Annotated in this window: 203 protein-coding genes, 1 tRNA gene and 1 riboswitch (2 of these 205 cut by a window edge); of the genes, 98 read left to right on the top strand and 106 right to left on the bottom strand. The window is 60.3% G+C overall.

Translation table 11 applies throughout. The features are described 5' to 3' along the window. On the bottom strand, positions 1-161 hold the 5' portion of the coding sequence (locus ACXX83_RS23260; RefSeq protein WP_458549710.1) for an MFS transporter. The gene continues 1,036 nt to the left of window position 1, outside the view; 161 of the gene's 1,197 nt are visible here — the first part of the coding sequence; its start codon is at positions 159-161; its stop codon lies beyond the left edge, outside the window. Between the two features lie 234 nt (positions 162-395). Continuing rightward, entirely contained in the window at positions 396-1,592 is a 1,197-nt protein-coding gene (locus tag ACXX83_RS23255; protein ID WP_007978942.1) for a class I SAM-dependent rRNA methyltransferase, read from the bottom strand. Positions 1,593-1,745: 153 nt separating this feature from the next. Here ACXX83_RS23255 and ACXX83_RS23250 point away from each other — a divergent pair, with 153 nt between their 5' ends. Both ACXX83_RS23250 and mutM read left to right on the top strand, forming a co-directional pair. After that, positions 1,746-2,615, top strand: a complete 870-nt coding sequence (locus tag ACXX83_RS23250; RefSeq protein WP_102699978.1) for an HDOD domain-containing protein — start codon at positions 1,746-1,748, stop codon at positions 2,613-2,615. A gap of 42 nt (positions 2,616-2,657) precedes the next feature. Beyond that, positions 2,658-3,470 (top strand): bifunctional DNA-formamidopyrimidine glycosylase/DNA-(apurinic or apyrimidinic site) lyase, encoded by an 813-nt coding sequence (gene mutM, locus ACXX83_RS23245; protein ID WP_458549709.1) that lies wholly within the window; start codon positions 2,658-2,660, stop codon positions 3,468-3,470. Positions 3,471-3,611: 141 nt separating this feature from the next. Here mutM and ACXX83_RS23240 read toward each other — a convergent pair whose 3' ends face one another. The 5 genes from ACXX83_RS23240 to ACXX83_RS23220 all read right to left on the bottom strand — a co-directional run bounded on the left by ACXX83_RS23240 (position 3,612) and on the right by ACXX83_RS23220 (position 8,416). After that, the gene (locus tag ACXX83_RS23240; protein ID WP_003195146.1) at positions 3,612-3,863 is read right to left on the bottom strand and encodes a YfhL family 4Fe-4S dicluster ferredoxin; all 252 of its coding nucleotides are present in this window, start codon (positions 3,861-3,863) and stop codon (positions 3,612-3,614) included. Positions 3,864-4,068: 205 nt separating this feature from the next. Then, positions 4,069-4,548 (bottom strand): pantetheine-phosphate adenylyltransferase, encoded by a 480-nt coding sequence (gene coaD / locus ACXX83_RS23235; RefSeq protein ID WP_007975368.1) that lies wholly within the window; start codon positions 4,546-4,548, stop codon positions 4,069-4,071. 115 nt (positions 4,549-4,663) lie between these two features. Beyond that, entirely contained in the window at positions 4,664-6,259 is a 1,596-nt protein-coding gene (locus tag ACXX83_RS23230) for a GMC family oxidoreductase (RefSeq protein WP_458549708.1), read from the bottom strand. Positions 6,260-6,411: 152 nt separating this feature from the next. After that, positions 6,412-6,957: a twin-arginine translocation pathway signal protein gene (locus ACXX83_RS23225; protein WP_458549707.1), complete on the bottom strand. Its 546-nt coding sequence runs from the start codon at positions 6,955-6,957 to the stop codon at positions 6,412-6,414. 28 nt (positions 6,958-6,985) lie between these two features. Beyond that, positions 6,986-8,416, bottom strand: a complete 1,431-nt coding sequence (locus ACXX83_RS23220) for a coniferyl aldehyde dehydrogenase (protein WP_458549706.1) — start codon at positions 8,414-8,416, stop codon at positions 6,986-6,988. Positions 8,417-8,561: 145 nt separating this feature from the next. Between ACXX83_RS23220 and ACXX83_RS23215 the strand changes: the two genes are divergently transcribed. Together ACXX83_RS23215 and ACXX83_RS23210 are read left to right on the top strand one after the other, a co-directional pair. Beyond that, positions 8,562-9,233, top strand: a complete 672-nt coding sequence (locus tag ACXX83_RS23215; RefSeq protein WP_458549705.1) for a TetR/AcrR family transcriptional regulator — start codon at positions 8,562-8,564, stop codon at positions 9,231-9,233. Positions 9,234-9,267: 34 nt separating this feature from the next. Continuing rightward, a complete protein-coding gene (locus ACXX83_RS23210; RefSeq protein ID WP_458549704.1) occupies positions 9,268-10,122 on the top strand; it encodes a sulfurtransferase in 855 nt (284 codons plus the stop codon). Positions 10,123-10,251: 129 nt separating this feature from the next. Here the strand turns inward: ACXX83_RS23210 and ACXX83_RS23205 are convergent, their stop codons facing one another. Genes ACXX83_RS23205 through ACXX83_RS23185 form a run of 5 tightly spaced genes read right to left on the bottom strand, consistent with a single transcriptional unit; the run spans position 10,252 to position 15,596 of the window. Beyond that, positions 10,252-11,091: an AraC family ligand binding domain-containing protein gene (locus ACXX83_RS23205; protein WP_458549703.1), complete on the bottom strand. Its 840-nt coding sequence runs from the start codon at positions 11,089-11,091 to the stop codon at positions 10,252-10,254. 3 nt (positions 11,092-11,094) lie between these two features. After that, positions 11,095-12,093 carry a hydrolase gene (locus tag ACXX83_RS23200; protein ID WP_458549702.1) on the bottom strand — a complete coding sequence of 333 codons (999 nt, stop codon included), beginning with the start codon at positions 12,091-12,093 and terminating at the stop codon, positions 11,095-11,097. Between the two features lie 56 nt (positions 12,094-12,149). Beyond that, positions 12,150-12,758, bottom strand: coding sequence for a 16S rRNA (guanine(966)-N(2))-methyltransferase RsmD (rsmD, locus tag ACXX83_RS23195; protein WP_015097219.1), 609 nt, complete (start codon positions 12,756-12,758; stop codon positions 12,150-12,152). Further along, positions 12,758-14,248, bottom strand: a complete 1,491-nt coding sequence (locus tag ACXX83_RS23190) for a M16 family metallopeptidase (protein ID WP_458549701.1) — start codon at positions 14,246-14,248, stop codon at positions 12,758-12,760. The genes rsmD and ACXX83_RS23190 overlap by 1 nt, the downstream gene beginning before the upstream one ends. Continuing rightward, positions 14,241-15,596 (bottom strand): M16 family metallopeptidase, encoded by a 1,356-nt coding sequence (locus ACXX83_RS23185; RefSeq protein ID WP_458549700.1) that lies wholly within the window; start codon positions 15,594-15,596, stop codon positions 14,241-14,243. Before ACXX83_RS23185 ends, ACXX83_RS23190 begins: the two co-directional genes overlap by 8 nt. Before the next feature lie 343 nt (positions 15,597-15,939). On the opposite strand from ACXX83_RS23185, the gene ftsY reads away from it, so the two are divergent. The 4 genes from ftsY to rpoH all read left to right on the top strand — a co-directional run bounded on the left by ftsY (position 15,940) and on the right by rpoH (position 20,116). Beyond that, positions 15,940-17,454, top strand: coding sequence for a signal recognition particle-docking protein FtsY (gene ftsY, locus ACXX83_RS23180; RefSeq protein WP_458549699.1), 1,515 nt, complete (start codon positions 15,940-15,942; stop codon positions 17,452-17,454). Beyond that, positions 17,451-18,122: a cell division ATP-binding protein FtsE gene (ftsE, locus tag ACXX83_RS23175; protein WP_007975383.1), complete on the top strand. Its 672-nt coding sequence runs from the start codon at positions 17,451-17,453 to the stop codon at positions 18,120-18,122. The genes ftsY and ftsE overlap by 4 nt, the downstream gene beginning before the upstream one ends. Continuing rightward, a complete protein-coding gene (gene ftsX, locus ACXX83_RS23170) occupies positions 18,119-19,141 on the top strand; it encodes a permease-like cell division protein FtsX (protein WP_007975385.1) in 1,023 nt (340 codons plus the stop codon). The genes ftsE and ftsX overlap by 4 nt, the downstream gene beginning before the upstream one ends. Positions 19,142-19,261: 120 nt before the next feature. Further along, a complete protein-coding gene (gene rpoH, locus ACXX83_RS23165) occupies positions 19,262-20,116 on the top strand; it encodes an RNA polymerase sigma factor RpoH (protein ID WP_007975386.1) in 855 nt (284 codons plus the stop codon). A 159-nt stretch (positions 20,117-20,275) separates the two neighbouring features. On the opposite strand, the gene mtgA is transcribed toward rpoH, so the two are convergent. Next, positions 20,276-20,998, bottom strand: a complete 723-nt coding sequence (gene mtgA / locus ACXX83_RS23160; protein WP_458549698.1) for a monofunctional biosynthetic peptidoglycan transglycosylase — start codon at positions 20,996-20,998, stop codon at positions 20,276-20,278. Between the two features lie 74 nt (positions 20,999-21,072). Here mtgA and ACXX83_RS23155 point away from each other — a divergent pair, with 74 nt between their 5' ends. The 4 genes from ACXX83_RS23155 (at position 21,073) to trmB (ending at position 23,315) form a co-directional block, all read left to right on the top strand. Next, positions 21,073-21,453, top strand: coding sequence for a DUF423 domain-containing protein (locus ACXX83_RS23155; protein WP_217836618.1), 381 nt, complete (start codon positions 21,073-21,075; stop codon positions 21,451-21,453). Between the two features lie 71 nt (positions 21,454-21,524). After that, positions 21,525-21,725, top strand: coding sequence for a sulfur carrier protein ThiS (thiS, locus tag ACXX83_RS23150; protein ID WP_160386128.1), 201 nt, complete (start codon positions 21,525-21,527; stop codon positions 21,723-21,725). Positions 21,726-21,785: 60 nt separating this feature from the next. Continuing rightward, positions 21,786-22,580, top strand: coding sequence for a thiazole synthase (locus ACXX83_RS23145; RefSeq protein WP_458549697.1), 795 nt, complete (start codon positions 21,786-21,788; stop codon positions 22,578-22,580). A gap of 9 nt (positions 22,581-22,589) precedes the next feature. Then, positions 22,590-23,315 carry a tRNA (guanosine(46)-N7)-methyltransferase TrmB gene (gene trmB, locus ACXX83_RS23140; RefSeq protein ID WP_458549696.1) on the top strand — a complete coding sequence of 242 codons (726 nt, stop codon included), beginning with the start codon at positions 22,590-22,592 and terminating at the stop codon, positions 23,313-23,315. 131 nt (positions 23,316-23,446) lie between these two features. On the opposite strand, the gene ACXX83_RS23135 is transcribed toward trmB, so the two are convergent. From ACXX83_RS23135 to ACXX83_RS23090, 10 genes are all read right to left on the bottom strand, one after another. Further along, entirely contained in the window at positions 23,447-23,770 is a 324-nt protein-coding gene (locus ACXX83_RS23135) for a DUF3392 domain-containing protein (protein WP_007975393.1), read from the bottom strand. Between the two features lie 9 nt (positions 23,771-23,779). Beyond that, the gene (gene hemW, locus ACXX83_RS23130) at positions 23,780-24,985 is read right to left on the bottom strand and encodes a radical SAM family heme chaperone HemW (RefSeq protein WP_458549695.1); all 1,206 of its coding nucleotides are present in this window, start codon (positions 24,983-24,985) and stop codon (positions 23,780-23,782) included. Continuing rightward, positions 24,982-25,578, bottom strand: coding sequence for an RdgB/HAM1 family non-canonical purine NTP pyrophosphatase (rdgB, locus tag ACXX83_RS23125; RefSeq protein ID WP_007975395.1), 597 nt, complete (start codon positions 25,576-25,578; stop codon positions 24,982-24,984). Before rdgB ends, hemW begins: the two co-directional genes overlap by 4 nt. Next, positions 25,575-26,009: a DUF4426 domain-containing protein gene (locus ACXX83_RS23120; RefSeq protein ID WP_095964210.1), complete on the bottom strand. Its 435-nt coding sequence runs from the start codon at positions 26,007-26,009 to the stop codon at positions 25,575-25,577. The genes rdgB and ACXX83_RS23120 overlap by 4 nt, the downstream gene beginning before the upstream one ends. 26 nt (positions 26,010-26,035) lie before the next feature. Then, positions 26,036-26,656 (bottom strand): methionine biosynthesis protein MetW, encoded by a 621-nt coding sequence (metW, locus tag ACXX83_RS23115; RefSeq protein WP_007975398.1) that lies wholly within the window; start codon positions 26,654-26,656, stop codon positions 26,036-26,038. Positions 26,657-26,663: 7 nt separating this feature from the next. Next, on the bottom strand, positions 26,664-27,803 hold the full coding sequence (gene metX, locus ACXX83_RS23110) for a homoserine O-succinyltransferase MetX (RefSeq protein ID WP_015097209.1): 1,140 nt from the start codon (positions 27,801-27,803) through the stop codon (positions 26,664-26,666). Between the two features lie 184 nt (positions 27,804-27,987). Beyond that, positions 27,988-28,281 (bottom strand): DUF167 domain-containing protein, encoded by a 294-nt coding sequence (locus ACXX83_RS23105; protein ID WP_015097208.1) that lies wholly within the window; start codon positions 28,279-28,281, stop codon positions 27,988-27,990. Positions 28,282-28,285: 4 nt separating this feature from the next. Then, positions 28,286-28,876 (bottom strand): YggT family protein, encoded by a 591-nt coding sequence (locus ACXX83_RS23100; protein WP_015097207.1) that lies wholly within the window; start codon positions 28,874-28,876, stop codon positions 28,286-28,288. 10 nt (positions 28,877-28,886) lie between these two features. Continuing rightward, positions 28,887-29,705, bottom strand: coding sequence for a pyrroline-5-carboxylate reductase (gene proC, locus ACXX83_RS23095; RefSeq protein ID WP_007975403.1), 819 nt, complete (start codon positions 29,703-29,705; stop codon positions 28,887-28,889). 35 nt (positions 29,706-29,740) lie between these two features. Further along, positions 29,741-30,427, bottom strand: coding sequence for a YggS family pyridoxal phosphate-dependent enzyme (locus ACXX83_RS23090; protein ID WP_015097206.1), 687 nt, complete (start codon positions 30,425-30,427; stop codon positions 29,741-29,743). Positions 30,428-30,483: 56 nt separating this feature from the next. On the opposite strand from ACXX83_RS23090, the gene ACXX83_RS23085 reads away from it, so the two are divergent. Next, the gene (locus tag ACXX83_RS23085) at positions 30,484-31,518 is read left to right on the top strand and encodes a type IV pilus twitching motility protein PilT (RefSeq protein ID WP_458549694.1); all 1,035 of its coding nucleotides are present in this window, start codon (positions 30,484-30,486) and stop codon (positions 31,516-31,518) included. A gap of 141 nt (positions 31,519-31,659) precedes the next feature. On the opposite strand, the gene ACXX83_RS23080 is transcribed toward ACXX83_RS23085, so the two are convergent. Further along, positions 31,660-32,280, bottom strand: a complete 621-nt coding sequence (locus tag ACXX83_RS23080; protein ID WP_015097204.1) for a C40 family peptidase — start codon at positions 32,278-32,280, stop codon at positions 31,660-31,662. 251 nt (positions 32,281-32,531) lie between these two features. Between ACXX83_RS23080 and ACXX83_RS23075 the strand changes: the two genes are divergently transcribed. Further along, entirely contained in the window at positions 32,532-32,951 is a 420-nt protein-coding gene (locus tag ACXX83_RS23075) for an NINE protein (RefSeq protein ID WP_015097203.1), read from the top strand. 91 nt (positions 32,952-33,042) lie between these two features. Here ACXX83_RS23075 and ACXX83_RS23070 read toward each other — a convergent pair whose 3' ends face one another. The 7 genes from ACXX83_RS23070 to gshB all read right to left on the bottom strand — a co-directional run bounded on the left by ACXX83_RS23070 (position 33,043) and on the right by gshB (position 39,057). After that, complete coding sequence (locus ACXX83_RS23070) at positions 33,043-34,314, bottom strand: dihydroorotase (RefSeq protein ID WP_095964201.1); 1,272 nt, start codon at positions 34,312-34,314, stop codon at positions 33,043-33,045. Further along, entirely contained in the window at positions 34,311-35,330 is a 1,020-nt protein-coding gene (locus ACXX83_RS23065) for an aspartate carbamoyltransferase catalytic subunit (protein WP_007975410.1), read from the bottom strand. Before ACXX83_RS23065 ends, ACXX83_RS23070 begins: the two co-directional genes overlap by 4 nt. Positions 35,331-35,357: 27 nt before the next feature. Next, positions 35,358-35,861: a bifunctional pyr operon transcriptional regulator/uracil phosphoribosyltransferase PyrR gene (gene pyrR, locus ACXX83_RS23060; RefSeq protein WP_015097201.1), complete on the bottom strand. Its 504-nt coding sequence runs from the start codon at positions 35,859-35,861 to the stop codon at positions 35,358-35,360. A 79-nt stretch (positions 35,862-35,940) separates the two neighbouring features. Then, positions 35,941-36,378, bottom strand: coding sequence for a Holliday junction resolvase RuvX (gene ruvX, locus ACXX83_RS23055; protein WP_007975412.1), 438 nt, complete (start codon positions 36,376-36,378; stop codon positions 35,941-35,943). Next, positions 36,378-36,950, bottom strand: coding sequence for a YqgE/AlgH family protein (locus tag ACXX83_RS23050; protein ID WP_015097200.1), 573 nt, complete (start codon positions 36,948-36,950; stop codon positions 36,378-36,380). Before ACXX83_RS23050 ends, ruvX begins: the two co-directional genes overlap by 1 nt. Before the next feature lie 189 nt (positions 36,951-37,139). Next, the gene (locus ACXX83_RS23045; protein WP_015097199.1) at positions 37,140-38,039 is read right to left on the bottom strand and encodes an energy transducer TonB; all 900 of its coding nucleotides are present in this window, start codon (positions 38,037-38,039) and stop codon (positions 37,140-37,142) included. Between the two features lie 64 nt (positions 38,040-38,103). Continuing rightward, complete coding sequence (gshB, locus tag ACXX83_RS23040; RefSeq protein ID WP_218481170.1) at positions 38,104-39,057, bottom strand: glutathione synthase; 954 nt, start codon at positions 39,055-39,057, stop codon at positions 38,104-38,106. A 345-nt stretch (positions 39,058-39,402) separates the two neighbouring features. Here gshB and pilG point away from each other — a divergent pair, with 345 nt between their 5' ends. The 15 genes from pilG (at position 39,403) to madM (ending at position 56,986) form a co-directional block, all read left to right on the top strand. Further along, positions 39,403-39,807 (top strand): twitching motility response regulator PilG, encoded by a 405-nt coding sequence (pilG, locus tag ACXX83_RS23035; protein ID WP_015097198.1) that lies wholly within the window; start codon positions 39,403-39,405, stop codon positions 39,805-39,807. A 57-nt stretch (positions 39,808-39,864) separates the two neighbouring features. Further along, entirely contained in the window at positions 39,865-40,230 is a 366-nt protein-coding gene (pilH, locus tag ACXX83_RS23030) for a twitching motility response regulator PilH (protein ID WP_007975417.1), read from the top strand. Between the two features lie 10 nt (positions 40,231-40,240). Then, entirely contained in the window at positions 40,241-40,780 is a 540-nt protein-coding gene (locus ACXX83_RS23025) for a chemotaxis protein CheW (protein WP_458549693.1), read from the top strand. A gap of 152 nt (positions 40,781-40,932) precedes the next feature. Then, on the top strand, positions 40,933-42,993 hold the full coding sequence (locus ACXX83_RS23020) for a methyl-accepting chemotaxis protein (RefSeq protein ID WP_458549692.1): 2,061 nt from the start codon (positions 40,933-40,935) through the stop codon (positions 42,991-42,993). Positions 42,994-43,030: 37 nt separating this feature from the next. Beyond that, the gene (locus ACXX83_RS23015) at positions 43,031-49,045 is read left to right on the top strand and encodes an Hpt domain-containing protein (RefSeq protein WP_458549691.1); all 6,015 of its coding nucleotides are present in this window, start codon (positions 43,031-43,033) and stop codon (positions 49,043-49,045) included. Continuing rightward, a complete protein-coding gene (locus ACXX83_RS23010; RefSeq protein ID WP_104450128.1) occupies positions 49,038-49,499 on the top strand; it encodes a chemotaxis protein CheW in 462 nt (153 codons plus the stop codon). The genes ACXX83_RS23015 and ACXX83_RS23010 overlap by 8 nt, the downstream gene beginning before the upstream one ends. A 221-nt stretch (positions 49,500-49,720) precedes the next feature. Then, the gene (gene mdcA, locus ACXX83_RS23005) at positions 49,721-51,391 is read left to right on the top strand and encodes a malonate decarboxylase subunit alpha (protein ID WP_458549690.1); all 1,671 of its coding nucleotides are present in this window, start codon (positions 49,721-49,723) and stop codon (positions 51,389-51,391) included. Further along, a complete protein-coding gene (locus ACXX83_RS23000) occupies positions 51,391-52,281 on the top strand; it encodes a triphosphoribosyl-dephospho-CoA synthase (protein ID WP_458549689.1) in 891 nt (296 codons plus the stop codon). Before mdcA ends, ACXX83_RS23000 begins: the two co-directional genes overlap by 1 nt. Next, a complete protein-coding gene (locus ACXX83_RS22995; protein WP_008001147.1) occupies positions 52,281-52,580 on the top strand; it encodes a malonate decarboxylase subunit delta in 300 nt (99 codons plus the stop codon). The genes ACXX83_RS23000 and ACXX83_RS22995 overlap by 1 nt, the downstream gene beginning before the upstream one ends. Further along, complete coding sequence (locus ACXX83_RS22990; protein WP_458549688.1) at positions 52,573-53,424, top strand: biotin-independent malonate decarboxylase subunit beta; 852 nt, start codon at positions 52,573-52,575, stop codon at positions 53,422-53,424. The genes ACXX83_RS22995 and ACXX83_RS22990 overlap by 8 nt, the downstream gene beginning before the upstream one ends. Further along, positions 53,421-54,224 carry a biotin-independent malonate decarboxylase subunit gamma gene (gene mdcE, locus ACXX83_RS22985; RefSeq protein WP_217836608.1) on the top strand — a complete coding sequence of 268 codons (804 nt, stop codon included), beginning with the start codon at positions 53,421-53,423 and terminating at the stop codon, positions 54,222-54,224. Before ACXX83_RS22990 ends, mdcE begins: the two co-directional genes overlap by 4 nt. Further along, positions 54,218-54,838: a malonate decarboxylase holo-ACP synthase gene (locus ACXX83_RS22980; protein ID WP_458549687.1), complete on the top strand. Its 621-nt coding sequence runs from the start codon at positions 54,218-54,220 to the stop codon at positions 54,836-54,838. Before mdcE ends, ACXX83_RS22980 begins: the two co-directional genes overlap by 7 nt. Beyond that, entirely contained in the window at positions 54,835-55,746 is a 912-nt protein-coding gene (gene mdcH, locus ACXX83_RS22975; RefSeq protein ID WP_458549686.1) for a malonate decarboxylase subunit epsilon, read from the top strand. The genes ACXX83_RS22980 and mdcH overlap by 4 nt, the downstream gene beginning before the upstream one ends. Before the next feature lie 57 nt (positions 55,747-55,803). Continuing rightward, a complete protein-coding gene (gene madL / locus ACXX83_RS22970) occupies positions 55,804-56,220 on the top strand; it encodes a malonate transporter subunit MadL (protein ID WP_217836605.1) in 417 nt (138 codons plus the stop codon). Between the two features lies 1 nt (position 56,221). Continuing rightward, positions 56,222-56,986: a malonate transporter subunit MadM gene (gene madM, locus ACXX83_RS22965; RefSeq protein WP_095964185.1), complete on the top strand. Its 765-nt coding sequence runs from the start codon at positions 56,222-56,224 to the stop codon at positions 56,984-56,986. A 111-nt stretch (positions 56,987-57,097) separates the two neighbouring features. Here madM and ACXX83_RS22960 read toward each other — a convergent pair whose 3' ends face one another. Next, a complete protein-coding gene (locus ACXX83_RS22960; protein WP_015097186.1) occupies positions 57,098-58,012 on the bottom strand; it encodes a LysR family transcriptional regulator in 915 nt (304 codons plus the stop codon). Between the two features lie 212 nt (positions 58,013-58,224). Between ACXX83_RS22960 and trhA the strand changes: the two genes are divergently transcribed. Beyond that, positions 58,225-58,842, top strand: a complete 618-nt coding sequence (trhA, locus tag ACXX83_RS22955; RefSeq protein WP_217836603.1) for a PAQR family membrane homeostasis protein TrhA — start codon at positions 58,225-58,227, stop codon at positions 58,840-58,842. Here the strand turns inward: trhA and ACXX83_RS22950 are convergent. Further along, positions 58,839-59,756 carry a LysR family transcriptional regulator gene (locus tag ACXX83_RS22950; protein WP_458549685.1) on the bottom strand — a complete coding sequence of 306 codons (918 nt, stop codon included), beginning with the start codon at positions 59,754-59,756 and terminating at the stop codon, positions 58,839-58,841. The two genes, trhA and ACXX83_RS22950, sit on opposite strands and share 4 nt — an antisense overlap. Positions 59,757-59,865: 109 nt before the next feature. Between ACXX83_RS22950 and ACXX83_RS22945 the strand changes: the two genes are divergently transcribed. From ACXX83_RS22945 to ACXX83_RS22935, 3 genes are read left to right on the top strand one after another with little or no spacing between them, the layout of a single operon-like run. Next, complete coding sequence (locus ACXX83_RS22945) at positions 59,866-61,107, top strand: D-amino acid dehydrogenase (RefSeq protein ID WP_458549684.1); 1,242 nt, start codon at positions 59,866-59,868, stop codon at positions 61,105-61,107. 27 nt (positions 61,108-61,134) lie between these two features. After that, positions 61,135-61,485 carry a RidA family protein gene (locus ACXX83_RS22940; protein ID WP_217836600.1) on the top strand — a complete coding sequence of 117 codons (351 nt, stop codon included), beginning with the start codon at positions 61,135-61,137 and terminating at the stop codon, positions 61,483-61,485. 29 nt (positions 61,486-61,514) lie between these two features. After that, positions 61,515-62,417: a transporter substrate-binding domain-containing protein gene (locus ACXX83_RS22935; protein ID WP_458549683.1), complete on the top strand. Its 903-nt coding sequence runs from the start codon at positions 61,515-61,517 to the stop codon at positions 62,415-62,417. Between the two features lie 101 nt (positions 62,418-62,518). On the opposite strand, the gene ACXX83_RS22930 is transcribed toward ACXX83_RS22935, so the two are convergent. Beyond that, positions 62,519-63,238 carry a 16S rRNA (uracil(1498)-N(3))-methyltransferase gene (locus ACXX83_RS22930; RefSeq protein WP_116579611.1) on the bottom strand — a complete coding sequence of 240 codons (720 nt, stop codon included), beginning with the start codon at positions 63,236-63,238 and terminating at the stop codon, positions 62,519-62,521. A gap of 142 nt (positions 63,239-63,380) precedes the next feature. Further along, positions 63,381-64,787, bottom strand: a complete 1,407-nt coding sequence (locus ACXX83_RS22925; RefSeq protein WP_015097184.1) for an adenosylmethionine--8-amino-7-oxononanoate transaminase — start codon at positions 64,785-64,787, stop codon at positions 63,381-63,383. Positions 64,788-65,010: 223 nt separating this feature from the next. Here ACXX83_RS22925 and ACXX83_RS22920 point away from each other — a divergent pair, with 223 nt between their 5' ends. The 3 genes from ACXX83_RS22920 (at position 65,011) to ACXX83_RS22910 (ending at position 68,563) form a co-directional block, all read left to right on the top strand. Further along, positions 65,011-66,750, top strand: a complete 1,740-nt coding sequence (locus ACXX83_RS22920) for a flavin monoamine oxidase family protein (RefSeq protein WP_458549682.1) — start codon at positions 65,011-65,013, stop codon at positions 66,748-66,750. A gap of 641 nt (positions 66,751-67,391) precedes the next feature. Next, complete coding sequence (locus tag ACXX83_RS22915) at positions 67,392-67,943, top strand: cytochrome b (RefSeq protein ID WP_217836596.1); 552 nt, start codon at positions 67,392-67,394, stop codon at positions 67,941-67,943. Positions 67,944-67,975: 32 nt separating this feature from the next. After that, positions 67,976-68,563 carry a YceI family protein gene (locus tag ACXX83_RS22910; RefSeq protein ID WP_458549681.1) on the top strand — a complete coding sequence of 196 codons (588 nt, stop codon included), beginning with the start codon at positions 67,976-67,978 and terminating at the stop codon, positions 68,561-68,563. Positions 68,564-68,743: 180 nt separating this feature from the next. On the opposite strand, the gene rhlE2 is transcribed toward ACXX83_RS22910, so the two are convergent. From rhlE2 to ahcY, 4 genes are all read right to left on the bottom strand, one after another. Continuing rightward, positions 68,744-70,606 carry an RNA helicase RhlE2 gene (gene rhlE2 / locus ACXX83_RS22905; RefSeq protein WP_007975446.1) on the bottom strand — a complete coding sequence of 621 codons (1,863 nt, stop codon included), beginning with the start codon at positions 70,604-70,606 and terminating at the stop codon, positions 68,744-68,746. A gap of 222 nt (positions 70,607-70,828) precedes the next feature. Continuing rightward, the gene (locus tag ACXX83_RS22900; RefSeq protein WP_458549680.1) at positions 70,829-71,644 is read right to left on the bottom strand and encodes a substrate-binding periplasmic protein; all 816 of its coding nucleotides are present in this window, start codon (positions 71,642-71,644) and stop codon (positions 70,829-70,831) included. Positions 71,645-71,830: 186 nt separating this feature from the next. Further along, positions 71,831-72,676: a methylenetetrahydrofolate reductase [NAD(P)H] gene (gene metF, locus ACXX83_RS22895; RefSeq protein WP_104450110.1), complete on the bottom strand. Its 846-nt coding sequence runs from the start codon at positions 72,674-72,676 to the stop codon at positions 71,831-71,833. Positions 72,677-72,836: 160 nt separating this feature from the next. Continuing rightward, complete coding sequence (ahcY, locus tag ACXX83_RS22890; RefSeq protein WP_007975450.1) at positions 72,837-74,246, bottom strand: adenosylhomocysteinase; 1,410 nt, start codon at positions 74,244-74,246, stop codon at positions 72,837-72,839. 23 nt (positions 74,247-74,269) lie between these two features. Next, a riboswitch (S-adenosyl-L-homocysteine riboswitch) is annotated at positions 74,270-74,369 on the bottom strand. 198 nt (positions 74,370-74,567) lie between these two features. Between ahcY and ACXX83_RS22885 the strand changes: the two genes are divergently transcribed. Both ACXX83_RS22885 and ACXX83_RS22880 read left to right on the top strand, forming a co-directional pair. After that, the gene (locus ACXX83_RS22885; RefSeq protein WP_007975451.1) at positions 74,568-74,972 is read left to right on the top strand and encodes an acyl-CoA thioesterase; all 405 of its coding nucleotides are present in this window, start codon (positions 74,568-74,570) and stop codon (positions 74,970-74,972) included. Between the two features lie 176 nt (positions 74,973-75,148). Continuing rightward, positions 75,149-76,045 (top strand): formate/nitrite transporter family protein, encoded by an 897-nt coding sequence (locus ACXX83_RS22880; RefSeq protein ID WP_458549679.1) that lies wholly within the window; start codon positions 75,149-75,151, stop codon positions 76,043-76,045. Between the two features lie 3 nt (positions 76,046-76,048). Here ACXX83_RS22880 and ACXX83_RS22875 read toward each other — a convergent pair whose 3' ends face one another. Further along, entirely contained in the window at positions 76,049-77,218 is a 1,170-nt protein-coding gene (locus ACXX83_RS22875) for an MFS transporter (protein ID WP_217836593.1), read from the bottom strand. A 319-nt stretch (positions 77,219-77,537) separates the two neighbouring features. On the opposite strand from ACXX83_RS22875, the gene ACXX83_RS22870 reads away from it, so the two are divergent. Both ACXX83_RS22870 and ACXX83_RS22865 read left to right on the top strand, forming a co-directional pair. Further along, positions 77,538-78,371, top strand: a complete 834-nt coding sequence (locus ACXX83_RS22870) for an EamA family transporter (RefSeq protein WP_458549678.1) — start codon at positions 77,538-77,540, stop codon at positions 78,369-78,371. Positions 78,372-78,420: 49 nt separating this feature from the next. Continuing rightward, positions 78,421-78,804, top strand: a complete 384-nt coding sequence (locus tag ACXX83_RS22865) for an MAPEG family protein (RefSeq protein WP_217836591.1) — start codon at positions 78,421-78,423, stop codon at positions 78,802-78,804. A gap of 142 nt (positions 78,805-78,946) precedes the next feature. Here ACXX83_RS22865 and mltA read toward each other — a convergent pair whose 3' ends face one another. Next, the gene (gene mltA, locus ACXX83_RS22860) at positions 78,947-80,131 is read right to left on the bottom strand and encodes a murein transglycosylase A (protein ID WP_126048029.1); all 1,185 of its coding nucleotides are present in this window, start codon (positions 80,129-80,131) and stop codon (positions 78,947-78,949) included. Between the two features lie 128 nt (positions 80,132-80,259). Between mltA and ACXX83_RS22855 the strand changes: the two genes are divergently transcribed. Further along, complete coding sequence (locus tag ACXX83_RS22855) at positions 80,260-80,709, top strand: c-type cytochrome (RefSeq protein ID WP_458549677.1); 450 nt, start codon at positions 80,260-80,262, stop codon at positions 80,707-80,709. Positions 80,710-80,839: 130 nt separating this feature from the next. Here ACXX83_RS22855 and ACXX83_RS22850 read toward each other — a convergent pair whose 3' ends face one another. From ACXX83_RS22850 to ACXX83_RS22835, 4 genes are all read right to left on the bottom strand, one after another. After that, the gene (locus ACXX83_RS22850) at positions 80,840-81,235 is read right to left on the bottom strand and encodes a DUF1090 domain-containing protein (RefSeq protein ID WP_458549676.1); all 396 of its coding nucleotides are present in this window, start codon (positions 81,233-81,235) and stop codon (positions 80,840-80,842) included. 96 nt (positions 81,236-81,331) lie between these two features. Continuing rightward, positions 81,332-83,011 carry an NAD-dependent DNA ligase LigB gene (gene ligB, locus ACXX83_RS22845; protein ID WP_458549675.1) on the bottom strand — a complete coding sequence of 560 codons (1,680 nt, stop codon included), beginning with the start codon at positions 83,009-83,011 and terminating at the stop codon, positions 81,332-81,334. Positions 83,012-83,281: 270 nt separating this feature from the next. Next, positions 83,282-84,472 carry a methionine adenosyltransferase gene (metK, locus tag ACXX83_RS22840; protein ID WP_008050251.1) on the bottom strand — a complete coding sequence of 397 codons (1,191 nt, stop codon included), beginning with the start codon at positions 84,470-84,472 and terminating at the stop codon, positions 83,282-83,284. 18 nt (positions 84,473-84,490) lie between these two features. Further along, the gene (locus ACXX83_RS22835) at positions 84,491-85,486 is read right to left on the bottom strand and encodes an ArsR/SmtB family transcription factor (RefSeq protein ID WP_126048023.1); all 996 of its coding nucleotides are present in this window, start codon (positions 85,484-85,486) and stop codon (positions 84,491-84,493) included. 262 nt (positions 85,487-85,748) lie between these two features. Here ACXX83_RS22835 and tkt point away from each other — a divergent pair, with 262 nt between their 5' ends. The 6 genes from tkt (at position 85,749) to fba (ending at position 92,110) form a co-directional block, all read left to right on the top strand. Then, positions 85,749-87,746: a transketolase gene (tkt, locus tag ACXX83_RS22830; protein WP_458549674.1), complete on the top strand. Its 1,998-nt coding sequence runs from the start codon at positions 85,749-85,751 to the stop codon at positions 87,744-87,746. A 151-nt stretch (positions 87,747-87,897) separates the two neighbouring features. Next, positions 87,898-88,950, top strand: a complete 1,053-nt coding sequence (gene epd / locus ACXX83_RS22825) for an erythrose-4-phosphate dehydrogenase (RefSeq protein ID WP_217836586.1) — start codon at positions 87,898-87,900, stop codon at positions 88,948-88,950. Between the two features lie 12 nt (positions 88,951-88,962). Next, complete coding sequence (locus tag ACXX83_RS22820) at positions 88,963-90,126, top strand: phosphoglycerate kinase (RefSeq protein ID WP_007975464.1); 1,164 nt, start codon at positions 88,963-88,965, stop codon at positions 90,124-90,126. 35 nt (positions 90,127-90,161) lie between these two features. Continuing rightward, a complete protein-coding gene (locus ACXX83_RS22815; protein WP_007975465.1) occupies positions 90,162-90,383 on the top strand; it encodes a hypothetical protein in 222 nt (73 codons plus the stop codon). A gap of 56 nt (positions 90,384-90,439) precedes the next feature. Next, a complete protein-coding gene (locus ACXX83_RS22810) occupies positions 90,440-90,781 on the top strand; it encodes an MliC family protein (protein WP_015097164.1) in 342 nt (113 codons plus the stop codon). A gap of 264 nt (positions 90,782-91,045) precedes the next feature. Beyond that, positions 91,046-92,110 (top strand): class II fructose-bisphosphate aldolase, encoded by a 1,065-nt coding sequence (gene fba, locus ACXX83_RS22805; protein WP_007975467.1) that lies wholly within the window; start codon positions 91,046-91,048, stop codon positions 92,108-92,110. 193 nt (positions 92,111-92,303) lie between these two features. Here fba and ACXX83_RS22800 read toward each other — a convergent pair whose 3' ends face one another. Next, a complete protein-coding gene (locus ACXX83_RS22800; protein WP_458549673.1) occupies positions 92,304-92,972 on the bottom strand; it encodes a polysaccharide lyase family 7 protein in 669 nt (222 codons plus the stop codon). Positions 92,973-93,293: 321 nt separating this feature from the next. On the opposite strand from ACXX83_RS22800, the gene ACXX83_RS22795 reads away from it, so the two are divergent. The 3 genes from ACXX83_RS22795 to ACXX83_RS22785 are packed head-to-tail and all read left to right on the top strand — an operon-like array spanning position 93,294 to position 96,285. Further along, positions 93,294-95,417, top strand: a complete 2,124-nt coding sequence (locus ACXX83_RS22795) for a putative bifunctional diguanylate cyclase/phosphodiesterase (protein ID WP_458549672.1) — start codon at positions 93,294-93,296, stop codon at positions 95,415-95,417. A 45-nt stretch (positions 95,418-95,462) separates the two neighbouring features. After that, positions 95,463-95,978, top strand: a complete 516-nt coding sequence (locus ACXX83_RS22790; protein ID WP_458549671.1) for a YgjP-like metallopeptidase domain-containing protein — start codon at positions 95,463-95,465, stop codon at positions 95,976-95,978. A gap of 10 nt (positions 95,979-95,988) precedes the next feature. After that, entirely contained in the window at positions 95,989-96,285 is a 297-nt protein-coding gene (locus ACXX83_RS22785) for a winged helix-turn-helix domain-containing protein (protein WP_126048012.1), read from the top strand. A gap of 97 nt (positions 96,286-96,382) precedes the next feature. Here the strand turns inward: ACXX83_RS22785 and ACXX83_RS22780 are convergent, their stop codons facing one another. After that, complete coding sequence (locus tag ACXX83_RS22780; protein WP_015097160.1) at positions 96,383-96,835, bottom strand: GNAT family N-acetyltransferase; 453 nt, start codon at positions 96,833-96,835, stop codon at positions 96,383-96,385. 258 nt (positions 96,836-97,093) lie between these two features. On the opposite strand from ACXX83_RS22780, the gene ACXX83_RS22775 reads away from it, so the two are divergent. Beyond that, positions 97,094-97,831 carry a substrate-binding periplasmic protein gene (locus tag ACXX83_RS22775; protein WP_015097159.1) on the top strand — a complete coding sequence of 246 codons (738 nt, stop codon included), beginning with the start codon at positions 97,094-97,096 and terminating at the stop codon, positions 97,829-97,831. A 138-nt stretch (positions 97,832-97,969) separates the two neighbouring features. Here the strand turns inward: ACXX83_RS22775 and yccS are convergent, their stop codons facing one another. The 9 genes from yccS to betI all read right to left on the bottom strand — a co-directional run bounded on the left by yccS (position 97,970) and on the right by betI (position 111,775). Beyond that, positions 97,970-100,153 (bottom strand): YccS family putative transporter, encoded by a 2,184-nt coding sequence (gene yccS / locus ACXX83_RS22770; RefSeq protein WP_458549670.1) that lies wholly within the window; start codon positions 100,151-100,153, stop codon positions 97,970-97,972. Between the two features lie 224 nt (positions 100,154-100,377). Then, positions 100,378-101,556: a BaiN/RdsA family NAD(P)/FAD-dependent oxidoreductase gene (locus ACXX83_RS22765; protein ID WP_217838479.1), complete on the bottom strand. Its 1,179-nt coding sequence runs from the start codon at positions 101,554-101,556 to the stop codon at positions 100,378-100,380. Positions 101,557-101,708: 152 nt separating this feature from the next. Beyond that, positions 101,709-103,046: an ATP-dependent RNA helicase DbpA gene (dbpA, locus tag ACXX83_RS22760; RefSeq protein ID WP_238540823.1), complete on the bottom strand. Its 1,338-nt coding sequence runs from the start codon at positions 103,044-103,046 to the stop codon at positions 101,709-101,711. 105 nt (positions 103,047-103,151) lie between these two features. After that, complete coding sequence (gene mdtD, locus ACXX83_RS22755; protein ID WP_217836579.1) at positions 103,152-104,579, bottom strand: multidrug transporter subunit MdtD; 1,428 nt, start codon at positions 104,577-104,579, stop codon at positions 103,152-103,154. A gap of 133 nt (positions 104,580-104,712) precedes the next feature. Beyond that, positions 104,713-106,050: a TldD/PmbA family protein gene (locus ACXX83_RS22750; RefSeq protein WP_458549669.1), complete on the bottom strand. Its 1,338-nt coding sequence runs from the start codon at positions 106,048-106,050 to the stop codon at positions 104,713-104,715. Next, positions 106,050-107,492 (bottom strand): TldD/PmbA family protein, encoded by a 1,443-nt coding sequence (locus tag ACXX83_RS22745; protein WP_217836578.1) that lies wholly within the window; start codon positions 107,490-107,492, stop codon positions 106,050-106,052. Before ACXX83_RS22745 ends, ACXX83_RS22750 begins: the two co-directional genes overlap by 1 nt. A gap of 275 nt (positions 107,493-107,767) precedes the next feature. Further along, entirely contained in the window at positions 107,768-109,468 is a 1,701-nt protein-coding gene (betA, locus tag ACXX83_RS22740) for a choline dehydrogenase (protein WP_217836577.1), read from the bottom strand. Positions 109,469-109,648: 180 nt separating this feature from the next. Next, positions 109,649-111,121: a betaine-aldehyde dehydrogenase gene (betB, locus tag ACXX83_RS22735; RefSeq protein ID WP_458549668.1), complete on the bottom strand. Its 1,473-nt coding sequence runs from the start codon at positions 111,119-111,121 to the stop codon at positions 109,649-109,651. A gap of 60 nt (positions 111,122-111,181) precedes the next feature. After that, positions 111,182-111,775, bottom strand: coding sequence for a transcriptional regulator BetI (betI, locus tag ACXX83_RS22730; protein WP_007975486.1), 594 nt, complete (start codon positions 111,773-111,775; stop codon positions 111,182-111,184). A gap of 381 nt (positions 111,776-112,156) precedes the next feature. Between betI and ACXX83_RS22725 the strand changes: the two genes are divergently transcribed. After that, positions 112,157-114,097 carry a BCCT family transporter gene (locus tag ACXX83_RS22725; protein WP_458550224.1) on the top strand — a complete coding sequence of 647 codons (1,941 nt, stop codon included), beginning with the start codon at positions 112,157-112,159 and terminating at the stop codon, positions 114,095-114,097. Positions 114,098-114,352: 255 nt separating this feature from the next. On the opposite strand, the gene choV is transcribed toward ACXX83_RS22725, so the two are convergent. From choV to ACXX83_RS22710, 3 genes are all read right to left on the bottom strand, one after another. Further along, on the bottom strand, positions 114,353-115,531 hold the full coding sequence (gene choV, locus ACXX83_RS22720; RefSeq protein ID WP_015097151.1) for a choline ABC transporter ATP-binding protein: 1,179 nt from the start codon (positions 115,529-115,531) through the stop codon (positions 114,353-114,355). Further along, positions 115,528-116,373 (bottom strand): choline ABC transporter permease subunit, encoded by an 846-nt coding sequence (gene choW / locus ACXX83_RS22715; protein WP_041474967.1) that lies wholly within the window; start codon positions 116,371-116,373, stop codon positions 115,528-115,530. Before choW ends, choV begins: the two co-directional genes overlap by 4 nt. Positions 116,374-116,450: 77 nt before the next feature. After that, positions 116,451-117,398 (bottom strand): choline ABC transporter substrate-binding protein, encoded by a 948-nt coding sequence (locus tag ACXX83_RS22710; protein ID WP_015097149.1) that lies wholly within the window; start codon positions 117,396-117,398, stop codon positions 116,451-116,453. A gap of 435 nt (positions 117,399-117,833) precedes the next feature. Here ACXX83_RS22710 and ACXX83_RS22705 point away from each other — a divergent pair, with 435 nt between their 5' ends. Together ACXX83_RS22705 and gbdR are read left to right on the top strand one after the other, a co-directional pair. Continuing rightward, positions 117,834-119,210, top strand: a complete 1,377-nt coding sequence (locus ACXX83_RS22705) for an L-serine ammonia-lyase (protein ID WP_007995657.1) — start codon at positions 117,834-117,836, stop codon at positions 119,208-119,210. A gap of 523 nt (positions 119,211-119,733) precedes the next feature. Continuing rightward, positions 119,734-120,837: a choline metabolism transcriptional regulator GbdR gene (gbdR, locus tag ACXX83_RS22700; protein WP_007975492.1), complete on the top strand. Its 1,104-nt coding sequence runs from the start codon at positions 119,734-119,736 to the stop codon at positions 120,835-120,837. 112 nt (positions 120,838-120,949) lie between these two features. On the opposite strand, the gene ACXX83_RS22695 is transcribed toward gbdR, so the two are convergent. From ACXX83_RS22695 to ACXX83_RS22670, 6 genes are all read right to left on the bottom strand, one after another. After that, positions 120,950-121,216, bottom strand: a complete 267-nt coding sequence (locus ACXX83_RS22695) for a hypothetical protein (protein WP_007995656.1) — start codon at positions 121,214-121,216, stop codon at positions 120,950-120,952. A 394-nt stretch (positions 121,217-121,610) separates the two neighbouring features. Further along, the gene (locus tag ACXX83_RS22690; protein ID WP_458549667.1) at positions 121,611-122,774 is read right to left on the bottom strand and encodes a gamma-butyrobetaine dioxygenase; all 1,164 of its coding nucleotides are present in this window, start codon (positions 122,772-122,774) and stop codon (positions 121,611-121,613) included. A gap of 13 nt (positions 122,775-122,787) precedes the next feature. Then, positions 122,788-123,264: a thioesterase family protein gene (locus ACXX83_RS22685; RefSeq protein ID WP_007975495.1), complete on the bottom strand. Its 477-nt coding sequence runs from the start codon at positions 123,262-123,264 to the stop codon at positions 122,788-122,790. Positions 123,265-123,428: 164 nt separating this feature from the next. After that, positions 123,429-124,394, bottom strand: a complete 966-nt coding sequence (locus tag ACXX83_RS22680; RefSeq protein ID WP_458549666.1) for an L-carnitine dehydrogenase — start codon at positions 124,392-124,394, stop codon at positions 123,429-123,431. A 142-nt stretch (positions 124,395-124,536) separates the two neighbouring features. Then, positions 124,537-125,424, bottom strand: coding sequence for a 3-dehydrocarnitine:acetyl-CoA trimethylamine transferase CdhC (cdhC, locus tag ACXX83_RS22675; RefSeq protein WP_007975497.1), 888 nt, complete (start codon positions 125,422-125,424; stop codon positions 124,537-124,539). A gap of 95 nt (positions 125,425-125,519) precedes the next feature. Further along, entirely contained in the window at positions 125,520-126,464 is a 945-nt protein-coding gene (locus ACXX83_RS22670; protein WP_458549665.1) for a choline ABC transporter substrate-binding protein, read from the bottom strand. Between the two features lie 225 nt (positions 126,465-126,689). Between ACXX83_RS22670 and ACXX83_RS22665 the strand changes: the two genes are divergently transcribed. Then, positions 126,690-127,685 (top strand): GlxA family transcriptional regulator, encoded by a 996-nt coding sequence (locus tag ACXX83_RS22665; RefSeq protein WP_458549664.1) that lies wholly within the window; start codon positions 126,690-126,692, stop codon positions 127,683-127,685. Here the strand turns inward: ACXX83_RS22665 and ACXX83_RS22660 are convergent. The 3 genes from ACXX83_RS22660 to ACXX83_RS22650 all read right to left on the bottom strand — a co-directional run bounded on the left by ACXX83_RS22660 (position 127,682) and on the right by ACXX83_RS22650 (position 131,383). Then, positions 127,682-130,342 (bottom strand): RHS repeat domain-containing protein, encoded by a 2,661-nt coding sequence (locus ACXX83_RS22660; RefSeq protein WP_458549663.1) that lies wholly within the window; start codon positions 130,340-130,342, stop codon positions 127,682-127,684. The two genes, ACXX83_RS22665 and ACXX83_RS22660, sit on opposite strands and share 4 nt — an antisense overlap. A gap of 162 nt (positions 130,343-130,504) precedes the next feature. Then, a complete protein-coding gene (locus tag ACXX83_RS22655) occupies positions 130,505-130,921 on the bottom strand; it encodes a DUF3010 family protein (RefSeq protein WP_458549662.1) in 417 nt (138 codons plus the stop codon). A gap of 60 nt (positions 130,922-130,981) precedes the next feature. Next, on the bottom strand, positions 130,982-131,383 hold the full coding sequence (locus tag ACXX83_RS22650; RefSeq protein ID WP_458549661.1) for a lysozyme inhibitor LprI family protein: 402 nt from the start codon (positions 131,381-131,383) through the stop codon (positions 130,982-130,984). A gap of 224 nt (positions 131,384-131,607) precedes the next feature. On the opposite strand from ACXX83_RS22650, the gene ACXX83_RS22645 reads away from it, so the two are divergent. The 8 genes from ACXX83_RS22645 (at position 131,608) to ACXX83_RS22610 (ending at position 141,482) form a co-directional block, all read left to right on the top strand. Continuing rightward, complete coding sequence (locus ACXX83_RS22645; RefSeq protein ID WP_015097138.1) at positions 131,608-132,585, top strand: dipeptidase; 978 nt, start codon at positions 131,608-131,610, stop codon at positions 132,583-132,585. Positions 132,586-132,663: 78 nt separating this feature from the next. Continuing rightward, positions 132,664-133,194 (top strand): DUF5943 domain-containing protein, encoded by a 531-nt coding sequence (locus ACXX83_RS22640; RefSeq protein ID WP_007975505.1) that lies wholly within the window; start codon positions 132,664-132,666, stop codon positions 133,192-133,194. 15 nt (positions 133,195-133,209) lie between these two features. After that, entirely contained in the window at positions 133,210-135,270 is a 2,061-nt protein-coding gene (dgcA, locus tag ACXX83_RS22635) for a dimethylglycine demethylation protein DgcA (RefSeq protein ID WP_007975506.1), read from the top strand. Between the two features lie 154 nt (positions 135,271-135,424). Continuing rightward, positions 135,425-137,368: a dimethylglycine demethylation protein DgcB gene (dgcB, locus tag ACXX83_RS22630; RefSeq protein WP_015097137.1), complete on the top strand. Its 1,944-nt coding sequence runs from the start codon at positions 135,425-135,427 to the stop codon at positions 137,366-137,368. After that, entirely contained in the window at positions 137,368-138,588 is a 1,221-nt protein-coding gene (gene etfA, locus ACXX83_RS22625; protein ID WP_458549660.1) for an electron transfer flavoprotein subunit alpha, read from the top strand. Before dgcB ends, etfA begins: the two co-directional genes overlap by 1 nt. 15 nt (positions 138,589-138,603) lie before the next feature. Beyond that, on the top strand, positions 138,604-139,374 hold the full coding sequence (etfB, locus tag ACXX83_RS22620) for an electron transfer flavoprotein subunit beta (RefSeq protein WP_015097135.1): 771 nt from the start codon (positions 138,604-138,606) through the stop codon (positions 139,372-139,374). A gap of 148 nt (positions 139,375-139,522) precedes the next feature. After that, complete coding sequence (locus ACXX83_RS22615) at positions 139,523-140,089, top strand: GNAT family N-acetyltransferase (protein ID WP_458374856.1); 567 nt, start codon at positions 139,523-139,525, stop codon at positions 140,087-140,089. Between the two features lie 226 nt (positions 140,090-140,315). After that, positions 140,316-141,482, top strand: coding sequence for a retropepsin-like aspartic protease (locus ACXX83_RS22610; RefSeq protein ID WP_458550223.1), 1,167 nt, complete (start codon positions 140,316-140,318; stop codon positions 141,480-141,482). A 775-nt stretch (positions 141,483-142,257) separates the two neighbouring features. Here ACXX83_RS22610 and gbca read toward each other — a convergent pair. Next, a complete protein-coding gene (gene gbca, locus ACXX83_RS22605; protein ID WP_217836565.1) occupies positions 142,258-143,553 on the bottom strand; it encodes a glycine betaine monooxygenase oxygenase subunit in 1,296 nt (431 codons plus the stop codon). Positions 143,554-143,836: 283 nt separating this feature from the next. Here gbca and gbcB point away from each other — a divergent pair, with 283 nt between their 5' ends. Then, a complete protein-coding gene (gene gbcB / locus ACXX83_RS22600; RefSeq protein ID WP_015097131.1) occupies positions 143,837-144,937 on the top strand; it encodes a glycine betaine monooxygenase reductase subunit in 1,101 nt (366 codons plus the stop codon). Between the two features lie 127 nt (positions 144,938-145,064). Here gbcB and ACXX83_RS22595 read toward each other — a convergent pair whose 3' ends face one another. The 3 genes from ACXX83_RS22595 to ACXX83_RS22585 all read right to left on the bottom strand — a co-directional run bounded on the left by ACXX83_RS22595 (position 145,065) and on the right by ACXX83_RS22585 (position 147,516). Continuing rightward, positions 145,065-145,889 (bottom strand): SDR family oxidoreductase, encoded by an 825-nt coding sequence (locus ACXX83_RS22595; RefSeq protein ID WP_458549659.1) that lies wholly within the window; start codon positions 145,887-145,889, stop codon positions 145,065-145,067. Between the two features lie 198 nt (positions 145,890-146,087). Continuing rightward, positions 146,088-146,288 (bottom strand): hypothetical protein, encoded by a 201-nt coding sequence (locus tag ACXX83_RS22590; RefSeq protein ID WP_458549658.1) that lies wholly within the window; start codon positions 146,286-146,288, stop codon positions 146,088-146,090. A 187-nt stretch (positions 146,289-146,475) separates the two neighbouring features. Then, positions 146,476-147,516, bottom strand: a complete 1,041-nt coding sequence (locus ACXX83_RS22585) for a threonine aldolase family protein (RefSeq protein WP_217836563.1) — start codon at positions 147,514-147,516, stop codon at positions 146,476-146,478. 144 nt (positions 147,517-147,660) lie between these two features. Here ACXX83_RS22585 and ACXX83_RS22580 point away from each other — a divergent pair, with 144 nt between their 5' ends. The 9 genes from ACXX83_RS22580 (at position 147,661) to ACXX83_RS22540 (ending at position 158,543) form a co-directional block, all read left to right on the top strand. Beyond that, entirely contained in the window at positions 147,661-148,389 is a 729-nt protein-coding gene (locus ACXX83_RS22580) for a TraX family protein (RefSeq protein ID WP_458550222.1), read from the top strand. Between the two features lie 260 nt (positions 148,390-148,649). Continuing rightward, a complete protein-coding gene (gene glyA / locus ACXX83_RS22575; RefSeq protein ID WP_007980421.1) occupies positions 148,650-149,903 on the top strand; it encodes a serine hydroxymethyltransferase in 1,254 nt (417 codons plus the stop codon). 23 nt (positions 149,904-149,926) lie between these two features. Continuing rightward, positions 149,927-151,177, top strand: a complete 1,251-nt coding sequence (locus ACXX83_RS22570) for a sarcosine oxidase subunit beta (RefSeq protein ID WP_007980419.1) — start codon at positions 149,927-149,929, stop codon at positions 151,175-151,177. Between the two features lie 15 nt (positions 151,178-151,192). After that, positions 151,193-151,522, top strand: coding sequence for a sarcosine oxidase subunit delta (locus ACXX83_RS22565; protein ID WP_007980417.1), 330 nt, complete (start codon positions 151,193-151,195; stop codon positions 151,520-151,522). Further along, the gene (locus ACXX83_RS22560; protein ID WP_458549657.1) at positions 151,519-154,536 is read left to right on the top strand and encodes a sarcosine oxidase subunit alpha; all 3,018 of its coding nucleotides are present in this window, start codon (positions 151,519-151,521) and stop codon (positions 154,534-154,536) included. Before ACXX83_RS22565 ends, ACXX83_RS22560 begins: the two co-directional genes overlap by 4 nt. 165 nt (positions 154,537-154,701) lie before the next feature. Beyond that, positions 154,702-155,334 (top strand): sarcosine oxidase subunit gamma, encoded by a 633-nt coding sequence (locus ACXX83_RS22555; RefSeq protein WP_458549656.1) that lies wholly within the window; start codon positions 154,702-154,704, stop codon positions 155,332-155,334. A gap of 150 nt (positions 155,335-155,484) precedes the next feature. After that, entirely contained in the window at positions 155,485-156,342 is an 858-nt protein-coding gene (gene purU / locus ACXX83_RS22550) for a formyltetrahydrofolate deformylase (RefSeq protein WP_015097122.1), read from the top strand. Positions 156,343-156,562: 220 nt separating this feature from the next. After that, positions 156,563-157,762, top strand: coding sequence for a formaldehyde dehydrogenase, glutathione-independent (fdhA, locus tag ACXX83_RS22545; protein WP_015097121.1), 1,200 nt, complete (start codon positions 156,563-156,565; stop codon positions 157,760-157,762). Between the two features lie 220 nt (positions 157,763-157,982). Then, a complete protein-coding gene (locus ACXX83_RS22540; protein ID WP_015097120.1) occupies positions 157,983-158,543 on the top strand; it encodes a DUF2780 domain-containing protein in 561 nt (186 codons plus the stop codon). Between the two features lies 1 nt (position 158,544). Here ACXX83_RS22540 and yihG read toward each other — a convergent pair whose 3' ends face one another. Continuing rightward, on the bottom strand, positions 158,545-159,432 hold the full coding sequence (yihG, locus tag ACXX83_RS22535; protein ID WP_126047956.1) for a 1-acylglycerol-3-phosphate O-acyltransferase, YihG family: 888 nt from the start codon (positions 159,430-159,432) through the stop codon (positions 158,545-158,547). Positions 159,433-159,596: 164 nt separating this feature from the next. Here yihG and rloA2 point away from each other — a divergent pair, with 164 nt between their 5' ends. The 4 genes from rloA2 (at position 159,597) to creD (ending at position 163,726) form a co-directional block, all read left to right on the top strand. Continuing rightward, on the top strand, positions 159,597-160,103 hold the full coding sequence (rloA2, locus tag ACXX83_RS22530) for a retropepsin-like aspartic peptidase RloA2 (RefSeq protein WP_015097118.1): 507 nt from the start codon (positions 159,597-159,599) through the stop codon (positions 160,101-160,103). 59 nt (positions 160,104-160,162) lie between these two features. Beyond that, complete coding sequence (creB, locus tag ACXX83_RS22525) at positions 160,163-160,843, top strand: two-component system response regulator CreB (protein ID WP_458549655.1); 681 nt, start codon at positions 160,163-160,165, stop codon at positions 160,841-160,843. Next, positions 160,843-162,261, top strand: a complete 1,419-nt coding sequence (creC, locus tag ACXX83_RS22520; RefSeq protein ID WP_458549654.1) for a two-component system sensor histidine kinase CreC — start codon at positions 160,843-160,845, stop codon at positions 162,259-162,261. The genes creB and creC overlap by 1 nt, the downstream gene beginning before the upstream one ends. A gap of 94 nt (positions 162,262-162,355) precedes the next feature. After that, entirely contained in the window at positions 162,356-163,726 is a 1,371-nt protein-coding gene (gene creD / locus ACXX83_RS22515) for a cell envelope integrity protein CreD (RefSeq protein WP_458549653.1), read from the top strand. Between the two features lie 210 nt (positions 163,727-163,936). Here creD and ACXX83_RS22510 read toward each other — a convergent pair whose 3' ends face one another. The 8 genes from ACXX83_RS22510 to ACXX83_RS22475 all read right to left on the bottom strand — a co-directional run bounded on the left by ACXX83_RS22510 (position 163,937) and on the right by ACXX83_RS22475 (position 173,019). Further along, positions 163,937-164,566, bottom strand: coding sequence for a glutathione S-transferase (locus tag ACXX83_RS22510; protein WP_458549652.1), 630 nt, complete (start codon positions 164,564-164,566; stop codon positions 163,937-163,939). A gap of 179 nt (positions 164,567-164,745) precedes the next feature. After that, positions 164,746-164,925: a hypothetical protein gene (locus ACXX83_RS22505; protein WP_458549651.1), complete on the bottom strand. Its 180-nt coding sequence runs from the start codon at positions 164,923-164,925 to the stop codon at positions 164,746-164,748. Beyond that, the gene (locus ACXX83_RS22500) at positions 164,922-166,052 is read right to left on the bottom strand and encodes a PepSY-associated TM helix domain-containing protein (RefSeq protein WP_458549650.1); all 1,131 of its coding nucleotides are present in this window, start codon (positions 166,050-166,052) and stop codon (positions 164,922-164,924) included. Before ACXX83_RS22500 ends, ACXX83_RS22505 begins: the two co-directional genes overlap by 4 nt. Positions 166,053-166,124: 72 nt before the next feature. Further along, positions 166,125-168,560 (bottom strand): TonB-dependent siderophore receptor, encoded by a 2,436-nt coding sequence (locus ACXX83_RS22495; RefSeq protein ID WP_458549649.1) that lies wholly within the window; start codon positions 168,558-168,560, stop codon positions 166,125-166,127. 130 nt (positions 168,561-168,690) lie between these two features. After that, positions 168,691-169,665, bottom strand: coding sequence for a FecR domain-containing protein (locus ACXX83_RS22490; RefSeq protein WP_217836554.1), 975 nt, complete (start codon positions 169,663-169,665; stop codon positions 168,691-168,693). Then, positions 169,662-170,180: an RNA polymerase sigma factor gene (locus tag ACXX83_RS22485; RefSeq protein ID WP_217836553.1), complete on the bottom strand. Its 519-nt coding sequence runs from the start codon at positions 170,178-170,180 to the stop codon at positions 169,662-169,664. The genes ACXX83_RS22490 and ACXX83_RS22485 overlap by 4 nt, the downstream gene beginning before the upstream one ends. 194 nt (positions 170,181-170,374) lie before the next feature. Then, on the bottom strand, positions 170,375-171,082 hold the full coding sequence (locus ACXX83_RS22480) for a 3'-5' exonuclease (protein ID WP_458549648.1): 708 nt from the start codon (positions 171,080-171,082) through the stop codon (positions 170,375-170,377). After that, positions 171,079-173,019 carry a putative nucleotidyltransferase substrate binding domain-containing protein gene (locus ACXX83_RS22475; RefSeq protein WP_217836551.1) on the bottom strand — a complete coding sequence of 647 codons (1,941 nt, stop codon included), beginning with the start codon at positions 173,017-173,019 and terminating at the stop codon, positions 171,079-171,081. The genes ACXX83_RS22480 and ACXX83_RS22475 overlap by 4 nt, the downstream gene beginning before the upstream one ends. Before the next feature lie 253 nt (positions 173,020-173,272). Here ACXX83_RS22475 and ACXX83_RS22470 point away from each other — a divergent pair, with 253 nt between their 5' ends. Further along, the gene (locus ACXX83_RS22470) at positions 173,273-173,719 is read left to right on the top strand and encodes a response regulator (protein WP_217836550.1); all 447 of its coding nucleotides are present in this window, start codon (positions 173,273-173,275) and stop codon (positions 173,717-173,719) included. Positions 173,720-173,899: 180 nt separating this feature from the next. Here the strand turns inward: ACXX83_RS22470 and ACXX83_RS22465 are convergent, their stop codons facing one another. Further along, positions 173,900-176,077: a malate synthase G gene (locus ACXX83_RS22465; RefSeq protein ID WP_458549647.1), complete on the bottom strand. Its 2,178-nt coding sequence runs from the start codon at positions 176,075-176,077 to the stop codon at positions 173,900-173,902. A 567-nt stretch (positions 176,078-176,644) separates the two neighbouring features. On the opposite strand from ACXX83_RS22465, the gene ACXX83_RS22460 reads away from it, so the two are divergent. Continuing rightward, on the top strand, positions 176,645-177,163 hold the full coding sequence (locus ACXX83_RS22460) for a glycine cleavage system transcriptional repressor (protein ID WP_008048231.1): 519 nt from the start codon (positions 176,645-176,647) through the stop codon (positions 177,161-177,163). Between the two features lie 215 nt (positions 177,164-177,378). On the opposite strand, the gene rarD is transcribed toward ACXX83_RS22460, so the two are convergent. From rarD to ACXX83_RS22435, 5 genes are all read right to left on the bottom strand, one after another. Beyond that, the gene (gene rarD, locus ACXX83_RS22455) at positions 177,379-178,266 is read right to left on the bottom strand and encodes an EamA family transporter RarD (RefSeq protein ID WP_095964118.1); all 888 of its coding nucleotides are present in this window, start codon (positions 178,264-178,266) and stop codon (positions 177,379-177,381) included. A 216-nt stretch (positions 178,267-178,482) separates the two neighbouring features. Next, entirely contained in the window at positions 178,483-179,457 is a 975-nt protein-coding gene (locus ACXX83_RS22450; RefSeq protein WP_015097103.1) for a serine/threonine protein kinase, read from the bottom strand. A gap of 209 nt (positions 179,458-179,666) precedes the next feature. Then, the gene (locus ACXX83_RS22445; RefSeq protein ID WP_458549646.1) at positions 179,667-181,568 is read right to left on the bottom strand and encodes a PhoX family protein; all 1,902 of its coding nucleotides are present in this window, start codon (positions 181,566-181,568) and stop codon (positions 179,667-179,669) included. 65 nt (positions 181,569-181,633) lie between these two features. Then, the gene (locus ACXX83_RS22440; RefSeq protein WP_217836546.1) at positions 181,634-182,398 is read right to left on the bottom strand and encodes a TOBE domain-containing protein; all 765 of its coding nucleotides are present in this window, start codon (positions 182,396-182,398) and stop codon (positions 181,634-181,636) included. Between the two features lie 63 nt (positions 182,399-182,461). Further along, entirely contained in the window at positions 182,462-183,202 is a 741-nt protein-coding gene (locus ACXX83_RS22435; protein ID WP_458549645.1) for a ComFC family protein, read from the bottom strand. A 93-nt stretch (positions 183,203-183,295) separates the two neighbouring features. Between ACXX83_RS22435 and bioB the strand changes: the two genes are divergently transcribed. The 10 genes from bioB (at position 183,296) to ACXX83_RS22385 (ending at position 195,811) form a co-directional block, all read left to right on the top strand. After that, positions 183,296-184,351, top strand: a complete 1,056-nt coding sequence (bioB, locus tag ACXX83_RS22430) for a biotin synthase BioB (protein ID WP_217836544.1) — start codon at positions 183,296-183,298, stop codon at positions 184,349-184,351. Between the two features lie 160 nt (positions 184,352-184,511). Then, a complete protein-coding gene (gene bioF / locus ACXX83_RS22425; protein WP_458549644.1) occupies positions 184,512-185,690 on the top strand; it encodes an 8-amino-7-oxononanoate synthase in 1,179 nt (392 codons plus the stop codon). Continuing rightward, entirely contained in the window at positions 185,683-186,414 is a 732-nt protein-coding gene (locus tag ACXX83_RS22420) for an alpha/beta fold hydrolase (protein ID WP_102674208.1), read from the top strand. Before bioF ends, ACXX83_RS22420 begins: the two co-directional genes overlap by 8 nt. Next, positions 186,407-187,219 carry a malonyl-ACP O-methyltransferase BioC gene (gene bioC / locus ACXX83_RS22415; RefSeq protein WP_458549643.1) on the top strand — a complete coding sequence of 271 codons (813 nt, stop codon included), beginning with the start codon at positions 186,407-186,409 and terminating at the stop codon, positions 187,217-187,219. Before ACXX83_RS22420 ends, bioC begins: the two co-directional genes overlap by 8 nt. Further along, positions 187,216-187,896, top strand: coding sequence for a dethiobiotin synthase (gene bioD, locus ACXX83_RS22410; protein ID WP_217836542.1), 681 nt, complete (start codon positions 187,216-187,218; stop codon positions 187,894-187,896). The genes bioC and bioD overlap by 4 nt, the downstream gene beginning before the upstream one ends. A 122-nt stretch (positions 187,897-188,018) precedes the next feature. Next, entirely contained in the window at positions 188,019-188,315 is a 297-nt protein-coding gene (locus tag ACXX83_RS22405; RefSeq protein ID WP_015097095.1) for a hypothetical protein, read from the top strand. A gap of 278 nt (positions 188,316-188,593) precedes the next feature. Further along, complete coding sequence (locus tag ACXX83_RS22400) at positions 188,594-190,399, top strand: phenylacyl-CoA dehydrogenase (RefSeq protein WP_015097094.1); 1,806 nt, start codon at positions 188,594-188,596, stop codon at positions 190,397-190,399. Between the two features lie 197 nt (positions 190,400-190,596). Next, complete coding sequence (locus ACXX83_RS22395) at positions 190,597-191,889, top strand: GGDEF domain-containing protein (protein WP_217836539.1); 1,293 nt, start codon at positions 190,597-190,599, stop codon at positions 191,887-191,889. A gap of 85 nt (positions 191,890-191,974) precedes the next feature. Beyond that, complete coding sequence (locus ACXX83_RS22390) at positions 191,975-193,771, top strand: acyl-CoA dehydrogenase C-terminal domain-containing protein (RefSeq protein WP_458549642.1); 1,797 nt, start codon at positions 191,975-191,977, stop codon at positions 193,769-193,771. A 261-nt stretch (positions 193,772-194,032) separates the two neighbouring features. Next, entirely contained in the window at positions 194,033-195,811 is a 1,779-nt protein-coding gene (locus ACXX83_RS22385) for an acyl-CoA dehydrogenase C-terminal domain-containing protein (protein ID WP_458549641.1), read from the top strand. Between the two features lie 228 nt (positions 195,812-196,039). Here ACXX83_RS22385 and ACXX83_RS22380 read toward each other — a convergent pair whose 3' ends face one another. Then, positions 196,040-196,969 carry a LysR family transcriptional regulator gene (locus ACXX83_RS22380; protein ID WP_458549640.1) on the bottom strand — a complete coding sequence of 310 codons (930 nt, stop codon included), beginning with the start codon at positions 196,967-196,969 and terminating at the stop codon, positions 196,040-196,042. 169 nt (positions 196,970-197,138) lie between these two features. Between ACXX83_RS22380 and ACXX83_RS22375 the strand changes: the two genes are divergently transcribed. Next, positions 197,139-198,422 carry an aspartate aminotransferase family protein gene (locus tag ACXX83_RS22375; RefSeq protein WP_458549639.1) on the top strand — a complete coding sequence of 428 codons (1,284 nt, stop codon included), beginning with the start codon at positions 197,139-197,141 and terminating at the stop codon, positions 198,420-198,422. A gap of 206 nt (positions 198,423-198,628) precedes the next feature. Beyond that, positions 198,629-198,787, top strand: coding sequence for a YqaE/Pmp3 family membrane protein (locus ACXX83_RS22370; protein WP_003228885.1), 159 nt, complete (start codon positions 198,629-198,631; stop codon positions 198,785-198,787). Between the two features lie 132 nt (positions 198,788-198,919). Here ACXX83_RS22370 and ACXX83_RS22365 read toward each other — a convergent pair whose 3' ends face one another. The 10 genes from ACXX83_RS22365 to ACXX83_RS22320 all read right to left on the bottom strand — a co-directional run bounded on the left by ACXX83_RS22365 (position 198,920) and on the right by ACXX83_RS22320 (position 209,887). Beyond that, positions 198,920-200,746, bottom strand: coding sequence for a S9 family peptidase (locus ACXX83_RS22365; RefSeq protein ID WP_458549638.1), 1,827 nt, complete (start codon positions 200,744-200,746; stop codon positions 198,920-198,922). Next, positions 200,712-201,884: a pyrroloquinoline quinone biosynthesis protein PqqE gene (gene pqqE, locus ACXX83_RS22360; RefSeq protein WP_095964101.1), complete on the bottom strand. Its 1,173-nt coding sequence runs from the start codon at positions 201,882-201,884 to the stop codon at positions 200,712-200,714. The genes ACXX83_RS22365 and pqqE overlap by 35 nt, the downstream gene beginning before the upstream one ends. Then, positions 201,856-202,131, bottom strand: a complete 276-nt coding sequence (pqqD, locus tag ACXX83_RS22355) for a pyrroloquinoline quinone biosynthesis peptide chaperone PqqD (RefSeq protein WP_008051583.1) — start codon at positions 202,129-202,131, stop codon at positions 201,856-201,858. The genes pqqE and pqqD overlap by 29 nt, the downstream gene beginning before the upstream one ends. Beyond that, on the bottom strand, positions 202,128-202,880 hold the full coding sequence (gene pqqC, locus ACXX83_RS22350; protein ID WP_007993179.1) for a pyrroloquinoline-quinone synthase PqqC: 753 nt from the start codon (positions 202,878-202,880) through the stop codon (positions 202,128-202,130). The genes pqqD and pqqC overlap by 4 nt, the downstream gene beginning before the upstream one ends. A gap of 129 nt (positions 202,881-203,009) precedes the next feature. Beyond that, the gene (gene pqqB / locus ACXX83_RS22345; RefSeq protein WP_458549637.1) at positions 203,010-203,921 is read right to left on the bottom strand and encodes a pyrroloquinoline quinone biosynthesis protein PqqB; all 912 of its coding nucleotides are present in this window, start codon (positions 203,919-203,921) and stop codon (positions 203,010-203,012) included. A gap of 81 nt (positions 203,922-204,002) precedes the next feature. After that, a complete protein-coding gene (gene pqqA / locus ACXX83_RS22340; RefSeq protein ID WP_003444522.1) occupies positions 204,003-204,077 on the bottom strand; it encodes a pyrroloquinoline quinone precursor peptide PqqA in 75 nt (24 codons plus the stop codon). 160 nt (positions 204,078-204,237) lie between these two features. After that, entirely contained in the window at positions 204,238-206,667 is a 2,430-nt protein-coding gene (pqqF, locus tag ACXX83_RS22335; RefSeq protein ID WP_458549636.1) for a pyrroloquinoline quinone biosynthesis protein PqqF, read from the bottom strand. A 38-nt stretch (positions 206,668-206,705) separates the two neighbouring features. Continuing rightward, positions 206,706-207,500, bottom strand: a complete 795-nt coding sequence (locus tag ACXX83_RS22330; RefSeq protein WP_217836530.1) for a carbon-nitrogen hydrolase family protein — start codon at positions 207,498-207,500, stop codon at positions 206,706-206,708. 12 nt (positions 207,501-207,512) lie between these two features. Further along, on the bottom strand, positions 207,513-209,195 hold the full coding sequence (locus ACXX83_RS22325; RefSeq protein ID WP_458549635.1) for a flavin monoamine oxidase family protein: 1,683 nt from the start codon (positions 209,193-209,195) through the stop codon (positions 207,513-207,515). 230 nt (positions 209,196-209,425) lie between these two features. Then, a complete protein-coding gene (locus tag ACXX83_RS22320) occupies positions 209,426-209,887 on the bottom strand; it encodes an Lrp/AsnC family transcriptional regulator (protein ID WP_007980298.1) in 462 nt (153 codons plus the stop codon). 185 nt (positions 209,888-210,072) lie between these two features. Between ACXX83_RS22320 and ACXX83_RS22315 the strand changes: the two genes are divergently transcribed. Both ACXX83_RS22315 and ACXX83_RS22310 read left to right on the top strand, forming a co-directional pair. After that, complete coding sequence (locus ACXX83_RS22315) at positions 210,073-212,427, top strand: glucose/quinate/shikimate family membrane-bound PQQ-dependent dehydrogenase (RefSeq protein ID WP_458549634.1); 2,355 nt, start codon at positions 210,073-210,075, stop codon at positions 212,425-212,427. A 194-nt stretch (positions 212,428-212,621) separates the two neighbouring features. Beyond that, the gene (locus ACXX83_RS22310) at positions 212,622-213,254 is read left to right on the top strand and encodes a zinc metalloprotease (RefSeq protein ID WP_458550221.1); all 633 of its coding nucleotides are present in this window, start codon (positions 212,622-212,624) and stop codon (positions 213,252-213,254) included. Positions 213,255-213,340: 86 nt separating this feature from the next. Here the strand turns inward: ACXX83_RS22310 and ACXX83_RS22305 are convergent, their stop codons facing one another. After that, a complete protein-coding gene (locus ACXX83_RS22305; protein WP_458549633.1) occupies positions 213,341-213,649 on the bottom strand; it encodes a DUF3077 domain-containing protein in 309 nt (102 codons plus the stop codon). Positions 213,650-214,133: 484 nt separating this feature from the next. Between ACXX83_RS22305 and ACXX83_RS22300 the strand changes: the two genes are divergently transcribed. The 4 genes from ACXX83_RS22300 to drt3b all read left to right on the top strand — a co-directional run bounded on the left by ACXX83_RS22300 (position 214,134) and on the right by drt3b (position 218,518). Further along, positions 214,134-214,499: a type II toxin-antitoxin system RelE/ParE family toxin gene (locus tag ACXX83_RS22300; protein ID WP_458549632.1), complete on the top strand. Its 366-nt coding sequence runs from the start codon at positions 214,134-214,136 to the stop codon at positions 214,497-214,499. Then, positions 214,492-214,797, top strand: a complete 306-nt coding sequence (locus ACXX83_RS22295; protein ID WP_458549631.1) for a helix-turn-helix domain-containing protein — start codon at positions 214,492-214,494, stop codon at positions 214,795-214,797. Before ACXX83_RS22300 ends, ACXX83_RS22295 begins: the two co-directional genes overlap by 8 nt. Positions 214,798-215,124: 327 nt before the next feature. After that, positions 215,125-216,477, top strand: a complete 1,353-nt coding sequence (drt3a, locus tag ACXX83_RS22290) for an antiviral reverse transcriptase Drt3a (protein WP_458549630.1) — start codon at positions 215,125-215,127, stop codon at positions 216,475-216,477. Next, positions 216,470-218,518 carry an antiviral reverse transcriptase Drt3b gene (gene drt3b, locus ACXX83_RS22285; protein WP_458549629.1) on the top strand — a complete coding sequence of 683 codons (2,049 nt, stop codon included), beginning with the start codon at positions 216,470-216,472 and terminating at the stop codon, positions 218,516-218,518. Before drt3a ends, drt3b begins: the two co-directional genes overlap by 8 nt. Before the next feature lie 1,360 nt (positions 218,519-219,878). On the opposite strand, the gene ACXX83_RS22280 is transcribed toward drt3b, so the two are convergent. The 4 genes from ACXX83_RS22280 to ACXX83_RS22265 form a co-directional block, all read right to left on the bottom strand. Then, entirely contained in the window at positions 219,879-220,664 is a 786-nt protein-coding gene (locus tag ACXX83_RS22280) for a hypothetical protein (RefSeq protein WP_458549628.1), read from the bottom strand. Between the two features lie 489 nt (positions 220,665-221,153). Beyond that, positions 221,154-222,119 (bottom strand): restriction endonuclease, encoded by a 966-nt coding sequence (locus ACXX83_RS22275; RefSeq protein WP_458549627.1) that lies wholly within the window; start codon positions 222,117-222,119, stop codon positions 221,154-221,156. Positions 222,120-222,595: 476 nt separating this feature from the next. Then, positions 222,596-223,426 (bottom strand): replication protein C, IncQ-type, encoded by an 831-nt coding sequence (repC, locus tag ACXX83_RS22270; RefSeq protein ID WP_458549626.1) that lies wholly within the window; start codon positions 223,424-223,426, stop codon positions 222,596-222,598. Further along, positions 223,416-224,282 carry a helicase RepA family protein gene (locus ACXX83_RS22265; RefSeq protein WP_458549625.1) on the bottom strand — a complete coding sequence of 289 codons (867 nt, stop codon included), beginning with the start codon at positions 224,280-224,282 and terminating at the stop codon, positions 223,416-223,418. The genes repC and ACXX83_RS22265 overlap by 11 nt, the downstream gene beginning before the upstream one ends. 309 nt (positions 224,283-224,591) lie before the next feature. Between ACXX83_RS22265 and ACXX83_RS22260 the strand changes: the two genes are divergently transcribed. Next, on the top strand, positions 224,592-225,593 hold the full coding sequence (locus ACXX83_RS22260; protein WP_458549624.1) for a LuxR family transcriptional regulator: 1,002 nt from the start codon (positions 224,592-224,594) through the stop codon (positions 225,591-225,593). Here the strand turns inward: ACXX83_RS22260 and ACXX83_RS22255 are convergent. The 3 genes from ACXX83_RS22255 to ACXX83_RS22245 form a co-directional block, all read right to left on the bottom strand. Continuing rightward, the gene (locus ACXX83_RS22255) at positions 225,526-226,620 is read right to left on the bottom strand and encodes a site-specific integrase (protein WP_458549623.1); all 1,095 of its coding nucleotides are present in this window, start codon (positions 226,618-226,620) and stop codon (positions 225,526-225,528) included. The two genes, ACXX83_RS22260 and ACXX83_RS22255, sit on opposite strands and share 68 nt — an antisense overlap. A 125-nt stretch (positions 226,621-226,745) precedes the next feature. Then, positions 226,746-226,822 (bottom strand) — tRNA-Ile (locus ACXX83_RS22250). 15 nt (positions 226,823-226,837) lie between these two features. Continuing rightward, positions 226,838-229,503, bottom strand: the 3' portion of a protein-coding gene (locus tag ACXX83_RS22245; protein WP_458549622.1) for an EAL domain-containing protein. Its footprint extends 1,081 nt past the window's final position; only the last 2,666 of its 3,747 coding nucleotides appear in the window; the start codon falls outside the window, past its right edge; the stop codon is at positions 226,838-226,840.

The following is a 229,503-nucleotide window of genomic DNA, read 5'->3' as shown; positions in this document are numbered from 1 at the left end:
GCGGTTGAAGTATTGAACTCCCCGGCCAAGGCAGGAAAAGAAGGCAGGAGGATATTCAGCGGGAAAAAACTGATCAACGAGATATTGGTAATGAGGATAAAGCGGGAGGCCCGTTTGCGTTTCAGGTCGCTACTTAGAGCTGGGTAAGAGGACTCAGACATTATTTTTTTTCCGGAGTGATCAAGCGTTCGTGCTTGAAACCAGAAACCGATACTAGTCTGGGACGCAGGGAGTTCAATCAAAAGCGCTGTAGGAGGCTTCCTGTTTTGATGCCGGGAACCTCTGTAGGAGCGAGCCTGCTCGCGATGGACCCGAGAACACCGCGGGGCGCCAGGCTTCCCGCGTTATCGTTGACGTCCATCGCGAGCAAGCTCGCTCCTACATTGGTTTGCGTTTTAGCTGTTTGGCAACAACCGGCAAGTAATGCTCTTGATGTACCGAGTCTCGGCAATCGCCGGATGCACCGGATGATCCGGCCCCTGGCCGCCGCGTTCCAGCATCTGGATATTGCGGTCCAGGTGACGGGCGCTGGTCAGCAGGATGTTCTGCAGGTCGTCTTCCGGCAGGTGCATCGAGCAGGATGCGCTGACCAGGATGCCGTCCTTGGTGAGCAGGCGCATGGCTTGCTCGTTCAGGCGGCGGTAGGCGCCTTCGCCGTTTTTCATGTCTTTCTTGCGTTTGATGAACGCTGGCGGGTCGGCCACGATCACGTCGAAGCGTTCTTCGCTGGCTTTCAGTTCTTTGAGGGCTTCGAACACGTCGCCTTCGATGCAGGTCATTTTCTCGGCGAAGCCGTTCAGCGCGGCGTTGCGCTCGACGCCGTCAAGGGCGAAGGCCGAGGCGTCGACGCAGAACACTTCGCTGGCGCCGAACGCGGCAGCCTGCACGCCCCAGCCGCCGATGTAGCTGTACAGGTCCAGCACGCGTTTGCCTTTGGCGTACGGTGCCAGGCGTGCGCGGTTCATGCGGTGGTCGTAGAACCAGCCGGTTTTCTGGCCCTGGATGACCGGCGCTTCGAATTTCACGCCGTTCTCTTCCAGTGCGACCCACTCCGGCACCAGGCCGAACACGGTTTCGACGTAGCGGGTGAGGCCTTCGGCGTCACGGGCGGCGGAGTCGTTCTTGAACAGGATGCCGCTTGGCTTGAGCACTTGGGTCAGCGCCGCGATCACGTCGTCTTTATGGGCTTCCATGGTCGCCGAAGCGATCTGCACCACCAGGATGTCGCCGAAACGGTCGACCACCAGGCCTGGCAGCAGGTCGGAGTCGCCGTAGACCAGGCGATAGAACGGCTTGTCGAACAGGCGCTCGCGCAGGGACAGTGCCACGTTCAGGCGGTGCACCAGCAGCGATTTGTCCAGCGGCAGCTTGATGTCGCGCGACAGCACACGGGCGCAGATCAGATTGTTCGGGCTCATGGCAACGATGCCCAGCGGCTTGCCGCCGGCGGCTTCGAGGATCGCCTGGTCGCCGGCCTTGAAACCGTGCAAAGGCGTAGCGGCTACATCGATTTCGTTGCTGTAGACCCACAAGTGACCGTTGCGCAGACGACGGTCGGCGTTGGCTTTGAGGCGCAGGCTAGGCAGGGACATGTCGTCGCTCCGGAAAAAAGAGCGGGAGTATAGCGTGTTGAGACCCCGGATTGGCCTGCAAGTGGACATGTGGCGAGGGTTGTCTTGCGATTTGGTATGTCGGATCCAACTTCATAAAGGTTAGAATCGTCGTCTGACCCAGAGTGTGTACTTATGTCCCAAGAGCTGACTTCCGAACAGATCCAACAAGCCCTGCAGGGCATCAGCGTACCGGCCCAACCGCAGATCATGGTGGATTTGCAGATGGAGCAGTACATGCCCGACCCGGATCTGGAAGTCATTGCCAAGCTGATATCCCAGGATCCGGGCCTTTCCGGTTCCCTGCTGAAGATCGTCAATTCGCCGTATTACGGGCTGAGCAACAAGATTGCCTCTATCCAGCGCGCGGTCAATCTGCTGGGCAGCCGCTCGGTCATCAACCTGATCAATGCGCAGTCGATCAAGGGCGAGATGAATGACGACACCATTGTCACCCTGAACCGTTTCTGGGACACCGCTCAGGACGTGGCCATGACCTGCCTGACCCTGGCCAAGCGCATCGGCGTTGAAAATGGCGACGAAGCCTATGCCCTGGGCCTGTTCCACGATTGCGGCGTGCCCTTGATGCTCCAGCGTTTCCCCGACTACATGGGCGTTCTGGAGCAGGCCTATGCCAATGCCAGCGCCGAATGCCGGGTGGTGGACACGGAGAATCAGGTGTTCAATACCAATCACTCGGTGGTCGGCTATTACACGGCCAAGTCCTGGCGTCTGCCGGAGCACGTGAGCGCGGCGATCGCCAATCACCACAATGCCTTGGCGGTATTCAGCGATGAGACTTCGCGCAACAGTTCGTTGAAGAACCTGTTGGCGATCCTGAAAATGGCCGAGCACATTTGCGCGTCGCATCGGGTGCTGGGCAACCAGGCCGAAGATCACGAGTGGAACAGCATCGCGCCGCTGGTGCTCGATTATGTCGGCCTCTCGGACTACGACTTCGAGACCCTCAAGCAGACGATCCGCGACCTCGGCACTCATCGCTGAGTGTCGGACCTTTTCAGGCCATGCGCCTGATCCGAGAGCACCATGCCTGAATTGCCAGAAGTCGAAACCACCCGTCGCGGCATCGCGCCGTACCTGGAAGGCCAGCGCGTCAGCCGGGTGATCGTGCGTGATCGCCGTCTGCGCTGGCCGATCCCCGAGGACCTCGATGTGCGCCTGTCCGGCCAGCGCATCGTATTGGTGGAGCGGCGCGCCAAGTACCTGCTGATCAACGCCGAAGTCGGCACTTTGATCAGCCATTTGGGCATGTCAGGCAACTTGCGTCTGGTGGAGGCCGGATTGCCGGCTGCCAAGCATGAGCATGTGGACATCGAACTGGAGTCGGGCCTGGCCCTGCGTTACACCGACCCGCGGCGCTTCGGCGCCATGCTCTGGAGCCTCGATCCGCTCAATCACGAATTGCTGATTCGCCTGGGGCCGGAACCGCTGACCGACCTGTTCGACGGCGAGCGCCTGTTCCAGCAGTCCCGTGGTCGTTCGATGGCGGTCAAGCCGTTCATCATGGATAACGCGGTGGTGGTGGGCGTCGGCAATATCTATGCGACCGAAGCGTTGTTCGCCGCTGGAATCGACCCGCGCCGCGAAGCCAAGAGCATTTCCCGTGCGCGGTATTTGAAACTGGCCATCGAGATCAAGCGCATCCTGGCGGCCGCCATCGAGCGCGGCGGTACCACGCTGCGGGACTTTATCGGGGGTGACGGTCAGCCTGGCTATTTCCAGCAGGAACTGTTCGTGTACGGCCGTGGTGGCGAACACTGCAAGGTCTGTGGCACGGGGCTGCGGGAAGTGAAGCTCGGGCAGCGCGCCAGTGTTTTTTGCCCGCATTGTCAGAGCTGATCGTCAATTATAGCTTCAGTGAGGCTGATGACGCTTTCGCGAGCAAGCCCGCTCCCACAGGGGATTGGTGTACGGCGCAGATCCCCTGTGGGAGCGGGCTTGCTCGCGAAGAGGCCCGAAAGAGCGCTGAAAGCCTGAAAATCAAGCCTTACCGGTAATCTTCCGGTATTTCTCCATCAACTGTTCTTCAGTCTCCGGATGGGCTTCGTCCAGTGGAATGCAATCCACCGGGCAGACCTGCTGGCACTGCGGTTCGTCGTAGTGGCCGACACACTGGGTGCACAGGTTCGGGTCGATCACGTAGATCTCTTCGCCCTGGGAAATGGCGGCGTTCGGGCACTCGGGTTCGCAGACGTCGCAGTTGATGCAATCGTCGGTGATGATCAGGGACATGCTAACTCCAGCCGGGGCGGCAGGCCCGGGCGCAATAAACCAATGCGTACAATTGTGCCGCATTGGCGCCCGTGTTGCACGCAGGTGCGACGCACTGTAGGAGCCAGCCTGCTGGCGATGAAGCCGAGAGCGCCGCGGGGTGTCAGGTTTCCCGCGTTATCGTTGACGTCCATCGCGAGCAGGCTCGCTCCCACAGTGGCGGGGGTTATTTCTTGAAGCGCTCGGTCAGGGCGTCCGCCACCGCAGGGTGTACGAACTTGGTGATATCGCCACCCAGGGCCGCAATTTCACGGACCAGCGTCGAGGAGATGAACGAATAACGCTCGGACGGGGTCAGGAACAGGCTTTCCACATCCGGCGCCAGTTGGCGGTTCATGTTGGCCAGCTGGAATTCGTATTCGAAGTCCGACACCGCGCGCAAGCCACGCAGGAACACGTTGGCATTCTGCTCTTTGGCGAAATGCGCCAGCAGCGTCGAGAAACCGACGACTTCTACGTTCGGCAGATGTTTAGTGACCTCGCGCGCCAGTTCCACCCGTTGTTCCAGAGGAAACAGAGGGTTTTTCTTCGGGCTGGCGGCGACGGCGATGATCACGTGATCGAACAGGCGCGAGGCGCGTTCGACCAGATCGCCATGGCCCTTGGTAATAGGGTCGAAGGTACCTGGGTACAACACTCGGTTCATCGCGTCGTCCTGGCGGGAATCCGTTGGGGAGTCGGATGGTATCGCAGCCTTCCCGGTCGGCCAAGTCGCCTGTTGGGTAAGAAAGCACTATAGACGATGGGAATAATCGTCATTTTCATGGGTTTTTTAAACGCTCGGCCAGGGAAGTTGCCAGTTGTGCCGTCAGTCCGTAGACCGACAATTGCGGATTGGCGCCAATGCTGGTGGGGAACAGCGAGCCGTCGTGGATCGACAGATTGCCCAACTGATGATGCCGGCCGAGGCTGTCGGTCACCGCGTTTGCCGGGTCCTCACCCATTGCGCAGCCACCCATCACATGGGCACTGCCCAGGCGCGTGCGGTACAGCTCCAGGCTCAGGCCGTCGATCAGCGTGCGGGCTTCAGCGAGGGTCTTCACGTAACGGGCGTCGGCGTGCATCGGCATGACGGCCTTGGCGCCACCGGCAAACTGGATCTCGGCCATGCTGTGGAATGCCCGGCGCAAGCCATCCCAGGCGTAAGGCGAGAGCTGGTAATCCAGCACCGGAGTGTCGTCGCTGCGCAATTCGACGCTGCCACCGGGGCTGTCCGGGTGAAAGCCGTCCCGCAGCAACGCCAGCATGGCGTGGGTATGGGGCAGATTGGCCATGTGCTGCGAATTCTCCTGACCGAAACCGCCAAGCAAGGTTGCGGCCAGCGCCGGATGCAATGGCGGAACCTCCAGCTTGAAGGACATCTTGCCGGTGGTGTCGTCCTGCCACTGGAAATGGTCGGAATAGATCGACTGCGGCGCACCGTAGAACGGGTTGACGACTTCATCGAACAACGCGGCGGACATGTTCACCGGGTGCAGGAACGTACGTTTGCCCAGGCGCTTGTGCGGGTCGGGTGCACCGGAACGCATCAGCAAGGCCGGGCTGTTGATGCCGCCACCGGCCAGCACGAAATGCCGTGCCTTCACCGTGATGGTGCGCCCGGTCGGTGCGACGCAGCGTTCATCCATCGCCGAACAGTGCAGGCCGGTGATTTTGTCGCCGCTGATCATGAGTTTTTCGGCTCGGGCCAGGTAAATCAGCTCACCGCCTTTTTCCAGGGTCGCCGGGATGGTGGTGACCATCATCGATTGCTTGGCGTTGGTCGGGCAGCCCATGCCGCAGTAACCGAGGTTCCAGCAGCCGCGAACGTTGCGCGGGATGACGTGCCAGCTGTATCCCAGTTCCTGGCAGCCCTTGCGGATCACATCGTTATTGGCGTTGGGCGGCACCATCCAAGGCGCGACGCCCAGGCGCTGCTCCATTTTCTCGAACCACGGCGCCATGTCCGCCGGGCTGTGACCCTTGACGTTGTGCTCTTTGGCCCAGTGTTCCAGGGTGGGTTCCGGGGTGCGGAAACTGGAGGTCCAGTTGATCAGCGTGGTGCCGCCCACCGCACGGCCCTGGAGGATGGTGATTGCACCATCCTTGCTCATGCGGCCGATGCCTTCCTGATAGAGGCTGCTGTAGGCCTGGTCTTCGAGCAGCTTGAAGTCGCTGCTGGTCTTGAGCGGGCCTTCCTCGATCAGCAGCACTTTGAAGCCGGCCGCACTGAGGATTTCGGCGGTGGTACCGCCGCCGGCACCGCTGCCGATGATCGCCACGTCTGCTTCGAGTGTCAGGTCCTGGGTCAGTTGTGAGCCGTTGTAGGTTTTCCAGCCTCGGGCCATGCCTTCGCGAAACGGATCGGGTACGGGCATCTTTGATTCTCTTTTTATTGTTGGAGTAGACGGTGAAGCGGCTGACGCTATCGCGGGCAAGCCCGCTCCCACAGGGTCGAGTCGTTCACAAAAGGTGCGGCCACCTCAAACCTGTGGGAGCGTGGCTTGCCCGCGAAGGGGGCGACTCGGTATCAGACTGTGGGCGGCCCGGGATACCCGCAATGCGCCCACGATTCCTTGCGGCCGTACCAGGCCATCATCACCAGTTGCAGCATAGAGCTGTGGCCCATGCGCAACAGGCTCAATGAGCTGTTTTCCCAACGATCGAGGAAGTGCCGGATATCGTCGGCGCTGGCGTTTTCCCAGCTGCCCCAGATTCCGGTCAACGGTCCGCGGGTGACGGCCATGCCCAGCACATCGAACAGTTGGCGGGTCAGTTTGAGCATTTCCGGCGACAGATGCGCGAGGTTGTAATCCAGGCTTTCAAGTGTGCCTTCGACAGCCTCGGGCATCCGTTCGGAGGTCACGGCGCCATCGAGCATGACCGGAATCAACGCACGCAAGAACATCAGGTCGCCGTTGCGCAGCGTGACGAAGCCATTGGCCGGGACGCTCGCCGAACAGCCGCTGAGGCTGGCGCCCAACCCTGCAGTGGCGAGAAAGGCGCTGGCGCCGAGGCTGAATTTGAGCAACCCGCGCCGTGACAGCGCGGGTGTATCGGACAGACTGGGATTCATTATTGTTATTACCCGGCGGTGATGATCGTTAGCGGATGAACAGTTTCTGGATCAGCTTCTGGATCGATTTGCCATACGGCGGGTAAATCAGTTTCGCCGCGTTGAACCGCTGTTTGATCAAGACACCCTTGGCCTTGCTGAAGGTCAGGAAGCCTTCATGGCCGTGGTAGTGGCCCATGCCCGAGGCACCGATGCCGCCGAACGGCATGTCGTCCTGGGCGACATGCAGCAGTGTGTCGTTCAGGCACACGCCGCCGGAGTGGGTCTCGTGCAGCACGCGCTGTTGTTCGCGTTTGTCGTAGCCGAAGTAATACAGCGCCAGTGGGCGCGGGCGTTGATTGATGTAGGCAAACGCCTGGTCCAGATCCTTGTACGGCACGATCGGCAGCAGCGGCCCGAATATTTCGTCCTGCATCACCGTCATCTCGTCAGTGACATTGAGCAGCACGCTATGGCTCATGCGGCGGCCCTGGCCCTGGTCGAACAGCGGCATCAGCAGCGCCCCCTTGCTGGTGGCGTCGCTGATATAGCCGTTGAGGCGGGCCAGTTGTCGCTCATTGATGATCGCGGTGTAGTCCGGGTTGTCGGCCAGCGTCGGATAAAACCCGCGGACGGCAGAGCGGTAGGCTTCGACGAAACCTCCCACGCGATCCTCCGGCACCAGCACATAGTCCGGGGCCACGCAGGTCTGGCCGGCGTTCAGGGTTTTACCGAAGGCGATGCGCTCGGCGGCGTCCTTGAGCGGTACATCGCGGGAAACTATGGCCGGGGACTTGCCGCCGAGCTCAAGGGTCACCGGGGTCAGGTTTTCCGCAGCGGCGCGCATCACGTGTTTGCCGATGCTGGTGGCGCCGGTGAACAGCAGGTGATCGAACGGCAGACGTGAAAACGCCACGCCAATGTCTGCCTCGCCAAGGACCACGCACACCAGGTCTTCGGGGAAGATGCGCGCCAGCAGTTGCTTCATCAGCAGGCCGGTCGCGGGGGTCGACTCACTGAGCTTGAGCATCACCCGGTTGCCCGCCGACAGCGCGCCGACCAACGGACCGACGGCCAGGTACAGCGGGTAGTTCCACGGCACGATGACCCCGACCACGCCCAGCGGTTGGTAAACGACTTTGGCAGAGGCGGGCTGGAATGCGACACCGACCTTGCGCCGCGAAGCTCGCATCCAGCCCTTGAGGTGTTTGCTGGCGTAATGGATGCCGTGCAGGCTGGGCATCAGTTCGGCGACCAGGGTTTCATCGGCGCTGCGATGGCTGAAGTCCTGGCTGATCGCATCGATCAAGGCCTGGCGTTCGCTGTTCAATAAATCCTTCAGGGCCTTGAGCCATTGCTGGCGCTGCGCGGCGGGCGGCATCGGGTTGGCGGCATAGGCGGCACGCTGGGCGTCGAACAGGGCCTGAAGCTCTTCCAGCGGCTGCTGTAGGTTTTGCAGGTAGGAAATATCAGCAGTCATGGTCGGCTCCGGATTTATTTTAATAAGGCACTTTTTAGAGTCTATGCTCTAAAAAGTCAAATGACATCCAGGAACAGCTTTGTTTTATCCGCTCGCGGATAGATCTAAGATGCCCGTCAACGCACTCTGAATTAAAGCTCAAGCCATGGCCCCACGGATCAAAACCAGCGAGCGCATCGTGCAGAACAGCCTGGAGCTGTTCAACCAGCAGGGCGAGCGCAGCATCAGTACCAACCACATTGCTGCCCATATGGAAATTTCCCCGGGCAACCTGTACTACCACTTCCCTAACAAGCAGGCGATCATCGCCGTGCTGTTCAGCGAGTACGAAAGCCTGGTGGACAGCTTCCTGCGCCCACCCCAGGGGCGTGCCGCCACGGTGGAAGACAAACGCTTCTATCTCAAGGAGCTGCTGTCGGCGATGTGGCGCTACCGCTTTCTGCATCGCGATCTCGAACATTTGCTCGACAGCGACCCCGAGCTGGCCGACCGCTATCGACGCTTTTCCCAGCGCTGCCTGATCCAGGGTGGGGCGATCTATGAAGGTTTTGTCGCCGCCGGCATTTTGCAGATGGACAAGGTGCAGATCGAATCCCTGACCCTCAATGCCTGGATCATCCTCACGTCCTGGGTGCGCTTCCTGTGCACCACGCGGGAGAACTCCAGCCACTTGAGCGAACAGGCCATTAAACGCGGGGTTTATCAGGTGCTGGTGCTGGAAGCCGGGTTCGTCACGGATCAGTCCCGCGATGCGGTCAAGGCCTTGTTCGAAGAGTTTTACGTGCCTCTGGCCCAGGCGCTTGAGGAAGTGCCGTAGGATCGACGTCAGATAAAAATCACAGGAGCCCGTTATGCCCATTGCGCAACTGATCAGCCCGCAAGCACTGGACCTGAAAAAGGATCAGCCGGGGCTGGTGATTCTCGATTGTCGTTTTGCCCTTGAAGACCCGGATTACGGTCAGCGCAGCTATGCCGAAGGGCACATCGCCGGTTCGAGCTATGCCGACCTCGAGCGTGATTTGAGTGGCGCGGTGGTCAAGGGCGTGACCGGGCGCCATCCGCTGCCCGAGCCGGCGCAACTGATCGAGCGCCTGCAGGCTTGGGGCATCAACGCCGATAGCGAGGTGGTTCTGTACGATGACGGCCCGGGTGCCTATGCGGCGCGGGCCTGGTGGTTGCTGGCCTGGTTGGGCAAGCGCGACGGTGTATCTATCCTCGATGGCGGCCTCAAGGCCTGGCACGCGGCCGGTTTGCCGCTGAGCCTGGATGCGCCGGCGATCATCCGTGGCTCCTTCACTGGCAGTCCTGACACGGCGTTGCTGATCAGTGCCGAACGGCTGCAGAAGCGCCTCACCCGGCCGGAACTGACCCTGCTCGATGCCCGCGCACTGCCGCGTTTCAAGGGGGAAGTGGAACCGATCGATCCGATTGCCGGGCACATTCCCGGCGCTCAATGTGCGGCGTTTACCGACAACCTGGGCAGTGACGGGCGTTTTCTGCCGGCCGATCAGCTCAAGCAGCGCTTTGCCGCAAAACTGGGCGATCGTTCGCCGAAGGATCTGGTGGCGTACTGCGGTTCCGGCGTGACGGCGTGCCACAACCTGTTTGCGTTGTGTCTGGCCGGTTATCCGTTGGGTTCGTTGTATGCCGGTTCGTGGAGTGAGTGGATCAACGAGCCTGCGCGGGGCATTGCCACAGGCGAATAAACACACATCCCCTGTGGGAGCTGGCTTGCCAGCGATGGCGGTGGCACAGTCAACATCATCGTTGAATGTGATGGCCTCATCGCGAGCAAGCTCGCTCCCACAGGGGGCGTCGCTGTTTGTGAAATATCGTCAGGATTCGAATGACTGCCGAGCTGTGCGATACGCCCCCGGTCCAACCCCATACACCTGCTTGAACTGTCGACTCAGGTGGCTCTGGTCGGCAAACCCCAGTTGCATGGCGACTTCCAGCGGCAGACAACCACTCTGCAGCAACGCCCGCGCCCGTGCGATGCGCTGTTGCATCAACCAGGTGTGCGGCGGCATGCCGGTGGCCCGACGGAACACCCGGGCGAAATGGAAGGGCGAGAGGTTGACCGCCGCCGCCAGCGTCTCCAGTGAGGGCGGCGCTGCCAGTTGCGCGTGCAGCAATTCCTTGGCCAGGCTCACGGCTCGGTGTTCCTTGCCGGGTTTACCGGCATCGGGCACCGCCGCGTGACGCTGCAACAGCGACAGCACCAGTTCGCGCCAGACCGTTTGTTGCTGCAAGGCGGTGGCGGGGCTTTCCAGCAAGCGATGGAGTTGGCAGAAGCCGTTCACCAGGTCCTGGTCGCGATACAGCGTGGCACCGAAAGCCGGCAGGTGGTGGGTCGGCAGTTCGAGTTCGGCCAGCAGCGAGGTTATCTGCCCGCTGTCCGGATAAAACGCCCGGTAAAGCCAGCCATCCTCGGTGCCTTTGTGGCCGGTGTGCAATTCATCGGGGTTGATCAGCACCAGCGTGCCGCTGCCCGCGAGGTGTTCGGCACCGCGATAGCGATAACGCTGGGCACCGGCCATGATCATGCCGATCACATAGCCGTCATGCACATGCGGGGCAAAACGATGATCGATGTAGCGGGCGGACAGCAACTCGACCCCGGCCAGGGGCGGGGTTTGCCAGAAGTGAATTGACTCGCCCTGGTCAGCGTCCATGATTCAAGCGCGCCCTGTGGCGGCCAGCCACTCGGGGATGCGCCGTTCAAGGTAGTAACCCGGTTGCCTGAGCGTGCCGTCGACGAAGCCGACATGCCCGCCCTTGGCTTGCAGTTCGAATTGCGTGGATGCAGACAACTCGTCGGCGTGCGGCAGGCTGTGGGGAAACACGAACGGATCGTCGGCGGCCTGGATCATCAAGGTCGGCGTGCGAATTTCGCCAAGGAAATAGCGACTTGATGCACGGCGATAGTAATCCTCTGCATCGGCGAACCCGTGCAGTGGCGCGGTGACGCGGCCATCGAAATCCCAGAACGTGCGCATGTTTTCCAGTGATCCGAGGGCCGCCAGGGCGGCTAGTCCATCCTCGCGTCCGTCGTGCTGGAACTGTCGCTGTTTGTTCTTGATGTAGGCGACCATCTCGCGCATGAAATGTGCCTGGTAAACCTTGGAGAAACCCTGGCCGATGCGGTCGGCGCACTGGTCCAGGCGGAACGGCACCGATACCGCCACGGCTGCCGTCACGCCGCTGTCGCTGCCGGTTTCGCCCAGATGCTTGAGCAGGACATTACCCCCGAGGGAGTAACCCACCGCATACAGTGGCGCGAGAGGTCGTTTGGCCCGCAGGTGTTTGATCGCTTCAGCCAGGTCTTCACTGGCACCGGAGTGGTAACTGCGTGGCAGCAGATTGGGCTCGCCCGAGCAACCGCGCCAGTTCAGCGCGACACTGGCCCAACCCCGGTCACCCAGGGTTTTTTGCAAGCCAGCGACATAAGGTGAATTCGAGGACCCGGTGAGCCCGTGCAGCACCAGCACCAAGGGCGCGTCGACGCTGTGCGGACCGTGCCAGTCCAGATCGAGAAAATCGCCATCATCAAGCCACAGGCGTTCGCGTTCGCGGCCGATGTGCACGGTTTTACGCCACAGCGGCCCCCACAAGGTTTGCAAGTGCGGGTTACCGAGGCCGAAGGCTGGGGTGAAGCGTTCTGGCGGATGGGGCACGTTCTTTCTCGATGCAGCGGTGCGTAGCGGGTACGCACCTTTTTCAGGCCGGTCGATTAACCGGCGATCTCTGCCATACGTTGCCACAACGAGTAGTAGACGCGCCCGGATTTCTGCTCGCGGTGCAGGCGCCAGTTCTCCGGCAGGCCCAGGGTCGACGGCGCGGACTCGCTTTCGGTGTACACCCAGGCATCTTCGGCCAGCCATTGGCGCTCTTCGAGCAACTTGCAAACGGCGGGCAGCAGGTTCTGGTTGAACGGTGGGTCGAGGAACACCAGGTCGTAGGCCGTTGCTGTCTGGGTTTCCAGATATCGCAGGGCATCGGCGGTCTGGACCTGGCCGTTGGTGCACCGCAGGGTGCCCAGGTGCTCTTTCAGGCTGGACACCGCGATGCTGCTGGCGTCCAGCGCCTGGCCCATGGCCGCGCCGCGGGACAGGGCTTCGAGGAACAGCGCGCCGCTGCCGGTGAACGGGTCGAGCACCTTGGCGCCCGGCACGTAAGGCGCGAGCCAGTTGAACAGGGTTTCACGCACGCGGTCTGGCGTCGGGCGCAGGCCCGGGGCGTCGGGGAAGCTCAACTTACGGCTGCGCCATTCGCCACCGATGATGCGCAACTGGTTCACGCCGTTATGGACGTTTTTGGCGGGTTTCTTGGGACTGGCCATTAATGCTCCGGAACCCCGAGCGGCTGCTCGGAAGGTTTATCAGTAGGGGCCGGTAACGGCTTTTGCGGCACGGTCGGGCCAGCGCTGACGATGACCATTTTGTCCGTGCCCAGGTGTTTGTTCATGGCGGCTTTGACCTGTTCGACGGTCAAGGCCTGAGACTGTTGCATGAATTCTTCCAGGTGGCTCAACGGCAGGTTGTAGAAACCGATGGCGCCCAGTTGGCCGACAATATCGGCGTTGCTGGCGGTGGACAGCGGGAAGCTGCCGGCCAGTTCGCGCTTGGCGTCGTCGAGCTCCTTTTCGGTCGGGCCGGTTTCAAGGTAGTCGGCCAGGACGTCCTGCACCAGTTTCAGGGTGCCTTCGCTCATCTCGGCGCGGGTCTGCAGGTTGATCATGAACGGGCCGCGCACCTGCATCGGGGTGAAGCCCGAATACACGCCGTAAGTCAGGCCACGCTTCTCGCGCACTTCGCTCATCAACCGGGTGCCGAAACCGCCGCCACCGAGAATCTGGTTACCCATGGACAACGCCGCGTAGTCTGGATCGTCGCGATCGATGCCCAATTGCGCGAGCATCAGGTTGGTCTGCTTGGACGGGAACTCTATGTGGCCGATGCTCGCCTTCGGCTCAGTCGGCTGCGCGACTTTTGGCAATGCCGGACCTTTGGGCAGGGCGGCGGAAACCTGTGCGGCAATCGTTTCGGCTTCGGCGCGGGACAGGTCGCCGACCAGCGCGATCACCACGTTACCCGCTGCGTAGGCTTTCTCGTGGAAAGCACGCAGCTGTGCCTGGGTGATCGCCGGTACGCTTTTCGCCGTGCCGTCGCTGGAATGCGCGTACGGGTGATCACCGTACAAGCGGCTCATCAGTTCCAGGCTCGCCAGTTTGCCGGGGTTCTGTTTCTGGTATTCGAAACCGGCGAGCATCTGGTTCTTGATGCGCAGCAGTGAGTCGGCAGGGAAGGTCGGCTTGCCGATGACTTCGGCAAACAGCTTCAGGGCCGGCTCGCGCTTGTCCTTGGTACTCAGGCTGCGCAGTGAAGCGATTGCCATGTCTTTGTAAGCACCGTTGCCGAAATCGGCGCCCAGGCCTTCGAAGCCCTGGGCAATGGCGCCGACGTCTTTGCCGGCCACGCCTTCGTTGAGCATGGCGTTGGTCAACAGCGCCAGGCCCGGCGTATCGCCGTCCTGGCTGCTGCCGGCGGCGAAGATCAGGCGCATGTCGAACATCGGCAGCTCATGGGCTTCGACGAACAGCACCTTGGTGCCTTCGGCCGTGTTCCAGGTCTGCACGTCCAGCTTGCGGTGGTCCGGCGCCTTGCCGTTGAGCTCGGTCAGCGATTGCAGTTTCTGGCTGGCCTTGGCTTTGTCCAGGGCTTCACTGGCACTGGTTTCGCCGGAGCGTGACAGATAGAACGCGGCAGAGCCGATAACGGCGGCAGCGATCAGCCCGATCAGGACCAGGCGGGAGGGTTTACGCTCACTCATGAGTCGTCTCCAGAGGCAGTACATGGGCGACGCTGAGACGTTCGCGGGTGAAATACAGCTTGGCGGCTTTCTGGATATCTTCCGGAGTGACGCTTTCCAGGTCGGCCAGTTCGGTGTCCATCAGCCGCCATGACAGGCCGACGGTTTCCAGTTGGCCAATGGCTGTGGCCTGGCTGGTGATCGAGTCACGCTCGTAGACCAGGCCGGCGATGACTTGTGCACGAACCCGTTCGAGTTCTTCGGCAGTCGGCGCAGTAGTTTTCAACTGATCGAGCAGCTTCCACAATCCGGCTTCTGCCTGGGCGATGGTCTTGTGTTTCTGCGAGTTTGGCGATGCCGACAGGGTGAACAGGCTATCGCCACGGGTGTAGGCGTCGTAACTCGACGAGCCGCCGGACACCAGTTCTTCTGCGCGCTCCAGTTGCGTCGGGATGCGCCCGCTGTAGCCGCCGTCGAGCAGCGCCGAGATCAGGCGCAGGGCATTGACCAGGCGTTTGTCTTCGGCGGTGGCAATGCTCGGCACGTTGAAGGCCAGCATCAGGCTGGGCAGTTGGGTTTGCACATGCAGGGTGATCTGGCGCTCGCCCGGTTCGGCCAGCTCCAGCGGCTTTTTCGCGGCCGGCACATCACGCTTGGCGATCGGGCCGAAATAGCGTTGGGCCAGAGCCTTGACTTCGTCAGGCGTCACGTCGCCGACCACCACCAGCGTGGCGTTGTTCGGCACGTACCAGGTCTTGTACCAGTGGCGCAGTTCTTCGACCTTCATTCGCTCAAGATCGGCCATCCAGCCGATGGTCGGCGTGTGATAGCCGCTGGCCGGGTAAGCCATGGCCTTGAAGCGCTCATAGGCTTTGGACATCGGCTTGTCGTCGGTGCGCAGGCGACGTTCTTCCTTGATGACCTCGATTTCCTTGGCGAACTCGTCGGCCGGCAGGCGCAGGCTGACCATGCGGTCGGCTTCCAGTTCGAAGGCTACGCCCAGGCGATCCCGGGCCAGCACCTGGTAGTACGCGGTGAAGTCGTCGCTGGTGAATGCATTCTCTTCGGCGCCGAGGTCGCGCAGGATCAGCGAGGCTTCACCGGGGCCGACCTTCTCGCTGCCCTTGAACATCATGTGTTCCAGAGCGTGGGACAGGCCGGTATTGCCCGGCGTCTCATAGCTGGAGCCGACCTTGTACCAGACCTGGGAAACCACAACAGGCGCACGATGGTCTTCGCGCACGACCACCTTCAAGCCATTGTCGAGAGTGAATTCGTGGGTGGGTTGCGGGTCGGCAGCCAGGGCCGAAAGGGGCAGGCAAACTGTGCTGAGCAGCAGGCCTGCGGCGCGGCGGGCAAGAGCATTCATTCGTTTTCAAACCTTTGGGGCTGCCCGCTTGTTCTTAGCGTCAGCGGGCGAGAGGGTGCTAGGATACTGATCCGTTTTACTGGCGGCCACGCCTATCAGGCCTTTGATTGGCCTGCGGGTTGTATGGGTTACCGGCAGAAACTTTGAGTTTGTCAGCTAAACTCTGCGTTTTCGCCGACGATGCCGTTTCAGTCCTTCGTATTAGTCGACCTTTGAGGTGCCGTTGGCACCTCGACAAAATGTTGCGCGTGAACAAGCTGGGTCAATCACAGTCTGTTCTGCATCGATTATTTATTTACCGGGGCGCCATTGGCGCGTCGCTACCGTGAGATAGCCGTCCTCCATGTTTGGTTCCAACGACGACAAGAAGACCCCAGCTGCGGCTGGCGAGAAGAAAAGCCTGTTCGGATGGCTGCGCAAAAAGCCGCAGGAACCCGTCGTCGAACAGCCACAAGCCATTCCTGAGCCAGCGCCGACGCCGGTCCCGGTAATAGAAGAAGCGCCCGCGCCGGTTGTTCTGCCGGTTGCCGAGCCGTTGCTGCAACCCAAGGTCGAAGCCGCTCCCGAACCCGTTAGCAAAATTGTCACCGAGCGGCCGCTGGCCCCTACAGCCGAACCGTGGTTGACCCTGCCGGTAGCCGAAGAGCCCGTGGCATTGGTCGAAAATGACCTGGCCCCCCACGTGACCCCGCCGATTCCGGCCCCGGCAGCGTTTACGCCTGCACCGGTTCACGCGCCTGTGGTCGAAGCGATGGTTGAACCCGCCGTCGTGGCCGAGCCTGTTCCCGTTGTCAGCCAGCCAGAGGTTCCGGTATTCGTTGCTCCGGTTGCTCCGGTTGCTCAAGCGCCGGCCCCCGCTCCGACGCCTGCGCCGATCACGACGCCCGTCGAAAACCCGGTAGAACCCGTACGCACCGAAGAAACCAAAGCCGGTTTCTTCGCCCGCCTCAAGCAGGGCCTGTCCAAGACCAGCGCCAGTATCGGCGAAGGCATGGCCAGCCTGTTCCTGGGCAAAAAGGTCATTGATGATGAACTGCTCGAGGACCTCGAAACCCGTTTGCTGACCGCCGACGTCGGTGTCGAAGCCACTTCGGTGATCATTCAGCGTCTGACGCAGAAGGTTGCGCGCAAGGAGCTGGCCGACGCCGACGCCCTGTACAAATCCCTGCAAGCCGAGCTGGCGGCCATGCTCAAGCCCGTCGAGCAGCCGCTGAAAATCGCCTCGCAGAACAAACCGTTCGTGATTCTGGTCGTCGGCGTCAACGGTGCTGGCAAGACCACCACCATCGGCAAGCTGGCTAAGAAACTGCAGCTGGAAGGCAAGAAAGTCATGCTTGCCGCCGGCGACACCTTCCGTGCTGCGGCGGTAGAGCAGTTGCAGGTCTGGGGCGAGCGTAACAAGATCCCGGTGATCGCCCAGCATACTGGCGCTGACTCGGCCTCGGTGATCTTCGATGCCGTGCAGGCCGCCAAGGCTCGCGGCATCGATGTGCTGATCGCCGACACTGCCGGCCGCCTGCACACCAAAGACAACCTGATGGAAGAGCTGAAAAAGGTTCGCCGGGTGATCGGCAAGCTCGACGCCGACGCACCCCACGAAGTGCTCCTGGTGCTTGACGCCGGCACGGGCCAGAACGCCATCAACCAGGCCAAACAATTCAACCAGACCGTCGAACTGACCGGCCTGGCGCTGACCAAGCTCGACGGCACCGCCAAAGGCGGGGTGATTTTCGCCCTGGCCAAGCAATTCGGCCTGCCGATCCGCTACATCGGCGTTGGCGAAGGCATCGATGATTTGCGTACCTTTGAAGCAGAACCCTTTGTCCAGGCATTGTTTGCCGAGCGGGAGCGTTCATGATTCGTTTCGAACAGGTCGGTAAGCGCTACCCGAACGGTCACGTCGGCTTGCATGAGCTGAGCTTTCGAGTCCGTCGTGGCGAGTTTCTGTTTGTCACCGGCCATTCCGGCGCCGGTAAAAGCACCTTGTTGCGGCTGTTGCTGGCCATGGAGCGTCCGACCAGCGGCAAATTGCTGCTCGCCGGGCAAGACCTGAGCACCATCAGCAACGCACAGATTCCTTTCCTGCGTCGGCAGATCGGCGTGGTGTTCCAGAATCACCAGTTGTTGTTCGATCGCACGGTGTTCAATAACGTCGCGTTGCCTTTGCAGATCCTGGGGCTGTCCAAGGCCGAGATCGCCAAGCGCGTGGACTCGGCGCTGGAGCGAGTAGCGCTGTCGGATAAAACCGATTTGTACCCGGGCGACCTGTCCACCGGTCAGCAGCAGCGCGTCGGCATCGCCCGCGCCATCGTCCATCGCCCGGCCTTGCTGCTGGCGGATGAACCGACCGGTAACCTCGACCCGCGTCTGGCCGCCGAGATCATGGGTGTGTTCGAAGACATCAATCGCCTGGGCACCAGCGTGCTGATCGCCAGTCACGACCTGGCCCTGATCGCTCGCATGCGCCATCGCATGCTGACGCTGCAACGCGGTCGATTGATCGGTGACGGGGAGGCCGCGGTATGAGTGCAACACGTAGCCCCAAGGTTTCCGAGCGCGTGGCCCCGAAAGCCGCCGATCCGCAGCCGCAAAAGAAAAAACACGACGATGACGACGGGCCGGACTTCGCCACGTTGTTCCGCGCCTGGATCGAAAGCCATCGCGCCAGCATGGTCGACAGCCTGCGCCGCCTGGGTAAGCAGCCTATCGGCAGTTTTTTCACCTGCATGGTGATGGCGGTGGCCCTGAGCTTGCCCATGGGGCTGTCACTTTTGCTAAGTAACGTCGAGCGTCTGGGTGGTTCCTGGCAGCGCGCGGCGCAGATTTCCCTGTATCTGGACCTTGAGGCCAAGCCGGCCGAAGGTGAATCGCTGCGCGATCAGATCAAGGGCATGCCGGGCGTCGCCGACGCCGAATACGTTGGCCGGGATCAGGCGCTGGAAGAGTTCCAGCAACAGTCGGGGCTGGGCGAGGCGCTCAAGGAATTGCCGGAGAACCCGCTGCCGGGCGTGGTCCTGGTGACGCCGAACGAGGTCGACAAGCCGGCCCTTGAAGCATTAAGACAAAAACTATCCGAGCTGCCGAAGGTACAGCAGGCGCAACTTGATTTAGTCTGGGTCGAGCGTCTGGCAGCCATCCTCAAGCTGGGTGACCGTTTTGTCTTCGGTCTGACCGTGCTTCTGGTTTCTGCATTACTTTTGGTGATAGGCAATACCATTCGTCTTCATATTGAAAACCGCCGCACAGAGATAGAAGTGATTAAACTGGTTGGCGGCACTGACAGCTATGTGCGCAGGCCCTTCCTGTACATGGGGGCGCTGTATGGCTTCGGTGCGGGGATTCTGTCCTGGGGCGTGCTTGCGTTCGGCCTTGATTGGCTGAACGACGCGGTGGTAGGGCTGGCCGGTCTGTACGGTAGTGATTTTGCGCTGGCTGGAGTGCCAGTTGCCGACGGTCTGTCTCTCTTGCTTGGCGCGGTGCTGTTGGGGTATATCGGTGCATGGATTGCAGTCGCACGCCACCTGAGGGAGCTTGCGCCTAAGTAGTATCATTTTGCTCGTATTGACCTTTCAGCGTTTATGGGGTTTAGGGAACTTGTCTTTCGGTTTCCGGTCAATTTTCGCAGTGCTGAACTGCACGAGTTTGTAAGTCGGAGGTTTTTTCGTATGACCAATTCTTTGCAACCTGCATATGCTCTGGTCCCGGGTGCGAACCTGGAGGCCTATGTGCACACCGTCAACAGCATTCCATTGCTGTCGCCGGAGCAGGAGCGTGAACTGGCCGAGAGTCTCTATTATGAGCAGGATTTGGGGGCGGCTCGGCAGATGGTGCTCGCCCACCTGCGTTTTGTCGTACATATCGCCCGTAGCTATTCCGGCTACGGCCTGGCTCAGGCTGACCTGATCCAGGAAGGCAACGTCGGCCTGATGAAGGCCGTGAAGCGCTTCAACCCGGAAATGGGCGTGCGCCTGGTGTCCTTTGCCGTGCACTGGATCAAGGCGGAAATCCACGAGTTCATCCTGCGCAACTGGCGCATCGTGAAAGTCGCGACCACCAAGGCCCAGCGCAAGCTGTTCTTCAACCTGCGCAGCCAGAAAAAACGCCTGGCCTGGTTGAACAACGAGGAAGTTCATCGCGTCGCTGAAAGCCTGGGCGTAGAGCCTCGGGAAGTGCGCGAGATGGAAAGCCGCCTGACCGGCCATGACATGGCCTTCGACCCGGCTGCCGAAGCGGACGACGACAGTGCTTTCCAGTCGCCGGCCAACTATCTGGAAGACCACCGGTACGATCCGGCACGTCAACTGGAAGACGCCGACTGGAGCGACAACTCCAATCACAACCTGCACGAAGCGCTGGAAGTGCTGGACGACCGTAGTCGTGACATTCTCTACCAGCGCTGGCTGGCGGAAGAAAAAGCCACGCTGCACGACCTGGCGCAGAAGTACAACGTGTCGGCCGAGCGTATTCGCCAGCTCGAGAAGAGCGCGATGAACAAGCTCAAGTTGTCGATCGCTGCGTAACTGGCGAGCAGGCAGTAAAAAAACCGAGCAGTGATCCTGTGGGAGCGAGCTTGCTCGCGATGAGGTCCGAACATTCAATACATAAGTTGAATGTCAGGCCGTCATCGCGGGCAAGCCCGCTCCCACAGTGGTTTTCAGGGCCTGAAGAATTGTGATCGGTTATTGGGACCAAGGCGCCCGGCGCGAATCGTTCAGCCCGACCAGATAGCTGTCCCCACCCAACTGGCTCATCTGCTGCCTGATCCAGCCAGCCCGGCGTGAAACGTAGGAAGTCGGATGGCTTGCGCTCCAGACCCGCGGGTTTGGCAGTACGGCGGCCAGCAAGCTCGATTGCTGTAGGCTGAGGTTTTTCGCGCTGGTCCCAAAATGATGCCGTGCCGCAGCCTCTGCGCCAAACACCCCGTCATCCCACTCAACGCTATTCAGGTACACCTCAAGAATTCGCTGCTTTGGCCAGAACACTTCGATCAGCCCGGTGAACCAGGCTTCCAGGCCTTTGCGCAGCCAGCTGCGGCCAGACCACAGGAACAGGTTTTTCGAGACTTGCTGGCTGAGTGTGCTGGCGCCACGGATCGAACCGCCGCGCTCGTTATGGGCAAACGCCGCCTGAATCGCGCCGATATCGAAGCCCCAGTGCTCCGGGAATTTCTGGTCTTCGCCGGCAATCACCGCGACTTTCAGGTCGTCGGAGATCTCGTCCCAGGGTTTCCAGGTCCGTTGCAGGTCGATGGGCTCACCGTCAAACCAGGATTCGATCTTGCGCTCGACCATCAGCGTCGTCCCCGGAGGCGGCACCACGCGAAAGATCAGCACCAGCAATACGCTGCCACCCATGAACCAGAGCACGGCCTTGGAGAAATGACGGAAATAGATACGCAGCATAGAGATGGCTTGGCCGAACCCGTTGAGCGGGCCATTATACAGACCCTTTGGATCGAAACTGACTGGAGTTCTGCATGCTGCGTGGCTTTCTGATGCTGGCCGCTTTTTTCGGCTTCACCGGTGTCGGCCTCGGGGCCTTTGCCGCCCATGGCCTGAAGAACCGCCTGAGCGCCGAGTACCTGGCGATCTTCCACACTGGCGTCACCTACCAACTGGTGCACGCCCTGGCGTTGCTCGGTATCGCAGCGCTGGCCGCGCAGGTTCCCGGTCGTTTGGTCACCTGGGCCGGCGCATCGTTTGCCGTCGGAATCCTGCTGTTTTCCGGCAGTCTTTACGTGCTGACGCTGACGGGTATCAGCAAGCTCGGCATCATCACGCCTTTCGGCGGTCTAGCATTCCTCGTGGGCTGGTTCTGCCTGGGACTCGCCGCCTGGCGCTTGCAGCTTACCGCTTGACGCTTGTTGCTGACCTTTAGGTCATGATCGGGCTAGAATGCCTGCCCCAAAAAATGATGGCGGCATCCGGCATGCGCATTCAGTTGAACGGCGAATCCTTTGAACTGCCCGACGGTGAAACCGTTGCGGCCCTGATCACCCGTCTGGACCTGACCGGACGCCGGGTGGCGGTCGAACTCAATCTGGATATCGTCCCGCGCAGTCAGCATGCAGACACCACGTTGAACGACGGCGACAACGTCGAAGTGGTGCACGCCATCGGCGGCGGCTAGTAGTTTCGGCCGAGTGGCCACAGAATTCTGCAAGAACCTCACCCCTACAGAGGATTTCCCATGAGCATCGTTCGCAGCGACAAGCCTTTCGTCCTGGCTGGTCGTACTTACCAGTCGCGTTTGCTGGTCGGTACCGGCAAGTACCGTGACATGGAAGAAACCCGCCTGGCCATCGAAGCCTCGGGTGCCGAGATCGTCACCTTCGCCGTGCGCCGCACCAACCTCGGTCAGATCGAGGGCGAGCCGAACCTGCTCGAAGTGCTGTCGCCGGATCGCTACACCTTCCTGCCGAACACCGCCGGTTGCTACGACGCCATCGAAGCCGTGCGCACCTGCCGCCTGGCCCGTGAGCTGCTCGATGGCCACAATCTGGTGAAGCTGGAAGTGCTGGCCGATCAGAAAACCCTGTTCCCCAACGTGATCGAAACCCTCAAGGCCGCTGAAACGCTGGTCAAGGAAGGCTTCGACGTGATGGTCTACACCAGCGATGACCCGATCATCGCCCGGCAACTGGCGGAAATCGGTTGCATCGCGGTGATGCCACTGGCCGGACTGATCGGTTCGGGTCTGGGTATCTGCAATCCGTACAACCTGCAGATCATCCTCGAAGAAGCCAAAATCCCGGTGCTGGTGGATGCCGGCGTCGGTACCGCTTCCGACGCCACCATCGCCATGGAGCTGGGTTGTGATGCGGTGCTGATGAACTCGGCCATTGCCCACGCCCAGCAGCCGGTCATGATGGCTGAAGCCATGAAACATGCGATCGTCGCAGGCCGCCTGTCTTACCTTGCCGGGCGTATGCCGAAAAAACTCTATGCCAGCGCCTCTTCGCCGCTGGATGGTCTGATCAAGTAAGAGCCATTGATGACTGAATCGAACGACACGCCAATCCAGGCGGAAGAAGGCGACGAGCGCCAACACCGCCGCATCAAGAGTTTCGTGATGCGCGCCGGGCGCATGACCGAAGGCCAGCAACGCGGCCTGGAGCAGGGCGCGCCGCTGTTCGTGCTGCCGCTGGCCGACGCGCCGGTGAATTTCGACCAGGTGTTCGGTCGCTCGGCACCGCGCTCGCTGGAAATCGGTTTCGGCATGGGCCATTCGTTGCTGGAAATGGCAGCGGCTGCGCCGGACCAGGACTTCATCGGCGTCGAGGTTCACCGTCCGGGTGTCGGGGCGCTGCTCAATGGCGTGCTGACGCAAGGCCTGACCAACCTGCGGGTCTACGATTGCGATGCGATCGAAGTGCTCAACCGCTGTGTGGCCGATAACAGCCTTGATCGCCTGATGCTGTTTTTCCCGGATCCGTGGCACAAGAGCCGTCACCACAAGCGTCGTATCGTCCAGGCGTCCTTCGCCGAGCTGGTACGCAGCAAGTTGAAGGTCGGCGGCATTCTGCACATGGCCACCGACTGGGAACCGTACGCAGAATACATGCTGGAAGTGATGAACGTTGCGCCGGGTTACCGCAACCTGGCCGAAGACGGCAAGTGCGTACCGCGCCCGGCCGAGCGCCCGATCACCAAGTTCGAACGCCGTGGCGAGCGTCTTGGGCATGGCGTTTGGGATTTGAAGTTCGAGAAGCAGTCCTAAGCATCACCCAATACTAACTGTGGGAGCGAGCCTGCTCGCGAAGAGGGAGTGTCAGTCGACAGAAGTGCTGTCTGACACACCGCATTCGCGAGCAAGCCCGCTCCCACATTTGTTTTGTGTGTGGCTTGAGATCAGCGGCGGTCAGCTACTACGCCAATGAGTACCAGCACCACCAACAACACCGGCGCCAGGCTGTAGTTGTTGAATTGGCTCAAGCCGCGTACGACCCATGGTGTGGCGTAGATCAGCGCTGCACCGCTGCCGATCATGCACAGCAGGGCCATCAGTGGCACGCGCAAGGCGCCAGCGATGCTGCCCAGGCGCTGCTCGACCCAGCCTTTGAAATCCGCACCAAACAGCACCAGCAGGCAGCCCACCAGGGCCAGGGCGATTTCCGAGAGGTTGCTGCGGCTCCAGCGAGACACGGTGGCAAGCAGGTCGAGTACCAAATCCATTCGATTTCCTTATGTCAGAAATTTCTGCAGCAAGTCGTTGAGGAAGAGTTGTCCGCGTTCGGTGGCTACCAGGCGTGACGGTTCGACCTGCAACAGGCCGCTTTGTTCGGCTTCACGTCGGCCTTCGGCAAGGCTTTCCAGGGGCATGCCGGTACGTTCAGGGTACAGCCGCGATTCGACGCCTTCTGTCAGGCGCAGCGCGTTCATCAGGAATTCGAACGGCATTTCGTCGTTGGTCAGCGCTTTCTCGCCGGCCCGGAAGCTTTTCGCCGGATTCAGGTAATCCTTCGGCAGGCGGGTTTTCCAGGTGCGGACAATGCGCCCGTCCGGGTGACTGAGCTTGCCGTGGGCACCGGCGCCAATGCCGATGAAGTCGCCAAAACTCCAGTAGTTAAGGTTGTGTCGCGCCGGGCGACCGGGCAGGGCATAGGCCGAGACTTCGTACTGTGCGTAACCGTGTTCGGCCAGCAGCGCTTGCCCGGCCTCCTGAATGTCCCACAGCGTGTCGTCTTCCGGCAGTGTCGGCGGCTGGTTCCAGAACACCGTGTTCGGTTCCAGGGTCAGTTGATACCATGACAGGTGTGTCGGTTTCAGGGCGATGGCTGTGCGCAGGTCGGCCAAGGCATCGTCCAGGGACTGATTCGGCAAGCCATGCATCAAGTCCAGGTTGAAGTTATCGAAGCCGGCCTGCCGCGCCATGCCGGCGGCACGTACGGCTTCGTCGCCGTTGTGAATCCGGCCCAGGGCCTGGAGTTTTTCCTGCTGGAAGCTCTGGATGCCGATCGACAGGCGGTTGATCCCCAGTTTCCGGTACGCCACGAACTTGTCTTGCTCGAACGTACCCGGGTTGGCTTCTAGCGTGATTTCGATGTCGCTGGCAAAGGGGATGCGTTGTTCGACGCCTTTGAGCAAGCGACCCAGGGAATCGGCACTGAACAGGCTCGGCGTGCCACCACCAAAGAAGATCGAGCTCAGTTCACGGCCATAGACGGCGTGCAGGTCCTGGTCGAGATCCGCCAGCAACGCGTCGACATACTCTTCTTCCGGCAGCACAGGGCTGGCGGTGTGGGAGTTGAAGTCGCAATAAGGGCATTTGCGCACACACCACGGGATGTGGATGTACAGCGCCAGGGGCGGCAACACAGGCAATGCCGCCCGGGGCGATGAAGCGTCGCCGCCGAAGATCAGCGGCGACGCGGATGATTCACGGGTCATTTCAAGCCCAGACGCTGGCGCAGCAGATCCATTGCACGGGCGCGGTGGCTGATCTGGTTCTTGTCGGCAGGGCTCAACTCGGCGCTGGAGCAATCGCGCTCCGGCACCCAGAACAGCGGGTCGTAGCCAAAACCGTGTTCGCCGCTGGCCTGGGTCAGGATTCGCCCGTGCCACAAACCTTCGCAGAGGATCGGCAACGGATCGTCGGCGTGACGTACCAGTGCCAGCACGCAGACGAACTGCGCCCCACGCTCGGCTTCAGGTACGTCTTTCAGCACGTCGAGGAGCTTGGCGTTGTTCGCTGCATCGCCCTTGCCGTCGGCATAACGCGCCGAATAAATGCCAGGCGCACCACCGAGGAAATCCACCGCCAGCCCGGAATCGTCGGCCAGCGCCGGCAAACCGGAAATGCGCGCGGCATTACGGGCCTTGAGGATGGCGTTCTCGACGAACGACAGACCGGTTTCTTCAGGCTCGACGCTGCTGAACTCGCCGATCGAGCGCAGATGCACCGACTCGCCGAGCATGGCCTGGAGTTCCTTGAGTTTGCCGGCGTTATGGCTGGCCAATACGAGTTGCGTGAAGTTGATCATTGGCCAGGGAAGAGCTCTTGGTTGAAATTGATGGTGTTGATTTTGTCACCGGTCTGCACCTTGATCTCGAAGGTGCGGACTTCCTGCTGATCCACCGGATATTGCGCGATGTAGTAGATCGCGCCTTGTTCGGTGATCTGTTTGAACTTCAGTGGCACGGTCTGGCTGGTCAGGTCTTTGACCGAACCGCTCACCTGGGCCATCAGTGGCTTGCCTTCCTTGAGCACCGAGATATTGATCACGCCCTGGTTCTTGCTGCGGACCAGTTCGGCGGACTTGGCAATGTCCGGGGTCAGGTAGGTGGAGTTGAAGGTGTTGTAGTGCACCGTCACGTCGCCGAAGGTTTCCTGGCGCTCGCCCTTGATGGCTTCGGCGCCCATGGCGGTGACGCTCAGGCAGGCAGTGAGTAGAAACAAAGCAAGACGACCCATGATCGTTCTCCTTGAAATAAGTTGGATCAGACCGCGACCTTGTGGTCGGAAAGTCCCGGACTGCTGACGCGGTAGATTCCGATCTCACCTAACAGATTAGGCCATAGCTTACTGGCCCACCCGTGCCGATGCTGTTGATCCACGGCAAGCCGATCAATGACCTTCGCTTCACGTTCGCGACACAAGGCTTCAAAGTCCGCGAAGGTGCAGAAGTGGATGTTCGGCGTGTTGTACCAGGTGTACGGCAGGAACTCGGAAACCGGCATCCGGCCCTTGCTCGCCAGGTACCAGCGGCAGCGCCAGTGACCGAAATTCGGGAAGGTGATGATGCACTGACGGCCCACGCGCAGCATTTCTTCGAGGATCTTGTCCGGGTAATGCACGGCTTGCAGCGCCTGGGTCATGACCACGATGTCGAAACTGTTGCTGGCGAAGTTGCCCAGGCCCTTGTCCAGGTCCTGTTCGATGACGTTGATGCCCTTGGCCACGCACTCGGCAATGTTGTCGGCGTCGTTTTCCAGGCCATAACCGGTGACCTGCTTGTTGTCGCGCAGCCATGTCAGCAGTTCGCCATCGCCGCACCCGAGGTCGAGCACGCGGCTGCCGGCGGGGATCCATTCCTGGATGATTTCCAGATCAGCTCTCATGGCTTTCTCACAACGTAATGCGGTTCATGTAATTGCCGAATGCCTGCAGGTAGCGCGGGATCGGAATCAGGAAGGCGTCGTGGCCTTGCGGTGCGTCGATCTCGAGGTAGCAGACGTCCTTGCGCGCGGCCATCAGCGCGTCCACCAGCTCGCGCGAGCGGGCAGGGGAGAAGCGCCAGTCGGTGGTGAACGACATCACGCAGAACTTGGCTTTGGCACCTTCAAAGGTTTTCGCCAGGTTATCGTCGAAGTTCGCCGCCGGATCGAAGTAATCGAGCGCCTTGGTCATCAACAGGTACGTGTTGGCATCAAAGCGCCCGGAGAACTCTTCGCCCTGATAGCGCAGGTAGCTTTCGACCTGGAACTCGACGCTGTGGAAGTCGTAGTTGAGCTTCTCGCTCTTCAGGCCGCGGCCGAATTTTTCGCCCATGGAGTCGTCGGACAGGTAGGTGATGTGCCCGACCATCCGCGCCAGCATCAGGCCGCGCTTGGGGATCACGCCCTGTTCCTGGAACGAACCGCCGTGGAATTCGGGGTCGGTGAGGATCGCCTGGCGCGCCACTTCGTTGAACGCGATGTTCTGTGCCGACAGCTTGGGGGCCGAGGCGATGGCCAGGCAGTGACGGATGCGGTCGGGGTAGGTGATGCTCCATTGCATCGCTTGCATGCCGCCGAGGCTGCCGCCGATCACGGCCGCGAACTGGGCGATGCCGAGGCGATCGGCCAGGCGCGCCTGACTGTGCACCCAATCCTCGACGGTCAATACCGGGAAATCGGCGCCGAACGGCTTGCCGGTGTCCGGGTTGATGCTGCTCGGGCCGGTGGAGCCGTTGCAGCCGCCGAGGTTGTTCAGGCTGACCACGAAGAATTTGTTGGTGTCGATTGGCTTGCCGGGGCCGATGCAGCTGTCCCACCAACCGGGTTTACGGTCGTCGGCGCTGTGGTAGCCAGCAGCGTGGTGGTGCCCGGACAAGGCGTGGCAGATCAGCACGGCGTTGCTCGCCGTGGCGTTGAGCGTGCCGTAGGTTTCGTAGATCAGGTCATAGGCCGGGAGCGAACGACCACAGGCCAAAGCCAGCGGCTCGCTGAAGTGCGCCACTTGCGGCGTCACCAGACCAACAGAATCGGGGGGAAAGGCAGCTGGCATCGACCCTGCTCTCATTGAAATGAGGCGTAAGTCTAAAGACCGCTGGGGTTAGCGGCAAGCAAAGGCCGGGCCTGATTTCTTTCAGTAAGACCGAGGTGCACCATTCGCGAGCAAGCCCGCTCCCACAGAGGAGCGCATTACCCTGTGGGAGCGGGCTTGCTCGCGAATGAGGCGACTCGGTGGATCAGGCTGGACGCACCAGATCAGGCAAATCCGGCAACTTCTTCGGCGAGCAGATCCGCACCCGTTTCTGCCGGTTCAACTCGCCACTGATCAAGCTGACCTGGCTCTTGGACACGCCAAACGCCTTGGCCAGAAACGCCATCAGATACGCATTGGCCTTGCCCTCGACTGGCGGCGCGGTCAGGCGGATCTTCAGACGATCACCGTGCAGCCCGGCGAAGTCATCGCTACGGGCTGCCGGTTGCAGGTGACACTCCAGAATCAGGTCGTCACCGTCCCAGCGAAACCAGCTCACCGGGTCAGATCAACACGCGGAGGATTTCCGGCATCATGGTCAAGGCGGCGAGGTTGTTGATCACCAGCATGTCGACCAGTTTGATTGCCAGGAACGCAAAGATCGGCGACAGATCAAGCCCGCCCAGGTTCGGCAGGAACTTGCGGAACGGCGCCAGGGCCGGCTCGCAGATGTCGTTCACCAGTTCGGCGCCCGGGTTATGGCTGCCCGGTGCGACCCAGGACAGGATCACGCTGATGATCAGGGCAAAGAAGAAGATGTTCAGGAATAGCGCGGTCACACCGATGAGCGACCAGATCAGCAGTTGCAGCGGGTTGCCGATGGTGCCGTAGGTCAGCAACAGGGTCAGGGCCATCAGTGCCAGTTGCACCAGGATCGCCAGCACCAGCGAGGACATGTCCAGGCCGAACACGCTCGGGATGATCCGGCGCAGCGGCTTGAGCAGCGGCTGGGTGGCCTTGACGATGAACTGGCAGATCTGGTTGTAGAAGTTCGCCCGCACCAGTTGCAGTACGAAGCGCATCAGCACGATCAGCAGGTACAGGCTGCCGAGGGTTTGCAGCACGTAGACCGCTGCGGTGTTCAATCCAATCATGAAAAGCTCCTTATTGACCCAGTTGTTCGGCCATCTCGGCCGAGCGATGCGCGGCAGCGCCGAGTGCTTTTTCGACCAGGGCTTCAAAGCCATTGGCCTGGAACGACTTGATTGCAGCTTCCGTGGTGCCCGCAGGGGAGGTGACACGGCGGCGCAGCTCGGCCGCGTCGACGTCACTGGAGACCGCCATGTGCGCGGCGCCCAGTGCGGTTTGTAGGGTCAGTTGCGCGGCGATGTCTGCCGGCAGGCCAAGTTTCACGCCGGCGGCGGTCATGGCCTCGATCAGCAGGAAGAAATACGCCGGGCCCGAGCCGGAAACGGCGGTGACGGCGTCCAGTTGCTGCTCTTCATTGAGCCATAAGGCGATGCCGACCGCGGACAGCAGCTCCTGGGCTTGCTGGCGCTGTTCGGCGGTCACTTGGGCTGTTGCGAACAAGCCGCTCACGCCCTGACGCAGTAGCGCCGGGGTGTTGGGCATGCAGCGCACGATCGGCTGGGCGCCAAGCCAGTTGTTCATGCTGGCGCAGGTGATGCCTGCAGCGATCGACACCACCAGTTGATGGGGCTTGAGGCTTGGGCGAATCGCTTCGCACACGGCTTTCATCGCCTGCGGCTTGACCGCAAGGACGACGACGTCGGCGCCTTCGATGGCCTGGGCGTTGTCGGCGAAGGTTTCGATACCGTGTTCAGCGCTCACGCGGGCGCGGGTTTCTTCGCCCGGATCGCTGGCGCGGATCTGCGCGGCTTCCAGACCCTTGGCCCGCAGGCCGCCGATCAGGCTGGCGGCCATGTTGCCGGCACCGATAAAGGCAATACGCGTCTTGCTCATGTCAGGTCCTTATAAAGAAGAGAGTCGGTCATGGGTTATGGCCGATCGTAATCACGGGCGCCAAACAGGGCCGTACCGATACGGACCCAGGTGGCGCCCTGGGCAATGGCCGACTCAAGGTCGTGGCTCATGCCCATGGAAAGTGTGTCTAGTGGCAGATTCAGGCTGGCTTGCAGGCTTTGCACGGCCGCAAACGCGGCGTCCTGGGCGGCGCGATCTTCAGTCGGCTCAGGGATGGCCATCAGCCCGCGCAACGTCAGGCGCGGCAGGGCGCTGATGGCACTGGCCAGGGCCGGCAGGTCAGCCGGGGTGCAGCCGGATTTGCTGGCTTCACCGCTGACGTTGACCTGAATGCAGATATTCAGGGGCGGTAAATCGGCAGGACGTTGTTCGGACAGACGTTGTGCGATTTTCAGACGATCCACGGAGTGCACCCAGTCGAAGTGCTCGGCGATAGCACGAGTCTTGTTCGATTGAATGGGGCCGATGAAGTGCCAGATCAAGGGCAGGTCGGCCAGTTCAAGCTGTTTGCCCAGCGCTTCCTGCAGGTAATTCTCGCCAAAGTCGCGCAGGCCGGCGGCGTAGGCTTCACGCAGGTCCTGTGCGGGTTTGGTCTTGCTTACGGCCAGCAGATGGACGCTGTTTTCGGCGCGATTGGCGGCAAGTGTTGCGGCATGGATGCGCGAACTAACTTCGAGAATGTTGTCTGCTATGGTGGACATCAAGAGGCGCCAGCGGTCTGAAGGTTCGCGGCATTCTACTGGAATTGAGAGGCGCTATGGATATCACTGAACTGCTGGCGTTCAGCGCCAAACAGGGGGCATCGGACCTGCATTTGTCTGCTGGCCTGCCGCCGATGATTCGGGTGGATGGCGATGTGCGGCGCATCAACCTGCCGGCCATGGACCACCAACAGGTGCAGGCGCTGATCGATGCCATCATGAATGACACCCAGCGGGCGGACTTTGAGAAGCATCTGGAAATCGATTTTTCCTTTGAAGTGCCCGGTGTGGCGCGTTTTCGGGCCAATGCGTTCAATCAGAGCCGTGGCGCGGGTGCGGTGTTTCGCACCATTGCGGCGAAAGTGCAGAGCATGGACGAACTGGGCATGGGGGAAGTGTTTCGCAAAATGACCGACGCTCCCCGCGGCCTGGTGCTGGTGACCGGCCCGACCGGTTCCGGAAAATCCACCACGCTGGCGGCGATGATCGACTACCTCAATAACCATCGCCATCACCACATCCTCACCATTGAAGACCCTATCGAGTTTGTGCACGAGCCGCGCAAGTGCCTGATCAACCAGCGTGAGGTCCACCGCGATACCCGCAGCTTCGCCACGGCCTTGCGCTCGGCGTTGCGGGAGGATCCGGACGTGATTCTGGTGGGGGAGATGCGCGATCTGGAAACCATACGCCTGGCGTTGACCGCCGCCGAAACCGGCCATCTGGTATTCGGCACGCTGCACACCACGTCGGCGGCAAAGACCATTGACCGGGTAGTGGACGTGTTTCCGGGGGACGAGAAGTCAATGGTGCGCTCGATGCTCTCCGAGTCGCTGCTGGCGGTGGTGTCCCAGACGCTGGTGAAGAAGGTCGGCGGCGGACGCATCGCGGCCCACGAAATCATGCTGGGGACGTCGGCGATCCGCAACCTGATCCGCGAGGACAAGGTGGCGCAGATGTACTCGGCGATTCAGTCGGGAGGGGCGTTGGGAATGCAGACGCTGGATATGAGCTTGAAGGGCCTGGTGAGCAGGGGGGTGATCAGTAGTGATCATGCGCTGGAGAAAGCGCGGTCGCCGGATGGGTTTTGAGGAGGATTTGTGGTGCTTTCAAGGGCCTCTTCGCGAGCAAGCCCGCTCCCACAGAAGAATGCATTCCAAAGTGGGGGCGGGCTTGCTCGCGAAGGGGCCATCGTGTTCAACGCAATACCGGATCGCGGTGGAAATTTCACATCAGCGCTGAACAACCCGCATCTGATTCGGCTCTTTCGGCAGAACCCGCTTGGCAACCACGTAGTGGTTTTGCCAGTACGGTTTCTTCAGGGTGTCGATACTCACCGACTTGCCGCGACGTGGCGCGTGGATGAAGCGGTCGTTGCCCAGGTAAATGGCGACGTGATTGACCCGGCGGCTCTTGATGTTGAAGAAAATCAGGTCGCCCGGCTTCAGGTCGTTGCGATCGACTTTCTCCCCATGACCGCTGGCCATGGCGTTGGAGGTGCGTGGCAGGTCGAACGTGGCGTCATTGAATGCGTATTTCACCAGGCCGCTGCAATCGAAGCCTTTGCTTGGGCTGCTGCCGCCCCAACGATAGGGGGTGCCAAGGACGTTCACGGCGCGGCTCAGCACGTCGCTGCTTTCCTTGGTGCCCATCGGTGGAACCAGGCCGCTTTTGCTGTTGGCCAGGCTTGGAGCATATTTAGTGGTTTTTTTGTCTTTGCTCGAAGGAGCAGAGACATGGGATTTTGGGGTGTAACCATTAACGTTAGGAAGACGTTGCTCACGATTGGTGGCGTGGGCGGCCAGTGGCATCAAAAGGCAAATGGTTAGCCATGTCTTGAAAAATGAACGCATTAGGCAAGGCTCTTAATAAGTTAGCGCGCAACTTTATAACAGCTTTTTTGCCGCTTCCGAGGCCGTTGGTCGATTCAACCTGGGGGACAATGGTGGCAAAAAAGCGGCAGAATGGCGCAATTGTCGGACAGAAGTCCGGTGTTACAAGGCTTTGACGGGAGTGAAGGTAGCATTTGCCATACGTCGGGTGCCTGTAAAAAAGTCACAAAGAATTGAAGAATATTTATCTATCGTATGAATCGAGGTCATTCATGAACCCCTATCAACAGACTTATCCGCAGCAAGACACCCACAGCAAAGTGATCGGTTATTTGCTGTGGATTTTCGGATTTACCGGCGCTCACCGCTTCTATTACGGCAAGCCGGTGACCGGGACGATCTGGTTCTTCACCTTTGGTTTGCTGGGCATCGGCTGGCTGATCGACCTGTTCCTGATCCCGTCCATGGACCGTGAAGCGGACCTGCGGTTCACCGCCGGGCCCATCGAATACAACGTGGCGTGGATTCTGCTGACGTTTCTCGGGGTGTTCGGTGTGCACCGGATGTATCAGGGGAAATGGATCAGCGGGCTGCTGTACCTGCTCACCGGCGGGTTGTTCTTTCTCGGGGTGCTGTATGACTTCTGGACGTTGAATGACCAGGTTTCCGTGCGTAACGCGCAGCGTCGATAAGCGAAGAGCAAAAGATCGCAGCCTGCGGCAGCTCCTACACAGGAATATGCATTTCCCTGTAGGAGCTGCCACAGGCTGCGATCTTTTGTTTTTAAGCCTGGTGGCTAATGCGTCCATCCACCAGGGTGTAACGCACTACACCCGGCAGGCTGTGGCCGATGAACGGGCAGTTCTCGCCCTTCGACAACCAGGTTTCGCCCGCGACGGTCGAGGCCGCCGGGTCGAACAGCACGATGTCTGCCGCACCACCCACCGCCAGTTTGCCTGCCGGCAGGCGCAAGGCCTCGGCAGGGCCGGTGCTCAGGCGTTTCAGCAACGTCGGCAGGTCCAGCAAGCCGTCTTCAACCAGGGTCATTGCCAGTGGCAGCAGCAGTTCAACGCTGCTGATGCCCGGCTCGGTAGCGCCGAACGGTGCCAGCTTGGCGTCACGCTCATGGGGTTGGTGATGGCTGGATATGGCCGAGATCACGCCGGATTTCACCGCTGCGCGCAGGCCATCGCGGTCGGCGCGGGTGCGTAGCGGCGGCTGGACGTGATACAGGCTGCTGAAGTCGATCAGGGCTTCATCGGTCAGGATCAACTGGTACAGGGCGACATCCGCGGTCACCTTCAGGCCCCGGGCCTGTGCCTGGGCGATCAGTTCCACGCCGCGGGCACTGGTGAGCTGGCTGAAGTGCGCGCGCACGCCGGTCTGTTCAACCAACAACAGATCCCGGGCCAGGGCGACGGTTTCGGCGCTTTCCGGGATGCCCGGCAGGCCAAGGAAACTGGCGGTCGGGCCTTCGTGAGCCAGGCCGCCTTCGGCCAGGTCGTGATCCTGGGAGTTGAAAATCACCGTCAGGTCGAACGTTGCCGCGTAGTCCAGTGCCCGGCACAGGGTGCGGGTGTTGCGGAAGCTCTCCAGGCCGTTGCCGAAGGCCACACAACCGGCATCACGCAAGGCAACCAGCTCGGCCAGCTGTTCACCGTCCAGGCCTTTGCTCAGGGCGCCAATCGGGAAGACTTTGGTGTTGCCGGCCTCGCGGGCGCGGTCGAGGATCAGTTCGGCCACCGCCGAGGTGTCCAGCACCGGTTTGGTCTTAGGCGGGCAGCACAGGCTGGTCACGCCGCCAGCCGCCGCCGCGCGGGTTTCGCTGACAATCGAGCCTTTGCGGCTGTAACCTGGCTCGCGCAGGGCAACGTTGAGGTCGACCAGGCCGGGAGCGGCCACCAGGCCTTTGGCGTCGATTGTGTCGACGGCGACAAAACCGGCGGGCGCCGCGCCAAGGGCGACGACTTTGCAGGCTTCAATGTGGATATCGGTCACTTGATCCAGGCCGCTGGCCGGATCGATCACGCGGGCGCCGAGAATGCTGAGCTTCACTGTGCGCTCTCCTGTTCGAATTGGCCCTGCTCGAATTGACGCTGCGCAGTCTGCCCGCTCATGGCCATGGACAGCACGGCCATACGAATGGCGATCCCGTAGGTCACCTGGTTGAGGATCACCGAGTGCGGGCCGTCGGCCACTGCCGACTCGATTTCCACCCCGCGGTTGATCGGCCCCGGGTGCATCACGATGGCATCGGGTTTGGCGCCGGCCAGGCGCGCGGTGGTCAGGCCGAACAGGCGGTAGAACTCGCCTTCGCTCGGCAGCAGGCCGCCGGTCATGCGTTCACGCTGCAGACGCAACATGATCACCACGTCGACGTCCTTCAGGCCTTCGGTCATGTCGGTGTAGACCTTCACGCCGTATTGCTCGATGCCGATCGGCAGCAGGGTCTTCGGTGCGATCACGCGAATGTCCGGGCAACCGAGGGTTTTCAGGGCCAGCATGTTCGAGCGCGCCACCCGCGAGTGCAGGATGTCGCCGACGATGGCCACCGAAAGGTTTTCGAACCCGCCCTTGTGTCGGCGAATGGTCAGCATGTCGAGCATGCCCTGGGTCGGGTGCGCGTGCCGGCCGTCACCGCCGTTGATGATCGCCACTTGCGGGCAGACATGCTCGGCGATGAAGTGCGCGGCGCCCGAATCACCGTGGCGCACGACGAACATGTCGGCGGCCATGGCTTCCAGGTTACGCAGAGTGTCGAGCAGGGTCTCGCCCTTGCTCGCCGACGACGTGGACACGTTGAGGGTGATCACGTCCGCCGAGAGCCGTTGGGCCGCCAGTTCGAAGGTGGTGCGGGTACGGGTCGAGTTCTCGAAGAACACATTGCACACGGTCTTGCCGCGCAGCAACGGGACTTTCTTCACGGCCCGGGCGCCGACTTCGAGGAAGGAATCGGCGGTGTCGAGGATTTCCGTCAACAGCTCACGGCGCAAACCGTCGAGCGAGAGGAAGTGGCGCAGCTGGCCCTGATCATTGAGCTGCAGCGGGCGCTTGGTGTCTAGAGGCGTCATCGCAAGGGGGACTCTCAATAGGGCGAATTAAAGGGCGAGGTCTTGCAGTTCGAGCGCGAGCTCCGGACCCGACAGCTTCACCCGTTCGTGGGCGGCCAGCGACAGGGTCGCACCCACCACGTTCGGGCGGATCGGCAGTTCGCCGGCGTCCAGGTCCAGCAGGCACACCAGCGTCACGCTGGCCGGGCGGCCGTAGTCGAACAGTTCGTTCATGGCAGCGCGGATGGTCCGGCCGCTCATCAGCACATCGTCGATCAGCACCAGGTGCTGGCCTTCGATCTCGAACGGCAGCGCCGAAGGGCGAACCTGCGGGTGCAGGCCGTTCTGGCTGAAGTCGTCGCGGTAGAAGGAGACGTCGAGAGTGCCGAGGGGCTCATTGCTGCCCAGCTCCTTGAGCAGGGCCTGGGCCACCCAGACGCCGCCGGTACGAATGCCGATGAAGCGCGGGTCGCTGATGCCACGGTGTTCCAGGTGGGCCTTCAGGCGCGTGGCCATCTGGCTGATCAGTTCGGCGGGATTGGGCAGGCTCATGGTTGCTCCTTCTTGGGCCCGAGCCGGGTTTCACGCAAGGTGGCTCGGGTTGTAGCTAAGAGAGACGCATCGCGGCTCTTCAGGATTCGAACAGTGCGCCATTTTCGTCGAGCCAGCCTTGCAGCAACAGGGCGGCGGCGATGGCGTCGACCGGGTTGTCGCGGTAACTGCCTTTCTGACCGCCACGAGCCAGACGTTCGCCCTTGGCCTCGAAGGTGGTCAGGCGTTCATCGTGGGTATAGAAGGGCAGGTTGAATCGGCCGTTCAGGCGCCGGGCGAATTTTTCCGCGCGGGCGCACATGTCGCTGGGCGTGCCGTCCATGTTCAGCGGCAGGCCGACCACCACGGCATCGGGTTTCCACTCTTTGATGAGGGCTTCGACCTGGTTCCAGTCAGGAATGCCGTTCTGCGCTTTCAGGGTGCACAGCTCACGGGCCTGGCCGGTAATCACCTGGCCGACCGCAACGCCGATCTGTTTGGTGCCATAGTCAAAACCCAGAATCAGCTTCAGGGCCATCAGGCGTGCCCCGCCTGGCTGGTCAGCAGGCTGAGGTTGACGCCCAGGTGTCTGGCGGCCGCTTCCAGGCGAAGTTCGCTGCTGGTGTTGAACAGGATGTCGGCGTCAAACGGGCAGTTCAGCCAGGCGTTCTGGGCCAGTTCGGCCTCCAGTTGCCCGGCTTCCCAGCCGGCATAACCGAGGGCGATCAGGCTTTTTGCCGGGCCGACGCCGTCAGCGATGGCGAACAGTACGTCCTGGGACGTCGACAGGGACAACTCATCTTCCAGATCAACGGTCGCCTGGAAACTCTGCCCCTTGGGGTGAAGGACGAAGCCGCGATCGGTTTGCACCGGGCCGCCGATGAAGATCGGCACATGCTGGCAGAGCGCTGGCGGTTCGATTTCCGGGCGTAATTGCTCAAGGATATCGGCCAGGTTCAGCTCTTGCGGACGGTTGACCACCAGCCCCATGGCACCATTGGCCGTGTGCTCGACGATGTAGGTCAAGGTGTGTGCAAAGTTCGGGTCGGCCATGTGCGGCATGGCGATCAGGAATTGATGCTTGAGGTAGCTGGGGCTGACGTTTTTCATGTGCGCTAGTGTGGCGTTCGAGGGGCGAACTGACAAGCCGGAGATGCGCAGGAAATGCCCCGATTTCACTGACAATGGAGATCACTGTGGGAGCGGGCTTGCCCGCGAAGGCGTCAGGTCAGTCGACATTTATGCCAAATGTACCGGCCTCTTCGCGGGCAAGCCCGCTCCCACAGGGTTATATGCTGGTCAGTTGCTTGAGAGGCGATCGCCGCGGGCAAACTTCCAGGTCCGGATGATCTCCAACCGGTCAACATCCGACAGATCCCCGGTAAAGGGTGCGAACGGCGCCGCCAGCCGGACGATCCGTTGCGCCGCCTGGTCCAGCAGCGGCTGGCCTGAAGATTCCAGTACCAGCACCTCATACAGCGAGCCGTCACGGTTGATCGACACCATCAGGCGCAAATTGCCGTAGATCTGTTTGCGCCGTGCTTCGTCGGGGTAATTGAGGTTGCCGATGCGTTCGACTTTCTTGCGCCATTCGTCCTTGTACCAGGCGCCCTTGTCGCGCATGGTCGAGGCGGCGCTCAAGCGGTGGATGCGTGGGCGCTTGGCGTACAGTTGTTGTTCGGCAGCCAGTTCCGCTTCCAGGCTGGCGATGTCGCTGGACAGCCGCTCACTGTCGAACGTCGGCGCCTGGACCTGAGGTTTGACCTCGGTCTTGGGCTCCTCGGTCTTGGCGGGGGCTTTTTTCGGCTTCGGCGCCACGGTGGTCACGGCAGCCTTCGGCGGGGCTTCCTGCGCTTCAGGCTTGGCGGCCGGCGGTGGCGTGACTTTCTGTACCTTGTTGTCCTGGAAGGGCGCGACCTCGGTGGTCTTGGGGATCGCCTTTTTGTCCAGGGTGCCGCTGCCTTGCTGATTCTCCTGGGCCAGGAAATCGGCTTTCTCGGGCTTCTTTTCGCTTTTGAAGGTGGCGAGGGTGATTTCCAGGGTTTTGCTGATTTGCTTCGGCTCGACCACGGCAAACCCGACACCCAGCAGCAAGGCCAGGTGGATCAGCGCCGCCAGGAACAGGGTAAAACCGAGGCGATCGGCCGGGCGCACGCCACGGTGGGCGAGTTCGGCAGGCAGATCGGACGGGAGGGTCATGACAAGGAAACCAACATCGCGTTTTCACAGGCCGCGCATGATAACGCAATGTTGGTTTGGCTAATCAACGTGCCTTGAGCTTCTGATCGATGGCATCCATCAGCAGGCCGCCGATATCGGTGCCAAAGGCATTGTCGATTTCGCGGATGCAAGTCGGGCTGGTGACGTTGATCTCGGTCAGGTGCTCGCCGATCACGTCCAGGCCAACGAACAACAGGCCTTTTTCACGCAGGGTCGGGCCGACTTGTGCGGCGATCCAGCGGTCCTTGTCGGTCAGCGGACGGGCTTCGCCACGGCCGCCGGCGGCGAGGTTGCCACGGGTTTCACCCTGGGCCGGAATCCGTGCCAGGCAATAATCCACAGGCTCGCCGTCGATCATCAGGATGCGCTTGTCGCCGTCCTTGATGGCCGGCAGGTAGGCCTGGCCCATGATCTGCTGGGCGCCGAGGGCCGTGAGGGTTTCGAGGATCACCGACAGGTTCGGGTCGCCCGCGCGGTGACGGAAGATCGACGTGCCGCCCATGCCGTCCAGCGGCTTGAGGATCACATCGCCGTGTTTGGCGGCGAACTCACGCAACACGTCGGCGCGGCGGCTGACCACGGTCGGCGGCGTGCACTGCGGGAACAACGTGGCGAACAGCTTTTCGTTGCAGTCGCGCAGGCTCTGCGGCTTGTTGACCACCAGCACACCGGCGCGCTCGGCCTGTTCCAGCAAGTAGGTGGAGTAGACGAACTCCATGTCGAACGGCGGATCCTTGCGCATCAGGATCACATCCAGATCGCTAAGCAGCGCATCGCTTTCGGCGCCCAGTTCGAACCATTTTTCCGGGTTGGCGAACACCTGCAGCGGCCGCATCCGCGCCCGGGCCTCACCTTCGCCCTGATACAGGTCGCGCTGTTCCATATAGAACAGCTCCCAGCCACGCTTCTGCGCGGCCAGCAGCATGGCCAGCGAGCTATCCTTTTTATAGGAAATGCTGGCGATAGGGTCCATGACAATCCCGACGCGAACGCTCATTGGGTTTTCCTCGAAAATGGGGGGCTATGTTGATCTCTGTAGGAGCGAGCTCGCTCGCGATAAACCTTAGGAGCCCACGGGGTGTCAGGCTTTGCGCGTCATCGTTGACGATCATCGCGAGCGAGCTCGCTCCTACAAATGACCCGTATAAAAGTGGCGTCAGAGTGGCGCTGAGTGTGTTTGCGGTCAAGGAAAAACCATCGCCCCGGTCGGCCGATAGATTGGTTCTGGAGACTGTGCTAAAAAGGCTGCCATGTCGTGCTGGCCCTTGAGTATCAAGGGTTTCGAGCCGCCAATTACCCGCAAACGGACAATTTGATTCGTAAAGGCGACGCAGAGCATCTTATGGAACAGCCCCCCAGCGCCTTGAAGGTCATGGTGATCGACGATTCGAAGACGATCCGTCGCACCGCCGAAACGCTGCTCAAGAACGTGGGTTGTGAGGTCATCACGGCCATCGACGGCTTCGATGCCCTGGCCAAGATTGCCGACAACCACCCCGGCATCATCTTTGTCGACATCATGATGCCGCGCCTGGATGGCTATCAGACCTGCGCCCTGATCAAGAACAACAGTGCGTTCAAGTCCACCCCGGTGATTATGCTGTCATCCAAGGATGGCCTGTTCGACAAGGCCAAGGGGCGCATCGTCGGCTCCGACCAGTTTTTGACCAAGCCTTTCAGCAAGGAAGAGTTGCTGGATGCGATCCAGGCCCATGTGCCTGGTTTCGCCGCCGTTTTGCCGCAGTAGGACACGCACAGTGACGCTCGGCCATCGGGCCCTGCGTCGACAAGAATGGGGAAGACCATGGCACGTATTCTGATCGTCGATGATTCGCCGACCGAAATGTACAAACTGACCGGCATGCTGGAAAAGCATGGCCATGAAGTGTTGAAAGCCGAAAACGGCGCCGACGGCGTGGCCCTGGCCCGCCAGGAAAAGCCCGACGCTGTCCTGATGGACATCGTCATGCCCGGCCTCAATGGTTTCCAGGCAACACGCCAGTTGACCAAGGACCCGGAAACCGGACACATCCCGGTGATCATCATCACCACCAAGGACCAGGACACCGACAAGGTCTGGGGCACGCGCCAGGGCGCCAAGGACTACCTGACCAAGCCGGTCGATGAAGAGACCCTGATCAAGACCCTGAACAACGTGCTGGCCGGTTGATCGTCAGGCCATGAACGAGTCGCTGACGGCTTTCGAACTGCTGCTGCAGATCGACCAGCGCTGTCGTTTGCTGGCGGCGGACTTGCCGTCCCAGCCGACCCGTCGGGACAGCTGGAGCGGCATCGGTTTTCGCCTGGGCGAGCACTGGTACGTCGCGCCCATGAGTGAGGTCAGCGAAGTCTTGCATGAGCCGCGACTCACTCAGCTGCCGGGGGTCAAATCCTGGGTCAAGGGTGTCGCCAACCTGCGCGGGCGATTGCTGCCGGTCATGGATCTGAGTGGGTTCTTCGGGCACGAGCTTTCGGCAGTGCGCCGCCAGCGCCGGGTGTTGGTGGTGGACCACGATGAGGTGTTTGCCGGGTTGCTGGTCGATGAAGTCGTCGGCCTCCAGCACTTTGCCCGGGACAGCCTGGAGCCAGTGCCGGCAGACGAGCTGAAGGGGCCGGTGGGGGCATTCGTCCAAGGCCGGTTTCAGCGCGGGCAGTGCTGGCAGGTGTTCAGCCCGTTTGCGTTGACGCGGTCTCAGGGGTTCATGAGCGTCGCGATTTAACCGGAAAACCAGGGAACCTTGTGGGAGCGAGCTTGCTCGCGATGACGGACTTGCAGCCAACATTGATGTCGACTGACACAACGCAATCGCGAGCAAGCTCACTCCCACAGGTTTCCTGGCAAGCGCAAAAGTGGGTTAACAGGCGAGGACCGATGACAAAAACAAAAGCAGGCAAGCCAATGGAAGGGTCGCGCAGCCGGTCGCAGATCATCGTGCTGTTCGTCGCGCTGATCGTCTTCATCATGCTGCTGTTCGCCAACTTCGCGTACCTCAACACCCAGGCGACCTACGACAAACAGTACATCGGCCACGCCGGCGAACTGCGCGTGTTGTCCCAGCGCATCGCCAAGAACGCCACCGAAGCGGCCGCCGGCAAGGCTGCCGCGTTCAAATTGCTCAGCGATGCGCGCAATGACTTTGCCCGGCGCTGGGGCTATCTGAAGAAGGGCGACCCGGCCACCAGCCTGCCACCGGCCCCCGCCACCGTGCGTCCAGAGATGCGCGCGGTGCAACAGGACTGGGAACGCCTGCTGAAGAACACCGACGCGATTCTCTCCAGCGAGCAAACCGTACTGTCCCTGCATCAGGTCGCCGCGACGCTGGCTGAAACCGTGCCGCAGTTGCAGGTCGAGTACGAAAAAGTCGTCGAGATCCTCCTGCAACGGGGCGCCCCGGCGGCCCAGGTGGCCATGGCCCAGCGCCAATCGCTGCTGGCCGAGCGGATCCTCGGTGCGGTCAATACGGTATTGGCCGGCGACGAAAACTCACAGCAGGCCGCCGATGCGTTCGGGCGTGACGCGACGCAGTTCGGCAAGGTGCTCAACGGCATGCTCCAGGGCGACCCGGCGCTCAAGGTCAGCCAGGTCGAAGACCGCGACGCCCGTGCGCGACTGGCGGAAATTGCCGAGCTGTTCGAGTTCGTCTCGGGCTCGGTGGACGAGATCCTCGAAACCTCGCCTGAGCTGTTCAAGGTCCGTGAATCGGCCTCGAACATTTTCAGTCTCTCGCAAACCCTGCTCGACGAGGCTTCACACCTGGCCAGCGGTTTTGAAAACATGGTCGGCGGGCGCACCACCGACACCATAGGCGGTTATGTGCTGGGCTTGCTGGCGCTGACTTCGATCATCCTGATCGGCCTGGTGATGGTGCGCGAAACCAATCGCCAGCTGCGCGAAACCGCCGAGAAAAACGAGCGTAACCAGAACGCGATCATGCGTTTGCTCGACGAGATCGAAGACCTTGCCGACGGCGACCTCACGGTGACGGCCTCGGTGACGGAAGACTTTACCGGCACCATCGCCGACTCGATCAATTACTCCGTCGACCAGTTGCGCGATCTGGTCGCGACCATCAACCTCACCGCCGGCCAGGTCGCCGCCGCCGTGCAGGAAACCCAGGCCACCGCCATGCACCTGGCCCAGGCATCGGAACATCAGGCCCAGCAGATTTCCGAGGCCTCGATGGCGATCAACGACATGGCCGAGTCCATCGACCAGGTGTCGGCCAATGCCGCTGAATCTTCGGCGGTTGCCGAGCGCTCGGTGGAAATTGCCAACAAGGGCAACGAGGTGGTGCACAACACCATCCACGGCATGGACAACATTCGCGAGCAGATTCAGGACACGGCCAAGCGTATCAAGCGCCTTGGCGAGTCGTCCCAGGAAATCGGCGACATTGTCAGCCTGATCGATGACATTGCCGACCAGACCAACATCCTCGCCCTCAACGCGGCCATCCAGGCGTCCATGGCTGGCGACGCCGGTCGCGGTTTCGCCGTGGTGGCCGATGAAGTGCAGCGGCTGGCCGAGCGCTCTTCTGCCGCCACCCGGCAGATCGAGACTCTGGTGCGGGCGATCCAGACCGACACCAACGAGGCGGTCATCTCCATGGAGCAGACGACGACCGAAGTGGTGCGCGGCGCCCGTCTGGCGCAGGATGCCGGTGTGGCCCTGGAAGAAATCGAGGGTGTGTCGAAGACGCTCGCGGCGCTGATCCAGAGCATCTCCAATGCCGCACAACAGCAGACGTCGTCGGCCGGCCAGATTTCCCTGACGATGAACGTGATCCAGCAGATCACCTCGCAGACGTCGTCGGGTTCCACCGCCACGGCCGACAGCATCGGCAACCTGGCTAAAATGGCCAGTCAGTTGCGTCGTTCGGTGTCCGGTTTCACCTTGCCGGATGCCAAGGCGCAGGTTGTGGACAAAGCTTGAACCGCCCATGGGTATCTGAATTGTGATTGGAGTGGTTATGGGTGATCGGCACGACTATGTGGCCCTCGAGTGGGTCAAGGGCGAGATTGCCGAAACGCTGAAACAGGCTCATCACGCGATTGAAAACCTGCTCGATGACCCGCAGGCGACGCATGCGCTGGATGAATGCCTTGCGTGCATCCATCAGGTCCACGGCAGTTTGCAGATGGTCGAATTCTACGGTGCGGCATTGCTCGCCGAAGAGATGGAACAACTGGCCATGGCCTTGCAGGGCAACCGTGTCAGTCATCGCGACGAGGCGTTGCACCTGTTGATGCAGGCCCTCGGGCAGTTGCCGATCTACCTGGACCGGGTGCAAGGTGCGCGCCGCGACTTGCCACTGGTGGTGTTGCCCCTGATCAACGACCTGCGCAGCGCCCGTGGCGAAAGCTTGCTGTCGGAAACCAGCCTGTTCAGCCCGCAATTGCCCGAGTTGCCTGCGCTGGACGCAGAATCGCTGGCGCAGCTTGAGCCGGCCGAATTGCCCAATGTGCTGCGCAAGCTGCGGCAGATGCTGCAAATGGCGTTGGTCGGGTTCCTGCGTGAGCAGGACAACGAAACCAACCTCGATTACCTGGCCAAGGTATTCGTCCGCCTCGAAGCACTGTGCGCCAATGCCCCCTTGAGCCCGCTATGGCAGGTGGCCTCGGCGCTGGTCGAAGGCATGCAGGGCGGTGCGATCGCCAACAGCCCGGCCTTGCGCAGCCTGTTCAAGGACGCCGACAAGGAGCTCAAGCGCCTGCTCGAAGAAGGCATGCGCGGCATCAATCAACCGGCGCCACCGGAGCTGCTCAAGAGTTTGCTGTTCTACATAGCCAAGGCCGAACATCCCACCGGGCAGATGCTGACCATGAAAGAACGCTACTCACTGGACGACGCGCTGCCCGACAGCGCGATGGTCGATGAAGAACGCGCGCGGCTGGCCGGTCCCGACCGTGATGCCATGCGCTCGGTGCTGGCAGCGCTGTGCGAAGAGCTGGTGCGGGTCAAGGAACGCCTGGATCTGTTCGTGCGCAGTGACCGCCAGCACACCGCTGACCTCGACAGCCTGCTGGCGCCGCTACGGCAAATCGCCGATACCCTGGCGGTCCTGGGCTTCGGCCAGCCGCGCAAGGTGATCATCGATCAATTGGCGGTGGTGCTCAGCCTCGCCCAGGGCCAGCGCGAACCCAACGATGCAATCCTCATGGACGTAGCCGGGGCCTTGCTGTACGTCGAAGCGACGCTGGCCGGCATGGTCGGCACCGTGGAGCCGGAGAGCCAGGATGACAATCGCCTGCCGACCACCGACCTGACGCAGATCCATCAGATCGTGATCAAGGAGGCCCGCATTTGTTTGCAGCAGGCCAAGGACATGATCGTCGACTACATCGACGCCGATTGGGACCGCCAGCATTTGCAGGCACTGCCGGCCTTGCTGACCCAGGTGCGCGGCGCGCTGGCGATGATTCCGTTGAGCCGGGCGGCGAGCCTGGTCGACACCTGCAATCACTTCATTCGCGAGCACCTGTTGCTCGAGCCGGGTCAGCCGGGCTGGCAGGAACTGGACAGCCTGGCCGACGTGATCACCAGCATCGAGTATTACCTCGAGCGCCTCGGCGATGACCCGCAGGCGCAGGGTGAAAACCTGCTCGATGTCGCGGAAAAAAGCCTGGCGAGCCTCGGGTTTTTCCCCAGTGAGCAGCTTGTGCCCGTGCTGGATGATGTGCTCAACCCGAGCGAAGCGCAGGTCATGCAGATGATGCAGGAGCTGGATGACCCGCAGATCGTCCAGACCCTGGCCGATGTGCTCGCCAGCCCGGTTTCGAGCCTGAACCCGCCCGCCCTGGACACCCCGGGCAGCCTGTTGCCGCCACCCCCGGGCGAAGAACCGGTGGACGAGGAACTGCGCGAGGTGTTCCTTGAAGAGACCGACGAAGTCCTGGAAATCCTGCGCGAGTATTTGCCGCGCTGGTCGGTCAACCCTGACAACCGCTCGGCCCTGAGCGAACTGCGCCGCGCCTTTCATACCCTCAAGGGCAGTGGCCGCATGGTGCGCGCCCTGGTGCTGGGCGAGCTGGCCTGGGCCGTGGAAAACCTGCTCAACCGCGTACTGGAAAACAGCGTGGAGCCGGGCGCTACGGTGCAGCAACTGATCGGCGATGTGCTGCAACTGCTGCCGGAGCTGGTGGCTGAATACGCCGCCAATGCCCAGCGCCAGCGCAACGACGTCGACCAGTTGGCCGCCCGCGCCCATGCCCTGGCCAAGGGCGACGAACCGGAGTCCGATGAGGATACGCAGGATGTCGCGGCCCTCGACCCGCTGTTGCTGGAGATCTTCCGCAAAGAAGCGCAAACCCACCTGGGCAGCCTCAATCGTTTCCTTGATCAGGCCGCCGAGCACGTGCCGTTGCAGGCCAGCGACGAATTGCAGCGCGCCTTGCACACCCTCAAGGGCAGTGCCTATATGGCCGGTGTCTTGCCGATTGCCGAGCTGGCCGCGCCACTGGATCAACTGGCCCGGGAGTACAAGGCGCACCTGATCGCGCTGGACCTGGATGAAGTGGAATTGCTGTTGGAAGCAGAAGGGCTTTTCCGCCTCGGTCTGCGCCAGCTCAAGCGCGATCCGCTGGCGGAAATTCCCGGCGCCCTGCATTTGATTGAGCGAGCCAAAGCGCTGCTGGCCGAGCGCCTGGAAAACCTCCTGAGCACACCTAACACCGGGCTGCGGATCAAGCGCGATCCGCAACTGATCAACAACTTCCTCTCCCAGGGCATGGACATCCTGCTGGACGCCGAGAGCCTGCTACAACGTTGGCAGCAACACCCCGGCGAACGCCAGGAACTCAGCGCGCTGCTGGATGAATTGACCACCCTCGGCGAAGGCGCCCACCTGGCCGAGCTGCACCCGGTGGATGAGCTGTGCGAGGCGTTGCTCGACCTCTACGGTGCCGTGGAAGAAAGCAGCCTGGCGGTCAGCGAGCGGTTTTTCCATGAGGCTCAGGGTGCCCACGAAGCGCTGATCAACATGCTCGACGAACTGGCCGCCGGTCAGGAAGTCAGCCCGCAGCCGCAACGGATCAGGGCGTTGCGCGAGTTGCTCGACGAGAGCCTCGACCCGTCGGCTATGGGCCTGATTCGCAGTGATGGCAGCCGCACCCTGAGCATCCGCGAGCTGGGTGCTGCCACCGCCGATCTAGAGCGCACGCTACCCCCTGTAGGAGCGAGCCCGCTCGCGATGGACGTTAACGATGACGCGTTACCATTGGATAAACGCGGCGCCGGTGAGACCATCGCGAGCGAGCTCGCTCCTACAGGAGCGGGGCGCGAACTGGACGATGAAATCGTTGCGATCTTCCTTGAAGAAGCGGTGGATATCCTCGAAAGCGCCGGTCAGGCCCTGCAGCGCTGGTTGCGCGACTCGGACAACGCCGCGCCGCTGTCGTCCCTGCAACGGGACTTGCACACCCTCAAAGGCGGCGCGCGCATGGCCGAGGTCGGGCCGGTCGGCGATCTGGCCCATGAACTGGAAAGCCTTTACGAAGGTCTGGTGGATCGTCGCTACGCCTACAGCGACTCATTGGCGGTGCTGTTGCAGCAGAGCCATGACCGCTTGGCGCAGTACCTTGACCAGTTACGGCACAACCAGCCCTTGGGCGATTGCGCTGAGCTGATCGAGGCCATTCGCGCCTACCGGCAGGGCCATTCGGGCGCCGCCGAGGTCAGCGAACTGGCAGCCACTAATGACTCGGCCGCCCATGATCCGGAGTTGCTGGAGATCTTCCTCGAGGAAGGTTTCGACATCATCGAAAGCTCCGGTGCGGCGCTTGAGCGCTGGCAGGCCCAGCCTTCGAGCCGTCAGGAAGTGGAAACCCTGCTGCGCGACCTGCACACCCTCAAGGGCGGCGCGCGCATGGTGGAAATCGCCGCGATTGGCGACCTGGCCCATGAACTGGAGTTCCTCTACGAGGGCCTGTCCACCGGCGTGTTGCAGCCGACGGCGCCGTTGTTCGCGCTGTTGCAACGCAGCCATGACCGCCTGGCGCAGATGCTCGACGCGGCCCGGGCCGGTGAGCCGATGCCGCCCGCCGATCGCTTGATCGATGCGATCAAGAACTTCAGCCACCCGGCAGTGCCCGAAGCGCCCACGGCGGTTGCGTCGCCGGCCACGCCCAAGGCCGAGCCACTGGCGCCGTCGTCCGATGCCGGCGCCGACATGGTCAAGGTCTCGGCGGAGTTGCTCGACGATCTGGTCAACCTGGCCGGTGAAACATCGATCTTCCGTGGCCGGATCGAACAGCAGGTCAACGATGCGCACATCGCCCTGAGCGAGATGGAAACCACCATCGAGCGCATGCGCGACCAGTTGCGCCGCCTCGATACCGAAACCCAGGGGCGGATCCTCAGCCGCCAGCAAGTCGACGCCGAACGCCTGGGCTATGAAGAGTTCGACCCGCTGGAAATGGACCGTCACTCGCAATTGCAGCAACTGTCCCGCGCGCTGTTTGAATCGGCCTCTGACTTGCTCGACCTCAAGGAAACCCTCGAGCGACGCAATCAGGAAGCGGAAAACCTCCTGCAACAGCAGGGCCGCATCAACACCGAGTTGCAAGAAGGGCTGATGCGCACGCGCATGGTGCCGTTCGAACGCATGCTCCCGCGGTTACAGCGCATCGTCCGCCAGGTGGCCAGCGAGCTGGGCAAGGACGTGGATTTCATCGTCGACAACGCCGAAGGCGAGATGGATCGCAACGTGCTTGAACGCATGGCCGCGCCGCTGGAACACATGCTGCGCAACGCCGTCGACCACGGCCTGGAGTCCGTCGAAGCGCGGCTGGCGGCGGGGAAGCCGGCCAAGGGCAAGATCACCCTCGATCTGCTGCGTGAAGGCGGCGACATCATTTTCGACATCCGCGACGACGGCGCCGGTGTGCCGCTGGACGCGGTGCGGCGCAAGGCGATCAAGCGCGGCATGCTCGCCCCGGACAGCGTCATCAGTGATCACGACGTGTTGCAGTTCATCCTGCAACCGGGGTTTTCCACGGCCGAGAAAATCACCCAGATCTCCGGTCGCGGCGTCGGCATGGACGTGGTGCATGAAGAGGTGCGGCAACTGGGCGGCACCATGAGCATCGACTCGGTGCCGGGGCAGGGCGTGCATTTCCGCATTCGCCTGCCGTTCACCGTATCGGTCAACCGGGCGCTGATGGTGCAGTGCGGTGAGGACCAATACGCGATCCCGCTCAATACCATCGACGGCATCGTTCGCGTCCTGCCCAATGAGCTTGAAGGCTATTTCCGTTTCGATTCGCCCACCTATGAATACGCCGGGCAACGTTACGAACTGTGCTATCTGGGTGAGCTGCTGAAAACCATCCCGCGCCCGAAACTGTTGGGCCAGAGCCTGCCATTGCCGGTGCTGCTGGTGCAGTGCAACGAACGGCACATCGCGGTGCTGGTGGACGCCATGGCCGGCACTCGCGAGATCGTGGTCAAGAGCCTGGGGCCGCAGTTCGCGGCGGTGCAAGGGGTCTCCGGGGCGACGATTCTTGGCGATGGCCGGGTGGTGCTGATTCTGGATCTGCTGGCGCCGATCCGCGCCATGCAGGCCCGCGTACCCCAGCGTCCCGCGGGGCAGGAGGTCGAGGTCGAACCGCATCGGCCGTTGCTGGTGATGGTGGTCGACGACTCGGTCACCGTACGCAAGGTCACCAGCCGCTTGCTCGAACGCCACGGCATGAACGTGCTGACCGCCAAGGACGGGGTCGATGCCATGCTGCTGCTGGAAGAGCACATGCCCGACCTGATGCTGCTGGACATCGAGATGCCGCGCATGGACGGCTTCGAGGTCGCGACCCAGGTGCGCAACGACGAACGCCTGCAGCACCTGCCGATCATCATGATCACCTCCCGCACCGGGCAGAAACACCGCGACCGCGCCATGGCCATTGGCGTCAACGACTACCTGGGCAAGCCGTACCAGGAATCGGTGCTGCTCGAAAGCATCGCCTTTTGGAGCAAGACCCATGCTTGAACACCGCACCAGCAACCTCACCGGCCTGCTGCTGCCGTTGGCCGACCGCAACCTGATCCTGCCCAACGTCGCCGTGGCCGAGCTGATCGACTACCAGCAACCGGGGACCTTCGATCTCGACACACCGCCGTGGTACCTGGGCCTGGTGACATGGCGCGAACGGCAGATACCGCTGCTGAGTTTCGAGTCGGCTTGCGGGCAGAAAATCGTCATCGGTGAGCGTGCGCGGATCGTCATTCTCAACGCTCTCGGCGGGCGACCGGAGCTGAAGTTCATCGCGCTGCTGGTGCAAGGGATTCCGCGCTCGTGCAAGCTCGACAGCCAGTTGAGTTACGTGGATGTGCCGTTGTGTGCGCTGGAGCAGGCGGCGGTGCAGGTGGGGGAGCAGGTGGCCAAGGTGCCGGATCTGTTGGCGCTGGAGGCGTTGTTGGTGGATGCCGGGTTAATCAACTGATCCCGATTCAGTGGTGATCTGACCGGCCCCTTCGCGGGCAAGCCCGCTCCCACACTGGATTTGTGTTCGCCACGGATCCACTGTGGGAGCGGGCTTGCTCGCGAAGGCGTCAGCCCAGACAACCATTACCCTGAGCGTAACGTTCCGCCACTCTGCTTGATTGATGCCCCCACTCAACACTCCTAATGTGACCCCCACGACAGCGAACCCGTGGAGTGGTCATGACAACAACAATATCCCCCGACTCGCGATGGACGCGGCGGCGCAGCGAAAAGCAGCGGCGTCTCGAGCTGGTGCGAGGTCTTGCCGACGGTGTGGTGTTGCCCACCGATAACATCGTCGCGGCGCTGGAGGCGTTGATCCTGCCGGGCGACCGCGTGGTGCTCGAAGGCAACAACCAGAAGCAGGCGGATTTCCTTTCACGTTCCCTGGCCAAGGCCGACCCCGCGAAGTTGCATGACCTGCATATGATCATGCCCAGCGTCGGACGCTCCGAGCACCTGGACCTGTTCGAGCGTGGTATCGCGCGCAAGCTCGACTTCTCTTTCGCCGGCACCCAAAGCCTGCGCATCAGCCAGCTGCTCGAAGACGGCCTGCTGGAAATCGGCGCGATCCACACCTACATCGAGCTCTACGCACGGCTGGTGGTGGACCTGATTCCCAACGTCGTGCTCTCGGCCGGTTTCATGGCCGACCGCGCCGGCAACATTTACACGGGGCCGAGCACCGAAGACACCCCGGCGCTGATCGAACCGGCGGCCTTCAGCGACGGCATCGTCATCGTCCAGGTCAATCAGTTGGTGGACGATGTCAGCGACCTGCCGCGGGTGGACATTCCGGCGTCCTGGGTCGACTTCGTGGTGGTGGCCGACAAGCCGTTCTACATCGAACCGCTGTTCACCCGCGACCCCCGGCACATCAAGCCGGTTCACGTGTTGATGGCGATGATGGCGATCCGCGGCATCTACGAAAAACACAACGTGCAGTCGCTCAACCACGGCATCGGTTTCAACACCGCGGCCATCGAGCTGATCCTGCCGACCTACGGCGAATCCCTCGGCCTCAAAGGCAAGATCTGCCGCAACTGGACGCTCAACCCGCACCCGACCCTGATTCCGGCGATTGAAAGCGGCTGGGTCGAAAGCGTGCATTGCTTCGGCACCGAACTGGGGATGGAGAACTACATTGCGGCGCGGCCGGATGTGTTCTTTACCGGGCGGGACGGTTCCCTGCGTTCCAACCGGATGTTCAGCCAACTGGCCGGTCAATACGCGGTGGACCTGTTCATCGGCGCGACATTGCAGGTGGATGGCGAGGGCCATTCCTCCACCGTGACTCGCGGGCGCCTGGCCGGATTCGGCGGCGCGCCGAACATGGGCCACGACCCGCGCGGTCGTCGCCACGGTACCCCGGCCTGGCTCGACATGCGCAACACCGACGTGGCCGAGCCGATGCTCGAGCGCGGCAGGAAACTCGTGGTGCAGATGGTCGAGACCTTCCAGGAGGGCGGAAAACCGACCTTCGTCGAAACCCTTGATGCCGTTGATGTAGCGAAGAAAAGCGGCATGCCGCTGGCGCCGATCATGGTCTACGGCGACGACGTCACCCATTTGTTGACCGAAGAAGGCATCGCCTACCTATACAAGGCGCGTTCACTGGAAGAACGCCAGGCGATGATCGCCGCCGTCGCCGGGGTGACCGCCATCGGCCTGCGCCACAATCCCAAAGACACCGCGCGCATGCGCCGCGAAGGCTTGATTGCCTTGCCCGAAGACCTCGGCATCCGCCGCACCGACGCCACCCGCGAACTGCTCGCGGCAAAAAGTGTGGCCGATCTGGTGGAGTGGTCCGGTGGCCTCTACAACCCGCCCGCCAAGTTCAGGAGCTGGTAATGCACGCATTCAACCTGCAACCCAAAACCCTGAGCCAGGCCGAGCGGCTGGCGGACCTGGCGGTGGACGCGCTGATCGACGAGGCTGACCTGTCGCCGAAACCGGCACTGGTCGACCGTCGCGGCAATGGCGCCCACACCGATTTGCACCTGGGGCTGATGCACGCTTCGGCGCTGTCCCTGTGGCCGGCCTTCAAGGCGATGGCCGATGCCGCGATAGCGTTCGGTGAGATCGGCTTGCCCCTGCGCGAAGCCGTGGGCCGCATCGGTCGCGAAGGCGAGCAAGCGATGCTCGACACCACGGGCGGCGTGAATACTCATCGCGGGGCGATCTGGGCCTTGGGCCTGTTGGTCACTGCCGCTGCGCTGGACCCTGAATCCACGGCTGCAAGCAGCGTATCGATTCGTGCGGCGCGTCTGGCGTTGCTCGACGATCGTTACGCGCCTCGTCCCCTCAGCCACGGTGCTCAAGTCGCTCAACGCTACGGCGCTCGCGGAGCCCGTGAAGAAGCGCAACTGGGTTTCCCGGCGGTGTTGCAACGCGCGTTGCCGCAACTCAAATGCAGCCGCGCCGCCGGCCATGGCGAACAGAACGCCCGGCTCGATGCGCTGCTGGCGATCATGACGAATCTGGCCGACACCTGCGTGCTGTACCGCGCTGGAGAACAAGGTCTGCACACCATGCAACTCGGCGCCCAGGCCGTGCTCGATGCCGGGGGTAGCGCCAGCCTCGCCGGACGTCGCCGCCTGCATGAGCTGGACCAACAACTCATCGCGTTGAATGCCTCGCCCGGCGGCGCTGCGGACCTGCTCGCAGCCTGCCTGTTCATCGACCGTATCGAGTCGGGCGACAGCCTTTTCCTCTGCCATTCACGAAGTGAAGCTTTTTGATGGAAACCTTATCCTTTGAATTCCCCGCCGGGCAGCCGCCACGCGGCCGCACCCTGGTGGGCTGTGTCGGTTCGGGTGATCTGGAAGTGCTGATCGAACCGGGTCAGGCCGGCAAGCTGACGATCAACGTGCAGACCTCGGTCAATGGCAGCGAACAACGCTGGCAGCATCTGTTTGCACGGATGTTCGACGGCCAGACGCCGCCGGCGATGGCCATCGACATCCACGATTTCGGCGCGACACCCGGCGTGGTGCGCCTGCGTCTGGAACAGGGTTTCGAGGAGATCGGCCATGACTGACAGCGCATCCCTGCTGAACAAACACAGCTTCGTCGAACTCGGTGCGCGGCAACGGGCCAAGGCCCTGCTCGATGCCGGTACCTTCCGCGAACTGCTCGACCCCTTTCAACGGATCATGTCGCCGTGGCTGTCGCGCCAGGGCGTGGTGCCGCAAGCCGACGACGGTGTGGTGATCGCCAAGGGCAACCTCGATGGTTTGCCGGTGGTGATCGCCGCCATCGAAGGCGCGTTCCAGGGTGGCAGCCTCGGTGAAGTCGGTGGAGCAAAAATCGCCGGTGCGCTGGAACTGGCCGCCGAAGACAACCGCAACGGCATCCCGACCCGCGCCGTGCTGCTGCTGGAAACCGGCGGCGTGCGTTTGCAGGAAGCCAACCTTGGCCTGGCGGCGATTGCCGACATCCACGCGGCGATTGTCGATTTGCAGCAGTACCAACCCGTAGTCGGAGTCGTGGCGGGCAGCGTCGGTTGCTTTGGCGGCATGTCGATTGCTGCCGGGTTGTGCAGCTACCTGTTGGTGACCCAGGAAGCGCGACTGGGCCTGAACGGCCCGCAGGTGATCGAGCAGGAAGCGGGACTCGAGGAATACGACTCCCGCGACCGGCCCTTCATCTGGAGCTTGAGCGGTGGCGAGCAGCGCTTCGCCAGTGGTCTGGTGGATCGCTATGTTGCCGACGACGTGGCGCAGATTCGCCAGCAGGTGGGTGAGTTGCTCCACCAAGGATTGCCGGCGCAATCACGCAGTCGCCAGGCCGAATTGTTCCTGCAACGCCTGGCGCGTCTGGACGCCGAACCGCAAATCGAGCCGTCCGTGGTTCGCGATCTGTACCAAGGAGAACGCCCATGAGCTCGTATTCCCTGCGTGGTTTGAACTGGTTCAACGCCTTGAGTGCCGGGGCGCAAGCGGTCGAGGGTTTGCCGGCTTCGCTGAAGGTCGCGGACGGTTCGCTGGGCGATCAGCCTGTGCGTTTCATCGCGGTGGTGGCCGACCCGGAAAACCGCTTCGTCCGTGCACGCAATGGCGAAGTGGGGTTGCTCGAAGGCTGGGGCCTGGCCAAGGCGGTGGATGAAGTCATCGCCGCCGATCAAAACAAGGCACGCAAGCGCGCCCTGATCGCCATTGTTGACGTGCCGAGCCAGGCTTATGGTCGCCGCGAAGAAGCGCTCGGCATTCATCAGGCGTTGGCCGCAGCGGCGGGCAGTTACGCCCGCGCTCGTCTGGCCGGCCATGCGGTGATCGGTTTGCTGGTGGGCAAGGCGATGTCCGGGGCGTTCCTGGCCCACGGCTATCAGGCCAATCGCTTGATCGCCCTGCGCGATCCGGGGGTGATGGTGCATGCCATGGGCAAGGCGTCGGCGGCGCGGGTGACCTTGCGCAGCGTCGAAGAACTCGAAGCTCTGGCGGCCAGTGTGCCGCCGATGGCCTATGACATCGACAGCTATGCCAGCCTCGGGCTGCTGTGGGAAACCTTGTCGGTGGAACAGATCGAGCAGCCGACTGCGGCGGATCTGGCGCGGGTGACCGAGTGCTTGGGTCAGGCGATGGGTGATATCGCCCAGAAGGGTGCAGATCTCAGTGGTCGTCTCGGTGCGGCCAATCGTGCGGCGTCGAGCAAGGTTCGCCAATTGCTGAGGGCGCAGTGGTGAGTGCGCTTCTGGCTCATGACCTGCTGTGGGGCATGACCTCGTGGCAGTTGCCTGCGGATGCCCCGACGTGGGTGATCGACTCGATCAGTGCCGGCCAGCCGGTGGTGGTCCGTCGCGCCTTGAGCGCGGCGGGGCAGGTGGCGGTGGGCATGCGCGGGCCGTTGCGCGAGCAGCGATTTGCCGCAGTGATGGAAGTCGCCGCCATCACGCGGCGGGTGCGGCCGGAAGAACTCTGCCATGTTCAAGGCCTGCGTGATTTCCCGGCGCTGCGTGCCTTGGCGCAACTACGCTCGCACCTCGATGAGAGTGGCTGGGTCTGGGGTGTCAGCGGCAGTGCCGGGTTCGAATTGGCCAGCGGGTTTGCCGCGTTGCACGAGGGCAGCGACCTCGACCTGATCCTGCGAACGCCGCGGCCGTTGAGTCGTGCCGACGCGCAGGCGCTGGTGGCCATTCTCGACACGGCCGTGTGCCGCGTGGACCTGCAGTTGCAGACACCCTTGGGCGCCGTTGCCTTGCGCGAGTGGGCCGGCACTGCGTCGCGGGTCCTGTTTAAGAGTGCCACTCAGGCCAGTCTGGTCACTGACCCGTGGCATCCACAGGAGCAGGCAGCGTGAGCAGCTTGCTGGTGTTCCCCGGCCAGGGTGCGCAGCAACCCGGCATTCTGGCGCGCTTGCCTGGGGAAACGTTGAACGAGGCGAGCGATTGGCTCGGTGAAGACGTGACGCAGCTGGATTCTGCCGAAGCATTGCGGTCGACGCGGGCGGTTCAGCTTTGCCTGCTGATCGCTGGCGTCGCCGCTTCACGCCAGTTGGCCATGGCTCCGGACTATGTGGCCGGCTTGTCGATCGGTGCTTATCCGGCGGCAGTGGTGGCGGGCGCCTTGGGTTTCAGCGATGCACTGCACCTGGTCAGCCTGCGCGGTGAGCTGATGCAGCAGGCTTATCCACAGGGCTACGGCATGACCGCGATCATCGGTCTGGACCTGGCCAAAGTGGAAGGATTACTGGCTCTGGTGCACAGCGTAGAAATGCCGGTTTATCTGGCCAATATCAACGCCGATAACCAGGTGGTGATTGCCGGCAGCGATGCGGCGATGAAAGCAGTGGCGGAGTTGGCGAAAGGTTGCGGAGCTGGCCTGGTCAAGCGTCTGGCAGTGAGCGTGCCATCCCACTGCCCATTGCTTGAAGCACCCGCGCAACGGTTGGCCGAAGCCTTCGCCAGGGTGCCGCTGCAAACCCCGAAGATGGGCTACCTGAGCGGCAGCCGTGCGCGTCCGCTGATCAAGCCTGAAGCCTTGCGTGACGACCTGGCTTTCAACATGTGCCGCATCGTCGATTGGCGCGGCACGGTACAAAGCGCCTACGAGCGCGGCGTACGTCTACAGATCGAACTGCCGCCCGGTGCGGTGCTGACCGGGCTGGCGCGCCGGGTGTTCGAGCAGGGCACCGTGATTGCCTTCGACGGTGCGCGGCTCGATACCCTGCAGGCGCTGATGCGTGAGGAGGGAAGCCGCCACTCCTGAAACTCAGGCTTCGAACAACAAAAACAACATTCGAAATGCACTTTGAGGACTACAACAATGATTATTTACGGTGTGGCGCTGTTGGCGATCTGTACGCTGGCAGGGGTGATTATGGGTGACATGCTCGGGGTGTTGCTGGGTGTGAAATCAAACGTCGGCGGCGTCGGCATCGCGATGATCCTGCTGATTTGCGCACGGTTGTGGATGCACAGGCGTGGCGGCATGACCCGGGAGTGCGAGATGGGCGTCGGCTTCTGGGGCGCGATGTACATCCCGGTGGTGGTGGCGATGGCGGCGCAACAAAATGTGGTCACGGCGTTGCACGGTGGTCCGGTAGCGGTGTTGGCGGCGATCGGTTCGGTGGTGGTTTGCGGTTGCACCATTGCCCTGATCAGCCGGACCCACAAAGGCGAACCCTTGCCCGATGAAGCGGCGGATGTAACGCCGGTTGGCGCACCGGCAGGAGGTCGCTGATATGTGGGATTTGATCAAGAGCGGTCTGGAACACAACGGTCTGGTCACCGCATTCGCCTTCGTCGGCGTGATCATGTGGGTGTCAGTGGTGATCTCCAAACGCCTGACCTTCGGACGCATCCACGGTTCGGCGATTGCCATCGTCATCGGCCTGGTACTGGCCTGGGTTGGCGGAACCATGACCGGCGGGCAAAAGGGCCTGGCGGACTTGACGCTGTTTTCCGGTATCGGGTTGATGGGTGGCGCGATGCTGCGGGACTTCGCCATCGTCGCCACGGCATTCGAGGTGCAGGCCACGGAAGCGAAAAAGGCCGGCTTGATCGGTGTGATCGCGCTGCTGTTGGGCACGGTGTTGCCGTTTATCGTCGGCGCGTGCATGGCCTGGGTATTCGGTTACCGCGATGCGGTGAGCATGACCACCATTGGCGCCGGTGCGGTGACTTACATCGTCGGCCCAGTGACCGGAGCCGCGATTGGCGCCAGTTCCGATGTGATGGCGCTGTCGATTGCCACCGGCCTGATCAAGGCGATCCTGGTGATGGTCGGCACGCCGATGGCGGCGCGCTGGATGGGCCTGGACAACCCGCGTTCGGCGATGGTGTTTGGCGGGCTGGCCGGCACTGTGAGCGGCGTGACGGCGGGGCTGGCGGCGACAGATCGGCGCCTGGTGCCTTATGGCGCGTTGACCGCGACCTTCCACACCGGGCTTGGGTGTCTGCTGGGGCCTTCGCTGTTGTTCTTCATTGTTCGCGGGATTGTCGGCTAGGTTCAGGGGCTGAGTTGTCGGGTCCGACGCCTTCGCGGGCAAGCCCGCTCCCACATTTGGAATGCGTTCGAATGTGGGAGCGGGCTTGCCCGCGAAGGGCGCGACTCGGTTTCAAGCCTGCCGATTGGCATACATCCGACACTCCGCCAGCAACGCCAGCAGGTTCGGATCACGCTCCTTGGCCTTCAGGAACACCACGCCAATGTGTTGCTGCAAGCGGTACTTTTCCTGCAACGGGATCAGCTTCACCCGGTTCTCGTACACCGCCGCAATCCGCCCCGGCAGCAACGCATAACCCACGCCCGAACTGACCATGCTCAGCAGGGTGAAGATGTCGTTGACCTGCATCGCCACCTTCGGCTCGAACCCTGCCTGCTCGAATACCCGCTTGCCGTCCTGATGGGTGGCGAAGCCCTGGGTCAGGGTGATGAAGGTTTCGTCGCGGACCTCGGCCAGGTCGACTTCAGTCCGTTGGGCAAACTTCGAGTCGGCGGGTGTGGCGAGGAAGATGTCGTCGGAAAACAGCGGGATCTGTTCGCAATCCGGGTCGTTGATGCTGTCGTCCAGGGACACGAGGATCGCATCGACTTCCATGTTCTTGAGCTTGTAGAGCAGGTCGATATTGGAGCCCAGAATCAGGTCGATGTTGAGTTCGCTGCGGCGGATCTTCAGGCCCATGATCAGTTGCGGTACGGTCTTCACCGTCAGCGAATACAGCGATCCCAACTTGAAACGCTCGGCCGAGAACCCGGCGGCCTCGCGGGTCAGGCGCACGCTTTCGACGACATCCTGAATCAGCTTCTGCGCCCGCTCTTCGAGTACGTAAGCGCTTTCCAGCGGCGTCAGGCTACGACCTTCGTGCTTGAACAACGGGCAGCGCAGGGCACTTTCCAGGGAGTGGATCGCCCGATGCACGCTGACGTTGCTGGTCTGCAACTCGGCGGCGGCGCGTGCCAGGTTGCCGGTGCGCATGAAGGCCAGGAACACCTCGAGTTTTTTCAGGGTCAACTCTTCATCGATCAGCATGGGGCGGACTCTTTTTGGTATCGGTCAATTGTGCCCGTTAAACACGGAGCGTTGTAGGAGCTGCCGAAGGCTGCGATCTTTTGACGTTGAAGATCAAAAGATCGCAGCCTTCGGCAGCTCCTACAGGGATCGTGACGTACGGAAACATTGCACTTTTACGCTTGAGGCTTGAGCCTTGTTTTGCGGTAACCATTTTTTAAGGCGGGTAATCGATGTATCACGGGGAAAGACTGAACGCCTGGACGCATCTGGCCGGGGCCGTGGCGGCGTTTATCGGCGGGGTGTGGCTGATTGTTCTGGCCAGTCTCGACGGCAGCCCGTGGAAGATTGTCAGCATGGCGATCTACGCCTTTACCTTGCTGGTGCTTTACAGCGCATCGACCGTGTACCACAGCGTTCGCGGACGCAAGAAAGCGATCATGCAGAAGGTCGATCATTTCTCGATCTACCTGTTGATTGCCGGCAGCTACACACCGTTTTGCCTGGTGACCCTGCGTGGGCCATGGGGCTGGACCTTGTTCGGGATTGTCTGGGGGCTGGCGCTGATCGGCATCCTGCAAGAGATCAAGCCGCGTTCGGAGGCGCGGATTCTGTCGATCGTGATTTATGCGGTGATGGGCTGGATTGTGCTGGTGGCGGTCAAGCCGCTGCTCGCGGCGCTGGGCGGCGCCGGATTTGCGTGGCTGGCTTCAGGCGGGGTGTTGTACACGGTGGGGATTGTCTTTTTTTCCCTTGACCATCGCCTGCGCCATGCCCACGGGATCTGGCACCTGTTCGTGATCGCCGGGAGCTTGCTGCACTTTGTGGCGATTTTCTTTTATGTCCTTTAAGGCTGTACCGGGGCCAGCCGATCCAGCTGCTCCCGGGCTCGGCGGCTGAATACCTGCAACAGGTCGTTCAAGGTGTGGGGCGGCGGTTCGGCGGCGCGGGTCACTGCATACAGGGTGATGGGTAACGGCGGTGCCAGGGGGCGGATCATTGTGTTGACGGGAGAGGCGCCAAGGGCGGTGAACGGATCGATCACCGCCAGGCCCGCGCCAGATTCCACCATCGCCCGTGCCAGTGAGTAGGTTTGCACGGCGATGCGTACCCGGGGCGGCGGTTCGACCGCTTCCAGGTAACTGTCGAGCCGCGCGGCCAGTGGATCGGCGCTGGATAAACCGATCAGTGGCGCATCCGCCAGAGCCATCAGCGGCAACGGTTTACCCACCTCTTCCTGAGGCCAGTAACCACTCGGCGCCAGCGCCACCAGCACGCCAGACGCCAGCGCCTGGGCCTTGAGTCCCGGGTGATCCGGGCGTTGCAGGGTCAAGGCGACATCCACTTCGCGCATCAACAGGTTCTGCACCAGTTCGCGACTGTGGGCGCTGGAGAGTTCGCAAGCGATGTCCGGGTATCGCCCGGTCCATTCGTGAATGGCCGGCGGCAGCAAAGACAGGGCCAGCGCCGGGGTGGCGCCGATGCGCAGGCTGTGGCCCGGTTCGCGGCGCAGGCTCTGCGCCAGGCGTCGCACGCCTTGCAGGCTTTCGCTGACCTTGTCCACTTCACGCTCCAGTTCCAGCGCTTCCGGCGTCGCCTGCAACTTGCCGCGTACCCGCAGGAACAGCGGGAAACCCAATTGTTGCTCGGCGTGCTGCAACACCTTGCTCACCGCCGGCTGCGAGACGTGCAGCAATTGCGCGGCAGCGCTGATCGAACCGGTCTGGCGGATGGCCTGGAAAATCTCGATATGGCGAAGACGCATGGCAAGTCCATAACCTTTGTTTATGGGTTTGCCATCTTTATGCATTGTTCAACGTCTGTCACCTGGCTCTAACCTTGGCCTCGTCTTCACAACGGTTTTAAGGACGGACATGGCTCAGCGTGTGTGCATCATCGGTGGCGGTGTGATTGGCCTGGCAACGGCCTATGCGCTGGTGCGCGACGGCTTCGAGGTGACGGTGGTCGAGGCACGGGGCTCGCTGGGCAGCGAAACCAGCTTCGCCAACGGCGGCCAGTTGTCCTATCGCTATGTCGCCCCCCTGGCCGACGCCGGTGTGCCTTTGCAAGCCATTGGCTGGATGCTGCGCGGCGACTCACCGTTGAAGCTGCGCCCGCGCTTTGACCCGGCCCAGTGGCGCTGGATGGCATCGTTCCTCGGCGCCTGCCGCCGCTCGGTCAACCGCGAGAACGCCGCGCACTTGCTGCGCCTGGCGCTGTTCAGCCAGGACACGTTGAAGTCCTGGCGCGAGGACGATGGGCTGACGGGATTCCAGTGGCGGCGCAATGGCAAACTGGTGACTTTCCGTCAGGACAGCAGCTTCGAGCATGCGCGCCAGAGCCTGGCCGACCCGCAGCAACAGCAGGTGTTGTCGCCGGCCGAATGCGCGCAACTGGAACCGGCGCTGGTCGATGCGCCCTTTGTCGGGGCGATCTACACCCCGGACGAAGAGGTGGGCGACTGCCACGGTTTTTGCCAGCAACTGGCCGCCCGGCTGCAAGCGTCCGGCCGTTGCGAGTTTCGTCTCGGGCAAGCGGTAACCGGCATCCGCCACAGCAACGGCAGCGCCAACGCCATCGAACTGGGCGAGCAAGTGCTGCCGGTCGATCAACTGGTGATCGCCGCCGGTCACCGCAGCCCGCTGTTGGCACTTCCCGGGCTGCAACTGCCACTTTATCCGCTCAAGGGCTATAGCCTGACCGTGCCGATCGGCGCCGGTCACCGGGCGCCGGGCGTGAGCATCACCGACTACGACCGCAAGATCGTCTACGCCCGCATCGGCAAGCAATTGCGAGTGGCGGCAATGGTCGACATTGTCGGCTTCGACCCTGCTTTGGACCCCAAGCGCCTGGCGCTGATCAAGCGTCAGGCCCATGACACCTTTCCAAATGCCGGCGCCTATGACGAAGCCGTCGAGTGGGCTGGCATGCGCCCGGCCACCCCTAGCGGCGTGCCGTTGCTGGGCGCGACGGCGTATCGCAACCTGTGGCTCAACCTCGGCCACGGCGCGCTGGGTTTTACCCTGGCATGCGGTAGCGGGCGCTTGCTCAGTGAGCTGATCGGCGAGCGCCAGCCGTCCATTGACCTGCAGGGTTTCAACCACCGGGCCGCCTGAATGCTGATTTCTGAAGAGGACACTGCAATGACCATTACCCGACTGCACAGCAACCCGCGCCTGTCCGGCGCCGTGACCTTTGGCGACCTGGTGTTTCTCTCCGGGCAGGTGCCGGGCGATGCCCGGGATGCCAACGGCCAGACCCGTGAAGTGCTGGCGAAAATCGATACCTTGCTGGCCGAGGCGGGCAGCGACAAGGATCATCTGCTCAGCGCGACCATTTACCTGAAGAACATCACCGAGGATTTCGCCGCGATGAACGAGGTCTGGTCGGCCTGGCTATCGCCGGGGCAGTCACCGAGCCGCACCACCGTGCAGGCCGAACTGGCCCGCCCGCAGGTGCTGGTGGAAATCACCGTCATCGCTGCACGCGTCTGATAAACCAACACCCACAACGGAGAATAACAATGCAAAAAATCACGTTGCTCGCTTGTACGCTTGGCCTGTTGCTCGGCAGTCAGGTTCAGGCCAATGAAGCGCCGCTGACCGGCACCCTGAGCAAAATCGCCAGCGCCAACAGCATCACCCTGGGCTATCGCGATGCTTCGGTGCCGTTCTCCTACGTGGGTGATCACAGCGGCAAGCCGATGGGTTACTCGGTGGATCTGGCGGGCAAGATCGTCGAGCGCATCCAGCAGCAACTGGCGCTGCCGGAGTTGAAGGTGAAGTACAACCTGGTGACCTCGCAGACCCGTATTCCACTGGTGCAAAACGGCACCGTGGACCTGGAGTGCGGCTCCACCGGCGTGACTGCCGAACGACAGAAGCAGGTGGCGTTCTCTTATGGTTTCATCTACGTCAAAGGCCAGTTGCTGACCGCGAAGGACAGCGGGATCAAGAGCTTCGCTGACCTGCGCGGCAAGAACGTGGTGACCACCGCCGGCACCACCAACGAGCGCTTCCTGAAAAGCTATAACGTCGATCACAAGATCGACATGTTCGTGATCAGCGCCAAGGACCACGGCGAAGCCTTCCAGATGCTGCAGTCGGGCCGGGCGGTGGCGTTCTACATGGACGACGCGCTGCTCTATGGCGAGCGCGCAAAGGCCAACGACCCGCACAAATGGTTGGTGGTCGGGGAGGAGCAATCGCGGGAGATCTACAGCTGCATGGTGCGCAAGGACGATCCGCAGTTCCTGGCGCTGGTCAACGGTGCGTTGGCGGAGCTGTACAGCTCGGGCGAGATCAATGGCATCTACAAACGCTGGTTCGAGCAGCCGATCCCGCCGAAGGGTTTGAACCTTGAGTTCCCGATGACCAGCGAACTCAAGGCGATCATTGCCAAACCGGTGAGTGATCCGGTGCAGTAGCAGCCAGATCGGCCTCTAGACCGTGTCGCGGCCATTCGCGAGCAAGCCCGCTCCCACAGAATGCGTTCCAATGTGGGAGCGAGCTTGCTCGCGAAGAGGCACTAGAAGTCACCCCAGAGTTGCTGGGCCACCGCCAACGCCACCACCGGCGCGGTTTCGGTGCGCAGTACCCGTGGACCGAGGCGGGCGGCGTGGAAGCCGCCGGCCTTGGCCTGATCGACTTCGGCGTCGGACAAACCACCCTCCGGACCGATCAGGAATGCCAGACTTGAAGGTTTGGCATGGCTCACCAGCGGCTCTGCCACCGGATGCAGTACCAGCTTCAACTCGGCTTGCGTCTGCTTCAACCAGTCAGCCAGCAACAGTGGCGGATGAATCAGCGGTACCCGTGAACGGCCGCATTGCTCGCAAGCGCTGATCGCCACCTGGCGCCAGTGCAGCAGGCGTTTGTCGGCGCGCTCGTCCTTGAGCCGGACTTCGCAGCGTTCGGTGAAGATCGGGGTGATTTCGCTGACGCCCAGTTCCGTAGCTTTCTGAATCGCCCAGTCCATGCGCTCGCCCCGGGAAAGACCCTGGCCGAGATGGATTTGCAGCGGCGATTCGATCTGCCCGGCGAAGCTTTCATCGATCTGCACCACGACGCGTTTTTTGCCGACTTCGACCAGCCTGGCGCGAAACTCCTGGCCCGAGCCGTCGAACAATTGCAACGCATCGCCCTCGGCCATGCGCAGCACGCGGCTGATGTAATGGGCCTGGGCTTCGGGCAACTCGTGCTCGCCGGTGCTCAGGGGGGCGTCGATGAAGAAGCGGGACAGTCTCATTCGGGGTCTCTGAAAAGGGTGTAAATATCTGGCGGCCCCATCGCGGGCAAGCCCGCTCCCACAGGTACAGCGCAATCCTGTGGGAGCGGGCTTGCCCGCGATGACGGTAGTCCGGTCAGCGCTGAAGCTTAGGTGAAATCAATCAACCCGGATCACGGAACCCCGGGTGGAAGTCCTTCGGCACCGCCACGCTGACGCTGTCACGGGTGGCAATGTCGATCCCTTCGCTGGCCACATCGGCCAGGAAATCGATCTGCTCCGGAGTGATCACGTACGGCGGCAGGAAATACACCACGCTGCCCAATGGGCGCAGTAAAGCACCGCGCTCCAGGGCGTGCTGGAACACCTTCAGGCCGCGACGTTCCTGCCACGGGTAAGCCTCTTTGCTGGCCTTGTCCTTGACCATCTCGATGGCCAGCACCATGCCGGTCTGGCGCACTTCGGACACGTTCGGGTGATCCACCAGATGCGCCGTCGACGAAGCCATGCGCTGCGCCAGGGCCTTGTTGTTCTCGATGACGTTGTCTTCTTCGAAAATATCCAGCGTCGCCAGGGCTGCCGCGCACGCCAGCGGGTTGCCGGTGTAGCTGTGGGAGTGCAGGAAGGCGCGCAGGGTCGGGTAGTCGTCGTAGAAGGCGCTGTAGACTTCGTCTGTGGTCATGCACGCCGCCAGCGGCAGGTAGCCGCCGGTCAGGGCCTTGGACAGGCACAGGAAGTCCGGGCGGATACCGGCCTGCTCACAGGCGAACATCGTCCCGGTGCGGCCGAAACCGACGGCGATTTCGTCGTGGATCAGGTGCACGCCGTAGCGGTCGCAGGCTTCGCGAAGGAGCTTGAGGTACACCGGGTGATACATGCGCATGCCACCGGCGCCCTGGATCAGCGGCTCGACAATCACGGCTGCGACGCTGTCATGGTTCTCGGCCAGGGTCTGTTCCATCGCGGCGAACATGTTGCGCGAATGCTCTTCCCAGCTCATGCCCTCGGGACGCTGGTAGCAGTCCGGGCTCGGCACTTTGATGGTGTCCATCAAAAGCGCCTTGTAGGTCTCGGTGAACAGCGGCACGTCGCCCACCGACATCGCCGCCATGGTTTCACCGTGGTAGCTGTTGGTCAGGGTGACGAAGCGCTTCTTGTTCGGCTGACCGCGATTGAGCCAGTAGTGAAAGCTCATTTTCAGTGCGACTTCGATGCAGGACGAGCCGTTATCGGCGTAGAAGCACCGGGTCAGTCCTTCCGGCGTCATCTTCACCAGGCGTTCGGACAGTTCGATCACCGGTTGATGACTGAAGCCGGCAAGGATCACATGTTCGAGCTGATCGACCTGATCCTTGATGCGCTGATTGATCCGCGGGTTGGCGTGCCCGAACACATTGACCCACCAGGAGCTGACCGCATCGAGGTAGCGTTTGCCTTCGAAGTCTTCCAGCCACACGCCTTCCCCGCGTTTGATCGGGATCAGCGGCAGTTGTTCGTGATCTTTCATCTGGGTGCAGGGATGCCATAACACGGCGAGATCGCGTTGCATCCACTGATTATTCAGGCCCATTTTCACTCTCCTGGAGGCGGTCCGTGACCTGCGCGGACAAACAATCGGGCAAGCCTATGCAATGCGTGCCACGGGGACAACCCATTGTGTCGAATGAGCTACTTTGTTCAGGCTGATCGACGTTGCTGGCAGGTGCCTGATGGCTGACGTATCCTTCGCGCTTCTTGAGCCGTCTGGCTCGCAAAAACTGCTGTTTTCCTCGTGTGATTCCGGAGTTCGCTGAATGTCTGTCGGTTGGCTGCGCGCCTGTGCGCTGGTGATGTTGGGGCTGTTCAGCGTGTCTGCGCTGGCCAAGGATAAAACCGCGATCGTGATCGGCGGCGGCCTGTCGGGCCTGACTGCCGCGTACGAGCTGCAGAGCAAGGGCTGGCAGGTCACCCTGCTGGAAGCCAGGTCGAGCCTGGGCGGCCGTTCCGGCATGGCCACCAGCGAGTGGATCGGCAATGACAAGACCCAGCCGGTGCTGAACAAGTACGTATCGAACTTCAAGCTGAGCACCACGCCGGCCCCTGAATTCGTGCGGACCCCAGGCTACCTGATCGATGGCGAGTATTTCTCTGCCGCCGATCTGGCGACCAAACAACCGGCCACCGCCGAGGCGCTCAAGCGCTTCGACAAGACCCTGGACGATCTGGCGCGTTCGATCGACGACCCGCTGAACCCGGCCGCCAACAACACGCTGCACGCGCTGGATCAGATCAACGTGTCGAGCTGGCTCGACAAGCAGAACCTGCCGGCCACCGCCCGCCAGTTGATCAACCAGCAGATCCGTACCCGCTACGACGAACCTTCGCGCTTGTCGCTGCTGTACTTCGCGCAGCAGAGCCGCGTCTACCGTGGTGTCTCCGATCGCGACCTGCGCGCTTCGCGCCTGGTCGGCGGCAGCCCGGTGCTGGCCCAGGCCTTCGTCAAGCAGCTGAAAACCATCAAGACCAACTCCCCGGTTTCGGCGATCATTCAGGACAAGGACGGCGTGACCGTCAAAGTCGACAGTGTCGGTTATAAAGCTGACTACGTTGTATTGGCCGTGCCATTGCGCGCTCTGAACAAGATCCAGATGACCCCGGCGCTGGACGCTCAGCACCTGGCGGCGATCAAGGGCACCAACTACGGCTGGCGCGACCAGATCATGCTGAAGTTCAAGACGCCAGTGTGGGAAAGCAAGGCGCGCATGTCCGGCGAGATCTACAGCAACACCGGTCTGGGCATGTTGTGGGTCGAGCCTGCCCTGAAGGGCGGCGCCAACGTGGTGATCAACCTGTCCGGCGACAATGCGCGAGTAATGCAGGCGTTCGGCGACAAGCAGATGGTCGATCAGGTGTTGATCCGCCTGCACGCGTTCTATCCACAGGCCCGTGGTTCGTTCACCGGTTATGAAATCCGTCGCTACAGCACCGACCCATCGACTGGCGGCGCCTACCTGGCCTTCGGCCCGGGCCAGATCAGCAAGTTCTGGCGCCTGTGGGAACGCCCGATTCAGCGCGTAGCCTTCGCTGGCGAACACACCGATACCCTGTACCCGGGCACCCTGGAAGGCGCGCTGCGCACCGGTCAACGTGCAGCCAGCCAGGTTGAAGACCTGGCGGCGGGCAAGTCGTTCGAACCGGCCAAAGTGATTCCGGCAGCGGCGGCGGGCGCTGGTGCGGTGGCGGCGAAAAAAGGCAACTTCTTCAGCAACCTGTTCGGCGGCTCGGATGACGAGAAGAAGCCGGAACCGGTCAAGACGCCTGAGCCTGTTGCACCGCCAGCACCTGCTCCGGCACCAGCCCCGGCCGCCGCGCCGGCACCGGTGGAAGCACCGAAGCCTGCGGCACCGGTAAAAACCGAGCCAGCCAAGAAGGCACCGGCCAAGCCGGCCGCCAAGACTGAGGCGAAAAAAGCCCCGGTCAAGAAAGTCGAGCCGGCCAAGAAGCCAGCTGCCAAACCGGCTGCGACTCCGGCAACGGATGCCAAGGCGCAGTAACGTTCAGGCGTAAAAAAGCGCGGCTCAAGGGCCGCGCTTTTTTTTTGCCATCGCACATGAGACATCTCGACTTTGTCTACCAGTCCTACACGCCTCAGCGATACATCAGATGCCTCCCACAAACGAACCAGAGGGAGATGATAGATAGCGCCTGATCTTGAGCCCTACGATCTTCAAAAACTGGAGAATGTATGAAAGAACTAGCAGTAATAATCATATTGATAGCGCTTTCTGGTTGTGTAGAGGGACGTCTATTTCCTGGAGGATACGGCCATGAGCTGGCCTTTGAATGCGATATGAATCCCTACAGTCCTGATTGTTTACAGCCCCCTCCAGTGTTCCACAATTAGGGAGGGCGTGACCGCTGAGATCAAGGCTCAGTGACGTTCAGGCAAAAAACGCGGCTCAAGGGCCGCTTCTTTTTGCCTGGAGAAAGCCGGGACCAGAATCGAATAAATTTTTTGATACAGGTGTTCTCTGGTTTGTATTCACTTTTACTCACAATTTCGACTTTAATCTTTCCTTAACTCGCAGGCTTCAGACTGTTGATCGTATTTTTCGATATTTCAAAGCAAATTTTTCCGCTTTAATTCGATAGATAACTCGATACTCTTGAGCCAGCACTTACAGGGATCCAGGCAATGCAGCTACGTAACTCTACCTCCCGCTACGGCTGGGTCAGCATTTTCATGCACTGGAGCGTGGCACTGGCGGTCTTTGGTCTGTTCGCGCTTGGGTTGTGGATGGTCGGGCTCGACTACTACAGCACCTGGCGCAAAGACGCGCCGGACCTGCACAAGAGCATCGGCCTGGTGGTGTTGGGTGTGATGCTGCTGCGGGTACTGTGGCGCTTCATCAGCCCGCCGCCGCCAACCCTGGCCAGCTACAGCCGCATGACGCGCCTGGGCGCCAGGTTCGGTCATGGCTTTCTGTATCTCAGTCTGTTTGCTGTGTTGATTGCCGGTTACCTGATTTCCACCGCAGAAGGCGTCGGTATCCCGGTGTTTGGCTTGTTTGAAGTGCCTGCTCTGGTATCCGGATTGCCGGACCAGGCAGATACCGCTGGGGTGATTCACCTCTATCTGGCGTGGGTGCTGGTAATTTTTTCCGGCCTCCATGCGTTGGCAGCATTGAAGCACCACTTTATCGACCGTGATGTGACCCTCAAGCGAATGCTGGGTCGCAAAGCCTGAAGTTCAACCTCGACTCCCAAGGAAAACAAAGCATGTTGAAAAAGACTCTGGCCGCTCTGGCAATCGGTTCGGCCCTGTTGTCCGCCGGTAATGTAATGGCCGCTGATTACGTGGTCGACAAAGAAGGCCAGCACGCCTTCGTTGACTTCAAGATCAGCCACCTGGGTTACAGCTTCATCACCGGTACTTTCAAGGACATCGACGGCAAGTTCAGCTTCGACGCTGCCAAGCCTGAAGACAGCAAGATCGAGTTCAACGTGAACACCGCCAGCGTGTTCACCAACAACGCCGAGCGTGACAAGCACATCGCCAGCAAAGATTTCCTGAACGCCAGCAAAGCCACGTTTGTTTCCACCAGCGTCAAACCTACCGGCAAAAACGCCGCTGGCAAGGACACTGCTGAGGTGGCTGGCGACCTGACGATCCTCGGCGTGACCAAGCCAATCGTGGTCAAAGCCACTTTCCTGGGCGAAGGCAAGGATCCATGGGGCGGCTACCGTGCAGGCTTTGAGGGTACTTTCAGCCTCAAGCGTTCCGATTTCGGCAAGCAGAAAGACCTGGGTCCATCGTCCGATGCGGTTGAAATGTACGTGACGTTCGAAGGTGTCAAAGCGAAGTGATGCTGAGTCTGTAGGAGCGAGCCTGCTCGCGATAGACACGAGAGCGCCGCGGAGCATCAGGCTTCCAGCGTTATCGTTGACGACCATCGCGAGCAAGCTCGCTCCTGCAGGGTTTTACATCAGCCATAAAAAAATGCCCCGGTTCTCACAAACCGGGGCATTTTTTATTGCAGCGACAAATCAGCGATTGCGGGTCAGCAGCGCTGGTTTTTCACCACGAGGACGGCTTGGCAGTTGATCCAGCTGCTCAGGTGTCGGGAAGCGGTCGGCTTTCGATTCCTTGTGCATGATCTTTGGTGCCGGGCCGCGCGGGTTCTGCACAGCTGGTTCCGAACGAGGCTGGTCGTCACGGGCCGGGCGGCGATTGCGTGAGTCTTCGCGGCGGGCCTGGCCATCGCGCGGTGCGCCACTGCGAGGCCCGTTACGCTTGGCCGGTGGGGTGCCGGTGCTGGCGCCATCGCTATTGCGCGGACCATTCTGGCGACCTTGTGGCTTGCCGGAACGTGGAGTGCCTGCGGCGGTGCCTTGTGCCGGAGCACCCGGACGACGACCACGACCTTGCGCGGGTTTCTGCTGCGGTACGTAGTCGACGCGGTTACCGAAGTTATCGATATCGTCGTCCAGGAACTCGTCCGGGGCACGGTCAGCGGCGGCACGTGGCGGTTGGCTCGGACGCTGTTCGCGAGCCGGAGTGCCTTCACGTGGCTTCTGCTGACGGGCAGGGCGCTCGCCGCGTTCGCCGGCCGGTTTTTCCTTGCCCTTGTCCTTGCCTTTGTCCTTGCGACCGCCGCCACCACCGCTGCCGTTCGGGCCGTCGCCGCGCGGGCCACGCGGATTGCGCGGGTTACGCATGTCCGGACGCTCGCGCACTTCAGGCTTTTCCGCCTCGATGGTGCTTGCATCGAAGCCCATCAGGTCGCCGTCGGCGATTTTCTGTTTGGTCATGCGTTCGATGCTTTTCAGCAGTTTTTCTTCGTCCGGGGCGACCAGCGAAATCGCCTCGCCCGAACGACCGGCACGGCCGGTACGGCCGATACGGTGCACGTAGTCTTCATCGACATTCGGCAGTTCGAAGTTGACCACGTGTGGCAACTGGTCGATGTCCAGGCCGCGGGCGGCGATGTCGGTGGCCACCAGGATGCGCACGGTGCCGGCCTTGAAGTCGGCCAGGGCTTTGGTGCGGGCATTCTGGCTCTTGTTACCGTGGATCGCGACAGCGCTCAGGCCGTGTTTGTCCAGGTACTCGGCCAGTCGGTTGGCGCCGTGCTTGGTGCGGGTGAACACCAGCACCTGTTCCCAGGCGCCAGCGGTGATCAGGTGCGCCAGCAAGGCACGCTTGTGGCTGGCCGGCAGACGGAATACGCGTTGTTCGATGCGCTCGACCGTGGTGTTCGGCGGCGTGACTTCGATGCGTTCCGGGTTGTGCAGCAGCTTGCCGGCGAGGTCGGTGATGTCCTTGGAGAAGGTCGCCGAGAACAGCAGGTTCTGGCGTTTGGCCGGCAGGCGGGCCAGGACCTTTTTCACGTCATGGACGAAACCCATGTCGAGCATGCGGTCGGCCTCGTCCAGCACGAGGATTTCCACGTGGGACAGATCGACGCTGCCTTGGCCGGCCAGGTCGAGCAGGCGGCCAGGGCAGGCCACCAGTACGTCTACGCCACGGGACATGGCCTGAACCTGCGGGTTCATGCCGACACCACCGAAGATGCAGGCGCTGACGAACTTCAGGTCACGGGCATAGACCTTGAAGCTTTCATGCACTTGCGCGGCGAGTTCGCGAGTCGGGGTCAGGACCAGCACGCGCGGTTGGCGCGGGCCGTGACGCTGGGATTTGTCCGGGTGACCGTTGGGGAACAACCGCTCCAGGATCGGAAGGGCGAAACCACCGGTTTTACCAGTACCTGTCTGTGCCGCGACCATCAGGTCGCGACCTTGCAACACGGCGGGAATGGCCCGCTGTTGCACCGGAGTAGGCTCGGTATAGCCCGCTGCCTCGATGGCGCGGACTAAAGCCTCGGAGAGACCGAGGGAAGCAAAGGACATGAGTAATCCTGTTTTAGTTAGGGCTTGGCCCAATGGGAGTCTTGCCTGGCGCGAATTGCGTTTAAGAGGACGCAATCCCGTCCGGTCCTGCTGGGTCTCGAAGGCTCGTCTGCAAGCGCTCGCGCGGGCTGAAAGCTGCGCAGTAGCGGGGTTGAGATGCCTTTAACGATTCCGGGCGTCCGGGCGTGAGCCTGGCGGGAAGGCCGGAGTATAACAGAGCAATCACTGCGCGCCGCTTTCCTGCTGCTCAACGGTTTTTTCCGTGGCGGCCGTAGCCTTTTCAGTCTTCATGTTCACGGCCGGTTCCGCGCCATAGCGGGCGCTCAGTTCGGCGTAGGCGGGTTCGCGCTTGAAGCGCTTGAGTTCGGCGCCGAAACGTTGCACCAGCAGATCCATGCCCGCATTGCGCCGCACCGCGAGAAACTGGCTTTGCTGGCTGATGATCGTGGGGTTTTCGGTGATCTTGTCGCGGATGCCCAGTTCATCGAGCAAATGCTGGCCGACCCGGCGGTCGGTAATCAAAAGGTCAATCCGTCCGCGCAGCAGTTTGCCGAAGTTGGCTTCGTGGGTGGGCGCCGGCTCGCGAGTGAACAACGTGGAGTCGCTGAAGTCCTTGCTGTACAGGTAACCCGGCGAGGTGCCGATGGTCAGGCCGCGCAAGTCATCAAGGGTGCGAAACGGATGGGGCCGCTCATTGGCGTAGAACAACACGAACTGCACTTCAGACAGTGGTTCGCTGGGGTAGAGAAGGGTCGCATCACGCTCATCGCTGTGAAAGATGTCCAGCGCGCCGTCGGCCTGGCCTGATTCAAGCATCGACAGGCAGCGTTTCCATGGCAGGAACTGCCACTCCACTTCGATGCCCAGGCGCTTGAAGACAATGGCGGTGGTTTCGTAGTCCAGCCCCAGTGATTTGCCGTTGTCCTCGTACACATAAGGCGCCCACGGCTCGGTGACAATGCGCAACTTCTCGCCCCGGGCGGTGAAGCTCAGGCAAGTGAAGACAAGCACGGCGATTAACTGCGTGATCAAAGGCATGGGCTTGAGATTACGACGAGAAACCGGAAAGAGCCAGAAACTGACCGCAGATGCTCTAACTCCGTGGATTGCTGCACATTTATAGTGCGTTGAAGCAAAAGATCGCAGCCAGCGGCAGCTCCTACAGGGAATACACATTTCCCTGTAGGAGCTGCCGCTGGCTGCGATCTTTTGATCTTGCTTTGCTTAACGCGGCAACTTCAGGTTGTTCCACACCGCCAGGCTCGCTTCAGCCTGGTTCAGCGTGTAGAAGTGCAGCCCTGGAGCGCCACCTTGCAGCAGTTGTTCGCACATCTCGGTGATGACCTGTTCGCCAAAGCGCTGAATGCTCTGGGTGTCGTCGCCGTAGGCTTCCAGTTGCTTGCGGATCCAGCGCGGGATTTCCGCACCGCAGGCATCGGAGAAGCGCGCCAGCTTGCTGTAGTTGGTGATCGGCATGATGCCCGGCACGATCGGGATGTCCACGCCCAATGCCCGCACGCGTTCCACGAAGTAGAAGTAGCAGTCGGCGTTGAAGAAGTACTGGGTGATCGCGCTGTCGGCGCCGGCGTTGGCCTTGCGCACGAAGTTGGCGACATCGTCTTCGAAATTGCGCGCTTGCGGATGCATTTCCGGGTAGGCGGCGACTTCGATGTGGAAATGGTCGCCGGTTTCTTCACGAATGAACTCAACCAGGTCATTGGCGTGGCGCATTTCGCCACTGGCCATGCCCATGCCCGAAGGCAGGTCACCGCGCAGGGCAACGATGCGCTTGATGCCGGCGGCCTTGTACTGGGCCAGCAGACCACGCAGGTCGTCTTTGCTGTCGCCCACGCAGGACAGATGCGGAGCGGCAGGGATTTTGACTTCGCTTTCCAGCTGCAACACGGTGTTCAGCGTGCGATCACGGGTCGAACCGCCGGCGCCATAGGTGCAGGAGAAGAAATCGGGGTTGTAGATAGCCAGCTGACGGGCAGTGGCGAGCAGCTTTTCATGCCCAGCATCGGTCTTCGTAGGGAAGAACTCGAAGCTGTAGCGACGATCTTGGGACATGGGAATACCCTTGAAAACGCGTAAGCCTGTGAGGCTTGCATATCCCATGTGGGAGCGGGCTTGCTCGCGAAAGCGGTGGGTCAGTCGACATTAATGTTGAATGATAAACCGCTTTCGCGAGCAAGCCCGCTCCCACAGGGAGAGCAGGCAGCAGAACCGATCAGTAGCGGTAAGCGTGCGGCTTGAACGGACCTTCGACGGTCACGCCGATGTAGTCGGCCTGGGTCTTGGTCAGTTGAGTCACGACGCCGCCGAAGCCACGGACCATTTCCAGGGCCACTTCTTCGTCGAGTTTCTTCGGCAGTACTTCAACGGTCAGACGCTCGGCTTTCTGGGCTGGCGACAGGTCGGCGTACTTCTGGCCGAACAGGAAGATCTGCGCCAGAACCTGGTTGGCGAACGAACCGTCCATGATGCGGCTCGGGTGGCCGGTGGCGTTGCCCAGGTTAACCAGGCGGCCTTCGGCCAGCAGGATCAGGTAGTCGTCGTTCTGTGGGTCGAAATCGCCAGCGCCGGTACGGTGGATCTTGTGAACCTGTGGCTTCACTTCTTCCCATGCCCAGTTCTTGCGCATGAAAGCGGTGTCGATTTCGTTGTCGAAGTGGCCGATGTTGCAGACAACAGCGCGCTTCTTCAGGGCCTTGAGCATGTTCGAATCGCAAACATTGACGTTGCCGGTGGTGGTCACGATCAGGTCGATCTTGCCCAGCAGTGCCTTGTCGATGCTGGCTTCGGTACCGTTGTTGATACCGTCGATGAACGGCGAAACCACTTCGAAACCGTCCATGCAGGCTTGCATGGCGCAGATCGGGTCAACTTCGGAAACCTTGACGATCATGCCTTCCTGACGCAGGGACTGAGCGGAACCCTTGCCCACGTCACCGTAGCCGATGACCAGCGCTTGCTTGCCGGACAGCAGGTGGTCGGTGCCGCGCTTGATGGCATCGTTCAGGCTGTGACGGCAGCCGTACTTGTTGTCGTTCTTGCTCTTGGTCACCGAGTCGTTGACGTTGATGGCCGGGATTTTCAGCTCGCCCTTGGCCAGCATGTCCAGCAGGCGGTGAACGCCGGTGGTGGTTTCTTCGGTCACGCCGTGGACGCGATCCAGAACCTGTGGGTACTTCTTGTGCAGCAGTTCGGTCAGGTCGCCGCCGTCGTCGAGGATCATGTTGGCGTCCCATGGCTGGCCATCCTTGAGGATGGTTTGCTCCAGGCACCACTCGTACTCTTGTTCGGTTTCACCCTTCCAGGCGAAAACCGGGATGCCGGCTGCGGCGATGGAAGCGGCGGCCTGATCCTGAGTCGAGAAAATGTTGCAGGACGACCAGCGCACTTCGGCACCCAGGGCAACCAGGGTTTCGATCAGCACGGCAGTCTGAATGGTCATGTGGATGCAGCCGAGGATCTTCGCGCCCTTGAGCGGTTGCTCTTCGGAGTACTTGCGACGCAGACCCATCAGGGCTGGCATTTCGGACTCGGCGATGATGGTTTCGCGACGGCCCCAGGCAGCCAGGGACATGTCGGCGACTTTGTAATCGGTAAAATCTGCAGGCGTGATAACAGCGCTCATGAAGAGCCTCCATTCGTAATGTATGCGAATGGGCGCCGTTGTGCGTTTAGTGTCTGGCTTAAGGCCAGGCAACGCCCCATCCGAGCCTGACAGGTCGAACCTGCTGCAGCGCCCCTCGGACAGGTGGCGGGAAAACGGTATCAAGTGATGATGACCGTTTTGAAACGGTGGCGATTATAGCGGGCTATGCTGATCTTCCAAAGTGTTTCTGTCGGTCAATGTCCGAACGGTAATCGAGACCATAGTCGATGCTCAATAGAGCTCTGGGTCGGGCTCTGCCATGATGGTCAGCATCATTCGGCAAGGCGCTCAGGAGTGAACATGAATTTCCACACCCGCAAATGGGTCAAACCCGAAGACCTCAATCCTAATGGCACTTTGTTCGGCGGCAGCCTGCTGCGCTGGATCGACGAAGAGGCGGCGATCTACGCCATCGTCCAGTTGGGCAACCAGCGTGTAGTGACCAAGTACATTTCCGAAATCAACTTCGTCAGCGCCTCGCGCCAGGGCGACATCATCGAACTGGGCATTACCGCCACCGAGTTCGGCCGTACCTCGATCACCCTGACCTGCGAAGTGCGCAACAAGATCACCCGCAAGAGCATCCTCACGGTCGAGAAAATGGTCTTCGTCAACCTCGGTGAAGACGGCTTGCCGGCGCCCCACGGCCGAACCGAGATCAAGTACGTCAAAGACCAGTTCCAGGACGATGACGCCGTTCAGTAAGATCGGCGTCGTTTTCTTCGCGAGCAAGCCCGCTCCCACATTTGAAACACATTCCAATGTGGGAGCGGGCTTGCTCGCGAAAGCGGTTCTGTATTCGCCGAAGATTTGTCTGGGCACTGAACAGCCGTGAACCCCGCGTGTCGTAGCTAAATAGCCCGCCACTGGTTGCGCACATCATGAACTCGGCACAAGACGGCAAGACCCCGAACCTTTCGGCGCAAGAAGAGCATGAAGTCGAAAAGAGCCAGCCGCCCCGCGCCGCAGTGTTGCACGAGATCATCCGCACCCAGGGCGATCAGGAGCTCGAGCGCAGCATTGCCGCTTTGTGGTGGTCGGCGCTGGCGGCGGGGTTGACCATGGGCCTGTCGCTGATGGGCATGGGCCTGCTCAATTCGCGCCTGCCGGACGGCGAGGGATTCAAGGTGATCGCCAGTTTCGGTTATTGCGCCGGTTTCCTCGCGGTGATCCTCGCTCGTCAGCAACTGTTCACCGAAAACACCCTGACCGCCGTGCTGCCGGTGATGACCAAACCGACCCTGACCAACTTCGGCCGTCTATTGCGGCTGTGGACGGTGGTGCTGATCGGTAACCTCTGCGGCACCTTGCTGGTGGCGTACGTGATGCTGGAACTGCCGATTTTCGACAGCAAGACCGACGTCGCCTTCCTCGATATCGGCCGCAAGGTCATGGAAAACCACGCCAGCCAGATGTTCGCCAAGGGCATCGTTTCCGGCTGGATGATCGCGACCATGGTCTGGATGATTCCATCCATGGAGAGCGCCAAGATGTGGATCATCATCCTCATCACCTACCTCATGGCGCTGGGAGACTTCACCCACATCGTCGTCGGGTCGCTGGAGGTTTCGTATCTGGTGTTTGCCGGCGAGTTGCCGTGGAGGGACTTCTGGCTGGTGTTCGCCGGACCGACGCTGGCGGGGAACATCATTGGTGGCAGCTTTATTTTCGCGCTGATCAGTCATGCGCAGATTCGCAGCGAAAGCGGGCCACCGAAAGCATCAGCGGATCAGAGCGAAGCTGCTGATCCGCAGAAGATCAAAAAAACATCAAGGTGATGCTCAGCCCGCTACATTCAGCGCAGCCGCACCGCGACGCTGGCGATAGATGAAGAACAGTGCGGTCAGCACGGTCAAGCCGCTGACCAGTGCGCCGGTCCATGGCAAGTCCGCCAGGTTCGCGCCGCTGGCCACTACCAGGCCGCCAATCCATGCGCCGGCGGCGTTGCCGAGGTTGAAGGCACTCTGGTTCAGCGTTGAGCCGAGGTTCGGTGCTTCATGGGCCTGATCGATGATCAGCAGTTGCAGGATCGGGCACAGCGCGAAGGCGAAAGTCCCCCACAGTACCAGTGTGATTGCCGCCGGGATCACCGATTGGCTGGTTTGTGTGAATGCCGCCAGCACCACCAGCACCGCCAATGCCATGCCCACCAGCGATGGCAGCAAGCGGCTGTCCGCCAGACGACCGCCGAGCATGCTGCCGGCGGTCAAGCCAACGCCGAACAGCAGCAACATGATGGTGACGCCGTGGGGGCTGACGCCAGTGATGTCCTGCAGGATCGGCGCGATGTAAGTGAACACACTGAACAGGCTGGTCGAGGCCAGCACGCTCATGCCCAGGGCCAGCAGCACATTGGCCTTGCCCAGCACCTTGAACTCGCTGGCCAGGTTGGCTTTATCCATCGCGATGTTTTTCGGTAGCCAGACCCATTGCGCAATCGCGGCCAGCACACCGATCACCGACACCGCCCAGAACGTCGAGCGCCAACCCGCGTATTGCCCGAGCGCGGTACCCAATGGCACGCCGAGCACGTTGGCCAGGGTCAGGCCGGTGAACATCATGGCAATCGCCTGGGCCCGTTTGTTGGGGGCAACCAGTCCTGCAGCCACCACCGAACCGATGCCGAAAAATGCGCCGTGGCAGAGTGCCGTGATCACCCGCGCGGCCATCAGCGTGGCGTAATTCGGTGCCAGCGCGCAGAGCATATTGCCGAGGATGAACATCAGCGTCATGCCCAGCAGGGTGGCTTTGCGCGGCATGTTGGCGGTGCCGACGGCGAGGATCGGTGCACCGAACACCACACCCAGGGCGTAACCGGTGATCAGCAATCCGGCATCGGGAATGCTGACGCCGAGATCGCGGGCGACGTCGGGCAACAGGCCCATGATGACGAATTCGGTGGTGCCGATGCCGAAGGCGGCAACAGCGAGGGCAAGCAAAGCGAGTGGCATGCGCAAGGTCTCTGTCGGTAGTCTTGACGCTGTGATCAGGCATACGCAGGCCGACGACCGTTCTCGACGAGAGCGGGTCGTGCAGGATTTTTATTGGAATTGGTCTGTGCGCAACTGAGTGCGGCGTGGTCGTTTGCAGTATAAACAGCTGCTGACATATGGCGAATCAATTCTCTACCCGGATTCTCTGTAGGAGCGAGCTTGCTCGCGAAAGACGTCAAGTCGACGCGTTTATCCAGACAGCACGCGTTATCGTTAACGTCCATCGCGAGCAAGCTCGCTCCTACAGGGATCGTGTAGACAACAAAAGGAGTAGGCCGTGCTTGCGACGGCGTTGGTGTTGGTGGCGGCGCTGTTGCACGCGGCGTGGAATACCCTGATCAAGTTCAGTGCGGAGCGGCTGTTGGTGGTGGCCTGCATGGACAGCGTGGCGCTGCTCTTTGTCGCGCTGATGGTGCCGTTCCTGAGCATGCCGCCGCTGGAGATCTGGCCGTGGATCCTGGCCTCGGCAGCGTTCGAGTTGCTCTATCGCTACTTGCTGATCCAGGCCTATCGGGTCGGCGACCTCGGGCTGGTTTATCCGCTGATGCGCGGCCTGTCACCGTTGGTGGTGCTGGCTCTGACGCTGATTTTTGCCGGGGAGGTGCTGACCCATCAGCAGATTTTCGGAATCCTGCTGATCCCGTTCGGCATGCTGTGCCTGCTCTGGCAGGGCGGTGGCGGTGCGCGTTTACCCTGGTCGATGCTGCCGGTGGTGGCGTTGATCGGCCTGTGCATCGGTTGCTACACCTACATCGACGGTCAGGCCTTGCGGCGCTGGTCCCATCCACTGGATTACCTGGTCTGGGTCACCTTGCTCAGTGCCTGGCCGTTTCCATTGTTGGCATGGGTACGCAAGCGCCCCGCGTTCATGCTGTTCTGGCGCGAGCAGTGGCGCCTGGGCCTGGCGGTCGGGTTTTGCGTGTTGTTCAGCTACGCTCTGGTGCTGTGGGCGATGCAATTGGGCTCGATTGCAGAAGCGGCGGCGTTGCGCGAGATCAGCGTCATTCTGGTGGTGCTGTTTGGCATGCGTTACCTCAAAGAACCTTTTGGCGGGCCACGCCTCTTAGCCTGTGGGCTGGTGCTGATCGGCATACTGGTGATGAAGTTTTGATCGCCGTTGATGGATTCGATTTTCTACAACTTGAAGAAGGGACTGCGTAATGACGGTTGCTCTGTGGTGCATTTTGATTGCGATCTTCCTGCCGTATCTGTGCACGGGTGTCGCGAAGGTCAGTGGCGGGTTCCGACTCAAAGACAATCATGATCCACGAGGGTTTCTCGATTCCCTGGAGGGTTTGGGCAAGCGGGCAAATGCGGCGCAGCTGAACAGTTTTGAGGTGACGCCGGCGTTTGCAGCCGCGGTGATCGTGGCGCACCTGGCGGGCAACGCCGAATTGGTGACCATCAATGTGTTGTCGGTGCTGTTCATCACCAGCCGTCTGCTTTTCATCATTTTCTATCTGGCGGACCTGGCGATGCTGCGGTCGTTGATGTGGTTCGTGGGGATGGCGTTGATCGTGAGTTTCTTTGTGGTGTCCGTCTGAGTCTCAGGCGCTAATCAAGGCCTCTTCGCGAGCAAGCCCGCTCCCACATTTGATCCTCAGTGGACACAGATTCTGTGTTCGACAGTGATCCGGTGTGGGAACGGGCTTGCTCGCGAAAGCTATCTGTCAGGCGATGCGAGACTCAAGGATTGGTTTTAACCGCATCGGCCACCTGCGGCACTTGCGGCAACGCCGCACCTTTGGGCCAGAGCATCCAGATCTGCCCCTGCTGTTTCATGTCCCCGGCCAGTTGCCCGGCTGCATCGCCGGTGCCCCAGAACAGATCCGCTCGGACTTCACCGGCAATTGCACCACCGGTGTCCTGTGCTGCTACGGGGCGAACCAGGGCTGTGCCGTCCGGCCTGGTGGTGGACAGCCACAGCAGGCTGCCCAGTGGAATCACCTTGCGATCCACGGCTGCGCTGTAACCGGCGGTCAGCGGTACGTTCAACGAACCGCGCGGACCTTCGTTACTGTCCGGGTTACGGGTGAAGAACACATAGCTGGGGTTGCTGCCGAGCAATTCGGGAATCCGCGACGGATTGGCCTTGGCCCAGGTGCTGATGGCGCCCATGGTCACGTCTTCTTTTTTCAACTCGCCCTGTTCCACCAGCCAGCGGCCGATCGGTCGATACGGATGGCCGTTCTGGTCGGCATAGGCGATGCGCAACTGGCGGCCGTTATCGAGCTGGATACGACCCGAGCCCTGGATTTGCAGGAATTGCAGGTTCATCGGATCGGTCAGCCAGGCCACGACCGGTGCCTTGACCCCTTTGCTCTCGATGGTGGCCGCATCGTCGTACGGCTTGAGCACGCGACCTTCAAGTCGACCGCGCAGGCGTTTGCCCTTGAGTTCCGGGTAAATACTGTCGAGGGCGACAATGATCATGTCTTCTGGGACGCCATAGACCGGGACATTGGCCGTGCCGGTCTGGGTCAGGCTGCCCGGATAGACCGGCTCGTAGTAGCCGGTGATCAAGCCGTTGGGGTTGTCGTTGGCGGCGCGCAGGCCATACACATCGAGATTCTGTTTGAGAAAACCGCGAATGTCGCTGGCGGTTTGCGGCACGTTGGCCGCCGCCGCGCAGGTGCCACCCCAGACCGGGTCGGCCTTGAGTCGGGTGCAGGCGCTGCGCCAGGAGCCGAAACCGGCGACCAGGTCGGTGTCGGACACCGCCGGCAGCGCTTCCCATGTGGCGCTGGAGTAAGTGGCCAGGGCATGGGTTTTCGGTTGTTGCTTGTCGCCGCCGGTGCAGCCTGCGAGCAGGGCCATCATTGGCAGGGTCCAGGCCAGGCTGTGACGCCATGCCTTGAAACGGCTGTTCATGGAGTGATTCCTTTGCCGGTTGCCTGATCGCTCCATGCGCTCAAGCAACCCTTATTGATAATAGGGCTATTGGTCTTTGCCGATGACGCGAGGATACTGGCCGCCGTTTCCCGTGACCTGAAGCCACCATGACTCTTAAAAGACTTTCTGTTGTATTGCTGGCCTGCGTGACATTGTCCGCTTGTGGCGGTGTTGACCCCAACTCGCCGCTCGGTCAGCGCAAAGCCATTTTCAAGCAGATGCTCAAGACCGGCGAAGACCTGGGCGGCATGTTGCGCGGGCGTATCCCGTTCGATGGTCCGAAATTCGCCGAGGGCGCGGTGAAGCTCGATGGATTGTCCCGTGAGCCGTGGCAGCATTTTCCGCAGGCGCGCGAGGAGGATCACACCAGCGCCAAGAGCGATGTCTGGGAGCAGCAGGCACGCTTTCAGGGCATGGCCCGCGATCTTGAATCCGCCACCGATGAATTGGTGATCGCCAGTCAGATTCAACCCTACAAGGCCAGCAACCTGGGGCCGGCGGTGCAGAAAGTCGAAGATGCTTGCAGTGCGTGTCATAAGGCGTTTCGGGATCATTGAGTGGCGTTGTTCGGTCTGACGTCTTCGCGAGCAAGCCCGCTCCCACAGGTGGTCTCATAACTCTGTGGGAGCGGGCTTGCTCGCGAAGGCTGCTTTAGTAGCACCAAAGATCCATGTTCGTTGCCAGTGCTTACTTCTCCAGCTCATCCAAAGCGTCCTGCAATTCCTTGCGGGCATCGGCGAGTTTGTCTTTGCGCGTGTTGATCTTGTCGGGGTCGCCTTTGCTCATGGCCTTGTCGAGGTCTGCCTGACGCTTGCTGACTTCGTGCCTGGCGTCGAGCACCTTGTTTTCCCGCTCCTTCTTCAGCGAGGCGTCGGTGCAGTTGGCTTCGACTTCGCTCAGGGCCTTTTCCAGGCCGGCCTGCTGGTCGGCGTTGCCGTGGACCTTGGCCAATTCGATCTGGTTGACGATACCTTGCTTCTTGGCTGCGCAACCGGACAGCCCCGGCGCTTCCTCGTCCGCCATCAACGGGGTTGCCAGCATGCTGCACAGGGCCAGGAGGGCGAGCGGTGAAAGAAATTTCATAAAAGCTCCATGTAAGAAGGCAAGCGGGCCGGTGTGGCAATGGCTTGTTGGAGCCCAGCGGTCCCCAGGGGTTCCCGGTGGGCACAGGGCCGGCAGCTAAAAGCCGTCAATCCCCGCTTCACGTAACGTTTCACTCAAGGCTAGGACCTGCGGATCGCGGAAAAAAGCGTTCAGTTGCGCCGCGCGTCCCGGCCCGATACCGGCCTCGGCCTGCCATTGCTCGATGTCTCGCTGCGCCAGCGTCTGCCATGAATCGCCGAGAGGCACCGGACCTGTCGGCGGCAATCCCAGGGCTTTCAGCCAGTGCGCGAACGGGCGTTGCCGGGCCCGGTCGAAGCTGTCTGCAAGGCGAGCCGCACCGCGTTCGCCGAAACCGTCAATGGTAGCAAGCTCTTGGGCATCAAGGGTCAACCAATCCAGCAGACCGTTCAGGCGACCTGTTGCAAGAAGTTTTTCCCAAGTGCCCGGACCGACATAGGGTAGCGCCAGACCCTGTTTGCCGCTGAGCCAGGTCAGGCGTGCTAGAAATTGGCCCTCACAACCCGGAGTTGGCTGCCAGCAACTCAATGAATGAAAGTCCGCTGCCTTCGGCACATTCAATTCGGCGCGCTCGCTGCTGCGCAACACTACGCTATCGAGCCTGGGAATGGTCAGCCCGGCCAGGCTGATGGCGACCTGATCACCCGGACGTATGTCCAGCGCCCGCCAGCGTTGCAACGAGCCGACGCTGACGCGGTTGATCTGCCGGTCATCGAGCATCACCGGGGTCAGTTCAAGCACCGGAGTGATCCGCCCGGTCCGGCCGATTTTGAAATGAACGTGGCGGACTTCGGCCAGTGCCTGGGCGAAGGGATATTTCCAGGCGATAGCCCAGTAGGGTGGCCGGGCTTGCCAGCGTTCGGCGGCCGGGCGCTGGTTCTGGCGCAGGACGATGCCGTCGCTGGCAAAGGGCAGGGAGGTGCGATACCAGTGTTCGCGCCAGCGTTCGGCATCGAAGACGGAGGTGATTGGCTGGCTGTAGGCTGTGGTATCCGGGAAGCCCAGCTCCGCCAGTGCTTCTGCCCGGGCGAGAGTGCTTGCCGGCCCTTGGGGCCAGTCCCAGACAAACAGGTCGATGCCGGCGGCCTGTTCGTTGCTCAAGACCTTGCGCGCCATCAGTCCCGCCACCGTGGCGCGGGCGTTGAGGCTGCCGGCCCGGGCCTGCACATGATCGGTCAGGCGCCAATACAGTTCGCCTTGCACGAGCAAATCCCGAGGCCGGGATAGCTGCTGCGGGATGGCCGGAATCTGTCGTGCCGGAGCCGTCCAGTCCTGACCGCTCTCGCCGTCGCCGCGGCTGATGGCCTGGGCCAACTGACCATTACGGTAAACCAGGGTCACCGCCACCCCGTCGATTTTAGGCTGGGCCCAGACGTCCACCCGGTCACGCAGCCATTTTTCGACGGCGGGTCGATCATGCAGTTTGCCCAGGCCGGTGTGGGCGATGGGGTGGGGCAGCGCGCCGCGCGCGGTGCGCAAGGGGTCTGCGGGCGGGTTCAGGTTGAAGCAGTGGCGCCATTGGGTGAGTCGCGCGCGGGACTGGTCGTAGAGTTCATCGGCGACCAGTGAATGTCCCTGGCGGTGATAGCTGTCGTCCCATGAGTCGATCTGCTGCTGCAGTGTGCCGACTTCCTTCAGAGCGCGTTCGGATGGCCAGTCCGGGCACTCGGTGGCGCTGGCATTCAGGCAGGCAAGGGTCAGCAGGGCGGCGAAAAACAGGCGCAGGTCGGGAAGCATCTTGAGCGTCCTTGCTCGGTGAGGTGCGTGAAGGCTAGGTCAGTATCTGTTGGTGCAGCGGGTGGGGTTTTTACCGAGTGTTTCTGGTGACTGGGCGGGCCTCTTCGCGAGCAAGCCCGCTCCCACAGGGTTATGAGTTAGTCGGAACACCGCCGTCAACTGTGGGAGCGGGCTTGCCCGCGAAGGCTGCGACGCGGTGTAAAGCGAACCCCCAATAAAAAGCCCCGCAGGGCGCGAACCGTGCGGGGCTTGGAGTGTTGCGGGGACGTCTTACAGGCCGGCAGCAGAACGCAGGGCGTCGGCGCGGTCGGTTTTTTCCCAGGTGAACGTGGTGAAGGTGTCGTCACCAACGGTCTTGGTTGCCGGGGTGCGACCGAAGTGGCCGTACGCAGCGGTTTCCTGGTACATCGGGTGCAGCAGGTCGAGCATGGTGGTGATCGCGTATGGACGCAGGTCGAACACTTCGCGAACCAGTTTGACGATCTTGTCGTCGCTGATCTTGCCGGTGCCGAAGGTGTTCAACGAGATCGAAGTCGGTTGGGCAACACCGATCGCGTAGGAAACCTGGATCTCGCAACGCTCGGCCAGGCCGGCGGCAACGATGTTCTTGGCCACGTAACGACCGGCGTAGGCCGCCGAACGGTCAACCTTCGATGGATCCTTACCGGAGAACGCGCCACCGCCGTGACGGGCCATGCCGCCGTAGCTGTCGACGATGATCTTGCGACCGGTCAGGCCGCAGTCACCCACCGGGCCACCAATGATGAACTGGCCGGTCGGGTTGATGTGGAACTGGGTGTCCTTGCTCAGCAGTTCGGCAGGCAGCACGTGCTTGACGATCAACTCCATCACGCCTTCGCGCAGGTCGTTGTACGACACTTCCGGGTTGTGCTGGGTCGACAGGACGACCGCGTCGATACCGACAACCTTGCCGTTTTCGTAGCGGCAGGTCACTTGCGACTTGGCGTCCGGACGCAGCCAAGGCAGCAGGCCGGATTTGCGGGCTTCGGCCTGGCGCTGCACCAGCTGGTGCGAGAAGGTGATAGGCGCAGGCATCAGCACGTCGGTTTCGTTGCTGGCGTAGCCGAACATCAGGCCCTGGTCGCCGGCACCCTGATCTTCAGGCTTGGCACGGTCGACACCCTGGTTGATGTCAGGGGACTGTTTGCCGATGATGTTCATCACGCCGCAGGTGGCGCCGTCGAAGCCGACGTCGGAGCTGGTGTAGCCGATGTTGGTGATCACGTCACGAACGATCTGCTCCAGGTCAACCCAGGCCGAAGTGGTGACTTCGCCGGCGATAATGGCCACGCCCGTTTTCACCAGAGTCTCGCACGCCACACGGGCGAACTTGTCTTCAGCAATGATGGCGTCCAGCACCGCATCAGAAATCTGGTCGGCGATTTTGTCCGGATGCCCTTCAGACACGGACTCGGAGGTGAAAAGGGAGTATTCGCTCATCTCGATGTTTTCCTGAAATTACCGATGGTGAGTGTCGCCAGCCGGTCGCTGAAAGTGGCGGACCTGGATCTGGAAACCATTACGTAAGCCTACATAGAGGCTTTCCCCGGGAACGAGTCCCGCAGCGGTGGCCCAACGGGCCAGATCGTCCTGTTCAAACCCCAGCCAGAGATCACCGCAGGCCTCCTTGGCCCAACTCTGGTTGTGGCTGCATAACTCTGTCACCAACAGGCTACCGCCTGGTTGCAGCAAATTGGCCATGTGCTTGAGCGCATCGGCCGGTGCGGCAAAATGGTGCAGCACCATGTTCAGTACAACGCAATCGGCCTTGAGGCTGACGCCGTTCAATGCATCGGCCAATTGCAGGCTAACGTTAGTCAGCTTGTCGCGTTCGCAGACCTGGCGCGCCAGTTCGAGCATCGCGGTGCTGTTGTCCAGCGCCGTGACCTGCGAGAAGCGGCGCGCCAGTTCCGGCAGGAATGCGCCATCGCCGGGGCCGACTTCAATGGCCGTGGCGTCTTTGTCCAGGCTCAACTTGTCGAGCAGGGCCACCACGCTTTCGCGGTACTGCGGCAGGCCGGCGATCAAGTCTTGCTGGGCGCGAAACTTCTCCGCTACCCGTGAGAAAAAGTCCTGGCTGGCGGCTGCCCGTTGCCCGTGGACCTGGGCGATGCGCGCCTGCACATCGGCTGGCAGCGTCAGGTTGTCCACTTCTTCGAGCAGGGCAGCGTGCAATTTGCCGCCCAGCAGTTCGGTATGGGGCAGGGCGCGACGGTAAAAAATCGCATTGCCTTCGCGGCGCGTTGCCACCAGGCCGGCCTGGGCCAGGACCTTGAGGTGGTGGCTCATGCCTGACTGGCCGATGCCGAAGATCTGCGCCAGTTCCAGCACGCCAAACGAATCGTTGGCCAGTGCGCGCAAAACATTCAACCGCAGGGGATCGCCGCCAGCCTTGCACAAGGCCGCCAGCTCATCGCAATCGTCATGTTGAATGGAGGGCACGCGTAAATTCATAAGGCCGGCAGTCTAGTCACGGGTCGAAGGCATCGCAAGAGCAATATCAAAAAGTTTTGATATTGCTCGATAGATGGCACTTCTTGACGTTAGCTTCAGTCAACAAACCGATGGCGGAAAGGTTTCATCAGGCGAATACGTCGTTATCCATTGGAAAAACGCCTTCAGATGACTATCTGTCATTGCCCCGAGGCGTCCGGGTGAGGGAAAATGCTCGCCTTTTTTCCGTTTCGTTTTATTCAAGTCCCCCAGGAGAACAGCGATGCCTAGCCGTCGTGAGCGTGCCAACGCCATTCGTGCCCTCAGCATGGATGCCGTGCAAAAAGCCAACAGCGGCCATCCCGGTGCCCCAATGGGTATGGCGGATATCGCCGAGGTACTTTGGCGCGACTACCTCAAGCACAACCCGAGCAATCCATCGTTCGCCGACCGTGACCGCTTCGTGCTGTCCAACGGCCACGGCTCGATGCTGATCTACTCGCTGCTGCACCTGACCGGCTACGACCTGTCGATCGATGACCTCAAGCAGTTCCGTCAACTGCACAGCCGCACCCCGGGCCACCCGGAACTTGGCTACACCCCGGGCGTTGAAACCACCACCGGTCCACTGGGCCAGGGCCTGGCCAACGCCGTGGGTTTTGCCCTGGCTGAAAAAGTCATGGCGGCGCAGTTCAACCGTCCTGGCCACAACATCATCGACCACCACACCTATGTGTTCCTGGGTGATGGCTGCATGATGGAAGGCATTTCCCACGAAGTCGCTTCTCTGGCCGGTACCCTGGGCCTGGGCAAGCTGATCGCCTTCTACGACGACAACGGTATCTCCATCGACGGCGAAGTCGAAGGCTGGTTCACCGACGACACGCCGAAGCGTTTCGAATCCTACAACTGGCAAGTGATCCGCAACGTTGACGGTCACGATCCGGAAGAGATCAAGACCGCGATCGACACTGCGCGCAAAAGCACGCAGCCAACCCTGATCTGCTGCAAGACCACCATCGGCTTCGGTTCGCCGAACAAGCAAGGCAAGGAAGACTGCCACGGCGCCCCGCTGGGTGACGCGGAAATCGCCCTGACCCGTGCGGCGCTGAAGTGGAACCACGGCCCGTTCGAAATCCCGGCCGACATCTACGCCGAGTGGGACGCCAAGGAAGCAGGTAAGGCTGTCGAAGCCGAGTGGGACCAGCGTTTCGCTGCTTACTCCGCCGCGTTCCCGACTGAAGCCAATGAACTGGTGCGTCGCCTGAGCGGTGACCTGCCAGCCGACTTCAGCGAAAAAGCCGCGGCCTACATCGCCGAAGTGGCTGCCAAGGGCGAAACCATCGCCAGCCGTAAAGCCAGCCAGAATGCCCTGAACGCATTTGGCCCGCTGCTGCCCGAGTTCCTCGGCGGTTCGGCTGACCTGGCCGGTTCCAACCTGACCCTGTGGAAAGGTTGCAAAGGCGTTACCGCCGAAGACGCCAGCGGCAACTACATGTACTACGGCGTGCGCGAGTTCGGCATGACCGCGATCATGAACGGCGTTGCCCTGCACGGCGGCCTGGTTCCTTACGGCGCGACCTTCCTGATGTTCATGGAGTACGCCCGCAACGCAGTGCGCATGTCGGCCCTGATGAAGCAGCGCGTGATCCACGTCTACACCCACGACTCCATCGGTCTGGGCGAAGACGGCCCGACTCACCAGCCAATCGAGCAACTGGCCAGCCTGCGCTGCACGCCGAACCTCGACACCTGGCGTCCAGCCGACGCCGTTGAATCGGCGGTGTGCTGGAAGTATGCGCTGGAGCGCAAGGACGGCCCTTCGGCCCTGATCTTCTCGCGTCAGAACCTGCAGCACCAAACCCGCAATGCGATTCAGATCGAAGAGATCGCGCGTGGCGGTTACGTGTTGAAGGACTGCGCGGGCGAGCCTGAGCTGATCCTGATCGCTACCGGTTCGGAAGTCGGCCTGGCTGTTCAGGCCTTCGACAAACTGACCGAGCAGGGCCGCAAGGTTCGTGTGGTTTCCATGCCGTGCACCAGCGTGTTCGATGCCCAGGACGCCGGCTACAAGCAATCGGTCCTGCCGTTGCAGGTCAGCGCACGTATTGCCATCGAAGCTTCCCATGCGGACTACTGGTACAAGTACGTGGGCCTGGAAGGGCGCGTGATCGGCATGACCACCTACGGCGAGTCGGCACCTGCGTCGGCCTTGTTCGAAGAGTTCGGCTTCACCCTTGAAAACATCCTGGGTCAGGCTGAAGAACTGCTGGAAGACTAAATCCGGAAATCGGGTTGTCTGAACTGACGCTATCGCGAGCAAGCTCGCTCCCACATGGACGGTGTATACCCTGTGGGAGCGAGCTTGCTCGCGATGACAATGGAACATTCAACGCTGCACTAACGGATTCACCACGGTAATCGAGAACCCCATGCCTCAACCGCGTCCCTACAAAGTTGCACTCAACGGCTACGGCCGGATTGGTCGTTGCGTCTTGCGTGCGTTGTTCGAGCGAGGCTCGACGGCTGGGTTCGAGATTGTCGCGATCAACGATCTGGCGGACATGGCCAGCATCGAATACCTGACACGCTTCGACTCCACCCATGGCCGGTTCCCCGGCGAAGTGAAAGTCGACGGCGATTGTCTGCATATTAATGGCGACTGCGTGAAGGTCCTGCGCAGTGCCACCCCCGAAGGCATCGATTGGGCATCCCTGGGCATCGATCTGGTGCTGGAGTGCTCCGGCGCTTATCACACTCGCGAAGACGGCCAGCGTTTCCTCGACGCCGGCGCCCCGCGTGTGCTGTTTTCCCAGCCGATGGCCAGCGAGACCGATGTCGACGCGACCATTGTCTACGGCGTGAACCAGGATTGCCTGACCGGCGATGAACTGCTGGTGTCCAACGCGTCCTGCACTACCAACTGCGGCGTGCCGCTGTTGCGCCTGCTGAATCAGGCCATTGGCCTGGATTACGTGTCGATCACCACCATTCACTCGGCGATGAACGATCAGCCGGTCATCGATGCCTATCACCACGAAGACCTGCGCCGCACCCGTTCGGCGTTCCAGTCGGTGATTCCGGTGTCCACCGGTCTGGCGCGCGGTATCGAACGCCTGTTGCCGGAACTTGCCGGACGAATTCAGGCCAAAGCCGTGCGGGTGCCGACGGTCAACGTGTCCTGCCTCGATATCACGATGCAGACTGCCACTGCGACCGACGCCATCGAGGTCAACCGGATCCTGCGCGAAGCCGCCACCAGTGGCCCGCTCAAAGGCCTGCTGGCTTACACCGAGTTACCCCACGCAAGCTGTGATTTCAACCATGACCCACATTCGGCGATCGTCGATGCCAGTCAGACCCGCGTTTCCGGCCCACGGCTGGTGAACATTCTGGCCTGGTTCGACAACGAATGGGGTTTTGCCAACCGAATGCTGGACGTTGCAGAACACTATCTGCAAACAGCAACTTCAAAAAAACCGTAGGAAGTGCGACCCATGACCGTGTTGAAGATGTCCGACCTCGATCTGCAAGGTAAGCGCGTATTGATCCGCGAAGACCTCAACGTCCCAGTCAAGGACGGTGTTGTCACCAGCGATGCGCGTATCCTGGCCTCGCTGCCGACCATCAAGCTGGCCCTGGAAAAAGGCGCGGCCGTGATGGTCTGCTCGCACCTTGGCCGTCCGACCGAAGGCGAGTTCTCCGCCGAGAACAGCCTCAAGCCGGTTGCCGACTACTTGAGCCGTGCCCTGGGTCGTGAAGTGCCGCTGGTGGCCGATTACCTGGGCGGTGTTGACGTCAAGGCCGGCGATATCGTGCTGTTCGAAAACGTGCGCTTCAACAAAGGCGAGAAAAAGAACGCCGACGAACTGGCCCAGCAATACGCGGCCCTGTGCGACGTGTTCGTGATGGACGCCTTCGGCACCGCTCACCGTGCCGAGGGTTCGACCCACGGCGTGGCCAAGTTCGCCAAAGTCGCCGCTGCCGGCCCACTGCTGGCCGCTGAACTGGACGCACTGGGCAAGGCCCTGGGCGCCCCGGCCCAGCCGATGGCGGCCATCGTCGCCGGCTCCAAGGTGTCGACCAAACTCGACGTGCTGAACAGCCTGAGCCAGATCTGCGATCAGTTGATCGTCGGCGGCGGCATTGCCAACACCTTCCTGGCCGCTGCCGGTCACCCGGTCGGCAAGTCGCTGTACGAGCCGGACCTGCTCGACACTGCTCGCGCCATCGCCGCCAAAGTCAGCGTGCCGCTGCCAGTGGACGTGGTGGTTGCCAAGGAATTCGCTGAAAGCGCCGCTGCAACCGTCAAGCTGATCGCTGACGTCGCTGCCGACGACATGATCCTGGACATCGGCCCGCAGACCGCCGCGAACTTCGCCGAACTGCTGAAATCGTCCAAGACCATCCTGTGGAATGGTCCGGTCGGCGTGTTCGAGTTCGACCAATTCGGCAATGGCACCAAAGTGCTGGCCCAGGCCATCGCAGACAGCGCGGCGTTCTCCATTGCCGGCGGTGGCGACACCCTGGCTGCCATCGACAAATATGGCGTGGCCGAGCAGATCTCCTACATTTCTACCGGTGGCGGCGCGTTCCTCGAGTTCGTCGAAGGCAAGGTGCTGCCAGCCGTTGAAGTCCTGGAAAGTCGGGCCAAGGCCTGAGGGTCGCCCGTTTGACCAGGCAAGGGAGTGTTGACATGGTCAAGACGTTAGCGCTGTTGATCGTCGCAGGTTCGCTGGTGGCGTGCGGGAGTAACCCGAAGGCCACTGCGGAACCGGCGCCGTCCGAGTCGGACAAGGGCTGCTACCAGGCTGACTGGCAGGCCGAAACCAACCCGGTGCTCAACAAGCGTTCCGGGCCCGAAGGCCTGGACAAATACGAGACCCGGACGCCCGCCAAGGAACATGGCTGCCCTTGACGGGTCTGACTCATTACTCAGGGCTGGCAGCGTGCGCCGCCAGTCGAGGGACACGGATGAAAGGTTTTATCGCCGTTACGGCGCTGGCGCTGTTGGCCGGTTGTGCTCAGATGGATCAGTTGAACCCGTTCCAGTCGTCCGCGCCTGTGGATAACTGGACCACCTGGACCTGCGACAGCCAGGCCAAAGTGCTGTGGCGCTACACCGACGACAGCCGCAACGAAGTCGATGTGCGCCTTGGCGGTGCCGATCAGGTCTACCGCTTGAAGCAGGAACCGGGTGCATCGGGCTCGCTGTACAGCAATGACATGCTGGCGTTTCACATAAAAGGTGAGGAAGGCTTGGTTTACTGGGTCGCCACCAATGATTTGATCGGCCGTGGCTGTAAGGCTGATTAACACGATTGATTTGACGTACAGAGATCCAAATGTGGGAGCGGGCTTGCTCGCGAAAGCGGTGGATCAGCTTGCATAGATGTTGAATGTTGAGCCGCATTCGCGAGCAAGCCCGCTCCCACAAGGGTTCTATGCAGTTGTTGAGATTTTGGCATCACCCGAATTCGCAGCCCGGGCTCAACCCCCGATCTGCAATAACTTGAATAGCCGCCGCCGCTACGGCAGGCTGGCACGATTAACGACCCTCAACCGGGAGAGACACACACAATGGCACTTATCAGCATGCGCCAGATGCTGGACCACGCAGCCGAGTTCGGCTACGGCGTTCCAGCCTTCAACGTCAACAACCTTGAGCAGATGCGCGCCATCATGGAAGCCGCTGACAAGACTGACTCCCCGGTGATCGTCCAGGCTTCGGCCGGTGCTCGCAAATACGCCGGTGCACCGTTCCTGCGTCACCTGATCCTGGCGGCAATCGAAGAATTCCCGCACATCCCGGTGTGCATGCACCAGGACCACGGCACCAGCCCTGACGTCTGCCAGCGCTCCATCCAGCTAGGCTTCAGCTCGGTGATGATGGACGGTTCCCTGGGCGAAGACGGCAAGACCCCGACCGACTACGACTACAACGTGCGCGTCACCCAGCAGACCGTGGCCATGGCCCACGCCTGTGGTGTTTCGGTAGAAGGCGAACTGGGCTGCCTGGGTTCGCTGGAAACCGGCATGGCCGGTGAAGAAGACGGCATCGGCGCCGAAGGCGTTCTGGATCACAGCCAGATGCTGACCGACCCGGAAGAAGCCGCTGACTTCGTAAAACGCACTCAGGTTGATGCCCTGGCCATTGCCATCGGCACCAGCCACGGCGCCTACAAGTTCACCAAGCCGCCTACCGGCGACGTGCTGGCGATCGACCGCATCAAGGAAATCCACAAGCGCATTCCGAACACTCACCTGGTGATGCACGGTTCGTCTTCGGTTCCGCAAGAGTGGCTGGCGATCATCAACCAGTACGGCGGCGACATCAAGGAAACCTACGGCGTACCGGTTGAAGAAATCGTCGAAGGCATCAAGCACGGCGTGCGCAAGGTCAACATCGACACCGACCTGCGTCTGGCATCCACTGGCGCCATGCGTCGCCTGATGGCCACCAACCCGAGCGAGTTCGACCCGCGTAAATTCTTCGGCGCCACCGTTACCGCCATGCGCGACGTGTGCATCGCTCGCTACGAAGCCTTCGGTACCGCCGGCAACGCTTCGAAGATCAAGCCGATCTCCCTGGAAGGCATGTATCAGCGTTACCTGAAAGGTGAGTTGAACGCCAAGGTCAACTAAGACCGGGCGTTAAGCTGCACAAATGAAGAACCCGCCGCGAGGCGGGTTTTTTGTGGGCGATGATCCATGGTCGACGCGGTCAGTGTGGGAGCGGGCTTGCTCGCGAAAGCGTTGTGTCATTCAACATCAATGTCGCCTGACATTACGCCTTCGCGAGCAAGCCCGCACCCACAGGGTCAACGGTGCCCCGACATTATTGATTGTGATCGATATCCAGTTTGCTGAAGGTCACTTTCCCGCCTTCAGTGGTGTACCCGGTGTTGTCCTGCACATAGACCCCGGCCTTGAAGTACAGCGGCTTGTTGCGCCAGGTTGTGCTGATTTGCGTATCCCACCGATAACCTGCCGCGCTGATGCCCAAGGCCCCGCCGGGGCTGAGGTGGATGAGGTAGTTGAACTCCTGGTCGAGTTTCACCCCTGTCGCAACAATGATCACCCGGCCTGTATCGTCATCGGGATGCATCCGGACCTTGGCGACGATATTGCCGGTGGCCGTACTGGTTTTGTATTGGTACTCGACCTTCACCAGAGGTTTCTGGCTTTGATAGGCATGGATCTGGCCGATGACGATTTTCCCGGAGCTCGGCACCTGGTTCACTGCCAGCGTGGCATACAACAAGTTGTCGGCCTCTGGGTAATACCAGTTTTTCAACGTGCCGTTGCTGTAGGTTTCACGTAATTCGGTGCGCGGATAAATCGCGTTTTCGGTACGGGAACCGGTCACGGGCGTCCAGAAAAACAATGTGCCGGTGTCGGAGTGGAAGTATTGATCCTTGAAGCCATCCACCAGTTTGGCGGTTTCGACGGTGTACGGCGGGCTGCCAACGGGAACGCTGAGGTTCCAGGTTGCGAGATCGATCATGTCGGTTCTTCCACTGGGTTCATGCTGCACGGGCGTGCCAGAAGCTCTAGACCGCACCTTTTGGGCGGCCTTTATAATCGTAGCGAAGTATTTTGTTAACGCTCGCCTGACGGGTGGTTGACGTCAACATCCTGTCGAAATGCCATCTTTCCCGGTTTTATGGGGCTGAACCATCGACCGTTAGTCGGCAAAAAGTCACAATGGTGAATGCTGGCTCACTGATACCTTCTGCTTTTGCAGAGCCGGGTCTAGAGTGAAGGCACAGTATTTGTCCGGTTTTCACGAGAAACCGGCCTGACGCCCCGCAATTAGAGAAGCAGCATGGAATGCGCGCAACCCACGCCAGTAGAAGGCGGCTCAACCCTTTTAGTCGTAGACGATTACCCTGAAAACCTGATCAGCATGCGCGCGTTGTTACAGCGCCAGGGCTGGCGGGTCATTACTGCCACCTCGGGATTCGACGCCCTCGGCTTGTTGCTTGAACACGATATCGACCTGGTGTTGCTGGACGTGCAGATGCCGGGCATGGACGGTTATGAAGTGGCGCGCCTGATGCGCGGTAGCCAGCGGACCCGCCTCACGCCGATCATTTTCCTGACCGCCAATGAACAGTCCCAGGACGCGGTCATCAAGGGCTATGCCAGCGGTGCGGTGGATTACCTGTTCAAGCCGTTCGACCCGCAGATTTTCACGCCCAAGGTCCAGGCGTTGCTCGAACACCAGCGCAACCGCCGGGCTTTGCAGCGCTTGAGTCACGATCTGGAATCCGCCCGGGCCTTTAATGCATCGGTGCTGGATAACGCGGCCGAAGGCATTCTGGTGTTGGGTGAGGACGGCCTGATCCGTTTTGCCAATCCGGCGATGTCGCGGCTGCTCAATGCGCCGGTGCAGGAACTGCAAGGCAAGGAGTTTCTGGACTATCTGCAAAAGCCCCATGTCCCGGTCTGGGCCGATTCAGAGTTTTTCACGGGCTACAAACGTGGTGAAACCTTGCGCCTGCACGATGCTCTGCTGCGTACGACGCGTGGCCAGCAGGTGCCGGTGGCCTTGTCCTGTGCGCCATTGCCTGTCGAGCAACATGCAATGGTCGTGACCGTGCTGGACATGTCGGTGGTGCGTCATCTGCATCAGCAACTGGAGTTTCAGGCGGTCACCGATCCGCTGAGCGGATTGCTCAACCGCCGCGGTTTCTACCAGACCGTAGAGAACCTGCTGTTGCGCGGTGAGCGTTCCGACAGTTCCTGGGTCTTGATGTATCTGGACCTCGACGGCTTCAAGCGCGTCAATGATTCGCTCGGGCACGATGCCGGCGATCGGGTGCTGCGCTGGGTCTCCGAGCAATTGAAGGCTTGCTTGCGGCCCTTCGACATTCTGGCGCGGATGGGTGGCGATGAATTCACCGCGTTGCTGGATCTGGAGTTTCCCGAGCAAGCGGCGAAGATTGCCGAAAAGCTCATCGAGCGCGTGTCGATCTGTCAGCAGGTCGACGGTCTTGATATCGCCCTGGGTGCCAGTATCGGCATTGCTACATTCCCCGATTGTGGTGCCAATCTCGACGGGATGCTGCGGGCGGCCGACATCGCCATGTACGAAGCCAAGCGTGCCGGTCGTCAGCAATATCGCTTCTACGATCACGAAATGAACGGTCGGGCGCGCTCGCGGCTGATGCTCGAAGAAAGTGTGCGCACGGCCATCGAGAACCGGGATTTCAACCTGGTGTATCAGCCTCAGGTTGCGATTGCGGACGGGCGGATTCGAGGCTTCGAGGCCTTGCTGCGCTGGCAGCATCCGAGCGTAGGCGACGTGCCGCCGGGACTGTTTTTGCCATTGCTGGAAGAGGCGCGGCTGATCAGTCGTCTGGGCAGCTGGATCTACCACCGCAGCGCGGGGCAGCGCAAAGCCTGGGAAACCCTGTTCACCGATGATCTGGTGCTCGGCGTCAGCTTGAGCAGCACGCAGTTCGGCATGCCCAACCTGGTCACCGAACTGCGCCAGGTGCTGGAGCGCCATGGCTTGCAGCCGCGTCATCTGGAGGTCGAGATCACGGAAGAGGCCTTGATGCATCACCCCGAGGAAACCCGCAAGCAGTTACGCCTGTTGCACAATCTGGGCGTACGAGTGGCATTGGATGACTTCGGGGTCGGCCCGTGCTCCCTGTCGCACCTGCGCGACCTGGAGCTGGACACCCTCAAGCTCGACCGGCATTTGATAGCCCGCTTGCCGGACTCGGTACGGGATGCGGCGCTGGTGCGCAGTGTGATCGACCTGTGCAAACAGTTCGGGGTGCTGGTGATTGCCGAAGGGGTGGAGACCGTCGCGCAGTATGAGTGGCTGCGGGCCAACGGCTGCGAATATGTGCAAGGCTTTCTGGTGGCCCGACCGATGATGGCCGAGGATGCCGGGGTCTTTGTCCAGCCGTTTGACTGGAGCGCGCTGCCCCGCTGAATTCGCTACACTGGCGACCTTTCAGTGACCTGTATTGCCGCCCCGATGACCGTGTTGAAATATCTCCAGGCCTATCCCGCCACCTTGCAGGATCAAGTGCGCCAGCTGATCGCCGACGGTCGGCTGGGCGATTACCTGAGCCAGCGTTATCCGCAAAAGCATGGTGTGCAGAGCGACAAGGCGCTGTACACCTATGCCCTGGACCTCAAGCAGGAATACCTGCGTAATGCTCCGGCCATCGACAAGGTGCTGTTCGACAATCGCCTAGACCTCACTCACCGTGCCCTTGGCCTGCACACCACGATCTCCCGGGTGCAAGGCGGCAAGCTCAAGGCCAAGAAGGAAATCCGCATCGCTTCGCTGTTCAAGGAAGCGCCATGCGAGTTCCTGAAAATGATCGTGGTGCATGAGCTGGCGCACTTCAAGGAATCGGACCACAACAAGGCTTTCTACAAACTGTGCGAGCACATGCTGCCGGGGTATCACCAGGTGGAGTTCGATGTGCGGGTGTACCTGACGTGGCGGGATCTGCAGGCGCTGCCGCAGGCTGCGATCTTTTAAGGAGCAATGGATGGACGTGAGCAAGACCAAGAGCAGCTTCTATCGCCGTTTGTATGTGGCGTACCTGATCGACAGCGGTCTGGCCAGCAGCGTCCCGGCGCTCACCGAAGTGACCGGCATGCCCCGGCGCACGGCGCAGGACACCATCGCGGCGTTGGCGGATCTGGATATCCTCTGTGAATTCGAGCAGGAAGAGGGCGCGCGCAACCATGCGGGGCGCTATCGGATTCGCGAGTGGGGTGCGATTGATCGAGGGTGGATCGAGCGTAATCTGCGGCAGATCAAGGCGGTGCTGGAGTATCCCTGAAATCTTTCAGTGGTTTGACTGACGCCTTCGCGAGCAAGCCCGCTCCCACACTGGAATGCGGTCCCCTGTGGGAGCGGGCTTGCTCGCGAAGAGGCCCTTACGGACGACGCATGCCAATGTGTGGAATGCCATCTTCCACATATTCCTCACCCGCCACGACAAAGCCATAGCGCCCGTAATACCCCTGCAAATGCGCCTGGGCCGAAAGGTAGACCGGCAGGCCTGGCCAGTACTTCTCGATCTGTTTCAGCGCCTGATCCATCAGTTCATGCCCCAGGCCCACGCCGCGTGCCTGCGGGGCAATGATCACCCGCCCGATCACCACGTCGCCGCCCTGCGATTGCGGGTCAAGCAACCGCAGGTAGGCCACCAGTTGGTTACCGTCCCAGGCCATCACGTGGCAGGTGTCGCCCTCCAGGTCCTGGCCATCGATATCCTGGTAAACGCATTTCTGCTCGACGACGAACACTTCTGCGCGCAGCTGCAAAATGGCGTACAGCTGCTCCTTGCCCAGGTCGCTGTGATGTTTGCAGATCCAATCGACTGTCATGTTTTGATTCCCTGAAAACGTCGTTCCGATACTAAGCGCACTCACGCCAGAAGTCTTTATGGCAGGAGAATCTGTGACAAAGGCCAAAATGCCATCATTCATTTCTCGCGTGGATGTCTTCTTTGTGTAATCTGGATCGAAGCGCTGTGCTGTGGCTTCGCTGAGCTAATGTTGAGTGCCCGGGTATTGCCGGATCAGGGGCCTTGGGTTTTTGGCTGAAAACACGTCGGGCAATCGCCCGCTAAGGATTTTTCTAGCATGCCGCGATTGCATCGAGCTTTTGCCTTGATTGGATTGCTGTTGCTGGTTCAGGGTGCAGCGGCAGAAAAACTGCGGTTGGTCGCTGATGCCTGGCCACCCTTTACCGATGCCACGCTCATCAATGGTGGTCTGGCCACGGACATTGTCAGTACCGCGCTCGCCAGGGCCGGCTATGCCAGTGAGTTTGAACAAGTGCCCTGGGCGCGCGCCCTGATGGGGTTGGGTGAGGGCCGATATGACGTGCTGGTCAACGCCTGGTACACCGAGGAGCGGACAAGACTCGGCCAGTTTTCCGGCGAATACCTGCTCAATCGCGTACGTTTTCTCAAGCGTAAGGACGCGCCCATCGAATTCAATAACCTGCAGCAATTGCACACTTATCCGATTGCCATCGTGCGCGGTTACGCCTATTCGCCCGGGTTCGACAACGATGACTCGTTGCAGAAAGTCCCCGTGCACAGCTTCGCCATGGCCGTGCGTATGGTCGCTGCCGACCGGGTCAAACTGACGCTGGAAGATGAGTACGTCGCCCGCTATTACCTCGCCCGCGAGTCACCCAAGGTACGAAACGCCGTGGAATTCCTGCCCAAGGCCCTGAGCGAGAACAGCCTGCATATTCTGGTCAGCCTGAAGAACCCGCAGCATGAGCAGATCGTTGCCGGGTTCGACCGGGAGATTGCGGCGATGAAGGCGGACGGGAGTTATGAAAAGCTGATGAAGCAGCATGGGATGTGAGTGGGCGGGCCAGAGTCTGTGGTGTTTTTGCTGGCCTCTTCGCGAGCAAGCCCGCTCCCACACTGGATTTACGTCGCTCACAGAACCCCTGTGGGAGCGGGCTTGCCCGCGAAGGGGCCGGTACAGCCAGCCTGAATCTCAATCCTCACTGGCGTCCTTGATGAGATGCGCCGCCAGTGTCCGCAACGGCCCGAGCTGCCGGCAGATCAATGCCAACTGCGTCTGCACCAGCCGCTGGCCTTCGTCGATTTCATCCGGCATCTGTTCCAGCTCATTGGCCAGTGCTTCTTCTTCATCGCTCTGAATCGCAATCGAAGCCTTGCTCGCCAGCCCCTGGGCGATCTCGTCGATGCTGGCAGCCAGTTTCACCCCGGCTCCCTCGATCAACTGTTCACGCACGTCTGCCGGCAGTGGGGTTTCCCGGTGCGCACCCAGGCCTGACAGGTAACTGAGCAGTGTGTGCGAGAGCACCAGGAAGCGGAAGCCCACGTCCGCTTCTTTTCGGAAATGCCCCGGCTCCATCAGCATATTGGCCAGCGTGGTCGACAGCGCCGCGTCGGCGTTGTGCGCGTTGCGGCGGGCCAGGCGGTAGGCCAGGTCGTCGCTTTTGCCCGCGGCGTACTGCTGCATGATCTGGCGCAGGTAAATGCTGTTGCAGGCCAGGGTGTTGGCCAGCACTTTGTTCAGGCGCCGGCCCTGCCAGTCCGGCAGGAACAGGAACACCGCCAGCCCGGCGATCAGGCTGCCGAGCAAGGTATCGAACAACCGTGGCAGGAACAATCCGTAACCGTCACCCACCTGGTTGAAGCAGAACAGCACCATCAGGGTGATTGCCGCCGTCGCCAGGGTGTAGCGAGTGGTGCGGTTGGTAAAGAACACCACCCCGGCGGCAATGGCGAAGCACGACTGGATCAGCGGGTTCGGGAACAGGTCGAACAGCGCCCAGGCCAACGTCAGGCCGATGGCGGTGCCAATGATCCGTTGACCGAGTTTGCGGCGGGTGGCGCCGTAGTTCGGTTGGCAGACGAACAGCGTCGTGAGGATGATCCAGTAGCCCTGGGACGGGTGGATCAAATGCACCATGGCGTAGCCGATACTCAACGCCAGGGGCAATCGCAGGGCATGACGGAACAGCAACGAGGTCGGCGTCAGCTGCGTGCGCAGGCGAACCCACACGTCCTTGAGGTTGCGGGGCGAACGGTCGAGCAAGCTGCTGTCGGTGGCGTCGGCCAGGGCGTCGGGGTTACTGGCATCGCTGAGCAAGCGGTCGAGGGTGCCGAGGTTGGCCGCCAGTGCCCGCAGCGAACGCAGCAGGCCGCGCCAGGCCGGGTTGCTCTGGATGCGCAGGTGTTCGAGAGAGGCATCCAGATCGCTGAGAGCCTCGGTGAAACTGGCGTCATAGGTGAACGGTTGACGCATCTGGATCGATTCGGCCAGGGCACGGCAGGCTTTGCCTTGCTGACGCAACAGGCGTTGGCAGCGGAACATGACGTCACTGTGGAAAAACGCTTCTGCGAGTGCGTTGTACGGATAGTGTGAAGAGCTGGCGCGTTCGTGGATGTCCTGGGCGAGAAAGTACAGTTTCAGGTAGCGGCTGACCTTCGATCCCGGGCGTCCGTTGCCGACCCGGTGCAGGATGATTTCCTTGGCGGCATTCAATGCCGCCACCACCCGGCCGTTCTGCTGGGCCAGTTCCAGCCGCCGGGCTTCCACGTCCATCTGCCGGATCGGCTCGAACAGCGAGGATTTCAGCTTCAGGTAAAAGCCCAGTTCGCGGAACAGCCGCGCAAGGCTCTGCTGCACCGGCTGATTGGAAAACAGCGCCTGCCACAACACTGACAGCAGGCCATACCAGGCGGCACCGGCCACCAGCAGCACCGGCTCGTGCCAGACGTCGGTAACCGCGCCGCCGCGCTGGTCCACGCCGATCATGGTGTAGACCGACAGGATCAAGGTTGCCGAAGCAATCGCGCCATAGCGCTCGCCGAGAGCGCCGAGCATGGTCAGGCAGAACGCGGCCAGGGCGAAAGCGATGATAAACAGCGAGGGGTAGGGGAAGAGCAGTTCGACGGACAGGGCGGCGACAGCGAAACACACCAGCGTCACCGCCAGCGCGTTGAGACGGCCCTGCCAGCTGTCGTCGGTCTCGGCCAGGGCACTGGCGATAATCCCCAGGAACAACGGGATCAGCAGGCCCATTTCGTCCTGATACCAACACAGCGCCATGGTGCCGGTCAGGGCAATGAACACCCTCAAGCTGTAGCTGAATTTATCCAGCGCCCAAAGGCGCCGCAGAGACTGGCGGAACGAAGTCGATGACATGAAGTGCGAGGGCCTTCCGAGGCAATGACGCTAAATTGAGCCACTAATGACGCCGACGCAATGGCGCCGATCACATCAGACAGCAAAATCTGTTCCTTTGAGCTTCACGCATAACAAATGTGGGAGCGGGCTTGCTCGCGAATACAATCTGTCAGCCGATATCTCTGTCGACTGACACAGCGCCTTCGCGAGCAAGCCCGCTCCCACATTTTGATTTGTGTTTGTCAGACGTACTGCGCCGCGGCGTAACCGGAGGCCCACGCCCACTGGAAGTTGAATCCGCCAAGATGCCCGGTGACATCCAGCACTTCGCCGATGAAATACAGGCCCGGGCTTTTCAGTGATTCCATGGTCTTGGACGACACTTCATTGGTATTGACGCCGCCCAGGGTCACCTCGGCGGTGCGATAACCCTCGGTGCCCGCCGGCACGACTTTCCAGCTCGCCAGTTTCTCGGCGATGTCAGCCAGTTCCGCGTGGGTGTACTGCTTCATCGGTTTGGAGACGAACCAGTTGTCCGCCAGCAGGTTGGCCATCTTCTTGGTGAAGATTTCACCGAGCAGGGTTTTCAGCTCGCTGTTGGGGCGTTCGGCCTGTTGCTGTTGCAGCCAGTCCGGCACGTCGTGATCCGGCATCAGGTTGATCTCGACGGTATCGCCGGACTCCCAGAACGACGAGATCTGCAAAATCGCCGGGCCGCTGAGGCCGCGGTGGGTAAACAGGATGTTCTCGCGGAAGCTCTGGTCGTTGCAGCTCACCAGACAATCCACCGATGTACCGGACAACTCGGTGCACAACACCTTGAGCTGATCGGTGATGGTGAATGGAACCAGACCGGCGCGGGTCGGCAGCAGTTCGTGGCCGAACTGCCTGGCCACCTGGTAACCGAAGCCGGTGGCGCCCAGCGTCGGGATCGACAGGCCGCCAGTGGCGATCACCAGGGATTCGCAGGTGATCTGGTCGAGTGTCGTGTCCAGCAAATAGCCTTTCTCAAGCTTCTCGATGGTCTGGATAGAGGTGTCCAGGTGCAGGCTGACGCCGACCTGGTCGCACTCGTTCAGCAGCATTTCGAGGATGTCGCTGGATTTGTTATCGCAGAACAACTGGCCGAGTTTTTTCTCGTGGTACGGCACACCGTGCTTGGCCACCATGCCGATGAAATCCCACTGGGTGTAACGGGCCAGGGCGGATTTGCAGAAATGGGCATTCTGCGAGAGAAAATTGCCCGGTTCCGTGTACATGTTGGTGAAATTGCAGCGACCACCGCCAGACATCAGGATTTTCTTGCCGGCCTTGTTGGCATGGTCGAGCAACAGCACCTTGCGCCCGCGCCCGGCGGCGGTCAGTGCACACATCAACCCTGCGGCGCCAGCGCCAATGATCACGACTTCGGTAGAGCGCAAAACGGTGTCCTCTTGATGACTCACCACAAAACAAACCTGTAGGAGCGAGCTTGCTCGCGATGGACGTCAACGATAACGCGGGGTGTCTGATACCCAGCGGTGTTCTGTCGTCCATCGCGAGCAGGCTCGCTCCTACAGGGGGCGATGCGTTTTTACAGGATACGCACGCGCAACGAACGGCCCTTGATCTTGCCGTCGTTCAAACGCTGCAAGGCCTGCTTGGCGACGCCGCGCTCCACGGCCACATAGGCCTGGAAGTCGAAAATCGCGATCTTGCCGACCTGGGCGCCGGGGATGCCGGCGTCACCGGTCAGTGCGCCAAGAATGTCGCCCGGACGGACCTTGTCCTTGCGGCCGCCAGCGATGCACAGGGTGCTCATCTGCGGCAACAGCGGACCACCGCCCTTGGAGGTGAGGTTGTCCACCTGATCCCAGGTCAGCGGTGTTTTCTGCAATTGCTCGATGGCTTGTGCACGCTGCGCTTCGGACGGTGCCACCAGGCTGATCGCCAGGCCTTTCTCACCGGCGCGGCCGGTACGGCCGACGCGGTGGATGTGGATTTCCGAATCACGGGCCAGCTCGACGTTGATCACCATGTCCAGGGAATCGATGTCCAGACCACGGGCAGCAACGTCGGTGGCGACCAGTACCGAAGTACTGCGGTTGGCGAACATCGCCAGCACCTGGTCACGGTCGCGCTGTTCCAGATCACCGTGCAGGCCAACGGCGGAGATGCCTTTGGCGGTCAGGTGATCGACGGTTTCCTGAACCTGTTGCTTGGTGAAGCAGAAGGCTACGCAGGACGCCGGGCGGAAGTGGCCAAGTACCTTGGTCACCGCACTCATGCGGTCATCCGGGGAGATCTCGTAGAAGCGCTGCTCGATCTGCGTGTCGTCGTGGAACGCTTCGGCCTTCACTTGCTGCGGGTTGCGCATGAACTTCGAGGCCAGTTGCTTGATGCCTACCGGGTAGGTCGCGGAGAACAACAGGGTCTGGCGACGCTCCGGGGCCTGCATGATGATTTCTTCGATGGAATCGTAGAAACCCATGTCGAGCATGCGGTCGGCTTCGTCGAGGATCAGGGTGTTGAGGCCGTGAAGGACCAGCGAGCCCTTGCGCAGGTGCTGCTGGATGCGCCCCGGCGTGCCGACGATGATGTGCGCGCCGTGCTCCAGCGAAGCGATCTGCGGGCCGAGGGACACGCCGCCGCACAGGGTCAGGACCTTGATGTTGTCTTCGGCACGGGCCAGGCGACGGATTTCCTTGGCAACCTGGTCGGCCAGCTCGCGGGTCGGGCACAGGATCAGTGCCTGGCAACCGAAGTAACGCGGATTGATCGGGTTCAGCAGGCCGATGCCGAAGGCAGCGGTCTTGCCGCTGCCGGTCTTGGCCTGGGCGATCAGGTCCATCCCTTTGAGGATCACCGGCAAGCTTTGCGCCTGGATCGGCGTCATCTGGGCATAACCGAGGGATTCGAGGTTAGCCAGCATGGCGGCAGACAGCGGCAAAGTATTAAATTCGGTGGCGATGGTGGTCACGGGACTGGCCTGCAAAACAAAATGTCGCGCAGTGTACCAGTCCGATGGCCATTCGCCCTAAGGCTCTATGTGTTCTTCCGGACGTTTGACGCGCCGTCCGTCATTCTTTGACAGTTGCGAGAAGATTGTCGCGGCCAGCATCGCCATGATTCCCACGGTCACGAAGGTCAATTGGAATGCCCCCAGGACCGTGTCCACGCCATCATTACCAATCTCCGCCGTAAAGCCGCCGAGCAATGCACCGGCGCAGGCAACGCCCAGGCTCAGGGACAATTGCGCGACCACCGACAGCAGGCTGTTGCCGCTGCTGGCGCTGGCGTCGTCGAGGTCGATCAGGGTCACGGTGTTCATCGCGGTGAACTGCAGGGAGTTGATTGCGCCAAGGATCGCCAGCAGGCACAGCAGCAGCCAATACGGCGTCTGCTCGCTGACCAGGCCCATGCTCGCCAGCATGATGCCCAGTGCCAGGGTGTTGCCGGTGAGCACGATGCGATAACCCAGCCGCTCGATCAGTGGCCGGGCCACCCACTTGGCGATCATCGCCGCAGCGGCTAGCGGCAGCATGCTCATCCCGGCCTGGGACGGCGAATAGCCCAGCGCCACTTGCAGCAGCAACGGCACGAGAAAGGGCAGGGCGCCGCTGCCGAGGCGGGCGAACAGGTTGCCGAGAATGCCCACGGCAAAGGTTCGGGTTTTGAACAGCGACGGTGCGAACAACGGGTTCTCGATGTGTCCGGCGCGCAACCAGTACGCTGCCAGGCACGCCATGCCGCCGAACAGCAGCAACATCACCCGCAGGTGAGGCAGGTGCAATTCGCCCAGGCCTTCCATGGCGATGGTGATCAGAATCATCGCCGCGCCGAACAGCACGAAGCCCAGGCTATCGAAACGGGTGCGTTCCGAGCCGCGCAGGTCCGGGATGAATTTCCACACGGCGTAGCATCCCACCAGTCCCACCGGCAGGTTGATCAGGAAGATCCAGTGCCAGGTCAGGTACTGCACCATCCAGCCGCCCATGGTCGGGCCGATCAAGGGGCCGAGCAGCCCGGGAATGGTGATGAAGCCCATGATCCGCACCAGTTCCGAGCGCGGGTAGGCGCGCAGCACCACCAGCCGCCCGACCGGCAGCATCAACGCCCCGCCCAGGCCCTGGATCACCCGGGCGCCGATCAGCAGGCTCAGGCTGCTCGACAATGCGCAGAGCAATGAGCCGAGACTGAACAGCAGGATTGCGCTGAAGAAGATCTTCCTGGTGCCAAAACGGTCGGCGATCCAGCCCGAAGCCGGGATCAGCAAGGCGACCGTGAGCATGTAGGCGATGATCACCCCTTGCATGCGCAATGGGTCTTCGGCCAGGTCGCGGGCCATGGCCGGCAGGGCGGTGTTGAGGATCGTCCCGTCGAGGGACTGCATGAAGAAGGCAATGGCGACGACCCAGGGTATCCAGCGGGCGGTGATAGCGTCGAGAGGCGGGCGGTTGGGCATGGGACCTCTTGTGGTGGTCAGGTAACCGGACCCTGTGGGAGCGGGCTTGCCCGCGAAGAGGTCGTCACATCCAACATCAAGGTCGACTGACCTACCGCTTTCGCGGGCAAGCCCGCTCCCACAGGTATTGCGTTTACAGCGTCAGGGTCAACCGGCTGACCAACGCCCCCGGCAACAACGCCGAAGCCGTCGCCCGCTGGCTGTACGTACTCGCCGATAACAACAACTCCCGTTCCGCAGTCAACGCCTCCAGCCGCGAACCGAGCAGGCTGAAGGCGCTGTCATCAAAGCGCATGGTGTTGACCGGTGCTTGAATCTCGCCGTTCTCGACCCAGAAAGTGGCGAAGCGGGTCATGCCGGTCAGGCGCGCGGCCGGTTGATCCGAAAAGTTGAGGTACCACAGGTTGCTGATGTACAGCCCCGTACCCAACTGCTTGAGGATGTCCGCGTCAGGCAATGCCCCGGCTTTCATGTTCAGCGCGCTCGGGGATTCACCGCCACTGGCGCCGTTGGCGGTCAAACCGTATTCCGCGGCGCTGCGCGAACTGACCAGTTGTGCCCCGGCCTTGCCGTTGACGATCAACCCCAGGTCACTGCGCGGATAACCCTCATCGGAAAACGCCGGGCTCAGTGAGCCGCTGACTTTTTCGTCCAGCGAGACCAGCGGGCTGAATGCGCTGTCGCCACCGTAGAGCCTTTGCAGCGGGCTACTTTTGCTGGCAATCGACTGTGCCGAGAAACCACCCCAGCACAGCATGCCCATGATTTCTTCCAGCGCCGCCGGTGCCAGATAAGCGCGGTACTGGCCGGGCGCCAAAGTGCGTAGCGGCCGTCCCAGAAACTCAAGTTGCTCGCGGGCTTGCTCGAAGCGTTTGGCAAAGCCTTCGCTGTTCCAGTCCTGCCCGGCATAGCTGGCCTTTACCGCCTGGCCGTTCTCGTGGAACAGGCTGAAGTCGAAATTGAAACTGTTGGCCTGATGCCAGCCGAAGGCGCCCGAAGAACTGGCAAAACCACGACTGATCGGTCCGGCAGCGTAGAAACCGACAAGATCCAGGCCTTCGGCGGCCTGGGTGATTTGCGCGACCACCTGTTCGGTGTCCGGCAGCGGTTGGGCCTGCACGTTGTTGCTCTGCCAGCCATTGTGGTTGAGCAGCAGATACGGGTCCGCAGGTAGCAGCGGCAAGGTGTCGCGCAGCTGTTGCAGGCCTTCGTTCAAACGTTGCAGGTCAATCTGGGGATCGCCGGCCAACGTGATTTGCAGGTCGGCATGGCGGCCTTCGTTGATCAGTTTCAGGCCGATGCTCGCCTGCTGCACCTGACCGGCCTGACGCACCTTGGCGTGGTTGAAACGTATGAAGGCCGAGGATTCGGCGGCGTAGCTGAGGGTGAACTGTTCGGGCTCGTGAAGCGCTGCACGCAGGCTGTTGACCAGCGCCTTGAACGATGCGGACTGGCTGATTGACGGATGCATCAGGCGTCTCCTCCGAATACATCAACGTTACTGAACACGCAGGCCGGTGACGCGTGGCCGACGCGGATCACCTGGTTCGGCTCGCCCTTGCCGCAATTCGGTGTGCCGAGGACCTTGAAGGTACTGGCATCGCCGACAGCGCTGAGGCTTTTCCAGAACTGCGCGGAGATGCCCCTGTAATTGGGATTTTTTACCACGCCTTTGAGTTCGCCGTTTTCGATCAGTTGGCCCCATTCGCAGCCGAACTGGAATTTATTGCGGGCATCGTCGATCGACCAGGAACGGTTGGTCGACATCAGCACGCCGTGTTCGATACCGCCGATCAGCTGTTCGATGGACTGATCGCCCGGCTCGATGTTGAGGTTGGCCATGCGATCGATCGGCGGGCGATTCCAGCCACAGGCGCGGCTGTTGGCGACGCCGTCCATGCCGGCACGGAATTGCGACAACGCGCCGCCCAGCGGGCGCAGCAACAGGCCTTCGCGGATCAGGAACTGTTTGCTGGCGGGCGTGCCGTCGTCGTCATGGCCGTAGCTGGCGAGCTCCTCGGGGATGTCCGGGTCGAAGGTCACGTTGAGCAGGCCGGAGCCGTATTGCAGGCTGCCGAAATCTTCGGCTTTGACGAAACTGGTGCCGGCGTAATTGCGCTCGTCACCCAGTATGCGGTCCAGCTCCAGCGGGTGGCCGATGGATTCGTGGATTTGCAGCATCATCTGGTCGGGCATCAGCAGCAGGTCGCGCTTGCCTTGCGGTGTGTTCGGCGCCAGCAGCAGTTGCAGCGCCTGATCAGCCACCTGGGCACCGGCACCGATCAGGCCGCAGCGGCTGATGACGTCCGCCGCGCCTTGCTGGCCGAAGTTCTCGCGACCCAGGCTGCGGGTCTGGCTGTCTTTGCCGTCGTAGGCCGTGACGTCCAGGCCAGGGTACACAAAGCGTTGGGCCTGGCGCAGTTCGGCACCGGCGCTGTTGAGATAAATCTGCTCGACGTGAGTGATGCCGAGGCTGACCTGCCAGTTCACCAGGCGCTCGTCCCTGGGCACGGCGGCCGACTCGGCGCCGAGCAGTTGGTAGCAGTCGCTCAGGGACGGGAAGGGCTGGTCGAGGTTCGGCGAAAAGTAATCGGCGCGGTCGCTGGAAACAGCCTGTTCACGCAGGTCCAGCAAGGCATGGGGCTTGAGTCGACGGGCCTGGAACTCGGCGCGCTCGAGGGCGGCCTGCAGGCCTTGTTGCGACAGATCGTTGGTCGCCGCATAGACCTCGACGCCATTGACCCGCACGGTCAGCATCGCCCCTTCGTCACGGCTCAGGCTCGGCGGTTCGGCGATGTTCTTGCGCACCGACAGGTACTGCCCGGATTCGCGCACATAACGCAGGGAAAAGAATTCAGCACCCGTGCGCAAGGCAGCGAAGCGCTGCTTGAGCTGGGGGTAGAAATCGAACATTCGTGAACCTCCTGGTTATGGAGTGGCGATGGCGCGGTGCTGCGAGGGGAAGGGGTGAAACGATTGCGTGGCGCTAGATTAGGCCTGCGAGGGGGGAGGATCAAGTTTGGATCGGACTTGCGAGTGATTGCCGGGAGAGAGGTGTTGCCTGGCCGGGCCTCTTCGCGAGCAAGCCCGCTCCCACAGTAGTCCTGGCTGGATCACAAATCTGCAATCCAACCCGAAACCTGTGGGAGCGGGCTTGCTCGCGAATGGCCGTGACGCGATGTAACGCCTTACACCGTCTGGCTCACTTCCCGCACCGGCTTGCCCTTCACCGGTGCATCACCGGCCACATAGTAAGTGGCTGTGCTGCGCGGCAATGGCTTGCGACCACGGATCTTGTCGGCGATTTTCTCGGCCATCATGATCGTGGGTGCGTTCAGGTTGCCGGTGGTGATGATCGGCATGATCGAGGCATCGACCACCCGCAGGCCTTGCATGCCATGCACACGACCTTCGCCATCGACCACGGCCATGTCGTCGGTGCCCATCTTGCACGAGCAGGACGGGTGGAACGCAGTTTCGGCGTGTTCGCGGATGAACTTGTCCAGTTGCTCGTCGGTTTGCACCTCGATGCCGGGACTGATCTCGCGACCACGGAAAGCGTCCAGCGCCGGCTGTTGCATGATTTCACGGGTCAGGCGGATGCCGTCGCGGAACTCCTGCCAGTCCTGCTCGGTGGCCATGTAGTTGAACAGGATGCTCGGGTGCTGGCGTGGGTCCTTGGACTTGGCCTGGATGCGCCCACGGCTTGGCGAACGCATGGAGCCCATGTGCGCCTGGAAGCCGTGCTCTTTCACACCGTTGCTGCCGTTGTAGTTAATCGCCACCGGCAGGAAGTGGTACTGAATGTTCGGCCATTCGAATTCCGGACGGGTGCGGATGAAGCCGCCGGCTTCGAACTGGTTGCTGGCGCCGATGCCGGTGCCGTTGAACAGCCACTCGGCACCGATGGCCGGCTGGTTGTGCAGGAGCAGCGACGGGTACAGCGAGACTGGCTGGGTGCAAGCGTATTGCAGGTACAGCTCAAGGTGATCCTGCAGGTTTTCACCGACGCCCGGCAGGTCGTGGACCACCGGAATGTCGAGCTTTTTCAGCAGCTCGGCCGGGCCGACGCCGGAGCGTTGCAGGATCTGCGGCGAAGCGATGGCACCGGAGCACAGCAGCACTTCCTTGCGTGCTTTGACTTCAACGCGCTCTTCAGCGTCGCCGACCAGGTAACGCACGCCGACCGCACGCTTGCCTTCGAACAGGATCTTGTCGGTCAGGGCGTGGGTGACGATGGTCAGGGTCGAACGCTTCTTGGCGACGTCCAGGTAACCACGGGCGGTGGAGGCACGACGACCTTTCGGTGTCACGGTGCGATCCATCGGGCCGAAGCCTTCCTGCTGGTAGCCGTTCAAGTCTTCGGTGCGCGGGTAACCGGCCTGCACGCCGGCTTCAACCATGGCGTGGAACAGCGGGTTGTTGCCGGCTTTCGGCGTGGTCACACTGACCGGGCCGTCGCCACCGTGGTAGTCGTTCGGGCCGATGTCGCGGGTTTCCGCCTTGCGGAAATATGGCAGGCAGTCCAGGTACGACCAGTCTTCCAGGCCTGGCAGTTTCGCCCAGCCGTCGTAGTCCATGGCGTTGCCGCGGATGTAGCACATGCCGTTGATCAGCGAAGAGCCGCCCAGGCCCTTGCCGCGACCGCACTCCATGCGACGACCGTCCATGTGTGGCTCTGGATCGGTTTCGTAGGCCCAGTTGTAGCGACGGCCCTGCAGCGGGAACGCCAGGGCGGCCGGCATCTGTGTGCGGAAGTCGAAACGGTAGTCCGGGCCGCCGGCTTCGAGCAGCAGGACGGTGACGCCTGCGTCTTCGGTCAGACGGGTCGCCAGGGTGTTACCGGCGGAGCCGGCACCGATGATGATGTAGTCGAATTCTTGGGACATTGAATGCACCCTCTTTGATGGTGGTCAGGTCGGGCCTCGGCGAGTGCTGTGCACTCGATTCGCGAGCAAGCCCGCTCCCACATTTGATCTCTGGTGTACACAGAATCTGTGTCCACTGGTCCCTTGTGGGAGCGGGCTTGCCCGCGAAGAGGCCCTCGCGAGCAATACAGGTCTCGGGTCTTAGAACACCGAGACGTAATCGCCCAGCTCGACCTGTACCGACTTGATGCGGGTGAAGTTGTTCAGCGAGCTGATGCCGTTCTCACGGCCGACACCCGACTGCTTGTAGCCGCCAACCGGCATCTTCGCGTCGGACTCGCCCCAGGCGTTGATCCAGCAGATACCGGCTTCCAGTTGATGAATCACGCGGTGCGCGCGGTTCAGGTCGCGGGTGACGATACCGGCGGCCAGGCCGAATTCGGTGTCGTTGGCACGGCGGATCACTTCTTCTTCGGTTTCGTAGGTGAGGATCGCCATCACCGGGCCAAAGATTTCTTCACGGACGATGGTCATGTCGTCGGTGCAGTCGGTGAACACGGTCGGGGCCACGAAGGCGCCTTTGGCGAATTCGCCGTCGGTCAGACGCTCGCCGCCGCACAGCAGGCGTGCACCTTCTTCCTTGCCCTTGGCGATGTAGCCCAGCACGCTTTCCATGTGGGCGAAGCTGACCAGAGGGCCGAAGTTGGTGTTTTCGTCTTCAGGGTTGCCGACACGGATGCGCGCAACGCGCTCAACGATCTTGGCTTCGAAAGCGGCTTTCAGGTGGGCCGGTACGAACACGCGGGTGCCGTTGGTGCAGACCTGGCCGGAGCTGTAGAAGTTGGCCATCATCGCGGTGTCGGCAGCACGATCGAGGTCGGCGTCGTCGCAGATGATCAGCGGCGACTTGCCGCCCAGTTCCATGGTCACGTCCTTGAGCGAAGAGCTCGAAGCGCTGGCCATGACTTTCTTGCCGGTGTCGGTGCCGCCGGTGAACGAGACTTTCTCGATGCGCGGGTGCTCGGTCAGCCAGGTGCCGACTTCACGGCCGCTGCCGGTCAGGACGTTGAACACGCCGTTTGGCACGCCGGCTTCGGTGTAGATCTCGGCCAGTTTCAGGGTGGTCAGTGAGGTGACTTCGCTTGGCTTGAAGATCATCGCGTTACCGGCTGCCAGGGCTGGCGCGGATTTCCACAGGGCGATCTGGATCGGGTAGTTCCACGCGCCGATACCGGCCACAACGCCCAGCGGCTCGCGACGGGTGTAGACGAACGAGGTGGTGCGCAGCGGAATCTGCTCGCCTTCGATGGCCGGAACCAGGCCTGCGTAGTACTCCAGCACATCAGCGCCGGTGACGATGTCAACGTAGCGGGTTTCGGAGTACGCCTTGCCGGTGTCCAGAGTTTCCAGGGCGGCCAGTTCGTCGTTGCGCTCACGCAGGATTTCCACGGCGCGACGCAGGATGCGCGAACGCTCCATGGCGGTCATGGCAGCCCAGATTTTCTGGCCCTTTTCGGCGCTGACGACGGCGCGCTCGACGTCTTCTTTAGTGGCACGTTGTACTTTTGCGAGGACTTCACCGTTAGCCGGGTTGATGGCTTCGAAAGTGGCGTCGCTGCTGGCGTCAGAGTAAGCGCCATCGATGTAGAGTTTTTGCAATTCGAAACGGGCCATAAAGTCCTCGCAAGTGCATCAGTGATTGGCGCGGTCCGGTGGTTGAGCGTTCTGTGTGCTCTAACTCACCTGCTTGGCCAGTTGGAAATCCATGTATTCGTAAGCGATCTGGTGCGCCTGCCCGGTGTCGAAAGCATCTCCCGACAGCGCGCCGCGCAACCACAAACCGTCAATGAGGGCTGCCAGGCCACGGGCTGCACTGCGCGCATCGTCGAGCGGCAGTACGCGGCGGAACTGGCAGCACAGGTTGGAATACAGACGGTGATCATTGATCCGCTGCAACCTGTGCAAAGACGGGTGGTGCATGCTGGTGGCCCAGAAGGCCAGCCAGGTTTTCATTGCCGGGCCATTGACCTGGCTGGCGTCGAAGTTGCCTTCGATGATCACCTGCAGATGCGCCCGCGGGCTTGCATCTGTCAGCGCCTGACGGCGCGCGGTGACGTTCTCGCTGAGGACACTCATCAGGTACTGCGCCGTGGCAGCGATCAGGCCGTTCTTGTCCTGAAAGTAATGACTGATGATGCCATTCGAGACACCGGCCAAACGGGCGATCAGCGCAATGCTGGCGTCCCCCATTCCGACCTGATCGACCGCCAGCAATGTGGCTTCGATCAACTGCTGGCGACGGATGGGTTGCATACCGACCTTGGGCATCTTGCACATCTCCTTAGGCCTTCCGGCAGACGTCAAACGACTACCGGCTTGAAGGCCAGTCTATTTTGTTTTGATTGAACGTTCAATCAACAAAGAATAAGATCTGCGACAAATCGTCGCTGCCTACAGATTTTCCCAACATGTAGCGGCGGAAAAAATGACTTCCGAAACTGCTCGAAACCTACGCGCTGTGGCGCTCCAGGGGTTTCGGGCTTTTTTCGGGGTGTCTTTATATCACCCGCCGGTCGGCTGCCCACTAACCGATTGGTCGGGTAACTCGTTTGCCTTGCGTTCTTCTCTCGCACTGCCCGGAGCATCTGTGCCATGAGTTCTGCCTCGCTAATAAAGACCCCACCGCAGAAGGTGTCGGTCAACGGTTGGGTGTTCTACACCTCTACCGCGTTGATTCTGTTGTTGACCGCCATTCTGATCATCGCCCCGCAAGAGGCCGGCAGAATGCTGGGTACGGCGCAAGCCTGGTTGTCCCGCAGCTTCGGCTGGTACTACATGGTGGTGATTGCCGCCTATCTGATTTTCGTCGTCGGCCTGGCGTTTTCGTCTTACGGCAAACTCAAGCTGGGCAGCAAGGACGACACCCCGGACTTCAGCTACGGCGCCTGGGCGGGGATGCTGTTCTCCTCGGGTATCGGCATCTCGCTGTTGTATTTCGGCGCGTCCGAACCGCTGGACCACTACTTCAACCCGCCGGAAGGCGTGGCCGCCAGTAACCTCGCGGCACGTCAGGCAGTACAACTGACGTTCCTGCATTGGGGCCTGCACGGCTGGGCGATTTATGCACTGGTCGGCTTGGCGGTGGCGTACTTTGCCTACCGCCATAACCAGCCGCTGGCGTTGCGTTCGGCGCTGTATCCGCTGGTGGGTGAGCGTTGGGTCAAGGGCGCGGCCGGTCATGCGGTGGACGGATTCGGCATGTTCGTGACCCTGCTGGGTCTGGTGACCAACCTGGGGATTGGTTCGCTGCAAGTGTCGTCGGGCCTTGAAAACCTGTTCGGCATGGAGCACAGCAACACCAACCTGCTGATCGTGATCATTGTGATGAGCACGGTGGCGACCATCGCCGCTGTGTCGGGCGTGGAAAACGGCATCCGTCGTCTGTCCAACCTGAACATTGTGCTGTTCAGCGGCCTGCTGATTTTCGTCCTGCTGTTCGGCCCGACCCTGCACCTGCTCAACGGCTTCGTGCAGAACGTCGGCGATTACCTGAACGGCGTGGTGCTGAAGACCTTCGACCTCTATGTGTATGAAGGCGACACCGAGAAGTCCGACCGCTGGTTGGGCCTGTGGACCCTGTTCTACTGGGCCTGGTGGATTTCCTGGGCACCATTCGTGGGCATGTTCATCGCACGTATTTCCCGTGGTCGCACGGTGCGTGAAATGGTGGCCGGCGTACTGCTGATTCCGCTGGGCTTCACCCTGGCGTGGCTGTCGATCTTCGGTAACTCGGCCCTGGACCTGGTGATGAACCATGGGGCGGTGGAGCTTGGAAAGACGGCGCTGGAACAGCCATCCATGGCGATCTACCAGTTGCTTGAGCATTACCCGGCGTCGAAGGTGGTGATCGGCGTATCGATTTTCGTTGGTTTCGTGCTGTTCCTGACCCCGGCGGATTCCGGCGCGGTGATGATGGCCAACCTGTCGTGCAAGGGCGGTACCGTCGATGAAGACGCGCCGCACTGGCTGCGGATCTTCTGGTCGGTGGTGATCACCCTGGTGACCATCGGCCTGCTGTTCGCCGGTAACTTCGAAGCCATGCAAACCATGGTGGTACTGGCTGGTCTGCCGTTCTCGGTGGTGCTGGTGTTCTTCATGTTCGGCTTGCACAAGGCCATGCGCCAGGACGTGCAGATCGAACAGGAGCAAGCGGAACTGGCGGCACGCGGTCGTCGTGGTTTCAGCGAGCGTTTGACCCAGCTGGACCTGCAGCCGAGCCAGTCGGTGGTGCAGCGCTTCATGGACAAGCAAGTGAGCCCGGCACTGGAAGATGCGACGGCGCAAATGCGTGCTCAAGGCCTGCAGGTTCAGACGCTGCTGGGCAAGTCCAAGCGTTGCATGGGCGTGCGCGTCGAGATGGAAGAGGGCAACCCGTTTGTCTACGAAGTCAGCCTGGACGGTTACCTGGCCACGCCGACTGAATCGGCACAGTCCGATGAGGCGCGTCAGCGTTTCTATCGCGCCGAGGTTTACCTGCATAACGGTAGCCAGGACTACGACTTGATGGGTTTCACTCAAGATCAGATCACCCGTGACGTGCTCGATCAGTTTGAAAGCCATCGGCAACTGCTTGGCCGGGTTTATAGCTAAAGCTTGGGTCTGCGGTGTACGGAATGCACCGCAATCCCTGTGGGAGCGAGCTCGCTCGCGATAGCGGAGGGACAGTCAACACTCATGTTGAATGTTAAGCCCTCATCGCGAGCAAGCTCGCTCCCACAGGTTGTTCACCGTACATATGGGAGCGGGCTCGCTCGCGAAGGGGGCATCAGCAGCAAAGCTGTTTGACCCGATACCCCATAAACAAAAACGCCGCGATTCTCTCGCGGCGTTTTTGTGTCTGTTGCCTTACCCCAGGTTCTTGCCGAGCAGTGCGTGATACAGCTCGCTGTCGCCCAGAATCCCCACCACCTTGTTGTTGTCATGCAGCACCAGCTTGTTGCCGGTCTGATAACGAATCTGCAGCGCATCGCGCATGCCGATGTTCGAGTCCACCAGGGTTGGTCGACGACCCAGGCCTTCAACGGCCTGACCCGGTATCCAGTTCTGCAAGTCCAGCGCAGACCCGTTCTGGCGAGCGCCCTTGATGGTGTTGCCTTCAGCCAGATCCAGCCACGAATCACCGCCTGGATCCAGGCACACCGAACCGTTGATGCGTTTGCAATTGTCCAGGGTGCGCATCAGGCTGCGGCCGCACAGTACGTTCAGCGGGTTGGTGTGGGCCACGAAGGTCCGCACGTAGTCGTCCGCAGGGTTGAGGACGATTTCTTCCGGTTTGCTGTACTGGATGATCCGGCCGTCTTTCATGATCGCGATGCGGGAGCCCAGTTTCAGGGCTTCGTCGAGGTCGTGGCTAACGAACACGATGGTCTTGCTCAGCTTGCGTTGCAGTTCCAGCAGTTCGTCCTGCAGACCCTGGCGGATCAGCGGGTCGAGTGCCGAGAACGGTTCGTCCATCAGCAGGATGTCGGCGTCCATCGCCAGGGCACGGGCCAGGCCCACACGTTGTTGCATACCACCGGACAGCTCGTTGGGTTTTTTGTTGCGCCACTGGGTCAGGCCCACCAGCTCAAGCTTGTCGTCCACCAGTTTGCGTCGTTCCTTCTCGGGCCGACCCTGCATTTCCAGGCCGAAGCTGATGTTCTCGCGAACGGTCAGCCAAGGCATCAGGGCAAACTTCTGGAACACCATCGCGATGCGTTTGGTGCGCATCATTTTCAGTTCGGCCGGGCTGCAGGAGGCGATGTCGATCTGCTTGCCTTCGTGTTCGACGAACAACTTGCCACGGCTGACGGTGTTCAGGCCGTTGATGCAGCGCAGCAGGCTGGACTTGCCGGAACCGGACAAGCCCATCAGTACGCAGATTTCACCTTTTTCGATATCCAGGCTGGCTTTTTCAACACCGACGATCTGCCCGGTCTTTTTCAGGATCTCGTTGCGGGTCATGCCCTGATCCAGCAGCTTGAGCGCCTCGCGTGGATCTTTGGAGAAGATAACGTCAACGTTATCGAAGCGAATAATGCTCATGCGTCACCCCCTACCTTGGCGTCGGGTTGTTTGCAGATACGGTCGAGCATGATCGCCAGCAGTACGATCGCCAGGCCTGCTTCGAAGCCCAGGGCGATATCAGCAGTGTTCAGTGCGTTGACCACCGGTTTGCCCAAACCATCGGCGCCCACCAGTGCCGCGATCACCACCATCGAAAGAGACAGCATGATGCACTGGGTGATGCCTGCCGCGATGCTTGGCATGGCGTGGGGCAGTTCGATTCGCGAGAGCAGCTGACGCCGGGAGCAGCCAAAGGCCTTGCCGGCGTCCATCAATTCTTCCGGAACATCGCGGATACCCAGGTAGGTCAGGCGGATGGGCGCGGCAATCGCGAACACCACCGTCGAAATCAGGCCCGGGACCACACCCAGACCGAAGAGGGTCAGGGTAGGAATGAGGTACACGAAGGTCGGTACGGTCTGCATCAGATCGAGTACCGGACGCATTACAGTATAGAACATCGGCTTGTGCGCGGCGACGATGCCCAGGGGCACGCCAATGAGCACGCAGACCAGGGTGGCGAACAACACCTGGGCGAGGGTTTCCATGGTTTCCTGCCAATACCCCAGATTGAGGATCAGCAGAAAGGAGGCAACGACAAACGCGGTCAGGCCCCATTTGCGTTGAATGAAGTGTGCCAGTAGAGCGATCAGGCCGATCAGCGCCAGCGGGTTGAACCAGGTCAGCGCAAATGTCACGCCGTGGATCATCGTTTCCAGTGTCACGGCGATTGCGTCGAAGGTGTTGGCGCCGTGTTGCGTCAACCATTCAACGAAGCCCGAGATGTACTGGCCTAGAGGTATTTTCTGATCAATCAGCATGGTAGTGAACGTCCGCATGCAAGGAAATAAACAGCCCGGACGGCGTGGGCCGTCCGGCATAAGCGATGCTCCCTAATTCAAGGCGTCAGTTTGGCTTTCACGGCCTCCAGGCCCGGTTTACCGTCAATGGTGGTCACGCCAGCGAGCCAGGTATCGAGCACCTGTGGATTCTTTTTCAGCCAGGCCTTGGCGGCCGCGTCAGGCTTCATCTTGTCGTCCAGGATGTTGCCCATCAGTTCGCTTTCCATGTCGACCGTGAACTCCAGGTTTTTCAGCAACTGACCGACGTTGCTGCATTCCTCGGCGTAGCCCTTGCGGGTGTTGGTCGCCACGGTGGCGGCGCCAAAGTCGGGGCCGAAGAAATCGTCGCCGCCGGTCAGGTATTGAATCTTGAAGCGCTTGTTCATCGGGTGCGGCGCCCAGCCGAGGAAGACCACGGCGGTGTCGCGTTTCTGCGCGCGGTCGACCTGCGACAGCATGCCTGCTTCGCTGGACTCGACGACCTTGAAGCCCGCGTCCTTGAGGCCGAAGGCGTTCTTGTCGATCATCGACTGGATCAGGCGGTTGCCATCGTTGCCAGGCTCGATGCCGTAGATCTTGCCGTCGAGCTCTTTCTTGAATTTGGCGATGTCGGCGAAGTCATGCAGCCCCTTGTCGTATAGCGCTTGAGGGACGGCGAGGGTGTACTTGGCACCCTTGAGGTTGGTACGCACGGTTTCCACGGTGCCGGCATCGCGGTAGGCCTTGATGTCGTTTTCCATGGTCGGCATCCAGTTCCCCAGGAACACGTCCATGTTCTTGCCATCGGCCAGCGACTTGTAGGTCACGGGCACGGAAATCATGGTGGTCTTGGTCTTGTAGCCGAGGGCGTTGAGCACGACGCTGGTCGTCGCGGTTGTCGCGGTGATGTCGGTCCAGCCGACATCGGAGAAGTTTACGGTACTGCACTGCGCCGGTTCTGCGGCTTGCGCCAGAACCGGCAGACTAAGCATGGCGGCCAACAACAACGACGGGGAACCTTTCATGGATGGACTCCTTGGTGTTTTTTTTGGCAGTGTTCCGACTGGACCACCGCACTTATAGGTTGCGGTTGGATGGCGTTCTGGAGACAGCTCTACCACGGCGCCTTGCAATCGAGTCGATACGATCATGTACCAGTGAAAATCTGACGCCTACAGGGTGCGTCGTATCCAGTACAGGGATGGTCGCATCCAGTGTCGGTGACGTCGTTTACAGATTTTTTCAGCCCTTTTTCCCGCTCTGAACCGCAAAAAAACGGCGAAAACACGGCGTAAAAGACACGCGGCGCTGGTGGGCATGAGTGCGTCGGTTAGAGACGTCGAACAACTGGATAAAAGCTTGATGATGCGGCCATCTCGGCGGATTGCAGCTTGAGCGTAGCAGCTCCGTCACCCTGCGCTTTGGCGTGCGCAGTGGGCCCATTCAGGAGTTCGGCAGTCATGGCTATCAGTGTTTTCGACCTGTTCAAAATCGGCATCGGCCCTTCCAGTTCGCACACCGTGGGGCCCATGCGGGCGGCGGCGTTGTTTGTGCAGGGCTTGCGCGAGCGGGGTCTGCTGGAACAGGTGCGGCGTGTCGAAGTCCAGCTGTTTGGCTCGTTATCGGCCACCGGCATCGGCCACGGCAGCGACAACGCGGTGATCATGGGCCTGATGGGCGAGTGGCCGGATGCGATCGATCCGTCGCAAATCGGCATCCGTATCCAGGCACTGCGCGAAACCCACACGCTGTTGCTCGACGGTCGCCTGTCGGTGCCGTTCGTCTGGGCTCGGGACATGCGCCTTATCGACGAAAACCTGCCGTTCCACCCCAACGCCATGACCCTGATTGTCGAAGGCGATGACGGTGAATTGCATCGCGACACCTACTATTCGGTCGGCGGCGGTTTTGTCGTCGATGAGGCGCAAGCTTCCAGCGGTGTCGTGGATCTGGATCGCACCGTACTTCCTTATGACTTTTCCAGCGCCGCCGAGCTGTTGCAGCTGTGCAAGAAGCACAACCTGCGCGTGGCTGAATTAATGATGGCCAACGAGAAAGTCTGGCGCAGCGAAGAGGAAATCCGCAGCGGTCTGATGAAGCTCTGGCGCGCCATGCAGGATTGCGTCGAACAGGGTCTGAAACACGAAGGCATCCTGCCCGGCGGGCTGAACGTGCGCCGCCGCGCTGCGAAGCTGCATCGCAGCCTGCAGGAGCTGAACAAACCCAACGTGATTGGCTCGACCTTGAGCGCCATGGAATGGGTCAACCTTTTCGCCCTGGCGGTCAACGAAGAAAACGCCGCCGGCGGGCGCATGGTCACGGCACCGACCAACGGCGCGGCGGGGATCATTCCGGCCGTGCTGCACTACTTCATGAAGTTCAGTGAGGCTGTGACCGACGCCAATGTCGTCGACTACTTCCTCGGTGCGGCGGCGGTGGGCATCCTGTGCAAGAAGAACGCCTCGATCTCCGGTGCCGAAGTCGGTTGTCAGGGCGAAGTCGGTTCGGCCTGCGCCATGGCGGCCGCCGGGCTGGCGGAAATCCTTGGCGCCACGCCAGAGCAACTATGCAACGCGGCGGAAATCGGTCTGGAGCACAACCTCGGCCTGACCTGCGACCCGGTGGGTGGACTGGTCCAGGTGCCGTGCATCGAGCGCAACGCGATTGCAGCGGTGAAGGCGATCAACGCTGCGCAGATGGCATTGCGGGGCGATGGCCAGCACTTTATTTCGCTGGATCGGGTAATCCGCACCATGCGCGATACCGGTGCCGACATGCATGACAAATATAAGGAGACATCGCGGGGTGGGTTGGCGGTCAGTGCGGTGGAGTGTTGAGTCAGTAACACCGAGTCGCATTCTTCGCGAGCAAGCCCGCTCCCACAGGGGCACGCATTCCAAATGTGGGAGCGGGCTTGCTCGCGAAGGGGCCAGACCAGTCAAAATTGCGCGTTAAGTGAACACCTGCAACAACACATGCCACCTTTTGGCGCGTCGCAAACAGGTAAATCATGACCTCAAGGTCAGGGATCGAAACCGACCCTGACCGCCCGTCACCCCGTGCCTGCGGTGACACTCTTTCCGGGATCGTTTCAGCCCTGTTCCCACAAGTGCTACCGAATTGCTCACCGCTCGTGAGCCGGGGCGCTTGCCAGTCCTGATGGCCATTTAAATCCCCACATCTTGCAAGACATATATAGACACATTCCGACGTCGTTTTTAGGAGTTATTGAACGTGCATTCAAATTTAGGCACGGCAATTGCTCTGTCATTACAAAGCCCGTCTCCCACGCGAGAACGCCGGCAATAACAAGAGCCTCCGCCTGAGGCCATCACCCGCTTTGTGTGAGGAGATACCGCGATGACGACGTTCAACTCCGGGGCCCAACCCCAGAACCGTGCGCCTCAATCCATCGGCTTTCTGCTGCTGGACAATTTCACGCTGATTTCTCTGGCGTCCGCAGTGGAACCCCTGCGCATGGCCAACCAGTTGTCCGGTCGCGAGCTGTACCGTTGGACCACCCTCACCGTCGATGGCGGCCAGGTCTGGGCCAGTGATGGCCTGCAGATCACCCCCGACGCCTCCATGCACAAAGCTCCGCCAATGGACACCGTCATCGTCTGCGGCGGTATCGGTATTCAACGCACTGTTACCCGTGAACACGTGTCATGGCTGCAAAGCCAGGCCCGCCAGTCCCGCCGCCTCGGCGCGGTGTGCACCGGCAGCTGGGCCCTGGCCTGCGCCGGCCTGCTCGACGGCTTCGATTGCAGCGTGCACTGGGAATGCCTGGCAGCCATGCAGGAAGCTTTCCCGCGGGTGGCCATGAGTACCCGCCTGTTCACTCTCGACCGTAACCGTTTCACCAGCTCCGGCGGCACCGCGCCGCTGGACATGATGCTGCACCTGATCAGCCGCGATCACGGCCGTGAACTGTCGGCGGCCATTTCGGAAATGTTCGTCTACGAGCGCATCCGCAACGAGCAGGATCACCAGCGTGTGCCGCTCAAGCACATGCTCGGTACGAATCAGCCAAAACTGCAGGAAATCGTTGCGCTGATGGAAGCCAACCTCGAAGAGCCGATCGATCTCGACGAACTGGCCGTCTATGTCGCGGTATCCCGTCGTCAGCTCGAGCGCCTGTTCCAGAAATACCTGCACTGTTCGCCGTCGCGTTACTACCTCAAGCTGCGCCTGATCCGCGCCCGGCAACTGCTCAAGCAAACGCCGATGTCGATCATCGAAGTGGCGTCGGTGTGCGGTTTCGTGTCCACGCCGCACTTCTCCAAGTGCTACCGCGAATACTTCGGCATTCCGCCGCGTGACGAGCGCGTAGGCTCCAACACTACCCAGCAAGTGGCGATGATGCCGTTGCCGCAAGCCTTGGTGCTGTCGCCGTTGTCCGGGCCGTTGTCGGCGTTGAGCCAGGCGCGTAATGAGTCGACGTTTGCCAGTGTAAGGCTTTAAACCGAGGCGCCTTCAATCGCGGGCAAGCCCGCTCCCACAGGGCTTTGTGTCGAGCACAAAATTAATGCTCTGACTCAAAGCCTGTGGGAGCGGGCTTGCCCGCGAAGGATTTTTATCGGCCTGTGTGGCTCTGCTGATACTCCGCCAATGCCGGCAACAACTGCTTGTCGATCGCTTGGCGCACCGCCGGCAGGATGGTCGCGCTGCTGGTGTACATCTGCTTGACCATGGTGCGCAGTGTCATCGCCCGTACATCGTTCAAACCCCGTACCGCACACTCACAGGCCTGCTCGGCGGTGGCGCCGGTGGGCACCTCGAATCCCAACGACTTGAGCTGGCCCAACAGGTCTTCCTGGTCTATCAAATCGGCGTGCATCATGACGCAATCCTTCTTCAGGGAACGGTGTCGTGGCTCGATTCTGGTAGGGCCACGCAGTAGCGGCAAGGGCGAATTGTCGCAATGGCCGCAATGGCTATGAACAGGTCGTTTTCGACTAACTTGCCGTTTGGAGGAGTGGGCACACTGGGCTCAGCTCGCTTCACGAAGGTTTGGTCACCCTCGCACGGCAGCTCCTCAACAGTACCCTCTGCCTCGATCCTGTCACGGCTTGATCGGGGCTTTTTTTGTCAGTGAATCAGGGACATATGAGGTGCCGGTACTTACGCCATCGCGGGCAAGCCACGCTCCCACAGGTTTGGGCGTCGCTCACCAAACCTGTGGTGACTTCGATCCTGTGGGAGCGTGGCTTGCCCGCGATGAACGATGACGCGGTCTAGCGTTGTAATACGAGAATCCGCGACAACAACTCATCCCGGTCGACATAGCAACCCTGGAAGTGCCGCGCCCCGGTGGCGGGGTCGAAGGCGTTGCGGGCGTGCAGGGTGCGACGGTTGTCGAAGCACCACAGCTCACCGGGATTGAGCCGCTGCATCAAGCGGAACCGGGGTTCGCGCGTCATCGCGATAAAGCGCCGGTAGGCGTGATAGAGCCTGGGCATCTGCTCCACCGAGGTGTCGAACGGCCCGCGCAGAAAGTTCGCCATGCGGATTTCCGATACCTGCCCCAACGTGTCCAGGGCAATGATCGGCGCGAGGCAGCGGTAGTCGCTGTGGCGGTCCTTGTTGCGAAACTCTACGGGGATTTCGCAAAGGCTTTTGAATGACTCCGGGTCTTCTCGGCGCAGCGTTTCGGCGATGGCAAACCCGTCGACAAAAATGCTTTCGCCACCCTCGGCGTCATTGACCAGGCAATGCAGGAATTGCAGCCCCGGTTGCAGCTCTCGGGTCGGCAAATCACTGTGCAGCGGCAGGTTGAAAGCGGTGTAGGCGTTGCTGTCGGCGTCGGCTTTGGATTGCACGTTGAACAGCACGCCGAAATTGCTCTCGCGGATGAAGGAAATCCGTTGCGCGATCAACTTCAGAGAGCCGGGCTCGGTGGGCACGCCACGAACCTGGGTCAGGCCGACATCGCGAACCGCCAGCAGCCATTGCAGCAACGCCTGCGGGTCGTTCATAAGTGCTTCATATTCGAACACCGGCAACTGCAAATCGCTGTGCCAGAGCCTGGCTTTGGGTTTGCGTGCCAGGCGTTCGGCGCGGGATTCATCGTCATAGGCGTGGGCGCGCAGCCAGCCGGGATCGAAGCGACTGGCGTGGCCATCCTGCCAATCCACCGACAGGCAACCTTCGGTGTCGATACGGGCGTTATCGGGCATCAGGTCTTGAGCCACATCGACGATTTCCAGCACTTGCTCGCGGGTCACGGTGTAGACGCACTGCGGGCACGGGCAGTTATCCCGCAGCCATTGATGGTGGAAAGGGCTGACGCGATCGTCGGCCCACTTCACCAGAACCCGGTCCGCCAGTGTCTGCACGCCAGTCAGTGCGCTGATCAACGGATAGGTACGAAAGTCGGCAAATGCAGCGGCGGTGTTCATGGCGATCTCCTTGTTATTTTTTTGGGGGTAATGCGATCACTCGGCCAATGTACCCGGGCGTTGGCAGGTCCGCCTGTTCGGCGACGATGGCTTGCAGCCGATTCAAGGACTGTTCGCTGAACGGGGCCGAACGAGGTCCGGCGAGATCCACGTGCAGCAGCATCTGTTCGTTGCCTGCAAGCTCCTGGGCATCACCGACCCGATGCAGGCTGTGATAGAGGTGCAGGCGTTTGCTGTCGTGGGCAATGATTTGGGTGTGCACTTCGACTTGGGCGTCGAGTTTCACTTCGTGCAGATAATTGAGGTGCAGTTCGAGAGTGAACAGCGAGTTGCCGCTGGCTTCCCGGCTGTCGCTGTCCAGGCCCAGGCGATCCATCAGGGCATCGGTGGCGTAGCTGAAAATCAGCAGGTAGAAGGCGTCGCGCAGGTGGCCGTTGTAGTCGACCCAGTCGGGGATGATGGTGGTTTGGTAGGTGGTGAGGGTGGGCATGGTTTCTGATCCAATTTGTGTGGTGACTGGACTGCCGCTATCGCGAGCAAGCTCGCTCCCACAGTGATGTGCAGTGTGAATACAATCTATGTCACTCAGCAGATCCCCTGTGGGAGCGAGCTTGCTCGCGATGGGGCCAATGCTGCTGGCCCCACAGCCTGGGCTTACTCGCTGAAGGCCATCCCATGCTTCTCTTTGGTGGTCTTGACCGCCTCGAGCACTGCCAGCAGGCAGTCATCACGATAGCGCTCCAGCGCTGAAATGCTGTGTTTACCCAGTTGATCGCTGGTGCCATCGACCAAGTCGTCGATCAGTTTGTCGGTCAGTTCCGGCGCCGGCAGGTAAGTCCACGGCAACTGCAACGCCGGGCCGAACTGCGCCATGAAGTGACGCATGCCGGCATCACCACCGGCCAGGGTGTAGGTCAGGAAGGTGCCCATGAACGACCAGCGCAGGCCCGCGCCAAAGCGGATCGCATCGTCGATTTCACCGGTAGTCGCCACGCCGTCGTTGACCAGGTGCAGCGCCTCACGCCACAGCGCTTCGAGCAGGCGGTCGGCGATGAAGCCCGGCACTTCCTTGCGCACGTGCAACGGGCGCATCCCCAGGGATTCATAGACTTTCATCGCCGCTTGCACGGCTTCGGGCGCGGTGTTTTTACCGCCGACCACTTCGACCAGCGGCAGCAGGTAAACCGGGTTGAACGGGTGACCGACCACGCAACGCTCCGGGTGTGTGGCACTCTCGTAGAACTCGCTCGGCAACAGACCGGAGGTGCTGGAGCCGATCAACGCATTGGGCTTGGCTGCCGCGCTGATTTTGCTGTGCAGGTCCAGTTTCAGTTCAAGGCGTTCCGGGGCACTTTCCTGGATGAAGTCAGCGTCGCGAACGCATTCTTCGATGGTTGCGACAAAGCGCAGGCGGTCCTGCGATGCACCCGGCGCCAGGCCTTGTTTCTCCAGTGCGCCCCAGGCATTGGCGACGCGTTTGCGCAGTGCGGCTTCGGCACCGGGAGCCGGGTCCCAGGCCACTACGTCCAGGCCATGGGCGAGGGCGCGGGACACCCAGCCGCTGCCGATGACACCGCTGCCCAGGGCGGCGAAGGTTTTGATTTCGGTGATGAAGGTCATGGTGACTTCCTGAATTTGGCTCGAAAAAAACTGTGGGAGCGAGCCTGCTCGCGAAGAGGCCGGTACATCCGACAGATCTCTTGCGTCAGTCATGCCGCCTTCGCGAGCAGGCTCGCTCCCACAGGGGGAAAGTTGTTTTGAATTAACCGCGCTGGGTCAGGCCCATTTTCTTGCGGCCTTCAGCGGGGGTGAGCACGCGGGCACCAAGGCGGCTGAGGATTTCCGTGGCGCGTTCGACCAGTTGGCCGTTGGTCGCCAGCACGCCCTTGTCCAGCCACAGGTTGTCTTCCAGCCCTACCCGCACGTTGCCGCCGAGCAACACTGCTTGCGCCGCCATCGGCATCTGCATGCGACCGATACCGAAGCCGGCCCAGACCGCGTCGGCGGGCAGGTTGTCGACCATGGCTTTCATGGTGGTGGTGTCCGCCGGCGCACCCCACGGGATGCCCAGGCACAGCTGGAACAACGGGTTGTCGAGCAGGCCTTCCTTGATCATCTGCTTGGCGAACCACAGGTGACCGGTGTCGAAGATTTCCAGCTCGGCCTTCACGCCCAGCTCTTGAATGCGTTTGGCGCCAGCGCGCAGCTGGGCCGGGGTAGAAACGTAAATGGTGTCGCCGTCGCCGAAGTTCAGGGTGCCGCAATCGAGGGTGCAGATTTCCGGCAGCAGTTCTTCGACATGGGCCAGACGAGTCAGCGGGCCGACCAGATCGGTGTTCGGGCCGAACTCCATCGGATTTTCGCCGGCACCGATTTCCAGGTCGCCGCCCATGCCGGCAGTGAGGTTGACGATGATGTCCACGTCCGCCTCGCGGATACGCTCCATCACCTCGCGATACAGCGCCACATCACGGCTGAACTTGCCGGTTTGCGGGTCGCGCACATGGCAGTGAACCACGGTGGCACCGGCCTTGGCGGCTTCCACGGCGGCAGCCGCGATCTGTTTTGGGGTGACCGGCACGTGTGGGCTCTTGCTGGTCGTGTCGCCAGCACCGGTGAGTGCGCAGGTGATGATGACGTCGTGGTTCATTTGGCGGTTCCTTACAGGCGGGTTTTTGGTTTTGGCCAGGCGTGGTGATCCCGTTCACAGCCCCTTGGGGCTGCGAGACGGTGGTGGGTTCGGGTTTATTTACTGGTCAGTTGCAGGTTTTCAGCGGCTGGTTTGCCATCGAAGGTGGTGACGCCTTCAAGCCAGCGTTTTTTGTCCTGCGGGTGATCCTTGAGCCATTGTTTGGCCGACTCGAGAGGGTCCTTGTGATCCAGCAGTGGCTGCATCATCCGGCTCTCGTCTTCGGCGGTGAACGTCAGGTTGCTCAGCAGGCGACCGATGTTCGGGCATTGCTGGGCGTAGGTCGGTGCGGTGACGGTCCACACGGTGGCCTTGCCTTCGTTCGGGCCGAGGGCGTCTTCGCTGCCGGTGAGGTAGGTCATTTTTACGTTGACGTTCATCGGGTGCGGCGCCCAGCCGAAGAACACCACGGCTTCGTTGCGACGCACGGCGCGATCCACCGCCGCGAGCATGCCGGCTTCGCTGGACTCGACCAGCTGGAACTTGCCGAGGCCGAACTGGTTCTTGGAGATCATCGCCTTGATCTGGGTGTTGGCGCCCGAGCCAGGCTCGATGCCGTAGATCTTGCCGCCCAGTTCTTTTTCGAATTTGGCGATATCAGCGAAGGTTTTCAGGCCCTTTTCGGCGAGGTAGGTCGGCACGGCGAGGGTCGCACGGGCGTCTTGCAGGCTTGGCGCTTCAAGCACCTTGACCTGTTTGGCATCGACGAACGGGGTGATGGTCTGGGTCATCAGCGGGTTCCAGTAACCGAGGAACAGGTCCAGACGCTGGTCGCGGATCCCGGCGAAGATGATTTGCTGGGAGGCGCTGGTTTGTTTGGTGCTGTAGCCGAGGCCATCGAGCAATACCTGGGTCATGGCACTGGTGGCGATCACATCGGTCCAGTTCACTACACCCATGCGCACGTTCTGGCATGCGGCGGGTTCGGCGGCCATGACACTGGCGCTCAGTAACGCGGTACCACTGAGTGCAAGAACACAGCTGCTGATCAGTCGTTTCATTCTCAGGTTCCTCGGCAGTTCGTTTATTGTGAGTTCCGGTGTCTGATGCGCCGGTGATGCCAAGTTACGCAGCAAAGCACCGATGAAAGCGCACTGCGGCGACCAGCTCTTGCACTGCAGCGACCTGCGCTCTTGAAAGCCGCCAGCAACTGGCGTATCAACATCCCTACGCTGCCCGCCCTCTCGTTACCTGGCCTCTTGTTACCTGCTAAGCGAGTGCGCTCCATGTCCCAGGATTTCTATTTCTTGTTGATGCCGGGTTTCTCGGCCATCGGATTTATCTCGGCCATCGAGCCGTTGCGGGTCGCCAATCGCTTTCGCGGCGAGCTTTATCGCTGGCATGTGCTGAGCGCCGATGGCGGGGCAGTGCTGGCCAGCAACGGTATGTCGGTCAACGCCGATGCGGCGCTGGAGCCGCTGAAGAAAGGCGCGACATTATTGGTGGTCGCCGGCTTCGAACCTCTGAAATTCGCCACCCCGGCGCTTGAGCATTGGTTGCGCCGACTGGACAACGAAGGCGTGACCCTCGGCGCCATCGATACCGGCAGTTTCATCCTCGCCGAGGCCAGTTTGCTCGAAGGCCATCGCCTGACCCTGCACTGGGAAGCCATCGACGCCTTCAAGGAGTCCTATCCGCAGCTCAGTGTCACCCAGGAACTGTTCGAGATCGACCGCCGGCGCATCACCTCCGCCGGTGGTACTGCCTCCATCGATTTAATGCTGGATCTGATCGCCCAGGCCCACGGCCCGGAACTGGCGATCCAGGTCAGCGAACAGTTCGTACTCGGCCGCATCCGCCCGCGCAAAGACCACCAACGCATGGAAGTCGCCACGCGCTACGGCATCAGCAACAAGAAGCTGGTGCATGTGATCGGCGAGATGGAACAGCACAGCGAACCGCCGCTGAGTACGCTGGAACTGGCGGAATCGATCAAGGTGACGCGGCGGCAGTTGGAGCGACTGTTTCGGTTGCATTTGAACGACACGCCAAGCAATTTCTATCTGCGGTTACGCTTGGAAAAAGCGCGGCAGTTGCTGCGCCAGACCGACATGAGCGTATTGGAGGTGAGCATTGCCTGCGGGTTTGAATCGCCGTCGTATTTCACCCGCAGTTATCGGGCGAAATATGAGCGGTGCCCGCGGGAGGATCGGCATAGTGTTGGCGCTCGGCAAGGTGCCGGTGTGCCGCAACCTCCTCCCACAGAGGAGCCAGTTATTTAGTGCAACTGCCGGGACTTGAACTGGAGGGCTAGAGCGGTAAGGCTGTCAGCGTTGTGAGTGGTGATTGCTATTTGGGCATTCCATGCCTGGAGCTCCGAAGTTGGGTACGTTTCTTGTGCTAGGCGTACATGTTCTTGTATGGAGCTTTTTTGTCTGTCTCCGATTTCTGACAGATCGGGAGTGTTTTCGGCAATCCGTAAGGACTCCTCAAGGTCTTCCTTCATGGTTGCATCGCTAACTGCTTCTGTATCGTCACGAGAGGAGGCTGAAAACAAATTCCAGTAGTCAAGGGTTTCGCCATGGACATGGCTAAGTTCATGAAAGATTGTCCCTGTCCTGTAGATTGCCGATTGTTCACGTGCCTTGACGTTGAAGTAGATAGATTTACTCGCCTTGGCTTCTGTCGGATCTGAAAATGCCCGCTCACTAGGCTCGTGTGGATTGTTCTTGGTGAAGACAAAGCGATCACCGCTAACATAATCCTCTAATGCGCCAGAAAGGATGCTTTCAAGTTTTTCTTTGGCCGCCTTCGCAGCAATTCTCAGATATTGTTTGCTCTTTCTTTGACCGTAGATATTTCTCAGTTTTGTTCGCGTCTCTTTGGATAGTTTTGGTTCGTTGAGGGACAAAATCGCATTATTCGTGAAGTCGATCATGGCCGAGAAATCGCTCTCGAATTCACGCCTCTGTTCTTTCGGTAAATCATCTGCCCGCCGATAAAGTATTTCCTGCCCGGCGGCGATCATTTCCTGTTCCATTTCATTCATGGGCTCAACCGGTGCAAGCCCCTGGCTGTCCTTGAAGCGCAGTGGATTGTTCTGAACCATCCGGTAGCGGTTCAAACCATCGATGTCACCCGCCGGATCCGGGTTGATCCAGCGCTGTAGCCAGGGTGCGTAGTAACGAAGCCCGTAGTAATAAAGCCCGGTGGCATCCCGTTCCTTTCCGGAGTATCGGAGTGTCTTGTAGCTGGCCTCGGTTTCACTTCGGGCGAGCCACCAGGCGGTGCCGCCAAAGGCGTAATAACCCTCCTGGCTGATCAGCGCGGCATCCTCGTCCAGTTCCAGCGTGCAGGATCCAAGGTGATCGCCCAGGCTGTAACGAATCTGGTCGTTGGCGATGCCTTCGGGCGGGTCTTCGTACCAATGCAAAACCCGCGCGTTGCAATCTCCAGCGTCAACATTCACGACATACCGGACTTCTTCGCGACCGTTGTAATGGATCTCCAACCCGGGCAGATAACGCACTTCTGTGGTTAAGGTTGCAGATTTTGTCTTGCGATGGAGTACCTTGCGTAGTCGCTGGCCGTGGCCGTCATATCGATAGAGTTCATCATCATTCGGTTCATCGTGTCTGGTGACCTGAATGACCTCGCTGAGTTGATTGCGACTGTCCCAGTGCATGATTTGTGCGCCAGGGGACAGGATCAACAAGTTGCCGTTGCTGTCGAAGCTCTTGATGAAGTCCGGCTCGCCTGTCTGCGGTTTAGGCAAGCTTCGGTTACTTGAAGGCTCGCTCACCATCTCACGGGTGTAACCTCGAAGGCCCTCATGGATGAGGGTTTGCAGGTTTCCTGCGGGATCATATGAGAATGTCTGTTTGTAACTACTTGTCACTGTCGATTGCGACGGGCGCGTTAAGGGACCCTGGCTCGCGGCAACGGATTCTCGACCGCTTGCCTCTATCAGTTGAGAAAGCGTGTCATACCGATAGTCGTTGGCGGGGTCAGTACGCTGGTTCCTGAAGTAGCGTATCGCTGCGACCGAGTCCCGGATCCGAGTGATATTGCCGACAGGATCGTAGGTGTAGGCAAGGTCCTGGAGAGCATGGCCTGAACGGCTTGAGGTGAGTTGCAACAGGCGATCGTTTTGAAGGTCATAACGGCGAGTTGTCGTAACACCATTGCCGGCAGTTTCGTGCTCGATCTGACCACTGACGTTGTAGCGCCTGTTACTGAGTAGCGTTTTGTCCGGCAGATGCCTGCGTTTGAGGGCTACCTGTATGAGCTGGCCTGCGATGTCATAGCCCAATAGCCTTTGGTTGTCCCGAGCATCGGTCTGGGTCACCAGGTTGTCCAGGGCATTGAAACGCCATTGGGTGGTTTCACCTTCGGCTTCGAGTTTGCTGTCGCGGTCAGTCAAGCGCTCTGGCCAATTGACTGCGGACAGCTCGTTCATGAACTGTCGGGATTCGCTTAACCGAGCGCCCGCGAGGCTGTATTCCTCGAGATGCAGACAGCCAGCCGTGTCGTCGTGGCGAATAAGGCGTCCGCACTGATTATGTGGGCTGTACTCGGCGCCGCTGTCGGCATAGACCATCCGCTCAGTCGTGGCAGAGGCGGCGTTGACAGCTTGCTCTGAGATGGCGATCGGGCGTAACAGGTTGTCGTACTCGATCTGACGTTGATTGTTCCGACCATCCCACTCGAATCGAAGCTCGCCGCTGGCGCCCGGCAGTCTTGCTTTCCAGCCGCCATCAACACTGCTGTTCAGTAATGGTTCGCCGGAGAGGCCGTACACCATGGTCAGATTAGGCTTGCCTTGCGTTGCCCATAGGTGTGGGTCCCAGCCGTCGCTCAGGTGTCCGTTCGTGCTGTAGGCCTGACGGGTAATGCGCGGTTTCGGCGTTTCCTCCGGATGTGCGCGATAGTAGGCCACGCTGCGAATCTCATGGTGGCGTGGGTCCTGTGCCATCAAGGTTGGGGTGGAGCGGTGTAGGTTGGCGGCCATATGATCGTTGAGCGCTGATGGAAGATGCCCAATGTATGCGCCGCTTTTGCCGGATTGACTACTGTCAGAAATAACAGGTGCCGAGCTGATTTACTTCTTCATCAGCACCGAACACGCCACCTTGTACGCCTCATGCTGATACTTGTTCAGCGTCCCCGGCAGTTCGAAATTGTGCTTTTTAGCCTGGGCATTGATGGTCTGCGGAGACAGCAGCGTCACCTCGCAATTCTCCAATAACTGGAAAACCCCTTCGATCTTGAACGTGGTCGGCCCACCGGCGAATTCGCCTTTCTTGCTGCGCTTTTTGATCGCGATGCGGTCGATGGAGTTCTCCCGGACAAACGAAGCGACCTGGGCTGCGAACACTTTGACATTGGCGGCGTCATCGTCATCATCCAGGGCAATTTTCTTGGTGGCGAGGGCGACATGGCTCAGGGCCTGACCGTCCAGCGTGGCCACGGCGATGATCGCTTCGCTGCCTTTGATTTCGATGCCGCAGACTTTCATGTTGAATCCCTTTACTGGCTGAAGCGTGCAGCTTACAGCTCAAGTTGGCTGGCGAATGGATCATTCCTGCCCAATCGACTCCAAAAACTCCGACCGTTCATCACTCATCCGCGCAATGCAGTCGTTCTGGGCAATGGTGAACGCCTTGCTGCCACTGGTGGCCGGGAAGGCTTCGACGGCGCAGTCGGCATCCCGGGTCTTCAGCCATTGCTGTTGGGCGGCCTTGAGCTTGGCGGTGATGTCGGCCAGTTGCGACGGGTTTTTGCCGTATTGCGACTGCATGCGGTCGCTCAGGCCTTGGAGGTTTTCCTTGAGCAGGTCTTCGGCGCTGGTTTTGCTGAAGGCCGAGCACTCGAGGGTCTGGACGTCGTTTTCGACTTTATCGCACGGGTTGTCGTCGGACTCCTGCGCTGCGTGTACGCCGGTCGCAATCAATGCCAAAGCCAGAAGGATGGATTTCATTCAGGTCGCCGCTCTATTCCAGTGATGCAGCGAATTCTGGCCCAAGCCGAGGGCCTTGAACAGGTCGCTGAATAGGCCAGGAGACGACCCTTTGTCGCGGATTGACGCTTTCGGCAAACCCCCTGTCGTTTTTGCACCCGGTCGCCGAGGCACCGAGGCATATGCTGGCCCCAAAGCGCCGGCAGACGATTCGGCGCATGAATCGCTAATAAGGGGACAGCCTGATGAGCCCAGCCGAATTGCACGCCGACAGCATCGTTATCGACGGGCTGATTATTGCCAAGTGGAACCGTGAACTGTTCGAAGACATGCGCAAGGGCGGTTTGACCGCAGCCAACTGCACCGTGTCGGTGTGGGAGGGCTTTCAGGCTACCGTCAACAACATTGCCGCGAGCCAGAAGCTGATCCGCGAGAACAGCGACCTGGTGATGCCGGTGCGTACCACCGCCGACATCCGCAAGGCCAAGGAGCAGGGCAAGACCGGCATCCTCTTCGGCTTCCAGAACGCCCATGCCTATGAAGACCAGATCGGCTATGTCGAGGTGTTCAAGCAGCTCGGCGTCGGTATCGTGCAGATGTGCTACAACACCCAGAACCTGGTGGGCACCGGTTGCTACGAGCGTGATGGCGGCCTGTCGGGCTTCGGTCGCGAAATCGTCGCCGAGATGAACCGCGTTGGAGTGATGTGCGACCTGTCCCACGTCGGCTCCAAGACGTCCGAAGAAGTCATCCTCGAGTCGAAAAAGCCGGTCTGCTACTCCCACTGCCTGCCGTCGGGGCTCAAGGAGCACCCACGCAACAAGTCCGATGAAGAACTCAAGTTCATTGCCGACCACGGCGGCTTTGTCGGCGTCACCATGTTCGCGCCATTCCTCGCCAAGGGTATCGACTCGACCATCGACGACTACGCCGAAGCCATCGAGTACGTGATGAACATAGTCGGCGAAGACGCCATCGGCATCGGTACCGACTTCACCCAGGGCCATGGCCAGGACTTCTTCGAATACCTGACCCACGACAAGGGCTACGCCCGCCGCCTGACCAGCTTCGGCAAGATCATCAACCCGCTGGGCATCCGCACCGTGGGCGAGTTCCCGAACCTGACCGAGACCCTGCTCAAGCGCGGCCACTCCGAGCGAGTGGTACGCAAGATCATGGGCGAAAACTGGGTGAACGTCCTCAAGGACGTTTGGGGCGAGTAAGCCACTGCACCTCTGAATCCTTTCCCCCGGCCGCCCGCGCCGGGGGCAACACAAAAATTTTTCTGGAGTTAAGTTTCCATGGCCAAGATCGCCCCGCAATTGCCAATCGAAGTCGACAGCGAGACCGGTGTCTGGACGTCCGACGCCCTGCCGATGCTGTACGTGCCACGGCATTTCTTCGTCAACAACCACATGGGCATCGAGGAAGTGCTGGGCGCTGAAGCCTATGCCGAAATCCTCTACAAGGCCGGCTACAAGTCCGCCTGGCACTGGTGTGAAAAAGAAGCCGAATGCCATGGCCTGGAAGGTGTCGCGGTGTTCGAGCACTACATGAAGCGCCTGTCGCAGCGCGGCTGGGGCCTGTTCAAGATCCAGGACATCGACCTCGACAAAGGCACCGCCAGCGTCAAGCTCGAGCACTCGGCGTTCGTCTATGTGTACGGCAAGGTCGGGCGCAAGGTCGACTACATGTTCACTGGCTGGTTTGCCGGCGCGATGGACCAGATCCTCGCCGCTCGCGGCAGCAAGATCCGCACCGTGGCCGAGCAAGTCTACGGTGGCTCCGAAGAGGGCCACGAAGACGGCTTGTTCATCGTCAAGCCGTTGTAAGTCGAGGAACCCGCCATGGCTTTCGAAGCAATGTTCCAGCCGATCCAGATCGGCAAACTGACCATCCGTAACCGCGTGCTCAGCACCGCGCACGCCGAGGTTTATGCCACCGACGGCGGCATGACCACCGATCGGTACGTCAAGTACTACGAAGAGAAAGCCAAGGGCGGGATCGGCCTGGCGATTTGCGGCGGTTCGTCCGTGGTGGCCATCGACAGCCCGCAGGAGTGGTGGAGTTCGGTGAACCTGTCCACCGACCGCATCATTCCGCACTTCCAGAATCTGGCCGATGCCATGCATAAGCACGGCGCCAAGATCATGATTCAGATTACCCACATGGGCCGTCGCTCGCGTTGGGACGGCTTCAACTGGCCGACGCTGATGTCTCCGTCGGGTGTGCGCGAGCCGGTGCACCGTGCCACTTGCAAAACCATCGAGCCGGAAGAAATCTGGCGGGTGATCGGTAACTACGCTCAAGCGGCCCGCCGCGCCAAGGCCGGTGGCCTGGACGGTGTCGAACTGTCGGCGGTGCATCAGCACATGATCGACCAGTTCTGGAGCCCACGGGTCAACAAGCGTACCGACGAATGGGGCGGCACCTTCGAAGGCCGGATGAAGTTCGGTCTGGAAGTCTTGAAAGCCGTACGCGCCGAGGTCGGTGACGATTTCTGCGTGGGCATGCGCATCTGTGGTGACGAGTTCCACCCGGATGGCCTGTCCCACGAAGACATGAAGCAGATCGCCAAGTATTACGACGACACCGGCATGCTCGACTTCATCGGTGTCGTGGGCTCGGGTTGCGACACCCACAACACCCTGGCCAACGTGATTCCGAACATGAGTTATCCGCCGGAGCCGTTCCTGCATCTGGCTGCCGGCATCAAGGAAGTGGTCAAGGTTCCGGTGCTGCACGCGCAGAACATCAAGGACCCGAACCAGGCCACGCGTATCCTGGAAGGCGGTTACGTCGACATGGTCGGCATGACCCGCGCGCACATCGCCGACCCGCACCTGATCGCCAAGATCAAGATGGGCCAGATCGACCAGATCAAACAATGCGTCGGTGCCAACTACTGCATCGACCGTCAGTATCAGGGCCTGGATGTACTGTGCATTCAGAACGCTGCTACCTCTCGTGAATACATGGGCCTGCCGCACATCATCGAAAAAACCACTGGCGTGAAACGCAAGGTGGTGGTGGTCGGCGCCGGTCCTGCCGGGATGGAGGCCGCCCGCGTGGCCGCCGAGCGTGGCCACGACGTGACCCTGTTCGAGAAAAAGGAATTCATCGGCGGGCAGATCACCACCGCATCGAAAGCCCCGCAACGGGACCAGATCGCCGGTATCACCCGCTGGTATCAACTGGAACTGGCGCGGTTGAAAGTCGACCTGCGCCTGGGTACCGCGGCTGACGCGCCAACCATCATGGACCTGCGTCCGGACGTGGTGGTGCTGGCCGTCGGCGGTCATCCGTTCATCGAGCAGAACGAGCACTGGGGCGCAGCTGAAGGCCTGGTGGTCAGCAGCTGGGACATCCTCGACGGCAAGGTTGCACCGGGCAAGAACGTGCTGGTCTACGACACCATTTGCGAATTCACCGGCATGTCGACCGCTGACTTCATCGCCGACAAGGGCAGCCAGGTCGAGATCGTTACCGACGACATCAAGCCGGGCGTCGCCATCGGGGGTACATCGTTCCCGACTTACTACCGCAGCATGTACCCGAAAGAAGTGATCATGACCGGCGACATGATGCTGGAGAAGGTCTACCGCGAAGGCGACAAGCTCGTAGCGGTACTGGAAAACGAATACACCGGCGCCAAAGAGGAGCGGGTGGTCGACCAGGTGGTCGTGGAAAACGGCGTGCGTCCGGACGAAGAAATCTACTACGCGCTGAAGGAAGGCTCGCGCAACAAAGGCCAGATCGATGTCGAAGCCTTGTTCGCGATCAAGCCGCAACCTTGCCTGGAACAGAGCGGCGACGGCTACCTGCTGTTCCGCATCGGCGACTGCGTGGCCCAGCGTAACGTGCACGCGGCGATCTATGACGCGCTGCGGTTGTGCAAGGATTTCTAAAGGCTGCACTTGACCCTGTGGGAGCGGGCTTGCCCGCGAATGCAATCTGTCTGCCGACATTGATGTCGACTGACCCACCGCTTTCGCGGGCAAGCCCGCTCCCACAGGAACCGCTGACCGCGTTTCTCCAAGATGTTCTGGTGGGAGCTTCACCATGTTGAACACCCTTCTTCCAATCCTGTTGTTCGCAGCCCTGGGCCTTGGTGTCCTGGGCGCGTTGCGGCGGGTGGCCATGTGGCGCCGGGGCCGGGCTTCGAAAGTCGACCTGATCGGTGGACTGTTCGCCATGCCCAAGCGCTACATGGTCGATTTGCACCATGTGGTGGCGCGGGACAAATACATTGCCAACACCCACGTCGCCACAGCCGGCGGTGCGGTGGCGTCCATCGTGCTGGCGATTCTGGTGCATGGTTTCGGCCTGCATAACCGCTTCCTCGGCTATGCGCTGCTGCTGATGTCGGCGGTGATGTTCGTTGGCGCGATCTTCGTTTACCTGCGTCGGCGCAACCCGCCGTCGCGTCTGTCGAAAGGCCCGTGGATGCGCCTGCCGAAAAGCCTGCTGGCATTCTCGGCCTCGTTCTTCCTGTTGACCCTGCCGGTGGCGGGCATCCTCCCGGAAAACTTCGGCGGCTGGCTGTTGGCAGCGATTCTCGGAGTTGGCGTGTTGTGGGGTGTGTCGGAGCTGTTCTTCGGCATGACCTGGGGCGGGCCGATGAAGCACGCCTTTGCCGGCGCACTGCACCTGGCCTGGCACCGTCGCGCCGAACGTTTTGGCGGCGGCCGTTCCACCGGTTTGAAACCGCTGGATCTTAGCGACCTGAGTGCGCCACTGGGCGTGGAAAAACCCAAGGATTTCACCTGGAACCAGTTGCTCGGTTTCGACGCCTGCGTGCAGTGCGGTAAATGCGAAGCGGCGTGCCCGGCCTTCGCCGCTGGCCAGCCACTGAACCCGAAAAAACTGATTCAGGACATGGTCGTCGGCCTGGCCGGTGGCACCGATGCCAAATTCGCTGGCAGCCCATATCCCGGCAAAGCGATTGGCGAGCACGCTGGCAATCCGCATCAACCGATCGTCAACGGACTGGTGGACGCCGAGACCCTGTGGTCCTGCACCACCTGCCGTGCCTGCGTCGAGGAGTGCCCGATGATGATCGAGCACGTCGATGCCATCGTCGACATGCGCCGTCACCTGACCCTGGAAAAAGGCGCGACCCCGAACAAGGGCGCCGAAGTCCTGGAAAACCTGATCGCCACCGACAACCCGGGCGGCTTTGCGCCGGGCGGGCGGATGAACTGGGCGGCAGACTTGAACCTCAACCTGCTCAGCGAAAAGAAATCCACCGACGTCCTGTTCTGGGTTGGCGACGGCGCCTTCGACATGCGCAACCAGCGCACCCTGCGCGCCTTCGTCAAAGTGCTCAAGGCGGCGAAAATCGACTTCGCCGTGCTCGGCCTGGAAGAACGCGACAGCGGTGACGTGGCCCGGCGCCTGGGCGATGAAGCGACCTTCCAGCTGTTGGCCAAACGCAACATCCAGACCCTGGCCAAGTACAGCTTCAACCGCATCGTCACCTGCGATCCGCACAGTTTCCACGTGCTGAAAAACGAGTACGGCGCCTTCGATGGCAACTACCTGGTGCAGCACCACAGCACCTACATGGCGGAAATCATCCAGGCCGGCGCGCTGAACCTCGGTCAGCACAAAGGCGACAGCGTGACTTACCACGACCCGTGCTACCTCGGCCGCTACAACGGCGAATACGAGGCGCCGCGTGAGGTACTGCGCGCGCTCGGGATCGAAGTGAAAGAGATGCAACGTTCCGGTTTCCGCTCCCGCTGCTGCGGCGGTGGCGGCGGTGCGCCGATCACCGACATTCCGGGCAAGCAACGCATTCCTGACATGCGCATGGAAGACATCCGCGAAACCGGTGCCGAACTGGTGGCCGTGGGTTGTCCACAGTGCACCGCGATGCTTGAAGGTGTGGTCGAACCCCGGCCGCTGATCAAGGATATCGCCGAACTGGTGGCCGATGCGTTGCTCGAAGACGCCGCACCCGCCAAGACACCCGTCAAGCGCGAACCTGCGGAGGCCCACTGATGAGCGACATTATCCGCCGCGACCCGCGGGCCGAATGGATTGCCCGCAACCGCCTGCATCCATTGCACGCGGCCATGCAACCGGTGCAACACAGCTGGATGGGGCCTAACGGTGTCATCCGCAAGAATCCCCATGGCATTGGCTTTATCGGCCCCAACGGCATCAAGCGCATCGACCGCAGCGGCGCCCAGCAGGGCGGGACGAATAAACGTACAGCCGCTGTCGAAGTGCAATTGCCATTGCACCAGGTTGCCGCGCCGGCGTTTTACATCAGCGTGGTGCCGGATATGGTCGGTGGCCGCTTGAGCAGTCATGACCGCGACCTGCTGGGCCTGGCCCATCAACTGGCCGGCAAGGACGGCGCGGTGCTGGCCGTGGTGTTCGGCGAGCATAAGGAAAGCGCTTTTGCCACGGCGGGCGTCGATCGCCTGCTGGTGCTGGAAGGTGAAGAATTCAACGGTTATGCACCGGAACAGCGGGTCCAGGGCCTGCGGGCTGTGGATAACCAGTTCAGCCCACGACACTGGTTGTTGCCGGACAGTCGCACCGGTGGCGGGGAACTGGGTCGGCGCTTTGCCGCCGCCCTGGGCGAACGCCCGGCGACGCGGGTCTGGCAGGTCAAGGATCAGGAGTGCATCGGCCGCGCCGGTGCCGGTCTGCAAGACCTTGCCCGTCCGCTGGCGCGCTTGATTCTGGCGGCTGCCGAGTGCGCCGAACCGGTCAGCGAAACCCGTCATGAAGCATTGCCGGTGGAGTTATCCACAGCCGTGGCGCGCAGCCTGTCGCGGATCGAAGATCTGGGCGCGGTGGCGGTGGATCCGGCGGCGATTCCGATGGCCGAGGCCGAGTTCATTTTCTCCGGCGGTAACGGGGTCAAGGACTGGGGACTTTTCCACAGGACCGCCGAAGCCCTCGGCGCGACCGAAGGCGCATCGCGGGTTGCGGTGGACGACGGCTTCATGGCCCGCGATCGTCAGGTCGGGGCATCCGGTACCTGGGTGACTGCACGGGTCTATGTGGCCGTGGGGATTTCCGGAGCGATCCAGCACCTGCAGGGCATCGGTGCCTGCGACAAGGTGGTGGCGATCAACCTCGACCCTGGCTGCGACATGATCAAGCGTGCCGACCTCTCGGTGATCGGCGAGAGTGCGGAGATTCTTCAAGCCTTGATCGAAGCGGTAGAGGCTTACCGCAACGACGCCAAGCGCGATGCGGCTTAAGGGAAGGAAAGGGTTATGAGCACGAAAATCATCAGCCTGGTGTCCATCGGCGCCCACCCGACGTCCGGTCGGCCGCGTCGCGCGGAACAGGATGCGCGGGCGGTGGAACTGGGCCTGCAACTGGCTGGGGATAACTTGCAGGTGCTGCATGCCGGCGACATCGCCGAGCCTGCGCTGCGCGCTTACCTGGGCATGGGCCTGGAACAGTTGCATGTGCTTGAGCAGCCCGAGGGTGCCGATGCGCTGCCGGCATTGACCGAGTATCTGCGTGATGCCGGTGCTCAGGTGGTGTTGACCGGCAGCCAGGCGGAAACCGGTGAAGGCTCGGGCATGTTGCCCTTCCTGCTGGCTGAAAGCCTGGGCTGGCCGCTGGTGGTGGGGCTGGCACAGGTCGAGTCCATCGATGGCGGTTCGGCGCTTGTGCTGCAAGCCTTGCCGCGCGGTCAACGTCGTCGGCTGAAGGTGCGCCTGCCGTTTCTGGCAACGGTGGACAACGCCGCGCCCAAGCCTCGCCAGAGCGCGTATGGCCCGGCCCGACGCGGCGTGCTGCAAGCGCAGGACGTTGAAGTCATCGATGATGAGCTGCTCGCGGTCGCCAGCCTGCAACCGGCCAAGCCACGGCCCAAGCGCCTGAAAGTGATCAAGGCCAAGAGCGGCGCCGACCGCATGAAAGCCGCGACGGCCAAGGCCAGTGGTGGGGGCGGGCAGGTGCTCAAGGGCGTGACGGCACAAGCGGGGGCTGAAGCGATCCTCAAGTTGCTGATTGAAGAGGGTGTGGTCCGCTGACAAATAGTCACCCTGGATCAAATGTGGGAGCGGGCTTGCTCGCGAAGGGGGCGTGTCAGTCGACATGAATATCGCCTGGCCCGCCGCTTTCGCGAGCAAGCCCGCTCCCACAGAAAAGCTTCATCTCACCGACATTTATGGGGGAACAATGGCCGTTGAATTTCGTTCGGCAGTGCGCGCCGATGCGCGTGAGATTGCGCGGTTGTTCCAGATTTCATCCGAGGGCGCTTCAGATTACATCTGGAGCCAGATCGCAGAGCCCGGCCAGGATCTGTTGGACGTCGGTGCCATTCGCTATGCCCGGGACGACGTCGATTTCTCCTACCAGAACTGCCTGATTGCCGAGGCCGATGGCCAGGTCATTGGCATGATGCACAGTTACGCGATGCGCCACGATCCACTGGCGGTCCCGACGACCGACCCGGTTCTGGCGCCTTATGCCGACATGGAAGTGCCCGATACCCTGTATATCTCCAGCCTGGCCCTGCATGAAGGCTGGCGTAACCGGGGGCTGGGCGTGCAGTTTCTCGCCCATGCCCAAGAACGTGCCGACCGGCTCGGGCTCAATGGCCTGAGCCTGATCGACTATGCCGCCAACACTGGCGCCCGGCGTTTTTACGAGCGACACGGCTTCGCGGTCATCAAGACCTGCCAGGTCATCCCTCATCCCATGATCCGCGTCACAGGTGACGCCTATCTTATGCACAGACCCTGAGCTGGTTCGGGGTTTATTCGAGTCGCGACAGTTATCCACAGCGCCACGCATCATTTATCTGGCTCCACGCTGACAAGGGCGGTGAGCTACAGTTTTCTATGCGCTGATCAAGGGTGCGGCACGCTTTCGGGAGTTTTCAGATATTCAGCGCTGACTCATAAAACCCGGTTTTATGACTGGCTTGAATATGAAGACTTTCGCTCTTTTGGCGCTCTTCGCTACGACCATGTGGGTATCCACAGGCTTGATGTCTGCCGTCCGGATAAAAGCCCATGCGGCCGATCAGGACTTTTATCAGTGGGTCGAGACCGAGCAGGGGCGTAACGCGTCCCTGGCACAGTTGCGGCAGCAGTGCGACAAGGAGCTGGATGCCGATAAGCACCTCGACTGTTCGGTGTCGGTCCTGGCCAGAATGCTCGAAGCCAAGGTCGCCAACCAACTCCCCGAATACTATCTGGCGATCAAGGGCAGGCATGCCCGGGCGATAGAGGCCAGCGCCGGGCTGAAACCGCTGTTCTCCATGTTCGGCGACAAATCACTGGCTATCCTGGCGACGACTGGCAATTTCTCGGTCAGTGATTCGGTGCGGCATGAGGTGCTGCCACTGCATCCGTATGCCAACGACTTTTATATCGCGCAAGAAGTGCTGCCATTTATCGATGTCGGCGCGGCCAACGGTGTCTCGGCGCGTTTTGTACTGGACACGGGGGCACCGCAAACCCGGGTCAACATCGACACTGCAAAACAGATGGGCATCAGGTTGTTGCCCGATGCTCAGTATCGCTACAGCACGTTTTATGGCGAAAAAGGCCTGGCTGCGAGGCTGGGCATTCTCAGGTCACTCAAGGTCGGCACCCGAGAGTTCAGGAATGTCCTGGTGTTTGTCAGCGACCGGGAGAATTTGCTGGGGCTGGACCTGATCAGCAAGCTGGGGCGCTTGAAGATCACCAGAAACGCCCTGGAACTCAATCCTGCGCCTGCCAGGCGCTGCGATGCGTTCATTGCTTTTAACCGCGTGGATCTCAACCAGCGGCTGGTGGTTGCCGCTCAACTGGATCGCCGCACAACGCTGGCCATCATCGATACGGGAAATGTCGACTACCTGACGGCCGCGTTACCTGGCAGACAGGCCAATGCCGTGCAGGCACTGACACCAGGAAGCTCGAACGGTTACACCGGCGACAACAAGCACTTTCGGCGCTTTGACGGCATATTGGTCATGCAAGGCAACATCATGGCGGTCAGCTACAAATACTACCCGGGCTTCACCATCCCGCCGTCGCTGCTGGGCGGGCAATACGTGCCGTCGATATTGCTCGGTTGGCGCGCCTTCAAAGACTTTGAATTGAACCTGGACCTGGGCTCAGGTCGCTCATGCTTCAATAAAGTCTGAACACGTTGGTGTTTACCCACAATCCCTGTTGGTGGTTCTGTGGATAACATGTTCGCCCCTCGCTACGGCCCATGTAATTCAAGCCCTGCAAGGCGTCGTTCAAAAAACAACCAGCCTCGCTCGTGTTTTTTCCAAGCTTTTTCAAGGGGATAAGTGCTGCTGTTAACGCAGACTTGCCCCCAATCTCTGTTGGCGCTTCTGTGGATAAGATGTTTGCTATCGGCTGCAGGCCTTGTAAATAGAGGTGTGCAGGTGTCTGATCAAAAAATGATCAAAAGGCGGTTTTGCATAGTCGGCTTTCACGCAAACGCTGGATTTCTCAAGGTTTCCGCGGTTTTCCACAGAGCTTTCCAAGTTAACCCCAAAGTCTGTTGGCGCTTCTGTGGATAAGGTGTTCGCCATCCTCTGAACGCCATGCAGGCCGTGGCTTTCAGGCGTTAGATCAAAAAACGACCAGTCCACTCCTGGAAGCAGGCTTCTGGATAAGTCACGGTTTTTCTTTGGTTTTCGTGAAGAAAATTTCCAGCTTTTCCACAGTTGTCCCCAATAGCTGTGGGTGGAGGTGTGGATAACTTGTTTGCGGAAGGCTGGGAGGTGCGGCGGGCATAGGTCTGAACGAGATAGGTCATATTTCGTACAGTTCTATGAATGACGGGCAAGCCCCCTGTAGGAGCGAGCCTGCTCGCGATGGACGTCAACGATAACGTTGGCAACCTGACACCCGGCGGCGTTCTCAGGCTCATCGCGAGCAAGCTCGCTCCTACAGGGAGTGGATTTAGCCTTGGACCGGAACGCCTTTGAGGTACGGCGCAGGCTCGGCCCCCAGGTTGCTCAGCAGACGCTCGCTGTACCAGTCCACGAAGTTCACCACGCCGAACTCATAGGTCTTGGAGTACGGGCCAGGCTGGTAGGCGGTGGAGTTGATGCCGCGCTGGTTCTCTTCGGCCAGGCGACGGTCCTGGTCGTTGGTGGCGTCCCAGACCTGGCGCATGCGCTCCACGTCGTAGTCCACGCCTTCGACCGCGTCCTTGTGCACGATCCACTTGGTGGTGACCATGGTTTCCTGGGCGCTGATCGGCCACACGGTGAACACGATGATGTGGTCGCCCATGCAGTGGTTCCAGGAGTGTGGCAGGTGCAGGATGCGCATCGAGCCCAGGTCCGGGTTCTTGATGCGGCCCATCAGCTTGGCACAGCCCTGTTTGCCGTCCATGGTCATCGACACGGTGCCCTTGAGCAGCGGCATGCGCACGATGCGGTTACGCAGGCCGAAGCTGGCGTGGGCGTACGGGATCTTCTCGGCTTCCCAGGCGGCGGCGGAGGCGGCGACGTGGTCCTTGAACGCCTGGTCGGCGCGCGGGTCGGTGACGTCGTCCCATTCCAGCAGGGTTTTCAGCAGTTCCGGGTGCGACGCGTTGCAGTGGTAGCACTCGCGGTTGTTTTCCAGCACAAGCTTCCAGTTGGCCTTTTCCATCAAGGTGGTTTGCACTGCCACCTTGGTGTTTTCCATGTCGTACGGTTCCATGTAATGGTTGAGCGTCGACAGGAAGTCATCAATGGCTGGCGGGTTCTCCGCCAGGCTGATGAAGATGTAGCCGCCGGCAGTCTTCACGTTCACCGGTTTGAGGCCGTACTGATTCATGTCGAAGTCGGCGCCCATCTCGGTGCCGGCGAACAGCAGGCGACCGTCGAGTTCGTAGGTCCACTGGTGGTAGTGGCAAACCAGTTTGGCGACCTTGCCCTTGTCGCTGGTGCACAGGCGCGAGCCACGGTGGCGGCAGACGTTATGGAACGCGTGTACCACGCCTTCAGCGCCACGGATGACGATGATCGGGTTCTTGCCGACCTGCAGGGTCAGGTAGTTGCCCTTGGTGGGGATCTCGCAGGTCATACCGGCGATCAACCACTCTTTCTGAAAGATTTCCTGCATGTCGATATCAAACAGGCGGTCGTCGGAGTAAAACGGCTGCGGCAGCGAGAACGTGCGCTCACGCTCTTGCAGCATCTGTGCGGTGGCCTTGCGTGCGGGTTCCAGCGGATCGCCCAGGCTCAGTGTAGTAGTGACGTCCATCGTTTAATCCTCAAGGCCATTCTGTGTGGCCGGCGAAAGTGGCTAATCAGGGTTGCTACGCAAGGTGTAATGGTTGTGTCTTGGTATGGGGCGAGTGTGGGGCCGGCGCTGGCCAGAACCTTATCCATGGGCGACATGGTGCAATCTGTTCCCGACGCGCAAGCCCCGGTCGTTGGGGGCTGGTCGCGATAAGCATGTCAATGTCGCAGATAGGTAAATGGGTGATCCGCGCTATACGCAGAATCGCCAACATGAAGGCCGACAGTCGGCCGTGGAGATCAGCATGTCCAACAGCTTCCTGAATCCGGTAACCACCCAGACCTGGGCCAATGGTCGACACATTGTCCGTTGCGTCAAAGTCATCCAGGAAACCTGGGATGTGCGCACCTTTTGCTTTATGGCCGACCAGCCGATCCTGTTCTTCTTCAAACCGGGGCAGTTTGTCACCCTGGAGCTGGAAATCGAAGGCCAGCCGATCATGCGTTCGTACACCATTTCCAGTTCGCCGTCGGTACCCTACAGCTTTTCGGTGACCATCAAGCGTGTGCCGGGCGGCAAGGTCTCGAACTGGCTGCACGACACCCTGCACGAAGGCCAGGAGCTGGCGGTGCACGGTCCGGTCGGGCTGTTCAATGCCATGGACTTCACCGCGCCGAAGGTGCTCTACCTCAGCGGCGGCGTTGGCATCACGCCGGTCATGTCCATGGCGCGCTGGTTCTACGACACCAACGGCAATGTCGACATGGTGTTTATCCACAGCGCCCGTTCGCCCAAAGACATCATTTACCACCGCGAGCTGGAGCACATGGCGTCGCGGATCGAAAACTTCAGCCTGCACCTGATCTGCGAGAAGCACGGCATGGGTGAGCCCTGGGCCGGTTATCGCGGTTACCTGAACCACAGAATGCTTGAATTGATGGCGCCTGACTTCCTTGAGCGCGAAGTATTCTGCTGCGGCCCGACACCCTATATGAATGCGGTCAAGCGCTTGCTCGAAGGCGCAGGTTTCGACATGTCGCGTTACCACGAAGAATCCTTCGGTGCGACCCCGCCAGAGGCGCGCGCCGATGCGGTAGAACATGCAGTACAAGCGGCCGAGGCGCCGGAAGTCGACGCCGCGGACCTGCATCAAGTGGAGTTCACCGCCTCCGGCAAGAGCATCCGCGTGGCCCCGGGCGAGACCGTGCATGCGGCGGCGGCCAAGGTCGGCCTGATGATTCCGAAAGCGTGCGGCATGGGTATCTGCGGCACCTGCAAGGTGTTGAAGCTGGGTGGCGAAGTGGAGATGGAGCACAACGGCGGGATCACCGAGGAAGACGAAGCGGAAGGGTTCATCCTGTCGTGCTGCAGCGTGCCGAAGGGCGACGTGCGGATCGAATTCTAAGCGTTACGCAATACCCTTGTAGGAGCGAGCTTGCTCGCGATGGACGTCAACGATGACGCTGGCAACCTGGCACCGCGCGGCGTTCTCAGGTTCATCGCGAGCAGGCTCGCTCCTACAGGGGAGGGTTTTAGTCAATAAACAGATCTGTCATCAGCTTGTCGGTGCTGTCGGGCGCGAACCGGTAGTGTTCGAACTCGGTAATGCCGCTCTCCCGCAGAATTTCCTCATCGATCAACAATCGCCCGGTCAGGCTGCGGTTTGTGCTACTCAGAATCACATGCGCGGCATCCGCCATGATCGCAGGCGTTCGCGCATGCTTGAATGATTCCTTCGACCCCAACTGAAACTCGATGGCCGCGGTGGCAATCATCGTCTGTGGCCACAGCGAGTTGACGCTGATGCCGTAATTCCTGAATTCCTCACTCATGCCCAGGGTCAGCATGCTCATGCCGTACTTGGTGACGGTATAGGGGCTGTATTGCGCGAACCACTTGGTGGCCAGGTTCAGCGGCGGAGACAGGTTGAGGATGTGGCCGCCGGACTTCTTCAGGTACGGCAGCGCAGCCTGACTGCACAGCAATACGGCACGGGTGTTGATCTGGTGCATCAGGTCGAAGCGCTTGAGTTCAATGTGCTGGACCCCGGTCAGCTTGATCGCCCCGGCGTTGTTGATCAGTGCGTCGATACCGCCGAAATGTTCGTTGGCCCGGGCCAGCGCCTCGCGTACAGCATCTTCTTCACGTACATCCACCTGCAAGGCCAGCGCCTTGCCGCCTGCGGCTTCCACTTCCCGGGCCACGCTGAAAATCGTGCCCGGCAGCTTGGGGTGGGGTTCGGCACTTTTGGCGGCGATCACAATGTTGGCCCCATCGCGTGCGGCCCGCAGCGCAATCTCACGGCCGATGCCGCGGCTGGCGCCGGTGATGAACAGGGTTTTGCCTTGCAATGACATGCATACGCTCCTGATTGTTGTTATGCGAGCGGGGTGGCTCGACAGACAATGTAGACCAGGTCTTTCAGGAGCTACTGTGAGAAAGATGAAATGAAACAAACCTGTATGACAAAGGAACATCTACCTTCGCCATACAGGATTCGACTGTGAATCAGTTAGCCATCAACTCACAAAATGGATTGTCGGAGTCATGAATTATTAATCAGCTTTATACAGCTTGATTTCGTATGAGTTGTCCATCTGCTGCACGTACTGCTTAAGGGCGATTGTAAACGTGGATCCGTGCTGTGAAATGATGTCGCCGACCTGGGCAATTTTTTGAACTTCGTCCCAGCTCACGTTAGTGACAGTAGCTTTCGGGTCGTTGATCAGGACTTGGTTCAGGGCTTGAATGCTCATTTGAATTACTCTGCGCTAGAACATGGGGTGCGTCGAAAATTCGACACGCGATTGTTCCCGAAAGACTGCGCGAACTCCTTTTCAGGTGCTCAGACGTTACTTCGGCGATGCAGAGACGGTGAACTGTCAGAAATGCCAGTTCGGATGAACGGCGCGGCCGAGATGTGCAGCGCCGTTGACAGCGACCTCAGGCGCTCATCACTTCACGAATGTCCTTCGCCAGCTCGCGCACACGCTCTTCTTCGGTATCCCACGAGCACATGAAACGTGCGCCGCCGTTGCCAATGAAGGTGTAGAAGCGCCAGCCCCTGGCGGCCAAGGCGGCGATGGCCGGCTCCGATAGTTGCAGGAACACGCCGTTGGCCTGTACCGGGAACATCAGTTCCACGCCAGGAATGTCGCTGACCAGTTCGGCCAGCAGTTGTGCGCAGTGGTTGGCGTGGTTGGCGTATTTGAGCCAGGCGTCGTTTTCCAGGATGCCGACCCAGGGTGCCGACAGGAAGCGCATCTTTGAAGCAAGCTGCCCGGCCTGTTTGCAGCGGTAATCGAAGTCTTCGGCCAGTTTGTGGTTGAAGAACAGGATTGCCTCGCCCACCGCCATGCCGTTCTTGGTTCCGCCGAAGCACAACACGTCGACGCCGGCCTTCCAGGTCAGGTCCGCCGGGGTGCAGCCGAGGAACGCGCAGGCGTTGGAGAAGCGTGCGCCGTCCATGTGCAGGTTCAGGCCCAGTTCCTTGCAGGTGGCGCTGATGGCGCGGATTTCGTCCGGGGTATAGACGCTGCCGACTTCGGTGGCCTGGGTCAGGGTCACCACACGTGGTTTCGGGTAGTGGATGTCCTGGCGCTTGAGTGCGACCTCGCGGATCGATTCTGGGGTGAGCTTGCCGTTTTCAGTGCGGGCGATCAGCAGCTTGGAGCCGTTGGAGAAAAATTCCGGGGCGCCGCATTCGTCGGTTTCGACGTGAGCGGTTTCCGAGCAGATCACGCTGTGGTAACTCTGGCACAGCGAGGACAGCGCCAGCGAGTTGGCGGCGGTGCCGTTGAAGGCGAAAAACACTTCACAGTCGGTTTCAAACAGTTTGCGGAAATCGTCGGAGGCGCGGGCGGTCCATTCGTCGTCGCCGTAGGCGCGCTGGTGGCCGTGGTTGGCCTGTTCCATGGCCGCCCAGGCTTCAGGGCAGATACCGGAATAGTTGTCGCTGGCGAATTGTTGGCTCTTGTCGGTCATGGCCTGCTTCCGTGGTCGAGATGCCTATGGTGAAGCGTCCCGTGGTCAATGAGGGTGCGCACTGTACCCAAGATCGTCAGGTGCAGCGCACAGGATGTCGCTGTTTGGAAAATACACAGTCGAAGGGCAATTATGCACATGACGATGTACAAGGCCATGCACTTAACGCAGCGAGACGGGGCACTGGATCTGCTCAAGTGGCTGGCGCTTTTGAGCATGCTGCTCGATCACCTGAGATATGTCGGCTATTCCGCCGATTGGCTGTATGTGCCGGGGCGCCTGGCGTTTCCGTGGTTCTGCCTGGCGATGGCGGCCAATCTGGCGCGCGAGCGGACTACGACGACCGGTGGCCAGTGGCGCTATCTGGGGTGGTTGTTGCTGTTTAGCGCGGTGAGTGAAGTTCCCTACCGGATGTTCATTCCCCATCCCGACACCTTGAACGTGCTGCCCACCCTTGCCCTGGGCTGGCTGGTGGTTCGTGGCTGGCAGCAGCCGGTGCTTGCATCGCGACTGCTTGCAGTTGGCGCTGTCCTGCTGGCGGCGTTTTTCTCCCAGCGATTGATGTTCGGTTTTTTTGGCGTCCTGTTGCCGTTGGTCTTGCTGCTGGTACTGCACCGACCCTGGTACTTCGGGCTGTTGGCGGGGCTGGTCTGTCTGGCGGCCAATCAATGGCAGGTGCTGTATCACGCCGCGCGACTGGGCAACCACGCGGCCATTCCGGCAATCGCCGCTTGTCTGATTGCGCCATGGCTCGGGCTGTTCTTGTTGCGACATGCCAAGGGCGTAAATCCACCACCGATGCGGCGCTGGGCCTATGCGCTGTATCCCGTGCATTTCCTTGTTTTACTGGCGCTACGTCAAGCACTTGCCTAATCCCTGTGGGAGCGGGCTTGCTCGCGAAGCAGGCACTTCGGTGTCTCAGACAGACCGCGTCATCGTTCTTCGCGAGCAAGCCCGCTCCCACAGGGGTTGCGTTGATCCATTTCCCGCCATGTCGTAAACGCACCTTTGCGTGGCGCCCGTAGGCATTTGACGACTCCAAGCCAGTCATACCATCGCTACCAAAGGGCACTGCCGAAAAGCCAGTGCCTCACCGAGACGAATGGCGCACCGCCGCCGCTGGGAGAGACGCGATGTTCAGCAAGCAAGACCAGATCCAGGGTTACGACGATGCACTGCTGGCGGCGATGAATGCCGAGGAGCAACGTCAGGAAGATCACATCGAGCTGATCGCGTCGGAGAACTACACCAGCAAGCGCGTGATGCAGGCCCAGGGCAGCGGCCTGACCAACAAGTACGCCGAAGGTTACCCGGGCAAGCGCTACTACGGTGGCTGCGAGCACGTAGACAAGGTCGAGGCCCTGGCCATCGAGCGCGCCAAGCAACTGTTCGGCGCCGATTACGCCAACGTCCAGCCGCACTCCGGTTCCTCGGCCAACAGCGCCGTGTACCTGGCGCTGCTGCAAGCCGGCGACACCATCCTCGGCATGAGCCTGGCCCACGGCGGTCACCTGACCCACGGCGCCAAAGTGTCGTCCTCGGGCAAGCTGTACAACGCTGTGCAGTACGGCATCGACACCAAGACCGGTCTGATCGACTACGACGAAGTCGAGCGCCTGGCCGTCGAGTGCAAGCCGAAGATGATCGTTGCCGGTTTTTCGGCCTACTCCAAGACCCTCGACTTCCCGCGCTTCCGCCAGATCGCCGATAAGGTCGGTGCGCTGCTGTTCGTCGACATGGCCCACGTTGCCGGTCTGGTCGCGGCCGGTCTGTACCCGAACCCGCTGCCTTATGCCGACGTGGTTACCACCACCACCCACAAGACCCTGCGCGGTCCGCGTGGCGGCCTGATCCTGTGCAAGGCCAACGAAGAAATCGAGAAGAAGCTCAACGCGGCAGTTTTCCCGGGTGCCCAGGGCGGCCCGCTGATGCACGTGATCGCCGGTAAGGCGGTGTGCTTCAAGGAAGCGCTGGAGCCCGGCTTCAAGGCTTACCAGCAACAAGTGATCGACAACGCCCAGGCCATGGCCGGCGTGTTTATCAAACGCGGCTACGATGTAGTGTCCGGCGGTACCGATAACCACCTGTTCCTGGTCAGCCTGATCCGTCAGGGCCTGACCGGCAAGGACGCGGATGCCGCCCTCGGTCGCGCCCATATCACTGTGAACAAGAATGCTGTGCCGAACGATCCACAGTCGCCGTTCGTGACCTCCGGCCTGCGCATCGGGACCCCGGCGGTGACCACGCGCGGCTTCAAGGTGGCCCAGTGCGTCACGCTGGCCGGCTGGATCTGCGACATCCTCGACAACCTCGGCGATGCCGATGTCGAAGCCAATGTCGCCGAGCAAGTGGCAGCCTTGTGCGCGGACTTCCCGGTTTATCGCTGAGTGCGGTTTTGGAGTAAATGACTATGCAACGCTACTCGGGCTTCGGCCTCTTCAAACACTCTCTCAGCCACCATGAAAACTGGCAGCGCATGTGGCGCACGCCGACCCCGAAAAAGGTCTACGACGTGGTCATCGTCGGCGGTGGCGGGCATGGCCTGGCCACGGCTTACTACCTGGCCAAGGAGCACGGCATCACCAACGTGGCCGTGGTCGAGAAAGGCTGGCTGGGCGGCGGTAACACCGCGCGCAACACCACCATCGTGCGCTCCAACTACCTGTGGGACGAGTCGGCCCACCTGTACGAACACGCGATGAAACTGTGGGAAGGCCTGTCCCAGGACCTGAACTACAACGTGATGTTCTCCCAGCGCGGCGTCTACAACCTGTGCCACACCCTGCAGGACATCCGTGATTCCGAGCGTCGGGTCAGCGCCAACCGCCTCAATGGCGTAGACGGCGAACTGCTCGATGCCAAGCAAGTGGCTGACGAGATCCCGTACCTCGACTGCTCCAAGAACACCCGCTACCCGGTGATGGGCGCAACCGTCCAGCGTCGTGGTGGCGTGGCCCGTCACGATGCCGTGGCCTGGGGCTTTGCCCGGGCCGCCGACGCCCTTGGCGTGGACTTGATCCAGCAGACCGAAGTGATTGGTTTCCGCAAGGAAAACGGCGTGTGCATCGGCGTGGAAACCAACAAAGGCTTCATCGGCGCCAAGCGCGTCGGCGTGGTGACTGCCGGTAACTCCGGGCACATGGCCAAGCTCGCCGGTTTCCGCCTGCCGATCGAATCCCACCCGCTGCAAGCGCTGGTGTCCGAGCCGATCAAGCCGATTATCGACAGCGTGATCATGTCCAACGCCGTGCACGGCTACATCAGCCAGTCCGACAAGGGCGACCTGGTGATCGGCGCCGGTATCGACGGCTACAACGGCTACGGCCAGCGTGGTTCGTACCCGGTGATCGAGCACACCATCCAGGCCATCGTCGAGATGTTCCCGGTGTTGTCGCGCGTGCGCATGAACCGTCAGTGGGGCGGCATCGTCGACACCACGCCGGATGCCTGCCCGATCATTTCGAAAACCCCGGTACCGAACATGTTCTTCAACTGCGGTTGGGGCACCGGTGGCTTCAAGGCCACACCTGGCTCGGGCAACGTGTTTGCCGCAAGCCTGGCCAAAGGCGAAATGCACCCGTTGGCCGCACCGTTCTCCATCGACCGTTTCCACAACGGTGCGCTGATTGACGAACACGGCGCTGCTGCCGTCGCCCACTAACAGGAGAAATTTCCTATGTTGCATATCTTCTGTCCTCACTGCGGCGAACTGCGCTCCGAAGAGGAATTCCATGCATCCGGCCAGGCGCACATCCCGCGCCCACTGGACCCGAACAGCTGCACCGACGAGGAGTGGGGCGACTACATGTTCTTCCGCGACAACCCGCGTGGTCTGCACCACGAGCTGTGGGATCACGTCGCCGGTTGCCGTCAGTACTTCAACGTCACCCGCGACACCGTGACCTACGAGATTCTCGAAACCTACAAGATCGGCACCAAGCCACAATTCACCGACAAGACCGATAGCCCGAAAGCGGCCAGCACGGCTCTGGGAGAGAAGGTATGAGCCAGATCAATCGCCTGTCCAATGGCGGACGGATCGACCGCAACAAAGTCTTGAGCTTCACCTTCAACGGCCAGAACTACAAAGGCTTCGAAGGCGATTCCCTGGCCGCTGCACTGCTGGCCAACGGCGTCGACATCATCGGTCGCAGCTTCAAGTATTCCCGTCCGCGCGGCATCTTCGCCGCCGGTGCCGAAGAGCCGAACGCGGTGCTGCAGATCGGCGCCACCGAAGCCACGCAGATCCCGAACGTGCGCGCCACGCAACAAGCGCTGTATCAAGGCCTGGTCGCCACCAGCACCAATGGCTGGCCGAGCGTGAACAACGACATGATGGGGATTCTCGGCAAGGTCGGCGGCAAGCTGATGCCGCCGGGTTTCTACTACAAAACCTTCATGTACCCGCAATCGTTCTGGATGACTTACGAGAAGTACATCCGCAAGGCCGCCGGTCTTGGCCGCTCGCCGACCGAGAACGATCCGGACACCTACGACTACATGAACCAGCACTGCGACGTGCTGATCGTCGGTGCTGGCCCTGCCGGCCTGGCGGCTGCACTGGCGGCTGCGCGCAGCGGCGCCCGTGTAATTCTGGCTGACGAACAGGAAGAGTTCGGCGGCAGCCTGCTCGATTCCCGCGAAAGCCTCGACGGCAAACCGGCGATGGAGTGGGTGGCCAGCGTCATCGACGAACTGAAGAACACTCCGGACGTGCTGCTGTTGCCGCGCGCTACCGTCAATGGCTACCACGACCACAACTTCCTGACCATTCACGAGCGCCTGACCGATCACCTCGGCGACCGCGCACCGATTGGCCAGGTGCGTCAGCGTATTCACCGGGTTCGTGCCAAGCGTGTGGTGCTGGCGACCGGCGCTCACGAGCGTCCACTGGTCTACGGCAACAACGACGTGCCGGGCAACATGCTCGCCGGCGCCATCTCGACCTACGTGCGTCGTTACGGTGTGGCACCGGGCAAGAAACTGGTGCTGTCGACCAACAACGACCACGCCTACCGCGTTGCCCTGGATTGGCTCGACGCCAGCCTGCAAGTGGTGGCCATCGCCGATGCCCGCAGCAACCCGCGTGGTGCGCTGGTGGAAGAGGCGCGTGCCAAAGGCATCCGCATTCTCACCGGCAGCGCCGTGATCGAGGCCCGTGGCAGCAAGCGCGTGACCGCTGCCCGTGTGGCCGCCATCGACGTCAAAGCCCACGCCGTGACCAGTCCTGGCGAATGGCTTGATTGCGATGTGGTGGCCAGTTCCGGTGGTTACAGCCCGGTGGTTCACCTGGCTTCGCACCTGGGTGGCAAGCCGATCTGGCGCGAAGACATCCTCGGTTTCGTACCGGGTGAAGCACCGCAGAAGCGTGTATGTGTCGGTGGCATCAACGGTGTCTACGGCCTTGGCGATTCTCTGGCTGACGGTTTTGAAGGTGGCTCCCGCGCCGCTGCCGAAGCCGGGTTCCAGACGATTGAAGGTGTGTTGCCAAAAGCCCTGAGCCGTCTCGAAGAGCCGACCCTGGCGCTGTTCCAGGTGCCCCATGAAAAGAACACCGCACGGGCGCCGAAGCAATTCGTCGACCTGCAAAACGACGTCACCGCCGCCGCCATCGAACTGGCGACCCGCGAGGGCTTCGAGTCGGTCGAGCACGTCAAGCGCTACACCGCACTGGGCTTCGGCACCGATCAGGGCAAGCTCGGCAACGTCAACGGCCTGGCCATCGCCGCCCGTTCGCTGAACGTGACCATCCCGCAGATGGGCACCACCATGTTCCGTCCGAACTACACGCCGGTGACTTTCGGCGCCGTGGCCGGTCGTCACTGTGGGCACATCTTCGAGCCGGTGCGCTACACCGCGCTGCATCAATGGCACCTGAAAAACGGCGCCGAGTTCGAAGACGTCGGCCAGTGGAAACGTCCTTGGTACTTCCCGAAATCCGGTGAAGACCTGCACGCCGCGGTCAAGCGCGAATGCAAAGCCGTGCGCGACAGCGTCGGCCTGCTCGATGCTTCGACCCTGGGCAAGATCGATATCCAGGGCCCGGATGCGCGCGAGTTCCTCAACCGCGTCTACACCAACGCCTGGACCAAGCTTGATGTGGGCAAGGCCCGTTACGGCCTGATGTGCAAAGAAGACGGCATGGTCTTCGACGACGGCGTGACGGCTTGCCTGGCCGACAACCATTTCGTCATGACCACCACCACTGGCGGCGCGGCTCGCGTGCTGCAGTGGCTGGAGCTGTACCACCAGACCGAATGGCCGGACATGAAGGTGTACTTCACCTCCGTCACCGACCACTGGGCAACCATGACCCTGTCCGGGCCGAACAGCCGCAAGCTGCTCAGCGAAGTCACCGACATCGACTTGAGCAGCGAAGCCTTCCCGTTCATGACCTGGAAAGAAGGGCTGGTCGGCGGTGTGCCGGCGCGGGTGTTCCGGATTTCGTTTACCGGTGAACTGTCGTACGAAGTCAACGTGCAAGCCGACTATGCGATGGGTGTGCTGGAAAAAATCGTCGATGCTGGCAAGAAGTACAACCTGACCCCGTACGGCACCGAAACCATGCACGTGCTGCGGGCCGAGAAGGGTTTCATCATCGTCGGCCAGGACACTGACAGCTCGATGACCCCGGACGACCTGAACATGGGCTGGTGTGTCGGTCGCACCAAACCGTTCTCGTGGATCGGCTGGCGTGGCATGAACCGTGAAGACTGCGTGCGTGATCAGCGCAAACAGCTGGTTGGCCTGAAGCCGATCGATCCGACCAAATGGCTGCCGGAAGGTGCGCAACTGGTGTTCAACACCAAGCAAGCCATCCCGATGACCATGGTGGGTCACGTGACTTCCAGTTACCTGCACAACTCCCTGGGCTATTCGTTTGCCATGGGCGTGGTCAAGGGCGGGTTGCAGCGGATGGGCGAGCGAGTGTTCGCACCGCTGGCCGACGGCAGCGTGATCGAGGCGGAAATCGTTTCTTCGGTGTTCTTCGATCCGAAAGGCGAACGCCAGAACGTTTGATGGCTTCAAGACTTGTGAGTGGGCAATGACACCGAGTCGGCCCATTCGCGAGCAAGCCCGCTCCCACAGGGGAATGCGGTCGAATGTGGGAGCGGGCTTGCTCGCGAAGGCGACGCAACAGCCACCACAAGGGCCGGAACCAACAGAATTCAGAACAGGTGCTTTATGACCGCAGCCAATGTTTACCAACAACGCCCAACCACCGGGGCCAAGGCCGAGTCGTCGTTGCATCATGCCGACCTCGCCAGCCTGGTGGGCAAGGGTCGCAAGAACGCCGGCGTGACCGTGCGTGAGAAAAAACTCCTCGGTCATCTGACGATTCGTGGCGACGGCCACGATGCCGCGTTCGCCGCCGGTGTGCACAAGGCCCTTGGCATCGAGTTGCCGGGTGCGTTGACCGTCATCGTCAAAGGTGAAACCAGCCTGCAATGGATGGGGCCGGATGAATGGCTGCTGATCGTGCCAACCGGTGAAGAACTGGCCGCCGAGCAAAAACTGCGCAAAGCACTGGGCGATCTGCACATTGCAATCGTCAACGTCAGCGGCGGCCAGCAACTCCTCGAACTGAGCGGCCCGAACGTGCGCCAGGTGCTGATGAAGTCCACCAGCTACGACGTGCACCCGAACAACTTCCCGGTGGGCAAAGCCGTCGGCACGGTGTTCGCCAAGTCGCAACTGATGATCCGTCACACTGCCGAAGACACCTGGGAACTGCTGATTCGTCGCAGCTTCTCGGATTACTGGTGGCTGTGGTTGCAGGATGCTTCTGCCGAGTATGGCCTCAGCGTGCAGGCCTGATCACCACCGTCACTGTAGGAGCGAGCCTGCTCGCGATGGACTTCAAGGCAACGCGTTGAATCAGAAAGTACGCGTCATCGTTGACCTCCATCGCGAGCAGGGCTCGCTCCTACAGTAGGCATTCACCGATTTCACAGGAGTCACCGCCCCATGAGCCGCGCCCCAGACACATGGATTCTGACCGCCGACTGCCCAAGCGTCCTCGGCACCGTGGACGCGGTGACCCGCTTTCTGTTCGAGCAGGGCTGCTACGTCACCGAACACCACTCCTTCGATGACCGGCTCTCGGGCCGTTTCTTCATTCGTGTGGAATTCCGTCAACCCGACGGCTTTGATGAGCAATCATTCCGCGCGGGGCTCGCCGAGCGCGGTGAAGCCTTCGGCATGATCTTCGAACTGACTGAACCGAACTACCGGCCGAAAGTGGTGATCATGGTCTCCAAGGCCGATCACTGCCTCAACGATTTGCTTTATCGCCAGCGCATTGGCCAATTGTCGATGGATGTGGCCGCGGTGGTCTCCAATCATCCGGATCTCAAGCCACTGGCTGACTGGCACCAGATTCCGTACTACCACTTCCCGCTGGACCCGAACGACAAGCCGTCGCAAGAGCGTCAGGTGTGGCAGGTGATCGAAGAGTCCGGTGCCGAGCTGGTGATCCTTGCGCGCTACATGCAAGTGCTGTCGCCAGAGTTGTGCCGCAAGCTCGATGGCAAGGCGATCAACATCCACCACTCCCTGCTGCCGGGTTTCAAGGGTGCCAAGCCCTATCACCAAGCCTACAACAAGGGCGTGAAACTGGTGGGCGCCACGGCGCATTACATCAACAACGACCTTGATGAAGGCCCGATCATTGCCCAGGGCGTCGAGGCAGTGGACCACAGCCATTACCCGGAAGACTTGATCGCCAAGGGGCGGGATATCGAAGGGCTGACGCTGGCGCGGGCGGTTGGATATCACATCGAAAGAAGAGTGTTTTTGAACGCCAACAGAACGGTCGTTCTCTAGATTTTTGGGGCCGCTTCGCAGCCCATCGCGAGCAAGCTCGCTCCCACAGGTTTTGTGTTGTTCACAGATCTTGTGTCCACCCCCGATCCACTGTGGGAGCGAGCTTGCTCGCGATGGGGCCCTGACAAGCAACACAAGACACACAGGCAATAACCCGAGCACTTAACGCGCTGCCTGCCTGGGCGACGCGGTTCCATAAAAACAACATCGAGGTGAAAGCATGTCTGGCAATCGTGGTGTGGTGTATCTCGGCGCTGGCAAGGTCGAAGTACAGAAGATTGACTATCCGAAAATGCAGGACCCGCGCGGTCGCAAGATCGAGCACGGGGTCATTCTCAAAGTGGTTTCCACCAACATCTGTGGTTCCGACCAGCACATGGTGCGCGGGCGTACCACGGCGCAAACCGGCCTTGTGTTGGGCCATGAAATCACCGGCGAAGTGGTCGAGAAGGGCAGCGACGTCGAAAACCTGAAAATCGGCGACCTGGTGTCCGTACCGTTCAACGTGGCTTGCGGGCGCTGCCGTTCCTGCAAGGAAATGCACACCGGCGTGTGCCTGAGCGTCAACCCGGCGCGTCCTGGCGGTGCTTACGGTTATGTCGACATGGGTGACTGGACCGGTGGCCAGGCGGAATACGCCATGGTGCCGTACGCCGACTTCAACCTGCTGAAGCTGCCGGATCGCGACCGTGCGATGGAAAAAATCCGCGACCTGACCTGCCTCTCCGACATCCTGCCGACCGGCTATCACGGTGCCGTGACTGCGGGCGTTGGCCCAGGCAGCACTGTGTATATCGCTGGTGCCGGTCCGGTCGGTCTGGCAGCGGCGGCTTCGGCTCGCCTGTTGGGCGCGGCGGTGGTGATCATCGGTGACGTCAACACCGTTCGCCTGGCCCATGCCAAGGCCCAGGGCTTCGAGATCGCCGACCTGTCCCTGGACACGCCGCTGCACGAACAGATCGCTGCGCTGCTGGGCGAGCCGGAAGTTGACTGCGCCATCGACGCCGTCGGCTTCGAAGCCCGTGGCCATGGCCATGACGGCGTGAAACACGAAGCCCCGGCTACCGTGCTCAACTCGCTGATGGGCGTGGTGCGTGTGGCCGGCAAGATCGGCATCCCCGGCCTCTACGTGACCGAAGACCCGGGTGCTGTCGATGCTGCCGCGAAAATGGGCAGCCTGAGCATCCGCTTCGGGCTGGGCTGGGCCAAGTCCCACAGCTTCCACACCGGCCAGACCCCGGTCATGAAGTACAATCGCGCGCTCATGCAAGCGATCATGTGGGACCGTATCAACATCGCCGAAGTGGTGGGCGTTCAGGTGATCAGCCTGGATCAGGCTCCGCAGGGTTATGGCGAGTTTGATGCAGGTGTGCCGAAGAAGTTTGTGATCGATCCGCACAAGATGTTCAGCGCGGCGTAAGCGTTCGGGCAATACCAAAACGGCGACCTTCGGGTCGCCGTTTTGTTTGGGCTGTTACTCAGAACTGGTGATTCACGCCAGGATCAAAAGATCGCAGCATTCGGCGGCTCCTACAGAGTCGCGACAAGCTCGCAGGGCCGGGAACAATCCTTGTGGGCGTCAGTCCAATGCGCAGTTTTTCACCGCCCATTGCCGGGCGGTGTTCATCGAGGATGTCTGAATGAAGATTTCACGCGGTTTTGCACTGGCATCACTCCTGACCCTGGCTGCCAGCCCGGCCTTTGCACAGTTCAACCTGAGTGATGCAGCCAATGTCATTGCCGGCATGAAGGGCGATGACGCGACCGCGACCGCCGCACCGACGCCGCAGACAGCCGATTTGCTGAGCACCCTCAGTGAATTGGACATCACCCCACAGCAAGCCATTGGCGGCGCCGGGGCGATGCTGGGCCTGGCGAAGAACCAGTTGAGTTCGACCGACTACTCGGAACTGGCCAAAAGCGTGCCGGGTATCGACATGCTCTCGGGCGGCGGTGAGTTGGGTGCGCTGGCCGGCCTGCTCGGCTCCAGCGGCAAAGCTGCAGGGCTGGATAATGCCCTGGGCAACGTCAAGGACAGCAACGACCTGAACAACGCCTTCAGCGCCCTGGGCATGGACAGCGGCATGATCGGCCTGTTCACCCCGGTGCTCTTGCAGTACCTCGGTCAGCAGGGCGTCGGCGGTACGCTGCTGAGCAGTCTGGGCAACATCTGGGGCGCCGGCACCGGTACCGGTAGCTGATTCAGTAGCGCTCGGCGCGCAAGGCGTCGATGCGCCGGTCCTTCTCGATCCAGAGCTGGTTGACCCAGTTCTGGATCTTCTCGCGAAACACCGGATCGCTTTCGTAATCGCCCTGCCACAGCGCCGGGTCGAGTTCGCGGGTCTTGATGTCGATGATGACCCTGGGCACATTGCCGCTGATCAGGTCCCAGAACCCCGGAATCTTCTGCTGCGGGTAAACCACCGTCACATCGAGAACGGCATCCAGCTGTTCGCCCATTGCCGCCAGCACGAATGCCACACCGCCAGCCTTGGGCTTGAGCAGGTGAGTGAACGGCGACTGCTGTTGCGCGCTTTTCGCTGCGGTGAAGCGCGTACCTTCCAGATAGTTGACCACCGTCACCGGTTGGCGCCTGAACAGCTCGCAGGCCTTTTTGGTGATCTCCAGGTCCTTGCCCGCCAGCTCCGGGTGTCTGGCCAGGAACGCCTTGCTGTAGCGCTTCATGAACGGGTAATCCAGCGCCCACCACGCCAGGCCCAGGAAGGGCACCCAGATCAGCTCTTTCTTGAGGAAGAATTTGAAGAACGGCGTGCGCCGGTTCAGCGTCTGGATCAGCGCCGGGATGTCGACCCAGGATTGATGGTTGCTGATTACCAGATACGAGGTATCGCGGCGCAGATCTTCACCGCCACGGATGTCCCATTGAGTGGGGATGCAGACGCGGAAAATCAGCTTGTCGATTTCCGACCAGGTTTCGGCGATCCACATCACGGTCCAGGACGCGTAGTCGCGAAAACGGCCGGGCAGGATCAGCTTGAGCAGGGCAAACACCAGCAATGGCCCGATCAGGACCAGGGTGTTGAGCAGAAGCAGCAGGGTCACGAAACAGCCGGTGAGCAGGCGGCGCATAAGTCACTCGTGGAAGCGGTTGGGCGCGCCATGATAAGCAGCTTCGGGCGACAGGCCAAATCGGGGGTGACGAATGTTTCACCTCCGGGTCGGTAACCTTGGGGGAACGATCAAGCGAACAACGGTCTAAAATCCGGCAGTTCACTCTTATGGAAGCCCATTACGTGAAATCCCTCCTTGCAGTGCTCTCCCTCATCGCTTTGCCGGTCATGGCCGCTGAGCCGACCCTGTACGGGCGTTACGAATATATCGCCCTGCCGGAAATCGGCGGGCAAGTCCTCAAGGCGAAAATGGACACCGGCGCCCTGACCGCATCGCTGTCGGCCAAGGACATCGAAACCTTCAAGCGTGACGGCGAAGACTGGGTGCGTTTCCGCCTGGCCACCAAGGATGCGGGCAACCAGGTCTACGAACACAAGGTCGCGCGAATCAGCAAGATCAAGACCCGCTCTGAAGAGGACGAGGAGGACAGCGAAGTTGTAGCGCCGAGCAAGCGTCCGGTGGTCGATCTGGAGCTGTGCCTGGGTAACGTCAAGCGCACGGTCGAGGTCAACCTGACGGACCGCAGCAGCTTCAACTACCCGTTGCTGATCGGCGCCAAGGCGTTGCGCGAGTTCGGTGCGGCGGTGAACCCGGCACGGCGGTTCACGGCGGACAAGCCCGATTGCTGATTGACGGGGTGTGAGGCTTGGGGCACCGTTCGCCCACATCCCTGCCGGGCTCGGACGCCATGCCTCATATCCTGATTGTCGAAGACGAAGCGGCCATTGCCGACACCCTGATTTTCGCCCTGCAAGGCGAGGGCTTCACCACCACATGGTTGAGCCTCGGCGCGGCGGCGCTGGAGCATCAGCGTCAGACCCCGGCGGATCTGATCATTCTCGATATCGGCCTGCCGGATATCAGTGGCTTCGAAACCTGCAAGCAACTGCGGCGCTTCAGCGAAGTGCCGGTGATGTTCCTCAGTGCCCGGGATGGCGAGATCGATCGCGTCGTGGGCCTGGAAATCGGTGCCGACGATTACGTGGTCAAGCCGTTCAGTCCTCGGGAGGTGGCGGCGCGGGTCCGGGCGATTCTCAAGCGCATGGCGCCCCGCACGGTGAGCGAACCGTCGATGACGCTGTTTCGCATCGATAGCGACCGGGTGCAAATCAGTTATCGCGGTCAACTGCTGACCCTTACCCGCCATGAATTCCGCCTGCTGCAATGCCTGCTGGAACAGCCCGAGCGCGTCTTCAGTCGCGAACAGTTGCTCGATGCCCTGGGCGTGGCCGCCGACGCCGGTTACGAGCGCAGCATCGACAGCCACATCAAGAGCGTGCGCGCCAAGTTGCGAGGGGTGAAGGCTGACGCCGAACCGATCCAGACCCACCGCGGCCTTGGCTACAGCTACAACCCGGGACAAAGCTGATGCCGCTGGGAATCCGGTTTTTCCTGGTCTACGCACTGTTCATCGGCCTGACAGGCTACTTTGTGCTCAACACGGTCATGCAAGAGATCCGCCCGGGCGTTCGCCAGTCCACTGAAGAAACTCTGGTCGATACCGCCAACCTGATGGCCGAGATCCTGCGCGACGATTTCAAGGCCGGCACCCTCAATCAGAACCGTTGGCCGCAACTGCTCAAGGCTTATGGTGAGCGCCAGCCGGCGGCGAAAATCTGGGGCTTGCCGAAGAATCAGGTCAACCATCGCATCTACGTCACCGACGCCAAGGGCATCGTCGTGCTGGATTCCAGCGGGGTGGCGGTGGGGCAGGATTACTCGCGCTGGAACGACGTCTACCTGACCCTGCGCGGCGAGTACGGTGCTCGCTCCACCCGCAGTGACCCGAACGATCAGGGGTCTTCGGTGATGCACGTCGGCGCGCCGATTCGCGACAACGGCCAGATCATCGGCGTAGTCACAGTGGCCAAGCCAAACAGCTCGTTGCAGCCTTATGTGGATCGCACGGAACGCCGGTTGCTGGCGTATGGCGTCGGGCTTATCGGCCTCGGTTTGCTGTTCGGCGCGTTGTTGTCCTGGTGGTTGAGCCGCGCCCTGCGCAGATTGACGGCGTACGCTCAAGGCGTCAGTGCAGGCCGGCGGGTTGAAGTGCCGCATTATCGCGGTGGTGAGCTGGAACAATTGGCCACGGCGGTGGAGCAGATGCGCACGCAGCTTGAAGGCAAGGCCTACGTCGAGCGTTACGTGCACACACTGACCCACGAGTTGAAGAGTCCGCTGGCAGCCATTCGTGGCGCGGCGGAACTGTTGCAGGGCGAAATGCCGCCGATCCAGCGACAGCGTTTCGTCGGCAACATCGACAGCGAAAGTGCGCGCATGCAGCAGTTGATCGAGCGCTTGCTGAATCTGGCGCAAGTCGAGCAGCGTCAGGGGCTGGAGGAGCGCGTCGACGTGCCGCTGGGTACTTTGGTGAGGGAGTTGCTGAGTGCTCAGGCGGCGCGAATCGAAAGCCGTCAGTTGCAGGTGGAACAAAGCATTGCAGCGGATCTGATGCTCAGTGGAGAGCCGTTTTTACTGCGGCAGGCACTGGGCAACCTGTTGGAAAATGCGCTGGATTTCACCCCGGCCAGAGGCGTGCTGCGCCTCGGTGCCCGGCGAATTGGTGATCAGGTCGAATTCAAATTGTTCAATCAGGCCGAGGCCATTCCGGACTATGCGTTGCCAAGGCTGAGCGAGCGTTTCTACTCGCTGCCGAGACCGGACAGCGGGCGCAAAAGCACCGGGCTTGGGCTGAACTTTGTCGAGGAAGTGGTCAAGCTGCACGGCGGCACCCTGAGTATCAGGAATGTCGACGGCGGTGTGGAAGTGATCGTGCACCTGCCTTAGGGCCGGCTCAGTCTCCACACAGTCTCCACATTCCCTCCATTCATTCCTCACACAGCCACGCCAGACTTTCCCCATCCAAATCAGGGAGAGTCCCATGAACCGTAGCCTGACCCTAAAACTCGGGGCGATTGCCCTGTTGATTCTGTTGTTGCTGATCCCGCTGCTGATGATCAACGGCGTGATCCGCGACCGTCAGCAACTGCGCGACGGCGTGCTCGACGACATTGCCCGCAGTTCCAGTTTCAGCCAGCAGGTGAGCGGTCCGTTGCTGGTGGTGCCGTATCGCAAAGTGGTGCGCACCTGGAAGACCCGTGAAAAAACCAACGAGCGTTATCAAGACATCAGCGAAGAGCGCGGTCGTCTGTACTTCCTGCCGGAACGCTTCGAACTCGACGGCCAGGTGCAGACCGAGTTGCGCTCCCGGGGGATTTACCAGGCGCGGCTGTTTCATGCCGACAATCGCATCAGTGGGCTTTTTTCGCTGCCGGCGCGGCTCGGAATCAAGGAAGACTTTGCCGATTACCGGTTCGACCAGCCGTTTCTCGCCGTTGGCATCAGCGACATCCGTGGTATCGAAAATGCCTTGAAACTCGAGCTCGACGGCCAGAGCCTGGACTTCATTCCCGGTAGCCAGGTCGGCTGGCTGGGTGAGGGCGTGCACGTGACACTGCCGGCGCTGAATACCGAACAGGCCGCGGAGCTGGCTTTTGGTTTTAACCTGCGCCTGCAAGGCACGGGCGTGTTGCAAGTGTTGCCAGTGGGTAAAACCAGCACAGTCTCGCTGAGCGCCGACTGGCCTCACCCAAGTTTCATCGGCAACTATCTGCCGGCCCAGCGTAACGTCACCGATCAGGGGTTCACCGCCAACTGGCAGGCGTCGTTCTTCTCCACCAATTTGCAGGAGGCCTTGAGCAGCTGTGTCACCGGCGGTGACTGCGCAGCCTTCAGCGGTCGCAGCTTCGGTGTGAGCTTTATCGACCCGGTGGACCAGTACCTGAAAAGCGACCGGGCGATCAAATACGCGCTGCTGTTCATCGTCCTGACGTTCGCCGGCTTCTTCCTCTTCGAAGTGTTGAAAAGCCTGGCCGTGCACCCGGTGCAATACGCGCTGGTGGGGGTGGCCCTGGCGTTCTTTTATCTGCTGTTGCTGTCGCTGTCCGAGCACGTGGGTTTTGGGCTGGCCTATCTGTTGTCGGCGGCTGGCTGCGTGTCCTTGATCGGTTTTTATGTGTGCCATGTGCTGCGCAGTGTCGTGAACGGGTTGAGCTTCTCCGCGGGACTGGCGGCGTTGTACGGCCTGCTTTACGGCGTGTTGAGCGCCGAGGATTACGCGCTGTTGATGGGCTCGTTGCTGCTGTTCGGCTTGTTGGGCGTGTTCATGGTGCTGACCCGCAAGCTGGATTGGTATGGGGTTGGGCAGAAAGCGGTGAAACCGTTGGACTTCGATATTGGAGCGGTGCAATGAACCGGTCGGTGGGGTTGCGCGAGGATCAGCGCTGGAGCGAGGTGTTAGTGACGCGGATTTTGCAGTGGTTGCCTGATGAACCGCGTTGGTATTTTCGCGAGCAGGCTCGCTCCCACAAGGGTTCTCCAGTGAATACAAAATTTGTACGCACCGACGACCTACTGTGGGAGCGAGCCTGCTCGCGAAGCGGCCAGTACAGCCGGCGAAGTTCTAAGCCTTCGGCATCGTCGCAACCATCGAAGGCCGCTGGCTCACCTCGAAGTACCACGCCGCCAGCTGCGGATTGGCTTCGCGCCAATCCAGATCCGGATGGCGCAGGTCCAGGTAACCCAGTGCACAGGCCACGCTGATCGCGGCCACGTCGAAGTGGCTGGTCAGCTCGGCAATCGCGTCTTTTTCCAGCAGGGCCAGGGCGCGGCGGATCTTGTCGCGCTGGCCGTCGAGCCATTCGTCCCAGTGTTTCTCCGGGGCACGCAGGGCGACTTCGTAGCGCACCAGCACGGCCGCATCCATGATCCCGTCGGCAAGGGACGCGAGGGTCAGGCGCCGCCAGCGGGCCGAGCCTTCGCGGGGGATCAGCGGGTTGCCGACGTGCTGCTGATCGAGGTAGTCGAGGATGACCCGGCTGTCATGGATGACATTGCCATCGGCCAGGCGCAGGGCCGGGATTTTGCTCAGGGGGTTGTCGTCGATCAGGGCCGTGTCCGGGGTTACCGGGGTGAGGACGCTGGTCTGCAGCGCCACGCGGTCCTGTTGTCCGGTTTCGTGCAGCAGCACCATGACTTTGCGAACGAAGGGAGAGAGCGGGTTGTGGTACAGGGTCATGCTCGGGGCGGACATGGCAGCGTCTCGATCGGTGGCAGAGTCGGGCAGCATAGCGTGTTGGGGCGATAGCTCAAGATGGCAAACACCCCTGTAGGAGCGAGCTTGCTCGCGATGGACTTGAGAACGCCGCTGGGTGTCAGGTTCCCCGCGTTATCGTTAATGTCCATCGCGAGCAAGCTCGCGCCTACAGGGGGTCAGCGGTGTTGCAGGAGGCCGCGCAGGGCCAGCACAGCCGGAATGCCCAGCCCCACCCAGCTCAGCGAGTCCCACACACCATTCCCGAGCAACGCGGCAAACAGCCCTGCCGCGCTGAGCACCGCGATGACGGTGGGAATGGCAAAGACCTTCCAGAAATTCGACTGCCGGGGCTTCATGCCACGTTCTCCGCTTTTTCCAGCACAGGCCTGGCAGCCTTGCGCCGCACCACCCACAGGTAGACTCCGCTGCCGAGCACAATGATGGTCAGCACATCCAGGGTCGCCCAGAGGATTTGCATCGGCATGCCGCCGTAGTCGCCGAAGTGCAGCGGTTGCGACATGCCCATGGCATCCATGTACCAGGGTCGCTCGGCTACGGCAGTGACTTGCAGGGTGCTGGCGTCGATCAGTACCGGTGTCAGCAGGTGCGAAGTCAGGTGCGTGCTGCCTTTCATGAACACCGCGTAATGGTGCTCGCTGGAAAACCGCGTGCCGGGGAAGGCGATGAAGTCCGGCTGCATGCCCGGTGCGACGTCCTTGGCGATGTCGAGCAGACGGGTGGCCGGCGCCAGGTGCGTCAGCGGTGGCGCATCACGGTACGGCGCGACCATCGCGCTCAGGCTGTCGTTGCGCCAGGCGGCAATGATCAGGTCGGCGCAGGCACTGATCACGCCGGTCACGCCGACCACCAGGGCCCAGGTCAAGGTCACGACGCCGATCAGGTTATGCAGGTCGAGCCAGCGCAGGCGGGTGGATTTGTCCTGGCGCACGGTGGCGAACTTCAGGCGGCGCATGAATGGCAGGTACAAGACGGTGCCGGAGACGATCGCCACCACGAACAGAATGCCCATGAACGCCAACAGAAGCTTGCCCGGTAAGCCGGCAAACATGTCCACGTGCAGGCGCAGCATGACCATCATGAAACCACCGTTGGCCGACGGCATCTCCAGGGCCTCGCCGGTACGGGCGTCGAGCATGAAGGTGTGGGACGAATTGGGCTCGGTGCCAGCGGTGGGGGCCATGATCGCAATCGCGGCATTGGGTTCGTCGTCCTCGAAGCCGAAATACTGCATGACTTCGCCAGGGCGATGCTTTTCAGCCGCCGCTACCAGCTGCTGCAGATCAAGCCGCGGGGTGTCTGCCGGCATCTGCTTGAGCTCGGCCGCATCACCGAGGAGGTGGTCGATCTCGTGATGGAAGATCAACGGCAGGCCGGTCAGTGCCAGTAGCAACAGGAACACCGTGCAAACCAGGCTGGTCCAGGTATGAACAGCGGACCAGCGGCGAATTGTTTTACTTTTCATTTCATAGCCTTCAGAAAAACCAAAGCCGTCCACGAAGGACGGCCTGGTCATTGGGCGTATCAGCTCAATGTGTTACCACTTGTAGGTTGCACTGGCGACGACACTGCGCTGGTCGCCGTAGTAGCAGTAGAAGCTGTCGCAAGTCGAGATGTAGTCCTTGTCGAACAGGTTGGTTGCGTTAACGGCCAGCGAAGCGCCCTTGAGGCTGTTGTCCAGGCGACCGAGGTCGTAGTGTACCGCGGCGTCGAACACCGTATAGGCGTCAGCCTTGCCCAGCCAGGTGTTGGCCTCGTCGCCGTAAGTGTTGCCGGTGTAGCGCGCGCCGGCGCCGATGCCGAAGCCGTCGAGCACGCCGTTGTGCCAGGTGTAGTCGCCCCATACCGATGCTTGCTGGTTAGGCATCAGTTGCAGGCGATTGCCCTTGAATGCGCCATCTTGCACTTCGGACTTGGCCAAGGTGTAGGCGGCGGTGACCTTGAGGTTTTCGGTCACGTCGGAAACGGCTTCCAGTTCCAGGCCTTTGACTCTCACTTCGCCGGTCTGGCTGGTGACCGTCACGTTGCCCACATTGTTGGTGACGGCAACGTTTTTCTGGGTCAGGTCATACACAGCGGCCGTCAGCAGTGTGTTGCTGCCCGGTGGCTGGTACTTGATACCCAGTTCCCACTGCTTGCCTTTGGTCGGCTTGAACGAATCGGTCGGCGAGGCGACGGCATTGCTGGCCGGTTGGAACGATTCGGCGTAGGACAAGTAAGGCACGAAGCCCGAGTCGAACACATAGCTGATCGCCGCGTTGCCGCTGAAGTTCTTGTCGCGCTGGGTGTTGGTGGCATCACCCTTGTTGAAGAATTTGGTGCCGGTATGGACCCAGTCTTCACGACCGCCGAGGGTCAGGCGCCATTGATCGAGGGCCATTTGATCCTGGACGTACAGACCGGTCTGGTAGGTCTTCTGGTCATAGTCATAAAACGCCGAGGAGCGTGGTGGACGGGTGATCGGCAAGCCATAGACCGGATCGTTGACGTTGATGGAAGGTGCGGTGCCAAAGATCGAGGTGTAGTTGGTGTTGCTGCGCTGGTGGTCCAGGCCGATCAACAGCGTGTGATTAATGTCGCCGGTGGCGAAGTCGGCCTGGAAGTTGTTGTCCACGGCGAACTGGCTGATGTCTTCGTCGACATTGGTCGTGCCGCGCCCGGTGTTGCCTTCATCGTCCACGACAAATCCGATGGAGGGAAAGTAGCTGTTGACGGTGACCGTCTGGAACGACAGGTCCGACTTGGTGTAGCGCAGGTTCTGGCGGAACTGCCATACATCGTTCAAGCGATGCTCGAAGGCATAACCGAGTGCGTAATAGGTGCGGTCGTAGAAATCGTAGTCCGGATCACCCAGGTTCTTGTGGTGCGAGATCTTGCCGAACGGCATGTCGATCTTGGTGCCCTGAATCGGATAGAACTGGCTGGTAACGCCGGTATCGTCACGGGTGAACTGCGTCAGCAGGGTGAAGCGGGTGTCTTCGTCGATGTTCCAGGTCAGGCTTGGCGCAATGTTGTAGCGCTTGTCATCTATATGGTCGATCTGGGTTCCGCCGTCACGCACCACGCCGCTCACGCCATAGAGAAACCGGCCTTCGTCGTCGATCTTGCCGGTGCTGGCGAAGTTGATCTGGCGATGGTTGTCGCTGCCGTACTGCAGCTGGATTTCGCTGCTGGCTTCGGCGCTCGGGCGACGGCTGACCATGTCCAGCAGGCCGCCTGGCGGTGTCTGGCCGTACACGGACGAGGCCGGGCCGCGCAGCAAGGCCAGGCGGTCGAGGTTCCAGGTTTCCTGTTTCGGGTTGGCGTAGACGCCTTTTGGCAGGGGCAGGCCGTCGAGGAACTGAGTCGGCTCGAAACCACGCACGCGCAGCCAGTCAGCGCGGGTGTCGCTGCCGTAGCTGCTGGCGGTGATGCCCGGCAGGTAGCGCACGGCGGCGTCAAGGGTATGCGCGTTGCGGTCGTCCATCTGCTCGCGAGTGACGACCGAAATCGAGCGCGGTACCTCGACCAGCGCGGTATCGGTCTTGGTGCCGGCGGCGGTCCGTTTGGCCACGTAGCCTTGCACCGGACCCCAGGCGCTTTCAGCGTCTTCCACGCCAATCACGCTGGTTGCCGGCAGAGCCATCACACCCTCGGGCACGGCCACCAGGCTGTAGGTGCCGGTACTGCTTTGCTCCAGTTGCAGCCCGGTGCCGCGCAGGGCCTCGCGCAGGGCGCCAGCGGCGTCGAACTGGCCGTTGACTGGTGCCGAGGTTTTGCCTGTCGCCAGGGATGGGTTCAACGACAAGGCCAGGCCCGCCTGGCTGGCGATCTGGTTCAGGGTGCTGGCCAGTGGTGCGGCTGGCAGGTTGTAGGCGCGAACGCTTGACGCCTGTTCAGCGGCGACCAGTTGGCTGCTCGCCAAAGGGGTGCAAAGGGCAACGGCGACCGCCAGCAAACCGGGGCGCAACAGGGTGTTCAGCGAACGGGACATACAGCGGCTCCTGAATGGAAATATTTCTCAATTGCCTGTGTGCCGAACGAGAATCAGAAAGTGATAGGGCTGGATGAAAATAATTTCTATTCAGTTATTCAATAAGCATTGAAGGGTTCTGTGTGCGGATTCAGGGCTTTGTTTCGGCCTTGGCTACTACCTTCACCCACCACTGCGTGTGCTGTTCAATCTGCACCGGCAGGGTCGGCAGCAGGGCATTGAGCGCCAGGTCGGTATCGCGCAGCGGGAAGCTGCCAGTGATGCGCAGGTCGGCGACTTCCGGCGCGACGCCTGTGTAACCGGGTCGATAACGGCCGATTTCATGCACCAGATCTTCCAGCCGCGTGTTGTCCACCACCAGCATGCCGCGGGTCCAGGCATCCGCGCCGAAATTGACGGCCAGAACCGGACCCAGGCCGTTATTGCGGATCAACACCTGCTGGCCTTCGCGCAGAATCTGTTCATCCGGGCTGGACTCGGGGTGAACCGCCACCGCCGACTGCAACACACTCAGGCGTGTGCCTTCTTCTTCACGCTTGACCAGAAACCGCGTACCCAGCGCGCGCATGCTGCCTTCACGGGTTTCGACGATGAACGGCCGGGGATCGCCATGACCGGTTTCAACCAGGATTTCGCCTTCCTGAAGCACGATGCGCCGCTGCTTCTCATCGAAGCGCACATCCAGGGCGCTGTGGGTGTTGAGATTGACCAGCGTGCCATCCGCCAGGCGCAGGGTGCGCTGCTCGCCAACAGCGGTGCGCTGGTCGGCCAGCCAGTAATCGATCGGCAGGTAACGTGGCCCGGCAAATAGCGCCAGGCCGATCACGGCCACCACGCTCGCCACGCCATTGCCGAGTTTGCGCACCCGTCGGCGGATGCCTTCGCGCGATTGCAGCAGGGCAGTGCGAGCCGGGCCACTGGCTGCGCTGAAGCGTTGGTCGAGCATGCCCAACTGGCGCCAGGCACGGGCGTGCTCTTCGTGGGCAGCGTGCCACTTGGCGAATTCTTCGCGCTCTACCGGGTTGGCGCCATCCATGGACAACTGCCAGGCAATCGCTGCGTCCAGCACGTTGGCCGATACCGGTTTGGAACCGAGCGGGTTCATGTCGGCTGACCATATAGCGCGATATAGCACTGGCGAATGCCCTGGGCCAGGTACTGGCGTACTCGCGGCACCGATACCCCCAGGCGCTCGGCGATTTCTGCGTGGCCAAGACCGTCGAGACGGTTGTAGAGGAACGCCGCCCGGGCCTTGGTGGAAAGCTTGCCGAGCAAACGGTCGATGTTTTTCAGGTCTTCGAGGATCATCTGCTGTTCTTCCGCCGACGGTTGTTCGGCTTCGGGAATCAGCATCAGCTCGGTGAGGTAAGCCTGCTCCAGCGCGGCGCGACGGAAATAGTCGAACAGCAGGCCCTTGGCGATGGCCACCAGGAATGCCCGCGGTTCGCGTGGTTCCTTCAGTTCCTCGCGGCCCAGCAAGCGCACGAACGTGTCCTGGCTCAGGTCTTCGGCCCGCTGTGGGCAGGCGACATTGCGTCGAAGCCAGGCCAATAGCCAACCGCGATGGTCGCGATATAACGCACCGACGAGTTCACTTTGAGGGCTTGGGACTGACGACACGCCGCATCACCGCTTGGGAAGTGTTAACTAACGAGAATTGTTCGCGATTGTGGCAGAGGCGGGGGTGGTCCGCAATCGGCGTTGGTCGGGAGACCGCGTCATCGTTCATCGCGGGCAAGCCCGCTCCCACAGGGGGTTCGGTACTCCTGTGGGAGCGGGCTTGCCCGCGATGAGGCCAGAGCAGGCGCCGAAGACTAGAAGGACGGGGCTTGTTGCCGCCGCTTCCACTGACTCAAGCGCTGTTGCAAATTCAGCGGGCTATGAATCTGCTGCTGCCGCGCGCGGCTGAACAGGATCAGCGCCAGTTCAGCGGTGGCCAGGGCGTCGGCGCTGGCGTGGTGACGTTCGAAGACTTCGAGTTTGAACCAGTCGATCCAGTCGTCCAGCCCGGCCTCGCGAAAGTGCGCCTGGGGGCATAGCAGCGGTGCAATGTCCGCCACGTCCAGAAACGGATGCTGCATCTTGAAACCCAGATGATCTTTCAGCGCACGGCCGAGCATGTGCTGGTCAAACGGCGCGTGGAAGGCCAGTACCGGACTGTCACCGAGGTACTCCATCAGGTCGAGCAGCGCTTCTGCGGGATCGCTGCCCGCCGCAATGGCGCTGGGGCCAATGCCGTGGATCAGCACGCTGGGGCCGAGTTTTACTTGCGGATATTGCAAGGTGCGTTCGAACTGCTGGCGAAAGTCGATGGCCCCGTCCTCGATCGCTACCGCGCCAATCGAAAGCACATGGTCTTTGTTCAGGTTCAGCCCGGTGGTTTCCAGATCGAGCACCACCCAGCGCTGTTCACGCAGGCTGCATTCGCCCAAGGCGGGAACGGCCGGCAAGCGTTCCAGGCGATGTTGCAGGTCGGCGGGCAGGGTGGGGCTCGGCGGGCGCAGCCATGAAAACAGGCTCATAACTGATACCGCAAGGTCAGGCTGCTCTGCAGGCGTTGGGCCTGACGCAGGGACTCACGCAGGATGCGTCGGTCCAGGTGATTGAGGCTGTCGGGATCGACCCGGTTCGAGTAGGGAAAATTCTCCCGGGTCTGTAATTGATGTTGCTGCATGCGGGTTTGCTGGATGAAGTGATAGGCCTCTTCGTACGCGGCGCCGTCCAGGGGTTCGATGATCTCTTTGGCGACCAATTGGCGAAAACGCTCCAGCGTGTTATTGGCCTCGATGCCATGGGCCAGGGCCAGCAGTCGGGCGCCATCGACAAACGGAGCCAAGCCCTGGATCTTCAGGTCCAGGGTGGCCTTCTCGCCATTTTTGCGCGTCAGCACGAACTCGCGCAAACGCCCTACGGGCGGGCGATTGCGCAGCGCATTCTCGGCCATCATGCGCTGGAACAAACGGTTGTCACCGACCTGATCGAGAATGCCCCGACGCAACTGCTCGCAGCCTTGCTCGCTGCCCCAGACCACGCGCAAATCGAAATAGATGCTCGAACCCAGCAGGTTCTCCGGGGTGGCCTCGCGGATGAACGCCGCAAAGCGCCGCGCCCATTCGGCCCGGGACAGGCACAGCTCGGGGTTGCCGGCCATGATATTGCCCTTGCACAAGGTGAAGCCGCACAGCGCCAGGCTCTGGTTGATCTGCTGGGCGATGGGCAACAACTTGCCGCGTATCTCGGCGGCATGGGCTGCATCCCTGGCTTCGAACAGAATGCCGTTGTCCTGATCGGTGTGCAGGGTCTGCTCGCGACGGCCTTCACTGCCGAAGCACAGCCAACTGAATGGCACGCCGGGATCACCTCTTTCGGCGAGGGTCAGTTCGATCACCCGGCACACGGTGTGATCGTTGAGCAGGGTGATGATGTGGGTGATCTGCGTCGAAGACGCGCCATGGGCCAGCATGCGCTCGACCAGTTGGCCGATTTCGCCCCGCAGCGCCACCAGGTTTTCCACCTTCGGTGCGTTGCGGATGGTGCGCGCCAGGTGCACCAGGTCGACCCGTTGCAGGGAAAACAGATCGCGCTCGGAAACCACGCCGCACAAGCGTTGGTCCTTGACCAGGCAGACATGGGCGATGTGACGCTCGGTCATGGCAATCGCCGCGTCGAATGCACTGTGGTCCGGCGACAGGAAAAACGGCGCCCGGGTCATGTGCCCTTCGATGGCTTCGTTGAAATCACTGCTGCCGTTGGCCACGGTCTGACGCAGGTCGCGCAGGGTGAAAATCCCCAATGGAGCCTTGAGTTCATCGACCACCACGATGCTGCCGACCTGTTGTTCGTGCATCAACGTCACGGCTTCACGCAAAGGTGTCTGCGGGGCGCATGACACCGGGTGGCGCATGGCCAATTCACCCAGTCGGGTATTGAGCGAATATTGGGTGCCGAGGGTTTCCACGGCTTTTTGCTGCACTTGCTGGTTGACCTGATCCAGCAGGCTGCTGACGCAGCGCAGGGCGAAGTTGCGGAAGGTGTCCGATAGCGAAAACAGGCGGATGAATGCCGGCTTGTTCAGCTGCAGGCAAAAGGTGTCTTCGCCGGCGAGGTGCTCGGTACGGGTGGCCCGTTCACCCAGCAACGCCGCGAGGGGAAAACATTCACCGGTGGCGATTTCGAAGACTGTTTCGATGCCACCTTTTGCCGTATCCGGACGCTCGCCCACGACCCGGCCTTGCTTGACGATATAGAAGTGCTCGACCGGGCCGTCGGCGGGTTTGATGATGCTCTCGCCGGGGGCGTAAAAGCGCAGCTGACATTGCTCGACCAGATACGCCAGGTGCGCGTGTTCCATCTGGTTGAAAGGCGGGAAGCGCTGAAGGAATTGCAACGTGCCCTGGATGTTCTGCAACACCGCGGTTTTCCCTGCCTGTGTGAAGGCGTCCGCTTTACTCATAACCATTACCGCAGTCTTTTTTGAATTGTTGTAGTCGGATGACCCGGACATGGTCGCCCCCTGTAACCGGGGTGCCCATTGGACGTAAGTCTAGGTAGGCCGTTAGCGCCCTGAAATGTCGGAAAAATCCTACACAAGTGTGCGAAAAACCTCTCGGCCCCCCTATTGGAAAATTATGTGTCGGAGTGCACATTGGTGGTCAGCTTAGCGATGTCTCATAACTGTGCTAGGGAATTGAATAGAACATGTAGAGAACGCCATGTCCGACCACGATATTTTGAGCGACGCCGAGCGCGAAGCGCTGAGTGCCGTCATGCTGGAACCTGACCTGCCACCGCAACGCGTGCTGATTGTCGATGACGATAAGGACGCCCGGGACCTGCTGTCAGGGATCCTGGCACTGGACGGTATTCGCTGTCTGAGCGCGGCCAGTGGCGAAGCGGCACTCAAGATGCTGGAAGAGAAACCTTCGATCGGACTGATGATTACCGACCTGCGCATGGGGCATGTCGACGGTCTGGAGCTGATCCGACAGGTGCGCGAGTCGGTACGGGCGGCGTTGCCGGTCATCATCGTCTCGGGCGATGCCGACGTAAAAGATGCGATCGCCGCGATGCATTTGAGTGTGGTGGACTTTCTGCTCAAACCGATTGACGCCGACAAGCTGCTGGAGCTGGTCAAGCATGAGCTTGGGATGGAGCCTTAGTCCAAGCCGGTAAACACTGCACAAACCCTGTGGGCGCGGGCTTGCTCGCGAATACGTAGTGTCAGTCGAGTATTTTTTGGCAGATGCACCGCTTTCGCGAGCAAGCCCGCTCCCACAAATCAAACAAAAAAGCCCTGATCTTTCGATCAGGGCTTTTTCATGTCCGGCGCAGGCGCTCAGTTACAGGCCATTGGCGGCCTTGAACTCGCGACGACGACGGTGCAGGACCGGCTCGGTGTAGCCGTTCGGCTGTTTGGTACCTTCGACCACCAGTTCGACCGCCGCCTGGAAGGCGATGTTGCTGTCGAAGTTCGGGGCCAGCGGACGGTACAGCGAGTCGCCGGCGTTCTGCCGGTCAACCACCGGCGCCATGCGCTTGAGGCTTTCCATTACCTGCTCTTCGGTGACGATGCCATGGCGCAGCCAGTTGGCGATGTGCTGGCTGGAAATACGCAGCGTGGCACGGTCTTCCATCAGGCCGACGTCATTGATGTCCGGCACTTTCGAACAACCGACGCCCTGGTCGATCCAGCGCACCACGTAACCGAGAATGCCCTGGCTGTTGTTGTCCAGTTCGTTCTTGATCTGTTCGGCGGTCCACTGCGGGTTCACCGCCAGCGGGATGGTCAGGATGTCGTCTACCGATGCATGGGCACGTTTGGCCAGTTCGGCCTGCCGGGCGAACACGTCAACCTTGTGGTAGTGCAGTGCGTGCAGTGCAGCGGCGGTCGGCGAAGGTACCCAGGCAGTGTTGGCACCGGCCAGCGGGTGAGCGATTTTCTGTTCGAGCATCGCTGCCATCAGGTCCGGCATGGCCCACATGCCTTTACCAATCTGCGCGCGACCTTGCAGGCCGGTGCTCAGACCGATATCGACGTTGGAGTTCTCGTAGGCGCCGATCCATTTTTCCGCCTTCATGTCCGCCTTGCGCACCATCGGGCCGGCTTCCATGGAGGTGTGGATTTCATCGCCCGTGCGGTCGAGGAAACCGGTGTTGATGAACACCACACGCTCGCTCGCCGCCTTGATGCAGGCCTTGAGGTTGATCGTGGTACGACGCTCCTCGTCCATGATCCCGACTTTCAGGGTATTGCGTGGCAGGCCCAGCACGTCTTCGATGCGACCGAACAACTCATTGGTGAACGCGGCTTCTTCAGGGCCGTGCATCTTCGGCTTCACGATATAGACCGAGCCGGTGCGGCTGTTCTTGCGGGAGCTGTTGCCGTTGAGGTTGTGGATCGCCGACAGGCAGGTCACCAGGCCATCGAGAATGCCCTCCGGCACTTCATTGCCATCTTTGTCGAGGATCGCGTCGATGGTCATCAGGTGACCAACGTTGCGTACGAACAGCAACGAACGACCGTGCAGGCTCAGTTCGCTGCCATCGACCGCGGTGTAGGTGCGGTCGGCGTTCATGGTACGGGTAAAGGTCTGACCGCCCTTGGCGACGCTTTCCGACAGATCGCCCTTCATCAGGCCGAGCCAGTTGCGGTAGATCACCACTTTGTCATCGGCGTCGACGGCGGCAACCGAGTCTTCGCAGTCCATGATGGTGGTCAGTGCGGCTTCCATCAGGATGTCTTTGACGCCGGCCGCGTCGGTCTGGCCGACCGGGGTGCTGGCGTCGACCTGGATTTCGAAATGCAGGCCGTTGTTTTTCAGCAGGATCGCGGTCGGTGCCGCGGCATCACCCTGGAAGCCGATCAGTTGAGCGTCGTTGCGCAGGCCGGTGTTGCTGCCGCCTTTAAGGGCAACCACCAGTTTGCCATCGACGATCTTGTAGCCAGTGGAATCGACGTGGGAGCCGGCCGCCAATGGCGCCGCTTCGTCGAGGAAGGCACGGGCGAAGGCGATGACCTTGTCACCGCGCACCTTGTTGTAGCCTTTGCCTTTTTCCGCACCGTTGGCTTCGCTGATGGCGTCGGTGCCGTAGAGCGCGTCGTACAGCGAACCCCAGCGGGCGTTCGAGGCGTTGAGCGCGAAGCGGGCGTTCATCACCGGCACCACGAGCTGCGGGCCGGCCATGCGGGCGATTTCGTCATCGACGTTTTGCGTCGTTGCCTGGAAATCGGCCGCTTCTGGCAGCAGATAACCGATGTCTTGCAGGAAGGCTTTATAGGCCGCGGCGTCGCGCGCCTGACCGGCACGTTCCTGGTGCCAGGAATCAATACGAGCCTGGAAATCATCGCGTTTGGCGAGTAGGGCTTTGTTCTTCGGGGCCAGGTCATGGATGACCTTGTCGGCACCGGCCCAGAACTTATCGGCGGTGAGGCCGGTACCGGGAATGGCTTCGTTGTTCACGAAGTCGAACAGGACTTTGGCGACCTGCAGGCCACCGACTTGAACGTGTTCAGTCATTGCTTGCCTCACTCTGCTCAGCTATTTCGCTTTTCAGCTCTTCAAATTAACAATGAAGCCTTGGCCATTTAAACCACAAACCCCTCTGCCAGTACATGCCCATGACGGGCGGCTGGGTTGGGACCAATCAACGGCTTGGGGCCTTGCTGACAGGGCTTTCAGGGTTGCGAACGTGCCGGCGGCAGACATCGATCCAACGTTATGTAGTGCGCGCTGCGGCATACTACATGATGAATTGCGGTTGTGAAAATTAGACTAATCACGTCGTTCTGCGACCCCATGACGCATTGCGGTCACGGCGCGAAGCAGGATGTTCTCAAAAAACCAGTGGATTGTTCCAGTTAAATATCAAAAGTTGTACACGATTTGTTGGGTCAGTCAGATCGGCGGTGCACCCATTCGCGAGCAAGCCCGCTCCCACAAGGACAGCGCATGACCCTTTGGGAGCGGGCTTGCCCGCGAAGGGGGCAGTCGATACACCTTTGATTCCGGATCTGCCCAGGCACCTTCCAACCCTTGCCTATACTTGGTTCTCTGTAACGAAAATCATGACCAGAGGGCTGCGCCATGGACCACCTCGTACTCACCGTTTTCGCACCGGACAAGCCCGGGCAAGTCGAGCGCATTGCCCAATGCATTGCCGAGCACGGCGGCAACTGGCTGGAAAGCCGCATGTCGCGCATGGCCGGACAATTCGCCGGCATTCTGCGGGTGGGGGTACCGGCCGAGGCCTATGACGAACTGGTCGATGCCCTGCAAGGCTTGTCCACCCTGGGCATTCGCGTATTGATCGCCGAAAGCAGTATCGAACAATCCTGCACCTGGAAGCCGATCGCGATGGAACTGGTGGGCAATGATCGCCCGGGGATCGTGCGTGACATCACACGCTTGTTGAGCGAGCAGGGGGTGAGTCTGGAACGGTTGGTTACCGAAGTGCGCCCGGCACCGATGAGCAGCGAGCCGTTGTTCCATGCCGAAGCGATTCTTGCCGTTCCGCTGACGCTGTCGCTGGACGTACTGCAATCGCGCCTGGAAACCCTGGCCGACGATCTGATGGTCGAATTGGTGCTGCGCAGTGAGCCCTAATCAGGTTATCCAAGTTAAACGTGCACCGGCCTGTGGATAACCTGTAGAGACACCCCGCCAGGCCACGCCGGCCGGGGTTCTTCAGGAACTGATCAAAAAACCAGCAGTTACAGCCACTTGCGCACAATCGGCGGGGATCACGCTGTGGATAACCTTGGGAAGGAATGATGCAGGCCACGGAACTCGTGGCCTGTAGAGGTTTGTGTGTTTTTTGATCAGCTGCGGCGGCGCAAACTCAGCCACGCATCCACGCTGTAAACCGCCAGACCGGCCCAGATGAACATGAACGCTACCAGGGTACTGGACGACAGGTGCTCGCCAAACAGCAGCACCGCTTGCAGCAGCACCAATGTCGGCGCCAGGTACTGGAGAAAGCCCAGTGTCGTGTAGGGCAAATGCCGCGCAGCCGCGTTGAAGCAGACCAGCGGCACCAGCGTGACCGGCCCGGCTGCCACCAGCCACCAGGCTTCTGACGTGGTCCAGAACTCGGCCTGAGCGCTGTGGGCGGTCGGATTGAACAGCAACCAGGCAATGGCGATCGGCACCAGCATCCAGGTTTCCACCACCAGCCCCGGCAGTGCCTTGACCGGTGCCTGCTTGCGAATCAACCCGTAGAAACCGAAGGTCAGTGCCAGCACCAGCGACACCCACGGCAGGCTGCCGACCTGCCAGACCTGTTGCGCCACACCCACAGCCGCCAGACCGACGGCAATCCACTGCATGCGCCGCAGGCGTTCGCCAAGGATCAGCATGCCCAGCAACACGTTCACCAAGGGGTTGATGTAGTAACCGAGGCTGGCCTCCAGCATGCGGCCGTTGTTCACCGACCAGACGTAGGTCAGCCAGTTGGCCGCGATCAGCGCACCGCTCAGGGCCAGGATCGCCAGGCGTCGCGGGTTCTCCCGCAGCTCGCGCCACCAGCCGGGATGCTTCCACACCATCAGCAGCAAGGCGCCGAACAGCGCCGACCACAACACCCGGTGGATGATGATTTCCACGGCGGGCACGCTGGCGATGGCTTTGAAGTAGAGGGGGAAAAGTCCCCAGATGATGTAGGCACTCAGACCCAGAATGTACCCGCGACGCGGGTTGGCGGCTTGCATGCAGAATCCTTGCTTAGGCAGCTAACAAAGAAGGGATTGTAAGGAGATTTGTCTGCGAATGTCCTGACTGAATAGGTAGGTCTTTTGTGAACATCGGTATCTGTAGGAGCGAGCCTGCTCGCGATGGACGTCAACGATAACGCGTGCTGTCTGGATAAACGCGTTGCCCTTGCGTTCTTCGCGAGCAGGCCCGCTCCTACAGGGGGGCAGGGTGGGTCAGAAGAGTTTTAGTGGCTCTTCATTGAGCGCCGCCAGTTGTTCGCGCAGAGCCAACACCTGATCTCCCCAATAACGCTCGGTGCCGAACCACGGAAAACTGCGGGGGAACGCCGGATCGTCCCAGCGACGGGCGAGCCAGGCGCTGTAGTGCAACAAACGCAGGGCGCGCAAGGGTTCGATCAGCGCCAGTTCACGCGGGTCGAAGTCGTGGAATTCGTTGTAGCCATCCATCAGTTCCGACAACTGGCTCAGGCAATCCTGGCGATCACCGGCGAGCATCATCCAGATGTCCTGTACCGCCGGGCCCATGCGGCAGTCGTCGAGGTCGACGATATGGAACATCTCGTCGCGGCACATCATGTTGCCGGGGTGGCAGTCACCGTGCATGCGGATGTTCTGGTGTGGCGTGTTGCTGTAGGCATCTTCCACACGCTTGAGCAGATCTCGGGCCACCGACTCGTAGGCCGGCAGCAGGCTGCGGGGGATGAAGTTGCCGTCGAGCAACGTGGCCAGCGAGTCATGGCCGAAGTTTTTCACCGCCAGCGCTTCACGGTGCTCGAACGGCCGGGTCGAGCCGACCGCGTGCAGGCGTCCGAGCAACTGGCCCAGGCGATACAGTTGATCGAGGTTGCCCGGCTCCGGTGCGCGGCCGCCGCGGCGGGGGAACAGGGTAAAACGGAAACCGCTGTGTTCGTGCAGGGTTTCACCGTTGTGGATCAACGGCGCCACCACCGGCACCTCGCAGTCGGCGAGTTCGGCGGTGAACTGGTGTTCTTCCAGAATCGCTTCGTTGCTCCAGCGTTGCGGCCGGTAGAATTTGGCGATCAGCGGCTCGGCGTCTTCGATACCGACCTGATAGACGCGGTTCTCGTAGCTGTTGAGCGCCAGGATGCGCGCGTCGCTGAGAAAGCCGATGCTTTCGACGGCATCGAGCACGAGGTCTGGCGTAAGGGTTTCAAACGGGTGGGCCATGCTGACTCCTGCGCGCAGCAGGCTGCTGCGTCCGGCCAGGCATGGTAGCGCAGACGGCGCGGTTTTAGTGGTTGGGCTTGAGAAGTGTAGTGTCCGGGCTGACGCCTTCGCGGGCAAGCCCGCTCCCACAGGAGATCTTCGGTGTGCCGCCGATCGCATGCACACCGACAATCCAATGTGGGAGCGGGCTTGCCCGCGAAGAGGCCGGATCAGGCGCCGACGATCCCGCCATCTTCACGCGAGATGGCCATCACCGAAGACCGCGGCTTGCCATTGGGCAGATGCTCGGGGAAGGTCGAGCCACCGTTTTCACCCGGGTGCTGGATCCCGACGAACAGGGTTTTCTGGTCCGGCGAGAAGCTGATCCCGGTCACCTCACAGCCCACCGGCCCGACCATGAAGCGGCGAATCTCGCCGGTCGCCGGATCAGCGCAGAGCATCTGGTTGTTGCCCATGCCGGCAAAGTCACCGGTGTTGCTCACATCGCCGTCGGTCAGGATCCACAAGCGGCCGGCGTTGTCGAAGCCCAAACCGTCCGGGCTGTTGAACATGTTCTGCGGCGTGATGTTCGACGAGCCGGCCTTTGGCGTCCCGGCATGTGCGACCGGGTTGCCGGCCACCACAAACAGGTCCCAGGCAAAGGTGTGTGAGGCGTGATCGTCGCGCTCGGTGCGCCAGCGCAGGATCTGGCCGTAGACGTTCTTCTCCCGCGGGTTCGGTCCGCCCACCGGTTGCCCGTCTTCGCCGCGCTTGGCGTTGTTGGTCAACGTGCAGTAGACCTGGCCATCCTTGGGGCTGACCACGATCCATTCCGGGCGGTCCATGCGCGTGGCTTTCACCACACTGGCGGCGAGACGCGCGTGGATCAGCACTTCAGCCTGATCGGCAAAGCCGCTGCTGGCGTCGATACCGTTTTTGCCATGGGTCAGTTCGATCCATTCACCCTGGCCCTTCGGGTGATCGGCGTTGCCGTCCCCTGCATCGAAACGCGCCACATAGAGGGTGCCGTGATCGAGAATGTCGCGGTTGGCCTTGGGGTTCTTGTGGTCGATCTTGTCGCGGCTGACGAATTTGTAGATGAACTCTCCGCGCTCATCGTCGCCCATGTACACCACGGCACGGCCATCGTCGGTTTCGGCCAGGGCGGCGTTTTCGTGTTTGAAGCGGCCCAGGGCAGTGCGTTTGACCGGCGTCGACTGCGGATCGAACGGATCGATTTCGACCACCCAGCCGTGACGGTTGAGTTCGTTGGGGTTCTTGGCCAGGTCGAAGCGCTCGTCGTGTTGGTGCCAGTTGATCTCTTTGCTGGTCACCACCGCGCCGTAGCGTTTTTGCGCCGGGTCGAACTTCTGCTCGGCGTTGCTGCTGCCGAAGCAGTCGGTGAAGTTTTCTTCACAGGTCAGATAGGTGCCCCACGGCGTCTTGCCGTTGGCGCAGTTCTGGAAGGTGCCGAGGACGTTCTTGCCGTGGGGATCGGCGCTGGTTTTCAGCAGGGCATGACCGGCGGCCGGGCCGCTCAGGGTGATCGGCGCATTGCCGTGAATGCGGCGGTTGTAGCGCGAGCCCTGGACGAATTGCCATTGGCCGTTCTTGCGCTGCACTTCAATCACCGACACACCTTCGCAGGCCAGCGCCTTGCGCACGTCCTCCGCCGATTGCGGCATGCCGCCGTGGGCGTAGAGGTAGCGGTAGTTGGTGTATTCGTTGTTGATCGCCATCAGCGCCCGGTCTTTTTCACCCGGAAATTCGAACAGGCTCATGCCATCGTTGTTGTCGCCGAACTGGGCTTCCTGATGCTCGGCGCTGCCGTTGCCGCTCGGGTCGAACGCCGGGCCGTCCTTGTGCAGGGGCTGGCCCCAACTGATCAGCACTGAGGACTTGTAGCCCGGTGGCAGGGTGATGGCGTCGCTGGTGGCGGCGGCAATGCTGTCAAAGCCCAGCAACTGGCTGTTACCGGCGCTTACGCTGGCGGCCATCACGCTGCGGCTCAGCAGGTTGCCGCCGAGGAACATCGCCGCGCCGCACAGGGCACCTGCGCTGATGAAGCTGCGACGACTGAGGCCGACCATGGTTTCCAGGTCGGTGGATTGGGTTTCTTCTAATAGGCTCATTTCAGGCTCCCTGCGGTTTTGCAGACACCTTAATGATGAGTAATGAACCTTTTGTTGCAGTTTGCTTAAAGCGGCGTACCCAGCAGAACCCTGGAGGGCGAAAACTCCACGCGCACGGGTTTGCCGCAGGTCAGCCCCAATGCCTGCAGATGCGTTGGTTCGTCCAGTGCGCACAGGGTCAGGCCGTTAGGCAGGGTGATGCGCACTTCGCTGGGGCCATCGTCGGCGTCGAGAATCTTCTCGATGGTGCCTTTCAGGCAATTGTTTCCCGGCGTTTCGGCTGAATCGACCTCCAGCACATCGAGCCAGCCGGCCTTGATCAAGGCCACCACTTCGGTGCCGATTTGCAGCTCCAGGCGCTCGGTGCTGTCGTGAGTGATTTGCGCATCGACGATCAAGCCTTCGGCGACCTCGAGGCGAATCAGGTCGTTGCGTCCCTGGGACTCGATAGCCATTACCTTGCCGTGTAACTGATTGCGCGCGCTGGTGCGCAGCATCAAGCGCCCGAGCAGGTCGAGGTCGCTGGCATCTTCAGCGGCTTCCAGCACCTGGGCCTGCAAGGCTTGCAACTTCTGGTACAGCCGCAGCACCCGCTCGCCTTCTATGGAGAGGCGGGCACCGCCACCGCCCTTGCCGCCGACAATCCGCTCCACCAACGGCTTCTGCGCCAGGTTGTTCAGCTCATCAATGGCATCCCAGGCAGCCTTGTAGCTCAGCCCCGCACTTTTTGCCGCGCGGGTGATCGAGCCTTGTTCGGCGATGTGCTGCAGCAGGGCGATGCGCTGCGGACGGCGGACAATGTGCTGGGACAACAAGGTGGGCAAAGACATGGCAAGTCGCTTTGGGTGGTGGCGATGCAGAGGACGGTGGCGGCTTGGCACGCGTGAGTCAAGTCAGGGTGTCTCGCCGGGTTTGGGCGTGCGGGCCAGGCAATAGACGTCGACCCTCGCGGCACCGGCGTCCATCAACAGCCAGGCCAGGGCCTGGGCCGTGGCACCGGTGGTGAGGACGTCGTCGATCAGGGCCAGGTGCCGGCCTTTGACGGCAGCATCGGGTATCAGGGTGAAAGCGTTGCGCAAGTTCTTGCGGCGCGCTTGGGCATTCAAGGCCTGTTGGGCATCGGTGTCCTGGGTTCGCAGCAGCAACCGTTCGTCGCACGGAATGCTCAGTGCGTCACTCAACCAGTGGGCCAGCATCGCCGCCTGGTTGAACCCGCGCTTGCGCAGGCGTCGGGTGGCCAGCGGTACCGGAATCAGCGCATCGGGTCGCTGCAGATCGTCTTCGAAGCGATGTTGCAGGTATTGAGCGAGAAGTTCTGCGATTAAGCGGCCAAACGGCCACTTTGCGTTGTGTTTGAAGCGGGTGATCAGGCTGTCAACCGGAAAGCTGTAGGTCCAGGGGGCGATCACGTGTTCGAAGGCCGGTGGCTGCTTCAGGCAATGGCCGCAGGTCAGGCCCGCGGCCGGAAGTGGCAGGGCGCAGGTACGGCAGTGATCGCCCAGCCAGGGCAACTCGGTTTCACAGGCCGTGCAGACAGGGACGATGCCGTCGGCGGGTTCATCGCACAAAAGACACGGCTGTTTGTTTTTTGACCAGATGTAAACCTGTCCTTTGTACTGTGGTTGACAGCGCATCGCTCTTCCTTAAATATGCCGAAATATCTGTGAGGCGGCTGTGACATTCCATGATCCAGCCGCATGCCAAAGCATAATTCAAAGGAAACGCCCATGAGCGCCAGCACCACTGCAACCCTGCGTCATGACTGGACTTTGGCCGAAGTCAAAGCACTCTTCGTTCAGCCATTCAATGACCTGCTGTTCCAGGCGCAGACGGTGCACCGTGCGCATTTCGACGCCAACCGTGTTCAGGTGTCGACCCTGTTGTCGATCAAAACCGGCGCCTGCCCGGAAGATTGCAAATATTGTCCGCAGTCCGGTCACTACAACACCGGCCTGGAAAAAGAAAAACTGATGGAAGTGCAGAAGGTCCTCGAAGAGGCCGCTCGCGCCAAGGCCATCGGTTCGACCCGTTTCTGCATGGGTGCGGCGTGGAAGCACCCGTCGGCCAAGGACATGCCGTACGTTCTGAAGATGGTTGAAGGCGTGAAAGCCCTGGGCCTGGAAACCTGCATGACCCTCGGCCGCCTGGATCAGGAGCAGACCGAGGCGCTGGCCAAGGCCGGCCTCGACTACTACAACCACAACCTCGATACATCGCCGGAGTTCTACGGCAGCATCATCACCACCCGCACCTACAGCGAGCGTCTGCAAACCCTGGCCTACGTGCGTGAGTCGGGGATGAAGATCTGCTCCGGCGGCATCCTCGGCATGGGCGAGTCGCTGGACGACCGCGCCAACCTGCTGATCCAGCTGGCCAACCTGCCGGAGCATCCGGAGTCGGTGCCGATCAACATGCTGGTGAAAGTCGCCGGTACGCCGCTGGAAAATGCCGACGACGTCGACCCGTTCGATTTCATCCGCATGCTCGCGGTCGCGCGCATCCTGATGCCGCAATCCCACGTGCGCCTGTCCGCCGGCCGCGAAGCCATGAACGAGCAGATGCAGGCTCTGGCGTTCTTCGCCGGTGCCAACTCGATTTTCTACGGCGAGAAACTGCTGACCACCGCCAACCCGCAGGCCGACAAGGACATGCAACTGTTCGGGCGCCTGGGGATCCTGCCGGAAGCCCGCGAAGAGCACGCCGATGAAGTGCATCAGGCGGCTATCGAGCAGGCGCTGGTGGAGCAGAAGAGCAGCGAGCAGTTCTATAACGCGGCGGTTTGAAGTCAGCGTTCATTCCTCTGAGGGAATGCAAAATCCCTGTGGGAGCGGGCTTGCTCGCGAAGACTGACTGTCATTCAGCATTGATGTTGACTGGACTGACGCTTTCGCGAGCAAGCCCGCTCCCACAGGGGATCTGTGTCATCTGAAAGTCGAGGCCTGCATGTCTTTCGATCTCGCCGCACGCCTTGCTGCCCGTCGTGCCGAAAATCTCTACCGCCAGCGTCCGCTGCTCGAAAGCCCGCAGGGGCCGCAAGTGGTGGTTGATGGCCAGCCGTTGCTGGCGTTCTGTAACAACGACTACCTGGGGCTGGCCAATCATCCGCAAGTGATCGAGGCCTGGCGTGCCGGCGCTTCGAAGTGGGGGGTGGGCGGCGGCGCCTCACATCTGGTCATCGGCCATAGCGCCCCGCACCATGCCCTGGAAGAAGCCTTGGCCGACCTGACCGGTCGCCCGCGCGCGCTGCTGTTCACCACCGGTTACATGGCCAACCTCGGTGCGGTCACGGCGCTGGTGGGGCAAGGTGATACGGTACTCGAAGACCGGCTCAATCATGCGTCGCTGCTCGACGCGGGGCTGTTGTCCGGCGCGCGGTTCAATCGCTACTTGCACAACGACCCGGTGAGCCTGGCCAAACACCTGGAAAAAGCCACTGGCAATACCCTGGTGGTCACCGACGGCGTGTTCAGCATGGATGGCGATATCGCCGATTTGCCAGCACTGGCCCGGGAGGCCAAGGCCAAAGGCGCCTGGTTGATGGTCGACGATGCCCATGGATTCGGACCGCTGGGCGCCAATGGTGGCGGCATCGTCGAGCATTTCGGTTTAAGCCAGGAAGAGGTTCCGGTGCTGGTCGGCACCCTCGGCAAAGCCTTCGGTACGGCGGGCGCCTTTGTGGCCGGCAGCGAAGAGCTGATCGAAAGTCTGATCCAGTTCGCCCGGCCTTACATCTACACCACCAGCCAGCCACCGGCGCTGGCCTGCGCCACGCTGAAAAGCCTGGAACTGCTGCGCAGTGAACACTGGCGTCGCGAGCATTTGCAGACGCTGATCCGCCAGTTCCGTCAGGGTGCCGAGCAGATCGGCCTGGAACTCATGGACAGCTTCACACCGATCCAGCCGATCATGGTTGGCGATGCCGGGCGCGCGGTGCGTCTTTCGCAAATGCTGCGCGAGCGCGGGTTGATGGTGACCGCGATTCGCCCGCCGACCGTGCCTGCAGGCAGCGCCCGATTGCGGGTCACGCTGACGGCTGCTCACAGCGAGGCTCAGGTGCAGCTATTGTTAAACGCACTGGCCGATTGTTTTCAACAACTGCAGCCGGAGCCAAGCCATGCGTGATCGTTTGATTCTGCTGCCCGGCTGGGGGCTCGGCGTTTCACCGCTGGAGCCTTTGGCCGCGGCTTTGCGCGGCCTGGACGAGCACTTGCGCGTCGAGATCGAGCCGTTGCCCGACCTGGAGTCGAGCGATCTTCAAGAGTGGCTCGATGAGCTTGATGCGACGTTGCCGCAAGACGCCTGGCTGGGCGGCTGGTCTTTGGGTGGCATGCTCGCCTGCGAACTGGCGGCCCGGCGTGGCGATCGCTGCTGCGGCGTGTTCACTCTGGCCAGCAACGCGTCTTTTGTCGCTCATGAACACTGGTCAGCCGCCATGCCAGGGGAAACCTTCGATGCGTTTCTGGCGGGATGTGCAGCCGATCCGCGCGCGACCTTGAAACGCTTTTCACTGCTCTGTGCCCAAGGCGCCGAAGACCCGCGCGGATTGTCGCGGTTGTTGCTCGCTGGCGCACCGAACACTGCCGCGCCAGTGCTGCTGAGCGGTCTGCAAGTGCTTGCGCAAGTGGATACGCGACAGGCACTGCAATCGTTCCGTGGTCCGCAGCTGCATCTGTTCGCCGGCCTTGACGGGCTGGTGCCGGCGGAGGCGGCGGGCGATTTACTGGCGTTGCTGCCGGACATAGAAATCGGTCTGATTGAGCAGGCCGGCCACGCGTTTCTTCTGGAAGATCCCCACGGTGTGGCGGGGGCGATCCAGGCCTTTTTGCATGAGTCCGGCGATGACTGATTTATCCCTTCCCAACCTGCCCGGCGCCTTGCCCGACAAACGCCAGGTCGCTGCATCTTTCTCCCGCGCGGCGCAAAGCTACGACAGCGTGGCCGAGTTGCAGCGTGATGTCGGCAGCCAATTACTCAGGCGCTTGCCGCGGGATTTTGTACCGCAGCGTTGGCTGGATCTGGGCTGCGGCACCGGGCATTTCAGTCGTGCCTTGGGTGAGCAATTTCCGAGCAGTCACGGTGTGGCGCTGGATATCGCCGAGGGCATGCTCAATCACGCCCGGCCATTGGGCGGTGCCACGCATTTCGTCGCCGGCGATGCCGAGCGCTTGCCACTGCAGGATTCGACCTGCGACCTGATCTTCTCCAGCCTGGCGGTGCAGTGGTGTGCGGATTTCGACTCGGTGCTCAGTGAAGCTTATCGAGTGCTGAAACCGGGTGGCATTTTTGCGTTTGCTAGTCTTTGTACAGGGACGTTGTTTGAACTGCGCGACAGCTGGCGACAGGTCGATGGCATGGTGCACGTCAACCGCTTCCGGGAGTTTGGCGTGTATCAACATTTGTGCGCTGCCAGTGGTTTGCGGGTCGTCAGTCTGCAAAACCAGGCGCATGTGCTGCATTACCCGGATGTGCGCAGCCTGACCCATGAGCTCAAGGCGCTGGGTGCGCACAATCTCAATCCCGGTCGACCGGGTGGCTTGACCGGTCGAGCGCGGATTCTGGGTTTGATTGAGGCTTATGAGCAGTTTCGTCAGGCCCAAGGCCTGCCGGCGAGTTATCAAGTGGTGTACGCCATTTTGGAGAAACCCTTATGAGCGCAGCCTATTTCATCACCGGCACGGATACGGATGTCGGTAAAACCACGGTCGCTGCGGGGCTGCTGCATGCGGCGCGTTCGGCGGGTTTGAGCACGGCGGCGGGCAAACCGGTCGCTTCCGGTTGCGATGTAACGCCCAAAGGCTTGCGCAACGCCGATGCGCTGGCCTTGTTGGCGGAGTGTTCGCTGCCGCTGACCTACGCACAGGTCAATCCGATGGCCTTCGAACCGGCCATTGCCCCCCATCTGGCGGCACGGGAGGCGGGCGTGGCGTTGACGGTGCAGTCGTTGCTGGCGCCGATGCGGCAGATTCTGGGTCTGCAAGCGGACTTCACCCTGATCGAAGGCGCCGGCGGCTGGCGCGTACCCTTGGCGGATCAGGACAATCTGTCGGACCTGGCCATTGCATTGAAGCTGCCGGTGATCCTGGTGGTCGGCGTGCGGCTGGGATGTATCAGCCATGCCTTGTTGACCGCCGAAGCGATCGCCCGGGACGGTTTGCAACTGGCGGGGTGGGTGGCCAACATCATCGACCCGAAGACCTCTCGGCTGGAAGAAAACCTCGCCACCCTGGCCGAGCGCCTCCCGGCGCCGTGCCTGGGACGTGTGCCAAAACTCAAGGCCGTGACGGCAGAAGCCGTGGCCGAGCACTTGCAACTGGACCTGTTGGACTGACGTTTGGCAATGCGGGCTTTGCCTATGACAAGGCACTGTGCCATTAGTGTTTTTGACGGGTGTTTTGCCAGCCACTCTGCTTCAATGGCCGTTGTTGATCCTTTGAAAGGACGAGTTCTCCCATGGAAATCTCAGGAAACACCGCTTTTTATGCCGGTCTGAGCACCCTTCAGACAGGGCAGAACCGTGTCGATCAAGCCGCCGGACAGATCGCCAACACCACCCTTGAGCGTTCGCTCACCAGCCAGTCCTCCGAGGCGCAGGTCGATCGTCTGCGATCGGTTGATCGCAGCCGGCAATCGGACCTGGCCAGCAACGTGGTTGAAATGGCCCAAGGCAAGATTCAGGCGGAGCTGGGCGTGAAAGTCGCCAAGGCCGCCGATGAAGTGCTCGGAACATTGATCGATACCTACGCCTGATTCCTTGCCGAATCCGCACCTTCCAGCGCCGCGCCTGTTCGCGGCGTTTTTGTACGTAAGTCTTTCTTGCTCAACTAATCTTTTCAGGATGGCGGGCTGCTTCGGCAGCGCGGCGGCGGTGTCGTGTGCCTGAATGTCCAATCCTGCGATGACGAACGGCAAAAGATCGACGCTTGACAAGATTTGGGCGTAAACGTATGTTTCAAACAACTGTTTGATCGCAACAACAAATCAATGCGGTCGTTCATTCCCGGTTACATCAGCAGAGGTTTATCGCTATGCCTGACTACAAGGCCCCCTTGCGTGATATTCGCTTCGTTCGTGACGAACTGCTCGGCTACGAAGCGCACTATCAGAGCCTTCCGGCTTGTGCCGACGCAACTCCGGACATGGTTGACGCCATTCTTGAGGAAGGCGCCAAGTTTTGTGAGCAGGTACTGGCTCCGCTGAACCGTGTGGGCGACCTCGAAGGTTGCACCTGGAGCGAGTCCGGCGTTAAGACGCCGACTGGCTTCAAGGAAGCCTACAAGCAATTCGTTGAAGGCGGCTGGCCGAGCCTGGCTCACGACGTCGAGCACGGCGGCCAAGGCCTGCCGGAATCCCTGGGCCTGGCCATCAGTGAAATGGTCGGCGAGTCCAACTGGTCGTGGGGCATGTACCCGGGCCTGTCGCACGGTGCGATGAACACCATCTCCGAGCACGGCACCCCTGAGCAACAAGAGGCTTACCTGACCAAGCTGGTTTCCGGCGAATGGACCGGCACCATGTGCCTGACCGAACCGCACTGCGGCACCGACCTGGGCATGCTGCGCACCAAGGCCGAGCCTCAGGCCGACGGTTCCTACAAAGTCTCCGGCACCAAGATCTTCATCTCGGCCGGTGAACACGACATGGCCGACAACATCGTCCACATCGTACTGGCCCGCCTGCCGGATGCACCGGCCGGCACCAAAGGCATCTCCCTGTTCATCGTGCCGAAGTTCCTGCCGAACGCCGATGGCTCGGTTGGCACGCGTAACGCCGTGTCTTGCGGTTCCCTGGAACACAAGATGGGCATCCACGGCAACGCCACCTGCGTGATGAACTTCGACGGCGCCACCGGTTTCCTGATCGGCCCGGCGAACAAAGGCCTGAACTGCATGTTCACCTTCATGAACACCGCTCGTCTGGGTACCGCGCTGCAAGGCCTGGCCCACGCTGAAGTCGGTTTCCAGGGCGGCCTGAAATACGCTCGCGACCGTCTGCAAATGCGCTCGCTGACTGGCCCGAAAGCGCCGGACAAAGCCGCTGACCCGATCATCGTGCACCCTGACGTACGTCGCATGCTGTTGACCATGAAGGCGTTCGCCGAAGGCAACCGCGCGATGGTTTACTTCACCGCCAAGCAGGTCGACATCGTCAAGTACGGCGTGGACGAAGAAGAGAAGAAGAAAGCCGACGCACTGCTGGCCTTCATGACGCCAATCGCCAAGGCCTTCATGACTGAAGTCGGTTTCGAATCGGCCAACCACGGCGTGCAGATCTACGGCGGCCACGGCTTCATCGCCGAGTGGGGCATGGAGCAGAACGTTCGCGACAGCCGCATCTCGATGCTGTACGAAGGCACCACCGGTATCCAGGCACTCGACCTGCTGGGCCGTAAAGTGCTGATGACCCAGGGCGAGGCTCTCAAAGGCTTCACCAAGATCGTCCACAAGTTCTGCCAGACCAACGAAGGCAACGAAGCGGTTCAAGAGTTCGTCGCGCCGCTGGCTGCACTGAACAAGGAATGGGGCGAGCTGACCATGAAGGTCGGTATGGCCGCCATGAAAGATCGCGAAGAAGTCGGCGCGGCCTCCGTGGACTACCTGATGTACTCCGGTTACGCCTGCCTGGCCTACTTCTGGGCTGACATGGCGCGCCTGGCTGCCGAGAAACTGGCTGCCGGCACTTCCGAAGAGGCGTTCTACACCGCCAAGCTGCAGACTGCGCGCTTCTACTTCCAGCGCATCCTGCCGCGTACCCGCACTCACGTCGCTACCATGCTGTCGGGCGCCAACAACCTGATGGACATGAAAGAAGAGAACTTCGACCTGGGCTACTAAGCCTCAACGAAGTACTTGAAAAAGCCGCTGCTCCTTCGGGACCAGCGGCTTTTTTGCTTTTAGGGTTGCCCGTGGAATTAATGTTTGTAACGCCCTTTGAAAAATACCTCAGTAATTCACTCAGCAACTCGGGCTTTCTGCCGTTACAGTAGTGGGCACATTGCCATCTATTGCTTTGACGGGTCGGAGCTTTACCCTTGCCGCGCTCATCCGCTGTACGTTTCAGTCATTTCCTGCCGTCATTGCTGCTGTTGCTGGCGGGGCTTGCGGCTGCATACATCAAGGATCTGAACGTCTTTTTCACCTCGCTGTTCAACGTGCTGCCCACCCTGGTGTTGTTGCTCGGCGGCGCCTATTGCGCGGTGTACCGACGCCAGCGTGAACTGTTTCTGATGGTCACGGTTTACATCGCCTACTTCCTGCTAGACACCCAGACCGACTATTACCGCGACAACGGCAAGGTGCGTGACGATGCCGCCGTGGTCTTTCACCTGTGTTGCCTGCTGCTGCCATTGCTGTATGGGGTGTTCGCGGCGTGGCAGGAGCGCACCCACCTGTTCCAGGACATGGTGGCGCGTTTCGCCGTATTGCTGGCGGTCGGCAGCGTGGCGCTGGGGCTTGAGCAAAGTTATCCACATGCGCTGCTGATCTGGTTGTCGGAGATTCGCTGGCCTGTGTTGCATGGTGCCTGGATGAGTCTGATCCAGTTGTCCTATCCGGTGTTCATTGCCGCGTTTGTGCTGCTGACCTGGCAATACTGGCGCAACCCGCGACCGCTGCATGCCGCGCAACTGGTGGGCTTGCTCGGGTTGTTCTGGATGCTGCCGAAGACCTTCATCCTGCCGTTCACGCTGAATATCATGTGCAGCCAGGTGATGCTGATGATCGCCGCCGCCGTTGCCCACGAAGCCTATCAAATGGCCTTCCGCGACGAGCTGACCGGGCTGCCGGGCCGCCGTGCGCTGAATGAACGCATGCAACGGCTGGGTCGCAACTACGTGTTGGCCATGAGCGACGTCGACCACTTCAAGAAATTCAACGATACCCACGGCCACGATGTCGGCGACCAGGTACTGCGGCTGGTGGCCAGCAAACTGTCGAAAATCGGCGGTGGCGGTAAGGCGTATCGCTATGGCGGTGAAGAATTTGCCCTGGTATTTGCAGGCAAGACTCTCGAAGAATGCATGCCGCACCTGGAAGTCATCCGCGAGTCCATCGCCACTTACAACATTCAGCTGCGTAATCAGGAAAACCGCCCGCAGGACGACAATCAGGGGCGCCAGCGGCGTGCCGGTTCCGGTGCGTCGAGCGTATCGGTCACGGTCAGTATCGGCGTTGCCGAGCGGATCGATCAACGCACCCCGGAAGAGGTGCTCAAGTCCGCTGACCAGGCGCTCTACAGCGCCAAGGGCGCGGGGCGCAATTGCGTGATGGCGTTCGGGCAGAACCGTCGCGGCGCCGTGCGCATGGACGCCGCTACGGTTGAGTGATGATCGCGCATTCAGCGACTGGACATTGATTGTGGCGTAGTGTCGGCGGCAGTAGGTTGGAAAAAACTGCCGACGGAGAATGACCATGCCCGAGTACAAAGCTCCCTTGCGCGACATGCGCTTTCTGATCGACCACGTCTTCGACTTTCACAGTAGCTACGCCACGCTGGGGGCCACCGATGCCAGCCCGGACATGGTCAATGCGATCCTCGAAGAAGGCGCGAAGTTCTGCGAAAACGTGTTGTCGCCGCTCAACCGCAGCGGCGATGAAGAAGGCTGCCATTTCGACAACGGCGTGGTCACCACGCCCGCGGGCTTCAAGCAGGCCTTCGCCCAGTATGTCGAGGGCGGCTGGCATGGCCTGGCGGCGGACCCGGGTTACGGCGGCCAAGGGTTGCCGATCTCTCTGGGCCTGGTCATCAGCGAGATGGTGGGTTCCAGCAACACCTCGTGGGGCATGTACCCCGGCCTGACCCACGGCGCGATGTCGGCGATCCACGCCCATGGCACCGAGGCGCAAAAGCAGACCTATTTGAAGAAGCTCACCGCTGGCCAATGGACCGGCACCATGTGCCTGACAGAAGCCCATTGCGGCACCGACCTGGGCATCATCAAGACCCGTGCCGTGCCAGCAGCCGATGGCAGCTATGCGATCTCCGGCAGCAAGATCTTCATCTCTGCGGGCGAGCACGACATGAGTGCCAACATCATTCACCTGGTGCTCGCCAAATTGCCGGACGCACCGGCCGGGACCAAGGGCATTTCGCTGTTTATCGTGCCCAAGTTCCTGCCCGACGCGATGGGCGAAGCGGGTGAGCGCAACGGCGTGTCCTGCGGCTCGATCGAACACAAGATGGGCATCAAGGCCTCGGCCACCTGCGTGCTTAACTTCGACGAGGCCAAGGGCTTTTTGATCGGTGAGCCGAACAAGGGCCTCAACTGCATGTTCACCATGATGAACCACGCGCGGTTGGGCACGGGCATGCAAGGTCTGTGTCTGGGCGAGGCGAGCTTCCAGGGCGCGATCAAATATGCCAACGACCGTTTGCAGATGCGCTCGCTGACCGGCCCGAAAGCCCCGGAAAAAGCCGCCGACCCCATCATCGTGCACCCTGATGTGCGGCGGATGTTACTGACGATGAAAGCCTTCAACGAAGGCAACCGCGCGCTGACCTACTTCACCGCACAGTTGCTCGACATTGCACACCTGAGCCCGGACGAAACGGCGCGCCAGGATGCCGAAGACCTGCTGGCCTTCCTCACGCCGATCTGCAAAGCCTTCATGACCGACACCGGTCTGGAAGTGACCAACCATGGCATGCAGGTGTTTGGCGGCCACGGGTTCATTCGTGAGTGGGGTATGGAGCAACTGGTACGCGACTGCCGGATCGCACCGATCTATGAGGGCACCAACGGCATTCAGGCGCTGGACTTGCTCGGGCGCAAGGTACTCGGCAGCCAGGGCAAGCTGTTGCGCGGGTTCACCAAAATCGTCCACAAGTTCTGCGCGGCGAACGCCGGACATCCACAACTGGCCGGGTATGTGGCGCAGCTTGATCAACTGAACCAGCAATGGGGTGAGTTGACCACCAGGGTCGGCATGGCGGCGATGAAAAACCCGGACGAGGTCGGCGCCGCGTCGGTGGACTATCTGATGTACAGCGGTTACATCATCCTTGGCTACCTGTGGTTGCGCATGGCGCTGGTGGCTCAGGCGCAGCTCGATGCTGGCAGCGGTGATGTTGGCTTCTGCCGGGGCAAACTGGCGACCAGCGAGTTTTACTTCAAGCGTCTGCTGCCACGCACTACCGCTCATCGGGCGGCCGTCGAAGCGGGGAGCGAATGTCTGATGCAACTGCCGGCCGAGATGTTTGCGCTCTGACACCTACCCTGTAGGAGCGAGCTTGCTCGCGATGGTCGTGAACGATAACGCGTAAACCAGATGTCCAGGGCGCCTTGGGGTTTTTCGCGAGCGGGCTCGCTCCTACAGTTCTTATGTTTTGCCTCTCCATATCGAAATGACTAAAAATAACAAAACAGTCATGAGCTGACCCTATGTGTCTTAAAAGTTGTTGAGGTACACTCCGACCCAACGAAACCAATCTTCCTGTGAATCACCTGTATAGATCTTGCGAGGTTTGCCATGGCTGACTACAAAGCGCCCCTGCGCGATATGCGCTTCGTCCTCAATGAAGTTTTCGAGGTCGCCAAACTCTGGGCCGAGCTGCCTGCGCTGGCCGAGACCGTCGATGCGCAAACGGTCGAGGCCATCCTGGAGGAAGCCGGCAAAGTCACCAGCAAAAGCATTGCTCCGCTGAGCCGTGCCGCGGACGAGGAAGGTTGCCATTGGGCCGACGGTGCCGTCACCACGCCGGCGGGTTTCCCGCAGGCCTATCAGACCTACGCGGAAGGCGGTTGGGTCGGTGTCGGTGGCGATCCAACCTACGGCGGCATGGGCATGCCCAAAGCCGTTTCGGCCCAGGTCGAAGAAATGGTCAACTCCGCCAGCCTGTCGTTCGGTCTGTATCCGATGCTGACCGCCGGTGCCTGCCTGTCGATCAACGCCCACGCCAGCGAAGAGCTGAAAGCCGCGTACCTGCCGAACATGTACGCCGGCATCTGGGCCGGTTCCATGTGCCTGACCGAGCCACAGGCCGGTACTGACCTGGGGATCATTCGCACCAAGGCCGAGCCTCAGGCCGACGGTTCCTACAAGGTTAGCGGCACCAAGATCTTCATCACCGGTGGCGAACACGACCTCACCGAAAACATCATCCACCTGGTGCTGGCCAAGTTGCCGGATGCACCGGCGGGGCCAAAAGGCATTTCGCTGTTCCTGGTGCCGAAGTTCATGGTCAATGCCGATGGCAGCCTGGGCGCGCGTAACCCGGCGAACTGCGGTTCGATCGAACACAAGATGGGCATCCAGGCGTCCGCGACCTGCGTGATGAACTTCGATGAGGCCGTGGGTTACCTGGTCGGCGAGCCGAACAAAGGCCTGGCGGCGATGTTCACCATGATGAACTACGAGCGCCTGGGCGTCGGTATCCAGGGCCTGGCCACGGGCGAGCGCTCGTACCAGAACGCCGTGGAATACGCCCGTGACCGTCTGCAAAGCCGTTCGCCGACTGGCGCGCAGAACAAGGACAAAGTGGCTGACCCGATCATCGTCCATCCGGACGTGCGTCGCATGCTGCTGACCATGAAAGCCTCGAACGAGGGTGGTCGTGCGTTCTCCACTTACGTAGCCATGCAACTGGACACCGCCAAGTTCAGCGAAGATGCCGCCACCCGCAAGCGTGCTGAAGACCTGGTGGCTTTGCTGACCCCGGTGGCCAAGGCGTTCCTGACCGATCTCGGTCTGGAAACCACCGTTCACGGCCAGCAGGTGTTCGGCGGCCACGGTTACATCCGCGAGTGGGGCCAGGAGCAACTGGTGCGTGACGTGCGCATCACCCAGATCTACGAAGGCACCAACGGCATTCAGGCGCTGGACCTGGTCGGGCGCAAGATCGTCGGCAGCGGCGGGGCGTTCTACAACCTGTTCGCCGAGGAGATTCGTCACTTCACCGCAACGGCCAGCGCTGACCTGGCGGAGTTCACCAAGCCGCTCAACGACGCCGTTACCACTCTCGATGAACTGACCGCGTGGTTGCTGGACCGGGCGAAGAGCAATCCGAACGAAATCGGCGCGGCATCGGTCGAGTATCTGCAGGTGTTCGGTTACGTGGCGTATGCCTACATGTGGGCCCTGATGGCCAAGGCCGCTTTGGGCAAGGAAGCGCAAGACGATTTCTACGCCAGCAAACTGGGCACCGCACGGTTCTATTTCGCCCGTCTGTTGCCGCGGATTCACTCGTTGAGCGCGTCGGTCAAGGCCGGTAGCGAATCGTTGTTCCTGCTGGATGCAGGACAATTCTGATGACGTAATGGTTTGTAAGCATTCTCTTACATAACGTGCTGCTGTTCTCCCATAGATGCAAATTGGATCCACAGCTAATCTACTTCTCATGGACGTAGCGCAGGAAGCGCAAAAGCAACAACAGGGACACGTAGGATTCTGCCAGGACGGCGGAGTGAAATGGATGTCAGGGAAACAGTCTGCAAAGCCCCGCTTCGGCGGGGTTTTCTTTTGCCCGAAGAAAAGTTCCTAGCTCAGCCTGTCCAGGGCCTGTGGGTTGTTCAAACGTTCAGCCGGGCCATTTATCACTTCTTCCAGCAATGTCCGCAGCAAGGCCAGCGAGGCCTGCTGTCGTTGCACATCCCGACACACCAGCCCGACTTTCAGTGGTACTCGTGGTTCGCTCAGGGGCTTCCACAGCAGTTCGTCGTTGCCATGGGTCTTTTGCGAGCGTCCGGGCAGCACCGTCGCCAGGCGTGTGTGCGGCAGGCTGTCGAGGATGCCGGCCATGTTGTTCAGTTCGGCTTGCACCTGTGGGCGACGTCCGAGGTTCGCCAGTTGGGTTTGCCAGATCTGCCGGATCTGAAATTCCTCGCCCAGCAGCAACATCGGCAGCTCGGCGGCCTGGCTCATGGACACTTTCTTGAATTCACGCAGCGGGTGCTCTGCCGGGATGACCAGGGTCAGTTCATCTTCGTACAGCATCACGCCATGCAAACCAGGCTGGCGGGGCGGCAGGTAACTGATGCCGATATCCAGAGAACCGTTGAGCAGTCGCCGCTCGATTTCCAGACCGGTCAGTTCGTAGATCTGCACGACAAGATGCGGCTGCGCCTTGCGCACGCGCTCGAGCATCTGTGGAACGAGGTTGGTATGCACGGTCTGCAATACGCCGATGGCCAGGGTGCGCAGCGCCTGACCCTTGAAGTTGCCGAGCGCCTCCCGTGCCCGTTGCAGGCCATCGAGCAAAGGCAGGGCGTGGTTGTACAGCGTGTGGGCCGCGAGGGTCGGCAACAGGCGTTTGCTGTTGCGTTCGAACAGGCTCACATCGAGGTTTTGCTCGAGGTGGCGGATTTGCTGGGACAGTGCCGGCTGGGAGATCGACAGGCGCTCGGCGGCCCGGCCGACATGGCCTTCTTCATAGACCGCGACGAAATAACGCAGTTGCTTGAAATCCATAAGTATTACTTATCGAAAATGCTGGGAAATCGAAATGGCTGAATGCCTCGCCTGAGCCTAGTCTAACCGCATTCACAGGGCTTACAGGGCCACAGAGCGCGATGAATACCCTTTGCTTCGATGGTGTTGACATAGGTAAGGCAAAAAACCTCATCAGAGGTTTTTTCGGATGAATCTGTTCAGTCTGCGTCGCAGTCCTCCCAGTCTTGATGATCTGGTCATGGACGCCTCCCTGCCTTCCACAGGCAATAGTCTTTCCAGCGAGTACTTGATGCCCGGTGTCGAGCGGCCGAAACAGGTGTTTGTGCGCGGCCAGGGTTCATGGCTGTGGGACAGCGATGACCGTGCGTACCTGGATTTTTCCCAGGGCGGTGGGGCCAACAGCCTTGGTCACAGCCCCTCGGTACTGGTCAACGCCATTACTGCCCAGGCTCAAGGGCTGATCAATCCGGGTTTTGGCCTGCATAACCGCGGCACGCTCAGTCTTGCCGAGCGTCTGTGTGCCAGCACCGGCAGTGATCAGGCCTACCTGCTCAATACCGGCAGCGAAGCCTGTGAGGCGGCGATAAAACTGGCGCGCAAATGGGGTCAACAGCATCGCGGCGGTGCGTCGCGAATCATAGTGGCCAACAACGGTAACCATGGCCGTAGCCTGGCGACGATGTCGGCGTCGGACAGTTCGACATTAGCCAACCGATTCGAGCCGCAACTGCCGGGCTTCAGCCATGTCCCGTTCAATGACCTTCCGGCATTGCATGCGGCCGTGGATGAACGGACCGTCGCGATCATGCTCGAACCGATCCAGAGCGAAGCCGGTGTGATCCCGGCCACCGCGCATTACCTCAAGGGCGTCGAACGCCTGTGCCGTGAACTCGGCATTTTGCTGATATTCGACGAAGTGCAAACCGGCATCGGCCGTTGTGGCACCTTGCTCGCGGAGCAGTCCTGCGGGGTCACGGCGGATATCGTCGTGCTCGGCAAAGGTTTGGGCGGCGGCGTGCCATTGGCCGCGCTGCTGGCACGGGGCAAGGCTTGCTGTTTCGAACCCGGCGAGATGACCGGTACCCATCATGGCAATGCACTGATGACCGCAGCGGGGCTTTCGGTGCTCGATACGGTGCAGGACAAGGCTTTCCTCAAGCACGTCACGGAAGCCGGTCAGCACCTGCGTGAAGGCTTGGGGCGTTTGGCCCATCGATATGATCACGGCGAGTTGCGCGGACAAGGGCTGCTTTGGGGGCTGACGCTGTCGGACGATTCCGCTGACGCGGTAGTCAAGGCCGCGCTCTACGAAGGCCTGTTGCTCAATGCCCCGCAACCCGACTGCCTGCGCTTTACCCCTGCGCTGAATGTCAGCAACGCCAACATCGATGAAATGCTCCTGCGCCTGACGCGCGCCTTTTCCCGAGTACGCACCGCGCAATTGCAGTGCCGCAAAGGGATTGTCGTCTGATCCGACGTGCCCTGCACACATTCCCGAACCGTCTCGCGGTAATACGCACGCCTCACGCCCGACATTTTTGGTGTGGGGCGTTTTTTTGTCTGCGAAATTCAACGAAAGGGCGGAGCTTGGGAATAGAGGGACTGAACCCTGACAAACGGTACCGGTCGATTAGCTGTAGGGCTCGAACGAGCCCACCCCCAATCAGGAGCTGCCCCATGGACTTTATTCGCATCATCATCGCCATCCTGTTGCCGCCGCTGGGTGTGTTTTTGCAAGTAGGATTCGGCGGAGCGTTCTGGCTGAATATTCTGCTGACGTTGTGCGGTTACATTCCGGGGATCGTGCATGCGGTGTACATCATCGCCAAGCGCTGAATTTCGCGGCGGCAGGTCGGCCGCCTTCGCGAGCAAGCCCGCTCCCACAGGGTTTCGCGTAAACCGTCGACTCTGTGGGAGCGAGCCTGCTCGCGAAAGGGCGCGCCCCAATTCATGTATGTGGCGCCTATGTCAGTTCGCCAATTCCATCACCCGCCGATAAAACAACCACTCCTGCTCCAGCGCATGGGCCTGATTGCCGGCCTTGCGAAAGCCATGGCGTTCGTCCGCGTAGTAATGCGCTTCGACCGGAATACCGTTGTCCCGCAGCGCCGCGACCATATCGCGGGTCTGTTGCGGGACGACCACGGCATCCTGTTCTCCTTGAAAGAAGATCATCGGCACGCGGATGTTGCTGGCATGCAGCAGCGGAGTGCGGGCGGCGTAGCGTTCGGCGTCCAGCAGCGGATCGCCGATCAACCAGTCCAGATAGTCGCTTTCGAATTTGTGGGTCGCACGGCCCAGCGCTACCGGGTCACTGACCCCATACAGACTGGCGCCGGCACAGAACACGTTGTGAAACGCCAAGGCGCAAAGCGTTGTGTAGCCGCCGGCGCTGCCGCCGCGAATGAAGGCCTTGTCGCCGTCGATCAGGCCCCGTTCGTTGAGGTAACTGACCACGGCGCAAGCGTCTTCGACATCCACATCCCCCCAGCTCAAATGAAGCGCCTGACGATAGGCCCGGCCATAACCACTGCTGCCGCGATAGTTGAGGTCGGCCACGGCGAAGCCCCGCTGCGTCCAGAACTGGATGCGTGGATCGAGCATCGGGTAGCACGCCGACGTCGGGCCGCCATGGATGAACACCACCAGTGGCGGTTTCGCCGCGCCGGTCATTGCCGGGTAGAAGAAGCCATGTGCTTCGCCTGAGCCGCTTGGGTAGCGCAAGGTCTGCGGGCGGCTGATCCGTTCCGGAGCAAGTGGTGCGATACCGCCGGCCAGCACCTTCACTTGCCGGCTCTGACGGTCGATGGCGATGACGGCGGTTGAATTGACGGGTGACGCTGCAATGCAATAAATGAACTGCCCATCCACGGCGAGATGGCGGAAGCGGCTGTAGTGGCCGGTGAAGTCGGCGCAGGAGTTGCCGCCTATGCCCAATCGGCCAAACCCGCCCTCGGTCCAACTGGCCAGATAGCTGTCGTTGCCCAGCGGCAACCAGGTACTGCCGCCGAGTTGCCAGGGCGCGGGGCCGTGGTCGGCGTTGGCACTTGGCAATGGGCTCAGGCCTTTCCCGGATTCCACCCATGGCTGCCAGTAACCGGCGCGATCCGTCAGGCAGTACAAGCGACCGTCGGCATCAAACCGTGGCTGTTGCACCGACTCTTGAGCACCGTCGCCCGCCACACAACGAGCCTCGGCAAACCCGCCATGGGCGAGGCGTTCGGCAACCATCAAGCGGGTTGCTGTCCATGGCTGATCCGGGCGACTCCATTCGATCCAGGCCAGGCGCCGGGCATCAGGGCTCAGCGTCGGTGCCGCGTAAAAATCAGCACCTTCGGCCAGCAGGTGGCGTGCGCCACCCAACAGATCAATTGCCACCAGTCGGTGTTGATCGCGATGCTCCTCGACCGCCAGCACTTGCCCGTTGGCGAACTGCAGATCGCCATAACGGCACGCACCGGACGTCAGTCTTTCGGGCGCTTCGTCTTGCAGTGATTGTCGATACAACTGCTGGTCAGTCTCGTTGACGAAAACGATGCCGTCGTCCGTCAGACAAAAGGCTCCACCGCCATATTCGTACACCCGACTGCGCACGCTGAACCCCGGCGGCGTCAGGCATTTCGCTGTGCCCTCACGCCAATGCCAGATCCGGCACGCCGCGTCTTCGGGTCGGTACTCGTTCCAGAACAGGCCGTTTGGACCGACCTGCAGTTCGGCAAAGTCGATACCGGCAGCCACTGCTTTGGCAGCGCTGAAAGGTTCAGCTTTTGGCGATGAGGCGTGAGTTTCGTTCATTGCGAAAGGCCAGTTGGTCGATGGTCTGGGTCGCGTGTTCGGCTTCTTCGCGAGCCTTGAGGATCACGCCGTGTTGTGGCGACTTGCTGCACACCGGGTCGGCATTGCTGGCATCACCGGTGAGCATGAACGCCTGGCAGCGGCAGCCGCCGAAGTCTTTTTCTTTCTCGTCACAGGAGCGGCACGGCTCGGGCATCCAGTCGTAACCGCGAAAGCGATTGAAGCCGAACGAGTCGTACCAGATGTGCTGCATGCTGTGGTCGCGTACGTTGGGAAACTGCACCGGCAGCTGTCGGGCGCCGTGACAGGGCAGGGCGGTTCCGTCTGGCGTGACCGTCAGAAAAATACTGCCCCAGCCGTTCATGCAGGCTTTCGGGCGTTCTTCGTAATAGTCCGGAGTGACGAAAATCAGCTTGCACGGATGCCCTTGGGCTTGCAGTTTGGCGCGGTATTCATTGGTGATGCGTTCGGCGCGCACCAGTTGCTCCCGGGTCGGCAATAGCCCGACGCGATTGAGTTGCGCCCAACCGTAGAACTGGCAAGTGGCGAGTTCGACGAAGTCCGCTTCCAGTGCGATGCACAGCTCGATGATGCGGTCGATCTGGTCGATGTTGTGCCGATGGGTCACAAAATTCAGCACCATCGGATAACCATGGGCCTTCACCGCCCGGGCCATTTCCAGTTTCTGTGCAAAGGCCTTTTTCGAGCCGGCCAGCAGGTTGTTCACCTGCTCGTCGCTGGCCTGGAAACTGATCTGGATGTGATCGAGGCCGGCCTTCTTGAAATCGCTGATTTTCTGCTCGGTCAGGCCGATGCCGGAGGTGATCAGGTTGGTGTAGAAACCCAGTTTTCGGGCTTCGGTAATCAGCTCGGCGAGGTCCTGGCGCACCAGCGGTTCACCGCCGGAAAAGCCCAGTTGCGCCGCGCCCATTTCCCGCGCTTCACGGAACACCTTGATCCACTGTTCAGTGCTCAGCTCTTTGCCCTGCTCGGCGAAATCCAGCGGATTGGAGCAGTACGGGCATTGCAGCGGGCAGCGATAGGTCAGCTCGGCAAGCAGCCACAGCGGCAGGCCGACTTCAGGTTTGGGCGGCACTTGCCTTGATGAATCAGGCAAGTTCGATCCAGTGCTGCGCACGGGCTACCTCCATGAATTGCTCGATGTCGTCACCGAGCTCGGGTACGCCGGGGAACTGTTGGTCGAGTTCGGCGATGATCGCCGCGACATCCCGTTCACCGTCAATCAAGCCACCGATCAGTGCGGCACTTTCGTTGAGCTTGATCATGCCTTCCGGGTACAGCAGCACGTGGCCTTTCTGCGCCGGTTCGTACTGGAAGCGGTAGCCGGGACGCCAGGTCGGGGTCTTGCTGCGATCGAAACTCATAAGGTGATTCCTTTGTGCCAGACCCGTTCTCCGGTCACGCTGTGATACGGCGGGCGTTTCAGTTCGTAGGCCATGCTCATGGCATCGAGCATGCTCCAAAGAATGTCCAGTTTGAACTGGAGAATTTCCAGCATGCGCTCCTGGCCTTCGCGGGTGGTGTAGTGCTGCAACGTGATCGCCAGGCCGTGCTCGACATCACGCCGTGCCTGACCCAGGCGTGTGCGGAAATACTCGTATCCGGCCGGGTCGATCCATGGGTAATGCTGCGGCCAACTGTCCAGGCGCGATTGGTGGATTTGCGGGGCGAACAGTTCGGTCAGCGAACTGCTGGCGGCCTCCTGCCAGCTGGCGCGGCGGGCAAAGTTGACGTAGGCGTCCACGGCGAAGCGCACGCCGGGCAGCACCAGTTCCTGAGAGCGCAACTGGTCCGGGTCGAGGCCGACAGCCTGGCCCAGTCGCAGCCAGGCTTCGATGCCGCCGTCTTCACCGGGCGCACCGTCGTGGTCGAGCAGGCGCTGAATCCACTCGCGGCGGATCTCGCGGTCAGGGCAGTTAGCCAGAATGGCCGCGTCTTTCAGGGGAATGTTCACCTGATAGTAGAAACGGTTGGCGACCCAGCCCTGGATCTGCTCGCGGGTAGCCCGGCCTTCGTACATCGCCACATGGTAGGGGTGATGGATGTGGTAGTAGGCGCCCTTGGCGCGCAGGGCCGCTTCGAATTCGGCGGGGGACATTGGGGTGTCGGTCATCGGGGTTCTCCGGGGGAACAACCGTTGAAATCTTTGGTGTCTGGTCGGACGCCTTCGCGAGCAAGCCCGCTCCCACAATGGAATGCATTTCAAATGTGGGAGCGGGCTTGCCCGCGAAGGGGCCCTCAGCTACAGCACAATACTCATGCCGTCATACGCCACTTCAACCTGGCGCCGATCCAGCTCCGCGCGCTCGGGCGAATCTTCATCGAGAATCGGGTTGGTGTTGTTGATGTGGATAAGCACCTTGCGCTGCGTGGGCAGTTGCTCCAGCACTTCGAGCATGCCGCCGGGGCCGTTTTGCGCCAGGTGGCCCATCTCCCGACCGGTGCGGGTGCCTACGCCACGACGCTGCATTTCATCGTCATCCCACAGAGTGCCGTCGACCAGCAGGCAATCGCTGCCGGCCATGATCTCCAGCAGCGCTGCATCCACCTTGCCCAGTCCCGGTGCGTAGAACAGTTTGCCGCCAGTGCCCCGGTCCTCGACGATCAGGCCGATGTTGTCGCCCGGATGCGGGTCGAAGCGGTGCGGCGAGTACGGCGGCGCGGCACTGCGCAAAGGTAGCGGGGTGAAGCGCAGGTTCGGGCAGGCCGGTACGCTGAAGCTCTGGTCGAGTTCGATGCGATTCCAGGTCAGCCCGCCATTCCAGTGGTTGAGCATGGTGAACAGCGGAAAACCGGTGCTCAGGTCTTCGTGGACCATATCCGTACACCAGACCTGATGCGGGCAACCCTCGCGCAGCATGAGCAGGCCGGTGGTGTGGTCGATCTGGCTGTCCATCAGGATGATCGCGCCGATCCCGGTATCACGCAGGGCGCGGCCCGGCTGCATCGGGGCGAAGCCCTGGAGTTGGGCGCGGATGTCCGGGGAGGTGTTGCACAGCACCCAGTTCACGCCGTCATCGGAAATCGCGATGGACGACTGCGTCCGCGCCTTGGCCCGCAGGCTGCCGTCGCGAAAGCCTGCGCAGTTCACGCAGTTGCAGTTCCACTGGGGGAAGCCGCCGCCGGCGGCGGAACCTAGAATCTGGACAAACATGGACGCTCCATCATTTCAACGCTGAAAATAAAACGCCTCGGATAACCGAGGCGTTGTGCTGCACATCTGCCAAGGCAGAGATTAGCGGCTTGCGAAGTACATGGTCACTTCAAAGCCGATACGCAGGTCGGTGTAGGCAGGTTTGGTCCAGGCCATGAATTGAACTCCTTTTAGTGGGGGGTGGGACAGCGCTAGCTATAGGTATAGTCCACCTCGAGTCAGAGATGTTCCAGATAGTTAGGTTGCTATGTTACTCAAAATCTCAAAGAGATTGCCCGTGAAACTTTGAGAAAGCTCCTTACCGCCCCGGTAATGATCATTTTGCCGCTTGCCATGGAGTGCCCGGTGCAGGGCTGTTCGCCAGGCAATGCCAACCGCCCTCGGCCTTATTCAATCGTTGTGCTGCAACCAGCAGTTCGGAACGCCCGATCAGCAGGATTGCCTCGGGTAATTGCGTCAGAAAATCCGACGAGCGGCCGCCCAGTTTGCCCTGCCAAAGCAATTCCGCAGTCTGGGCAGTGGGCAACGCAGCAAGGGAAAATTGCTCGGCCAAGGCCTGGCGCTGGGCGATGAACGATTTGTCGTCGAGGGCATTGATAAGCATTGGCACATCGCTGAGGAACTGCTCGATGTGCTGCAGCAGATCTGCCGGCGCTACGTTCGGTGATTGCACACCGAACAGTAATCCGGTTGTCCCGTGAATCTGGCGCAGGGCGCTGAACACCGCATAGCCCAGTTGCAACTCCACGCGCAGGCGCTGGTAGAACGGCGTCTGACAGAAGTGCGCAAGTAGACGCCACGCGGCTTCGTCGGCCAATTCTCCGGTCACGGCAGGGCAAAACAGCAGCAGTGCGTGCTCGCTGGAATCGCTATCGACGGCGCTCCACAGGCGTTGTGACGGGATGGATGGCGGTGGGGTCAATTGATTGTCCGGCGTGCCGGGAATACGGCTCAAGGCCAGGCCCATGGCCGCTTGAGTCTGGGCGGACAGGCCAATCGCCAGGCCATCCCAGCGTGCACTCGACCAAAGTTGCTGCGCGTCGTCCGTGTTCGCGGTGTGCGCAAGGCAGTGATCGGGCAATGCCTTGAGCAGTTGTCGAATGGGGATCAGCGCAACGCTCGCGTGCGTGGCTTGTGAGACTGCGGCGTCAGGTTGTGTCAGCTCTTTCAGCGCATGCTCCAGAACGGTGGGCATCGGCTCCTGCAGTCCGGTCATTTTCAGCAGCCATTCGTTGCCCGACGCACTGAAGGAAAAATCCACACCGGCCTGACGCGCGTCTTCGCGTAGCGGTTGCAGGTTATTTTCCAGTCGGGATTGAAGGGCACTGGCGGGACTCGAGTCCAGACGCCAGCGCAAATAAATCGCACCTTCCGCGCTGTTGTCCGGCAATACCTGGCTGAATTGCATCGGCGAACGTTCACGACGGCTTCGCGAGCGATCCTGGGCAAAGGTACGCAGGCCGCGGTGGGCGCTGGTCTGGCCACGAATCAATCCGGCGTTGGACGCTGGTGCTTCGGTGCGCAGGAACGGGTTGGGTGCGGGCAACTGCCATGGGCCACTGAAGTTATCCACAGCGCCGATTTGATTGAGGATTTGCTTGAGCGCTGTAACGCCTTGGCCAGATAACCCGACTTCGTGTTGTTCGCTGTCCAGTCGGGCCAATTGCAAGGCGCTGCTGACCTTTTGCTGGCGCTGGTGCAGGGTGGCGTATTCTTCGCGCAACCGGGTCCAGTCCTGCTGGGCAAAAAAGCTCAGCCAGTCCATCAGGCGTTCGAGAATCCCGGTCGGCAACCCATTGGCCGGCAAGGTGAACTCGATATGCAGCAAGGCTTGTCCTGCGAATTGGTAGAGCAACTGGGCTTTCAGGTGATCGGCCAGCCCGTGCTCGCGCAGATCCGCCGACAAGCCCCCGGGTTTTGCCGAATTCAGCCAGTGGCACAAGAATGCCAGCGCCTCGGCGCAAGAATCGGGCAGCGATTCGAGGGCGCACAGCCAATCCAGTCGCCGTTCTTCAGCCTGTTGATAACTTCTTTCTGAGGTCGACATCAGGGGCGCGGGAGCGTGTTGCTCAATGCTTTCTCCCTTGGCGACGACGTTACCAAACGCTTCAGCCAAGGTCCTTAGCTCTTCGAGACTTTGCGGTCCGGCCAGGCTCAACGTCATCTGCCCGGTCTGGTAAAACCGCTGATAAAAATCCCGCAACGCCTGCTGAAACTCGGGCTGCTCTACAGCCAGGGTGGCGCGATTGCCGGCATGAAAACCGCGAAGCGGATGTACTTCTGACAACCCGTCGAACAGCGCAAATTGCTGCTGCGCTGCCGCATCCTGCGACCAGGCGACAAATTCCGCCTGCAGTACTTCCCGTTCCCGCTGCTGATCGTCCGGATTCATACGCGGATGGGCGAGCATGTCTGACAGACGCTCCAGCCCACCGGCAAATGCCTGGGGTGGCAGTTCGAAAAAGTAGTCCGTGGTGCGCTCGCTGGTTCGCGCGTTTATCTGGCCGCCATGACTCTGGACGTAGGCCATCAACCCTTGCCCGGCAGGAAAACGCTCAGTCCCCAGAAACAGCAGATGCTCAAGAAAATGCGCCAGTCCGGGCCACGCCAGCGGCACATCATGGCTGCCCGCGGCGACCCGCAATGCTGCTGCGCAACGCTTCAAATTCGGGGCATGACGCAGCGTCACCCGCAAGCCGTTGGCCAGGGTTTCAGTGTGGGGGCGGGGGTGATTCAGCGCAGGCATGGGCACTTCCAGAACAGTGAAGTGCCAATGCTAGCGGATTAGGACTTGTTCAGCTCGCCGTAAAGCTCGGGACGACGATCGATCAGGTAGCGATTGGCGGCACGGGAATCGACCATCAACTGTCGATCCAGCTCACCGACAATCAGCGATTCATCCAGTCCCGCCTGAGCGATACGGCTGCCATCCGGCGCAGCAATGCTGCTCTGGCCGCAATAGTGGATGTCGCCTTCATGGCCACAGTAGTTGGCGTAAGCCACATAGCATTGGTTTTCGAAGGCGCGGGAACGCACGGTGACATCGGCGACGAAATCGAACGGAATCATGTTCGCGGTCGGCACCAGAATCAGCTCGGCGCCGCCCAGGGCCAGGCGTCGGGCATTTTCCGGAAACTCCAGGTCGTAGCAGATCAGGAAACCGAGTTTCCAACCGTTGAGCTCAACGATGGGAAACTCATCGGAACCTGCGCTGAACATCGAGTGATCGAGGTCGCCGAACAAGTGCGTCTTGCGGTAGTTGCACACGCGCTCGCCATTGGCGTCGATCAACTGCACGGCGTTGTAGATCTGCCCGTCCTCGGTGCGCTCGGGATAGCCATACAAGATGGCAATCCCGGTTGCCTTGGCAATGCGCGCGATCTGCTGCGCCGACTCACCGTTGTACACCTCCGCCAACACGCTGACGGCATCGACGCCGATGTTGTAGCCGGTCAGGAACATCTCCGGCAGCACCAGCAGGTCCGCGCCTTTTGCCTCCAGCGCCAGTTGTTGCAGGCGTTGCAGGTTGCCGGCGACATCCAGCGGCAACGGTGGACATTGGTAAAGGGCTACGCGCATTTCGGATTCCTCTTACTCGGGCAGGGCGATCGGTCCGATCTCGTTGAACACATCTCCTGGACCCGGATTCTCGGCGTGAGTTGCACCGCCGAAGTGTTTCATGATGCCCCACACCGCGTTGAGCGAGGTCTGAACCGCGCCTTCAACCCAGGCTGGCGTCCACGAAACGTCGTCGCCAGCGATGAAGATCCCGCGCTGTTCTGCCGGCATGTCGTCCTGCATGAAGTGCGCGTACATGCGCTGGTTGTAGCGGTAGTGACCGGGCAGTGCGCCTTTGAACGCGCCGAGGAAATGCGGGTCGGCTTCCCAGGACACTGTGATCGGGTCGCCGATGATCCGTGCGGCGATGTCGACTTTCGGGTAGATCTTCTTCAGTGCATCCAGCGCCAGTTTCACGCGTTTTTCCACCGGGTGCGGGAGCATTTTCAGCGCGTCGCTCATCCACGAGTACGACAGGCAAATCACCCCTGGCTTGTCATCGCCGTTGTCGAACAGGTAGGTGCCACGGGTCAGGCGATCGGTGAGGGTCATGCTCATCAGGTCGCGGCCGGTTTCCGGATCCTTGTCCTTCCAGAACGGGCGGTCGACCATCACGAAGGTTTTCGACGATTGCATGTAGCGGGTGCGGTCCAGGGCCATCCACATCTTTTGCGAGAACAAGGTTTCGTCGCATTCGATCTGGGTGGTCAGCAGCCAGCTCTGGCAGGTGGTCAACACAGCGGCGTATTCGCGGGTGTCGCCCCAGTTGTCGGTGACGGCGAAACGGCCGCCCGGTGCGTGGGCAATCTTCTTCACGCCGGTGCGTGGCGCGCCGCTGTGCAGGGAGCTGAGACTGGTGCCGGCCGGCCAGTGCGCGCAACGCTCCGGAACATGGCGCCAGATGCCTTGTGGCACCTGTTCCACGCCGCCGACCACCAGGTGCTGGTGATCGTCGCAATTGGTCATCACCACGCGGAAGATTTCCAGCATCGAATTCGGGAAGTCAGAGTCCCAGCCGCCGGTGCCGAAACCGACCTGGCCGAACACTTCGCGGTGATGGAACGACAGCTTGGCAAAGGCTTTGGAAGTGGCGACGAAGTCATAGAAGGTGCGGTCGTCCCACAGTGGCACCAGGGTGTTCCACAGTTCCTTCAGGCGAGGCACGTCGCGGTCGCGAATGGCTTGCTGGATATCCGAGAACTGCGAACCGGCTTCCAGGGCGTCGGCCCACGCGTCAGCCACTTCCTGGAACAGCGCAGGAAGGTCCGACAACTTCTGTGCGTAATGGGTCTGGCCTTCGAGGTCGATGACCGTGCTGCCCGACGCAGGCGTCAGCGGGTTGGGGAAAGGTTTGGTTTCCAGGCCGAGCTTGTCGACGTAGTGATAGAACGCGGTGGATGACACCGGAAAGCGCATGCCACCCAGTTCGGCCACGATGCCTTCGGCGCCGTTGAATGCCTGGGAGCGCAGACGGCCACCCATTTTCGAGGCTTCGTAGACAACCGGTTTCAGCCCCAGCTTCATCAGCTCATACGCGGCCACCAGACCGGCAATCCCGCCGCCGACAATCGCCACTTCGGCACCGTGATTGTGCTCGGGAACGCTGCCCAGCCCGGCCGGGTGTTCGATCCAGTCGTCGAAGGCGAAAGGAAAGTCCGGGCCGAAAATGGTGATTGGTTTTTTACCGTCTGCAGGATGGCGATTGTTCTTGTTCATGGCTGACCTTGCTGGCGACCCGACGCGCAATGCGGATCTGAGTATAGGAAAAGATGCCAGCCATTCTAGAGAGCACAGAACACGTTAATAAGACGCAAAGTGTCGTCGTTTTGCCATTTTATTGGTCGATATGACGAGTTCATACTTCAAAGTGACAATGTGAGCCCCTGTGGGAGCGAGCCTGCTCGCGAAGAGGCCCGAACAGACACAACCTAAACCCCGGCAAAAACTCAAACCGGCTGCCCCCGATCAATCTTGCTGCTCAAGATGATCGACGTCGTGGTCTTTTCCACCCCATCCACACTGCCAATCTGATCCAGCAACTGATCCAGCTGTTCCGGCGAATCGGTGCGCAACCACGCCACATAATCAAATTCACCACTCACCGCACACAACTGCTGTACCTGCGCCATCGCGCTCAGGCGGCGCAACACCTCCTTGCCGGAACGCGGTTGCACCGTGATCCCGACATACGCCTGCAACCCGCCATCCACCACCCGCTGCCCGAGGCGCACGCCGTAGCCGGTGATCACTTTGGCCTTTTCCAGCCGCGCCAGGCGCGAGGTGACGGTGGTGCGGGCGATGCCCAGTTGCCGGGCGAGCATGGCCACGCTCTCACGGGCGTTGATCTGCAGGGCTGCAATCAACTGGCGGTCGATTTCGTCGAGAACGGGCGGGCGAGTGTCAGGCAAAGGGCTATCTCCAGCGGCATGGATCGGTGCGCAAGCATGTTACAGGCAGATTCTGTAGGACGCTCGCGACGGATCCCTGATCTGGCCTCAGTACCGTTCATGACATTTCTGCCTGCGACAAATTGCCATAAGTAACCAGTTAGTACATTATTCCGACCTTGTCACAAATGGGGAAAATGTCCGACATGAACAATTCTGGGGCTGCCGCCGGCAGCAAATGGTTGCTGGCGGGGCTGGGTGTGCTGATTGCACTGATCGGGCTCGGTCTGGCGGGTGGCGGCGGCTATCTGGTTGCGCTGGGCGGCAGCTGGTATTTCCTGCTGATGGGCCTGGCGATGCTGGTGTCCGGCCTGTTGATTGCCCGTCGCAAGCCGCTGGGCGCCTGGCTGTATGGTGTGGCGCTGGTTCTTACTGCGATCTGGGCGGTATGGGATGCCGGTCTCGAATACTGGCCGCTGGTCTCACGGGTGCTGACCTTCGCCGTGATCGGTCTGGTGGTGGCGTTGATCTATCCGACCCTGGTTCGCGCTTCGGGCGCGACCGGCGGGCGTGGCGCCTACGGTCTGGCCGGCATTCTGGGTGTGGGCGTTGTAGCGACGATGGCCTACATGTTCGTGCCGACCCACGTGGTCAAGGCCACCGTTGAACCTGCGGTCACGCCGGTCCTGCCGGGCACCGAGCAGAAAGACTGGGCGCACTGGGGCAACACCACCGCCGGCAACCGCTTTGCCGCGCTGGACCAGATCAACAAGGGCAACATCGACAAGTTGCAGGTCGCCTGGACCTCCCGCACCGGCGATATCCCGCAAAGCACCGGTGCCGGCGCCGAAGACCAGAACACCCCGCTGCAAATCGGTGACACGGTCTACACCTGCACCGCCTACGGCAAAGTCTTCGCCCTGGATGCCGACACCGGCGCCCAGCGCTGGAAGTTCGACCCGCAAGGCACCGCGCCCAACTGGCAGCGCTGCCGCGGCCTGGGCTACTCCGAAACCCCGGCGTCTTCGGGCAGTCAGCCAACCGCCTGTACGAAACGCCTGTTTCTGCCGACCGGCGATGCCCGTCTGATCGCCATCAATGCCGACACTGGCAAGCCCTGCGAAGAGTTCGGCAACAAGGGCACCGTCGACCTGACCACCGACATGGGCGAAGTGAAGCCCGGTTACTACCAGCAAACCTCGACCCCATTGGTCGCAGGGGACGTAGTGATCGTCGGTGGCCGCGTGGCCGACAACTACTCCACCGGCGAACCGCCGGGCGTGGTGCGTGCCTACGACGTGCGTAGCGGCGAACTGGTGTGGGCGTGGGATCCGGGTAATCCGAACACCAGCAAACGTCCGCCGGCCGGTGAGACTTACACCCGTGGCACGCCGAACGTGTGGTCGGCCATGTCCTACGACGCCAAACTCGGTCTGGTCTACCTGCCGACGGGTAACGCAACGCCAGACTTCTTCGGCGGTCAACGCACCGAGTTCGACGACAAGTGGAGTTCGTCCATCGTCGCCATCGACGTGAAAACCGGCCAGGTGCGCTGGCACTTCCAGACCACTCACCACGACCTGTGGGACTTCGACCTGCCGGCACAGCCGCTGTTGTACGACGTGCCGGACGACAAGGGCGGAATCCAGCCAGCCCTGGCGCAAGTCACCAAACAGGGCGAGATCTTCCTGCTCAACCGCGAAACCGGCGTGCCGATTGCCCGCGTTGAAGAGCGCCCGGTGCCGCAAGGCAAGGTCCCCGGCGAACGCTATTCGCCAACCCAACCGTTCTCCGTCGACATGCCGTCAATCGGCAACAAGACCCTGACCGAGTCCGACATGTGGGGCGCCACGCCGTTTGACCAGTTGATGTGCCGCATCCAGTTCAAAGGCATGCGCCACGAAGGCGTCTACACCCCGCCGGGCATGGACCGCGCCCTGCAATTCCCGGGCTCGCTGGGCGGCATGAACTGGGGCAGCGTCTCGGTTGATCCGAACACGAACTACATGTTCGTCAACGACATGCGCCTGGGCCTGGCCAACTACATGATCCCGCGCGACAAGATCAAAGCCGGGGCCAGCGGCATTGAAATGGGCGTGGTGCCGCAGGAAGGCACGCCGTTCGGCGCCATGCGCGAGCGCTTCCTCTCGGCGGTTGGCATTCCGTGCCAGAAGCCACCGTTCGGCACCATGTCGGCCATCGACCTCAAGACCCACAAACTGATGTGGCAAGTCCCGGTCGGCACCGTACAGGACACCGGCCCGCTGGGCATCCGCATGCACATGCCGATCCCGATCGGCATGCCGACCCTCGGCGCATCGCTCGCCACCCAGTCGGGCCTGCTGTTCTTCGCCGGCACCCAGGACTTCTACCTGCGCGCCTTCGACACCGGCAACGGCAACGAAATCTGGAAGTCGCGCCTGCCGGTGGGCAGCCAGTCCGGGCCGATGACCTACGTTTCACCGAAAACCGGCAGGCAGTACATCCTGCTGACGGTGGGTGGTGCGCGTCAGTCGACGGATCGTGGGGATTATGTGATTGCCTACGCTTTGCCTGATTAAGACATTGCGGACCCTTGTAGGAGCGAGCTTGCTCGCGATGGGCGTTAACGATAACGCGTGCTGTCTGAATGGCCGCGGCGCGTTCAAGTTCATCGCGAGCAGGCTCGCTCCTACATGATTGTGCGGGGCAACAGGATGGACAGCGACCGTCACTCGTAGTCGAATACGAGAACGAAGGATCCGAGGCAATGGACATGACGACGAACCTGCCTGCCGCTGTACGCGACCGCGCATTGCAGATCGCCCATCACGAAATGGGGCACTACGTGGTGGCCCGCGTCCTGGGGTTTGAAACGGGCGGCGTGACTCTGGCCGTGACCAGGGATTTGCGGCACCAGGGCGGGGCCTCCATTGCCCTGGTGCGTCCCATTTTGTCGATAGATGCCATGAAGGAGCATCTGGAAGCCCGGATGATGGTGCTCCTGGCGGGCGCCATGGCGCAGACACTCCCCTCAAAACCTTCAGCCGTAAAACGCGTCGACAAGCCCAAAGCCACCGCCATCCTCAAAGGCGAGCAGGGGGCGGAGCAGGACTACGCAAAAATCAGGGAGCTTCAGCATCTGCTGCGCAACCTCGTCTACCCCGATACCGATCCAGCGTCGAGCGAGTGCATAACGGCGCAGCTTAAGACGATGATTGATCGGGTGTGGGGTCGGACGCAAAAAATCATCGAGGACCAGGCCGAGACGATTTCCGAATTGGCAGGGGCGCTGGTGGACGGTATGGCTCTTGTAGAGCAATGGGGGCGGGCGGCGGATACGTATGAGGTGGTGTTCACCGGGCCGATGCTGGAACGGCTGCGGGCCGTGCAGGCCATACCTTCGTGATGTGTTTGGACTGAAGAGCCTGGCCCTATCAGTCCCAAAAAAGGAACGTTCGGTCCCTTTTTGGGAATTCTCAGGCTCTGTTTATTCTATTGATCTGCTTGCGCTCTCGTTTGAGCAGGTCTGCGCGTCAGCACTTTCACCACATCATCAATCAGCGCTTTGCTCATCGTCGTCAGGTAATGCGCGGCCCAGGCGTGGCGGTCGGAGTCTTGGGCGTGGGCGGCATCGACGGTCAGGGACTTGGCGAGGTAGAGCAGGTCGGAGGCTTGGGCCAGGGCGTCGGCGATGGGGACGTTGCGACAGACGTGGAACAGTGGCTGGTCCGAGAGAAACAGGAAGGGCGTGAAGCCAACGGTTTTCAGCTCTGAAGGTGCGGGTGAATCTGTTTTGGTCATGGTCATACTCCAGCGTTAGAGGAGTCGCCACGTTCGTTTCCAAGCGAATGGGTGGCGGCTGTGCGCAGGTTGGAAACCGGGGACCAAAGATCCGGCACGCCCAAAGGCGTCCCGCGCACAGCTGCCATAACACAGAGTTCGCAGTCGTCAAAAACGTCTGGAATTGTGGTGGGGATGCTGTTGCGCTGTGATCCGACGGGTTTCCAAGCCCGATCGCTGAATGCTCAGCGACGTCCGGAGACTATCCCGTCGAAGAAAAGCACAACAAGGCGGCAAAGTGCCCAACAGCAAGATTCGGAGTTTGCCTACAAGGTCCTAAGGCGTCATCCGATATTTCGATCAAGCAAGTGTGTCCAGGACTCAACGTTCAGGCGTGGCTGGAAAATGTCCTTAACAATTCAACAAGAAACAGGGGGTGGTCGGACGGCCGCTCAAACCCATAGAGTTATTCCCTTGAGATCATATTCCTTGGGTGGCATATTGTATGGGCTGGGATGTTGAGTACACCGACCAATTTGGAGACTGGTGGGAGGGGCTGGATGCAAAGGAGCAGGCCTCGGTCTCGGCCAGCGTCGATCTGCTGGAGCTCTTTGGGCCAGGCCTGCGTTTTCCCCATAGCAGCGACATCAAAGGCTCGCGACATGGCAACCTGCGAGAACTGCGGGTCCAGCATGCGGGGAGGCCTTATCGTGTGCTGTATGCGTTTGATCCTCGTCGATGCGCTCTACTTTTGATCGGCGGGGACAAAACCGGTCAAGACCGCTGGTACGACGAGCATGTCCCGCTGGCGGATAACTTGTATGACGAACATTTGGAAACACTGCGTAATGAGGGCCGCAACGATGGCTAAGAAATTTGCTGAGCTCCAAGCTCGAATGACGCCGGAATCTCGCACTGACGCAGAGCGGCAGTTCCAACAGCATCTTAAAGAAATGCCTCTGCACGAGTTGCGTAAGGCCCAGGAGCTGAGCCAGGAGACCTTGGCCAAGGCGCTACATGTCAATCAGGCGGCAATTTCCAGGATGGAGCGACGAACCGACATGTATATCAGCACGTTGCGCAATTACATCCGCGCCATGGGCGGCGAGCTGGAAATCATCGCAACCTTTCCCGACGGACAGGTGAAGATCGAGAACTTTGCCAATTGAGGCGATAGAAACATCTCTGCAAAAACCGATCAGCCAGACACGAGAAAGCCGCGCAATGCGCGGCTTTCTTGTTTGGTGGGCCCACACGGACTTGAACCGTGGACCAAAGGATTATGAGTTGACAAAGATTTCACTAAGCCAAGCGAAATCGAGGAAAGCCTAGCACAGGTACAGTTAGCGCCACGTACGCCTGTACCGTAATTTAGTCGAGCTGATCGAAAGGTAGCCAATGATGGCACTGTACCGCTACTGTACCGCTCTGGGATAGGTCTGAACCCGTCGGCGCGGAGTTTGGACAACTGTCATAGCCTAACAGGGTAGTTACTAGTGTCTATTGATCAGGCGTTTTCAATCAAAAATCTCAATAAGCTGCTCGACGACGATCGTGATAAGGGTGGCGATCTGGAGGAAAAATACATTCCTGATGCATATACATTGAGAATGCATGTTTATGACCTAAAAAAATCTAGGTCGATTGTTCGTTACAAGCACAGAATCGGAGCTGTAACGACTCAATTTCACGCTCTGCGTACTCAACGGCTGAATAAAGTCATAAAAGGCCGCAAGGAGCAGCATGCTGACCTTGTTGAGAACGAGCTAGGGAAGATAGCTAAGAAAATTCTGTCAAAAGAATTTAGGGTAGAGCTGAGTGTGTCGCCCATGCCAGTTAGAGGAAAGACTGTGTATGGTGTAGGCAAAGACCTAGCGCAAGTCCTTGCAATAAGGTTTGTGCAAAAGATCTTAAAAGATGTCTACGATATAAAAATGCCTTCTAGAGATATTTTGGTGGCCCAAGTCAAAGCATTGGCTATGGATGGTGCACCAAAATTCATTCTGCGAGCAGACGTTGAATCATTTTATGAATCTGTACAGCACAAGGATTTGCTAGAAAGCATTCATCAATCCCCCGAGCTTTCTGTCTTAGTTAAAAGGATCGTCACGCGCCTTCTAGTTGATTATGTAAGGCTCTCAGGGGCAGAAAAGGGATTGCCTCGAGGAGTTGGAGTTAGTGCATATTTATCTGAGATCTACCTGGCGTCCATAGATGCTGAGGTTAGGAGGCATAGTGAGATTTTTTATTATGCTAGATACGTCGACGATATGATAATGATGTTTGCTCCATCAAAAAAAGAATCAGCGGATGACTATCTGGCCTCGTTCGGAGATCTACTAGGAAAAAAAGGTTTGTCTCTGAATGATAAAACCCAGTCGTTGAATCTCTTGGATGAGCAGAGAGGAAAGCTCACGTATCTGGGTTATGAGTTCGACGTTTCCTCAAGCAGTCGTGGAGTGCGAATGAGCACTGCGAAGCTTAAGAAATATCGAGAGCGGATAGAAAAGTCATTCGACGACTATAATGCGAAAATGACATTCATTCCAAGAAAGGCAGCTACTGAGCTTGTCATGCGGTGCATGTTTTTGACGGGCAATATGCGACTATTCAATAGAAAAAGTAACGCATTTATTGGGGTTTATTATAGTAACAAATACATTACTGATTTTTCGCAACTGCAGGGGTTGGATCGATATCTAAGCGTCAGAATAAATGCTTTGACTGATGTAGGTTTGAAGAGAAAGCTTTCTCGAATGTCCTTCGAGAAAGGTTTTGCCGAGAAAGTGTTTAGAAATTTCAGTACAAAAAAGCTTTCCGAAATTTCTCGAGGTTGGAAGCATGCCTAAGAAAGCATTATCAATAAATTTTCCTATTGAAAGGGTAGTACTTTCGGATGTTCTACCTTATGAAGTACCTATTGTGTTTTCAAATAGATATTTTTATAGGTTTCTCTGTGAGCATGAGGTCAAGCTGTCCGGCTCTAAAATAGTTTGGAATTCTAAAGATTTAATCCTTGATGGTCTGGTCAAGATGTTGTTAGGGATTTCGCCAAGTGTCCAGGTGAAGCGTGATACAACAGGATTGCGTGAAAAGTCTTCTGTCGACATTTCTCAGACGAAGTCGGATTATCATAGTGTTCCGTTCGCTTTTTTTACAACGCACAAGCAAGATCAGCTTAGGCAACTTGCACTCATGCACCCGAAGGCGCAATTGTTAGTTGTCGACTTTTATGATCAATATAAAGAGCTGATTATTTATTTTACTAGTCAGAGTAGTTTCAGTCTGAGATCCCCAACAAGGGTCGCAGGATGTACGTTTATTGATAATAGAGCTCAGATAGAGAAGCAAGATAGGTTTGATGCTCTCGTTGAGGTCTCTGGTGAAAACTATGAAAATTTGAGGTCTTTTTTTGTTTATGAAAAGTTCAGTAATGTCTTTAAGTTTTATGAGTCAAAGGAACATCTTAAATGTGAGCGCGATTTTAAGTTTTTAACCAAGTACGATATTTCTGGCTGCTTCGATAGTATCTATACACACTCGCTTCCTTGGGCTGTTTACGGCAAAGAGTTCTCAAAGTGCCATATGACACCATTAAAGGGATCTTTTGCTAGTAAATTTGATTCGCTGATGCAGCGATTGAATTATAACGAGACTAATGGAATCCTTATAGGGCCAGAGGTTTCTAGGATTTTTGCTGAAATTATTTTGCAGTCTGTAGATTCCGAAGTGTTGGCTAAGTTAATGGAAAAAGGTTGGAGGCCCGATGAGGACTTCAAAATCTATAGATATGTTGATGATTACTTTGTGTTTTATAATAGTGAGGAATGCTGTTATCAGGCAAAGATGCTGCTTCAGGAAATTTTGAAGCGGTTCAAGCTGTCTCTGAATAAAGGTAAAGAAGAAACCTTTTTGAGGCCGATGATTACTCCCATTTCTATAGCAAAGAAAAGAATATCCGATTTGTTTGACAGGGCGCTAACTTATGATGTTGTTGATGAGGTCAAAGATGGTGAAAGTCTTCCTCGTGGCGAGCTTTATATAAATCGTTCGGCCCTAGTTACTGATTTTAAGTCAATTCTTTCGATATCTGGTGTGGATTACGGAGACGTACTTAACTACTCTCTTTCTGTCGTCGAGCGAAAAGTTGGTGCTCTTATTGATGTCTATGGGAAAATAGAGAAGGTTTCAAGTCTCGAAAAGAATTTTTCTAAGGCGATAGAATCAATATTATGGTTTGTCTTCTTCGTTTATGCTGTTTCGCCGAAAGTCAACACAACCATTAAGCTTTGTAGGATTTGTCAGCGCATACTGGCTTTTTATTCCAGTGAACCAATTGGCCTCAGCTATGGGGCTCTTATTTCGCAAGTGATCTATGAGCGATGCCGAAGCATTATTGATAAGTACTCAGATGGCAAAGGTGCTCGGATTGAAGTCATGTATCTACTGGTGCTCATGGGGCAGCTCGGAAGGAACTATCGGGTAAGCGAAAGTCTTCTGGCCCGCTGCTTTGGCTTTGAGGCTGCCGCAGATGGGTACGTTATAAAAAGTGAGCTAGATTACTTCTCTATCATTACATTGTTTTTTTACGTGGGTAAAAAGACTCGGTATGCTCGAATTCGAGTCGCCCTAGAGGCATGTGTTCTTCGTCGTTTTGTCCAAAGTAGAGAAACGTTGGTTGGTGACTCGGAAATGGTTCATATGGCGTTGGATCTTTTGGTCTGTCCATATGTAAGCCGAGAAACAAAAAATTTAATAATAAGTTATTATGGGATGTCCGGATCTGATATCTCCAGAGTTGAAGCTTATAATGACTATTGGTTTACCAAATGGGCTGATTTCGACTTTTCCAAAGAGTTGGACGCCAAGGTCAGTCAGGAAGTATACTGACGCCACGCGCAGCATGCCCTAGGAAGACCGTTTGCGGTCGCACACACCAGCGCTTTGAGCGAGTTGTTCTATGCACGAAAGCTCGCTCTCTTGAGGTCCGCATGCACCTTGGGGTCTCGACTCCTCGCCCCCTCTCAGAAAGCCTAGGCTGACTGAAGAGGGGGCAGGGGGCTAGATTTAGGAGCCCTCATTTTTTATATCCCTTATTTTTGCCAAGGGTGGCCATTCTGAGCCAAACGCACTTTCGCAAATTCTTTTAATTATGCTTAGTTCGCGTTCATCCCCTGAAGATGCGATTTCTAGTAGTAGTTCAATGGCGTAATCTGGATTATTTCTCAGGGTCTTTGCCATGTATAGGTCGTGCGAATTGTCTCTTTCCATGGTGAACTCTTGAAAGGTGCTGTGTCTTTTTCATTGTTGGGTGTATCGAGATTGCCTATGTTCGTTGATAATCGGCGACATAGTTTCAAGTAGTTCGCCCTGTAACCTTCGGAAGTCATGCATCATCATCTCAGTGTTCGGCGGTTTGAAAGAATGGTTATCATGATCTGTAAGCCAAAATTTCAACAATCCAGCGACACGCCCGACGTCGCCATTGACTTTGGCCAAGTCTACTACTGACCTTATGGGAGTGTTCAAGCCAGGGGGCGCAAATAACCGGAACGGGTTTTGCCTGCTTCCTTGGCGCGTCCGGTGATTATTGCCTTTTCCTCATCGATTACCCCCATCTCTACCGGTTTGCCTCGCCTGCGGGCAGCAGCCCTTCTTTTCGTGTCCCCAGCCATGACAGTGCTCCTGTTGATGCTTTTTCGCTGTTAGACGCGGCAGCGTTAGTGGACCTCGCAGAGCACGATGCCGTTGAGCCGAAGGCGAATAAGGGGCGGTGTAGGATGGGGACGGGCTTGCCCGTACCCGTACAACACATATCTTGCCGTGTACTTCCATGCGATTTAATGCGATTCAATAGTAAAATTTATCTAAGCGCAGATATCTTTCTATAATCGCATTGAATCGCATTGAATCGCATTGAATCGCATTGAATCGCATTGAATCGCATTGAATCGCATTGAATCGCATTGAATCAGCGTAGCTGAGGTGCTCCCGGAGTCGCTCCTTATTACAAAGACACGCGACCGTCCGGATTTGACCGATTGCGACTCTTCTTGACAGCGGGCAGCCGCCGCCATTTTAGAATACTGCGTTGACGAAAGTGCTCCGTGATAAAAGACTATGGCCAGTCGAGTGCGATGTCTTTGCGTGCAAAAGACAGCTCACAGATTCCGTTTTAGTCGCGTGTCATGAGATTGAAACGGTCCTACGGGATCAAGAACAATGATGTTGTGGTGTAATTTTCAACCTCTTACTTGCTGTGCTCTTTGCTTGCATCACGTCGCTTAGCAGGTTCCAGCTTTTTCGTGTTAACTTCGATCGCTAGGTCCCCCCCTTGCGCAAACTCATTCATCAGTCGATAGCCAAGCTCAGAGAACTTAACCAGCAAACGCAACACGCCGGTGATGCCAATATTTCCAGCGACGCTATCGACTCCATTCGTCAGTGCTAATAATTCTTGAGATGACATATTTGACGACCAAGCCCTGAATCGCAACTCCACATCTCCCCGAACGTCATGGCAAGTTGGACACAAAGCCCTGAAAGTGCTAAGTGGATATTCCCATGGGTAAAATCCATTCCTTTTTGGTTTGTAGTAACAATGATGAGCTTCAAGTCGTCCAGTAGCGCCGCAATCTGCACAGCGATTTCCGGAAATTAATTTGACGAGTTCGGCTTTTGATTTCCAACGTGGATCTTGCAAGATATCCGTATAACGACGAGTGGTTACAGGGGCGAAATCGAATCCTGCTAGAATGTAAATACCGACTGAACTAGTGTGTAGGTCATAGTCAAAGCAAAATCCGAATGAGCTAAACAAGTCATCAAATTCTGTAATTCCGTCATTCGTATACGGTAAGTAGCAATTAAAAAACTTAACAATGTCGCCGAGCACCATTACAGCCAATGCACCGGCATGGGACTGCCGTCCAAGCGTCTGCCACATATCTCCATCAAAAACTGTAATGCCACCAAAACCATGCAATAAATTCAAATCTTCAAACGCTATGATTAGACGTTTTAAGTGGCTTTGCATCCTCATTCCTTTTCTTTAGTGCCTATAAAAACCAACGAGTTATCGACTCGAGCAACCGCAACCGCGGCGTCTTGCATCGCTGCTTTAGTTAATCGCTCTAGGGGGGGCATTACGATTCGAACTGAATGGCCAACCATTGAGAGTAACCTTTTCTAGTCTATCAGCGAATTACACCAGCTTCGAATCAGCCTAGGGATACAAAATTTACACCTTGCTACACCAAATATTTTTGGTGGTCAATACAGGTGCTGATGGCAAAAACTGTGGGAAAGGTCGATGTCTGGTAAGATCCTTGGCGTGCAGGGAGAAGAGTTGACTCTATCACTAGCAACTGAAGGTCATAAAATTTGATTCAGCATGGCTGGTGATTGTTAGTTTTGAGGGTGTTATTCCTGAACCCTTTATGTCTCTTCTTCCTGCATTCCAGTTTGCAGCTACAGATTCTGGTACGGAAACACCTAATTATTTGGAAATGCTTCATTACAACAATTAGGGGTTCGAATTAAAAACATTAGGAATTAGACTTGCACTGACCTCAACGCTTCCTGTAATGACACCCTTTTTTTCTCGTAAAGCAAAGTGTGCAAATTGTTTTTTTGCTTTGTCGTCAAATGCCCCAACAACGTAGTTTTCACCATCATATTCCACCTCTCGCGAATTCAGCGGTTGGTAGTTTGATGCATACGCCATTCTGAAACTGATTTCGTTTGGTTGTATTTCAATGCCGTTTTTGTCTCTGAATGTGAAGTTCTTGCTCAAGTCAAATCCTGGTTCAACCCAAGGCTCTTTACCGGATAGTTCGTTTTCCCTTAGCAGTTTAGCTTGGCTGGTTGCGGCGCCGCTGCCGTTCCACAGCTCCGCGCAAAATCTGTATATTGGAATGAATGCACCTTTCCATAGAATTTGAACGTTGTTGTCAAAAATAAATCCAGTTTTCGCGTCATCCTCATCTGCAAAAATTGAAAAAGTTTCAATTTTGTAAGATCGACCATAAACGAATGTGTGCTGGAATTTTTCAAATACTTTCGACCATTTTTCCCGGCCTGCCGTATCAAAAGTTAACAGCTTGATATGATTTTTATTGGCGTATTCCTTGGCGCTTTTGGTAAAGCCTTTTTTTGATACGACGATTGTTTTATTAATGCCGACCTTTCTGTGTTTTTCTTTAAAACTTTCTAAAATCCTAACTTCAACAGGTTTAGCTACGGTCGTGCATTCAATTCCGACAGATATGTCATACCCGGATACTTTGCTTTGAATGAGTATGTCAATTTCTCTTTTGCATCCCGCTTCAGAGTCATACAGCATTGCTGACTCAGTAACTTTTGCGTCCGATTGAGACAACCCTTTATTTATTATCATTACGAGCTTCTGATACTCATTAGTCCTTGCCGGCATCGAAACCTTCTCCAAAATTCCTGGAAACACCCAGATTCGGGCGATCTCGATTTTCATGCTGCTGTCGAACCAAAGCAAGGATTGTCCTCAGTCCCGTATATTTTTTACCGAAGAGGCAGATCACCCAGGAGCTCAACCTATTGAAAGCCTAGGGTTGTTCGATCCAGGGTAACGCTCGTAAATGTCGGCATTGGTGTTAACTCGCCTTAGCGGCGACTGCTTTCGTATTTCTCCCCCGCCGAAATTAGCGTTTACGCTGAGGCGGGTTGGCACCAAAAGAAAGGCTGGGTGTACGTCGCTAGACTCAGGCGCAGGCGCGCTGAATGCATTTTTTGGTGTGCGATTGTTTGATTTTCAGAATGGGAAATCAACGGCGGCCAGCTTGGAGGTCGCCGCTTGTGAATTATCTCTGGATAATTCTGGATCGTTTTCCAGATTTGCTCTGTAGCTGCCGTGAAACGTCACCTGTAGGGTTTGAAAAGGGGACCGTTAAACGGGGAGAAGGGTACCGTTATACGGGGGGAGGGGGACCGTTACCCGGGGGGCAGCCCCGATCTTTTAATAGCGTAAATCTCTCGATCACACTTCGATATCTCCCAGCCAATGCCGCGCAGTTCTGCAATCGCGAGACGAGCTTTGCTCCTGCGCTTTTTCATCGCACTTGGCATTGCAGGGTCCGGCCATGCGTATTCACACAAGGCGTCCAAGCCGATCCTCCTATTGTGGCCCGGGTTGATCCAACCACAAAGGCGTTGATGTAGTAGCCTGGTCACATCACCTTTTAAGGCTCGTACTTCCTCCATGCAAATGCGTACATGCTGTGTAGAGCCGAGTATCGCTTTAGTAATTTGCGGATTAAGTGCGACGTTAAGCTTTTCCCGCACGTCATCACTTACATAGCTTGATAACAGCCGAAACCCCCGTCGTACTCCGTTCACCTCTACCATGATTGAGACCATCCAAAGGCGCTCTACACATTGGCGTATGCTTCGGCCATCATCTTGATCAGCGTACCCAATAACTCGGGCTAAAGCTCCGTAGCTGGTTTTCACTAGTACTGCTTCTTCGGTCATTGCCTCATGACGGAGTTCTAGTGAGAGCCGCAATTGCTGACCATGCCCTGTCTTGGGGGAAGGTCCTAAGGACTTCCCCATTGGCCCGGCCATCGCGACCAGCCCTTGCAATACCCTAAGATCATCCACCCCTAGTGGCTCGGGTCCTTTGAAATGGAGTGACTTGTCGCCATGTTGGTAATGTAAATCTAGCTTTCGTGTTCGTCGCTCACCTTTCTGAAGACTCCGGAATAGTCCCGGAGCCAAGCAATGGGCCGGATCGTGAAGGGCAAACTGGATTTCAAGCTTCATCGCGAAGTCGTCTTCCGTTCTTGGAGGTGTCAGCATCGATTAACGAGACTGGCATCAAAACGCCGCCGCTCTGTCGGCTATACCACCGCTCCAAGTGAGTAGGATCATAGTTTTGCTTACTCACGCCAAAACGGACGAAGTTAAGTCGGCGTTTTGCACCAATGGGTACTCGGTCGGAGGGGCGTTCCGTCAGGCGCTTAGATTCTTCCTCTGTCATTCCGGCCACATAGCCACACCATCGCGCATTATCAATCAGTGATGAGGCGCCACGAGCCGCCTGTTGTTGATCGGCGAAGCCATCGCGAGCGCTGCTTTTGCTGACATGATGAAGGAAAAGGACAGATGCCCCTGTGGTAGCAGCCACTTGTTCTAGCCGGGAGATCAACCGCGACATATCGCTATTGCTGTTCTCATCGAGCTGATGGATACGGCTCAAAGTATCCAAAACGATAAGACGGTAGCCCTGCGCCTGCTCGGTAAGCGTTCGAAAGTGGGATCTCTCCATAACGTTAAAAGGCTCACCCATTACAGTGCTAAGGGTCAATTCGGCAGCAATCGATCTACGAGCTGGTTGCTCCAGATGCTGGCCGATAGCATGAACCCGGCGAGTCAGGGCGGGAGCCGGGTCCTCACCAGCGATGTAAAGGACTTTGCCTGTCCTTGGCGGGGCCAAATCTAGAATGTCTCCCCCTGCTACGGTACACGCAACGCCCATTGCAGCCTCAAGTGCCCAGTAGCTCTTGCCCGTGGCACCGGGTGCAATGAGGGCTCCCACTGTCCCAGCTAAAAATCCCGGCCAGATAAAGTCCAGCATGGGCGGTGAGGCTTCGAATGCCTCGAAGAGATCGATGTTCACCTTTTTAGCCCTCCAGGCTATCTAGTGATTCAGAGCTAAGAGCCTCTGCGATCTGTGAAGTCCTGAAGTACACGCGCCTGCCAATTTTCAAACGCGCTCGATTGAGGTGATTGGTCCAAGGTGTGCGACTGCGCAAGCTGATCCGAAGTCCATCAGGTGAACGGTCCAAAATAGTGGCCAATTGAGCGAGGCTTAGTAGTGGGCCGAAGCGTTGCAGTAGGTTGTCTTCAATAGTCATTCGTTTAACTCCATTGTGGATCGGATTTGAACGGATCTTATGGAGAGCGAGCCTTGCGTACAGTCTATTAATTGGCCAATATGGTTGACATGAAAAGCACACCAAAAATTGCGATATGGCCCGGTTGCTCGGACACGCTAGCAATATCGATTCGGCATCTTGAGGAGCGCTGGAAGCCTTACTCCAGTTCTTCTCGGCGTTACCCGATCCTCAAGTTGATGGCTCAGATAGTTGATCCTGCAATCGCACAGCTATGCCAGCAAAGCAGCGCTTTTTCGCAATTCATTCCTGGTGCAGCGGGCTCAATAGGTATCAGCGAGTTGGTGCGACGTCACGGGTTCAGTCTCGTGATCAAATCGCAGCGGTTGTTGCTCCGACAACTTGTAGTCACTGAGGGGCAAGGTCTGAGTGGTAGCGACAACTTAATTGCTACGTTGGAATCCCTGATTGAGGTGATTTGGGCTTGTGGTAACAAACGCCCGGCCCGTTCGGCGTGTTTAGAGAGAGGAGCGAATCTCAATGCACGGCGCGAGCAGGGGAGCTGCAAATTCTGCGGTCAGCCCACCGAGTTCTCCAGTTTCATTAGTGCAAACATTTGGCCATCGGAGGATGACCCGGATTTCAGCTTGGCCCTGCGTCTAAGCAGCCGGTTTTGTTCCGAGCATCGGCCGCGTCATCCGGGTGGAGGTTGGAACTCCTCATATCGTCGCGCAAAGCGGTCCCAGGAGCAGTTTGAGATTGAGTTGTCGCGCTTGACTCAGCAGAGCGCTAGGTTGAGTAAAGCTTCCGCTCAGTCGGGCAATGTCATGGCTGACTTGTTCATCCATACGCATGTTTCTCGTCAGGCTTTACAGCCGGCAGATGAGGCAGAGCTGCGAGACCAGGCGCGACTGATGGCGGACACGCGTTTGACGGACAACAAAAAGCAAATGCTCATGCTGCGAGCTTCTGGCTACAACCAAAGCGAAATCGCCAAAGCCATGGGGATTAGCCGTCAAGCTGTATCTAAGGCGCTGGCTTCGATTTCTTCTGTTTTTCGTCTCGATTCCGCGCCAGAACATCCAGCTCATTGACCAAGTCTTCAGCACGCAAATGAGTGTAGCGGCGGAGCATTTGCATCGATTTGTGTCCGCTGATGGCTGCTACCTGCTGATCGCTAAGGCCTCCCTCTACAAGTCGGCTAACTGCCTCATGGCGCAGGTCATGAAATCTAAAGTCAGGCAGGGCAAGCTTGTTCTTCAACTGACCCCAAATCTTTGTGAAAGCGTACGGCCGGCGTTTCCCGTCCTTTCCTGGTTCGCCAAAAAATACCAAATTACAGTCGATTGGGCGCACGGGGTTGTTCATCGCGGCTTGGAACGCTTCTGTTGCGCGTTTACTCAGGGGGACGGTGCGGGAAGCATCGTTCTTCGTGTCTGAGAGGCGTATGACACGCTTTGCCAGATCGACTTGAGGGCGACGCAAGGAAGAAATCTCGGACGAGCGCATACCTGTCTCAAGAGCAATGCGAACGATCCATCCCAGCATCGGATTGCTGTGCGCGTTTACAGCCGTGAGCAAGCGCCGTTCTTCGTCTGGTGAAAGGCGGCGGTCTCTACCTTCACCGGGGCTTGGCTTGCGAATGTTCAGCACCGGATTGAACGTAAGACCTAACCCCCATTCCTGAATGGCCACCGTATACAGGTGGCTCAACAAGGCCAATTCGAGGCGAACGGTATTGTTGCTGATGTTTCCATCGCGTCCCGGCTCGCTCAGGCGCTTGTCGCGGTAGCCGGCGATGATTTCAGCGGAGAGGGCGGCGAGGGAATACTTGCCCAAGTGCTCGATGAGCTTCTTGGCTTTGTTGATTTCGCCCCGTTGGGTCGTTGGCTTTTTGGTGGGGGTAACGTCGCTTAGATAGCGCTTCAGGGCTGCTTCCAGCGTCATACGTTCCGAACCGCTGCGCTGGATGTACACGCCTCGTACCATTTCGTCTTCGGTACGTCGAGACCAGTCCTCGGCGTCACGCTTGGTGCGGAAGGTTTTGGCGACGGTGGGCCAGCCAGTTTTGCGAATGAGTGCCTTCCAGGTGCCGGAAGGGGTCTTTACGAGAGTAGCCATGAGAGGGTGCTCCTAGGCGGCTGGCGACCCAGCACTGTACCTAATTTGTACCCTTGGACCATAGGACTGTATCTGTTGTGGTCCAGCCAGAAACACGAAAGCCGCGCAATGCGCGGCTTTGAGTATGGTGGGCCCACACGGACTTGAACCGTGGACCAAAGGATTATGAGTCCTCTGCTCTAACCAACTGAGCTATAGGCCCTCAGTAGGTCGCGGATTATAGCGACGGTTTCGCGGCTGTGCTATCCGAAAAAGCCATTACGGTTGTACGAAGAAACGTCGCGGCGAATTCGTCGGGGGGCAAGGGCAGGCTGACGATGTAACCCTGGATCTGTTCGCAGCCCTCGGCGGCGAGGAATTGCTGTTGCGCCTGGGTCTCGACGCCTTCGGCAATCACGGTGAATTGCATGCTGCGTCCGAGGGCGATGATGGCGCGTACGATCGCCGCATCGTGGGGGTCGTCCGGCAGGCCGCGGACGAAGGACTGGTCGATCTTGAGGATGTCCAGCGGCAGACGCTTGAGGTAGCTCAGGGACGAGTAGCCGGTGCCGAAGTCATCGATGGCCAGTTGCACGCCCAGATGTTTGAGTTGATGCAATACCGCCAGCGCTTCTTCGGCCTGGCTCATGATGAAGTTTTCGGTGATTTCCAGTTGCAGGAATCCGGGGTTGAGGCCGTTGTCCTTGAGTAACTGCTCGATACGACCCAGCAGGTTGGGCTGGCGCAATTGGGCGCCGGCAAGGTTGACCGACAGTGGGCCGGGGCTTTCGTACAGGCGGTGCCATTCGGCCATCTGCCGGCAGGCGGTTTCCAGGACCCAGTCGCCGATTTGCAGGATCATGCCGTTTTCTTCAGCCAGCGGGATGAAGTGTTCCCGCGGCACGTCGCCAAAGGTCGGGTGGCGCCAGCGGATCAGGGCTTCGGCGCCGACCAGGCTGTAGTCGTCGAGGCTGATTTTCGGTTGGTAGCACAGGTGCAACTCGTTGCGTTCGATGGCGCGGCGCAGTTCGTGCTCCAGCGCCACGCGTTCGCTGGCCTGGGCGGTGAGGTCGCGGGTGTAGCTTTCGACGCGGTTGCGGCCCTTGGCCTTGGAGCGGTACATCGCCGCGTCGGCGTTCTTGATCAGCGTGGCAACGTCGCAACCATCCTTGGGATAGAGGCTGGTGCCAATGCTGGCGCTGATGAAAAACTCGTGTTCGCCGGCCTGGAACGGCGCGGCGAAACAATTGAGCAATTTGGTGGCGATGTTGTCGGCATCACTGGGTTGTTGCAGGCCCGGCAGCAGGATAATGAACTCGTCACCGCCCAGGCGTGCCACGGTGTCGATGTCACGCAACTGCTCCTTGAGCCGTGCGGCAATGCCCTTGAGCAGCAGGTCGCCCACCGGGTGGCCGAGGCTGTCGTTGATGTGCTTGAAGCGGTCAAGGTCAAGGAACAGCACGGCGCCCTGGCCGCCGTTCTCCTGCTGGTTGTTGAGTGCCGTCAGCAGGCGGCTTTCGAACAGCGTGCGGTTCGGCAGGCCGGTCAGCGGGTCGTGGTGCGCCTGGTAGTCGAGTTTGGCCTGGGCATGCTTGAGGCTGGAGATGTCGGCGAATACCGCGACAAAGTGGGTGATGAACTTGTCGCGGTTGCGCACGGCGCTGATGGTCAGCCAGCTCGGGTACAGCTCGCCATTTTTGCGCCGATTGGAAATCTCGCCCTGCCAATGACCTTCGGCAGTCAATTGATGCCACATGGCCGCGTAGAACGCGCTGTCATGCAGGCCTGAGGCGAGCAGACGGGGCGTGTGGCCCAGCGCTTCGCTTTCGCTGTAACCGGTGATTTCGGTGAAGGCACGGTTGACCGCACTGATGTGCTGTTGGGTATCGGTGATCAACACGCCTTCGGCGGTGCTTTCGAATACGGTGGCGGCCTGTTGCAGTTTTTCCTGCATCAGGTGCCGCTCGGTGATGTCCCGGGCGATGGTCAGCATGCAGTCGTCATCGCCGATCGGCAGCGGACGGCTGGACACTTCACAGAGGCGGATCTGCCCGTCGCTGCGGCGGATATGGCAACTGAAGTCGCGGACAAAACCGTCCCGATGCAGCAGGTCGAGCATTTGTTTGCGTTCATTGAGATTGACCCAGATGCCCAGGTCCAGCACTGAACGATCCACCGACATGGCGCTGTTGAATCCGGTGATGCGACTGAAACCCTCGTTGACCTCCATCAGCAAACCGTCACTTTGCCGCGACAGCAGCAGGCCGTCGGGGGACGCATGGAAAGCCTTGGCGAACTTTTCTTCGGACGTTTGCAGTTGTTGCTGGGTTTCCTTGAGCTGGGTGATGTCCCGCACCACGACCACCAGCGCCGGTGTCATGTCGAGGTCGAACGGTTCGGCGGAGATCAGCCCGGTGAACACCTGGCCGTTGCTGCGACGAAAGGGCATTTCCAGATTGCGGATGCTGCCGGCCTGCAAGCGTTGCAACAGACCCGGCCCAACGCCGGGAATCCCCCAGATGTTCAGGTCGGTGGCGGTCAGTCCAATGACGTCCTCGGCCTTGAGGCCGATCTGTTCTTCGAACGCTTCGTTGACCTCCAGCAGGCAACCGTCGCTCAGGCGGGCGATCACCAGAATGTCAGGGCATTGCTGGAACACGGAAGCGAATTTCTGTTCCGACAGGCGCAGCGCTTCTTCGGTGCGCTTGGCGTCGGTGATGTCGATCATCAATCCGCGCAACACCGGCTCTTGCCCGTGTTCGATCAGGCTGACGATGTCGCGCACCCACAGGCAGCGCCCGTCGGCGGTGATCACCCGGTAATCGAGGCGGTGATCGCGCCCGGCCAGCACTTCGTGATCGCAGAAAGTCTGGGCACGAGTCAGGTCGGCGGGGTGAATGATGT

This window comes from Pseudomonas sp. GNP012 (assembly GCF_054343835.1).
The sequence above is the reverse complement of the archived record's forward strand: the minus strand, read 5'-3'. Positions and strand labels throughout refer to the sequence as shown.

Bases quoted from the DNA above. Each gene is read 5' to 3' on its own strand.
- dgcA (WP_007975506.1), top strand. From the start codon at position 133,210: ATGGCTTTCGAAGCAATGTTCCAGCCGATCCAGATCGGCAAACTGACC.
- cdhC (WP_007975497.1), bottom strand. From the start codon at position 125,424: ATGAACCACGACGTCATCATCACCTGCGCACTCACCGGTGCTGGCGAC.
- ACXX83_RS22370 (WP_003228885.1), top strand. From the start codon at position 198,629: ATGGACTTTATTCGCATCATCATCGCCATCCTGTTGCCGCCGCTGGGT.
- ACXX83_RS23075 (WP_015097203.1), top strand. From the start codon at position 32,532: ATGAACCCCTATCAACAGACTTATCCGCAGCAAGACACCCACAGCAAA.
- ACXX83_RS22665 (WP_458549664.1), top strand. From the start codon at position 126,690: ATGTCCCAGGATTTCTATTTCTTGTTGATGCCGGGTTTCTCGGCCATC.
- ACXX83_RS22690 (WP_458549667.1), bottom strand. From the start codon at position 122,774: ATGAACACCGCCGCTGCATTTGCCGACTTTCGTACCTATCCGTTGATC.
- ACXX83_RS22390 (WP_458549642.1), top strand. From the start codon at position 191,975: ATGCCCGAGTACAAAGCTCCCTTGCGCGACATGCGCTTTCTGATCGAC.
- ACXX83_RS22540 (WP_015097120.1), top strand. From the start codon at position 157,983: ATGAAGATTTCACGCGGTTTTGCACTGGCATCACTCCTGACCCTGGCT.
- ACXX83_RS22915 (WP_217836596.1), top strand. From the start codon at position 67,392: ATGCAGCTACGTAACTCTACCTCCCGCTACGGCTGGGTCAGCATTTTC.
- ACXX83_RS23255 (WP_007978942.1), bottom strand. From the start codon at position 1,592: ATGTCCCTGCCTAGCCTGCGCCTCAAAGCCAACGCCGACCGTCGTCTG.
- ACXX83_RS23045 (WP_015097199.1), bottom strand. From the start codon at position 38,039: ATGACCCTCCCGTCCGATCTGCCTGCCGAACTCGCCCACCGTGGCGTG.
- ACXX83_RS23155 (WP_217836618.1), top strand. From the start codon at position 21,073: ATGCTGCGTGGCTTTCTGATGCTGGCCGCTTTTTTCGGCTTCACCGGT.
- ACXX83_RS22400 (WP_015097094.1), top strand. From the start codon at position 188,594: ATGCCTGACTACAAGGCCCCCTTGCGTGATATTCGCTTCGTTCGTGAC.
- ACXX83_RS22595 (WP_458549659.1), bottom strand. From the start codon at position 145,889: ATGTCATTGCAAGGCAAAACCCTGTTCATCACCGGCGCCAGCCGCGGC.
- gbdR (WP_007975492.1), top strand. From the start codon at position 119,734: ATGACGACGTTCAACTCCGGGGCCCAACCCCAGAACCGTGCGCCTCAA.
- ACXX83_RS23250 (WP_102699978.1), top strand. From the start codon at position 1,746: ATGTCCCAAGAGCTGACTTCCGAACAGATCCAACAAGCCCTGCAGGGC.
- ACXX83_RS23225 (WP_458549707.1), bottom strand. From the start codon at position 6,957: ATGAATCCCAGTCTGTCCGATACACCCGCGCTGTCACGGCGCGGGTTG.
- ACXX83_RS22585 (WP_217836563.1), bottom strand. From the start codon at position 147,516: ATGACCGACAAGAGCCAACAATTCGCCAGCGACAACTATTCCGGTATC.
- ACXX83_RS22470 (WP_217836550.1), top strand. From the start codon at position 173,273: ATGTCCGACCACGATATTTTGAGCGACGCCGAGCGCGAAGCGCTGAGT.
- rpoH (WP_007975386.1), top strand. From the start codon at position 19,262: ATGACCAATTCTTTGCAACCTGCATATGCTCTGGTCCCGGGTGCGAAC.
- pyrR (WP_015097201.1), bottom strand. From the start codon at position 35,861: ATGAGCCTGCCCAATCCCGCCGAACTGATCAGCCAGATGGCCACGCGC.
- ACXX83_RS22435 (WP_458549645.1), bottom strand. From the start codon at position 183,202: ATGCGCTGTCAACCACAGTACAAAGGACAGGTTTACATCTGGTCAAAA.
- ACXX83_RS22820 (WP_007975464.1), top strand. From the start codon at position 88,963: ATGACCGTGTTGAAGATGTCCGACCTCGATCTGCAAGGTAAGCGCGTA.
- betI (WP_007975486.1), bottom strand. From the start codon at position 111,775: ATGCCCAAGGTCGGTATGCAACCCATCCGTCGCCAGCAGTTGATCGAA.
- ACXX83_RS22570 (WP_007980419.1), top strand. From the start codon at position 149,927: ATGCAACGCTACTCGGGCTTCGGCCTCTTCAAACACTCTCTCAGCCAC.
- bioB (WP_217836544.1), top strand. From the start codon at position 183,296: ATGAGCGCCAGCACCACTGCAACCCTGCGTCATGACTGGACTTTGGCC.
- ACXX83_RS22745 (WP_217836578.1), bottom strand. From the start codon at position 107,492: ATGTTCGATTTCTACCCCCAGCTCAAGCAGCGCTTCGCTGCCTTGCGC.
- mdcE (WP_217836608.1), top strand. From the start codon at position 53,421: ATGAGCTCGTATTCCCTGCGTGGTTTGAACTGGTTCAACGCCTTGAGT.
- ACXX83_RS22925 (WP_015097184.1), bottom strand. From the start codon at position 64,787: ATGGGCCTGAATAATCAGTGGATGCAACGCGATCTCGCCGTGTTATGG.
- ACXX83_RS22380 (WP_458549640.1), bottom strand. From the start codon at position 196,969: ATGGATTTCAAGCAACTGCGTTATTTCGTCGCGGTCTATGAAGAAGGC.
- ACXX83_RS23080 (WP_015097204.1), bottom strand. From the start codon at position 32,280: ATGCGTTCATTTTTCAAGACATGGCTAACCATTTGCCTTTTGATGCCA.
- ACXX83_RS22945 (WP_458549684.1), top strand. From the start codon at position 59,866: ATGGCTCAGCGTGTGTGCATCATCGGTGGCGGTGTGATTGGCCTGGCA.
- madL (WP_217836605.1), top strand. From the start codon at position 55,804: ATGATTATTTACGGTGTGGCGCTGTTGGCGATCTGTACGCTGGCAGGG.
- creD (WP_458549653.1), top strand. From the start codon at position 162,356: ATGAACCGTAGCCTGACCCTAAAACTCGGGGCGATTGCCCTGTTGATT.
- ACXX83_RS22800 (WP_458549673.1), bottom strand. From the start codon at position 92,972: ATGATCGATCTCGCAACCTGGAACCTCAGCGTTCCCGTTGGCAGCCCG.
- ACXX83_RS22445 (WP_458549646.1), bottom strand. From the start codon at position 181,568: ATGAGCCTATTAGAAGAAACCCAATCCACCGACCTGGAAACCATGGTC.
- ACXX83_RS22375 (WP_458549639.1), top strand. From the start codon at position 197,139: ATGAATCTGTTCAGTCTGCGTCGCAGTCCTCCCAGTCTTGATGATCTG.
- ACXX83_RS22255 (WP_458549623.1), bottom strand. From the start codon at position 226,620: ATGGCTACTCTCGTAAAGACCCCTTCCGGCACCTGGAAGGCACTCATT.
- ACXX83_RS22750 (WP_458549669.1), bottom strand. From the start codon at position 106,050: ATGCATCCGTCAATCAGCCAGTCCGCATCGTTCAAGGCGCTGGTCAAC.
- choW (WP_041474967.1), bottom strand. From the start codon at position 116,373: ATGCTGATTGATCAGAAAATACCTCTAGGCCAGTACATCTCGGGCTTC.
- ACXX83_RS22580 (WP_458550222.1), top strand. From the start codon at position 147,661: ATGTACAAGGCCATGCACTTAACGCAGCGAGACGGGGCACTGGATCTG.
- etfA (WP_458549660.1), top strand. From the start codon at position 137,368: ATGAGCGACATTATCCGCCGCGACCCGCGGGCCGAATGGATTGCCCGC.
- metW (WP_007975398.1), bottom strand. From the start codon at position 26,656: ATGAGAGCTGATCTGGAAATCATCCAGGAATGGATCCCCGCCGGCAGC.
- ACXX83_RS22510 (WP_458549652.1), bottom strand. From the start codon at position 164,566: ATGTCCGCCCCGAGCATGACCCTGTACCACAACCCGCTCTCTCCCTTC.
- madM (WP_095964185.1), top strand. From the start codon at position 56,222: ATGTGGGATTTGATCAAGAGCGGTCTGGAACACAACGGTCTGGTCACC.
- rsmD (WP_015097219.1), bottom strand. From the start codon at position 12,758: ATGGCCAGTCCCAAGAAACCCGCCAAAAACGTCCATAACGGCGTGAAC.
- ACXX83_RS22565 (WP_007980417.1), top strand. From the start codon at position 151,193: ATGTTGCATATCTTCTGTCCTCACTGCGGCGAACTGCGCTCCGAAGAG.
- ACXX83_RS22365 (WP_458549638.1), bottom strand. From the start codon at position 200,746: ATGAACGAAACTCACGCCTCATCGCCAAAAGCTGAACCTTTCAGCGCT.
- ACXX83_RS22710 (WP_015097149.1), bottom strand. From the start codon at position 117,398: ATGAAAGGTTCCCCGTCGTTGTTGTTGGCCGCCATGCTTAGTCTGCCG.
- ACXX83_RS22420 (WP_102674208.1), top strand. From the start codon at position 185,683: ATGCGTGATCGTTTGATTCTGCTGCCCGGCTGGGGGCTCGGCGTTTCA.
- ACXX83_RS23145 (WP_458549697.1), top strand. From the start codon at position 21,786: ATGAGCATCGTTCGCAGCGACAAGCCTTTCGTCCTGGCTGGTCGTACT.
- rarD (WP_095964118.1), bottom strand. From the start codon at position 178,266: ATGCAAGCCGCCAACCCGCGTCGCGGGTACATTCTGGGTCTGAGTGCC.
- mdtD (WP_217836579.1), bottom strand. From the start codon at position 104,579: ATGCCCAACCGCCCGCCTCTCGACGCTATCACCGCCCGCTGGATACCC.
- ACXX83_RS22315 (WP_458549634.1), top strand. From the start codon at position 210,073: ATGAACAATTCTGGGGCTGCCGCCGGCAGCAAATGGTTGCTGGCGGGG.
- ACXX83_RS22680 (WP_458549666.1), bottom strand. From the start codon at position 124,394: ATGACCTTCATCACCGAAATCAAAACCTTCGCCGCCCTGGGCAGCGGT.
- gbca (WP_217836565.1), bottom strand. From the start codon at position 143,553: ATGGACGTCACTACTACACTGAGCCTGGGCGATCCGCTGGAACCCGCA.
- ACXX83_RS22590 (WP_458549658.1), bottom strand. From the start codon at position 146,288: ATGAGCATTCAAGCCCTGAACCAAGTCCTGATCAACGACCCGAAAGCT.
- ACXX83_RS22935 (WP_458549683.1), top strand. From the start codon at position 61,515: ATGCAAAAAATCACGTTGCTCGCTTGTACGCTTGGCCTGTTGCTCGGC.
- ACXX83_RS23135 (WP_007975393.1), bottom strand. From the start codon at position 23,770: ATGGATTTGGTACTCGACCTGCTTGCCACCGTGTCTCGCTGGAGCCGC.
- ACXX83_RS22275 (WP_458549627.1), bottom strand. From the start codon at position 222,119: ATGAAAATCGAGATCGCCCGAATCTGGGTGTTTCCAGGAATTTTGGAG.
- ruvX (WP_007975412.1), bottom strand. From the start codon at position 36,378: ATGGCCCTGAAGCTGATTCTGGGTTTTGACTATGGCACCAAACAGATC.
- tkt (WP_458549674.1), top strand. From the start codon at position 85,749: ATGCCTAGCCGTCGTGAGCGTGCCAACGCCATTCGTGCCCTCAGCATG.
- ACXX83_RS23120 (WP_095964210.1), bottom strand. From the start codon at position 26,009: ATGGGTCGTCTTGCTTTGTTTCTACTCACTGCCTGCCTGAGCGTCACC.
- ACXX83_RS23185 (WP_458549700.1), bottom strand. From the start codon at position 15,596: ATGAATGCTCTTGCCCGCCGCGCCGCAGGCCTGCTGCTCAGCACAGTT.
- pqqD (WP_008051583.1), bottom strand. From the start codon at position 202,131: ATGAGTTTCGATCGCAGCAAGACCCCGACCTGGCGTCCCGGCTACCGC.
- fdhA (WP_015097121.1), top strand. From the start codon at position 156,563: ATGTCTGGCAATCGTGGTGTGGTGTATCTCGGCGCTGGCAAGGTCGAA.
- ACXX83_RS23240 (WP_003195146.1), bottom strand. From the start codon at position 3,863: ATGTCCCTGATCATCACCGACGATTGCATCAACTGCGACGTCTGCGAA.
- ACXX83_RS22990 (WP_458549688.1), top strand. From the start codon at position 52,573: ATGACTGACAGCGCATCCCTGCTGAACAAACACAGCTTCGTCGAACTC.
- ACXX83_RS23210 (WP_458549704.1), top strand. From the start codon at position 9,268: ATGCCCATTGCGCAACTGATCAGCCCGCAAGCACTGGACCTGAAAAAG.
- ACXX83_RS22910 (WP_458549681.1), top strand. From the start codon at position 67,976: ATGTTGAAAAAGACTCTGGCCGCTCTGGCAATCGGTTCGGCCCTGTTG.
- repC (WP_458549626.1), bottom strand. From the start codon at position 223,426: ATGAAGCTTGAAATCCAGTTTGCCCTTCACGATCCGGCCCATTGCTTG.
- ACXX83_RS23220 (WP_458549706.1), bottom strand. From the start codon at position 8,416: ATGACTGCTGATATTTCCTACCTGCAAAACCTACAGCAGCCGCTGGAA.
- ACXX83_RS22300 (WP_458549632.1), top strand. From the start codon at position 214,134: ATGGGCTGGGATGTTGAGTACACCGACCAATTTGGAGACTGGTGGGAG.
- drt3b (WP_458549629.1), top strand. From the start codon at position 216,470: ATGCCTAAGAAAGCATTATCAATAAATTTTCCTATTGAAAGGGTAGTA.
- ACXX83_RS23020 (WP_458549692.1), top strand. From the start codon at position 40,933: ATGACAAAAACAAAAGCAGGCAAGCCAATGGAAGGGTCGCGCAGCCGG.
- gshB (WP_218481170.1), bottom strand. From the start codon at position 39,057: ATGAGCGTTCGCGTCGGGATTGTCATGGACCCTATCGCCAGCATTTCC.
- trhA (WP_217836603.1), top strand. From the start codon at position 58,225: ATGTATCACGGGGAAAGACTGAACGCCTGGACGCATCTGGCCGGGGCC.
- ACXX83_RS22610 (WP_458550223.1), top strand. From the start codon at position 140,316: ATGTGGGTATCCACAGGCTTGATGTCTGCCGTCCGGATAAAAGCCCAT.
- ACXX83_RS22560 (WP_458549657.1), top strand. From the start codon at position 151,519: ATGAGCCAGATCAATCGCCTGTCCAATGGCGGACGGATCGACCGCAAC.
- ACXX83_RS22505 (WP_458549651.1), bottom strand. From the start codon at position 164,925: ATGAAGCCCCGGCAGTCGAATTTCTGGAAGGTCTTTGCCATTCCCACC.
- ACXX83_RS22995 (WP_008001147.1), top strand. From the start codon at position 52,281: ATGGAAACCTTATCCTTTGAATTCCCCGCCGGGCAGCCGCCACGCGGC.
- ACXX83_RS22650 (WP_458549661.1), bottom strand. From the start codon at position 131,383: ATGAAATCCATCCTTCTGGCTTTGGCATTGATTGCGACCGGCGTACAC.
- ACXX83_RS22450 (WP_015097103.1), bottom strand. From the start codon at position 179,457: ATGGCCCACCCGTTTGAAACCCTTACGCCAGACCTCGTGCTCGATGCC.
- metX (WP_015097209.1), bottom strand. From the start codon at position 27,803: ATGCCAGCTGCCTTTCCCCCCGATTCTGTTGGTCTGGTGACGCCGCAA.
- mltA (WP_126048029.1), bottom strand. From the start codon at position 80,131: ATGAACAGCCGTTTCAAGGCATGGCGTCACAGCCTGGCCTGGACCCTG.
- ACXX83_RS22695 (WP_007995656.1), bottom strand. From the start codon at position 121,216: ATGATGCACGCCGATTTGATAGACCAGGAAGACCTGTTGGGCCAGCTC.
- ACXX83_RS22440 (WP_217836546.1), bottom strand. From the start codon at position 182,398: ATGTCTTTGCCCACCTTGTTGTCCCAGCACATTGTCCGCCGTCCGCAG.
- pqqF (WP_458549636.1), bottom strand. From the start codon at position 206,667: ATGCCTGCGCTGAATCACCCCCGCCCCCACACTGAAACCCTGGCCAAC.
- coaD (WP_007975368.1), bottom strand. From the start codon at position 4,548: ATGAACCGAGTGTTGTACCCAGGTACCTTCGACCCTATTACCAAGGGC.
- pqqB (WP_458549637.1), bottom strand. From the start codon at position 203,921: ATGTTTGTCCAGATTCTAGGTTCCGCCGCCGGCGGCGGCTTCCCCCAG.
- pilH (WP_007975417.1), top strand. From the start codon at position 39,865: ATGGCACGTATTCTGATCGTCGATGATTCGCCGACCGAAATGTACAAA.
- ACXX83_RS23065 (WP_007975410.1), bottom strand. From the start codon at position 35,330: ATGACGCCTCTAGACACCAAGCGCCCGCTGCAGCTCAATGATCAGGGC.
- ACXX83_RS22835 (WP_126048023.1), bottom strand. From the start codon at position 85,486: ATGAATTTACGCGTGCCCTCCATTCAACATGACGATTGCGATGAGCTG.
- ACXX83_RS23025 (WP_458549693.1), top strand. From the start codon at position 40,241: ATGAACGAGTCGCTGACGGCTTTCGAACTGCTGCTGCAGATCGACCAG.
- trmB (WP_458549696.1), top strand. From the start codon at position 22,590: ATGACTGAATCGAACGACACGCCAATCCAGGCGGAAGAAGGCGACGAG.
- ahcY (WP_007975450.1), bottom strand. From the start codon at position 74,246: ATGAGCGCTGTTATCACGCCTGCAGATTTTACCGATTACAAAGTCGCC.
- dbpA (WP_238540823.1), bottom strand. From the start codon at position 103,046: ATGCTGGCTAACCTCGAATCCCTCGGTTATGCCCAGATGACGCCGATC.
- ACXX83_RS22475 (WP_217836551.1), bottom strand. From the start codon at position 173,019: ATGGTTATGAGTAAAGCGGACGCCTTCACACAGGCAGGGAAAACCGCG.
- ACXX83_RS22500 (WP_458549650.1), bottom strand. From the start codon at position 166,052: ATGAAAAGTAAAACAATTCGCCGCTGGTCCGCTGTTCATACCTGGACC.
- ACXX83_RS22495 (WP_458549649.1), bottom strand. From the start codon at position 168,560: ATGTCCCGTTCGCTGAACACCCTGTTGCGCCCCGGTTTGCTGGCGGTC.
- ftsY (WP_458549699.1), top strand. From the start codon at position 15,940: ATGTTTGGTTCCAACGACGACAAGAAGACCCCAGCTGCGGCTGGCGAG.
- ACXX83_RS22900 (WP_458549680.1), bottom strand. From the start codon at position 71,644: ATGCCTTTGATCACGCAGTTAATCGCCGTGCTTGTCTTCACTTGCCTG.
- dgcB (WP_015097137.1), top strand. From the start codon at position 135,425: ATGTTGAACACCCTTCTTCCAATCCTGTTGTTCGCAGCCCTGGGCCTT.
- ACXX83_RS22885 (WP_007975451.1), top strand. From the start codon at position 74,568: ATGAATTTCCACACCCGCAAATGGGTCAAACCCGAAGACCTCAATCCT.
- ACXX83_RS22280 (WP_458549628.1), bottom strand. From the start codon at position 220,664: ATGCAAAGCCACTTAAAACGTCTAATCATAGCGTTTGAAGATTTGAAT.
- ACXX83_RS22795 (WP_458549672.1), top strand. From the start codon at position 93,294: ATGGAATGCGCGCAACCCACGCCAGTAGAAGGCGGCTCAACCCTTTTA.
- mtgA (WP_458549698.1), bottom strand. From the start codon at position 20,998: ATGCTGCGTATCTATTTCCGTCATTTCTCCAAGGCCGTGCTCTGGTTC.
- choV (WP_015097151.1), bottom strand. From the start codon at position 115,531: ATGAGCATTATTCGCTTCGATAACGTTGACGTTATCTTCTCCAAAGAT.
- ligB (WP_458549675.1), bottom strand. From the start codon at position 83,011: ATGCTTCCCGACCTGCGCCTGTTTTTCGCCGCCCTGCTGACCCTTGCC.
- ACXX83_RS22325 (WP_458549635.1), bottom strand. From the start codon at position 209,195: ATGAACAAGAACAATCGCCATCCTGCAGACGGTAAAAAACCAATCACC.
- ACXX83_RS23100 (WP_015097207.1), bottom strand. From the start codon at position 28,876: ATGATTGGATTGAACACCGCAGCGGTCTACGTGCTGCAAACCCTCGGC.
- creC (WP_458549654.1), top strand. From the start codon at position 160,843: ATGCCGCTGGGAATCCGGTTTTTCCTGGTCTACGCACTGTTCATCGGC.
- proC (WP_007975403.1), bottom strand. From the start codon at position 29,705: ATGAGCAAGACGCGTATTGCCTTTATCGGTGCCGGCAACATGGCCGCC.
- betB (WP_458549668.1), bottom strand. From the start codon at position 111,121: ATGGCCCGTTTCGAATTGCAAAAACTCTACATCGATGGCGCTTACTCT.
- ACXX83_RS23010 (WP_104450128.1), top strand. From the start codon at position 49,038: ATGCTTGAACACCGCACCAGCAACCTCACCGGCCTGCTGCTGCCGTTG.
- ACXX83_RS22865 (WP_217836591.1), top strand. From the start codon at position 78,421: ATGACGGTTGCTCTGTGGTGCATTTTGATTGCGATCTTCCTGCCGTAT.
- ACXX83_RS22305 (WP_458549633.1), bottom strand. From the start codon at position 213,649: ATGACCAAAACAGATTCACCCGCACCTTCAGAGCTGAAAACCGTTGGC.
- ftsE (WP_007975383.1), top strand. From the start codon at position 17,451: ATGATTCGTTTCGAACAGGTCGGTAAGCGCTACCCGAACGGTCACGTC.
- metK (WP_008050251.1), bottom strand. From the start codon at position 84,472: ATGAGCGAATACTCCCTTTTCACCTCCGAGTCCGTGTCTGAAGGGCAT.
- ACXX83_RS22875 (WP_217836593.1), bottom strand. From the start codon at position 77,218: ATGCCACTCGCTTTGCTTGCCCTCGCTGTTGCCGCCTTCGGCATCGGC.
- rdgB (WP_007975395.1), bottom strand. From the start codon at position 25,578: ATGATCAACTTCACGCAACTCGTATTGGCCAGCCATAACGCCGGCAAA.
- ACXX83_RS22850 (WP_458549676.1), bottom strand. From the start codon at position 81,235: ATGAAATTTCTTTCACCGCTCGCCCTCCTGGCCCTGTGCAGCATGCTG.
- ACXX83_RS22780 (WP_015097160.1), bottom strand. From the start codon at position 96,835: ATGACAGTCGATTGGATCTGCAAACATCACAGCGACCTGGGCAAGGAG.
- metF (WP_104450110.1), bottom strand. From the start codon at position 72,676: ATGTCCCAAGATCGTCGCTACAGCTTCGAGTTCTTCCCTACGAAGACC.
- epd (WP_217836586.1), top strand. From the start codon at position 87,898: ATGCCTCAACCGCGTCCCTACAAAGTTGCACTCAACGGCTACGGCCGG.
- etfB (WP_015097135.1), top strand. From the start codon at position 138,604: ATGAGCACGAAAATCATCAGCCTGGTGTCCATCGGCGCCCACCCGACG.
- ACXX83_RS22855 (WP_458549677.1), top strand. From the start codon at position 80,260: ATGACTCTTAAAAGACTTTCTGTTGTATTGCTGGCCTGCGTGACATTG.
- bioC (WP_458549643.1), top strand. From the start codon at position 186,407: ATGACTGATTTATCCCTTCCCAACCTGCCCGGCGCCTTGCCCGACAAA.
- ACXX83_RS23015 (WP_458549691.1), top strand. From the start codon at position 43,031: ATGGGTGATCGGCACGACTATGTGGCCCTCGAGTGGGTCAAGGGCGAG.
- ACXX83_RS22555 (WP_458549656.1), top strand. From the start codon at position 154,702: ATGACCGCAGCCAATGTTTACCAACAACGCCCAACCACCGGGGCCAAG.
- ACXX83_RS23190 (WP_458549701.1), bottom strand. From the start codon at position 14,248: ATGAGTGAGCGTAAACCCTCCCGCCTGGTCCTGATCGGGCTGATCGCT.
- ACXX83_RS22465 (WP_458549647.1), bottom strand. From the start codon at position 176,077: ATGACTGAACACGTTCAAGTCGGTGGCCTGCAGGTCGCCAAAGTCCTG.
- ACXX83_RS22775 (WP_015097159.1), top strand. From the start codon at position 97,094: ATGCCGCGATTGCATCGAGCTTTTGCCTTGATTGGATTGCTGTTGCTG.
- ACXX83_RS22950 (WP_458549685.1), bottom strand. From the start codon at position 59,756: ATGCGTCTTCGCCATATCGAGATTTTCCAGGCCATCCGCCAGACCGGT.
- ACXX83_RS22490 (WP_217836554.1), bottom strand. From the start codon at position 169,665: ATGAACCCGCTCGGTTCCAAACCGGTATCGGCCAACGTGCTGGACGCA.
- ACXX83_RS22405 (WP_015097095.1), top strand. From the start codon at position 188,019: ATGGAAATCTCAGGAAACACCGCTTTTTATGCCGGTCTGAGCACCCTT.
- fba (WP_007975467.1), top strand. From the start codon at position 91,046: ATGGCACTTATCAGCATGCGCCAGATGCTGGACCACGCAGCCGAGTTC.
- ACXX83_RS22920 (WP_458549682.1), top strand. From the start codon at position 65,011: ATGTCTGTCGGTTGGCTGCGCGCCTGTGCGCTGGTGATGTTGGGGCTG.
- bioD (WP_217836542.1), top strand. From the start codon at position 187,216: ATGAGCGCAGCCTATTTCATCACCGGCACGGATACGGATGTCGGTAAA.
- ACXX83_RS22640 (WP_007975505.1), top strand. From the start codon at position 132,664: ATGGCCAAGATCGCCCCGCAATTGCCAATCGAAGTCGACAGCGAGACC.
- betA (WP_217836577.1), bottom strand. From the start codon at position 109,468: ATGTCCCAAGAATTCGACTACATCATCATCGGTGCCGGCTCCGCCGGT.
- ACXX83_RS22295 (WP_458549631.1), top strand. From the start codon at position 214,492: ATGGCTAAGAAATTTGCTGAGCTCCAAGCTCGAATGACGCCGGAATCT.
- ACXX83_RS22790 (WP_458549671.1), top strand. From the start codon at position 95,463: ATGACCGTGTTGAAATATCTCCAGGCCTATCCCGCCACCTTGCAGGAT.
- purU (WP_015097122.1), top strand. From the start codon at position 155,485: ATGAGCCGCGCCCCAGACACATGGATTCTGACCGCCGACTGCCCAAGC.
- ACXX83_RS22685 (WP_007975495.1), bottom strand. From the start codon at position 123,264: ATGCCCACCCTCACCACCTACCAAACCACCATCATCCCCGACTGGGTC.
- ACXX83_RS22615 (WP_458374856.1), top strand. From the start codon at position 139,523: ATGGCCGTTGAATTTCGTTCGGCAGTGCGCGCCGATGCGCGTGAGATT.
- ACXX83_RS22330 (WP_217836530.1), bottom strand. From the start codon at position 207,500: ATGCGCGTAGCCCTTTACCAATGTCCACCGTTGCCGCTGGATGTCGCC.
- ACXX83_RS22645 (WP_015097138.1), top strand. From the start codon at position 131,608: ATGAGCCCAGCCGAATTGCACGCCGACAGCATCGTTATCGACGGGCTG.
- mdcA (WP_458549690.1), top strand. From the start codon at position 49,721: ATGACAACAACAATATCCCCCGACTCGCGATGGACGCGGCGGCGCAGC.
- ACXX83_RS22815 (WP_007975465.1), top strand. From the start codon at position 90,162: ATGGTCAAGACGTTAGCGCTGTTGATCGTCGCAGGTTCGCTGGTGGCG.
- ACXX83_RS23205 (WP_458549703.1), bottom strand. From the start codon at position 11,091: ATGGACGCTGACCAGGGCGAGTCAATTCACTTCTGGCAAACCCCGCCC.
- yihG (WP_126047956.1), bottom strand. From the start codon at position 159,432: ATGCGCCGCCTGCTCACCGGCTGTTTCGTGACCCTGCTGCTTCTGCTC.
- ACXX83_RS23090 (WP_015097206.1), bottom strand. From the start codon at position 30,427: ATGTCCACCATAGCAGACAACATTCTCGAAGTTAGTTCGCGCATCCAT.
- ACXX83_RS22655 (WP_458549662.1), bottom strand. From the start codon at position 130,921: ATGAAAGTCTGCGGCATCGAAATCAAAGGCAGCGAAGCGATCATCGCC.
- ftsX (WP_007975385.1), top strand. From the start codon at position 18,119: ATGAGTGCAACACGTAGCCCCAAGGTTTCCGAGCGCGTGGCCCCGAAA.
- ACXX83_RS22810 (WP_015097164.1), top strand. From the start codon at position 90,440: ATGAAAGGTTTTATCGCCGTTACGGCGCTGGCGCTGTTGGCCGGTTGT.
- ACXX83_RS23230 (WP_458549708.1), bottom strand. From the start codon at position 6,259: ATGCCCGTACCCGATCCGTTTCGCGAAGGCATGGCCCGAGGCTGGAAA.
- ACXX83_RS22960 (WP_015097186.1), bottom strand. From the start codon at position 58,012: ATGCTGATCGATGAAGAGTTGACCCTGAAAAAACTCGAGGTGTTCCTG.
- mutM (WP_458549709.1), top strand. From the start codon at position 2,658: ATGCCTGAATTGCCAGAAGTCGAAACCACCCGTCGCGGCATCGCGCCG.
- yccS (WP_458549670.1), bottom strand. From the start codon at position 100,153: ATGTCATCGACTTCGTTCCGCCAGTCTCTGCGGCGCCTTTGGGCGCTG.
- ACXX83_RS23215 (WP_458549705.1), top strand. From the start codon at position 8,562: ATGGCCCCACGGATCAAAACCAGCGAGCGCATCGTGCAGAACAGCCTG.
- bioF (WP_458549644.1), top strand. From the start codon at position 184,512: ATGTCTTTCGATCTCGCCGCACGCCTTGCTGCCCGTCGTGCCGAAAAT.
- ACXX83_RS22670 (WP_458549665.1), bottom strand. From the start codon at position 126,464: ATGAAACGACTGATCAGCAGCTGTGTTCTTGCACTCAGTGGTACCGCG.
- pilG (WP_015097198.1), top strand. From the start codon at position 39,403: ATGGAACAGCCCCCCAGCGCCTTGAAGGTCATGGTGATCGACGATTCG.
- ACXX83_RS23050 (WP_015097200.1), bottom strand. From the start codon at position 36,950: ATGAAAAACGTCAGCCCCAGCTACCTCAAGCATCAATTCCTGATCGCC.
- ACXX83_RS23085 (WP_458549694.1), top strand. From the start codon at position 30,484: ATGGATATCACTGAACTGCTGGCGTTCAGCGCCAAACAGGGGGCATCG.
- ACXX83_RS22480 (WP_458549648.1), bottom strand. From the start codon at position 171,082: ATGAGCCTGTTTTCATGGCTGCGCCCGCCGAGCCCCACCCTGCCCGCC.
- ACXX83_RS22385 (WP_458549641.1), top strand. From the start codon at position 194,033: ATGGCTGACTACAAAGCGCCCCTGCGCGATATGCGCTTCGTCCTCAAT.
- glyA (WP_007980421.1), top strand. From the start codon at position 148,650: ATGTTCAGCAAGCAAGACCAGATCCAGGGTTACGACGATGCACTGCTG.
- ACXX83_RS22930 (WP_116579611.1), bottom strand. From the start codon at position 63,238: ATGAGACTGTCCCGCTTCTTCATCGACGCCCCCCTGAGCACCGGCGAG.
- ACXX83_RS22705 (WP_007995657.1), top strand. From the start codon at position 117,834: ATGGCTATCAGTGTTTTCGACCTGTTCAAAATCGGCATCGGCCCTTCC.
- pqqC (WP_007993179.1), bottom strand. From the start codon at position 202,880: ATGACCGACACCCCAATGTCCCCCGCCGAATTCGAAGCGGCCCTGCGC.
- ACXX83_RS22940 (WP_217836600.1), top strand. From the start codon at position 61,135: ATGACCATTACCCGACTGCACAGCAACCCGCGCCTGTCCGGCGCCGTG.
- ACXX83_RS22785 (WP_126048012.1), top strand. From the start codon at position 95,989: ATGGACGTGAGCAAGACCAAGAGCAGCTTCTATCGCCGTTTGTATGTG.
- ACXX83_RS23000 (WP_458549689.1), top strand. From the start codon at position 51,391: ATGCACGCATTCAACCTGCAACCCAAAACCCTGAGCCAGGCCGAGCGG.
- hemW (WP_458549695.1), bottom strand. From the start codon at position 24,985: ATGACCCGTGAATCATCCGCGTCGCCGCTGATCTTCGGCGGCGACGCT.
- creB (WP_458549655.1), top strand. From the start codon at position 160,163: ATGCCTCATATCCTGATTGTCGAAGACGAAGCGGCCATTGCCGACACC.
- ACXX83_RS22460 (WP_008048231.1), top strand. From the start codon at position 176,645: ATGGACCACCTCGTACTCACCGTTTTCGCACCGGACAAGCCCGGGCAA.
- gbcB (WP_015097131.1), top strand. From the start codon at position 143,837: ATGTCCAACAGCTTCCTGAATCCGGTAACCACCCAGACCTGGGCCAAT.
- thiS (WP_160386128.1), top strand. From the start codon at position 21,525: ATGCGCATTCAGTTGAACGGCGAATCCTTTGAACTGCCCGACGGTGAA.
- rhlE2 (WP_007975446.1), bottom strand. From the start codon at position 70,606: ATGTCCTTTGCTTCCCTCGGTCTCTCCGAGGCTTTAGTCCGCGCCATC.
- ACXX83_RS22310 (WP_458550221.1), top strand. From the start codon at position 212,622: ATGACGACGAACCTGCCTGCCGCTGTACGCGACCGCGCATTGCAGATC.
- ACXX83_RS22880 (WP_458549679.1), top strand. From the start codon at position 75,149: ATGAACTCGGCACAAGACGGCAAGACCCCGAACCTTTCGGCGCAAGAA.